This window comes from Sedimentibacter sp. zth1, from assembly GCF_017352195.1.
In the GTDB taxonomy this organism is placed as follows: domain Bacteria; phylum Bacillota; class Clostridia; order Tissierellales; family Sedimentibacteraceae; genus UBA1535.
On record NZ_CP071445.1, the window covers coordinates 865071 to 1095756 of the forward strand.

Genomic DNA, 230686 nt, shown 5'->3' on the forward strand with positions numbered 1-230686 from the left:
TAAATACATTTGTGTTCAAAAAATTAAGGATACAGATATAATTTGTTTCACTTAAATTTGACACGATAAAATTTCTCTGACATGAATATACAATGTTATATAACGTTTTTGTGTTCACGACGTTTCTCAACCTTTAGAAGGAGTTGCTCATGCCCTGCCAAGGGCTAATGCAACGACTGACGCGACGCGCTTAGGTTGAGGAATGTGGTGCTGACTTTCTTCTTGCTAGCTCGTCCTTTATTAACTTGCTTTCCAGCTGTCTTGTCGAGTAGACGAACTCGACACTTCCCTCTTTTATGTTATTTCACTGTAAAAGGTTACTGTCTGTTCGCCCCTCTCGGAACCGTACGTGCCCTATTAAGGCATACGGCTCTTCATATAAAACTTTATAGTTCTACCATATGTTTACACAAATCTTTGGACTTGGAATATATGCTTCCCATATTTTTTCAAATGTATCATAAGACATGCTTTTCTTTTGATGTCTTCTGTTTAATCTTTTGTAGCATTGGTATTTGACATATCCGTGGAATTTCTTTATTCCTTTGATATTTCCACTTATCCCATAGTAGTTATAGTGTCCCACCAGTTTTCTTTTCAAGCTTTTCATTATTGTATCAATAGGTTTGTGCATTACTTCTTTTAGCCAACTTTTCGCATTTTGCCTTTTTACTTTTAGCTTTTTCTTACTTGTGTTGATATGCACACGATATTTACCATTTTTTGTTTTTCCATTTACAAATGTAAATCCGAGAAAATCAAAATTTTCTTTTGTTCCTCTATGTTTTCCGAATGGTATTATCCTTGTCTTTTCTATTGCTACTTCTAATCCAAATGTTTTCAATCTCTCTATTAGCATCTTGTATACTTTTTCCGCTTCGCTTTCTGCTTGAAACTGTATTGCAAAGTCATCTGCATATCTCACCAGATACGCTTCTCCATGCAGTTTTGGTTTCACCGACTTTTCAAACCATATATCTAATACATAGTGTAGGTATACATTTGCCAATACTGGTGATATATTTCCACCCTGAATTGTTCCTTTGTCACTTTCTACGTATTTCATGTCTTCCCATATTCCTGCTTTTAGAAATCTTACTATATATCTAAGAAAATTCTTATCTTGTATATCGTGTTCTAAAAATTTCATTAGCCATCCTTGGTCTACATTGTCGAAAAAGCCTTTTATATCACAGTCTAGTATATAGTTTACGTTTTTGTGCATTATCGTATTGTTTATCATTTTTATTGCTTGATGGCAATTTCTGTTTGGTCTAAAACCATATGATATATCAAGAAATCTTGGTTCATATACTCCATTCAATATTTCTGCCATTATTGTTTGTACTAACTTATCTTCATATGACAGTATTCCTAATGATCGCATTTTTCCATCGCTTTTTGGTATCATTACTCTTCTTGTGGGTTTTGGTTTGTATCCGAACTTCTTCATTTTTTCTAGGAGAATTTTTATATTATCTTCTAGTTGTTCTGAATATTGTTCTTTTGTTACTCCATCTATTCCTACTGCTTTTTTCTTGTCCTGTTTTTCATGCACCTGTTTTAAATTTTCTTCATTTACATAGTGCATTAGTGTTTGCAATTTTGCGTGTTTTATTGATAGTTCTTTTATTTCTTCTTGTATCTTTTCCATGTGTTTATTTAACCTCTAGTGTCTTTCATGTGTTACTTTCCGAATTGTCTTACATGCTAATCCCTTTGCTCCATAGACTTTCATCTACTTCTTCACTACTATGAATTAGTCCGACTTCTTGCAGCTCTTAAGACTTCTTTGGTTTTCTACACCTTATGCCATCCTTATCTGTTTTTGTTATTCAGAAAACTACAAGACCTCCCAGGTACGCTTAATATACCTTGTTTGCTCGCCATGCTCTCAGACCCCGGTGAAATTTCCATAACCTTGCCTTTATCGGTTATTTCTTTTTGTCTGCTGTCAGAGGAATGACATCGACTTTCACTTATCGGACTAACGAGGCTCTATCACTTCACGCTTTCGCATTACGGCTCTCAAACTTTCTTGCCTACGCTTAAACCTTACGTCACCGCTTCGGCTCCAAGGCTAGATACTGGCTGTTGGCTAAACTTTACCAGGCTAGGAGTTTCACCTAGCTATATATTAAACGCCGAACTGGCGCACTCCTCTGGCACCCTTGTGGGAACATATTGTTAAATGATTGATACTGGTCAGCTTCATGTCTAGACATTCATTTTATTACTTCTTATCTTCTAATAAAATTCCATTTACAGATATTGTGTTTATTTCTAATGGATATCCACCTATTGGATTTCCATCATGTTCTACTATTACAATATTTCCTTCTTCAAATTCACTATTTGGGAGTGTTACATATACAGCTTCTCCATATTTCATATAGTATTTTCCACCTTGCGGTTCCACAATTGCAGTTCTATTATCAATTTTTATGATAATACCTACAAATTTTGATGTTAAATTATATTCACTTTCATCTGTTTCATTTTTTGAAATTATCTCAATTGATTGTGCATTTACTTGTAATTGATAACTTTCTGTAACTTTACCATCATGCAAAACTGATATCACATCTCCTACTTCTGGCATATTAGTTTCTGCTAAATTCACTGTAACCGTATTTGCATATTTCAATATATTCTCACCTTCATTTGGTATTATTGCAATAGTGTATGTACAATTTGTTTCCTTTATAATCGCAAAAACTGTTCCCGTAATCTTATTTTCTTCTGGTAATTCATCTTCATTTGTAATACTTTTATTACTACATCCAACTAGAGTTGTTATAAATAAAACAAAAACTAATAAAATAGATAAAATTTTTTTCATTTCTTTATTACCCCTATACTTATTTAAAATTTATAATAACTATTTATAAGTCATATTTATATTTTCTTGACAACTTTATAAATATGTATTAATAAAAAACAACTAAAATCATAATATATCTTGAAAATATTCGAGGTATTAACTTAAATACATATATACCTAACTCTGTAATGAACGGTATCTTTCATTTAACGTCCCTTTGTTACTGACGTTTCTCAGCGTTACAGGGGTCTGCGACCCTAGATAACTCCTATCTTGGGTTGCAGAGGCACCGACTCGGTTAGCTGAGGAATGTGGTGCTGACTCTTCTTCTGCTGGACGTTCCTCTTTGACTATCTATCCAGCTGACTTTCCTCTTGCACCCAAAGCGGGAACATATTGTTATATATAGTTAATCTATCAGTCTATATTACTTATCTCCCATTAATTGAACTATTGCAGTAATTAGTGGCATAACCGCCACTAACACTGATTTTAATACATCACAAAAACCTTTAATTTTATTTTTCCTATCTTGTACAATAATTGATTTATTATGCTCAACACTTGTTTCTAACTCTTTCTTCTCGAATAAGAAAGAAACTCCATACAGTAATATGCCCGACCCAATTATAAAAAATAGTATTATAATAATCTTAACAATATTTATCCAAACTTCATTTTTCAAGCTATCTACTTGAAATATATGTAACAAATAACAAGGAATAAAAAATATTAAACTAACTCCAAAATAAGAAAAAGCTTCATTTTTTAACACACTTGAAAGTTCTATCATAGAACCAATAAAGCTTATAGCTATTGATACCCAAGCAAGACAATTTAATATAATTTTAATAATTAAGTTATTTATATTCATATACGTTGGAATATAAAAAAATACAGCCCCTACAACACAAAACCAAGTCGCTATAAAAAAGCCTGATAATTTTGGATTTTCTTTCTTTTTAGTATCTTTTTTACTACTCATATAAACTCCTATATATTTATTTTTTCCCTACAACATATCTTTGAAATGATAGATTAATTGTATATAACGTCGCGCGGGTTTACGAAGTTATCGAGTTAGACAGTTTACTGTCTAACTTGATAATTTTGCAAACCAGCTGATAGGCGATGTGGCGCTAGCCCAAGCCTGTCAGCGGGGTACCCGCGCGACGATAAACAAAATGACGCGCTAGCGGCATTTTGCTTATCGTCCCTTTGTTACTGACGTTTCTCAGCGTTACAGGTGTTCTGCAACCTTAGATAACTCCTATCTTAGGTTGCAGGGCACCGACTCGGTTAGCTGAGGAATGTGGTGCTGACTTCCCCTCTGCTGGCTCAACTACTTGGACTGACTTTCCAGCTGACGTTCCCCTAGCACCCGTAGCTGTAACATATTGTTATATGCTTTTTTTCAACCATCTTTCTAACTTAACCATGACGTATCCAATTAATGTTCTGCTTGTGATATATCCTTTTCTGTTATCCCTTTACTCATTAAACCTTCCCATTCTTCTGTATCTTTAAGTTTCATTATAATTTCTTCATATCCCATTCCTAAGTCTTCACCATATTCTTTATCAAATACCTTTTTAAAAACTTCGGCTATTGCAAATGCTTTATTAATATCTAACTTTATCGTATAATTATATGTTATATGTGAAATTGCAATGTATGTATTCCAACCCTTTGTTGTTATACTCCATTTATCATTATCTTTTTTTACTATTTCCTCATTATGTAATTCTTTCAAAATGTCTTCTACCAAATCAATTTTTATATTTAATATTTCGCTTATGTCCCTCGTTGTTGTATTTAATAATTTTGTACTTAATATTTGTATAACTTCCAACTTATTTTTTTCTAATAATCCACCTAGATAATCAATTATACATTCAACATTACCCATTAAATCTGGTAATACCTGAGGTACTGTTGTCGTAGTATACCATCCTCTTTTTTCACTCCATGCCGTCATTATACCAATGTCTTCAGTACCTTTATCTTTACAGATTTGCTGTATTGAACTCAACACAACATCTTGTCCTCACACATTAGGTGCACAAAGTTGTGCCTCTTCTTCCTTCTCAATATTATCTTTTTCAAGTTCAAGCAATTTCAATTTTAATCTGTCAATTTCACTTCTAATTTCTAATGCTTCCTTACTCATATACTTAGATTCCCCCTTATAAAATTTAAATTTATATATATATTTATTTTAAGACAATAAATTTAATGCTCTGAAATGGTTGAACAAATTGCATATAACGCCTCTGTGTTCACGACGTCGCTGAACCGGACACCATAGCTAGACCTTCTTGGCGGTGGTCACACCCGGTGAAGTGATGTGGTCTGACTTTCCTACTTGACGTTCTCCTAAGACCCTTGCGTGAACATGTTGTTATAGGATGTGATATCCAACTTCTTTATTTTTGATTATGATTTTGCTAAATCACTACACATTTTAGCTTATAAATACATAAAAAATAATATTAATTCTCATTTTTTATAATACTATTCAGTTGATTATAATCTATTTTACCTATAACTTTATATAACTTATTATCAATTGCTATATATTCATGATTATATAATTTAATATATATTTGTATATCTTTTTTTAAATTAGATATAACCATCATGTACTCTCCATTTTCATTCTGCTTATAACTAAATTTATTTTTACTAGTCCTTCTTTGTACTATTATTTTATCTAAGAATTTAGTTAATTCATCTATTTCTTCACTTTCATTAATTTCATAAGAGCGGTACTTTTCTGAATAGTCATATGTAACAACTGAGACTTTTTCAATTGATATATTATTGAACACATTAATGTGGTTTATTGGCATGGGCAAATAATAAATAAATATAGATAATATACAAATTATTAATAAAATATATCTTCTTTTTATTTTACTCACTTTATTCCTCCATTAACTAACTTTTTTTATTATATATCTATAATCATTTTGCTAATACCTAAAATAAATACACATTAAATTATAAATAACCTCATTTGTCATTTCCTATAACGTGTAGGTAGTTCCGACGTTCACTCTGACCCTCAACGCTTTTCCCAAGAGAGAGTGAATGTGCGTAGCGGACGGAACAACCATGTTATGTGCTGTTCTATACGGAAGTTATCGATTCCTACAATTTTTTAAAAAATATCATTGCTATAAATTTCCTTTTTACGCCTAGAAATAATAAAATTAATCTCTAATTACAGCTCTGCTATTCACACTATTACCATAAGCATAAGCACATCTATTTTGAATTTTCTCTGCTCTATCCATAAATAAATTATAATCCGTTATTATTTTTTCTGTTTCTGTTCGAATTCTCTTATATTCTTCATAATAAGCTTTAAACTCATCGGGCTCTAAATCCCGTTTTCTATCAGGCAAATTAATAACTAGCATTGCTATATCTGCATTCGATAATTTGGCTTTCTTACCTTTTCTTATCCGTGCACCTTTCCATAATAAATGTATCATGTACTTCCTCCTTATTTGTAATGGTTAAATATATCTCTTCTGCAAAAGCTTTTTTATTTGTATTAATATACTCAAAATAATTTGTTTTGTTTATCCCAAGTTTTCCAATGGACATTATTATCGTAATCAGATTGCCTACTAAAAAGCCATATACTATATATTGATTATGGCATCTGATAAGAGCATAATAAACTAAAAAGTTTATACATAAATGAATAATAATAGATATAATACTTTGGATATACACAATTAGAGAATCAAACAAATCACCATATTTCTTTTTAAATCTATACGTTAATGGAATGGAAGTAAACAATACTATCAGGATTTGTATAGTTGAAAAACCAGTAAAAATCACACCAATTATCCACGCAATAATAAATAATATAATATTCATGTATACCTCCTTTGATTTATTACCAGATTAATATCAGTAACTCAATATTACAGTATCCAATATAAATATTTATCTTAATGATAACCGTAACATAGTATAGAATTGCACATAACGTCTCTGGTATAATAAAGTCATAGCAAAAAACTATGCTAATTCATATCTAATTCATGTTCTGGCTGAATAAAGAAAATCATTCTTATATACAATCATTCAACCATTGAGTCATGAATAAACTCATAAGTTATTGTATAGAAATTCAACTCTCGACTTTGTCTAAGTCATAAGGTATTATATTTATTGAATAGGATGGTAGATGTTAACGTCCTTGGGAGCCTTTTATAAGGCAATACCTGTAACTACAGACAATCAATCCATTCAATGAGGATTTATGATTTTAGCTGGTTGGGAGCTGATAAGCTATACCCGAATAACGTGCCAGGTTGTGTACTCATTGCTATTTATGGATACCTATTCGAAAGGAGCTTTCTATGTTTAATTTTAATAATCGTAACTATATCTCCGTTGGTATTGATGTTGGTTCAACTTTTAGTTTTATGTCTATTGTTGATAACAACGGAAACATTATTTTGAAACCTTTTAAAATACTACATAACAGTATAGATTCTCTTGAACGTGCTATTTCTGCAATAAAAAAAGCAGAAGAGTCACATTCCATGAAATCACACATTTTCCTGGAATCTACCGGAATCTATCACTTTCCGCTCTTCTGCTTCCTGAATGAATCAGGATTTGAGGCCCATATTATTAACCCTCTCATCACTCATTCTATCAAAAATTCAGGAATAAGGAAAGTAAAAAATGATAAATTAGATTCTATTGGCATCGCTAGACTTGGTTTATCTAACAATTTAAAAACCTCTGTTATGCCTGTTAAGCTTGTTTTAGAGCTTCGTAGCTTAGTTCGTAAACATTATGACATTATGGATCAACGCTCAGCTCATATTAATAAACTAAAAGCGGATTTACATACTGTTTTTCCTCAATACCTTAATATTTTCTCAGATGTTTGTGGTGTTACATCTCGCATGATTTTAAAGAATTATTGTACTCCTGATAAAATATTAAGAGCGCATAAATCATCTTTGATTGAAAAAATATCTAAATCTTCTAGAAAAGGTATTTCAAAAGCTACTCAATGCTACGAAAAACTTTCTAACGCAGCAAATGCAGCCAAAACCTTTGGTTGTAATATTGATAGTGTGTATTTCAATATTTCTTTAACTATTGACTTAATCGAATATTTAGATACTGTTATTGAATCTATTTTAAATCAAATAAATTTGCTTGTTGATAAGCATAAATCCGAAAAGTTTATTAATCAAATTCATTTGCTAGATTCAATTTCTGGTGTTGGTTTTTTATCTGCTGTTACCATAATGTGTGAAATTGGTGATTTTAGTGCTTTTAAGAACCCTAAACAGCTGTTTGCTTATTTTGGTATGGATCCTGAAGTTAACCAATCAGGCAAATTCAATGCTACTGAAATGCATATGTCTAAGCGTGGTTCACGTATCGCTAGACGTGTTGTTTTTGCTATCGCTTTGTCTAATATACGTTCTACAAGTAATGGTAAAGCTATTAATCCCTATTTACAAGCTTATTACCGAAAGAAAACTGAATCTAAACCTAAAAAGGTTGCTATTGGTGCTGTTATGCACAAAATCTGTAATATCATTTTTGCAGTGCTACGTGATGAAAAATCTTTTGAACTCCGTTCTCCAGAAACTCATATTAGTAACTACAAACAATCATTACAGCTACTTGCTGCATAATTATTAAGTCCTTACATAAAGTTTTAATTGTTTTTCAAGCAATTCATTGTTTGGGTTTATTAAGGTTACACTTTTTTAGCTAAACAATATTACTAAACTTTTTTATTTTTCTTGTTGACTTTTACTAGCTGGTCTGTGTTCACGACGTTGCTGAACCGGACCCCATAGATAGACCGTCTTGGCGGTGCTCGCACCCGGTGAAGTGATGTGGTCTGACTTTCTTACTGCGTGACTTTCTTCCTTGACGTTCCTTCTAAGACCCTTGCGTGAACATGTTGTTATCGGATGTTAAAGCCTTATATATTAAACTTTAGAAAAATAATTTTTTATACTTGTTCTATATTTGAATTCATCTCAATTTTCATGCCATTATAAAAGTATTTTTTAATTACATTAGCTATATCATTTAATGGTCCAATTTTTATTGGTTTATCTAAAATTTTCTTAATCTCATTATTTTTAGTATTTATAATTATTCTAGCTTCATTCTGTTGTTTAAAATGTTTAGGTTTTATTAATAATTGCTTTGGTGGTGTTTGTCCAAAATCCCACCAACTATTTTCTCCATATTTTTCATAATCAATATAATTAATCCTACCTATTATAATTTCATCTCTTTTTACACCTAAACTCAATAATGCAATTAATAATCTTTTCTCAAATTCAATATAATCTTTTATACATACAACCGCAGGTCTTTTACGCTCTTCTAATTCATCAACTTTCGAAAATTCCATATCATCCGTAAAATCCCTAAAATATGATGCTGGTATCTTTGTCGTTAACTTATGAACCCCATCTTCACCCGGACATTCAAACATATTATGTTTCAAAATATAAAAACAAAAACAAGGCAAATGCATATCTTTCTTTCTTTTCAAACAACATCTATCTTTCACCATATAAGTTTCCAAATCTTTATATTTTTTATATTTATTTATTAACTCAGCTAATTTTGTTATATCATTTATTTTACAGGTTGCCATTGTACCTTCAAACTCATCTCCACGACCATCCCCATATTCTTTTGCATAATCCTGCCATGATTTTGGAGTATTAAACTTTATCTCTCCTAAATCAACAAAACTGTCTGCATATTCTACAGTTGTACATCTAAATACAAGCGAAAAATTTTCAGGTGACTTCCATACATTCACATTTTCCATATAAATCTCCTTTAGTATAACCAACTAACTATGACTTTAATTTCCGATAACGGTCTTGTGTTCACGACGTTCCCCAGCATTACAGGTGTTCTGCGATCCTAGATAACTCCTATCTTGGGTTGCAGGGCACCGACTCGGTTAGCTGGGGAATGTGGTGCTGACTTACCCTCTGCTGGCTTGTCCAACTTGATTTACTATCCAGCTGACTTTCTCTCTGGCACCCGTAGCGGGAACATGTTGTTATGAGATGACTAGAAATTTTATAAACTCTCATACTTACCTATTAAAATAATTTTATTATTAGTTTAATGTAAAAAGTTTTATAAAAATAAATTAAAAAATCATAAAAAGCTCAAAATTGCCATTTCATTAGAATTGTTACTTGTAGATCCAAATATAGAAATTATAAATAAAATTATAATAATTACTATAAAAACCATTGTAGTTATTAACAATAACCTATTAAAATCTTTGAATTTTGTAACTTTAAAAAAATTAAGTAAAAGCATTATAGATATCACGGTTAAATATATTACTGTGAATAATATTAGCGATGGTAAAATATTTATAATCACAAAATCCCCCCCTTTTTTTTTAGTTAAACAAAAACTATTTTTCCTAAATAATGAATACTAAATTTATTAATAAAACTAATAAAATTTTCAAATCTATTATTTTCTAAATTAGTCTTACAAAATATAAAAATACTAAACACTTTTATATAAGTATCTTATTCAATAGCTAAAATATAATGTAATATAAAAGTCTTTCTTATAATTTTATACATATTCAATAAATAATTTAAAATCATAAGAGTATTTTTTAAACTAGGTACTATAATTATTTTTTTACAAGACTTATATTTTCTACCCCGTAATCTAGTTTTCTCATAACGGTCTTGTGTTCACGACGTTTCATCAAATTATATTATTGCAAGGATGAAATGTGGTGCTGACTCGCCTCATCAACTTTCCTCTAGGCACCCTTGCGGGAACACGTTGTTATAGGATGTAGTGACCTCTTCCCGTACAATTTTTATATGTTATAAATCGTATATATTAACAACAATTCTATGCAATACTAACCTTATATTTATCATAAATAGAATAACTAATCATTTCAAAATCTGTAACTGTATTAACTCTTTATATTGATCAATTATTTTGTTTAATTCATCAAGAGAAATAAAATCTGATAATCTCAATGATTTATTTATTTTTATTGCTTGTAAATATTCTGACCTAACTTCACTAATCTGCTTTACAATTTTTACTTCTTCTAAAATTTTCATCATAGAATATACGTCTAAAAATAAAGCACGAAAATATGTATTCATAGCATATTGTAGCGAATTTACACTTTGCTCTTTTTGACAAAAATCTTCAACTTCTTTTCTATATCTTTCTAGATATATAACTGAATTATTGATTTCTTTTTTTATATCTAATTCAAAATTTTCTATGTGCTTGTCTATATAAGAAATAATAGCTGTTCCATCTATCTTTTCTTTAAGTTCATCAGAACCATATTTATAGTATTTAGGCTCATTTGCATCCTTGCGCCTGTTATTTAAAAAAATATATTCATTATTTTCATTCCCAAAATAAATAACTGCATGCTTATAACCTTCAGAAATATTTAAACCTATCATTGCTTTTTGTTTTAGTGTATTGAAAAAAGATAATACATCTTCTTTAGATACTTTATTCTCAATAAGTTTTAAATTCCACTTTTGTAAGTAATAATTAAAATACTTGTCCTCTTGAAGCATTGAACCAGATAAATAACGCTTCCATCTCTCATCAAATTTAAATATAAAAGGTACTTTCATTTCAATTGCTAGTTGATAATCTTCTATGTCAATTGAAAAATCTTCAAGCATATTAGCAACTCCAGCAAAGGAACATGAATTATTAAACGTCATGTATTTCATTATCTTATTCTCCCATATGCAATAACTTATTTCATTCCTATTTTTTTACAAAAGCATATATAACTTTATAATATCTCTTTTTTTAATATGACCCCTAAAATAACCACGATATCACTATTTCCTATCGTCGCGCGGGTTTACGAAGTTATCGAGTTAGACAGTTTACTGTCTAACTTGATAATTTTGTAAACCTGCTGATAGGCGATGTGGCGCTAGCCCAAGCCTGTCAGCGGGGTACCCGCGCGACGATAAACAAAATGACGCGCTAGCGGCATTTTGCTTATCGTCTCTGTGTTCACGACGTTCCTATCCTATTAATAGCAATATACTTCAAAGTGTCGATATCCTTAGTTAGATAAATAACATCTTTACATGAATAGGAATGTATGAGGGCACGCCCTAGAGTTGTTATAGTATCAAACCGACCCTACCCGAATGAACGGGAACACATTGTTATTTGATGTTTTTCCATCCACGACCCGTTAACTTCGCTTTTTAGCAAGAAACCTAATCACGTTGTGTATATATAATGATAACCTATTCCCAATATAGTACGTAACATTAAGGGTTCGTGTTATCCTGCCCCTAACCTACAGTACATTTGAGTTCGTACCTTCAATATTTTAAATGGATGGAAAAATGTTATATAACGTTTCTGTGTTCCCGACGTCACTGAACCGGACAATCATAGCTAGACCGTCTTGGCGGTGGTCACATCCGGTGAAGTGATGTGGTCTGACTTTCCCCGTCGACGTTCTCCTAAGACCCTTGCGTGAACATGTTGTTAGGTGCTGCTAGTTTACTACTTCCATAAACGTTTACCATTTAATTGATTTAATTGATTTTATAGATTGTAAATTGTAACTTTTTTATATATGGTATTAAATACAATAACTAATTTCAAATAGTTGCTTATTTAGCATATACAATATAATTTTAATAAATAATTATCAGGTTTATTAGTTTCTAGTTTCGTTATAAAAATGAAGAACTAAATCTGTAAATATTCCTCCACTTATAAAACCTAATTTGTTATATAAACTAATAGCGGGAGTATCTTCTATATATGCATTTAGTTTTATCACTGGTGTATTTGTAAAATCGACACTTAAAGCGTTGTTAACCATTGCTTTTCCGAAACCAAGCTTCCTATATTCAGATAGAACATATAATTCAAAAATACAACCAAACATATTTGGAGCTTCATCATATCTACCTGATATACATCCTCCAACTATTTTATTTGTACTCTTTTCTCTTACTATTGATGTCATACTATATGTATTAGTTTGTTTAAATGCCTCTATATCTTCCTTTAGTCCTGATACTAATTCATCTTTATCATTAAGTATTACATATTTTGTTATACATGAATCTCTATATGCTTTAATTTGTACCAAAGCTAATTCTTCATAATCTTGTTCTTTCACATTTTCTAATATAAAATCTTTATTTATATTCATCTCAATATTTTCTGTAGGTCTACACATATAATTTCTTTGTTCTGAAATTTTAGCTCCTAAATTTTGTAAAACCTCTGTATCTTGTTTAAGCATTTCCGCAAAATGCATGCAACTAAGTTTGCTTTTTCTTTTTATATAATCTATTACAATTTTCCAAAACAATTCTCTATCGTTATATGGTGGTATTAAAAATGAATTTGATATTTCATCATCCTCTATAATTACACCACCAATGCAAATGTTTTCCAGAAAAACAAAATAACAATTTTCTTTTAAACTTGTTTCATCTAATCTCATTTTCCAATCAAACCACATATTTATATCTTCTTTTGAATAAATTGTATGATATATTGAAAATTGTTTGCTTTTGACTTCTTTAAAATAATATTCTCGCATATATTCCTCCATCCTTTCAAATATACTAATTTGGTAAATATTTTGTCACTAATATATTTTAAAATACAATTATACCAATCTAAAATTTTTGCTTATAAAAAACTAGTTGCACCTAACGCCTCTGTGTTCACGACTTCACTGAACCGGACATCAGAGCTAGACCGTCTTGGCGGTGGTCACCCCCGGTGAAGTGATGTGGTCTGACTTGCCCGCTTGACGTTACTACTAAGACCCTTGTGTGAACATTTTGTTATGTAACGTTGTATATTCACATCCCTTATTACCAACCTAATTTAAGTAATTACAAAATTTTAAAATTGTATTTTATATTTCGTCTATAAGAGATTCTTTGCTATGAACTTCAACCAGCTCAATTGGAGATTTCCAGCCTTCAATTGAGACCTCTAAAACAACTGTTATAAAATATGTATTCTTTCTTTTAATATATCCAACGTTAATCATAAGATCGTTTTGAAATATAATTGTTAACATAATTTATTTGTTTTTTTCATATATTCCTCTAAAACTAAGTATTATAAATACTATATTATATTTTAACTAATGAAATAAGGTAAAAACAAACCTGCTATTATTACAGTCATTGAAATTGATGCTATAACTAATTCCTTTGTAGCTAATTTCCCATTTTTTAATGACTTGACTAATCCATCAACAAAAGAAAATACAAAAACAAATGGCCAAACAAACCAAGCTACAATATAGATATTACCAATTATTTCAAATATTTTAGCGTACATTTATTACCTCCAAATTAATATAAATACATTTGTGTTCAAAAAATTAAGGATACAGATATAATTTGTTTCACTTAAATTTGACACGATAAAATTTCTCTGACATGAATATACAATGTTATATAACGGTCTTGTGTTCACGACGTCGCTGAACCGGACAGCATAGCTAGACCGCCTTGGCGGTGGTCACACCCGGTAAAGAGATGTGGTCTGACTTGCCCCATTGACGTTCCTACTAAAACCCCTGCTTGAACATATTGTTAGATGTTGATACATTATCAGCTTCTTGACACACTTATACTAATCATTTATAAATTCTTCTCTCCAAGAAAACACCATATCTTTAAATCTTAAATAAAACTTTTCATTATTTTTAACTATACTATATGTTATTTTACAGTCTGCTATAGTTGGTGGTTCAGGATACTCTTCATAACCATACCATATATCTATAAATTCAAAATTTGTGTATAGTTCTAATTTATCATCACTTATACTAGCGGTTATATTTTTTGCTCTATTTCCAGTATCCCAGCCAAAATCTAAGCACTTATAATATGTATCAGTTTCCTCATCATAATCAAATAAATTGTTAAAAGAATACTCTTTTTCTCCAAAGACTTGTATTAATACTTCATTTGCTTTATCTATAGGAAATATAAAAGCATTTCTTTGTTTATCATAAGAAAAATAATCTCTATATAAATTATCTTTGGAATCATCTTTTGCAAATGCATACAATAGCACTTCATAGCTATAGTTTTCTTTACCTCTATAAACGCTATATATAATTTTTTCTGTTAAAGATATTCCATTCAGTAAAAGTTGTTCATCTTGTAATATAGTTCCTTTAACTTGTAAATTTTCTTCTGTTTCAATTTCATCATTTATGTCAACTTCTTCTTGTGTTATTACATCTTTAATATGTTCTGATTCATATTCTATTACTTCATATTCATTCTGTGATATTTCTTTTTCGTTTTCATTAGTACTGATACAACTTATCAATAATATACTTATAATTAAAAGTAACAATATTTTAATTTTCATAATCTTAATTCCCTAATATAAAAAATTTATATAAATTATAAAAGTTATCAATATCTTAGTAATATTTTAAAATTCCCTGAATTTATTGCTTTGAAATGATATTGTATTTTCATCTAACGGTCTGGTGTTCACGACGTCGCTGAACCGGACAGCAATAGCTAGACCGTCTTGGCGGTGCTCGCACCCGGTGAAGGGATGTGGTCTGACTTTCTTCCTTGAACGTGTCGAGTAGACGAACCCGACACCCTTTCTTTTTAAGGTTTTCTTAAAGTAAAAGGTTACTGTCTGTTCGCCCCTCTCGGAACCGTACGTGCCCTATTTAGGCATACGGCTCTTCATATAAAACTTTATAGTTCTACCATATGTTTACACAAATCTTTGGACTTGGAATATATGCTTCCCATATTTTTTCAAATATATCATAAGACATGCTTTTCTTTTGATGTCTTCTGTTTAATCTTTTGTAGCATTGGTATTTAACATATCCGTGGAATTTCTTTATTCCTTTGATATTTCCACTTATCCCATAGTAGTTATAGTGTCCCACCAGTTTTCTTTTCAAGCTTTTCATTATTGTATCAATAGGTTTGTGCATTACTTCTTTTAGCCAACTTTTCGCATTTTGCCTTTTTACTTTTAGCTTTTTCTTACTTGTGTTGATATGCACACGATATTTACCATTTTTTGTTTTTCCATTTACAAATGTAAATCCGAGAAAATCAAAATTTTCTTTTGTTCCTCTATGTTTTCCGAATGGTATTATCCTTGTCTTTTCTATTGCTACTTCTAATCCAAATGTTTTCAATCTCTCTATTAGCATCTTGTATACTTTTTCCGCTTCGCTTTCTGCTTGAAACTGTATTGCAAAGTCATCTGCATATCTCACCAGATACGCTTCTCCATGCAGTTTTGGTTTCACCGACTTTTCAAACCATATATCTAATACATAGTGTAGGTATACATTTGCCAATACTGGTGATATATTTCCACCCTGAATTGTTCCTTTGTCACTTTCTACGTATTTCATGTCTTCCCATATTCCTGCTTTTAGAAATCTTACTATATATCTAAGAAAATTCTTATCTTGTATATCGTGTTCTAAAAATTTCATTAGCCATCCTTGGTCTACATTGTCGAAAAAGCCTTTTATATCACAGTCTAGTATATAGTTTACGTTTTTGTGCATTATCGTATTGTTTATCATTTTTATTGCTTGATGGCAATTTCTGTTTGGTCTAAAACCATATGATATATCAAGAAATCTTGGTTCATATACTCCATTCAATATTTCTGCCATTATTGTTTGTACTAACTTATCTTCATATGACAGTATTCCTAATGATCGCATTTTTCCATCGCTTTTTGGTATCATTACTCTTCTTGTGGGTTTTGGTTTGTATCCGAACTTCTTCATTTTTTCTAGGAGAATTTTTATATTATCTTCTAGTTGTTCTGAATATTGTTCTTTTGTTACTCCATCTATTCCTACTGCTTTTTTCTTGTCCTGTTTTTCATGCACCTGTTTTAAATTTTCTTCATTTACATAGTGCATTAGTGTTTGCAGTTTTGCGTGTTTTATTGATAGTTCTTTTATTTCTTCTTGTATCTTTCCCATGTGTTTATTTAACCTCTAGTGTCTTTCATGTGTTACTTTCCGAATTGTCTTACATGCTAATCCCTTTGCTCCATAGACTTTCATCTACTTCTTCACTACTATGAATTAGTCCGACTTCTTGCAGCTCTTAAGACTTCTTTGGTTTTCTACACCTTATGCCATCCTTATCTGTTTTTGTTATTCAGAAAACTACAAGACCTCCCAGGTACGCTTAATATACCTTGTTTGCTCGCCATGCTCTCAGACCCCGGTGAAATTTCCATAACCTTGCCTTTATCGGTTATTTCTTTTTGTCTGCTGTCAGAGGAATGACATCGACTTTCACTTATCGGACTAACGAGGCTCTATCACTTCACGCTTTCGCATTACGGCTCTCAAACTTTCTTGCCTACGCTTAAACCTTACGTCACCGCTTCGGCTCCAAGGCTAGATACTGGCTGTTGGCTAAACTTTACCAGGCTAGGAGTTTCACCTAGCTATATATTAAACGCCGAACTGGCGCACTCCATCTAAGACCCTTGCGTGAACATGTTGTTAGAAGATGGATCGTTATCACTCTCCAACGACTTTGCAAAATAATTACCTATAAAAATCTTTTCATATTGTCTTTAATCATAACTTCAATATTTTAAAATATCTATTTATTGTGCATCAAACAAAGTTCTCATTTTATGGGTTTGCCAATATTCTTATCTAATCGCCATTGCGGTGCTATTCCATCATCACCCCAATATTCATCTATAAAAAAAATCTTATCTCCTTGAAATTTAAAGAATGAAGTTACATGAAAAGAGGCACTATTATCTTTTAACCAAACTCTTGTTGCTGTAATCGCCTTATCTTCAACTAATTCAATACGTTCCACTTCACCTTGCCAATCGCCTGGATATTCACAATTTGCAATTATAAATTCTTCAGTTGTAAATTGTTCATTCGTATTATGCCAACGCACATGTGCATTTGGAGCAAAATAATTTTTTAACGCCTCTACATTTTGATTTGCAACATCACACCAAAATGACATTAATAATTCTTTTCTATTCATCTTTTTTCACCTTCATATAAAATATAAAATCTTCACTTCCTACATCTATTTCAATAGATTTAAAATCATAATAACACATCTATATCGACCTCAAAGTTCTTCTCTAATATGATAACGTTCTTTCTTCTAACGGTCTGGTGTTCACGACGTCGCTGAACCGGACAGAATTAGCTAGACCGTCCTGGCGGTGCTAGCACCCGGTGAAGTGATGTGGTCTGACTAGACCCCTACGTGACTTTCTTCCTTGACGTTCCTACTCGCTGACGTTCCCTCAAGACCCGAAGCATGAACATGTTGTTATATGCTGGAATCAATGGGCCCTATTTACTTACTATAGTAAAATTATTATTTAATATATTTTTCCAACTCACTACCACTAGTAATCCACATTAATAATCCCCATATCCAAGCTACCAAAAGCCATGAAACAATTTCAGTTAAATTCTTTTTTGTACTTACAAAAAATGGTGATATTGTAGCTATTATAGAATTTAAACCAAAAAATAATATTCCATAAATAATTATATAATTTCTTCTTATAACCTTCTTATCAAAGAATTTACGTTCGTTTAATTTTTTTATATATTCCCATTCTAGTTTTCCTATCACTACTCCTAATATATAAGCTGCTGTAAGTTTTATAATTGATTGAATAACAAATAATTTTATATCTTCATTTCTATAATTAAATATTAATTCTAATACAATTAATAAAATTAGTTGTACTGATAATACTTTTTTTAATGAAAATTCTACAAACATATATCTTCCTTTTGATTTTTGTGAAATTCTATTCCATTTTAATTCTATATTCCCCATTTCATACCTCCCAATAACTTTATATTTTCAAAATAAATTATGATTTCACGCCATTTATTCTTGCATATAACGTCCCTTTGTTCACGACGTCGCTGAACTTGACACCATAGCTAGACCGTCTTGGCGGTGCTCGCACCCGGTGAAGTGATGTGGTCTGACTTGCTTATTTGACTTTCCTACTAAGACCCGAAGCGTGAACATGTTGTTATAAGATTTTGGTACAGTCAGCTTCGTAGATATTCCTAAACTTTCTTCTAAATCCATTCTTCCTTTAAAATGCTATAAACTATAAGGTCAACAAAATTTCCATACAAGTTTTCGGACTTTCTACATACACCTTCTTCTGTAAATCCTAATCTTTTTGGAATTGCTTGACTCTTAAAATTTTTATCTGCACATCTTATCTCAACTCTTTGTAATTCTAAATCTTTAAAAACATAGTCTATAATTGCTTTACATGCTCGTGTCATAATACCACTACCTTGATAATTTTCTGCTAACCAATATCCAATACTTGTACTTTTATTGTGCATATTTAAGTCATATAACCCTATAATTCCAACGATGACTCCTTTATACCATATTGAAGCTTGAAACTCGCCATTATTTGCATATTGATTCATACAACTTTTAATAAAACTTTCGATATCTTTTGATGATTTTGTGTCATCAACCCAACCTAACCATTTTCGTAAATATATTCTGTTACTATCTATCAATCTATAAAATTCTTCACTATCTTTTAAGTTTATTAACTTTAACTCTAAATCAACATCAATTATATGTTTAAACATTATTTTCATCCTCTCTAGTAAAATAAAATTATTATAAATTTTCAAAATCGTAGTATTCTCAAACATCTTTTATACAAAGACTTACTCTGAAATGAATGAACCAATTTCTTATAACGTCGCGCGGGTTTACGAAGTTATCGAGTTAGACAGTTTACTGTCTAACTTGATAATTTTGTAAACCTGCTGATAGGCGATGTGGCGCTAGCCCAAGCCTGTCAGCGGGGTACCCGCGCGACGATAAACAAAATGACGCGCTAGCGGCATTTTGCTTATCGTTTCTGTGTTCACGACGTTCCTATCCTATTAATAGCAATATACTTCAAAATGTCGATATCCTTAGTTATATAAATGACATCTTTACATGAATAGGAATGTATGAGGGCACGCCCTAGAGTTGTTATAGTATCGAACCAACCCTACCCGAATGAACGGGAACACATTGTTATTTGATGTTTTTCCATCCACGACCCGTTAACTTCACTTTTTAGCAAAAAACCTAATCACGTTGTGTATATATAATGATAACCTATTCCCAATATAGTACGTAAAATTAAGGGTTCGTGTTATCCTGCCCCTAACCTACAGTACATTTGAGTTCGTACCTTCAATATTTTAAATGGATGGAAAAATGTTATATAACGGTCTTGTGTTCACGACGTTCTATCATCAGACCTGCAGTGGCTTTTTCCTCTGGATGATGAAATGTGGTGCTGACTTACCCTATCAACGTTCCTCTAAGCACCCTTGTGTGAACACGTTGTTATAGGGAGTGATGAATTTTTATAAGCTATAAAACTTTACAAATAATACTTGTACTATTTACACCTCACCTATGATACATCTGGTATAAAGATTAATTGTAACAGTTTCATTTACCTTATGATTATCAAATAAAGTTGAAAGTTCATCAACATATTTTGCATCAGCTAACTTATCAAATGTAGATAATGCTCGTCCAATAAAAGTATCTTTGTCATATACTGATTTTTCTTCGAAAATTTTATATTCATATTTTTTATTTTTGAAAAAAGATGAAATCAATTCTGGTTCTTCTTCTTTTCCGCCACTTAACCCATTATAATTAATTTCAAAGCTTTCTTTTCTATTTACTGGTCTACTTATCCAGACTAAAATCACTTTTCCGTTTGGTTTTAATATTCTGCAACATTCTTTTCTAAATTTCTCCATGTCAAACCAGTGAAAAGCAGTTCCAACTGTTATGAAATCTACACTTGAATCTTGCAATGTTGTGTTTTCCGCTGTACCATTTATAGACATAAAATTAGAAAATTTTGATAAGTCTATTTCGGCAACTCTTCTCATATCATCATTTGGTTCAACACAACACACATAACTTCCACTTAACAATAAATGTTTACTTAACTTCCCTGTACCTGAACCTATATCTGCAATAATTGACTTTTTACTTAATCCAACACTTTTATATAAATAATCTATAAGTTCTTTTGGATATTCAGTACGATATTTTATATATTTTTTAGCATTAAGTGTATACTTTCCAATATCCATGCTTTTTTCTCCTTTATAATTCTTTTCTGTAGATCATCCACGAATTACCCCGATATCATCATTTCCTATAACGGTCTTGTGTTCACGACGTCACTGAACCGGACACCATAGCTAGACAATCTTGGCGGTGCTCGCACCCGGTGAAGGGATGTGGTCCGACTTTCCCACTTGAACGTTCCTACTAAGATCCTTGCGTGAACACGTTGTTATAGGGAGTTTCCGTTGACTGCATAACATCTACTTTAAATATTAATTATTTATACTTTTTTAAAATACTATGTAAATTTCTTACTACAATATGGTCTCTACATGTAAGTTTATGATATATATAATCCCTTAATTCTCTACATATAAGGTAAGTTTTAATTCCCAATTTTTTTGCTCCATCACAATTTGTAATGCTGTCATCAACAAAAATAGCTTCTTCTGGTAATATATTTAATTCATTTAATGCAGTTTCATACATTAATTGATTTGGTTTAGTTACTCCTATCAAAGATGATATAACAAAAGATGAAAAGTAGTCTCTGAACCCCGCTTTAATATAAACATTCTCTAATGATGGCCATGCATCCGATACTACTGCTAATCTATATTTATTATTTAAAATTGGTAAAACATCGTAAACATCATCAAAAAATTGATATTTGTCATAGTTATATACTAAATCCTTTGCTATATATTCTATATCTTCATTATTCAAATTAAGTTCTGGTAAATTTTCAAAGAAAATTTTATAATATTTAAGGAAATGATAATATTCATCTTCTTCTGTTTTTATTAGTAACTGCTTAGACATATAATCCCCAGCTTTTGAAAAAGCTTTATTTACTTTTTTTGTTAATTGATTAAATATTTTTTTATCTACCTTACTAAAAAAATTTGGTGTAATAAACCAATGACCAGTTCTTGGTCCATTTAACACTCTACCAGAATCAATCAAAATACCTTTAATACTCATTTTATTTTCCCCTTCATTATATCTATATTAAAAATATTCAAACAATTTCTTAAAAAGACCCCAAAAATAACACTACAATAATGGATATTTCCTATAACGGTCTTGTGTTCACGACGTCACTGAACCGGACCTATATTACTAGACCGTCCTGGCGGTGGTCACACCCGGTGAAGGGATGTGGTCTGACTTGCCCTCTGCGTGACTTTCTTCCCTGACGCTTCTACTCGCTGACGTTCCCACAAGACCCGAAGCGGGAACATGTTGTTATATGTAGGAATAATATCAGCTTTATTACTAACTTCAACTTTTTATAAATTTTTATTTTAATAGTTTTTCATTATTGTTTTTACTGTTTATGAATACAATTAAAATTAATTATAACCACTTTGCCTTTGATATAAATCCATGTGTATTTTTATACTGTAATTTACCATAAAATTGTTCATGAATAACATCATCTACTGCCTTTAATTGGATCATCGATGCACCTTTATTTTTTACTTGTCTTTCTAATTCAAGCATAAAATCTGTACCTAATCCCTTCCTTTGATAAGCATAATCAATTACTATTTCATCCAAACTATAAGCAAATAAATCATCATACTGTTCAAAATACCCTACTGCAAAACCTATAAGTGAATTATTATCCTCTAAAACCATACAATATGAATAATCTCTACTTAAAATTGGATGAATACGTTTATATACAGTTTCATATGTCCAACAACTATCTTCAATGTTATTATAGTACTCAATATAAAGATTAATAACTTTATCTACATCTGATTCTTCCATTAACCTATAATTCATGTTTCCACCTCGTATTAATACTCTTTTTTTATTATGACACAATAACAAAGCTCTGTAATGATATTATTCTTTCACATAACGGCTCTACGTTCACGACGTCCCTGAACTGGACTCCTTAGATAGACCCCCTTGTCGGAACTCCGTTCCCAGTGAAGGGATGTGGTGCTGACTTTCCTCTTGACGTCACATCACAAGCACCCTTGCGTGAACATGTTGTTAGATGTTGGGATAATATCACTCCCATGTAAGTTTCCTTAAATTTATTTCACAATATATTGTACATGATTTCTTTAAATTTACTTTCTATTTATTTTCTTTGCATTACATGCCAAATATCTTTTCCTTTAAAACCACATTTTCTATACAATCCTTCAGGATTCGTTTTATTCTCAACTTGTCCAGATACTGTAACAAATTTTGCAATATTTCTCATTCTCCTGAGTAATTCATTTACTATAAATTTTCCAATTCCTTTATTCCTATATTGAGGTAATACTTGTATCCATTCTAATATTCCTTCTTGTATTTCATTATCAACATCTGCTATACCGCAACCTACTACCTCATTTGTCTCTTTATCATAAACTAAAATCCATAAATCTTTATTGTACACTTGAGTATGTGTATATGAATAAATTTGCTCTTTTGTTACCGATATATCTAAATATGATTTATTTATTATATCTACAATAATTGTTATATCATCTATTGTAGCTGTCTTTATGTAATATCCATCTATTAATTCATTATTAATAATATCCATTGAATGTAATAATCTAAAGTATGGAACATCGTTATAATTCTCTAAAAAAATATCATCAAAATCTTCCTCATGTAAAACTTTCATGTTTACTGGCAATTTTATATCTTTCTCTTTCCAATATGGTAATGCTGATTCTCTACAAGGATTTTTTATGTACATTTCAATATCGATCATATATTTTATTCTCCCTACAGTTTTTTTATATAATGTATCTCATACGAATGATTCTTTTAAACTTACTCTGAAATGATATTATCCTTTCATCTAACGTCCCTTTGTTACTGACGTTTCTCAGCGTTACAGGTGTTCTAGCACCTTAGATAGCTCTTATCTTAGGTGCTAGGACACCGACTCGGTTAGCTGAGGAATGTGGTGCCTGACTCTCCCCTAGCTGGCTTGTCTATTTTGTCTAGCTCATCCAGCTGACGTTCCCTCTGGCACCCGTAGCTGTAACATATTGTTAGATGTTGGACTAATGTAAACTTCATGACTATCTGTCATAATTTATTTTAACAACTTAATATTATACTCATTATCTATTATGCAAACTGAGATTTATAGAAAAAATTCTTTTCATTACTTTGGAGAAACACTTCCTCCTTGAAATGGGTGGGAAGCATTCCACGATACTGTGCTTGGCACTTTAGCAGGAGTTTTGCTACTGGAATAAGTAATACAATATTCATAGGGTTTTTTAGTTCTCGCATTTACTATGCCTTTACCATTATCATATGCAAGTTTTTTTCCAGAACAACTCAGAACAAATTCTGCACAACCAAACCTGTTTTTTTCTATAAATGGGGGGTCTTGCCTTGGCAATCTGATAAATACACCAAAACATTTATGATTTCCTTTTATTTTCATAGCCTTTGTATCTACCTTAAACATAGAAAAGATATCCTCACTGTGAATGATAATTTTAAGATGGCATTTGACTCCGTAATGATTAAATTTTTCTTCAAATATCCATCTACCATCCTCTTTTTTAAAATTCTTAATATCAAGATAGTTTCTCCTAAATATAACGACTGTCTTTGTTTTACTTAGTCTTTTTTGTTTTAAAACATATTTTGGCATATTAAACATGACATATAACCTTCTTTTTATTTTATAATCCTCTAGAATTCCCGTTTACCATTCTGCCAATTGTATAACAATATTTACTAAATTAATAAGAATTTGAAACACTCTATACTATATTTAATTCATCTCTAAAAATATACTTTGAAATTACATTAGTCTTTTATCTAACGGTCTTGTGTTCACAACGTCGCTGAACTGGACCTATCTGACTTTCTGTCTTGGCGGTGGTCACACCCGGCGAAGGGAGGTGGTCTGACTTGCCCTCTTGACTTTCTTCCTATGACCCGAAGCGTGAACATGTTGTTAGATGTAGGACTAATGTAAGCTACTTGACTATCAATTAAATTTTACTTTATTATTATATAACTTGCACTATAATGAGAAATTTCTCGTACAAAGTAAACAATCTATTTAAAGTTTTATTATTCAAAATATATGTTATGGTAATATTAGTCCTTTTGTTGCTAAATAGGTCTTAATAGCACCGTAAATAATAGGACTTCCATATATTAATCCAGTTACAGCAATATCACCGCCTTTATCTTTAACATAATCCCACAGTGGATGATTTGAATCAATTTGCGATTTAATAAGTTTCATGATTTCCTTTTCTACTGCTACTCCATCTTCTCCAGATGCAAAAATATTCTTAAGTATAGTTAACTGTTTTTCATTATTTTCAAGTTGTTGTTGCTGCGTTGTTAACTGTTCCTTTAATAAATCAATATATGCATTTTGATTTTCTACAACTTTTTGTAATCGAGTGTTAGTTTCAGCAGTATTGATTGCTGTCTGTTCAAGTGCATCTTTCATTTTTTTACGATTTTCATAAGCTTCTTGAGCAATCGGATGTGCTCTTTTACTTAATTCTTCAATTTTTTCATGTACACCTGATGTTATATCTACTTTATAAGATAAATCTGCTAATTCTTTTTTATCAAAAATATTATCTCCCACAGTTTTCTCCTTTGAAATTTATTTAATTCGCACATAAAAATACACTCTGAAATTACATTAGTCTTTCATCTAACGGTCTTGTGTTCACGACGTTTCCCAGCGTTACAGGTGTTCTGCGACCCTAGATAACTCCTATCTTGGGTTGCAGGGCGCCGACTCGGTTAGCTGGGGAATGTGGTGCTGACTTTCCCCTTGCTGGCTTGTCTACTTTGACTAGCTATCCAGCTGACGTTCCCTCTAGCACCCGAAGCGTGAACATATTGTTATATGTAGTTGAAAACTCACACTAAAAAACTTTCAGCAGCTTTAATCAAATCCTTTTATATGTTTTTTACCATTTTATATTAATTTTGCCTTTAGCGTTTTCCCCTTTTAAAACAATTTTCATCTGGTTATCACTACTTTTTAAGTTTAAGGTAGTTCCAAAAGTATATATTTGAGTATTCCCTGACTCTGGATTTTCTTTCTTTAGTTTTTCAAGTTCGCTCTTATATTCTCCTTCCGTTATTACTATTTCTTCTAGCTTATTGTTTTTAGAATCTCTAAATTCTAATGTTAATGTACCTTCTGTAATAATATATTCAATATCAAATTGATACGATTTATTCTTTTTAACTACAAAACTTCTTATATCTTCACCATCTAATAATTCAAATTCCATCTTTATGTTTCCATACTCTAAATCTTCTTTAATTCCTTTATGGTTAGCTATACTTTCTATTTTAATTTCTTTATCAATTACACTACAACCAGTAACTAATACACTTATCAACAAAATGTATAATACATATTTCATTCTTTTCAATCTAAACATCTCCTTTCGTTTTGCATACTACATTTTTATTCTATAAATTTAGTATATCCTCATAGAAATACTCTGGTATGAGTTTTCAATTGCATATAACTACTACTTTCACGAACCAACGGTTCGCTAAAGTGGTTCATATTATGTTTATTACGTATGAAAGTTTCGTAATTTATATATTTTTATACTTATTTTTTATCCTTATTTTTTATACTTATTTCTTTGCTATTCTGTCTATCGGACTTACTATTTTCTTTAGGTCCTTATTTGTTACGTGAGTGTATATTTGAGTTGTTTTTGTACTAGAATGTCCTAGTAATTCTTGTATGTATCGTATATCTGTACCATATTCTAGTAAATGAGTTGCAAAAGAATGTCTTAATGAATAAATTCCTACATTTTTATTTATATTAGCTTTTACACAAGCTTTTTTAAATATTTTTTGGACTGAGCGAACTGATAGATGCTCAGATTTATCTGCACCTGGAAAAAGCCAATCTTTAGGTCTGTATAACTTAAAATATCTTCTAAGTTCATTTAATGTTTCCTGTGCTAAAATTGTATATCTATCTTTATTACCTTTACTATCTTTTACAAATATAGTCATTCTGTTGCTATCTATATCTGAAACTTTAAGACTAACCACTTCGCTTACTCTTAAACCACTAGAATATACTACATATAATATAGTTCTATGTTTTTGATTTGTAACCGAATTTAATATTTTAGTTACATCTTCTTCACTTAATACTTTAGGTAATGGTTTTACAGTTTTAGGTCTTGGAAAGTTGTTAAATTCAATGTTCTTATTCAATATATAATTACAGTACAGCTTTATTGCACTATATGCTTGAGTAGTATATGAGTTTGAATTGTCCTTAATATTCATTAAATAATACATATAATTCTTAATATCATTTACTGATACTTCATTAAGATCTTTTTTTAAGTGCTCCTTAAATCTTTTTATGTGAGCTTTATACGCTTTTTTAGTTGAATTACTATATCCCTTTATTGACAGTAATTGATCAAAAGAGTCTACACATACATCAAACTCATTATTAATTAAATTGCGGTTAATAATATTATTAGGTACAGTCCACGTTCTATCATATGGATTATATTTTCTACCTTTAATATTCCTAACAACTTGTACTATTTTTCATCATATCTAAACTTTAATTTTAGCCGTTCACCCTCTTCTGGCAAAACATCTTCATATCAACACTCAAAACAATATATATATGATTATTTTGTATATATTTGGGATTATTGTAACATTTTAATACAAATTATGCAATAGTTTTTCGTTTTAAGCCAATTAGTCTTGCTTAAAAACTTATCTCACGTATTTGGCTTATGCGAGTGGGGCTGCAGTTACAATTCTCAATGCAAAGCATAGCTGAAGAAAGAAAATTATTCTTACCTGTTTAAAAGACACCAAAGGATAACATATAAATTCTTGCAAAGACTAGTTATATCAAGACCACAAGGACTATCTACAACAATACTAAAAAACTAACTACAACAAGACCTATAAACCTAGCCATAGCAATAACCTCAACGCCTATTTTTTACAAAAAAAGGCACTTATGATTCAAAACTGCTATAATGTTAGTTGACTAGACCAAACAGAAAGGGGTTTTGATATAAGTGCTATCTAATTCTACCAATAATTTATTAAATTTAAAAGGAGTAAAAATAAAAAATATTAAAAATTTTAATTCGTTAATTGAGATTTACATAGAAACTAAACCTAAGAATCATATTTGTCCTTGCTGTGGTGCTAAAACTCCTAGAATTCATGATTATCGTAATCAAGTTATTAAAGATTTACCTATTCAATTTAAAAATGTTAATATTATTCTTCATAAACGTAGATATGTTTGCTCCTGTGGCAAAAGATTTTATGAATCTTACGACTTTTTACCTAAATATCATAGAATAACTAATATATTAGCTTTTTACATATGTACTGAACTTAAGAAAACTAAATCTATGAAAGAGATTGCTATGAATGCCAATGTTTCTATATCTTCTGTTATGAGACTATAGCTATGTTAATGGTAAAAAAAAAGGTAATTGACATTTTACCTGACAGATGCCAATCTCATTTAATTAACTATTTTACTAAATACACTAGACAACAACAAAATAGATTTATAAATCGTATTTTGCACTGCTTTAACTAAATATTTTAACTATAACTAACATGTAGCTATTTTTTGTGTGCCCTAAATTACTTACTTTATTATTGAACATTAAAATAGCCCTTTACCTTGTCAAAACAAGAATTTATTCAATTCTAACCCCAACTATTGACAAAGTAAACTGAATATATAATTATGGACAATATATATACCCCAAGATAAAATATATGTATAGTACTAAATCGGAGGTTATTATGAATAATAGATCAAAATTAAATGTTTTTCATATAACAGAGCTTAAAAAGAATAAATATGTTATTTCTGCTGATGAAAATAAAATACATTATAGTAATGATTTAAAGAAAAAAGCTATTCTACTAAGTATGGAAGGCTATACTGCTAAACAAACATTTACTGAATGTGGTTTTGATATATCATACTTAGGTACTAGACCTACTGAGCAAATAAAAATATGGAAAAAGCAATATAAAATGAATGGATTTAGCACTTTTGAAAAAACAAAATCCAATTATAAAGCTAGAACTAATATATCAAAGGATATGCAAATAGCACATTTAAAAAAGGAATTAAAACAAGTAAAAGATGAATTAGCTTATATAAAAAAGTTAGAAAAAATAGAAAGTGAGGTGAAATTAGAGAGATATATTAAAAGTCAAAAATTCAAATTAATTAAATTAATTAGCGAAAAAAAACATATATCAATTAGTACATTATGCTCTTTAGCGAATGTATCTCGTTCTGGATACTACAATTATTTTTGTAACAAGTCTACTCTAAACAGAAAAAAACGCTCTTTAGCGTACATAAAAGATGTTAATTTAATAAAGAAAGTCTTTGCTTATAAAGGATTTAAAAAAGGTTCTCGCTGTGTAAAAGCACTGCTTCTCAATATGTATAATACAGTAATGAGTCTAAATAAAATTCAAAAAATCATGAGAGAAAACGGAATGAAATCTCAAATTCGTAAAGCTAATGCTCATAGGAAGATGAATTTAAAACGACAAGAATCTCATGTTATTCAAAATATACTTAAAAGACGTTTCAAGACTGGAATACCAAGAAATGTGCTCTTAACTGATATTACTTACTTATTCTATAATAATCATAAAAAAAGAGCATATTTATCTGTTATTAAAGATGCTGAAACTAATGAAATTATCTCTTATGATATTAGTGAAAATCTAGACTTAAATATTGTACTTAATACCATTAATAACTTAGAGTTAGATTCAGTATTTAATACTAGTAAAAATAATATTATTATACACTCTGATCAAGGTTCACAGTATACAACATCCAAATATCAAAATAAAATTAAAGAACTGGGACTTATCCAATCGATGTCAAGAAGGGCTAATTGCTGGGATAACGCACCTATAGAATCTTTTTTTGGAACTTTAAAACAAGAAATAAGCATCAATAGTTTACAAAGCTTTACAGAATTAAAGAACTATATTAATGTATATATTAATTATTATAATAATGAAAGACCCCAACTATCACTAAATAATATAACTCCAATAAAAAAGCTACATGATTTATTAAGTATGGGGTCTAAAAATTGTTCTTTACAATGGTGTTAATTTAAAGAGCCGCAAAAATAAACCCATAAAATGACTGGATTTGTCAATTCCATGGGTTTTTCTAATTATATGTAATTAGAATTCTATTTATTCTGCAGTTAGTCCTTCTAAATCAATAGCTATTCTGTTTTCCTAAAAATATTTAATTGCTCATTAGCATCCCATTTATCAGGAACTTTCCTACTTCTAGAATACCATTTACAACCCTCTTCAATCCACCTATTTCTCCATTCTTCAAAAGTGCTGTTTTTCTTATCAAAATCATCATAACCATATTGAAATCCACAACATGGACAAATCTCATCCGATGCAATTCCATTTGTGTATGGTTGTTCAAATAGTCCATCGTAATTACAAACTAAGCATGTATAGCCCACTTAATTTCCTCCTTAATTTCCAGGTTGACCATTCCAATAGTCAATACCTTTGTCAGGTTTATAGAAAGTTTTTGTTGTTCCGTTAGAATTGTAAGACCCAAATGTATTTGTGTTACTATCATAAACTCTAATAGTTCCATTTGAATCTACTTTCACATCATAATTTCTACGATTATTATAGAAGTCATTAGCTTGACTTGCATAATCCTGCTCTGAAGTTGCATCAAAATCACCACCAGGTCTATCATAATGGTCAGTCAATGTATCTTGATTACCCCAATTATTATCTTTACTAGTCCCCTTACTACCACTAGTTAAATTATCCCAAGAAGCGGACATTACATTTTTCCCACCATGAAAACTTAATACTCCAGAAGCTAGTAATTCTGCTGAAAATTCCATTGCTGGCACGGCAATAGCTTCTCTACCCTTTATTTTAGCAGCATAGCCTCCAACTCTTACTACTGCTGAAGCTCCTGTTTTAACAACTCCCCATACTGTTTCGGCTACACCAAGTTCAAATGATATTACATCTCCAATTTTTTTACCAACATTATAACATCCATCATATGTAACATTTGGTGCTATTATATTAGATTCAAATGATTGTAACCCTTGTGACATACCTGATGAATATTTTTCATCATTATTACCTACAATTGAACGTAACTGGTCTAATTGATTAGCATGTGTGTTTTGCAAGTAAAAAATACACAATGTAGCTTCTTTTTTTTGCATAGTGCACTTGCTACAAATTTATATATTATTTTTGATTAGTTAGTGCTTGTGCAAGCCTGTTGCTTTCACCTGGGAAAGAAACAATGCTCGCATGATGCACAAGTCTATCAATCAAGGCAGCAGTAAGTTTTGTATCTCCAAAAACCGATGACCATTGACCAAACTCAAGGTTTGTAGTTACAATTATACTTTGCTTTTCATAACATTCTGATATTACATTAAACAATAATTCTGATCCTATTTTATCAAATGGTACATACCCAACTTCATCTAAAATTAACAATTCATTTTTCTTCAATCTGTTTCTAAATTGACGTATGTTACCCTGATTATATTTATATACTAAAGTTTCAACGAGTTCAGAAACCCTAAAAAATTGTACATTTAGTCCTTTCCTGCAAGCCTCTATTGATAAGGCCGTAGCCATATGTGTTTTACCAGTTCCTACGTTACCCATTAAAACTATGTTTTCCTTATTTTTTATCCATTCTAATGATATTAATCTTTCTTTGTTACATGTTGATGGAAAGATTATTTCGTCAAATTTATATCCTTCAAATGTTTTAATTTGAGGAATATTTGATGTTTTTAATAATTTGCTAAGTTTAGCTCTTTTTCTGCCTTCTATTTCAGCATTTAAAACCTCATAAATATATTCTTTTTGCTTAGTTGTACTAGTTTCAATTAAATCATCTATATATGCTATTTTTAACTGTTTACATATATCCTTTATTGCTTCATTATTCAACACTTACACCTCCATGTGATAATTTATTATATTTGCATAAATTTATTGATGATTCTTTTATATCCTTTGGAGTGTAATTTTCATTTATATCACTTTTGTAAATTCCACTATGTTCAGAATTATCGTATAAAGCAGCGGTTATCGTTGAAATACTATTGTTATGATTATATTGTCCTATACATACTGATATGTCCTTGATATTGTATACATTTAACCAATTAATACAGGCTGATATTCTTTCTTTTCGAACATCTAAATTTTCTATGCTTATATATTCTTTTAGTTCTTTTGGTAACATCTTTGTAAATTGTGAATGTATTACACTTCTTGGCTTTTTACTATATCCTTTAAATACTTCTATCCATGGAACCTCATGGATTTTATCTGTATATGGTCTTGGTATTGATGTAATCATGTTATATTTTGTGTCTAATATATCTATTTTGTCCCATGTAACCTTTACAGGAAGGCTTGTACCTATATTGACTCCAAATATCTTTATATCTGTATTATCTACCTTGATTTCACCGTATTTATTAACAGTTTTACTTTCTAATCTATATATTTCATATTCTGTATCTGGTAACTTTTTTAAATTCTTTTTATCTTCTTCCCATAATTCATGTATCTTTTGATCTTTTGCGTAATGTACACGTTGCATATCTTTTTTAGTTCTCTTATCAAGTTCATTTTCCAATGTTTCAAAGCTTTTAAATATTGGTATTGGAACACAAAAATTTCGTCTTACATATCCACATTTATTCTCTACATTTCCTTTTTCATTTCCAGCTGCTGCATTGCAAAATATTGATTTAAAGCCATAATGACTTTTAAATCTTAAAAAGCTATCGGTTAATATTCTTTCATCACCTTTTTGTATTTTTACTACTGCTGCTGATAAATTATCAAACCATATTGACTGAGGCACACCACCTGATTTCTTAAATAGCTTTTTTAATCCTTCTAAAAAACACTCTTGGTTTTCTGATGGAACTGGTTGTACAAAAGCATTATTGCTATATGGATAGCTTAATACCAATACTTTTACATCGACAAAATTTGCTTCCTTACTAACTTGCATTGTGTAAAAATCAACCTGTGCTTCTCCTGGTTCATGTTCAAGCCTTTCATATGACGGTGAACTTTCAATTTTCATTAATGCTTTAGTTTTTTCTACATAGGCACATACTGTTCTATATCCACCTTTAAATCCATGTTCATTACATAATCTATTATATATTGCTTTCGCTGTATGCCTTTGCTTTTTAGGTACTAATTTATCTTCATTTAACCATGTATCAACTATTTCTTTGTATGGTTCCATTACTGGTGATTTTTTTGTTCTCTTTTTTATTGGCTCATTCCAATTATCTTTATCAGCATATTTTTTTGCTGTTCTCCAATTAATATTTAGCTTTTCTTTAATTTGGTTAATATTTAGGTCTTCAAATTCTCTTAAATATTTGATATAATCTTGTTGAGGCACTTTTAACATCCTTTCGTTCTCCTTCGTTAGTTCTTATCAAACATAACGATAACGGATTGTTTGGTTGTTAGCAAGTGTCTTTTTTTAACATTTTATACTATGCATTTTTAGGCGGCTATACTGTGTACTTTTATTATGCCATAAACAGCATGTCCTTCTAGTTCATTATTTGCTACTAAATCACCTATTCCTTTAAATACATCACCAGTACCGCACCAAATTTTTTGATACCATTTTAATTCTTTATCTTCCTCTATTGTATTCCACTCTAGTTCAGCACTTCCTACTATACTTTCTATCGCTTCTTGATTTTCTTGTGCTATTTCTTTTGCTGTTACTATTACATCATATTTTTCTACTCCAGTACTGATTATTTCTTTTGTATCAAAATTATTTTTATAAATTTCTGTAATTGTTACAGTACGTTCATATGTATATATTATTCTACTACCATTATCATCTTTAATTGCTTTATCCAAATTACCATATTCAATATTTTTAGTATCAAGATAATATGTATATGGTCGTAACTCTCTCATCAAGTTAGCAATTTATCTTCATCTAATTTTAATCAACAAATGCATATGATTATCCATAATACAATAAGCAATTATACAAAATTCTAGCTCTTCTCTTATTTCTTTTAATATTTCTAGAATTTTATTTTTGTATATAGAACTCATAAATATTTTTTTTTATTTATTCCTCTTATCATTATGTGATATATTCCAGTAGAACTTATTACCCGTGCTTGTCTTGGCATATTTCACCTCAATCTTTTATTGTTTTATTATAGTTTTTCTGTACTACTGTTTTTATATTTTGTCAATTTAAAAGAACCGTCCCTATGTTTTTCCACATACTTTTTTTGTTCTTTAAATAGCCTCTTATTCTCTCTACCCGCTACATGTTCCACTATAGTTTTTAGATAAATAAGCCGGAAAAGACAGCTAATGTCCATAATGAAACTACAGCATTTATTAATGTTCCTAAAACTGTAAATAATTTATTCTTCTCCTTATGAAACAGTCCAATAATTCCTAATATTAAGCCTAATGGTTTTGTAATCAATTCTACTTTACTTCCGATATTGAGTATCTGAACTTGCAAAAATAACGTTTCTCCAAACTTGTGGTTTAAGTACGAAGATAGGGCCAAATAAATTGCGACTGAAAGTAGCACATTAAATATACCTAATACAAATGAAATCAGCCCTGTTATTGAGTAATTATGCTTATTTGACATATTAATTATCAACTCCCTAAATCATAATATTTTTATCCTTTAATCGGTACAAATGGAAGTTGAACAAACCATATAAACAAGAGCATTAGCACCCCAAGTAAAATTGCCTGCCAACTGTTTAAGTCAAATCTGACAATTGCATAAATCATAGCAATTATCTCTAATAAATACAGAAGTGTATGCCATAGTGGCAGCTTTATTGTTCCTCCACATTCGTTGCAGAAATATGTATATCTGTAATCTACTAACTTTATTTTTTGCCAATATGATATAGTATACTTGCTGCAATTAGGGCATTTATATTTTGAATATCTTTTCAAAAAGTTCATTGTACACCTTCCTTTACTTATAACCGTCTTTTTTCCATTTTGATTTTATTATATTGTCATATGAAATTATTTTATCATCCCGAACATATACTTGTATTGTAGCAACATCCAGTCCCTGATTCGTCTCAGTTCTTAATAGAATGTAAATATCACCTGCTTGTATAGTAACTCCATCTCTATTGTAAGTATCATTTTTGGGCTTATTCATACTGATACCAGTGTCTACACCGGAAGCTACTAACCCTATCCCGGTTTCCATTGCACCAAGTGCCCCTAGCCCAATATTTTTTGCAGTATTTCCAATAGATGCTTTTCCATTTTGTTCTACATCAATAACGAATGCAGTTAGTGTCCCAAGAACAGGTCCAACTGCAGGTATAGTACCTCCTAAAAAGCATATAACATCATCGCGTTTTTGAAGATCATGTATGTCGTCAAGAGAAAAAGTATGTGCTATATCAGTTGATACTCTTGTGGTTCTATCGCTGCTTGCAAAAGCATAGTCTTCCACATCGATACCATTTTTCATTTGAATTTCTTGTATAGCTCTTATGGTTGCATCCATACCTGACAGATTGTTCTTTGATTTGTAATCATCGAACAAATTCCTCAATGCTAGGATAGTGTCTGAGTCAGTTTGTGATAGTTTAGTTTCACCCGTCCCCTCACTACCATTAGTTAAATCATCCCAAGAAGATGAATATTTTATATCATTATTGCCTAAAATCGAACGTAACAGATCTAATTTATTAGCATGTACTTCTAGTTCATTATTTAGTACTGAACCACCTATTTCTTTAACTACAGCATCAGCACCATACCAAATTTTTTGATGACATTTTAATTCTTTTTCTTCCTCTATTGTATTCCACTCTATCTCAATACTTCCTGCTGATATTTTTATAGCCTCTTGATTTGATTTTGCTAACTCTGCTGCTGTTACCGTTTCATCATATTTTTCTACTCCAGTACCAATTCTTTCTTTTGTATTATAATCATTTCTATAAATTTCTGTAATTTTATAGTACGTTCATATGTATATATTATTCTACTACCATTGTCATCTTTAATTGCTTTATTCCAATCACCATATTCAGTATGTGTATCGGCAAGATAATATGTCTTTGGTCGTAATTTTCTCATCAACTCAGCATTTTGATGTGCTATGTTTTGCTTTTCTGTATACTTTCCTGTTTCTAAGAATTCATCTTCATCCTCAAACCATATTTTACTCATACTTGATATTTCACTATCCACTTCTGACCTTGACATAGCTAATATCTTTGATTCTGTATATACCGCTAAGTGTCCTGTAGGGTCTACATAGTTTACTGGGTTGTTTAATGCATATGCATATTGGTTAAGTGATTGTGGATTTGATATATCACCTCTATAGGTGTCTTCTGTCATAAATCTTCCTACATTTGGATTATACCATCTTGCATTCATATATACAAGTGATGCTTTACCATCATATAGATGTCCTGTATAGCCTCTTAAGTTATATGGTGATGTTATGCCTGTTTGTATGTTTCCAAATACGTCATATCTATAGTCTTCTATCTTGTCTCCATGTCTATCTCTTAAGGCTGTTGTTGATGATAATCCATCAAATTCATAGTACATTAGCCCGCCATTTGTATTTATTGTTTCTTCTTTTGATGGTGATATTCTTCCTTTTAGTCCAAACATCTTTTGTTGTGTACCTAAATTGTACACCTTTAAGGGGTCACTCCAAACCGTCCCTATGTTTTCCCAAGGTGGTAACTGAGGATTTCTTCATTTTCCTTGATTTGTTTTTTATGCGGTTTATAATACAATTTTAATCCTTTTGTACGGTCTTATTTTGGTGTACGTACATGGAATTTCATATATTTTTCAGGTGGGGCTAACAATGGTAACATTTATAGTAGTTGTGGTATTGGTTTCACTAGGCACTGGGTACTCCGCCCCAATAAAAAGGTGATGGAGTGCAATTACTCCATCACCTTTTTATTGACAACTATCAATTAATGAAATAGATATTTGTATATAGAATATTGTTTGCTTTCAGGGAAAGACTAAACCTGAACTCACATTCTCCTTTGAAAGCTGAATAAAGCCTTTTAAGATACGTCATTTCATCATTGAGTTTATGGCTTTCTACTGACTTTCCCAATGTGCCGATAAAAACATCCTTATTTTTTGATTTATAACTCTCGTTGATTAGCAACATGCTGTTCATGATTTCAAGAATCAATACGTCTTTTTTTGTCAAACAAGAATTTTTACTTATCCTATTCTTGAATGAATCAACTAAAGCAGAAGACAGCACATGTTCTTTCGACAATAACCCAAAGGACTCTTTTATCAATTCTTTCAAGTCATTCTCAAAATCATCAGCACTAAGAACTACTTTATATGTCTCTATATAGTTTGTATCTCCTTTTAATTGACTCCAGAATCTATTAAACATACCTATTACATAAACATTCTCATCTTCTGTCAGATTTGATACGTCTTCTACATCCTCTTCCATATCCTTCAATTCTATAAGTATGTCATTTGCGAGTCTATATTTTAAGAAGTCATATTCGTTTGAATCAAATATTTCATCAAAAACAGCATTTGCCCATTTTACAATTTCCACTAAGGAAATTTTATCTTTAAGAAACAACTCAACTTTATCTAATAATTCATTGTAATAATTAATAATTTCAGCCCCTTTCTATGGTAAAATATCGAGATATTCTCGCGTACCATCGATAACTCTAAATATTTTTTCTCCTATAACTGTACCATCATCAATGTTCTTTACAAAATGATACTCAATTCTTACTCCATCAGATTTGAAACTTTGAATACCTTTCTTCCAACTATCAATGTTGAAATCATCATAGCCTAAATCTTTCGCCATTCTTGCATAATTGCCATTAGGGTCTTTAAGAGTTTTCAATTTATCCTCAACTTTCTTATAGTTGCTAAATAAATCACTCTTTGAAATCTTGTTAGCAAGTTTACCCGTCCCCTCACTACCACTAGTTAAATTATCCCAAGAGGCGGACATTACATTTTTTCCACCATGAATACTTAATGCTCCAGAAGCTAGTCCACTTACTGAAATTGATATTGCGGGCTCGGCAATAGCTTCTCTACCAGTTAATTTGGCAATGGAACCTCCAAATCCTACTAATGCTGAAGTTCCTAGTTTAATACCCCCCCAAAAATGTTTCGGCTGCACCAAGTCCTAATGATATTACATCTCCAACTTTTTTACCAACATTATAACATCCATCGTATGTAACATTTGGTGCTATTATATTAGATTCAAATGATTGTAACCCTTGTGACATACCTGACGAATATTTTTCATCATTTTTGCCTACAGTTGAACGTAACAAATCTAATTTATTAGCATGTACTTCTAGTTCATTATTTAGTACTGAACCACCTATTTCTTTAACTACAGCATCAGTACCATACAAATTTTTTTGATGACATTTTAATTCTTTTTCTTCCTCTATTGTATTCCACTCTAAATCAATACTTCCCGCTGATATTTTTATAGGTGTTATATTGTCAGTTTTGAATATATTTTGTAGTTAGCCAATTTTAACCATGAAACAAAACCCACTTTTAAATAGATTCAGACAATACCTTTTGACTTATCATGTGACTTAATATTATTTAATATTTCTTTCTTCAATAAGCATATTAATATTCTCTAGCCACTCTTCATCATCTTCCTTTTTTGCATCCTCTGCAGATTTTTTTATATAGTTATCAACAATTGTACTCTCACTTTCTTTCAGCATATTATATATTTTAATTGCCCCTGGCCAATTCATGTCCTGTAGCCATTTTAATAATTCACTGATAATTGGAATACATTTGTTAACACCAATATTAACTATTACTTCCGCAGAATTTTCCCAATGAAATTTGCTCAATGGTTGTACAAGCAAATGCAATGATTCATCAGAAATTTTACCCAGTTCGACTTTTGCAGCTGCAATATCATCTTCATCATTGTTCCAATTTAGTCTATCAATAATTGTTATCCAATCCATATACCCTCCTATGGTTTTACTTTAGTCGATATTGCTTGTAGTATCGACTACGTAATCCCCATCTCTAAATTCATCAAATTTGTATAATGAATCATTAAAGTCAATATCATTCGAAGATTCATCAAAAATATTAATTTTATTGTATATGCATCCTAGAAAGATGGCTAAAAGTATCAGCAAAAAACGTATAATGATTCCTTTTTTCATTTTGCACCTCATTATTTACCTATTTTTTCTTGTTAATCAAATACATAATTTTTAATGTAATTACCTGCTATGTCTAATAGTGATATGGCATACGGAGTCTTACCTTCATGGAATGACTCAGTTCTAACATCTACAGCTAGTACTGTAAGCACCTTTCCGATATCATTTTACCAAGCAATAAAACTTCTTCCTAAAACATCATCAACAGACTTGAATTCTACTTTTTCAAAATTACTACCTTTACAATTATTATATACCTTATCTAATATCTTTCTGGACTTGCTATAAAATTCAATATATATCGAATCCGTACATAAAAATACTATTTCACAACTGCTTTCCAAAAAATCTTTTAATGTATTTATTTCAACACGCTCTTTATCAAGAGGATATGCTTTTATATCAGAAAATATCATATAATAACTTTCTCTTGATATACATTTGATAAATTCTTCTGCATTTAAAACGTCTGCTCCAAAAAAGTTTCCTTTCATTTTATCATTCTCAGAGTATAAAAAATCATCGGCATTTATCTCCCAAACATAATTAAACAAATCAATACCATTAAAAATTTTATTTAAATAATTACTATATCCATTTTTAACCTTAATATCTAAGCAAATCAAGTATATTCACCTCGTTTTTTTAATTACACTTAAAATAACTTAATCCGTTTTTTGGTTGTCTGGTCTGTAAATGCCTGGTATTACCATATCTTGCCATTATGTCATTTGTGTCTGTCTATCCTCTTCTTTAACAATTCGTAGCGCATATACACCAATGTTTTCAGGACTAACCGTGTCTTCAGTATACTCTAGAATAAATACAACATAATCATCCTCACTTGTTTTAACTTCATAAAATGATTTTATTTCTATTGTTATTTTATCTTGGTCTTTTTCTCTATCGACAATAGGTCCAGAGTACTTTTCCCAAGAAACTACATCACCTCTAAAGAAATCGAATAAATATTCCATTTCAATGTCAAAATCTTTATCTTCATTCATTACTTGTTTAGAAAAAATGTCTTTAAAACTTTGTTCATCTTTATCGACGATACCCTTGAGTAATTTTTCTAAGGTATTGTCTGCTAATTGTTCGTTACTAGGAATATCAGTTGAATCTTGGTTTATATCATCCTTCGAACACGACACCATTACTATTATACTTAAACTCAATATAATTAAAAAACATTTCTTTTTCATTTTATCCTCCCATTAATTAAACGTAAGTGTTGCGGTCTTATTATCGTAATCAAATACCCATCTCTTATCAATACCATCATATGCTTTTGCAAAATCATTGAATAAAGTTGTTTTGTTCTCAAACGATACCTTATAAGTCGCAGTCAAGTAACTAGCTTTTAAATCTTTGATTTCTGGATTAAAACTTGTAATCCACCACTGCTTCTCTTGTGAACTATATTGCGCAATTGGATTTCCAGCTTTATCTTCCAGTTCCATCGACATAGTCAAGGCAAGACTTGTATCTACGAGCCAGTCATCTTCAAAAGGTGTCGTATAATTAATTATGCCCATCAAAACTGATTTATTAGAATAAAGTCCTAATTCTGCACCCATTCCTAAATTAATATAATCTCCTTTCCATGCCCAAAATTTATATTCCCTATCACCAGAAGTAAAAGGAAACTCTGCATCAAGCATGCTAGTAGAATAATCAAATATAATATCATATAATTCATTGTATCCAGCTATTTATTGCCAGGCATTAGTCTTTGCATGATAAACTCCATTTCCATCTTCAAACATACATAATGCCGCTGCCCCATATGCATCTGTTGCATCATCACCCGTCCCCTTAGATGTAAAACTGTTGCTATTATTATACCAAATTATAGTAATCATTTCACTACAGAATTTAGATTATGCAGTGTGATTTATCTTTGTTATCAACAAGAAACCCATGGCATAACTATGAATGTCAAACCATGGGCATATGATTAAATTATGTTGTCAGTTACTTACATCTTTTGCAGTGAGACTTACTCAACGACTTCAATCTCATTACTGGATGCAACCACCTGAGCTATAGTTTCACCTGTTTCTTTTTTTGATACTTCTACTTCATAGTTACCATTAGGGTACACCTCAATGATGTATCCTGTTGTTCCAACGAAAACTCCTTCTGCTGAGAACTTATCCATTACAAATTTTACTTTGTCATATTCTTTCATTTGCCCTCCTATTTTGTGAATCCTGAAAATGGTGTATTTAACTTGATTGAACCGTCTTCGAGAATCATCCATCCAGTTTTTAGGTAACTTGTACTTCCAGTAGCATCACCTATTCCTGGTAGTTCGATTTCTATGTTTATTCTTTGTCCATAGTTATCTAATTTACCAAGTGTATAATCACCATTTGCAAACTTTTTGGCTGCTTGGTTTTGGTATAACTTTACCAAATCATCTGCATGTTCTTTACCATACCCAAGGTTTTTGAAGACAACATCTTTACCATGGTCTGCTCCATCCTTGAATATGTACTCAGAGAATTTTCTTACGTCAACGTCAGCTTTACTCATCCCCTTTGTAATATCATCAATAGAACCACTTACAATTCTTAATGCATCTCCAGAATAGTCAAGTATTGTATCTCCATGAACCAAATACTTAATACCTTTTGCCGCTTCATCTGCCCAAGGAACAATAACTGATATAAGCAAACCACCCTCTGTAAGTGTTCTATCAAGCTCACTTAATTCCTCACCAGTGAATAAATTTGTATTCGTTTTTAATTCATATACATCTAATATAGACCCCACAATAGGCGTTGCTCTAATAGTATATTGTCCAACAGGTGTGCTGAAAAATTTTTGCCAGCTCATAGCACTTCGCATGCCTCCCATTGCTTGGTTAATATATCCTTGTGGTATACCCATAGATTTCATATATAAATATGCATATGCTTCTGTTGCCGAACCATACTGCTCTGTCAATTGTTCAATCAATTCATTTTCTATCAAATACTGTAATTGATTTTGAGTATCTTCAGTTAAGTTATTAGAACTATTCCCAGCTGTACTTTTATCAGGTTCCGTTTTATATATTTTCTCATTCCACTCTAAATCAATACTTCCTACTGATCTTTTTATAGCCTCTTGATTTCCTTGTGCTAACTCTGCTGCTGTTACTGTTACATCATATTTTTCTACTCCAGTACCAATTCTTTCTTTTGTATTATAATCATTTCTATAAATTTCAGTAATTTTTACAGTTCGTTCATATGTATATATTATTCTACTACCATTGTCATCTTTGATTGCTTCATTCCAATCACCATATTCAGTATGTGTATCGTCAAGATAATATGTATATGGACGTAACTCTCTCATCAACTCAGCATTTTGATGTGCTATGTTTTGCTTTTCTGTATGCTTTCCTGTTTCTAAGAAAATATCATAATCCTCAAACCATATGTCACTCATACTTGATATTTCACTATTCACTTCTGACCTTGACATAGCTAATATCATTGATTTTGTATATACCGCTAAATGTCCTGTAGGGTCTACATAGTTTACTGGGTTATTTAATGCATATGCATATTGGTTTAATGATTGTGGATTTAATATATCACCTCTATAGGTGTCTTCTGTCATAAATCTTCCTACATTTGGATTATACCATCTTGCATTCATATATACAAGTGATGCTTTATCATCATATAGATGTCCTGTATAGCCTCTTAAATTATATGGTGATGTTATGCCTGTTTGTATGTTTCCAAATACATCATATCTATAGTCTTCTATCTTGTCTCCATGTCTATCTCTTAATGCTGTTGTTGATGATAATCCATCAAATTCATAGTACATTAGCCCACCATTTGTATTTATTGTTTCTTCTTTTGATGGTGATATTCTTCCTTTTAGTCCAAACATCTTTTGTGCTACTACTTCTCCATTTGCATAGTAGTATTCATTCATTGGCGAACCTTTTTCTGAATATACTTTATGTTGAACATTTGATGTACCTATATAGTCATATTTTTCTATTTCTATATTTAAATTTGGCAGTTCTGGTCCTTCTTGTCCTGGTTGTCCTCCTAATTTTTTGTATACTCCATATGCTTTTGCATTTTCATTGCCTATTAGGCCTTTTGGTATTTCTTTTTGTTTGTCATTTTTGTTATTCTTTCCGTTATTATTCTTTCCGTTATTATTTGAGTTGCCTGGAGCACTGTCATTGCTTGTATTTGACTTAAATTCTTCCATTAATTTAAGTCCATTTTCATTGTACTCAGCTACTAATTTAGGGTCATATTCTGCTACTTCTCTTGATACTAATCTTCCTATTCCATCATATTTATATGATGAATATGTACCATTGTCATTTAGTGTTCCTGTTAGCTGATTTGCTCCATTGTATGTGTATTCAACTTTTTCTTCTGGTGATTCTGATAGCATCAAGTTACCTGAAAGGCAATTGTTGAGACAATCTGTTGCTGAAAGTTTTTTCAGTCAATTTAAATGTGAAAGTAATGAAAAATAAAATAAGATATCCTCAAGATATAATTAATGTTACAGAGGAATATATTGAGTACTATACAAATTTTTGTCCACAAAAGAAATTAGGTGGAATGACCCCTATTTCATATAGAAATGCTTATAATATAGTTTTAAAAAATATATTATATTATTTGAACCTAAATTGTACACCTTTAAAGGGTCACTCCACTATTGACAAAGAACCAGAAAAATCCCCAGATACACGGTGGCAACTGAGGATTAGGTTTTCAGTATTTATTTTTTCTAGGGTTTATAATACCTTTCTACCCCTTTCGTATGGTTATACTGTGATGTGCGTACAAGGAATTTCAAAAATTTTTCAGGCAGGGCTAACGAGGGTAACCTTTATAGTAATTGTTGTATTGGTTTCGCTAAGCACTGAGTACCACGCCTATAAAAACAACTGAATTACATGAACTCCACACTTATCCTATCTACTTCAACTTCCACAAATTTGTTAATCAAATACTCATATTCTTCAAATATTTCATCTTGAAAAACTACCCCAGCATCCAATATACCGCCTTCTTTAAGTATTCCTCGGATTAAATATTTAAACGAACTATTCAATGGTTTCAATCCTTTAATTACAGCTACTGATTCAGCAATTTTGAAGTCATCTAAGATGGTTATTCCTACCAAAACGTCATAATGATTACCTACTTCCAGCTGATATGGAATAATACTAGCAAAACCTGTGAATTCAACATCTCCAATTCTCAGTTCTACTTCTTCTTCAATAATTTCACTTACCCCTGTTAATAATGCTGTTTGTTTCATTTTTTCACCTCATTCTAATCCAGTGGATTAATAACTTGTATATTCTCTCCATTTAACATCTTCCAGAACGTTTTGCCACTTTCAACATGATATGTTGTAATTTCGCCTAAATTATTGGTACCTACAAATTCAAACTTAGCACCACCTTTACTATTGTTGCCCATAAATCTTAGATACCCTGTCCTGATTTCATCTTTGTATGTGTACGAAACTTTTGTACCATTTTGCATAACATCTTGTGCCCCCTCTAAGAATTCATCCGCATTCTTGTAAATACCTTTGAACTCGTCACCATGTTTAGCAAAATGACTAGCTAATTTTTCAGCACTTGCAAAGTTAGCTTTACTCATCCCCTTAAACAAGTACCTTGTACTATCAATTAAGCCACCAAGCATTTCTCCACCAACATATGCCAAAGACATATCTAATGCTATTTTTGCTACTTCTCGATCACTAGGATTTATTGCACTAAGATAACTATTAGTAGCATAATTTAATCTATTTTCCCAAACAATGGATATTGCTTTTCCATATGCTTTAATCTTAACAAACCAGTTGTTACTATCCATTTCATTACTTACTTTTTCAATCTCTTCATCTACATAAATTTCAGTAACATATTCTGGATTCAATTGTTCAAAAACAGTAGCTCCACTGTCTTTTCTAGTTTTATAATTATCCAAGTCATCCAAGTTAAGAAAATCTAATTCGTTAGGTTCCGTTTCATATATTTTCTCATTCCACTCTAAATCAATACTTCCTACTGATCTTTTTATAGCCTCTTGATTTCCTTGTGCTAACTCTGCTGCTGTTACTGTTACATCATATTTTTCTACTCCAGTACCAGGTATTTCTTTTGTATCATAATCATTTTTATAAATTTTTGTAATTGTTACAGTACGTTCATATGTATATATTATTCTACTACCATTGTCATCTTTGATTGCTTCATTCCAATCACCATATTTAGTATTTGTATCGGCAAGATAATATGTCTTTGGTCGTAATTTTCTCATCAACTCAGCATTTTGGTGTGCTATGTTTTGCTTTTCTGTATGCTTTCCTGTCTCTTTGAAAATATCATAATCCTCAAACCATATTTTACTCATACTTGATATTTCACTATCCACTTCTGACCTTGACATAGCTAATATCTTTGATTCTGTATATACCGCTAAGTGTCCTGTAGGGTCTACATAGTTTACTGGGTTATTTAATGCGTATGCATATTGGTTTAATGATTGTGGATTTGATATATCACCTCTATAGGTGTCTTCTGTCATAAATCTTCCTACATTTGGATTATACCATCTTGCATTCATATATACAAGCGATGCTTTATCATCATATAGATGTCCTGTATAGCCTCTTAAGTTATATGGTGATGTTATGCCTGTTTGTATGTTTCCAAATACATCATATCTATAGTCTTCTATCTTGTCTCCATGTCTATCTCTTAATGCTGTTGTTGATGATAATCCATCAAATTCATAGTACATTAGCCCACCATTTGTATTTATTGTTTCTTCTTTTGATGGTGATATTCTTCCTTTTAGTCCAAACATCTTTTGTGCTACTACTTCTCCATTTGCATAGTAGTATTCATTCATTGGCGAACCTTTTTCTGAATATACTTTATGCTGAACATTTGATGTACCTATATAGTCATATCTTTCTATTTCTACGTCTATTTTAGGCAACTCTAGTCCTTCTGGTCCTTCTTGTCCTGTTTGTCTTTCTAATTTTTTGTATACTCCATATGCTTTTGCATTTTCATTGCCTATTAGACCTTTTGGTATCTCTTTTTGTTTGTTATTCTTAGCGTTATTATTCTTTCCTTTGTTATTTGAGTTGCCTAGAGCACTGTCATTGCTTGTATTTGACTTAAATTCTTCCATTAGTTTAAGTCCATTTTCATTGTACTCAGCTACTAATTTAGGGTCATATTCTGCTACTTCTCTTGATACTAATCTTCCTATTCCATCATATTTATATGATGAATAGGTACCATTGTTATTTAGTGTTCCTGTTAGCTGATTTGCTCCATTGTATGTGTATTCAACCTTTTCTTATGGTGATTCTGATAGTATAAAGTTCCCTGAAAGGCAATTGTTGGGACAATGCTGTTGCTGAAAGTTTTTTCAGTCACTTTAAATGTGAAAGTAATGAAAAATGAAATAAGATATTCTCAAGATGTAATTAATGTTACAGAGGAATATATTGAGTACTATACAAATTTTTGTCCACAAAAGAAATTAGGTGGAATAACCCCTATTTCATATAGAAACGCTAATAATATAGTTTTAAAAAATCTATTATATTATGTGTACCTAAATTGTACACCTTTAAGCAGTCACTCCAAACCGTCCCTATGTTTTTTCCTACCTTTCCGTTTGGAATAGATGGGTGTTGTTTGGAAGTGATTGCAAAATGTTAGTTCTGAAGTAAGATTTTTTCTAGTAAATAGAAAGAAAGCCATGGAATGACTGAGATTGTCTATTCCATAGCTTTTGTTTTGAATTATGTTGTGAGAAAAATAATACTTATGCAGTCAGATGGTTTACTCCGATTCATTGTCAAACTTAGTTGCAATTATAATATCAGGCTGACTAATATCCCAGTTTTCATCCCAGTCACGAAGGTGCGAATGACACATTTCTGTCTCTCCTACCACATTACTATGACTTTCCACCACATTCTGTAAAAAACTTACTAAATTTTTTAGCTCATTAATATTTGACATGATAGATATTTCATTTAACTCAATCATATCCTCGTTATTTTTTTCATATCCGTATATTTTCATAATTATTCTCCAATCAGCCACCCATTTTTAAGTAGCCATTTTATCGTTTTATTACTTGGATCAGGGACACCTTTATGTGCATCGTGGATTGTGCCATCTACGTTCATTGATGTGCCATCCTTAAAATGAACATGTGGCTTCTGTCCTGGAACATGAGGTTTATCAACCCTATCTACTTCTCTCGGTGCTTGACCTTTCTCAACTTGCCTTTGAAGTTGTGACTGACTAGTTGGGTCAGTTTTACCCGTCCCCTCACTACCACTAGTTAAATTATCCCAAGAAGCTGACACTACACCTAGTCCACCATGAATACTTAATGCTCCAGAAGCTAGTCCACTTACTGAAATTGATATTGCGGGCTCGGCAATAGCTTCTCTACCAGTTAATTTGGCAATGGAACCTCCAAATCCTACTACTGCTGAAGCTCCTGTTTTAATAACTCCCCATCCTGTTTCGGCTAAACCAAGTCCAAATGATATTACATCTCCAACTTTTTTACCAACATTATAACATCCATCGTATGTAACATTTGGTACTATTATATTAGATTCAAATGATTGTAACCCTTGTGACATACCTGATGAATATTTTTCATCATTTTTGCCTACAGTTGAACGTAACTGGTCTAATTGAATAGCATGTGCTTGTAGTTCATTATTTGCTACTGAATCACCTATTCCTTTAACTACATCAACAGCACCGTACCAAATTTTTTGATACCATTTTAATTCTTTATCTTCCTCTATTGTATTCCACTCTAGTTCAGCACTTCCTACTATACTTTCTATCGCTTCTTGATTTTCTTGTGCTATTTCTTTTGCTGTTACCGTTACATCATATTTCTCTACTCCAGTACCGGGTATTTCTTTTGTTTCATAATCATTTTTATAAATTTCTGTAATTTTTACAGTACGTTCATATGTATATATTATTCTACTACCATTGTCATCTTTGATTGCTTCACTCCAATCACCATATTCAGTATGTGTATCGTCAAGATAATATGTATATGGACGTAACTCTCTCATCAGTTCAGCATTTTGATGTGCTATGTTTTGCTTTTCTGTATGCTTTCCTGTTTCTAAGAAAATATCATAATCCTCAAACCATATGTCACTCATACTTGATATTTCACTATTCACTTCTGACCTTGACATAGCTAATATCATTGATTTTGTATATACTGCTAAGTGTCCTGTAGGGTCTACATAGTTTACTGGGTTGTTTAATGCATATGCATATTGGTTAAGTGATTGTGGATTTGATATATCACCTCTATAGGTGTCTTCTGTCATAAATCTTCCTACATTTGGATTATACCATCTTGCATTCATATATACAAGTGATGCTTTATCATCATATAGATGTCCTGTGTAGCCTCTTAAGTTGTATGGTGATGTTATACCTGTTTGTATGTTTCCAAATACGTCATATCTATAGTCTTCTATCTTGTCTCCATGTCTATCTCTTAAGGCTGTTGTTGATGTTAAGCCATCAAATTCATAGTACATTAATCCGCCATTTGTATTTATTGTTTCTTCTTTTGATGGTGATATTCTTCCTTTTAGTCCAAACATCTTTTGTGCTACTACTTCTCCATTTGCATAGTAGTATTCATTCATTGGCGAACCTTTTTCTGAATATACTTTATGTTGAACATTTGATGTGCCTATATAGTCATATCTTTCTATTTCTACGTCTAATTTAGGTAACTCTAGTCCTTCTTGTCCTGTTTGTCCTTCTAATTTTTTGTATACTCCATATGCTTTTGCATTTTCATTGCCTATTAGGCCTTTTGGTATTTCTTTTTGTTTGTCATTTTTGTTATTCTTTACGTTATTATTCTTTTCGTTATTATTTGAGTTGCCTGGAGCACTGTCATTGCTTGTATTTGACTTAAACTCTTCCATTAATTTAAGTCCATTTTCATTGTACTCAGCTACTAATTTAGGATCATATTCTGCTACTTCTCTTGATACTAATCTTCCTAGTCCATCATATTTATATGATGAATATGTACCATTTTAATTTAGTGTTCCTGTTAGCTGATTTGCTCCATTGTATGTGTATTCATAGTTTGATCTTTCACCTTCTGAATTTAACTCAGATATTATGTCTCCATTTACAACTCCAGCTGTTTTTATATTTTGTCAATCAAAAGAACCTTCCCTATGTTTTCACGGGTTTTTCAGACCCTCCTGCTATTTTGATTCTGTCTCTACCCAGGTTGATAACTGATTCACTCATGTATTCTTTATCGATGAGAAAATCTTTGAAGGATTGGATGCTGTTGAGCTTTTTATTGATGGTGGTTGGTTCATAGGAATTTTCCAACAAGTGGTTTTTGTAGCTTATGACGGTGAATCTATTCAGTGTAGCTTCAAAGGTAATATCTCTTTCAGCAAGAAACCTGATGAACCCCTTGATATCGCCAGTGTAGCTTTCAACTGTTTTTATCTGATTTGCCTTTTTCTGTCAGGTACTCTCCAAAGTTTTTGATGTAATCCATTTTCACTCCTTTCATTGCATGACAAAGAGACTACCTGTCGTAACAAGTAATCCCTCGTGTTTTACGTTTTATAATGTTTTTTGTATTCGTACCGTGGTTGATTCAGATTTGTGATTTAGAACTGATTTTACCTACTTTCCTCCCCGAATAGGTAAGTGTCAGCTTCAAGTGACTGCAGAATGATTATTATGTAGACAGATTTCCTTCTTCAAACGAAAAGAAACCCATGGTATGACTGGGATTGTCGAAACCATGGGCTGTGTGTTTAGTTATGTTGCTAGTTTTTAAGTAATTATGAAGTGAGCTGTAAAATTATTTCCATTGAAATTCCTTTACAAAATCATCGTAGCAATTATTGCACACCCAATGGTATTCATCAATTGTTGCATATGCCACATCGCCTTTTTTGAGTTCGTCCCAACAAAATGCACAGTGATTATGTGCTTCTAGTTCATAAACCATTTTATTCAGTTTAACCCCTTGAAGATAATTCTTTTGATTTGTTATTCTCCAATCATTTTCAGACATAGTTCTTTCTCCTTCTTCTACTTTGGTATGATACTTCCATCTGGATTGACTCTAAACTGCCTACCATCTGGTCCTTTATAATCCCAATGTGGTCCAATCGGTTCAGGATGGTCCAAATCAGGATGTAATGATTCACCCGTTTTTGGATTATACCAACTCCCTTTACCTGTTTCTGGTCCACCAGAACCTCTCCATTCCCAGTCCTCACCTGGTGATTCAGTCGGGTCATCTCCAGGATACTCAACTTCTGGAAGTTCAACTTCATTATTATCATCGGAATTTTCTGTAACTGCTTCATAGATTCTCATACCACCATAGATAAGTACACCACCAATCAATATAAATGGTATGGCAACATCATCTACTACTCCAACCCCAGTAGCATCGTCTGCAACTAAACTACCTGATAAAACAAGCACTCCTGCACCAAAACCACTACTCTTTCTAATCTCAGGTTGTTCAATCTCAAATGAGTAGCACTCAACATCTTGACTCGTCCCCTCACTACCACTAGTTAAATCATCCCAAGAAGATGAATAATTTATATCATAATTGCCTAAAATTGAACGTAACAGGTCTAATCTATCATGTTTTCGCAGTTCATTTTCCAAATCTCTTTGATGACATTTCAAGTCTTTTTCTTCCTCTATTGTATTCCACTCTATATCAATACTTCCTGCTGATATTTTTATAGCCTCTTGATTTGATTTCGCTAACTCTGCTGCTGTTACTGTTACATCATATTTTTCTACTCCAGTACCGGGTATTTCTTTTGTATCATAATCATTTTTATAGATTTTTGTAATTTTTACAGTACGTTCATACGTATATATTATTCTACTACCATTGTCATCTTTGATTGCTTCATTCCAATCACCATATTCAGTATGTGTATCGTCAAGATAATATGTCTTTGGTCGTAACTCTCTCATCAACTCAGCATTTTGATGTGCTATGTTTTGCTTTTCTGTATGCTTTCCTGTTTCTAGGAAAATATCATAATCCTCAAACCATATTTTACTCATACTTGATATTTCACTATCCACTTCTGACCTTGACATAGCTAATATCATTGATTTTGTATATACTGCTAAGTGTCCTGTAGGGTCTACATAGTTTACTGGGTTATTTAATGCGTATGCATATTGGTTTAGTGATTGTGGATTTGATATATTACCTCTATAGGTGTCTTCTGTCATAAATCTTCCTACATTTGGATTATACCATCTTGCATTCATATATACAAGTGATGCCTTATCATCATATAGATGCCCTGTATAGCCTCTTAAGTTGTATGGTGATTTTATACCTGTTTGTATGTTTCCAAATACATCATATCTATAGTCTTCTATCTTGTCTCCATGTCTATCTCTTAAGGCTGTTGTTGATGATAATCCATCGAATTCATAATACATTAATCCGCCATTTGTATTTATTGTTTCTTCTTTTGATGGTGATATTCTTCCTTTTAGTCCAAACATCTTTTGTTGTGTACCTAAATTGTACACCTTTAAGGGGTCACTCCAAACCGTCCCTATGTTTCTTCCTACCTTTCCGTTGGAAATAGATGGGTGTTAGCTCAAAGTAACTGCAGAACTTATATTATGTAGTGTGATATTTCTCTGCAAACGAAAAGAAAGCCATGGAACGATTAGATTTGTCTACTCCATGGCTTTTGCGCTGAATTATACAGTTGGTTTCTATCTAATTATACAGTCAGTCAGTGTAATCTCTGGTTCCCATTCTGAAATTACTTCAATAACGTAATTCATAGTAACTATAACAAAGTGTTTCATGTCTAAATAGTCATAGATTCCCGAACCAATTTTTTCAATAAATCGACCATACTCACCATCATTAATCAGATAAATAATATTTTTAAATTTCTCGCCTTTTAGGCGTTTAATCTCATCCCGATTAAATAAATCACCCAAAATTATTCCTTCATCTAATACTCTCAAGGCAGTAATTGCACCAAAGTCAAGCGTTACAACTACTTCTGCACTTCTTAATTTTACAATCAATCCATCCTCTTCATTTTGAGTAATAAATGATTGATAATTCCCTGCTGGGATTGTTCCTGTAAAAATTTCATTCCATTTTTCCATCATATTATCTCCTATCTAATAGCGAATCTTATATATTTTCTTATTAGATATTTTAATTTCTAGTGTTGCTCCACCAGTTGCACTACCTGGTCTTGCAACAACTTTAGTCCCATTGCTCAATATTCCTACTTTTCCAGGACCATATTGCGTCTGGATGTTTGTTACATCTGATGGGTTCAAGCTTTCAAAATCACTTAGTGTTTGCTCGTAACCTCCACTTTTTTCAAAGTTTCTTGCTACTCCGGCGCCATTAGTTGTTTCGTTAGCACTTCCGATTATGTCATCAACAGTTTTACCCGTCCCCTCACTACCACTAATTAAATTATCCCAAGAAGCGAACATTACATCTAGTCCACCATGAGTACTTAATGCTCCAGAAGCTAAGTATTCTGTTGAAACTGCCATCACTGGCACGCCAATAATTGCTCCTCCACCAGTTAATGTAGCGGTAAAACCTTCAACTTCTCCTACTACTCCAGCTCCTATTTTAGCAACTCCAAATACTGTTTCGGCTACACCAAGTTCAAATGATATTACATCTCCAATTTTTTTACCAACATTATAACATCCATCGTATGTAACATTTGGTGCTATTATATTAGATTCAAATGATTGTAAACCTTGTGACATACCTGACGAATATTTTTCATCATTATAGCCTACAGTTGAACGTAACTGATCTAATTGATTAGCATGTGCTTGTAGTTCATTATTTGCTACTGAATCACCTATTCCTTTAAATACATCACCAGTACCATACCAAATTTTTTGATACCATTTTAATTCTTTATCTTCCTCTATTGTATTCCACTCTAGTTCAGCACTTCCTACTATACTTTCTATTGCTTCTTGATTTTCTTGTGCTATTTCTTTTGCTGTTACTGTTACATCATATTTCTCTACTCCAGTACCGGGTATTTCTTTTGTTTCATAATCATTTTTATAAATTTTTGTAATTGTTACAGTACGTTCATATGTATATATTATTCTACTACCATTGTCATCTTTAATTGCTTCATTCCAATCACCATATTTAGTCTCTGTATCGGCAAGATAATATGTATATGGACGTAATTTCCTCATCAAGTTTGCAATTATCTTCATCAATTTTAATCAACAAATGCATATGATTATCCATAATACAATAAGCAATTATACAAAATTATAGTTCTTCTCTTATTTCTTTTAATATTTCTAGAATTTTATTTTTGTATATAGAACTCATAAATATTTTCTCTTTATTTATTCCTCTTATCATTATGTGATATATTCCAGTAGAACTTTTTACCCGTGCTTGTCTTGGCATATTTCACCTCAATCCTTTATTGTTTTATTATATTATGTGTACCTAAATTGTACACCTTTAAGGGGTCACTCCAAACCGTCCCTATGTTTTTCAACATACTTTTTTTGTTCTTTAAATAGCCTCTTATTCTCTCTACCCGCTACATGTTCCACTATAGTTTTTAGATAATTAAGCCAAAAAAGACAGCTAATGTCCATAATAAAACTACAGCATTTATTAATATTCCCAAAACTGTAAATAATTTATTCTTCTCCTTATGAAACAGTCCAATAATTCCTAACATTAAGCCTAATGGTTTCGTAATCAATTCTACTTTACTTCCAATATTGAGTATCTGAACTTGCATAAATAACATTTCTCCAAACTTGTGGTTTAAGTACGAATATAGGGCCAAATAAATTGCGACTGAAAGTAGCACATTAAATATACCTAATACAAATGAAATCAGCCCTGTTATTGAGTAATTATGCTTATTTGACATATTAATTATCAACTCCCTAAATCATAATATTTTTATCCTTTAATCGGTACAAATGGAAGTTGAACAAACCATATAAACAAGAGCATTAGCACCCCAAGTAAAATTGCCTGCCAACTGTTTAAGTCAAATCTGACAATTGCATAAATCATAGCAATTATCTCTAATAAATACAGAAGTGTATGCCATAGTGGTAGCTTAATTGTTCCTCCACATTCGTTGCAATAATATGTATATCTGTAATCTACTAACTTTATTTTTTGCCAATATGATATAGTATACTTGCTGCAATTAGGGCATTTATATTTTGAATATCTTTTCAAAAAGTTCATTGTACACCTTCCTTTACTTATAACCGTCTTTTTTCCATTTTGATTTTATTATATTGTCATATGACCCATATGAACCAGGCGAATCATATGGTCCAAACTGTTCATATGAAATTATTTTATCATCCCGAACATATACTTGTATTGTAGCAACATCCAGTCCCTGATTCGTCTCAGTTCTTAATAGAATGTAAATATCACCTGCTTGTATAGTAACTCCATCTCTATTGTAAGTATCATTTTTGGGCTTATTCATACTGATACCAGTGTCTACACCGGAAGCTACTAACCCTATCCCGGTTTTCATTGCACCAAGTGCCCCTAGCCCAATATTTTTCGCAGTATTTCCAATAGATGCTTTTCCATTTTGTTCTACATCAATAACGTATGCAGTTAGTGTCCCAAGAACAGGTCCAACTGCAGGTATAGTACCTCCTAAAAAGCATATAACATCATCGCGTTTTTGAAGATCACGTATGTCGTCAAGAGAAAAAGCATGTGCTATATCAGTTGATACTCTTGTGGTTTTATCGCTGCTTGCAAAAGCATAGTCTTCCACATCGATACCATTTTTCATTTGAATTTCTTGTATAGCTCTTATGGTTGCATCCATACCTGACAGATTGTTCTTTGATTTGTAATCATCGAACAATTTCCTCAATACTAGGATAGTGTCTGAGTCAGTTTGTGATAGTTCACCATCACCCGTCCCCTCACTACCATTAGTTAAATCATCCCAAGAAGATGAATATTTTATATCATTATTGCCTAAAATTGAACGTAACAGGTCTAATCTATCATGTTCTCGCAGTTCATTTTCCAAATCTTTTTGATGACATTTTAATTCTTTTTCTTCCTCTAGTGTATTCCACTCTATATCAATACTTCCTGCTGATATTTTTATAGCCTCTTGGTTTGACTTTGCTAACTCTGCTGCTGTTACTGTTACATCATATTTTTCTACTCCAGTACCGATTCTTTCTTTTGTATTATAATCATTTTTATAGATTTCTGTAATTGTTACAGTACGTTCATACGTATATATTATTCTACTACCATTGTCATCTTTAATTGCTTCATTCCAATCACCATATTTAGTATTTGTAGTATCCAGATAATATGTCTTTGGTCGTAATTTTCTCATCAAGTTAGCAATTTATCTTCATCTAATTTTAATCAACAAATACATATGATTATCCATAATACAATAAGCAATTATAGTTCTTCTCTTATTTCTTTTAATAGTCCTAGAATTTTATTTTGTATATAGAACTCATAAATATTTTTTCTTTATTTATTCCTCTTATCATTATGTGATATATTCCAGTAGAACTTTTTACCCGTACTTGTCTTGACATATTTCACCTCAATTTTTTATTGTTTTATTATAGTTTTTCTGTACTACTGTTTTTATATTTTGTTAATTAAAAAGAACCGTCCCTATGTTTTTACTTTTTTCAAAACTAAAAGGAACCCATAAAATGACTGGGTTTGTCTATTTCATGGGTTTTGCAACAATTTATGTTGCTAGAAATGATTATTTATATTGTCAGTTTATGTTAATAATATCATCGACTTATTTCTTGAATAAGCCTGTTTGATTTAACATTTTTATCCTTGTACATTTTCAAAATATCAATCGTTTTTGTTTTTAATTCAAAAATATTATCATCTAACTTATCAGGTATTAAGCTCTGAACATCTTCCAATTCTGTGCCTAAATGTATCACATCGACGATTTCTTTATCAAAACTATTATCTATCAATTTATTTAGAGTACTTGGATTAAAAAGCAAATGTTCTACATCTTCTATCTCCATAACTTTTTCTTCTAAAGCTGTTAATAGCCCCAACTCAAGTATAGCAATTAATTGCTCACTTTCATGTTTTCCTTCTTGCTGAATCTTTACTTTCAATTTGTCCTCCTTCTATTAATTACTCCATCCTGGTTTAACTTTCACATCAAAGACTTTTCGATGAGAACTGTTGGTGAAAAAACAATGTATTTCGTTGAAGGTGCAAAGAACGCTAAGAAAGGTGTTGCGGTAATTGTCAGAATGGAAAGATTCGAACAATGTTGCCAACTACACTAAAAGATTTCTTAAAACTATTCATCTTGCTTTTTTTAATTACGCTTAAAACAATTTATTGACATTTATACCGTTAGTTCTTTTGTTTAATTTCAATCTTCTTACAAGTAATTCTACCGTCAAGTGGCCAAGCTGAAATTGAAAAAGTAACAAATTCATCTTCTTCGCTGACCCCGACATCTTGAATGAAATACTTATAATCTAGTTTTCCTTCTTGATTCTTTCCCTTACTATATGATTTGTCATGAGAAAGATTAAGGCTGAAACAATTCAGAAAATGACAAGTTACTAATCCAGATTCTTTTTTTCCAAAAAACTGAATTTTTGCATTTTCAAACCATTCATCTATGTCTAGTTTTTCAATTGTAGCATCAATCACACCTAGTTCAATTAGTTTTTTTTCTATTTCGTGCATGTTTTACTCCTTTACTTATTGTATGGAATATGCGCATTTGGGCTATCGTATGGAACTATGTTTCCATTGATATCTAGCGAATTTCCAGCTTCGTCATATAGATGCATATGTCTATAATTTGTTACTTTATCAGCTGGGTCGATTCTTACTCGGTAATTCCCATTTCCATCCTTGATATGTACAAAATCATTACCATTTGGTCCATTTGAACTGTATGTCCAACCATCTGGTAATGCATCCTCAAGTTCATTAAGTCCCATTTTATTTAAATCATTTGGACTTAAATTGTCAAGATGTCTCGTCCCCTCACTACCACTAGTTAAATTATCCCAAGAAGCTGACACTACACCTAGTCCACCATGAATACTTAATGCTCCAGAAGCTAGTCCACTTACTGAAATTGATATTGCGGGCTCGGCAATAGCTTCTCTACCAGTTAATTTGGCAATGGAACCTCCAAATCCTACTACTGCTGAAGCTCCTGTTTTAATAACTCCCCATCCTGTTTCGGCTAAACCAAGTCCAAATGATATTACATCTCCAACTTTTTTACCAACATTATAACATCCATCGTATGTAACATTTGGTACTATTATATTAGATTCAAATGATTGTAACCCTTGTGACATACCTGATGAATATTTTTCATCATTTTTGCCTACAGTTGAACGTAACTGGTCTAATTGAATAGCATGTGCTTGTAGTTCATTATTTGCTACTGAATCACCTATTCCTTTAACTACATCACCAGCACCATACCAAATTTTTTGATACCATTTTAATTCTTTTTCTTCCTCTATTGTATTCCACTCTAGTTCAGCACTTCCTACTATACTTTCTATCGCTTCTTGATTTTCTTGTGCTATTTCTTTTGCTGTTACTGTTACATCATATTTCTCTACTCCAGTACCGATTATTTCTTTTGTATTATAATCATTTTTATAAATTTCAGTAATTTTTACAGTACGTTCATACGTATATATTATTCTACTACCATTGTCATCTTTAATTGCTTTATTCCAATCACCATATTTAGTATTTGTAGTATCCAGATAATATGTATATGGACGTAACTCTCTCATCAGTTCAGCATTTTGGTGTGCTATGTTTTGCTTCTCTGTATGCTCTCCTGTCTCTAAGAAAATATCATAATCCTCAAACCATATGTCACTCATACTTGATATTTCACTATCCACTTCTGACCTTGACATAGCTAATATCATTGATTTTGTATATACAGCAAAGTGTCCTGTAGGGTCTACATAGTTCACTGGGTTATTTAATGCATATGCATATTGGTTTAGTGATTGTGGATTTGATATATTACCTCTATAGGTGTCTTCTGTCATAAATCTTCCTATATTTGGATTATACCATCTTGCATTCATATATACAAGTGATGCTTTATCATCATATAGATGTCCTGTGTAGCCTCTTAAGTTGCATGGTACTGATATACCTGTTTGTATGTTTCCAGATACATCATATCTGTAAAATATCAAATGGGACCGTAGTTTTATACTGATTATTTTCAGCATATAATTTACGTCCCCATTTACATTCAGTTCACTAATACAGAACTTAGTCTAACGCTTTTATTGTTCTTATACTTAGTTTGTTTATATTCTAGACTCCTGTTTTTCTTTTTTAATCTGTTTCCAGTCCTTTATGCTTATCCAATTAACATAAATAAAATATATTAACGTTAATAATATTAGTATTCGAGCAAGCAAAGTTCCTCGAAAAACAATAATATATCGGTTTATAAAAAACAAAAATGTGTATGCTACTCCAAATACCGGATGCTTTATTATCATAAATCCAACAATACATATCATAGGCAAAACTCCCAGCATAACAAATGATATAATCGGATCAATAACAAATAATCCTGGCACAAATAATAAGACTCCAATTACTCCCATAATAATAATTTGTTTTCCTGTTTTCTTTTTTCTTCCATTTCATTTTCTTCCTTGTCTTATATGTTGAAATTCAATTATTTATTTTCTATTTATCACCCAATTCACCATGTTATTTAGGGACGATTCTTTTTGATTGACATTATTAATTTTTACTTTTTATCTCTCGCCCAATATCTGCAACTTTATAGTAAGACATACTGCATATTTCTGCTACATCCCTATAAGAAATTATCTCTAATTTTATTAATATTTCAGCTAGTTTTTCCATTTTGTCAGTATCTATTTGCGTCTGGTCTACTAACACCTTTAAGGAGTCACTCCAAACCGTCCCTTTGTTTTCCTATGAAGTGGATGCAGAATTATAGTTCTATAGTGAAATCTTTTCCGTAAAGAAAAAAGAAACCCATGAAATAACTGGATTCGTCGATTTCATGGGTTGTGTTAAGAGTTATGTTGCTAGTACTTCATTATTTATGTAATGACTTCAATCATTCTTGCTCGCATCAAAATAATGTGATTCAAATACCTCAACAAAGAGATTATTGCTCTCTATTTTATTTAATACTTCATCACTTGATTCATTTGCCCCAATATACATATTGAAATCATAACCAAAGTGAACATAAAAAGAATCATCAGAAACTAGTTTAAACCACATTTTTTCCCTTAGCACACATGGTACAACTTTTTTTATCTCTTCTTTTGATAAAGACATACCATTATCTAAATTATCACAGTCTTCATATATTTCTAAATCTATAATTTTCAGTTTATTTATTCTGTTACATTCCATTAGCTAAATTATCGACTCAATATATAATCTTTCATACTCAAGATATTCGTCTTTCGTAAATACCTTGCCATCATATTGTTTTCCCACATCACTTAAAGATGTCCATTCATCCTTTAAATAAGCTCCATAACTGTCACGATATTGAGGATTGTATTTTGTTATCCGCCACATGTAATTCATAAGTTAATCTCCAATTCTGTTTAGATTTATATCATAAGTACCCATTCTAGTCTTCTTACTACTTAAGTTTTTGAAAGAATCAGCCATTTTCCAAACACCACATCTGGAGTAATATATTTATTACCTTTCTTGTAAACAGGCCGTCCATGACTCGTATAATTAGTTTTTTGGAAATCAAATTCTTTAGCTACTTCCGTTGCTTCCTTCGTAGTCTTAAATCCAGTTTTATCCGCCCCCTAAACTGTAATCTTAAAAAGCAGCCAAAAGAAAAGCGTTAACTTTTTACAATTACCACCATTATATCACCCTTCTATTACACGTAAATGCACCTCTAAAAAGCAACAGGAATATTTTCCAAGCCTAACGTACGTACAACTGATTTCAGTAAAACATCTCACAGGGCTTATAAGGGTTATATATATAGTAGTTATGGTATTGATTTCGCTAGGCACTGAGTATCCCCGACCAAAAGAAAAAGCGATAGCAGAAGAAAGCTCCCTACTATCGCATTAATAATTATTTCATTACTTAAATTTCTATTTCATCAAAATCACTGCTAGATAATACTTCGCTTAACCGTTCGTTTAGCATAACTTTCTTTACTTCTTCACTATGAAAGATGACGTGGAATGGCGTTGGCTCTGTCGGAAAATCATCATAATTTCGACCTTTTGCCCATTCTATAGCTGTATCCTTCAATATTTCCAGTAAAATCTCAAAATCCTTTGGTTCCGTTTCAAGAATGTAATTGGAATTTTTAATTATCAAAACATAACTACCACTTGTTATCCAGTCTAAATCATTGATACATTCATCAAAAGCAGCCCAATTATCACCAAGATAGTCAGGAAACTCAAAAGCTTTAGCAAACTCAACAAAAACCTCATCAGTCGATTTGCATTTATTTCCATCTACAATAGCGATATAACTCCCTTCTTTAAAGTTCATATTGCTTTCTAAATCATACCAGTTACAGTACACCTCATGTACAAATGGTTCCTTTAACCCAATTAGTTTATCTATTTTCATTGATGTCATCACCTCAACTATTCTACTTTTGTAAATGTATTGTAATGGTCATCCGTATACCAAACAGAACCATCCTCACCAATAACAACTCTTTCAGCACCTCTGTTCTGACCTTTTACATACGGATTCACATCATATTCTCTATATGTCGTGTTCTCAGGAAGTATTTGACCTCCTCTACCATCATTTTTAAAGGTTCTTCCACCCTTGTATCCTTTTGGCGAAGCACCATTGTTTAACTTGATATCATCTACTATATCTAACGCTTTTTGAGGTACACCTTTACTCGTCCCCTCACTACCACTAGTTAAATTATCCCAAGAAGCTGACACTACACCTAGTCCACCATGAATACTTAATGCTCCAGAAACTAGTCCACTTACTGAAATTGATATTGCGGGCTCGGCAATAGCTTCTCTACCAGTTAATTTGGCAATGGAACCTCCAAATCCTACTACTGCTGAAGCTCCTGTTTTAATAACTCCCCATCCTGTTTCGGCTAAACCAAGTCCAAATGATATTACATCTCCAACTTTTTTACCAACATTATAACATCCATCGTATGTAACATTTGGTACTATTATATTAGATTCAAATGATTGTAACCCTTGTGACATACCTGATGAATATTTTTCATCATTTTTGCCTACAGTTGAACGTAACTGGTCTAATTGAATAGCATGTGCTTGTAGTTCATTATTTGCTACTGAATCACCTATTCCTTTAACTACATCACCAGCACCATACCAAATTTTTTGATACCATTTTAATTCTTTTTCTTCCTCTATTGTATTCCACTCTAGTTCAGCACTTCCTACTATACTTTCTATCGCTTCTTGATTTTCTTGTGCTATTTCTTTTGCTGTTACTGTTACATCATATTTCTCTACTCCAGTACTGGGTATTTCTTTTGTTTCAAAATCATTTTTATAGATTTCTGTAATTTTTACAGTTCGTTCATATGTATATATTATTCTACTACCATTGTCATCTTTAATTGCTTCATTCCAATCACCATATTCAGTATGTGTATCGTCAAGATAATATGTCTGTGGTCGTAATTCACACATCAACTCAATATTTTGGAGTGCTATGTTTTGATTTTCTGTATACTTTCCTGTCTTATCGGAAATAGCTTTATCCTCAAACCATATTTTACCCATATTTACTATTTGTTTATCTAGCTCTTTTCTAGACATATTTAGTATTTGGTCTTCTGTATATACCGCTAAGTATCCTGTAGGGTCTACGTAGTTTACTGGGTTGTTTAATACGTATGCGTATTGGTTTAGTGATTGAGGATTTAATATATTACCTCTATAGGTATCTTCTGTCATAAATCTTCCTACATTTGGATTATATCATCTTGCATTCATATATACAAGTGATGCTTTTTGTTATTCTTTCCTTTGTTATTTGAGTTACCTGGGGTACTGTCATTGCTTGTATTTGACTTAAACTCTTCCATTAATTTAAATCCATTTTCATTGTACTCAGCTACTAATTTAGGGTCATATTCTGCTACTTCTCTTGATACTAATCTTCCTAGTCCATCATATTTATATGATGAATAGGTACCATTGTCATTTAGTGTTCCTGTTAGCTGATTTGCTCCATTGTATGTGTATTCAACCTTTTCTTCTGGTGATTCTGATAGTATAAAGTTCCCTGAAAGGCAATTATTGGGACAATGCTGTTGCTGAAAGTTTTTTCAGTCACTTTAAATGTGAAAGTAATGAAAAATAAAATAAGATATCCTTAAAATGCAATTAATGTTACAGAGGAATATATTGAGTACTATACAAATTTTCGTCCACAAAAGAAATTAGGTGGAATGACCCCTATTTCATATAGAAATGCTTATAATATAGTTTTAAAAAAACTATTATATTATGTGTACCTAAATTGTACACCTTTAAGCAGTCACTCCAAACCGTCCCTGATTTTTTCTGGGTATCCACCAATAAAAAAAGCGATGGCAAGTTTACCCTGCCACCGTCTATTTTTGTTACTTCGTCGTATCTACTTATTGTCTTGAATAGAAGTCATTTACTATCATATCTAATTCTACACATTGCCACTCGACATTTTCATAGTACTTTAAGAACAACTCATCAACAATATCTCCACCAACTTTTGATAGATAATTGAAACATTCAATTAATAGAGGGGTTGCTCTTATTTTTGAAAATACACTAAACAGAGAAAACTCCTTTTTAACTAGTTCAATAACTTCGTTAATAAAGTCATTATTGCTAGTATTCCCAAGACCTCTAAGAAATAAAGATACTTCATACTCATTGTTACTCAGTAAAAACTCTTTTATTTCTTCAGCCGATGCTTCTTCCATGATTATTCTCAGATACGTGCTTTCAAATAACCCTAATGCTTTTCTATCGTCATTGTAGAAATCTTCCCAGAAATGTACATATGCAATTTCACTAGGTAATATGGTGTAGTCATTAGCAGACCTAGCATTATACACCCAACTAGTACTTAGCTTTCCAGATACCACATCAAAATCCCTAGCAGAGTATGGTATTACTTGGTTCATGTCATTCAAAATTCGATATTTTATATAGTTGCCTGACATAGAATCAGAGTTGCTAAACTCTATAGCAATTACATAGTAGATTTTGTCTACTGATAAATTGGGGTTATGCTTATCAGTATTAATATATTTAACTTTCATAGACTCTCTCCTTAATTAATTGGATTAAAATTTGAATCCGTTGGTATTACATTGTGTGGAGGTTTATTTAATTTTAGCTTAGCATCAAATGGATGTATTTCTCCAGTCTTTAAATTCTTATAGTAATGATATTGACCACGACCATATGGAGTGTCATAAGAATACTTAGATGACATTTTTACCCAGTCATCTATCGAACTTCCATCACTTGTCAAAGCTTCAATTGCCTTTTTATCCCATAACTTTCCGCCATCAATTATAACATCAGAATTTGAAAGTACATCATCTGCAATAAGTGTTTGCTTATACTTCTGGAATGAGTAAATATCATCAGCAGTTTTTCCCGTCCCCTTAAACAAGCACCCTGTACTATTAATTAAGCCACCAAGCATTTCTCCACCAACATATTCCAAAGACATATCTAATGCTATTTTTGCTACTTCTCGATCACTAGGATTTATTGCACTAAGATAACTATTAGTAGCATAATTTAATCTATTTTTCCAAACAATGGATATTGCTTTTACATGTGCTTTAGTCTTAACAAACCAGTTGTTACTATTCATTTCATTTCTTACTTTTCAGTATTTATTTTTCCGGGGGTGTATAATACTTTTCTACCCCTTTTGTGCCGTCATACTGTGATATGCGTACAAGAAATTTCATTAACTTTTCAGGCGGGGCTAACGTGGGTAACCTATACAGTAATTGTGGTATTGCTTTTGCTAGGCACTGGGTGTGGTAATCCCACCTTTAATTATTGCTCCATAATTTTCAGTCCTATTCTTTCTGCATGACCATTAATGCTATCACATAATACCTGCTTATAAACCGAAAGACTGTAAGGAATTTCCCTATGCCCATCTGGATAAACATTCTCTGCATAAATAATAAAATTATCAGCATCCATCTTTTTTATTATATAATAATTTGCTTCAAACTCACCATTTCTAATATGAAATGAATTTATAAAGTTAAAGATATCCTCATATAATTCTTGAGAAGATATTTCATCGTTTAAAAACCGTTCCATTACATTAATCATAGAATCCTCCTATTTTATTGGAAATGCGCTTAGCATACCACCATCATCTGATAAAATAATTTTAATCATTTCTTCGCCTTTAGTACCGACTTGCTTACCTGCCTTGATTATAATTTCATAGGACTGCCTACCTTGACTAGTAAGTCCATTATCAAGTACATCCACTATACTTCCATTCTCCATCGCATCTCTCAATATGGCTTCTGCGGCTTCTTTTGAATCTCCAAGGAATTTCGCACCATTTCCACCTGTTGTAGATAAATGCTTTGGCTTTACATAAGTACTTTTTAAATCGAACTTATTAAATACTTTAGTTCCATCTTGTACGAGTTTACTAATCCCCTTAAACAAGTACCCTGTACTATTAATTAAGCCACCAAGCATTTCTCCACCAACATATCCCAAAGACATATCTAATGCTATTTCTGCTACTTCTCGATCACTAGGATTTATTGCACTAAGATAACTATTATTAGCATTATTAAATCTAATTTTCCAAACAATGGATATTGCTTTTGCATGTGCTTTAGTCTTAACAAACCAGTTGTTACTATTCATTTCATTTCTTACTTTTTCAATCTCTTCATCTACATAAATTTCAGTAACATATTCTGGATTCAATTGTTCAATAACAGTAGCTCCACTGTCTTTTCTAGTTTTATAATTATCCAAGTCATCCAAGTTAAGAAAATCTGATTCATTAGGTTCAGTTTCATATATTTTCTCATTCCACTCTAAATCAATACTTCCTGCTGATATTTTTATAGCCTCTTGATTTGATTTTGCTAACTCTGCTGCTGTTACTGTTACATCATATTTTTCTACTCCATTACCGAATATTTCTTTTGTATCATAATCATTTTTATAAATTTCAGTAATTTTTACAGTTCGTTCATATGTATATATTATTCTACTACCATTGTCATCTTTAATTGCTTTATTCCAATCACCATATTTAGTATTTGTATCGGCAAGATAATATGTCTTTGGTCGTAATTTTCTCATCAACTCAGCATTTTGATGTGCTATGTTTTGCTTTTCTGTATACTTTCCTGTCTCTAAGAATTCATCTTCATCCTCAAACCATATGTCACTCATTTCCTTAAGTTTATCATCTAGCTCATCTCTAGACATATTTTTTATTTGGTCTTCTGTATATTCAGCTAAGTGTCCTGTAGGGTCTACATAGTTTACTGGGTTATTTAATGCGTATGCATATTGGTTTAATGATTGTGGATTTGATATATTACCTCTATAGGTATCTTCTGTCATAAATCTTCCTACATTTGGATTATACCATCTTGCATTCATATATACAAGTGATGCTTTATCATCATATAGATGTCCTGTATAACCTCTTAAGTTATATGGTGATGTTATGCCTGTTTGTATGTTTCCAAATACATCATATCTATAGTCTTCTATCTTGTCTCCATGTCTATCTCTTAAGGCTGTTGTTGATGATAAGCCATCAAATTCATAGTACATTAGCGCGCCATTTGTATTTATTGTTTCTTCTTTTGATGGTGATATTCTTCCTTTTAGTCCAAACATCTTTTGTGCTACTACTTCTCCATTTGCATAGTAGTATTCATTCATTGGCGAACCTTTTTCTGAATATACTTTATGCTGAACATTTGATGTACCTATATAGTCATATCTTTCTATTTCTACGTCTAATTTAGGTAATTCTGGTCCTTCTTGTCCTGGTTGTCCTTCTAATTTTTTGTATACTCCATATGCTTTTGCATTTTCATTGTCTATTAGACCTTTTGGTATTTCTTTTTGTTTGTCATTTTTGTTATTCTTTCCTTTGTTATTTGAGTTGCCTGGAGCACTGTCATTGCTTGTATTTGACTTAAATTCTTCCATTAATTTAAGTCCATTTTCATTGTACTCAGCTACTAATTTAGGGTCATATTCTGCTACTTCTCTTGATACTAATCTTCCTATTCCATCATATTTATATGATGAATATGTACCATTGTCATTTAGTGTTCCTGTTAGCTGATTTGCTCCATTGTATGTGTATTCAACTTTTTCTTCTGGTGATTCTGATAGCATCAAGTTACCTGATGTATCATAACTAAAAATTTGTTGTATTCATAGTTTGATCTTTCACCTTCTTAGTTTAACTCGGATATTATGTTTTCATATAAATCATAAGTGTAGCTCCAGCTGTTTTTATACTTTGTTAATCAATAAGAATCGTCCCTATGTTCTTTCAATTAATGGTAATATTATCTATGTCTATTACTAATAACAGACTTGAGAAATATTTACATTTAAAACTAAATATACTATTAAAAATAACAGCATTCGACTTTTCGAATCTGTCGAATGCTGTACTTTAATTTACATTAGTATTTTTATCAAAAGTTGGTAAATACACAAAATTATTAACACGGTCTTATATAGCTTTATAAAGCCCTAAATCCATCAATGGGAAATTTCATAAAATTTTGGTATGTGTACTACAAGGGTTAAGTCTTATAGTAATAATAGTTTTTGTTTGTTAGGCACTGGGTTTGACCCACCACATGACTACATATAAACATAATCATTAATTGTCCCTTTGCCAACTAAACGTGATGCACTTTGAATCTTGAAATTATTTCCTATAATCAATAGTGATTTTATTGCTTCATATGCTTCATCTTCAATTGTTGGCATTTCAATACTAACATTGTATACTCTCCCTCGTTTTATTTGCTTAACAATAGAATCAACCTTAATGTCGCCAGAGAACAGTAAATCATTTCCAAAATTAATCGCTGGTCTTATAGCATATTTAGTATCTAGGTCGTTATCCAATGCAGTTTCATTTGTATCTGGTGTATCAAACAATATTTCAGCTTCAATAATCAGCATAATCCCTCCTAATATTTATGTGTAATTTCTTGAATTATATTATTAAATTCCTCCAGTTTGTCTGCTTGAATAGTAATTGTACCATTCTTAAAAATAAATCCATCAACTTGAGTAAAATCACCCACTTTATCTAACATATTAGTCGGCACTTTTACTTCTATGATAGCACTAATATCTGAATACTTTTCGGCAAACTGCAATGTTTCTTCAAAACTCATACCAAACTGTTTAGCTTGCATACCGTTAGGAATTACATTAAATGTCCCTGTTTCCATAACTTTGTAAAATTCATCAGGTCCAACAGCACGATACAAACTTGTAAGTTCATCCGTCCCCTCAACAATATTACCAACATTTTTAGGTTGTGTAACAGTTTCAACGACTGCTTTAGCTTTTTTACTGCCTTTGAATAAATTACTAATACCACCAAATAATTTCTTCGTTGCTTTACAAGCAGTATCAGCTATTTCAGATGCTACATTAACAACTTTTTTAGCTATAGGTACTAGTTTATCTATATGCTTTACAGCTCCAACTACTGGAATTATACCTAATAACCCAACTCCTAATTTAATATGTTTCTTTTGTTCCTTCTGGATATATTATACTTTTTCTATTTCCATTTGTATAGTAGGTATATTTTGTTGTTTTATCTCCAGTTTTTACACTATATAGACGTCCTACTTTGTCAAATGTTTTCTCCGTATACAATTAAATTAATATTGGCAATGTAGGATTGGTTTCGCTAGGCACTGGTTGCCCGATCAAAAGAAAAAGCGATAGCAGGAAAATCCTACTATCGCAAATCTTATAGATTAAAAACTATGTTGTTACTTGATGATATCACTTTTAAAGGAATATTGTGATATGATATTTCAGAATTAGCCCCCTCAACAATATCTTCTCTAGAGGGAAATGAAATACTAGCAATAAGTATCTCTGGTAAGCTTATAACGCTTGTGAATTTAACTGTGCATGCATTATACTCTTCATATCCTTCTTCCTCCATTTCTAATCCATTATCAGTTTCATAAAATGTTGTGATTACTGCTTTGATTATAGTTCCATCTTTCCACTCAAAAGTTAGTTCCTCCTGAGGATTCATTTTCCAATAATACGTTAAAGCAGTCATTATTCTTTCTTCAAGTTCATTTTTATACATAGTTCCTCCTACGGCATTGGTCTTGCAGGTATAATGTGAACACCCTTGTTAGAATAGTGGATAATCCCGATTGAAGTATCTATTGCTTCACCTGTCGCTTGGTCAACAAATTGACCTATCGTCCGACCAAAATCAACTCTTTCTTTATTTGATGTAATCCATTCTCCTGTACCAGCAAAATCATCAACCAATTTTTGAGCATCATCTAGAGTGCCATTTAAAATACTTCTTCCAGTAGTATAATTATTGTGACCTAAAATATGTTTTCCTTGTTTCCCTGCATGAACAGTTGTGTCAAAACCATTGACTAGTTTTCCCGTCCCCTTAGTAATATCATCAATAGAACCACTTACAATTCTTAATGTATCTCCAGAATAGTGAAGTATTGTATCTCCATGAACCAAATACTTAATACCTTTTGCCGCTTCATCTGCCCAAGGAACAATAACTGATATAAGCAAACCACCCTCTGTAAGTGTTCTATCAAGCTCACTTAATTCCTCACCAGTGAATAAATTTGTATTCGTTTTTAATTCATATACATCTAATATAGACCCCACAATAGGCGTTGCTCTAATAGTATATTGTCCAACAGGTGTGCTGAAAAATTTTTGCCAGCTCATAGCACTTCGCATGCCTCCCATTGCTTGGCTAATATATCCTTGTGGTATACCCATAGATTTCATAGATAAATATGCATATGCTTCTGTTGCCGAACCATACTGCTCTGTCAATTGTTCAATCAACTCATTTTCTATCAAATCCTGTAATTGATTTTGAGTATCTTCAGTTAAGTTATTAGAACTATTCCCAGCTGTACTTTTATCAGGTTCAGTTTCATATATTTTCTCATTCCACTCTAAATCAATACTTCCTGCTGATTTTTTTATAGCCTTTTGATTTGATTTTGCTAACTCTGCTGCTGTTACTGTTACATCATATTTTTCTACTCCAGTACCTATTCTTTCTTTTGTTTTATAATCATTTTTATAAATTTCTGTAATTGTTACAGTTCGTTCATATGTATATATTATCCTACTACCATTATCGTTTTTATTTACTTCTTTCAAATCACCATATTCAGTATTTGTATCGGCAAGATAATATGTATATGGACGTAACTCTCTCATCAACTCAGCATTTTGATGTGCTGTGTTTTGCTTTTCTGTATGCTTTCCTGTTTCTAAGAAAATATCATAATCCTCAAACCATATGTCACTCATACGTGATATTTCACTATTTACTTTTGACCTTGACATAGCTAATATCTTTGATTCTGTATATACTGCTAAGTGTCCTGTAGGGTCTACATAGTTTACTGGGTTATTTAATGCATATGCATATTGGTTTAATGATTGTGGATTTGACATATTACCTCTATAGGTATCTTCTGTCATAAATCTTCCTACATTTGGATTATACCATCTTGCATTCATATATACAAGCGATGCCTTATCATCATATAAATGTCCTGTATAGCCTCTTAAGTTGTATGGTAATGTTATACCTGTTTGTATGTTTCCAAACACATCATACCTGTAGTCTTCTATCTTGTCTCCATGTCTGTCTCTTAAAGCTGTTGTTGATGATAATCCATCAAATTCATAGTACATTAGCCCGCCATTTGTATTTATTGTTTCTTCTTTTGATGGTGATATTCTTCCTTTTAGTCCAAACATCTTTTGTGCTACTACTTCTCCATTGGCATAGTAGTATTCATTCATTGGCGAACCTTTTTCTGAGTATACTTTATGTTGAACATTTGATGTACCTATATAGTCATATCTTTCTATTTCTATATTTAATTTTGGTAATTCTGGTCCTTCTTGTCCTGGTTGTCCTCCTAATTTTTTGTATACTCCATATGCTTTTGCATTTTCATTGCCTATTAGACCTTTTGGTATTTCTTTTTGTTTGTCATTTTTGTTATTCTTTTCGTTATTATTTTTTCCGTTTTTATTTGAGTTGCCTGGAGCACTGTCATTGCTTGTATTTGACTTAAATTCTTCCATTAGTTTAAGTCCATTTTCATTGTACTCAGCTACTAATTTAGGGTCATATTCTGCTACTTCTCTTGATACTAATCTTCCTATTCCATCATATTTATATGATGAATAGGTACCATTGTTATTTAGTGTTCCTGTTAGCTGATTTGCTCCATTGTATGTGTATTCAACCTTTTCTTATGGTGATTCTGATAGTATAAAGTTCCCTGAAAGGCAATTGTTGGGACAATGCTGTTGCTGAAAGTTTTTTCAGTCACTTTAAATGTGAAAGTAATGAAAAATGAAATAAGATATTCTCAAGATGTAATTAATGTTACAGAGGAATATATTGAGTACTATACAAATTTTTGTCCACAAAAGAAATTAGGTGGAATAACCCCTATTTCATATAGAAACGCTAATAATATAGTTTTAAAAAATCTATTATATTATGTGTACCTAAATTGTACACCTTTAAGCAGTCACTCCAAACCGTCCCTATGTTTTTAGACTCTGATTTCTCCAGATGAAACAACACCGATTCCAAGGTTTCTTCTGAATAGACTTCCACAGGTTTTTCAGAACCTTTGGCATTTTTGATTCTATCTCGTTCCATTTCAACAACCTATTCTGTCATGATGCCTTGATGAATGAGAAAATCATTGAAACTCTGCAAGCTGTTCAATTTCTTGTTGATGGTGGTTGGTTCATAGTTTTCCTTGATGAGATAATTCTTGTAGCTGTTGATGGTGAATCTGTTGAGAATGCCATCAAATGATAGTTCCTTTGTTTCTAGGTATGTGAGAAATCCCATTGTGTCTCCTGTGTAGCTTTGAATGGTTTTCTCTGCTTTTCGTTGTTCTCTGAGGTGTGACTCGAATGTTTCAATGTAGTTCATTTGCATCTCCTTTCTCAACGAAAAAACCAATGACACTTTCACCATTGGTCTCTTCCCTCGCATTTGACGTTTTATCGTGTTTTCATCCCAGCTCTTTTGGAATGTCCCCACTTCCCAAACAAAACTGATTTTTACTACTTTCCGTTTGATTCTGATGCATCTCACACCCCAGTGACTGCAGAATCATCATTATGCAGTGTGCTATCATTTTACAAAAATGAAAAAAGTGATGGAACGACTTGATTTGTCATTTCCACCACTTGATTATTATTTAATGCTGCTAGTTTTTTATACTATTGTAGTTAGTTACTCATTAATATTTAGCAATTCTGCTATCTGAGTCACTTTATTTTTCACTTGTAACTCATCATAATATAGATTAGGAATCTTCAAATCTTTTTCATCATTAGAGAACCTTGCAGTCATATTACTCAAGTCACTAAAGCACTGATTTTCTTGGTCACTTAGTGTAGAATAATCTGTCTCAATATCATATTGAATAGTAAATTCATCACAAAAGATATCAATTTTGTAATTGCCTTTCGTAAATTCTCTTGTCAAATAATAGAGTTTTTCTTTATCAGTCAATATTCTACCTCCTATTTTATAGCATCAAACGGACCAATTGATTTCTGTGTGTACTTAAAATGCATTATAGTATTTGTTACTTCATCATACAAGACTTCCATGTTATATTTTTTCCCATTCTTAAACATAGTTGTATAATGCATCAACGCATCTGTTCCCTGTGGGTCTGCAAATCCTTTTGTTGATGTAATAGCATCTTTTAGTGTTTCTACTGGAATATATCTTCCTGAGTTATCCATATGTTTTGCAGTAGTAGTTGTAAAGTTAAGTCCTTCATCTATATTCTTGAAGACAGTTTCACACGTATCCTTAAACAAGCACCCTGTACTATTAATTAAGCCACCAAGCATTTCTCCACCAACATATCCCAAAGACATATCTAATGCTATTTTTGCTACTTCTCGATCACTAGGATTTATTGCACTAAGATAACCATTAGTAGCATAATTTAATCTATTTTCCCAAACAATGGATATTGCTTTTCCATATGCTTTAATCTTAACAAACCAGTTGTTACTATCCATTTCATTACTTACTTTTTCAATCTCTTCATCTACATAAATTTCAGTAACATATTCTGGATTCAATTGTTCAATAACAGTAGCTCCACTGTCTTTTCTAGTTTTCCCAGCTGTACTTTTATCAGGTTCAGTTTCATATATTTTCTCATTCCACTCTAAATCAATACTTCCTACTGATCTTTTTATAGCCTCTTGATTTCCTTGTGCCAACTCTGCTGCTGTTACCGTTTCATCATATTTTTCTACTCCAGTACCAATTCTTTCTTTTGTATCAGAATCATTTTTATAAATTTTTGTAATTGTTACAGTACGTTCATATGTATATATTATTCTACTACCATTGTCATCTTTAATTGCTTTATTCCAATCACCATATTCAGTATTTGTATCGGCAAGATAATATGTCTTTGGTCGTAACTCTCTCATCCGTTCAGCATTTTGGTGTGCTATGTTTTGCTTTTCTGTATGCTCTTCTGTTTCATCGAAAATATCTTTATCCTCAAACCATATTTTACTCATACTTTCTATTTCTTTATCTAGCTCTTCTCTAGACATATTTAGTATTTGGTCGTCTGTATATACCGCTAAGTGTCCTGTAGGGTCTACATAATTTACTGGGTTATTTAATGCGTATGCATATTGGTTTAGTGATTGTGGATTTGATATATTACCTCTATAGGTGTCTTCTGTCATAAATCTTCCTACATTTGGATTATACCATCTTGCATTCATATATACAAGGGAGGCTTTATCGTCATATAGATGTCCTGTATAGCCTCTTAAGTTATATGGTGATGTTATGCCTGTTTGTATGTTTCCAAATACGTCATATCTATAGTCTTCTATCTTGTCTCCATGTCTATCTCTTAAAGCTGTTGTTGATGATAATCCATCAAATTCATAGTACATTAGCCCGCCATTTGTATTTATTGTTTCTTCTTTTGATGGTGATATTCTTCCTTTTAGTCCAAACATCTTTTGTGCTACTACTTCTCCATTTGCATAGTAGTATTCATTCATTGGCGAACCTTTTTCAGAGTATACTTTATGTTGAACACTTGATGTGCCTATATAGTCATATCTTTCTATTTCTGTATTTAATTTTGGTAGTTCTGGTCCTTCTTGTCCTGGTTGTCCTTCTAATTTTTTGTATACTCCATATGCTTTTGCATTTTCATTGCCTATTAGACCTTTTGGTATTTCTTTTTGTTTGTCATTTTTGTTATTATTTCCATTATTATTCTTTCCGTTATTATTCTTATCTTTGTTATTTGAGTTACCTGGAGCACTGTCATTGTTTGTATTTGACTTAAACTCTTCCATTAATTTAAGTCCATTTTCATTGTACTCAGCTACTAATTTAGGATCATATTCTGCTACTTCTCTTGATACTAATCTTCCTAGTCCATCATATTTATATGATGAATATGTACCATTCTCATTTAGTGTTCCTGTTAGCTGATTTGCTCCATTGTATGTGTATTCAACCTTTTCTTCTGGTGATTCTGATAGCATCAAGTTACCTGATGTATCATAACTAAATGTTTTATTTCCTGCTTGTACTACCCTATTGGCTCTATCATAGTTATAGTTTATTGTCTGACCATCTGATGTCATGCTTAATCTATTTCCAACTCCATCGTATGTATAGTTCACTGTTTCATATACTGGTGTTAGATAGTTTGTTGTTGATAGTATTAACTCTTTAAATGTAAATTCTTCTGATGAACCAAATGATGTTGAGTCAGTATTATTATTTTTCTTTTGCTGTCCTGGTGGTATCTTATCCTTGTTTTTATCTTTATTGTTTGACTTTCCGTTATTTTTATCATCAGGCTTAGTCTTATCTTTTGGTTTATTTTTGTCATTTGGGTTATTCTTATCATTTTTTGTTTTATCGTTTGAGTTATTATTTTTATCTGTGTTTGGTATTAGGTCATCACCAGGTGTTTCTTTTTTATCATTTTGTGAATTAGAATTAACATTTGGAAATTTGTCAGTAGTTTCTTTATCATAGTTTGAATTATTATTTTTACCAATTAATTTTATGTTTGACAATGATGCAAACAACACTGGTTCTTCTGATATTATATCAAAAATACTACTTATTCCATCTATGCTTTTTTCTTTTTTATTATTTGACTTGCCATTATTTTTGTCTGGCTTGCCATTGTTTTCATTTGGCTTACTATCATTTTCATTTGATTCAGTTTTATTGTTTGATGATGGCTGTTTTATGTCTTGTGCTGCTAATAATGCTTCTATTTTTGATTTCGGATAATCAACTTGTGTTATTCTGCCTAAAGCATCATATTTGTATGATGTCTCAGCACCATCTTCTTCTATTACCTTTGTTCTATTTCCATTTACATCATACTCATAGATAAAGCCTGATTCTATTTCATCAACTCTTAGATTTATTAATTCTTCCAAATGTCCATCTTGATTGTATGTCCTTTTTTCTGTCATTCCATTTGGCAATGATTTTTCTATTTGTCTGTCTAGAGCATCATATTTGTATGTTGTTATGTTTTCATCTGGATCTGTAAATGTTAATAGTCTACCTTTGCTATCATATTCATAGTTAAATACTCTATCTTCTTCATTTATCATCTGTGTAATGTTGCCTGCAACATCATATTTAAAGATTTTTGTTTTATCTAATGTGATATTATGCTGTTTTGTTATTCTTCCTGCAACATCATATGTATATTCTTCTACTGAATCTGGTGATTCTTGCCTAATTAGTCTTCCATATGTATCGTACTCATATGATGCATATGTATCTCCATAGTTAATATATGTTGGCATTTCTTCACTGTTGTAGGTATATGTAACTTCTTTATTACCAACATGTTTTCTTACTAATTCACCAAATTTGTTGTATTCATAGTTTGATCTTTCACCTTCTGAATTTAACTCAGATATTATATTCCCATTTGCATCATAAGTGTAGCTCCAGCTGTTTTTATTTGCATCAACGATACTATTTATATTTCCTATTGAATCATAATTGTATGATGTAACATATCCTAATGCATCTTGAACCTCTATTAGATGATTATTTTCATTATAGTTATAGCTTGTTGCGGTACCAGAAGGGTCTATAACCTTTGTAATATTATTATTTGGGTCATATTCATATATTGTTTTGCTTCCACTAGGTGTTATTGATGCTATTAGTCTTGATAAAGTATCATATTCAGAAACCCATTTGTTCCCTAGCTTATCTACTGTTGTTACAACATTTAATGCATCATCGTATGTAAATGTTGTGCTTAATCCTTCTTCATCAGTTTCTTCTAAAATTCTTCCTACTTTGTCATATGTATATCTTGTCAATTCACCTAATGGTGTTGTAACTTCTGCTAATGTACCATCGTCATGGTAGCTATATTGAGTTTTATCTCCTAATATGCTTTCTACTGATACTATTCTGTTTAACTCATCGTATTTGTATGATGTACTATATCCACTTCCTGATTCTGACGATATTATATTTCCTAAAGCATCGTATTTATAGTTTTGAGTCCTTCCTGTAGAAGTAACCGCATCTGTAACTCTTCCAAGAGCATCATATGAGTATGATGTACTTATTTTACCAATTATATTTTCTTTTGTAAGATTTCCATTTTTGTCATATGAATATTCTGTAACTTTACCTAATGGATCTGTTGATGTTATAACTTGATTATTTTCATTGTATTGATAATTATATATACCTCCGTTTGGAGCTGTTACGCTTATAGTTCTTCTCAATTCATCGTATTTATATGTTGTAGCATTTCCTAATGGATCTACTATTTTTTCTAAGTTACCAAGATTATCATATGTGTATAAGGTATTAAAGCCTTTATAGTCACTTTGTGATATTAGCTGACCAACCTCGTCATAGGTAAATTGTTTTTGGTAACCCATTTTGTTTGTTACTGTTTGTACTTGTCCTAGTAAATCGTACGTAAATGTTTCAGTATTGTTTTGCCAGTCTGTCCTTTTTATTAATTGGTTTTGCAAGTCAAATGTATCTACTGTTTTTCTGTTTAGTGGATCTATTGTTGTTATTGTGCCATTTAAGTCATCGTATTTATACTTAGTAATTTTCTCTCCAGGCTCAATTACTTGCAAAATTCTATCAGATGTATCATATTCATAGCTTGTTTGTTGATTCTTTCTATTTGTGTGTTTAATAAGCTGACCTTTTATATCATATTCATATTTGTCATTTAACCCATCTGGATATGTCAGATCCTCTACTAAACCATCAATTGTATATTTATATGATGTTGTATTTCCAAGAGGGTCTACTACTGATGATATTTGATTCATTTCATCGTATGTAAATAAAGTTATATATCCCTCTGGGTCTGTTGTAGATAATATATTTCCATTTGAGTCATATTCAAAATTTGTTTTATTTCCTAATGGGTCAATTACACTAATTACCTGAGATAAAGCATCATAAGTATAGTCTGTGCTATAGCCTAGTGCATTTGTTTCTTTTATTACATTACCAACTAAATCATATGTATATTCTGCATCTACTTGTCCATTTGCATTTATTATTTCCTCTACTTGATTCATTGGTGTGTATTTATATGTAGTAATTCTTCCTAGTGCATCTGTTAACTGCTCTAGGTTTCCTTTTTTGTCATATTGGAAATTTTGCTCGTTTCCAAGAGGATCTATTATAGAAGTAACTCGACCTAATATATCATATGAATATTTAGTTTTAGCGTTATTTTCATTTTTTTGCTCTATAATATTTCCTAAATTATCATAAGTGTAACTTGAAAGTACTCCTCTTTGATTTTTTACCTTTATTATTTGTCCATATTTATCATATGTGTTTTCAATAAATGTATCTTTAGTTTTTTCAAGTATTAAGTTTCCATATTTATCGTATTCATAGATAGTTTCTACACCTTTTGCATCTATAACTGAAGCTAATTGATCAAGTATATTATATGTGTAAGTATTTTTAGCACCATTTAATTCTTGTCTTTCAATTAATCTTCCATGATCGTCATATGTAAATAATACTTGTCCACCATTAGATACTTCTATATTTATTAGCTTGTCATTTTCATTGTATGTATATGTTGTTTTATTGCTATTGGCATCTGTTACAATCATTTGATTGTCAATATCATTATAGGTTATAGTTACTGTATTGTTTAAGGCATTTGTGTACTCTATTAACCTGTTTTTTACATCATAAGTAAATGTAGTTTTATTGTCTAATGGGTCTGTTACAGAAGTAATATTACCTTTTTTATCATACTCATATGTAATTATCCCACCGTTTGACAATGTCACAGCAGTTATTTGATCTTTTTCGTTGTATCTGTATTTTGTTTCATAGCCTGCTTGGTCTTTAATATTAATTAACTGTCTGTATTCATTATATTTATAGTCTTCTCCAAAACCTAAACCATCTTCACAACGTATCATTTTACCGTCTTTGTCATAGGTATATAATGAAATTATGTTACCATTTAATGATTCTTTTATTACTCTTCCCCATATATCATATTCATAGGATACAAGTCTTTCACCTTGTTTTACTGATATAACTCTGTCAAATATATCGTATGAATAAATTAATTCTAAATCATTAAAGTCTTTTATCTTGGTTATTTTACCATATTTGTCATATTCGTATGTTTTTGTAAGACCTGTAGGAGATACCACTTCTATTAATAAGTCATCTACATATTTGTATAGTATTTCTCTATTTCTATGGTCTACTACTCTTGTAGTTCTACCTAAGTTATCAGTATATACAGTTAATGTACCTTCGTTTGTTATTATGGTATATGTATTATTTTCGTATATATAGTCTATCTGATAATTATCATTTTTAACTTGTATTACTCTTCCTTGACTGTCATATGTATAATTTGTTGTTCCACTACTATTTGCTACTGAAGTTAGCTGTCCCATTTTATCTCTTGTATATGTAACAGTTTCCCCATTTTGTGTAATAGAATCAGCTAAGCTAGTATTTGAATAGTTATATGTATTTTCATTTCCATCTACATAAGATTTTATAAGTCTACCAAATAAATCATATTCAAATTTAGACATTCTACTTATATTTGATATACTTGTTATGTTACCTAAAGTATCATATGTGTATACTTCTTCATAACCTTCTGGTGATGTTTCTTTTACAAGTCTACCTAACTTATCAAATACATAGTTTGTTTCATGACCACTATAATCTTTTTTTATTAAGTATCCATTTGCATCGTAATTATATGTTGTAGTTTTATTATCAGCGTTTGTTACAGTTTCTATTAAGCCTTTTTCATTATATGTAAATGTATTTGTTCTACCCTTTTCATCTGTTGATGTAAGCATATCTCCATTTGCATTGTATGTATATGTTTTTGTTCCTATATCTGATGTTTGGCTTAATAAAGAGTTATATGCATCATCAGCATATGTATAAGTAGTTTCTTTGCCAAATATATCTATTGTTGATAATAGATTGCCGTCTTCATCATAGCTATATGATGTTGTGCCAGCTTTTGTAGTTTCTTTTATCATGCGATTTTCTTTATACTCATATTTATATGTATCGCCTAATAAATCTACATGTTTTATTAGATTACCTTCTTCATCATATGTTAATTCCTCTACACCACCATTTGCATCTATAATGGTAGTTTTGTTTCCATCGTATGCATAGTTGTATATAGTATTGCCATTTATTGATACTGATGAAATTTTGTCATTCTCATATGTGAAGTTCTGTGTTAATCCATTTTCACTTATTTTAGTTAGCTTTCCAGATGTATATTCATAACTAGCTATCTCTCTGTCTGTTGTTTTTACTGATGTTAAATATCCATTTGCGTATGTAAAATATACTTCTAGATTATGTGGACCTGTCATTTTAGATATATATCCATTGCTACCATATGTTATTATTAATTTTTGCTGACCATTTTCTAAGGCTGTTAATCTTCCATTATTGTCATACTCATATGTTATTTGGTTGCCATATACATCTTCTCTTTTTAGTAGCTTTCCTTCTAAAACGTGTCCGTCTGTTCTCCATGGTGCTTTATAACCGTAGTAAGTTAATTTTTCACCTTTTTTTGTTGTTACTATATATTCTGTTTTACTAATTCTTTCTAAACTATCACCTGCTGCTAATTCATAATGTCCTTCGTGAAGTTTATAGTTTACTAATGGATCATCATCGTACGATGTTACGTCACCATTTTCTAAATCTTTTACAAATTTAAATGCTCTTTTTGTTCCGTTTACCCTTATTTCTCCAATATCATAGGCTGAATACATTTTTAATTCTGTGTAAAAGTTTAAGTCCCATCCCTTTCCGAATGAACCTTCTGTATCGTCAGAATTAAATCTTGCTAGTTTCAAATCATATCCAAGTGCGCCTATATTTATGTCATAATATTCTAAGTTCAATTTACCTGTAGATTGATTTACTTTAGAGTCATATCTACTTGTTTCTTGTGGACCTGTCACTAGCTCCGATGGTTTGTTGTATGCCTGTGGTGATATATTGCCATTTGGCAATTGTGGTATGTTTAACTGGGTGTCTGTTGTAGGCAAATCAACATTTGGTGTGATTTGATTTTCATTTAGCATTTCTAACATTTCAAGAGGGTCATAAACTAAGTTGCTTTGTGCGAATGCTGGTGTAACTGATTGGATCAATAATTGTAGCATAATTATTATTACTAAAATTTTCTTCTTCATAAAACCCCTCAATAAAAATATATTTTTGTGTAATTTTCCAAAACTATATCACTACAAATAAAGTTTTGGTTTATAGTCAATGTTAATAAAATAAAAAATCCCTATGCAAAAAAGGCATAGAGATACAAATATACATACGCTTACTACAACTGGCTATCATAATTTTCATCTTAGACCCTTAGCTTTGCGTCACCAGATTTCTCTGGGTTTGCCATTTTATCACATTTAAACTATATTTAATTTTAATTAGTTGGTCACTCACTGATTTTCGTATATTTACCAATTAACAAGCCATATAATACCATGTTTTAAATTTTAAGTCAACAATATTCTATTTATTTCGACATGTATAAACGTACAAAATTATATATTATTATTTAGTAGTGCACAAAGAAAATTTGTGCTTTTTACATATCTTAAAATATTGTGACGTTATTTGTGAACTAAAAGTTCACGTGCATTTGAGTATATACCACTTTTGCAATTCTATTTTATTATTTTTATTATATTCGCATCTTAAACTGTCAATTATATGTCTTTACTTCTAAGGCTAGCTGTAAAAGATATTACTTTTTCGACAACGACCTACCTTCAAAAAGACCCACAGAGACTGGTTGTAACATAACCTCAGAGACTAGCTGTAACACTATTAAATTAACCAACGCAAGACTAGCCACATATCAAAAAAGAATAATTTCACTGTCAAAGCATTGTGGAGCATAGGAAGAATTGTACAAAGTGGAGTGAGCGTTCTAAGTCAATTTAGACTAGCTTTAAAAACTTGTCACACGCATTTGACTTATGCGAACAAAACTGCAGTTACAATTCTCTATGCGCAACATAGCTGAGTAAAGGAAATTATTATTCCTTTTTATGACCAAATAGACTAGCTATAACAAGACCTCAGAGACTGGCTGTAACAAGACCTCAAAGACTAGCTGTAACAAGAACTACAAGAACTATCTATAATACATTTAAATTGACCAACGCAAGACTAGCCACATATCAAAAAAGAATAATTTCACTGTCGAAGCATTGTGGAGCATAGGAAGAATTGTACAAAGTGGAGTAAGCGTTCTAAGTCAATTTAGACTAGCTTTAAAAACTTGTCACACGCATTTGACTTATGCGAACAAAACTGCAGTTACAATTCTCTATGCGCAACATAGCTGAGTAAAGGAAATTATTATTCCTTTTTATGACCAAATAGACTAGCTATAACAAGACCTCAGAGACTGGCTGTAACAAGACCTCAAAGACTAGCTGTAACAAGAACTACAAGAACTATCTATAATACATTTAAATTGACCAACGCAAGACTAGCCACATATCAAAAAAGAATAATTTCACTGTCGAAGCATTGTGGAGCATAGGAAGAATTGTACAAAGTGGAGTAAGCGTTCTAAGTCAATTTAGACTAGCTTTAAAAACTTGTCACACGCATTTGACTTATGCGAACAAAACTGCAGTTACAATTCTCTATGCGCAACATAGCTGAGTAAAGGAAATTATTATTCCTTTTTATGACCAAATAGACTAGCTATAACAAGACCTCAGAGACTGGCTGTAACAAGACCTCAAAGACTAGCTGTAACAAGAACTACAAGAACTATCTATAATACATTTAAATTGACCAACGCAAGACTAGCCACATATCAAAAAAGAATAATTTCACTGTCGAAGCATTGTGGAGCATAGGAAGAATTGTACAAAGTGGAGTGAGCGTTCTAAGTCAATTTAGACTAGCTTTAAAAACTTGTCACACGCATTTGACTTATGCTAACAAAACTGCAGTTACAATTCTCTATGCAAAACATAGCTGAGTAAAGAAAATTATTCTTCATTTTCTATTAATTAAATTACAAATTGCAATTGGATTTCTTAAATCCCTTTTGGATATTTGTGTTAATTGCAATTCAATATCTAGTAATTCTAATTCATATATAAACTGAATAATTGCATAAGAATCTAATATTCCACTATCTAACAATTCAGTATCTTTACATATTTCGTTTTCACTTGCACAAACTTTATTTAAAATTTCTAATATTTTATCTATCATACGCCAATCCACATTTATTTATTTAATAAATCTCTTTCTATTTGAATTAAGAGGAATTTCATTTGTAATTACAATTGATTTTGGTATTGAATATTTAGGTAACATCCTACTTAACTCTTCATAAATATACTTTTCATCAATTGTTTTATCTGCACAAACAACATAAGCCATTAATCCTATTACATCTTTAGAAGTATTTAATTTTGTACACACTTGAACTTGCTCAACACCTCTAATTTTATATATCGTATTTTCTATTTCATCTAATTCTATTCTATAGCCTTTATACTTAATTTGATTATCTATTCTACCATCAAAATATATCATACCATTCTCTATATGTCCTAAATCTCCAGTATAATAATAAATTTTATTATTAATTAGCTTAAATTGTTTATTATCATAATTTGTATATCCTTTTGATACACTTTTGCCACTTAAAACAATTTCTCCACAACTTAAATCATTAATAAATACTCCATTAGAGTCAATTATTTTAACTTCTACAGCACAATTATTCATATCACCAATTGGAAGTTTATTGTATTTTGTCATGTCTTCATTTATTTCAACAGCTGAAACACAACAAGTAGCTTCACTTGGACCATATGCATTAATGATATGCACATCTATAAAACGTTCCATAAATTTTTTTGCAACAAATGGTTTTAATACTTCACCGCACAAAAACATTATCTTTAAATTAGGTAACAATGTAGAATTAAATGATTTATCACATAAGCATAATTCTAAAAACGATGGAGTAAAAACAGCCATTTCTGCATTAGATTTCTTAATATAACAAAATAGCAAATTAAAATTTGACATGATATTATCATTTAAGCAAAACAAAAGAGATTTATTCCAAAGCGAATAATATATATCTAACACAGATAAATCAAATGAAAACAGAGCTTGATTGAGTATAATTTTAGGCTGAATTTCAGATATAATTTTAAAATTTGTAAACCAATTCAAAAAATTATTTATGTTGTTATAACTAATTTTTATACCTTTTGGATAACCAGTACTTCCAGAAGTATATATTTGATATGCTATATCATTTTCTATGCATTTATCTAATTTTTCATAATATTTATCGGAATAAAACTCCATATCAATTGAAGATATACACTCTATGTCATCAAGTACCATATTCTCGGTACATAAAACTAAATTTGCATTTGAATCTTTAATAATATAATCAATTCGGGCTTTTGAAATACTTGTATCACAAATAACATATGCAATGCGTCCAATTATACAAGCAACAATAGATATAAACATCAGTTGATTTTTATGTCCATATATTATTACTCTTTCTATATTTCTATTTCTTAAATAGCACGCTAAATTTTTTGATTTTTTATATAAATATGTTCTTTCAATACTATCATTTTCACATATATACGCATAATCTAGATTCATTTTATCACCTAATTTATTTGTCTACTAGTATACATAATTTCTTCTTTTGGTATTAAAGAATAATCATACATAACCTTAGAGTGATTGTTCAAAATCAACTCTTTTTTTACTATTTGCTTGTCATTATCAAAAACTAATCTATAAATCTGACTAACTCTAAAATATTCACCATTTTCTTCTACAAACCCATGGTTTTCTTCTGTAATTTGATATTTATACTCAAATTTTTGTGTTGACCGCAGTTCGCCACATAAATAGCCTTCACTTTGCCATATAATTAATTGTACAGGTAGATTAGTATTATTTTTAAATCTATAATCAATATGCTTATAAAACACACTCGTTCCTGTTCCAAAAGGCACTCTTCTATTTGAATCCGGGAAAAGAGCATCAGTATGATGGTGTAACTCTACTACCTCCATAGGAGAATGCAATACTAACCAATGTATTAAATTAGCCAGCTGACATAATCCTCCTCCTATATTTTTACCAACTGCTCCTTTTGAAATAGTTAGTCCATCAAGGTATCCTTTCTTAGCTAAAGGTTTACCTACAAGCTTCCAAAATGAAAATGTCTGTCCCGATTTTATTATTATACAATTTATCCTATCTCCAGCTAATTTTAAATTTTTAGCTTTATTATGCTGTAAGTTTATATCAACTCCATTCAACATTCTAAGTATTTGAGAACTGTGTCCTTTAATTATAACCGGTAGCTTCTCAGTACTTATTTTTTTACTAAATTTAGTTTTATTAATTATATCCTTTAAATCATATATAAAATATTCCTTTAATAATGATATTTTATAAGTTAATGGACATATTTCACAAAATAGCTTTCTTTTCAAAATATCCCCCTATAGCAATCAGAGATTGTATTTCCATATTTTAGCGTGGTTTATATTTATTATTATACCAAATATTTACTATTTTGTAAACTATTCAATAAACACCTTACCTTTACAAATTCACTTCCTTTGTAGCAATATTATTACTGAACATATAATCATGCTCTACAAATAATAAAGTCGGCTCATATTCTAGAATTAATTTTTCTATTTGCATTCTTGAAATAACATCTATATAATTCAACGGTTCATCCCAAATATGAAGATGTGATTTTTCACAGAGACTTTTTGCAATTAAAACTTTTTTCTTCTGTCCCATGCTTAACTCTTCAAGCTTTTTATCAAACAATATCGGGCTAAAATCAAGTTTTGCAAGCATTGCTCTAAACAAAGTTTCATTAATTCCTTCATGCTCTGTAAAATCTCTGAATTTACCGTTAAGATATGACGTATCCTGTGAAATATATGAAATCATGAGATTACTACCTATTTTAACATCTCCTGTATAGTTAATTTCATCACCTAATACTAATTTAATAATACTTGATTTACCTGAACCATTTTTCCCTTTAATTGCCACTCTGTCACCCTTATTAATTGTAAAGCTAATATTTTCAAGTAGCATATTATCACCATATGATATAGATAAATTCTGAATGTTTACAAAATTATCCTTAAAGTATTCTAACTGATATATTTTTAAATTATCAACTCTCTCTATGTTTTTTAATAAAGATTTCTTTTCATCTAAATTTTTTTCTATTCTATTCTCTAAATTCTTAGCCTTTTTCATCATTCTTGCAGATTGTGCACCGATTGCCCCTCGGTCGCAAGGTCCATTACCTATTTTAGTTTTTTCAACTAAATCACTCCATCCTTTTGACCTTCTGAAAGAATATTCCAAATGCTTAATTTCGCCCTTTAACTTTTCATTTGTAGCAATTTCAAAATTATCCTGAAGCTCCTTGTTATAGCTGTAACTCGAAAAATTACCCTTTTGTATTTCAATATTACTTTTATTGATTGAAATTATATGATCTATAATTTTATCAACAAAATATCTATCATGTGATACAAGAATAAAGCCTTTTTTTGAGTTTAAATATTCAGCTACACATTCTCTACCTTCTAAATCCAGATGATTTGTTGGCTCATCTATTAGTAAAAAGTTTTTTTTCTTTAAGAACAGTGCCGCTAATAACAATTTGGTTTTTTCACCGTTGCTAAGTGTATTAAAATTCCTGTTGAGTACATTAACATCAACATCAAGCTTTCTTATTTCTTTCTCAATAAGTTCATCTATGATAAATCCATCATGTAACATAAATAAATCTAATAAATTTCCATATTCATTTATTGATTCTTCTGAGTTTTCTTCTATACACTCATTCATTCTTTTGTTCCATTCATCAAATGGAGCTATGCTGTTTCTTACAACCGACAACGTATTGTCATTTTCATTCACTTCAAATGGAAAATATTCAAACTCTACTGAACTTGAAATAGTTCCTTGGTATTTGTATTTACCCATCAAAAGATTTAAAAACGTTGTTTTACCCTTACCGTTTCTTCCTATAAATCCCAATTTCCAATCAGTATCTATTTCGAACGATGTATTTTCAAATATATTCTGATAATTTGTTTCATAACTAAATGTTAAATTCTTTACACTTATTTTAGACATATACATTCCTCCCTATTTAAAAGACTTTTGTTTATGCATTATATATTCTTTTTTATTTAATGCATTTATATAACCACATTTAAAAACTTTGCTCTCATCAAATACAGTTTCTTTATATCCATGAAATTTGTAAGTATACAGTCCCTTTCCTTCTGTATAGGACAAAACCTTTATTTGATAATTTTTTGAATTGTCCAAGGGTATTGTCCCTTTAAACAAATATTCGTTATTTTTAATATTTGGTTGTTCATAGACTGCATTCATCATTTTTAAATCATACATTGCTTTACTTACTGTATTTTCTGGAACAATAAGTTCAAATTCATTTACAGGCTCTAAAAGCTTTGTCTTAGCATTATCAACAGCTTCCATCAGTACCATCGGTGTTAAATCTCTAAAATCTGACGGAGTGCTTGATACACTGTCATATTCTGTGTAGAAAAGTGTAATTAACATATCTGTTAATTGCCATCCATATAGTCCATGTTTGCAAGTAGTGTATACACTATCCTTTATAGCCTGTAAAAAAGATTTAGGAATAAACCCTGCAGTAACCTCTGATTTATATTTTATTCCTTCTCCTAAAGGCAGCGGTTCTACTCTCAACTGAATTGTAGCATTATATATATTAGGATATTTTCTAAAATACATAATTGCTTCACCACTTGATACCGGAGTTTCCTTGTATATAGTTTGAGTATTGTTGAATATTACATCTAAACCATAATCCCTTTTTAAAGTTTCCTCGATAATTTCCTTTTGAACTTCCCCAAATAAATTAATGTATATACCTTTATTCTCATTATCTAATTCAATTTGCAATAATGGATCCTCATCCGATAAATTTAAGAGTGCTCTGTACAACAAATGATTATCCGTATTATCCAATAATGAGATTTGTGTTTTTATTGTTGGCTTTGCAATATTTAGATATTCTATACCATCTCTTTTATGTCCAATAACATCACCTATTTTCAAATTTTGCATTCCATAAATAATACCAATATCTCCTGTACCAATTTTACTTCCATTAACAATATGTGTATTCTCAAGAGCACCTAGCTTTTTAACCTTTAATAAATTTTTGTCATTATTTACACATATCATATCTCTAATATTGATTTCACCATCAAAGACTCTGACATATGCTTTTTTCTCATTATCTGATGTTCTTTCAATCTTAAACACAACTGCGGATAATGTTTTTTTGTTTTCCTGGTTAATCGGCAAAAATGTAATTATTTTATCAAGAAGCGCTTTAGTTCCTATATTTAATATTGCTGAACCCAAAAATACAGGGTACAACATGGATGATTTAGTATTAGTAACTATTTTATCAACTAAATAATCAATAGATAAGTTTTCATATGACAAATATGCATCTAATACATCATCATCAATTTTTGATAACACATCAATTGCATTGTCAAATTCAGCATCATCTTTTAAACTTGTTTCAATGTTTATATCTTTCGTTGCTTCATTATTACATTTTTCCATTAACACAGTATTTTCTGACAGATATTTGTAGATATCTTTAAATACTCGCTTATAATCTGAACACATTCGATCTAATTTATTGATATAAATAATTGTAGGTATTTTTAACCTTTTTAACGTTTCAAATATAATTTTTGTCTGTGATTGTACTCCTTCTACTGAAGAAATCACTAAAATTGCACCATCAAGTACACTAAGTGCCCTTTCTACCTCTGCAATAAAATCCATATGCCCAGGTGTATCAAGTATATTAATTTTAACGTCTTTGTAGTTAAATGAGATAGCTGTTGACTTTATTGTTATTCCTCTTTCTTTTTCCAGCATCTACATGTGCCAATATGCCTATATTAATTGTTTTTAAAATATTCATATATTTATATACTCTCCATAAAATTTTAGACACAAAAAAACCTATGCAAAGAATAATCTCGCATAGGTTAAATTTAGCGTCATTAATTTAAAGAGCCTATAACTAATTTCTTACAAAATCATATAAATACATGTATACAGTTGAAAATAAAATATTTATTTAAAATTGATGAGATTATCCTTATAAAATATTTCATGTACAACAAATAAAGCAAATTACTTGCCGTCCCCGAAATATAAAGCTATTAACTTTTTTTAATTTATAAGAATATTTTTCTCATTTCTATCAATCTCCTGTTTTGTGTAAAAAAATTACAGTTATAGTACATTTATAGTATATTCAAATTGTTATGTTTTGTCAACAGTATATACTATTTATTTATTTTTTAACCTTTTATGATATAATTTATATAGCAAAGTTTATAACCATTTTATGTAAATGAAACAATACAGTTAGGCTGATTCAATTCATAAGTACACTCAACTATTTCAGCTGGTGTCATATGCTCAATATAAGTTAGTGTTTTTAACGCCATGCCATGACCAACAATAATTACTTTATCGTAAGATGCATATTTATCAGCTACTGCTCTGACTCTATTTCTCAAATGAGATAGACTTTCCCAGCGCTTTTCTTCATCTTTTGGATATTCTCCATGACATTTATTATAATCATTAGTTAACTCAAGACATTCATCTAAATTATCATATGTAAATGTTAAATCAGGCATCCACTCATGTAAATCCATTTCAACTTTTATATCTATACTCAATTGTTTAGATATTATACTAGCAGTTTGCATTGCCCTTGTGTATGGAGAACATACGATTAATTGAGCATCCTTTAATCTTGCATCTTTTGACGTTTCAATTACCTGCTCTATTCCTTTTTCTGATAGTGGTGCTAAATCTCTTCCATGCCCTTTATATTTTCTTTCGTCACAACCAGAATAATCCGGTTGTCCATGACGTATTAAATAAAATAAAGCCATATTCTCTCTCCTTTTAAATAAATAGTTACTTATAACATTGAAGCACTGTATTTTTATCTATATACTATTTTTTACCTATAAACATAGCATGTTCTGAATATGCCAATAATTCAGGCAATTCTAAAAATTTCTTAGCTGTTTCAATCCACAAATCGAACTCTTCTTTTGGATAAGTTAGAACTTGATTTTCATTTGGTGACATTATGCCCTCTTGTCCGAATAGATGTAACTTTTTTAAACCAAATTGTTTCATAAAAGGCTCAATTTGCTTCTGATTATAAAAACAAGATGAAGTAAAAGAAGGTCCGTCATAAATAGTTCGATTTACTATTGAATCTATAATTGATTTTGAATCTTGGTCTTCTAAATGTTTAGATAACAATCCAGGACCATTTTTTAAGTCATATATAATACTAGCAAAATCTAAAATAAATGAGCAATATAAATTCCCACTGCTTTTCAGATGATTTAGTGCTATTTTAACTGCCTTTATTCTATCTTCTTCTTCAACAAGATGATACAGAGGACCCATTAAAAACACATGATCAAATTCTTTTAAATTTAATTTATCCAATTCCAAGCAATTTTTTGAAAAAGCATTTATTGATACTTTTTTCTCTTTAGCCTTTTCTTTAGCAAACTGTATATTGCCATCAGATAAATCTACTAAAGTAACATCACATCCCTTTTGTGAATAATACATTGAATATCTACCAGGACCACCTCCAATATCTAATATTGTATCTCCCGGTTTAATATACTTATCCATCATATAGGTAGTAAAAATAAATTCAAATGGATGCCTATCAATTCTATCCCATTCATATTCAGTATTTTCATCATAATACTTTTTTACATTTACAATTGTATCTTTCATTTTAATCACCTCTATATTAAATATTTTTTTACATATTATAAAAATATAACCAGTTTATCATAGAATTTTTATATGTTCAAGTTAAATTTATGTATAAAGTTGATTACCGTCCTTTGCAATCCTCATTTTTTATATACTAGGAGAATAGAACTTTCCTAGTATACAAAAAACCAGTCATTACAACTGGTTCTTAAATTTTTTATTTTTACTGTTACATTCAGAACATACACCTTTAAAAACTATATCATGGCCCAAAATATTATATTTTGTTGCTTTTGATACCTTATCATCTATACCACTCATATATTCTAATTCAACGTCTTCAAATTTACCACAATTCATACATTTAATGTGATAATGCATATGTGTAGTCTGGTCAAATCTGTCAGCAGCATCTGGAACAGATATTTTTAATAAAAGTCCATCCTCAGATAATGAATTCAGATTTCTATAAACTGTACCTTTACTTATGTTCGGATGTAGCTGTACTACATAATTATATACATCTTCAGCAGTTGGATGATTCGCTAACTGTTTTACTGCATCTAGTACAAGCTGTCCTTGTATAGTATTTCTTTTCCTCATATCAGACCTCTTCTATATTTTATATAGGTATAAGCTATATTATAATACCATTATTTAGCAAGGTCAACTTTATTACACCTATTAATTAAAATATCTTTTTAGTAATCCTTCAAATGCCTTTCCATGTCTTGCTTCGTCTTTAGCCATTTCATGTACTGTATCATGAATTGCATCTAAGTTTAGTTTTTTAGCAAGTGTTGCTAATTCTTTTTTACCTGCTGTTGCTCCATTTTCAGCTGCAACTCTTAATTCTAAGTTTTTCTTTGTTGAACTTGATACAACTTCACCTAATAATTCAGCAAATTTTGCTGCATGCTCTGCTTCTTCATAAGCTGCTTTTTCATAATACATACCTACTTCAGGATATCCTTCTCTATGTGCTGCTCTTGCCATAGCTAAGTACATCCCAACTTCTTTACATTCACCTTCAAAGTTTGCTCTTAAACCTTCTATAACCTCTTCATCTACGCCTTTAGCTATTCCAATCACATGCTCATCTGCCCATACTAAGCCTTCACTTTTCATTTCTTCAAATTTATCTGCTCCTACATGACAAATTGGACACTCAGCAGGTGCTGTTTCTCCTTCATGAACGTATCCACAAACTTTACATACAAATTTTTTCATTTTCAAATCCTCCATAATTTTTAATATTTTTTATAGTAATAATTACTATTTGATAATCTTTATCACTTACCTTAACAATAATATATACTATTAAATAACTTTTGTCAATAGTTTTTTAAAAAATATTTATATAATTATATATAAATATTTTGCAAAGTATACTTGACATATAATGCAAAGCGTGCTATTCTTTATTTGCAAAGCAAACTTTGCAAATCGAGTGGGAGGTATAATTGAAAACTAAAATAAGGGAATTAAGAAAACAAAATAAGCTTTCACAGGAAGAACTTGCTTTAGCTGTAGGGACTACAAGACAGACTATAACATCAATAGAATGTGAAAAATATACAGCATCGCTTGTTTTAGCTTATAAGATTTCAAAATATTTTAATTTAACTATTGAAGATGTATTCAATTTTTCAGATGTGGAGGATATTTAAATGGAAAATTACAAAAAGAAAATTCAAAAAAAATTAATGCTTTTATCTTTGTTATGTATTATATGTGGTGTTATTTTGACATTAAACATATTTGATATGATTAGCATTGAAAGTAACCATGATTTTATATCAGGTGCAATCTCAGGATTTCAAGAGGGTCTTGTTTGCGCAATAATTGTATTGTGTATTATACAAATAGTACGTTTTAACAAAGCACTAAAGGATGAAGAAAAATTAAAGAAACTATACAATAAAGAAAATGACGAACGAATAAAGTACATAAAACAAAAATGTGGTGCTAACGTCATTATTTTTACAACTATAATTACTATAATTGCCGCTGTTATTGCCGTATATTTTAACAGAATTGTATTTTTCTCTTTACTTGCATGTGCATTGTTACAAATAACAGTATGCGCTGTTTTAAAGATATACTATTTAAAGAAATGTTAAATTTTTTCCATCAATATTTTATATAAAAATAGCCCTATATTAACCGAGATTTTTAAATTGTCTCAATTGTTAATACAGAGCTATTTTTGATTTTATGAAGTTTCTTCATTGACTTCTCTACCTTTAATATTAATAATTTCTTATTACGTAAGTATTATTTTCTATTTGTTCAAGACGTAAGATAAATTTTACATCTTCTTTAGATAATTGTGTCATTGGTTTTTTAAAATATATAGAAGCCTTTTCTCTTATTGAATCTACTAATCTCATTTCTATCACCTCCTTCAAATTACGATTATTTTTTCTGCCTAGATATATATATCCGCTTATTCACTATTTAAACATTTTTTTATAATTATTTTTTAAAATAAATTCTGTAGATATTGAAAGCTAAACAGAAGCAATCTGTACCCTACAATAAATATAAATCTGAGCATTTTCAAATGTACAATTGTTATATATAATAACATTACAATATAAGAATACATAGGAGATGGAAAATGAATAAAAAAAGATTTACAACTAGAAGACTTGCAGTAATAGGTTTAATGTCTGCAATGGTATTTATAGCAACAAATTTTAGAATTGATATTCCAACACCACTTGGAAAAACAATGCTTCATCTTGGAAATGTTATGTGTCTACTAAGTGGTTTGTTGTTTGGAGGATTGACAGGTGGGCTAGCATCTGGATTTGGCTCAGCAATGTTTGATTTATTTGACCCTCAATATGTTTCAACGGCGTGGATAACTTTTATCATGAAGTTTGCTATGGGATTTATTGCTGGTTCTATAGCACATAGAAATAATAAAAACGGCGAAAATAAAAAATATAATATCATTGCTGCTATAGTAGGAGCAATAAGTTATGTTATTTTGTACATATCTAAAACAATTGTAATGAGTTATTTTTTGGTAAGCACAAAGCCTGAAGGAATTATAGCTGCAACTATAACAAAAGCTACAGCATCAACTGTTAATGCAATAATGGCAGTAATATTTTCATTAATTTTAACTTTTGCATTACGTCCAGCACTAAAGAAGGCGGGATTATTTAAAAAACTAAGTTAAATAAAAATTAGAATGGTACATGTTTCTTTCATGAATGCATGTACCATTAGTTTAGTACTTCCCACCATGAAATATTTTATATTTGTTCATAGTCTAAAAAACTACGCTAAATTCATACATAAAATTAATATAGAACTTTATTACAATTTGTGATATAATTTTTATAGTTAAAATATGGAATTATTTTTTTATTTTAAATTCATGGAATTATTATGGCACCAAAATTTGTTAAAGGAGAATTATATGTTTGGAAGACGGTTCGATGGTTGGTCTTTACGTTCTAAAGATCCATTTATGAAAATGATACCTTTGATTATGAAAAAGCGAAATGATGCTCAGGTATTTTTGAACTTAGAAGTTGACTGTAAATATGCTGATGAATACATAAAACGCAAACGACTAGAAGGTATAAAGGTTTCACATATGGCAATCGTTCTTGCTGCCTTTGTACGTACTGTATCTCAACGACCAGAAATAAATCGTTTCATTGTAGGAAACAAAGTATTTGTAAGGAATCAATTGACTATATCATTTGCTATTTTAAAGCATAGGTCTACTGAAAGTGTTGAAGAAACTACTGTAAAATTACACTTTGATCCTACTGATACTTTATATGAAGTTGCGGATAAAATTGAAAAAATTATCGAGAAAGAAAAAAATGCTAACAGTGTATCTCAAGTTGACAAACTTGCAGCAACAATTTTTCGTATACCACTTATTCCGCCAATCTTAGTTGGCTTTTTAAAAATTATAGATAGAGTTGGTATACTTCCAAAGCCAATAATAAATGTATCACCATTTCATACTAGTATGTTTATAACCAATATGGCTTCAATAAGAATGAATAAAGTTTATCATCATATTTATAACTTTGGTACAACCAGCGTATTTACAAGCATCGGTAAAAGAGAAAAAAAACTTGTTATATCTAAAGATGGTAAGTTAAATACGAAATGGGTTATGCCACTAGGATTTGTTATTGATGAACGTATTGCTGCCGGAGCTACATATGCTGTAGCCCTTCACTTATGGGAAAAATACATGAGAAACCCTGAACTACTTGAAATTGTACCTGATAAAGTTCGTTATGATGATGGACGTATATATCAGTGTAAGAAAAAACACCTAAGAAAAAAATTTCAAGAAAACTTAACAGACGACTTAGAAGAAAATTTGCAAGAAGCTTAATAAAATATCAATTAAAAGAAGTAACCCTTTTTATTTAAAGTTACTTCTTTTTTTATATAATTTTTGTATTAATGCATTGTTTCAATAAGTGCTTTTGCTAGTCTATCAAATTCATCAATTTGGGTAGCTTTTACTGAAGATTTTATTGATATCATATCATTTAAAATATTGATATTTTTCATATTAGATAAAATTTCTTTCATTTGTCTGCCGCTAGTTGCAGCCCAACTGCCATTTTCAATCAATGCAACTGTTCTATTTTGTAAATTATGAGCTTTTAAATCTAAAAGCAATGTCTCCATATTGCAAAATATACCTGCATTATATGTTATAGAAGCAAAAACAAGATGACTAAATCTAAAGCTTTCAGAAACTATGACTGATGGATGTGTTGCAGAGACATCATATAGTTTTATATTCTTAACACCTAAATTAGCTAGCTTACAAGCAAGTATATTTGCTGCATTTTCGGTATTGCCATATATTGATGCATATGCAATCATTACACCGTTTTGCTCAGGAGCATATGTAGCCCATTTTGTGTGTTTTTCTATAAACCATGCTATATTATTTCTCCAAATTGGTCCATGCAATGGGCAGATAGTTGCTATATCAAGAGTTGACACTTTTTTCAAAAGTGCCATAACCTGTGCTCCATATTTACCAACAATATTTGTGTAATATCTTCTTGCATCATTCAACCAATCTTTTTCAAATTCAATTTCATCATTAAAAATATTGCCATTCAAAGCACCAAACGTACCAAAGGCATCAGCAGAATACAATACCTTATCAAGAATATCATAAGTAACCATTACCTCAGGCCAGTGAACCATTGGAGCAGTTATAAATTTAAGCGTATGCCTTCCTGTATTTAATGTATCTCCCTCTTTTACAATTAAAGCTCTAGAGTCTATATCAAAATCAAAAAACTGTTTAATCATATTAATTGTTTTTGAATTACCCACTATTTTAACATTAGGATATCGAAGAACAAGTTCCCCCATTACAGCACAATGATCAGGTTCCATATGATTAACTATAAGATAGTCAAGATCACGCTCTCCTAATAAATATACCAAGTTTTCAAAAAACTGTCCGCTAATACTCTTATCAACCGTATCAAGTAATACTGTTTTTTCATCATCTATATAGTAAGCATTATATGATATTCCTCTCGGTATCGGAAATACATTTTCAAACAATGCAAGTCTTCTATCACTTCCACCTATCCAAAACGTATCATTATTAATTTTTCTAACACAATGCATAATACTAATCTCCTAACATTTAAAATTTTTTTATTAAATTATATCATACTCTAAAGTAATAATAACTAAAATTATGTATATTTCAATAATTTAGTATAATCATTAATATTAGTTTTATGTATATATTTTCTATATAATAGATAGGATATGTTTAAGATAGAGCATATATGTGCGTTGAAATGTCGGTGAAATAATAGAAGTTGACGAGACTTTTTTAGGAAATTTTTTAAGGAAAAGTAATATTTATATAATAGTGTTAAATACTTGAAAATTGAATTATTATCCAGTATACTGAAATAAAGGGACATAGTAAACTATTGCGAAGCGTATATATATAACGGAGGATAATTTATGAAAGATTTATTTTTAGTTGAGCCTAATAAAATATATCAAAAGAGTTTTGAAAATTATGCTTTAGCCTACAAAAAAACAAATGATAAACATTACTTTAATAAATATAAAAAAGCATTAGAAAATTTCCAAGATTATTTAAGCGATTTGCACAATTATTCCGAGGTAAAAGACCTACCTCAAGGAGAGGTTATAACTTCAACCTTCTGGTTAATTGATAAAAAAGATGTTGTAGGAGTAGTGAGAATTAGACATCAAGAGATAGAATGTGCTGGTCACATAGGTTATGATATATCACCAGATTGTAGAAATAGAGGCTATGGTTTTCAGATTTTAAAACTGGCATTGGAAAATGCTATAAAGATAGGAATAGAAGATGTAATTTTAACTTGTAATATAAACAATACAGCCTCAAAGAAAATTATAGAAAAGAATAATGGGAAATTATTAGGAACTATTTTTGATGAAGAAGAAAATGAGTATCTGTATAAATATAGTATTACATTAATAAACAACTAACTTAATTCACTTTATTCCTATAATATTAATTAAGGGAAGTCTTAAAATGACTTCCTTTAAAAATGAATAACCATCAACATTATTTTTAACATAGATAAAAGATAATATCATTAAGCTATAAAGAAATTATATAGAATTTTTGAAAAAGTATGCAATGTAAATATTTTTGTTATATCATATGACGTAAACGGTCTACGCTTTATCTTATTAGGTTACATATAATTCTCATGGTAAGTCTGTTACATGTTCTAAAGACTTGTCAATTTTATTTATAGATTTTTCTAATAGATTTTTTGCTATTACTAATTGGTTTTCTGTAACTAATAATTCATTATATGCTTTTTTTAGCATAGATTCAGCACTTTTCATAATACATATTTTTTTATCAGTATCATTTCCGACATTATCATAAATCTCATCTAAGTTAAATAACTTTTTAATATCACTCAAAGATAAATTTAATTTTTTTAGCATAATAATTATTTTAACTTTTTCTAAATCATCATTATCATAACTTTTAATGCCATTTTTCAATTTCATTGGATGAATCAATCCTAATTTCTCATAGTACCTTACTGTATCTATAGAAATACAACACTTGCTTGAAAATTCACTTACTTTCATAATATCACCTCTAAGTATATTATAAAGCATGGAGTTGACTCCATGTCAATATAAAATCTATAACAGTTCTTTTTTCTTAAGTTTGACTACCATATGAAATTACACTATTCTTAAACAATATAAATATACTATTGTTCTATGTTATTGAATCTTCATCAAATTCTATGGGTTTTAGTTCAGCTTTATAAATAATAAAAGAAATAATGACTAAAATTAATATAATAATTATGATAGTGTTTTTTCTCATATACTACCTCTGTAATATAATTATTTTTTATTTGTAAAATCAAATATTTTAACTGTCAGTATACCTGTTAGACATAACCATATTGTTATTGTATTTGCAAAGACAAAATTAAGTAGATATTTTTTTATCTAAAAGTTTCTGAGTTAAATATAATGCACATTCTCTAACTATTTCGTGTAATCGTTCAGATTAACATTCATGCTTTGTTTGACTACCATATGAGATTACATTATTCTCAAACTAAAAGAGAATGATGTGAGTTTTATTGAAAAGTTTTTTTACAATGGCAATATACAAAATAATAAGGTTATGTCTATATGTTTTAAAATGAATATGGTTTTATTCAAAACCAGCACTGAATATATTTAAAAGTGACATAGGTGTTTCATCATCTATTAATTTATAAAATTCTTTATTTTCTTCATAGGAAAGCTCTATATAATAATCCTCAATATTATTATATGAATATGCTTTTAAATATGCTTTTTTACCTTGATAATAACATTTAATATTTATTGTAGGTTCGTTTATATTATCAGGTAATTTATCTATTTTTACAGTATCTTTTGGCAATATTTCTAAAATAATATATCTTATTTGTGAATATGAAACAATAGCACTATTTCCATTCATATGTTTATAAGAAAAGAATTTAGAATTTAACAACATTTGTTTAACAGTATAAATATTATTATTTAATTCATCTTGTAATGGAAGTAATGCTTCAGCTACATTATATAAATATATATTTTTACACATATAAGCTTCATGTACAAATCCTCCATTGGATAATGTTATTTCTTTTGAAAAATCATCAAAGTAAAACGTATATTTATATGCTTTAGAAATTTTACTAGTCATATAATATTCGAATTCAAAAGTTCTTAACATATTGAAATAAAAAGGATCTTTTACAATATCACTATCTGTTATATCTATAGTAGTACCACTCGAATTAGTTAAAGTAACTTTATTCCAATTATGATTTTGTATCCAATTAAAAGTATCCTCTATTATTTTTTCCTTTTCATTTTGAAATTTTGTTGCCGCTAATTCATTTTTAAAACGTAGTTGTGTAGTTTCTAACTCTTTTGAAAGAAATTCATTCTTTTCTTCTAGTTGTTTTATTGTACTTTTTAAATTTTCTATTGTTGTATTTTTTGACATAAAAATAAGTGTATCATTTGAATCTTTGTTGAAAATATATAAAATTAGAATTCCCATAACTCCTAAAATTAATATAATACAACTTAAAACAAGTATTGTTTTTAGTGATTTACACATATTACCCCCCTCTTTAATAATATAAAAATAAATTTATAAGTATTTTATTTTCTAAACTTACTGAAAAAGCTCTTTTTCTTCTCAATTTCCTTTGATTGTTCTTCATCATCACTTGAAGTCAAAAGCTGTATGCCTTTTGCTTATAATGCTTGACTTGCATGTAAAGATAGGGTTGTATTTTCTAAAGCATTTACAAGTTTTATATTTTCTTCTTGTAAGCTCTCAATTTGTTTGTTTTTGTTTGACTACCATATGAGATTACATTATTCTCAAACCTATTATTCAAAATAGTCTTTTAAATATTCAGGAAAAAAACCTGTCATGCAGTCAACTCTATAATCTATAACTAAGTTATCAGTAATATTAATTTCTATATGTGTGGAATCTTGTTCTGGTGGAGAGTTTCCATAGCTAGGCATATAGTCTAGTATTTCAAATAAATGATTATTTGTTTGTTTCGTCATTATTATTAAAGGTTCGCCTAACAAATTAATTATATCTTCTTTAGTCATATTAACAAATGTTTTGTCATAAACATATTCTTGCCAATCATCGGTTTTAATACCCTTATTCCTATTGAAATTTTCTATGTAAGTATATTCAATTATCTCAGGCTTTGAATTATTTACTAAAATAATTATACTAAAAACAAATAAAATAATATTACAAATAATAATTAAACTTATAATATGTTTTTTCATAACAACGCACCACCTTTATGTGCAAATTATACCATATAAAGGTAGTGTGCTCAATTCTAATTTATTATGGTATTAAAGGATATACCTTTAACCTAACTCCATTTCTTATTTCTGACATTACATTAAATATATTTTCACCTGGCAAGTTGTTAAGTCAACATCTCGGTTTGACTACCATATGAGATTACACTATTTTTGTATATGTTTACAAATAATAAATTAAATGCTATCTTTCTAAAATTTGAAGTCACATTGCACAATTCAAGCCATAGTGTAAACTTCGGTACAAAAATATACGTTCTTTTCGAGATAACATTTAGGAAAATAAAATTTAAATACATCTCATGTTAAGGTTCAACCATAGCAAAATAGCCATTCTTAAATTGTGTTTTCAGGCAATTTTGTTTAAATATCAACATTTTTTAATTTTTTTACCAGTTATTTTAAATATTTTATATTTTTAAAAAAACTAATAACAATCATTAATTTTTCAGTAGTTTTATTCATTATTGTTATTTATTCAACTGGTAAAATATTTATTATTATACTATTTTTTATATTAACATAATTTATATAAATTTATAAATTATTATTACAAACAAATTACTTCTTCCTTTATAAAAACTATCCATAGCATAAACTACAGAGACTAACCAAAGCAATGACTAAGAAGCATAGCTAACCAAAAACATACCCCCTCATAGACGTTCTAACCAAGCAAAAGAATAATTTAATTTTTAAACCTTGTGGAGCATTGTCAAGAATTGTACAAAGCGAAACGAACGTTTTAAGCCAACTGTTTGAGCGAAGCTTACCCTTTAGCTAAACTCTAGGACAGAGCGAGTTTTGGCTTATGTGAGTGAAACTGCAGTTACAATTCTCAATGCGTAACACAGCTTGAGAAAGAAAATTATTCTTTCCATTTTAAGGACCTCAAAGGATAGCAAACAAGCCTAAAAAAACTAGCCATAGCAAGACCTCAGAGACTAGCTACAACTTAATAAAATATACCCTGCAAGACGAACACAGAAATAATGTGCTTCATTCTCACAGGGTATAAAAAATTAATAATATAATTTAGGCTATATTTTTTAAACTATCTTTGCTAAACAGTTTTTAATTTAAAACATGCTTCACTAGACCCTACAAACTCACCTTTATGATTATAATCTTTAGGCTTATATTCAGCATCAAAGTAAGCTAAATCTTCTTCTGGTATTAAACCAATTTGATGTAATAATTCAATCAATGCAACATTTCTCATTTTTGATAATCCATCATTAGTCTTAATTGCAAAACCTATTCCTCTATCAGGCAAGCATCCTGCAAAATATCCATTAGCACCAGATTTTACAACTACTTTTCCTGGATACTTACTAATAATTTTATAATCAATTCTATCTGATCCAGAAGTATTTAAAGGATATTTCATTACTGCATTAATTACAGTTTTAGCAGACTCTTGTAAATCTTTATCTAATGTTGATGGGTCCCCCATTCTTGCCATACCATATGCAAATGTTCTTAAAGGCATTGCATGAACTGGAACTCCACATCCATCAAGTCCAATTATGATTTTTTTAGGATCATAATTACAAATTCTACCTATCATATCAATTATTCTTTTTTGATGAGGGTGCTCAGTTTTATAATATGTATCTAAATCTTCATTCATATATTTTACAGTAGTAAGCATACCAGTATGTTTTCCACTACAATTATTATGAATATCTAAAGGTTTTATACCATTATCTTTCATATTCTGAGCTACATCTTCTTTAAATGGATAATGTGGTCCACATTGTAGATAACTTTCATCCAATCCTATTTTCTTTAAAATACTTCTTACAGTATTAACATGAATTTCTTCTCCAGAATGTGATGCGCATATTTGTGCAATTTCTTGTTCTGTATAATTATATTCTTTAGTTGCTCCACATGCTACTGGTACCATTGCTTGCATTAATTTTGCAGATGAACGAGCATATGATACTTTATCAGGATTACCTGCGTAATATAATAAGTTATTGTGTAAATCTACTACTGCTATTGAACCTGTTGTAAAAAGGTCTAACAACTCACTTCTATATGTATTTACTAATTTTTCCAATTTATTTGTCCTTTCTAATTTATAAGTCCTTGTTCCCTAAATTCTTGCATTTCTTCATCTGTATACTTAGCCATACCTATGCCTGTTATTCCACATAATAATGAGAATATTGGACATAAGAAACAGAAAAATGCAAAAGGGAAATATGTTGCAAATGGAATATTTAAAGTATTTATTATAAATATTGCAGTTACTCCCCAAGGAATAATTGTAACACCTATAGTACCACAATCTTCACAAATTCTAGATAGGTTTTCTGGTTTCAAACCTCTCTGTCTATATAAATCAAGCATAGTTGATTGTACCATGATAGCTGAGAAACAATGTGATCCTGTTATACCAATTGATAAATAACTAACGCCTATTGCACTTGCAACCAAACCACCAACAGTTTTGATTTTACTAGAGAATTTTGAAACTAATACTTTAATTATACCAATTTCTCTAATCATACCACCTATACCTGTTGTAAATATAACAGCTTGAACAGTACTATTCATACAATTCATACCACCACGATTTAATAACTTACACAAGTAAGCTTGTTCAAATGGTTGATTATAACCTTTCATAAAAGAAGTTAATACTGTTTTTGGATCTAATCCCTGATAGAATATAGCTATAAATATTGCCGCTATAACACCAGATAATATTGAAACAACAGCTGATTGTTTCCTTAATAACATTGTAACAACTATAATCATCGGTACTAACGTTATTAATCCAATATGGAAATTTGCTGCTAATCCGTCTGAAATTTGATTCATTAGTGTGAAATCTGCCTCAGCTCCAGAAATTCTGAATCCTAAGAACAAGAAAATAATTGCTGATGTTATTAGTGCTGGTATTGTAGAATAAAGCATATGTTTAACGTGAACCATTACATCAATTCCCATAACTCCTGCTGCAAAGTTTGTAGTATCAGATAATGGTGATAATTTATCACCAAACCAAGAACCACTGATAATAGCTCCTGCAATCATACCCAAAGGAATTCCTAGACCTTCGCCTATTCCTAATAAAGCTACACCAACCGTTCCTATAGTACCCCAAGAAGTACCTGTAAACATTGATACTATTGCACATAATAATAATGTTGTTACAAGATAATATTTTGCACTAATTATTTTCATACCATAAAAAATAATTGTTGGTACTGTACCTGCTGCTATAAACACACCTATTAATGCACCAACAGCAAGCATAATTACAACAGATGATAAACTTCTCCTAATTGTATCTAGGGCTACGTTTTCCAACTCTCTATAAGTAAACCCTAATTTAATTGATAACAAACTTATAAAAATCCAAGCTATAAACATAGCCACATTAAGTGGTGCCCCAAATGCTCTTATCATGACAATTAAGAATGTAGCTAAAGCCAACAATGTCATAAGAGAAAACGCAAACGATGGTGTTTTCTTTTCTTTAGTTTTCATTAAATATCTCCTTGAAATAGAATTTTCACTGTACTTATGTATGATAATATTATATAATAAGTATAGGTTTTACAATAGTGCTGCAGCAACTAATTAAAGTGTTTACTTTAATTTATACAAATTATACTATATTTTTTAAGATAAGTAAAGTAATAAACATACTATTTAAGATATTTTTATAATATTAAGTGTTTTTACTTTAATAATAATTATTATTTTGTTATATACATAATCTAGCAAAATAAATAAATACATGCAAACTAATGTCGCAAATAATATGAGTTATAAAGAAATAGAAAAGGATAAATTTATGAATATTATAGAAACAATAAATAAAAAATACAATGTTTTAACTAATAAACAAAAAATAATAGCAAATTACTTGAAAGAAAATCCTTCTGATATCTGCTATATAACGCTTTCTGAACTTAGCAAAAAAATAGGTTGTTCAGAAGTTACAATATTAAAATTCACTCAAAAAATAGGTCTTACTAATTTTGTAACTTTAAAAAAGGAATTCAGGAATTATAATTTAACATTAGTAAATAAATTATCTACATCATCATATACAATTAATTTTTCTAATGAAGAAGATAATGCTTCTCTAATAAATACTATGTGTGATAACGAATCAAAAAAAATGCAAGATTTTCTCCAAAATTTTGATTCTAATTATATTTTAGAAGTTGCTGAAGAAATAGCTAGCAAACGCATTATATATCTATTTGCACATGACAGTTCTAAAATACTTGCTAAAACATTAGAATGCCGATTATTGCTAATGCAATTTAATCCAGTAATAGTTGATCTCGCAGATATGAAAATTGTTCAACAAGTTCTAAAACATATAGATGAAAATGATATTTGCATATTTTTTGCATTTCCTAACTATTATTATTGTAACGATAGTATAGCAGAAACTGTTAGAGAAAAAAATTGTGATATTATTTTAATTACTGACGATAAGAATTGCCCTGTATCTAAATTTTCAAAACATATTCTCGTTTGTAACTCTAAAACTATAATATTTAGGAACTCTCTTACTGTACCTATATCAATGATAAACTTATTGACGTCTGCTATGGCTTTAATAATAGGAGAAAAAGATACCTATCTATAATTATAATAAAAAAGACCAACAAATTATTGGTCTTTTTATTAAATAATTAATTGATTATTAGTTATTTTTTATAATATACAGGATAAATTTTTTCTATATCTAGTTTATTAAAAAAAATATTTCCTTCATCACCTTGAAAACCATATTCGTAAAAATATCCTAAATATTCATAATTGGTATTACTATCTAATAATACTACGTTTTTACCTACAACGATTACTTCTTTACTTATTCCATGTAAAATAACTACATCTCCTATTTTTATTTCATCTTGTAATTCAATTTCATTTTGTTTACTGTTATTAGAACATGAACATAAAAACATTAACATTATTATTGTAATAAATAATTTAATTTTTTTCATGCAAATGTATCCTTTCTTTTTGTAAAATATCAACATTTTTCAAATTTTTCACCACCTTTTTACATTGATTTTCTAAGATTTCTAATCAGTTGCTGGTAAAATCATTTCTATAGTTTCTATACCTGCTAAAAATCCCATTTTGTGATATACCATTTCTGCATCATTTCCTAATGTTACAAATAGTCTAATCACTGGATAGTCTTTTTTTAATGAAGATAGTGCAAATTTCAACATATTTGTAGCTAATCCTCTATTTTGAAAAGACGGTTTTACTGCTAGTTCATACACATTTGGCCATTCTTCCCAAATTGATATTAAACATGCTCCAACAAGTTCATTTGTATCATTATCATAAATTAGTACTGATGCTTTATTTACTATGGTATTTTCCAAATTTTCATCCAAATAAAATTGTACTGATTTATTTTGTATTTCTAATTTTGTTTCTTCACAGTCTTCATTCATATCAGTAAATGATTCTGCAAATAACTTACTGATATCACTCTTGCTTTCTTCTGTAACTTTAGTAATTCTATATTTATTATCCCAATTTATTTCGAATTCTTCAGTAGGCCTTATCATACATCTTCTTGTCTCTATTGCTTTAAAACCATTTCTTTGATAATGCTCAATTCTATCTGGTTTAACTGTGCCTACGCAAATTGGTTGTTTTTTATCTGACCAGCATAATAGTAAACTTTTTAACTTAGATATAATAATATCGTATTCGTTATACGGTGGTTCTAAAACTAAACAATTCATATAATTGGGCTCTAGCAAAACTCCACCTATTCTATAACCATTCTTTTTAATCCAAAAACACCCTTCATAATCTAATAAAATAGAAGAACTCATTTGAAAACTCTGTCTAAACCATACATTTCCACTAAATACTTCGTATACAGCAAAGTAAATCGAATACTCCTTACTATCCGCCTGCTCAATACTGTAACCATCACATAAATCATACTTTTTTAAATTTTTTGACCACTTTCTATTCATGATAAATACCTCCAAGTATCATAAAATCATAGCAAAAAGCTATCCCCTTGTATTACGTCATATGCAAAAATTATTTTGTATACATATGGTATTATTGTAACATTTTAATATTTGTTATGCAATGACAAGACCTCAGAGACTAACCACAACAAACCCCCAGGGCATAGCTAAACAAAAATAGAACGCCACAAAAACGTTCTAAACAAAAAAGAATAATTTAATTTCTAAGCCTTGTGGAGCATTGTCAAGAATTGTACAAAGCGAAACGAACGTTTTAAGCCAACTGTTTGAGCGAAGCTTACTATTTAGCTAGGCTCTAGGCGAAGCGAGTTTTGGCTTATGTGAATGAAGCCGCAGTTACAATTCTCAATGCGTAACACAGCTTGAGAAAGAAAATTATTCTTTCCATTTTAAAGACATCAAAGAATAACAAAAAAGTCTAACATAGCCAAGCCCTAGCAAAACAACAGAGACTAGCTATAGCAATGCCATCAGGGCATATCTAAACAAAAATAGAACGCCCCAAAGACGCTCTAGCCAAGCAAAAGAATACTTTAATTTCTAAGCCTTGTGGAGCATTGTCAAGAATTGTACAAAGCGAAACGAACGTTTTAAGCCAACTGTTTGAGCGAAGCTTACTTTTAAGCTAGGCTCTAGGCGAAGCGAGTTTTGGCTTATGTGAGTGAAGCTGTAGTTACAATTCTCAATGCGTAACACAGCTTGAGAAAGAAAATATTCTTTCCATTTTAGGACATCAAAGGATAACACAAAATCTGAGAAAGCAAGCCATAGCAATGACCTCACAAGTTATCCATAACAATAACCTCAGAAACTAGCCATAACAAGCCCCAGAGTATAGCCACACAAACCCTCAGAGCACAGCTAAAAAAAATAAAACGCCACAAAGACGTTCTAGCAAACAAAAAAAGAATAATTTAATTTCTAATCCTTGTGGAGCATTGTCAAGAATTGTACAAAGCGAAACGAACGTTTTAAGCCAACTGTTTGAGCGAAGCTTACCCTTTAGCTAGGCTCAAGTGCGAAGCGAGTTTTGGCTTTTGTGAGTAGAGCTGCAGTTACAATTCTCAATGCGTAACACAGCTTGAGAAAGAAAATTATTCTTTCCATTTTAAGGACATCAAAGGATAGCAAACAAGTCTGAAAAATCAAGCCATAACAAGACCGCAGAGGTTAGCTATATCAAGACCACAGAGCATAGCCATAACAAAAGCTACAAAGCATAGCTAAATGTTTAGTCTTCTTTTCATGTCTATTGCTTTCACTGGGCACATTTCATGACAACAAAAACATTTTATGCATTTTCTATAGTCAATAACAGCCTTCCCATTTATAATTTCTATAGTATTCTGCGGACAGCTTTCAGCACACTTTCCACATCCAACACATTTATCAGTATTAATAACAGGTCTTGACACAAGAAATTTATTAAGAACAAAATTAGAAGGTCTCCTAAATATTTTTGGTACAAAATTTACAAAATCAACACTAACACTTTTAGGTAATTTAAAATCATTTATAGGTTTAAGCGCATCCTCATCACCAATAAAGTCTAAATCATTACCACTAATATCACAAAGTCCCCTTTCACTAGATGCTACAATCGTTGGTACAGATTTTGGCTCAAGTCCAATCTTTTTAGCCAAAAAAACATCCAACTCAAAAGGATTTTGAGAACCTGCAATAAAATTACATGTTTTTGGTGTACCACCAGAAGGTCCATCCCCCTCCATACAAACAATTCCATCCATGATTGAAATATTTGGCTTTACACAAAGAGCTAAATCTACAAGCATTTCGCTAAATTGGTCAAGTACGTTAAATCTACAATGCATTTCTGGCTTCTGAAGTCCAGGTATACTACCAAAAATATTTTTAACTGCTCCCGACATCGTAGTCATTCCATGAGTTTTAACCTTTCCAACTGAAATTATAAAATCTGCATCATGAATTGGTTTTATAATATTAAAAGTCTTACATGCCTTTCCTTCTTTTATATACTTTGTATCATATTCTACATTAGTATTTAATTTAGCACCTGATTTGATAGATACATCTTGCATACCACATACCTTGTAAATATCTTTCAAAGCTTGCTTAGTGTATAATCCAGCTGGACTATCTGCTATAACAATATTATCGACACCAAGAGCCTTTAGTCTATTAACTATAGCCAATATTATAGTTGGATGAGTAGTTGTTGCTTCTGCAGGCTTTCTCTTCATAAGAAGATTTGGTTTTATTAAAACTTTATAATTTGGTTTTACTAAACTATTCAATTCAATTATTTCAAACAATCTATCTATTGCTTTTTGTACTGTATTAATCTCATAACTACTTGCATCAACTGCACAAATTTTAGACATAATTTTACTCCTTATATTTCTATATGTCTATTTTAACACTTAAAAGCTGTCTAATCAAAGCAAAAATATGTCAAGTTTTTTTGCAGATTTATATAATACAAATATTTACAAATAATAATAGTAATGGTATAATTTAATACATAATCAATAAAAAATAAAGAGGTATATAATATGAAATATAATATTTTAGGTGACACTCTACCAGTTGTAGTTTGCGATGTAGAAGCAAATCAAACACTGATAACAGAAAGAGGCTCTATGTGTTGGATGAGTCCAAACATGAAAATGGATACTACTAGTAATGGTGGCATTGGTAAAGCATTGGGCAGAATGTTTTCTGGTGAAGCACTTTTTCAGAACAAGTATACTGCAATAGATGGCGCTGGAATGATTGCTTTTGCTTCAAGTTTTCCAGGAACAATTAAAGCATTTAACATTACTCCATCAAACCCGCTAATTGTACAAAAATCAGCTTTTTTAGCAAGTGAGGAAAGTGTTGAATTATCAGTTCACTTCAAGAAAAAACTAGGTGCTGGTTTCTTTGGTGGTGAAGGATTTATCATGCAAAAATTATCTGGAAATGGTATAGCATTTTTAGAAATAGATGGTCATGCAGTAGAATATGATTTGACTGCTGGTCAGTCTATGATAATCGATACCGGATACCTTGCAGCAATGTCAGCAACCTGTTCTATGGAAATTCAAACCGTTCCAGGAATTAAGAACATGGTATTTGGTGGCGAGGGTGTTTTCAATACTGTTATAACTGGCCCAGGACATATAATTCTACAAACTATGCCAATCAATTCTGTTGCTAATACACTTATTCCATATTTGCCATCTACAAACAAAAGATAAAAAATATATAATAAATATAAATAAAGCGTATTTGATATTAAATCAATACGCTTTATTTTATTTACATACTATTAGAACATCAAACTATCTATCATAAAGATTGTTCCCTTTACTATCGATAACTACTATTGCCGGAAAATTCTCCACATAAAGTTTATGAATAGCTTCAGTACCTAAATCTTCATAGCAAATAACTTCTTTTGATTTAATTGACTTAGAAATCAAAGCAGCAGTTCCGCCTATAGCAGCAAAGTATACACAATTATATTTCTTAATTGATTCAATAACTTCCTTAGAACGAAGTCCTTTTCCAATCATGCCTTTTAATCCTCTTTCAAGCAATTTAGGTGCATAAGGATCCATCCTATATGATGTAGTAGGACCCGCAGGTCCAATTGGATATCCTGGCTTTGCTGGTGCCGGACCAACATAGTATATTGTTTGATTTTCAACATCAAAAGGTAATTCTTTATTTTCATTTAAAAGTTGTATAAGTCTCTCATGTGCCGCATCTCTGCCTGTATATATATACCCCGTAAGCAATACACTATCACCAACATTTAAATTTTTCACTACTTCATCTGTTAATGGTAAACTAATATCAATATCTTTCATTTTATTACCTCACTATTCCTGATTTGTGTCTATATGCATGACAACAAATATTTACAGCTACTGGTAACCCAGCTATATGAGTTGGAAAATACTCAATATTAACACCTAATGCTGTAGTTTTTCCACCAAGTCCTGCCGGTCCAATATTTAATTCATTTACTAACAAAAGAATCTCTCTTTCTAGACTTTCATAGCTTTGATTTAAATTATGACACCCTATTTCTCTTGTTAATGCTTTTTTCGCTAGGTACGCTGCTTTTTCAAATGTTCCACCAATTCCAACTCCAACAATAATAGGAGGGCAAGGATTAGGTCCTGCTTTTTTTACAGTTTCAACAACAAAATCTTTGACACCATCTACTCCGTCTGCTGGTTTAAGCATTTTTATAGCACTCATATTCTCGCTGCCAAATCCCTTTGGAGCTACTGTTATTTTAATCTCATCACCATCAACTATATCTGTATAAATAATTGCTGGAGTGTTTTTGTTTGTATTTTTTCTTTCGAACAAAGGATCATCCACTACTGACATTCGAAGATATCCTTTTGTATAGGCTTTCTCTACTCCACCATTTATTGCATCATATAAGCTTTTACCCGTTAAAATAACACCTTGACCTATTTCTAAAAATATAACTGCCATACCTGTATCTTGACACATTGGTATACGCTCATTCTCAGCAATATCATCATTTTCAATTATTTTTTGTAAAACCAATTTTGGTAATTCTTTAGTTTCTAATTCAATACCTTTATTTATACTGTCTAATACATCGTTCCCAATTGAATAATTTGCTTCTAATAACAACTCTTTAACCTTTTCTTCAATTAAGATTGTATTTATTTGCTTCATAGTATCTCCTAATCAATTATTTAGATACTTCAAAATTAATTAGCTTTAACCTTTTTCTTTGAATCATCAGAACGGCCAGCCTTAAGAAATTCACCGAACATACCACCTATTACACCGCCCAATATAGCTGGAATAATCCAATGTAATTCATATTCAAACAATGGTAGTGATTTGATAAATTCTATATCTATTCCAAAGCTATTAATAACACTTAAAAAACTTATTAAAAAAGCTCCAAATACTGCTCCATAATTTACAAACTTATTTTTATGTTTTGAGCTAAGCGACAACGCTATCATTGTTAATACTATAGGATACGTTAAATTCAATATTGGTGCCGCAATAGCAATGATTTTATTTAAACCTAAATTTGCTATCAAGAAGCTTATAACTGTGCTTAAAATAACTAAAACTTTATAAGTAACTTTGCCCTTTGTTAATTCTTCAAAATAATTAGCACAAGAAGATGTTAATCCAATTGCTGTTGTCAAACATGCTACCGATACTATAAGGCTTAATGCCAATGAACCCAATCTACCTAATAAACCATTTGTTACTGCTACTAATAAAGAAGTTCTATCTATATCTAGTCCAAATTTTGTAGATGCTGTTGCACCTAAAAATGTAAGTCCACCATATACAAATAATAACAGAACACTTGCAACTATACAAGCTCTAACCGTTACTTTACTTTGAGATCTTTTATCTTTGTAACCTTTTGCAACTACTGATTCTATAATTATTCCTGCTAATACCAAGCCACCAAAAACATCCATAGTTTGATAACCTGTAGTAACACCTTCCTTAACTACGCTATCGATCATTGCTACATCACTAATTGGTCCTAAAGGTTTCGCAATACCATACACAATCAAAAAAGTCAAACCTGCAAATAATATAGGAGTTAGTAACTTTCCTACGATATCTATAACCTTAGACGGCCTAATGGATAGGAGTACAACTATGCCAAAATAAATAATTGAAAATATTATATTACTTGACTGTGATACTACATTTGTATTTACCAACATTTCAAATGTAGTAGCTGCTGTACGAGGAATAACAAAAGCTGGTCCAATACATATAACCAATATAATGCTTATAATTAATGCTGGAGTTTTTCCAATTTTATCAGTAACTCCTTCTAATTTTCCACCATTTTTCGTTATCGCATATATACCAACTAAAGCTAATCCTATATCAAATATAAAATAAATGATAAATCCTAAAACCCATTGTTTTCCTGCTGCCATTCCTAAAAAAGGAGGAAAGATTAAATTTCCAGCTCCAAAGAATAACGCAAACAATGCTAAACCAATAACTAAAGCATCTTTGTTTTTTTTCATAATTACGCCCTCCAAATAAATAAATAGACTTATTAAAACGTTTTCTATAATTTATTTAGTTTACTATATAAGGCGTATATTTACAAATGCAATATTATTTCTTGTAAATATAATATTTACCAATTTTGTTTCATAAAAGGAAACTATTTGTTAATATTATCACAATTCACATATCCATAATTAAATTTTGTCAAAATATACAAAATTATTATATTTATACGATACTATTTTAAGCTATAAAATTCTTTGATTTGTAAAGAAATTATACTTTTTCATCAATCTAACATCTTCTTTATTTATTATTAAATCATTTATCAACTCATTATCCTCTTTTATACTCTTCAAAGATATAATACATTTTATAGAAACTGGTATAAACGGATTGCCTGAAATTCCAGTCATCAAAGCAGATACATTACTTGCATTATTGATTGGATTTATTGCAATAAAATTTATTCTCTCAATATCATTTGCTTGGTTAACAAATGTTAAATTTGTAACGATATCATGTATTTCTATTTTTCCATAATATAATGTTTCACAATTAATATAATTATTAAAACTTTCAATACCTGTATAAAGTGTAGCATCTCTTTTACTCTCATATGTAAAATCATTTATTTTCATGTAACAGCGATTAATCTTATTTTTACGTCCATCATAAAAATATACATAGAAATGATTGTTTGAAAAAAATCCTCTAATATCATCTACAGCATTTTCTTTTGGTTGTTCATAGTCTACAAGTTGATTAATTTTAATTCCAAGTACATTTGCAATATCAAATAATGTCTCAATGTCAATAACTATACTTCCACTTTCGTATTTTGACACTGTTGATTTACTCTTGCTTATATTTTTTGCTAATTCCTCAATACTCAATTTTTTTTGTTTTCTGTAAAGCCTAATACGATTACCTATATAATCAGTCAAATTACTCATTATATTATTCCTCCATATATAGCTAAGATATGCTATTAATTGTTATTTTATTAACAATTTGCCGATTGCAACAAATATATTATAGCTATAAAACACTATAAAGTCAAACAAAATTAATATAAAAATCCATATAATTACAATGATAAATTATACTTATTATAATCAATATTCTATGGAATACCTAAAACTACTATCTATTTTTCATATATTAGTACTAATTTTATATTATTTAGTTAAATTAATAACATATTAATCATTTAATGCATTTTTATGATACTTTTTCTAATAAAATAAATAAAGAAGGTAAAATTTCATTTACCTTCTAGTTATTATTCATTTAATAAAGTACTACTTCTCCTCTAAATCTTTTTCGTATATATCTTCTTCTCCTACACCAGCAAGGACAACGAGAATCACAGTTTCTATTATCCATTCCATGTTCTGGTATACATGCATAGCCATCTACGTAAACTCTCATGCCCTCATTTGGCATACAATTTTCTTCAGCTAATTGTTCTTGAAAGTTATCAAAATCGTTCATTTCACACATTATTATTTCATCCTTTCAGTCTATTATATAATAATATATGATAAAAAGGACAACATGTTACATAATAAAACTATTTTACGCAAAATAATTATGTTGAAATACACAAATATTTATAATAAAATATCTATACTGCTTAATTATTTTTAGCAGTTGTAGCAAAAAATTTAGATGTTATTTCATAAGGAGAAACAATGACTAATAAAAAAGCCTATAAAGGAAATGTAATATACAGTAAAGATAAAGATACGTTGATAGTTTATGATAATTCATATGTAATCGTTCAAGATGGAAGAATAGTGGATATATTAAAAGATTTACAACCGGATTTTCCGAATGAAAATGTCATTAACTATGAAGGCAAGCTAATTATACCAGGATTTTGCGATATGCACGTACATGCACCACAATTTCTGCAAATGGGTATCGGAATGGACAAAGAGCTTTTAGATTGGTTAGATACATACACATATCCAAATGAAGCAAAATTTAAAAATATAGAACACGCAAATGAAGTATACTCTCAATTTGTCAATGAATTACTTCGTCATGGAACGCTTCATGTAAATTGCTTTCCTTCTATTCACTATGAAGCTTCAAGTATATTATTTAAACTACTTGAAAATAAAGGAGTATATGCTTTTACAGGCAAACTAAATATGGACCAAAATAGTCCAGATTTTTATATAGAAGATACAAATAAATCTATAGAAGATACAGAAAAGTTTATTATTGAGCATAAAAAAAGTAAAAATGTCACTGCTTCTATAGTTCCAAGATTTGCTATAACATGTAGTGAAGAATTATTAAATGGTTTGGGAAATGTTTCTTTAAAATACAACGCACCAGTTCATTCGCATATGTGTGAAGCTGTAAATGAAATGAAAATTTGCAAGGAATTGTTCCCTAATTATAAAAACGGTGCAGAAATATTTAATCAAAATAATTTACTTGGTAAAACACCTACTATCATGGCTCATTGTATTTTCATGGATGATGATGTATTAGAACTAATGAAAAATCCAAATTGCATGGCAGTACATTGCCCTGATGCTACATCAAATGTAAATGCAGGCGGCATAATGCCTGTTAAAAAACTTCTGGACTTAGGTATTAATTTAGCAATTGGAAGCGATGTTGGTGGTGGAACTAGCCTTTCTATACCTAGAATGATTGCTACTACAATTCAACATTCAAAAATTAGGAACATGTTTGATAATCAGTATGAGGCTGTAAATTTACAAGAAGCATTCTTTATGGCAACACGTTCTGGTGGAAGATATTTTAACAAGGTTGGAGCATTTGATAAAGGATATCATTTTAATGCGCTTATAATTGATGATTTCAACATGTATGGAGATAATTATTCATCACTTGAACGTTTGGAACGTTTTTGCTATAGTGGTGACGATAGAAATATCATTAAAAGATATATTGATGGAAACGAAATAGAAATAAAAATATAATATGGTTTATAAAAGTTGAAAAAATGCTGTAGAAAATAAATATCTACAGCATTTTTATATTGATCTTATACTATTTTGCCATTCTCTAGACTAATAATTTTATCGCTTTGCAAAACTTCAGATAATCTGTGTGATATTGACAGTAGTGTACGGTTTTTTCCTGCTTTTTTCAATACTTTTATTATATATCTCTCAGTATCTGAATCAAGGTTAGCCGTCATTTCATCAAGAAGCATAATTGGTGGATCACATACCATTGCTCTAGCAATTGAAAGCAACTGGCATTGTCCTTGAGAAAACATATTCTTTTGAGCTACGGTGTCATATCCATGCTCTAAGTTCAAAACATAATCGTGCAATCCAACAAATTTCATGACATTTATGATTTGTTCAAAGCTAATACTATCGTCCTTTAGATTTATTTGTTCCTTTATTGTTCCATTTATAAAATGAAAACTTTGCTCAACATATCCAAATATGTGTCGCTTATAACTATTTGGAATATCATTTATATTTACTTCACCAATCTTAATCGTTCCGCCAGAAGGCTCTAATAAACCCATCAAAAGCTTGAATAATGTGCTTTTCCCTGCACCTGTTCTACCTGTAAATGTTACACTTTGATTTTTATCTATTTCAAATGATACATCCTTCAGAACATCATTACTGCCAATATACTTAAATGTAACATGATTAAATTCTATTGCTTTGCTTTTAATTGTCTCAATTTCAAATTCTTCTTTTTTAGCAACTATCTCTTCTTCATTTAAAAATTCATTAACTCTTTTTATACCAGCAATAGCTTGCTGAATACTTTGAAACTCCTTACCTAAGTTCTCAATTGGTCCAAAAATGTTTGAAATTAAATCAATAGCAGCAGCAACCATTCCTATTGAAATACCTAATAAGGACAATGAATCTGAGCTTAATATTACCATCAAAGCAATTACTATAGCACGAATAACTAGTATTATTGGCGAAAATACAGAGTCATAGAAGTTTATTTTTTCCTTAGATTTATAACTATCAACAATATATTGTGCATATTTTTCTTCGAAATAATCTTCCTTGCAAAATGATTTTATCATTTCTATATTTTGAACACTTTCAGGTATATGGTTGTTAACTTTAGCAATAAGCTTCCTATTGTCAAGCTGAGCACCTAACATTCTTTTTTGAAATAATCTAGTTATAAAATATATGATAGGTATAATAACTAATACCATTAGTGCTAATTCATAGCTAAATATACATATAGAAGCCACGATACCTATAAGCTTAAATACATCTATAATCATACTAATAATTCCATTGGTAAATAGAGAACCTATAGTCTCTACATCATTGGTAAATCTTGATACTATGCTACCTGTCGTATTGATAGAAAAATACTCTGCTCTCAACACATTTTTCTTTTCCATCATTACTTTTCTAATATTATTTACAATGCCTTGACCACTTATTGTCAATAAGCATTCCTTTGCAAAATCGAGTAAACCTATTATTAATAGAGTCAAAAAATATATTAGTCCGATAGTAGCCAAGCCTTTTGTTTTACCAACTAGGAGATAATTATCAATGATTATCTTCAATATTTGTGGTGGAACAAGACTTATGATAACTACACCTATTATAATAATAACCAAGCTGATAGTTATAAATATATGAGTTTTTAAAAATCCTGTAATTATCTTAGAAACACTTTTACTATGATTATTTTTCATTATTTTCACCGTCCTCTGAAGCTTGTAAATTAAACAATTCATGATATAGAGATGACGATTTAATTAGCTCTTGATGATTTCCGTACTCATAGGTTTTATTATTATTAATTAAAATAATGTTATCTAGTTGTGTAAATATTTTTAATCTATGAGAAATTAATATGATTATTTGTTCTTTATAGATTAATTTTATATTACTTATAATATCATTTTCTGTTTTAATATCTACTGCTGAAAATGGGTCATCCAATATAAGTATCGGTGTTTTATGATATAAACATCGAGCAAGTGATACTCTGGCTTGCTGACCTCCACTAAGTCTAACTCCACTATTGCCAACTACAGTATCAATTCCATTCTTCATTGCATTTATCTCATTATCCAAGCAAACTATTTTTAAAATTTCTTCTATGCCTCCATCTTCTCCTAGAGTAATATTATTATATATTGTGTCTGTAATTAAACTAGGATTGTGCCCAACGTATGATATTAATGTGCTACGTTCAAACTCAGATAAACTACTTAGTTCTACGTTATTGATATATATATGTCCATCATAATTGTACTCTCCTAAAAACAATCTTCCGATTGTTGATTTCCCACATGCGATAGGACCGGTAACACCTATTATTTGTCCCTTAAAGGCATCCAAATTCAATCCATCAATAATTAAATTAGAATTGTCTTTTGATACTGTCTTATCATTGTTATTAATTATTTCTAAACGCTTAGGATAACTGAATTTCAAATCAATTATTTTTATATCTATCTGCTCAAATTTATTATAAATTGTCTTGTCAATAGTTTTGGAATTATCTAAGTAAGGTTTAATTCTTTTCCATGATACACTTGCTTTTTGTATAGAATTGAACAATTTAGCAGTTTTACTTGCCTTGAATGCAAGAGTTGTAAAAATAACTAAAAAGCTTGAGAATTGACCAACTGTCCAAATATTATATATAACATTTTTGCCACCTAAAGTTATCACTATTATTACTCCCATCATAGCAATAACGTTATATATTGGTTGCATTGAGTTTTCCCAAACATGTGCTAGAACAGCACTTTTATTTAATTTATCTATTTGTTCATTATATGATTGATTATTATCTTCCTCTTGACCATATAATCGAAATAACAATGCATTATCAATTTGCTCATATGTTGTTTGAGACAAACTACTTAATTTTTTTCTATAATCACTTGTAAATTTATATATAACCTTTTTTAACTTTTCGGCTATTAAAATTGCAACAGGAATAAAAAAACATGAAATTAGTGTAATTTTAACGTCATAAAATAACATATAAATTATATATGCTATCAAAAATACACCTGTATCAAATACTTCAGTTGTAAATTTTCTCATTCCTTCTACACAAACATCAACATCTGAGATAGATTTAGTCATTAGACTTCCCATACTCTCATATTCTAATTGCAATTTAGTTTTATTTAATAGATTATTGTATAACAAAGTTCTCATGGCTGCACTAATATTATTTGCAAATCTTCTGACGTAAAATCTTTTTACATATCTAAATGATTGTACAATTGCAATTGATGCTATAAATATAGATGAAAGAATAATGATGTATTTAGAGCTTTCCTTTAAAATTAAAGCATCAATTAATTTTCCTTGTAAAATTGGACCTAATAATAATCCGACATTATAAAAAACACCTGAAATAATTATTAAAATTACAGCAAGCTTTTCCTTTTTCCAATAACTAATAAGCTTATTCGGTTCTTTAATTTGATTGAATTTATTTTTGTCCACCATTCTCTTTTATACTTTCCTTAAATAAGTTTTTATACATTCTATCATAATTGTCCTTACTCCAGTTAAATTTTATAGCTACATCACTTTTATCGTACCCATTTTGCTTTATGTAATAATATACTGCAGAATGTCTAAAACAGCTGGGTGTAAATTTTTTTACTTTAGCATTTTCACATGTATCCTGAAAAACTTTTCTCAAATATCTATCTGTATATACATGTCCATAAGAATTTAATAGTATATACGCGTTATTTTGATTAATATTGTTACTATCCAGCAGTTTAAAATAAATTTTTTCTATTTCTTCTGGTAACTCTATATCAAAAGGATTGATTTTTAATATTTTATTTCTAAATACAAATTTACCTTTTTCGTTATATAAAAAATCAGAATATTTTAACTTTATCAAATATTTTGCCTTTAGACCTGTATAAAGTGCTATGTAAAATAAAAACTGTTTTTGATAATTCTTTTCTTGTTCAAGAAAATCTATAATTTTATTAAAATCATCTTTTGAAATAATTTCGTCTTTGCTAACTACTTTATTATCAATTGTTTGAACATTGTTGTGAAAGTTAACTATATACCCTTTCATATCCAAATAATTAAAATAATTTATTATTACCTTAACAAATGAATTTATAGAGGCATTTGTGTAACTAGCTTTCAAATAGTCTTTAAATTTATCCATGATATATGAAAAATAGGAATTATCTATATCTAATTTAATGTTATTTTTATAAATAAATTCATAAAAAAGTTTAAGAGCAAGCTTATACATCCTTTTAGAGCTTGGCGACTTAAATTTTTTATAGTTGATATATTCATCGATATAATCAAAATATTTCATAAATTCTCCTTTGCGGTTATATAATATAAACTTATGAACAAAAGGTCGTAAACCATATCACGACCTTTTTATATTTTCTATTTATTTTTTTGTTCTTCTTCATGCTTTAATCTAAGCCAACATTTTGTGCACATAGCAATGTATCTATCATTGCCACCTAAGCAAATTTGCTCACCCTCAAAAATAATCTTTCCATTTTGGTCAAATCTTGCATTGATTGTAGCTTTATTACCACATTTGCATATTGATTTGATCTCTTGTATTGAATCTGCCATTTCAAACAATCTTTTGCTTCCAGGAAACATATGAGTAGCAAAATCTGTCCTTAATCCAAAACATAGCACTGGTTTGTTGAAATAAACTACTATATCAGCAAGTTCATCAACCTGTTTCTCTGTTAAGAACTGACATTCATCAATTATTATAACATCATACTTTTCCTCTGCCTTATTAAATATATCAAATACATTATCATCAGGTCTTATAACGAATGCTAATGCACTAAGTCCAATTCTTGACTTAACGACATTTTCTCCATCTCTATTATCTATTGAAGGTTTCATAAATAAAACCTTCATATCTCGTTCTTCATAGTTAAATTTTGTTATAAGTGCTTGTGCTGTTTTACTTGAACCCATAGCACCATATTTGAAGTAAAGTTTAGCCATTAATTTTTCCCCTATTTATTATCTCACACTCTTATCGTATGGTATACCCTCTGCTTTTGGTGCACGTGATTTTTTAGAAGTGAATGCAAGTACAACCATTGTTGCAATATAAGGTAACATTTTATAAAATACATTGTTTATACCTAAATTATTTAAGAAAGGAATTAGCGGTATTGAATATGCAAGTGTTCTCAAAAATGCAAAGAACAAAGATGCAAATAAAATTCTAACAGGTTTCCATTGTCCAAATATCATAACTGCTAATGCCAAGAAACCAAACCCAGCTACACCAGTGTGTCCATTTGCATTACCACTCATTACACCTACTGAATAGAAATATCCACCAATGCCAGCCAATACTCCAGAAATTATAACACCTAAATACCTCATCTTTTGAACATTTATACCAACACTATCTGCTGCTTGTGGGTGCTCTCCACAAGCTCTAAGTCTAAGTCCTACCTTAGTTTTATAGAAAAATATTGTTGCTATAATCATAATCACTGCTGCTATAAATACTGTCAAATAAGTGTTTTTAAAGAATAAGTCTCCTATAACCGGAATTTGACTTAATCCTGGTACCTCTTTAATAAATAACTTAACTGTTGTTGTAACTCCATCAGAGTTAAATTTCATCCTTGAAAACAATAAAACACTTGCTGGAACGAGCATGTTTAATGCTGTACCTATGATAGTTTGGTCTGCCTTCATATTTACTGAAGCAAATGCAAGCATCAATGAGAATACAGCACCAGCTAATGCTGCTATAATCATAGCCAACAATAATAGCATTTGAGGATTTATACCAGAGTCTTGCATTGAATATACAAATATACATCCAAAAAACGCTCCAAACAACATTATTCCTTCAAGACCTATATTGATTATACCACTACGTTCGCAAAACATTCCGCCTAATGCAACTAATAATAAAGGTACAGCTACAGGAAGAGTATTTTGTATCAAATAATAAAAAGTATCCATATTATTCTTCCTCCCTATTTTCAGTATAATTTAAAGCATTGTTATTTGTTTCAGCAGCTAATCTTTTGTTGTTTTTTCTCTTTAATGATTTTGATAAAGTTTCTTTCATCATCATTGCAAATGCAGAGAAATATATAATAATTGATATAACGATATCTATAATTTCAGGCTTAAATCCATATAAATTTGCCATGGTTCCTCCTCTTTGCAACAAGGAGATGAAAAATGCTGAAAAAATAATTCCAATCGGATTTGATGCTGCTAAAAGTGCTACTGCTATACCGTTAAAACCATTCGCAGCTATAATATTGATTGGCTCATACGTCATACTGCTACCAGCTATAGTTGAAGGTGCAAGTATGGCAAATGCACCACCAAGCCCTGCCAAACCACCAGCAATAGTCATTGACAATATAATGTTTTTCTTTTCATTCATTCCCGCATAATTGCTAGCATGTTTGTTATAACCTGTTGCTTTTAATTCATAACCAAATGTTGTTTTATTTAAAATAACATACAATATTATCGCAAATATTATTGCAAATATTATTGAAAAGTTAAGATTTGTACCTGTTACACCAAGTGCTGGAATTTGTACTGATGCTGGCAAATAATTTGTTCTAGCCATATCTGAAATATACATAATAGAATTTTCTTGAACCATCATATCTACCAAATACATACCTATATAGTTAAACATAATTGAAGTTATAACTTCGTTGACGTTAAAAAATGCTTTAAATATACCGGGGATTGCTCCCCAAATCATACCGCCAATCATACCCGCTAAAATAGCAACTATCCAATGTACACCTGAATTCATGGGAATCATAAAACCTACATACATAGCAAAAAACATACCCATAGTATATTGACCAGATGCCCCAATATTGAACATTCCCATCTTAAACGCAAATCCTACTGCTAGACCTGTCATTAAAATTGGTGTAGCGAAGTATAATACATTTGGCAAGCTAGTAAAACCACTAGTTATAATAGTAATAAAACCTGGTATTGCTTCCATTGGGTTTGCTATGAGCATTACTACCAAACCAAAAGCTAAACCTAAAGCAATAGCAAGCAAAGATGAAATAAATGCATCGTATCCACTTGTTTTAGTCACTCTTTTTATTAAATTTTCATTTTTTTTCTTACTCATTTTTTAATTCCTCACAGTTGATAGCTTTATCTTTCTTAGCACCAGACATATAAAGTCCTAATTCCTGTACTGTTGTTTTTTTAGGATCTAATTCACCAACAATTTCGCCTTCATACATAACTAAAATTCGATCTGATAAGTTCATTACTTCATCAAGTTCAAGAGAAACAAGTAAAATTGCAGCTCCTTGATCTCTCTCTTTTATAATTTGTTTATGAATATACTCTATAGCACCTACATCAAGACCACGAGTAGGTTGTACAACAACTACAAGTTCTGGGTTTCTGTCAAGCTCTCTTGCAACAATCGCCTTTTGCTGATTACCACCTGACATGCTTCTTGTTTTTGTGATTGAGCCTTGTCCACTTCTAACATCATATTTATCAATTAAGTAATCTGAATACTTCATAATAGCATCTTTTTTCAAAAAACCATGCTTTTGAAATTCAGGCTTCCAATAGCTTTGTAAAACAGAATTTGCAGCTAATGAATAATCTAATACAAGACCATGCTTGTGTCTATCTTCTGGTATATGTCCCATCCCGATTTTACTACGATTTCTAATACTTGCGTGAGATATATCCTTGCCAAGCAGAGATATTTTGCCACTACTTTGTTTCTCAAGTCCGGTTATAGCATATACCAACTCACTTTGACCGTTTCCATCTATACCAGCAATACACACAATTTCACCTTTACGCACACTGAATGAAATATTTTTAACAGCATTGTTTTTGTGTATTTTACTTGGTACTGTTAAATTTTCTATATCTAAAACAACTTCTTTAGGCTTACTATCATCCTTTTCAACATTAAAATTAACTTTTCTTCCTACCATCATTTCTGACAGTTCTTCTTTATTAGTGCTTTTTATGTCTACTGTTCCTATATATTTACCTTTTCTTAATACAGAACACCTATCAGCTACTTCCATAATTTCATTTAATTTATGAGTAATAAAAAGTATTGATTTTCCTTCATTTGCAAGTTCTCGCATGATTTTCATTAAATCTTCGATTTCCTGTGGAGTAAGAGAAGCTGTAGGTTCATCAAAAATCAAAATCTCATTATTCCTATATAACATTTTTAATATTTCTACACGCTGTTGCATACCAACAGTTATATCTTCAATAATTGCGTCTGGGTCAACTTTTAACCCATATTGTTCACTAAGCCTAACTATTTTTTCTTTAGCTTCTTTTCTTTTTAAAAATCCTAATTTACTAGATTCTACACCTAATATAATATTTTCAAATACTGTAAAAATTTCAACTAATTTAAAATGCTGATGCACCATACCAATTCTTAAATTATTTGCATCATTTGGGTTATTAATTTTAACGACTTTTCCATTTTTTAATATTTGTCCATTTTCAGGTTGGTAAAGGCCAAACAGCACACTCATAAGTGTAGATTTACCTGCTCCATTTTCACCTAGGAGTGCATGTACTTCACCTTTTTTTAGCTGTAAAGTGATATCGTCATTAGCAATTATTCCTGGAAATTTCTTTGTAATATGGAGCATTTCAATTATATAATCTTGCGCCATTTTAACCTCCATCTATTTTTGGGAGTATACCCAATTTTTATAAAGTAAACAAAAGGGAAAAGCTTCAGCCTTCCCCCTTAACTCAAAAATGTTACATCTTAGGTATTACCTCTAGATGTTTATTGAACTGTAGTAACAGAAACTTTGTCTAAGCTTAAATTTGTAGTTAATTCATCTTTAGTAGCATATCCACTAGCATCTTCTACATCAAATGTTCTAACTAGTGATATTTCATTTTTAGCTAATTTATCAAATATTACTTTGTAGTCATCTGTTGTAAATTTTGAAAATCTATCAAAATTATCCGGAAGTCCAACACCATCGTTTTCAGCTGTAAAGAATGTAGTATTACCAGCATAATCATCAAATTTATCAGCATATATTGCTTCTAAAACTTGAACAACTGATGAGCCTAAACCTTTTGTAGCACTTGTTATAACTGTTTCTGAATCTTTTCTTTGGTCAACATCAACACCTATAACTTTTGCTTCTGCTTCTTCAGCTGCAGACATTACAGATTTACCTACAGAACCACCACATGCAAATATAACTTCTGCACCATTTTGGTACATTGTTTTAGCAGTTTGTTTGTTTGTATCATTTTCATCAAAGTTTCCAGTATAGTGATATTGAACTTCAACTTCTACACCTAATTCTTGAGCAGCTGCCTCAGCTCCTTGTAAATAACCATAACCAAAAGCTTGTACTGCAGGAACAGCCATACCACCCATGAAACCTAATTTAGTATATCCATCTATAACTGCTGCATATCCAGCTAAGTAACCAGATTGTTCTTCCTGGTACATAACACTTGCAACGTTTGCTTCTGTATTAAAAGTTGCGTTTCCCTCTTTATCCCAAGCTGTATGAGGTGCACCATCAAGAAGTATAAATTTAACATCTGGGTATTTAGTTTGTGCTTCGTAAACAGGAACCTCAAACAAGAAACCTGGAGTTACGACAATTTTAGCTCCACCTTTAACTGCTAAATCGATTGATGCTAAATAACCAGCATCTGATCCTTCTTCTGGTTTATAATATTTATGTGATATATTATTTTTTTCTGCATATTCTAAAACACCTTCCCAAGCACCTTGATTAAATGACTTATCATCAATATTACCTTTATCAGTAATAAGTGCTATGTCACTAGTTTTTCCACATGATGAAAATAACATTGCGCAACTCAATGATAAAACAATCACTAAAGCTGCAGATATAATTTTTCTTAAATTTTTCATTTTTTTCCTCCTGTTTTTTGGCATATAAAAACCATTTACTAATAAATTTTAATACATTCTAGACCGTTTGTCAAATAGTTTAATTTATAACAAAAATATGTAAATATGTATTATGTTCCTTTTTTATCAGCAATGGTAATTATATAGCTTATTCTTAAAGCATAAGCTTTATAGAATATTATTTATTTGCAATTGCTACCGCTAATTTAATACACTCGTTAACGTCAAATTTACTAACTATTTCATGTCCTGAGTGTATGTTTCTTGAAGGAATAGAAATACAACCACTTCTTATACCACTTTTGTTAATATGAGCTGCTCCTGCATCTGTTCCACCGAATTCTAGAACTTCATATTGATATTTAATATCATTTTTTTCAGCAACTTGTGTCATAAGTTCTTTTACCTCAACAGGAACTAATAAAGAATTATCTCTTAACTTAATTGCTGCACCACCATCTAATTTAACTGCCATTTTTATTCCGTTTAATGTATCACCTGTTGCTGTAACATCAAGTGCTACAAATAAATCAGGCTCAACTGCAAAGCTTGATGTTTTAGCTCCTCTACATCCAACTTCTTCTTGTACAGAGAATGAAAAATATAAATCATTGTCTGTTTTAAAGTTCTGCTTTAAGGCTTCAATCAAAACATAACATCCTATTCTATCATCAAGAGCATTGCACATAACGTATCCATCATTTTCATAATAGCTTGTCTTAGAAACACACATATCACCAATGCTTACAACTTTCTCTGCTTCTTCTTTAGATGTAGCCATGATATCTATATATAAATTGCTTATTTTTAATTTACCATAATCGTCAACTTTTTCTACGCATACTATTCCTTGAGTTTTATTGTCAAAAACAACTCTTTGATCAAGCATCTTGTATGGACTAACTCCACCTACTGCGCAAAATCTCAAAAATCCTTTATCATCAATATCAGTTATAAGTAAACCGATTTGATCCATATGAGCTGAAAACATAACTTTTTTTCCAGTACCTTTTTTATGGCAAACTAAATTTCCCAATGCATCTACAGTTATTTCATCTACTAAACCCTTTACTTGTTCAGTAATATATTCACGTACATTTTTTTCTCTTCCTGATGGTGAAAAACAATCAGAAAGTTCATTCATTAATTTTGAATTGAATTGCATAATATTTACACTCCTCTATTTAATTTCTTCTATTATCGCTTTAGTTAATTTTACAACGTTTTCATAGTCATCCTTACTTGCAACACTTATTGGTGAATGGATATATCTACAAGGTGTTGATAAAGTTACTACTCTTGAACCAGCTTTTCTGGTATTTATAGATCCGGCATCAGTAGAACCAGCATTACTTCTTCTAAACTGATATGCTATATTATTTTTCTTAGCAACTTCTTTAACGAAGTTAACGTCATCTAAATTGTAAATTGTGCTACCGTCCATCAATGATACTGCTGGACCTTTACCTAAAACTGTTACTTTATCATTGTCTTTAACTTCTGGCATATCTGCTGATATTGTACCTTCGAGAACTATTGAAAAATCAGGATCTACTACATCCGCTACTACTTTAGAACCTATTCCTCCAACTTCTTCCATAACTGCAAAACAGCCATAATAATCTATATCTAATTTCATAGCCAATAATTCTAAAATAGCGCTACATCCAGTTCTATCATCTAATGCCTTTGCTTTTATTAAATTATCTCCAAATTCTACATAATCACTTTTAAATGATACATAATCTCCAATGTTAACTTTTTCTTCTGTACTTTCTTTTGAAGTACTTCCTATATCTATGTATAAACTTTTTACAGGTATTGTAGCTCCTCTTTCCTCTGCTGTCATAAGGTGAATAGCCTTAGATCCAATTACACCTGGAACTTTGTCTTCACCTATTTCAACAAGCTTAGAGTTTAATGTTCTTGGATCAATCCCACCAACTGTAGAAAACTTGATAAATCCGCTATCATCTATTGATGAAACCATAAAACCAACTTCATCCATGTGAGCTGTAAGCATTATTTTTTTACTCTTTGCTTTCCCGATATTATGAGCAATAACATTGCCTATTTTATCAACTTTGTACTCGCAACCTATTTCATCTAACTTTTGTTTTATGTAATTTCTTACTTCAAATTCACATCCTGATACTCCAGATAATGTAGTTAATTCCTTTAAAAACATGTTATCTCCTCCAAATCAGAATTATCTATCTCATTGATAAATCTTGCTATCAATGAACCTATGCTCTTTACATCATTCATACTAATTACTTCAACTGAGGTATGCATATATCTAAGTGGTATAGATATTAGTAAACATGGTACACCAGTTTGAGTTACTTGTATAGCTATAGCATCAGTTCCACTTCCTGCTGGAGCTATTTCTAACTGATAATCATAATTGTATTCTTTTGCTACCTCTATTAATTTTTTATTAAGCTTTGGATTAAAGTTTGCACCCAAACAAATTCCTCCGCCTTTACCCATTTTCATAGTATTTGATGGCAATTCTGGTGTACTACCAAATCCTACATCAACTATGATTGCAATATCAGGGTTTATTTTATAGCTCGAAGTTCTTGCACCTCTAAGTCCAACTTCTTCTTGTGTTGTTGCTGTATAGTAAACATCACTTTTATGTCCAATTTTACTTAGTTCTTTTGCTACTTTGTACATAACTGCTACACCTGATTTATTGTCAAGTGATTTACAAGTAACCATATCGTTTTCAAGCAACTGAGCTTGTCTATTAATTGTCGCTACGTCACCTATTGATACAATCTTTTTAGCATTATCTTTTGACATTCCTATATCTATGTACAGCTCGCTAATTTTTGAAGCTTTTTTCATTTCTTCAGCACTTGTTATATGTGGTGGCTTAATACCAATAACTCCTCTGACATTTTCTTTGCCACATACAACTACATCTTGAGCTATAAGTGATGCAGGATTTATTCCTCCAACTGTAGTAAATGATAAAAATCCATTGTCTAAAATATCAGTTACCATTAAACCTATTTCGTCAATATGTGCTGCTAGCATTATTTTTTTGCCATTACTACCAGTGCTTTTAAATATGTAACTTCCTAAATTATCTTGTTCAAAGTTATCAGTATATTCAGAAAAATATTTTTTTAATACTTGACCATTTTTATATTCTGAACCTGAAACAAAAGGACTGCTACATAATTCAAATAAAAAATCTTTTGTCTTTGACATACTTACCTCCTATAGTATATAAATATTGCTTTGGCGCAAACCAAAGCAATTATTAACTATTTATATTTATTTAAATAAATCTTCTAATCCTTTTAATTTATCACCTATTGTAAACTCTTCATTATTGTTTGAAGAGTATGAAACTGGACCTTTTTTACTAGAAAACTCATCAGTTTCCTTTTCTTCAAGAACAAATGTTAAATCTAGTTTTTTACCTTTTCTATCTATATAAGTAATTTTTGCATCTTTTTCTTCACCAATTTTTACTACTTTTGCAGGTGTTCTTAATCTTTCTGAAGAAACTTTAGCAATAGGCACAAAACATTCTACATCTTCACTAGCGTGAACATATACACCCTCTAATAATATTCTTGTTACTTTTACAGGAATAATTTGTCCAACAGTTAAATCTTTTGCAAATTTATCAAATGGATGCTCAACTAATTGTTTCATTCCTAAATTAACTTTTCTTTCTTTTTTGTTTATGTTAATTATTTTAACAGATATTTCATCTCCAACGTTAACTACATCAGTAACTTTTTCAATTCTTAACCAAGAAATATCTTTAATGTGTAGTAAACAATCTATATCATCAACTGTTACAAATGCACCAAAATCTACTACTCTTACTACTTTGCCAGTTACGATTTGTCCAACTTTATTATCATCGCAGAATATTGCCCAAGGACTTTTTATAGTTGCTTTATAGCTTAATGATAATTTTTTGTTTTCTATATCTATGCTCTTAACTTTAACTTTTATTTTGTCTCCAACATTAACTACTTCTGATGGATGCTTAATTCTGTTCCAAGAAATTTCATTGATATGAAGTAATCCGTCTACTCCGTTGATGTCTACGAAAGCACCATAAGCTTGAAGATTTTTAACTGTTCCTTCATATATTTCACCTTCTACTAAAGTGTTCCAAACTTCTTTTGCTTTAGCTTCTTTTTCTAATTTTTCTATAGCTTTTGAAGTTAAAACTAATTGCTTTCTACCTTTTCTATTTTTTGTATCCAATATATTAACTTTTAATGTTTTGCCAACAAAATCTGATGGATCAACATTTCTATTAATAGAAATGTGATTTTTAGGTATAAAACCTTTAATTCCATTAACTTTTCCAAATATTCCAAATTCACAAGCTTCTATTATTTTTGTTTCAATTATAGCTTTTTCAGATTTTAATTTTTCGAAATTTTCCCATATTTTTTGTTCTTCAATTGGTTTTCTAGTCAATACTACGTTTCCGTCTTGATCTCCTAATTTTACGACTAAAGCTTCTACTTCGTCTCCTTCTTTAACAACATTAGTTAAATCTTCTACAAAATCATAGCTATATTCATCTCTAGTAAGAACTCCATCAGATTTATAGTTTAAATTGATTGATATGGCTTCAGGTTTTACAGAAATAACTGTACCCTTAATCAAATCACCTGTTCTAATCTTTGACACACCATAATCTTCAAATAATTCACTCATTGTTTTATTCTGATTGTCTGACATATTGTATAACCTCCTCGATAACCCAGTCAGGCGTAGAAGCCCCCGCCGTTATCCCTATCTTTCTTTTTTTATCTATATACTTATAAGGTATTTCCCTATAATTTTCTATTAGAAACGTATTAATGCAGTAAGAAGAACATAAATCAAAAAGTTTTTTCGTATTAGAGCTTTTTTTTCCTCCTATTACTAACATAACATCTACTTTTTTTGCAATTTCAACACACGCATCTTGTCTCTTTTTTGTTGCATCGCAAATAGTATTATACCTCACTATATTAGTATAATCATTTTCATTAAAGAATTCAACTATTTCTTTATAAATATTATTATAAAATGTAGTTTGACATACTAAGCAATATTTTTTATCCCTGTTTATATTTAATTTTCTTACTTCTTCTAAACTATTTGCACAATATAAAGGTCCTTCTATCCACCCAGATATACCTTTAACCTCTGGGTGATTAGGATTACCTATGATTAATATTTCATATCCTTCTTCACTGTGCTTTCTTACTATTTCGTGTATTTTCTTTACTCTTACACACGTCGCATCAACATACTCAATATTATGCTCGTTTAAAAAATCTATATCTTTTTTAGGAACACCATGAGAACGTATTAATATTTTTTTATCTTTTTTTTCAAGTGATTTATCTAAATCATATACTACCTCTAAACCTTTTTCTTTCAAAAAATTTATTTCATCTTGATTATGAATTATTTCACCGTAGCTTATTAAGCTACCATCTTCATCAAGCGATTTTTTTGCAATTTCAACAGCATTTTTAACTCCAAAACAAAATCCCATATAATCTGCTTTAAATATCTCCATATTACCCACCTTAATTTACCTCTTTTTCTAAGCTATAAATATCTCTAAGCATTTCTTTACTAACTTCTCTATACTGTGCACTCGTAACTTTGCCTTCGAAGTTTTGAAAATACTTTTTAGGCTTTCCAAAAAATATTTCCACTTTACTAAATATTTTATAACTTGATTTTATAAATATTGGAATAATATTGGCGTCACCTTTATTGGCTATAAGAGCTATACCTGATTTTGCATTTTCTTCATTATATTCATTAACTCTTGTACCTTCTGGGAATATGCCTAAAACTTCTCCATTTTTTAGTATTGACAAAGCACCTTTTATCGTGCTTAAGCTTGGTTTGTCTCTATCTACTGGGAACGCACCAATATACTTTAATACATTTTTTATAAAAAATACATCAAATAATTCTTTTTTTGCCATAAAATTTATATGTCTTTTTGTATAAATCATAAGCATAACAGGATCAAAATTAGATATATGATTACTACAAACAATACATTTTCCAGTAGATTTATTAAAATTTTCAACATTATATAGCTTTACTCTAAAAAAAGGAAATAAAACAACTTTTACTAAACCTTTTAAAAATTTTACCAACATTTTATTTCTCCTTTATAATGTTTACTATTTTTTCTACAACTTCATTAATATCAAGCTCTGTTGTGTCAACAACTAAAGCATCATCTGCTACTATTAACGGCGAGTTTTTCCTTGTAGTATCATTGTAATCTCTTTTGTTAATATCATCAATAACATTTTGTAATGAAACACAATAACCTTTTTTTATAAGCTCTTCATATCTTCTTCTAGCTCTTGTTTCTGCACTTGCAGTTATAAAGAATTTATATTCAGCATTAGGAAATACAACAGTAGTGATGTCTCTACCATCCATTACAATATTTTTCTTACAAGCTATATTTCTTTGAATATTTACTAATTTATCTCTAACTGATTGTATTTTAGATATTTCAGATGCCTTTTTAGATAAGTTTTCAGTTCTAATAAATGGTTCAACATTTTCGCCATCTAAATAAACATTATTATTATTATAGTCAATATCTGTATTCTCTAAAACGGCTTGTATGTTTTCTTCTTTTATTTCTATATTATTTTTATCAAACTTATAGGCAATAGCTCTATACATAGCTCCAGTATCTATGAATTCAAAACCAAGTTTTTTACTTAGCATTTTTGCAACAGTGCTTTTACCAGCACCAGAAGGACCATCTATAGCTATAATCATTATAATCTCCTTTAAATAATTGTATTATATATTTTTAAATTTATTAATTAATTAAATCTGGTCTCAATTTTTTTGCGTTTTTCAAATAAATATGTTTTGGATTAAATATGTCATCGTTAGAATTAATTGTTACCATAACACGTATACAAAATTTCAAACTATTTTCAACATACATCTCTTGCATACACATAAGACTGCAATTTATAAAACCAATTTTTCTAGCAAATTTTGCTGGATAATCAGCTGTAATATCTTTTGTTGCTGTAAATATTAAACTACAGCAATCATCTATGTTAATATTATTTATGTGTAAAATTTCTTTTAATAAAATTATAGTATTTTCTTCTATTTGTTCTATTGAATTATCTTCAATAGTTATTGCTCCACGAATACAATATTGTCTCATATTATCACCCTAATTATTATAATATAAAAATTAAAATATCACAAGAAAAAAAACAGGCTTACAATTAACATAAACCTGTTTTAAATATCTAAATCACTATTTATTGATAAATACTATGTTTATTCCAAATAATTTCAAGATCATTAAATGACTCAACAATATCATTTCTTTCTTTTGCACCAATGTTTAAAATCAAACTATTGATTAAGCACATTGGTACTACCAATGAATCAACAAATGATACAATATTATTTTTTGCAAGCAATGACACATCTGCTAATTCATATACTGGTGATGCTTCTGTATCAGTTATTGCAACAATTTTTGCGTTTTTATCTTTAACTATTTTAACAGCATCTATTGTGTTTGAAGAATATCTTGGAAAACTAATACATATTAGTACATCATCTTCTTTTATACGAATTATTTGCTCAAACAATGAGTTAACACCTGAGTTGTTTAAAATTCTAACATTATCTAGCATAACATTTAAATAAAAACCCATATAATTAGCTAATGTTGAAGAAGTTCTCATACCTAATATATACACTTTTTTTGCATTAGATATAATATTGGTTGCTTCGTCTAATGATGAAGCATCTATATTGTCCAATAAATATTTTATACTATTCATTTCATTTCTAATTACTTTTTTATGAAATTTTTCTGTATCTTTATCAATATCTTCATTTAATCCAATTCTTTGTACAGTAGTTAGCTTGTTCTTAATAAGTACTTGTAATGATTTTTGAAGCTCAGGAAATCCAGAAAATCCAAGTGCACCAGCAAATCTAACAACAGTAGATTCACTCACATCAACTATTTCACCTATTTTTGAAGCAGTCATAAATGCTGCTTTGTCATAATGTTCAATTATGAACTCAGCAATCATTTTTTGTCCCTTGCTAAACTTATTATATCTGCTTTGAATTAGAGTTATTAAATCAGATGTATTATTCATAATAAATTATCCTCTAACTAGTGCGACGCCTTCTTCAAATGCTTTAATATTTTTTTCTATTGTTGCTTTTGGAACTCTTCCTGCTATTGTGCTTTTTATTGTTTCTAATTTTATAATATCCTTGCAAGCTAATTCATATATTACACCTATTGATACTATGTTTGCTACCATCGCTATACCAATTTTTTCTTTTGCAGTTCTTAGTATCGGTAATTTATAAATTGTTTTTACTTTAATATCACTTGGGACTTCAACACTTTCATCAACTATTAAAATTCCATCTTCATCTATTTTTCCTATATATTTATCAAAAGCCTTTTGAGTTAATGACAACAATAATTTATTGTTCATAACTTTTGGATAATTAATATCACTATCACTAATTATTACTTCAGCTTTACTAGCTCCACCTCTTGCTTCAGGTCCGTATGATTGAGTTTGTATAGCATTTAAACCATCTTCAATAGCTGCATCAGCAAATATGATTGCTGCAAGTATAACGCCTTGTCCGCCAGAGCCACTTAATCTCATTTCTCTTTTTTGAAACATAATTTAACACTCCTTCGTTTGATTAATCTTGGAACTTATCAATAATCGTTTTGTAACACTCTGTATATTCTGGTGATGGATTATTGTATAATTCACCTATTATTATTTTGTTTTCAACAAGTTCAGGTTTTTTATCTGCAATTTTTTTATCAATACAGTTATCTTTTAAGTAAGTTAACATTTTTACTGAATCGCCTTTTTTATTCTTTCTTCCATAGTTTGTTGGACATACACTAATGCCTTCTATGAAAGAGAAACCTTTGTTTTTGATACCATTTTCGATAAGTGTTGTAAGTTGAGTTGCATGATATGCAGTTGCACGACCAACATATGTAGCTCCTGCTCCTTGTGCCAATGAACATAAATCAAACGTTCTGTCAACATTACCATGTGGGGCTGTTGTAGCAAAATCTCCTGTAGGAGTTGTTGGTGAAAATTGTCCACCAGTCATACCGTATATATTATTGTTAAAACATATTGTTGTTATATCAATGTTTCTTCTGCAAGCATGTATTAAGTGATTACCACCTATTGCTGAACAGTCTCCATCTCCTGTAACTACTATAACTGTCATATCTGGGTTAGCATGTTTTACACCAGTTGCGTAAGCTATTGCTCTACCGTGAGTTGTATGTAGTGTGTTAAAATCAATATATCCAGTTGCTCTTGATGAACAGCCTATACCTGAAACAACACATACATTATCTTTATCTAATCCTAAATTATCAATTGCTCTTACTAAAGCGTTTAATAAAATACCATGACCACATCCCGGACACCAAATATGAGGTAATTTTCCATCTCTATAATATTTTTGAGTTAAATCACTACAATTATTCATCATTATTTACCTCCATTAACTCTTTGTTTAATTTCGTTAGGAGTAATTAATTCTCCAGTTACTTTTGATATTAAAACTACTTCACAGTAATTAGAAGCAACTCTTTGAACTTCATAGAAATATTGTCCTAAGTTCATCTCAGCAACATATATTCTCTTAACTTTTTTAGCTAAATCTATAATTTGTTTTTCTAGTAAAGGCCATATAGTTATTGGTCTAAACATACCAACTTTTTTTCCTTCATTTCTAAGCTCAATTACTGCTTGTTTAGCACTTCTTGAAACTCCACCGAACGCAATTACAGCTTCTTCGGCATCTTCTAATTTATATTCTTCATAGTATGAAAAATCATCTATGTTTTTTTCAACTTTATCACATAGTCTTTCAACTAATTTGCCTGATACTTCATTATCATTTGTAGGAAAACCAGTTTTATCATGAGTTAATCCTGTAATATGTATTCTATAACCAGTTCCAAATGCTGGTAATGGATGTACCATAGTTTTTTCGTCCATGAATTTATCATCATATTGTACGAATTCTTTTGGCTCACATGTTGGTTTAACTCTATGTAACTGTTCAATTTCTGATGGATCTTTTACCATAAGTTTTTCTCTCATATGTCCTATAGTTTCATCCATTAGATATACTACTGGAGTTCTGTATTTTTCTGCTAAATTAAATGCTGTACCAATAAATTCATATGTTTCTTGTACTGAACCTGGTGTTAATGCAATAGCTGGATGATCTCCATGAGTTCCCCATTTAGCTTGCATAACATCTCCTTGAGATGGGCTTGTTGGAAGTCCTGTACTTGGTCCACCTCTTTGTACGTTTACAATAACACATGGTATTTCAGCTAAGCAAGCATATCCTAAGTTTTCTTGCATTAGAGAAAATCCAGGGCCACTTGTTGCAGTCATTGACTTTAAGCCAGCACAAGATCCGCCTATAACAGCAGCCATACTAGCTAACTCATCTTCCATTTGTAGAAATTTACCGCCTACTTTAGGTAAGTTTTTTGCTGATAATTCAGCAAGCTCAGTAGATGGAGTTATAGGATAACCAGCAAAAAATCTCATTCCTGCTGCAATAGCTCCTTCGATACAAGCTTCATTACCTTGAGCTAATTTATATTTACTATTACTCATCTTTACTACCTCCTAAATATATTGCGCTATCTGGACATCTTAATTCACATAATCCACATTTAATACAGTTATCTATATTTACAATAACAGCTTTTTCTTGCTCTATAGCAAGAACTTGTTTTGGACAAAATGCTGCGCATATTCCACAACCCTTACACCATTCTTTGTTAATAGTTAGACTATTTTTATTAGCCATCTTTTAACCTCCTAGTTTTTAAAACTATTTTATTGACACATCTATATTAACACATTATTATTTTTTTGCAAGAAAAATTTCATTATTTTTTAAAATTGCAAGAATAATTTCAATTTATGCATTGACTTGCTTTGTGTAACGTTTTCCATGCTCCTTTATAGTGTTAAAAATAGCAAAATGCATGAAATAATTTACATAAATCATGCATTTTTATCTATTTATTTGATTCTATAATATATATTTCAGGTGGAAAATTGTTTTTGTTCAATAGCTTTATTTTTATAACATTATATTTTCTTCTATCAAGATTTGAAATATACTCTAAAATATGATTAGATTCCTCACCCTCATCGTGAAGAATGTACGAGGATATGTAAATCCTTCCAATATCACTCATTCTCATAATAGCATTTTCTATTGCTCTAATACTACTTTGATAATTTGTTTTAACTGTTTTATCTGAATTTGGCAAGTACCCAAGGTTAAATACACATATATCTATTTTAGTATTAATATATTGTAAAAGATTTTCATGTGAATCCAATATTAATTTATAGTTATCGCAATTATTATCATTTAATAATTTTTCTGTATTTTTAATTGCATTATCTTGAACATCAAATCCATACACAAATCCATTATTTTGACATAAATTGCATAAAAATAGTGTATCAAATCCGTTACCTACTGTAGCATCAATACATTTTAAATTTTTATCATCTTCATAGCTATTTTTTATCAGCATGTGTACAAAATCTACAATTTTTCCATACTTTATATCATTCATTTATACCACCTCTACAAAGATTTTAGATATTTTATTTCTTCATCACTTAGATAATTCCAAGTTCCAATAGTTAAATCTTTCAATTCAATACTGCCAAAAGAAATCCTCTTAAGTGAAATAACCTCTTTCCCAACTGCTGCTAGCATTTTTCTCACCTGTCTATTCTTACCTTCATAAATACTTATTCTAACTTTTGTTATAACTCCATCAGAATTTAGGATATCTACTATTGCAGGTGATGTTGTATATTCTTCTATTTTTATTCCATGTCTTAACCATCCTACATCTGTAGCATTTAATCTTCCTTTGACCTTGGCAATATATGTTTTATAAACCTTGTATCTTGGATGCATCAACTTATTGGCTAAATCTCCATCGTTTGTTAACAATAAAAGTCCGCTTGTATCATAGTCAAGTCTACCTATTGGATATATTCTATCAGGTATATCAATTAAATCTATAACACATTTTCTATCAAACTGATCTTTAACTGTTGTCACATATCCTGTAGGTTTATTAAGCTTTATATATAATAATTTTTCCACTGGTTTAATTTTTTTACCATTAACACATACACTATCCTTTTCTGTATCGACTTTAAATCCTAATTCATTTACTAATTCATCATTAACTGTGACTTTACCATCTAATATCATTTCTTCAGCTTTTCTTCTTGAAGTTACTCCACAATTAGCAATATATTTTTGTAATCTTTCGTAAGACATCTTAATTCCTCGTATTCTTTAATTTATATTTATTATATCAAGAATATTATAATATATTTTACTTTTTTTTAAAAGTTTTTTATAAAGTCACCATATTTTTAAAACGACAAAAAAAGAGCTGCTAAATAATTTAATATTTAATACAGCTCCTTATATTTATATACTAATGCTTATGCACGTGTAATATGTGTCTTTTATCTTTTAAAATTGTACTGTAAACTTGTTCTATAATAGGGTTTTCTGAAGCGCGTTTTATTTGTCTAGTTTTATCTATTGAATAAAGTCCTTTTGATCTTAATCTTCTAACATTAGCAATAGGACGCTTATCTGGTGCTGGTTGTCCTCCACCGGCAATACAACCACCTATACAAGACATAACCTCAACTAAATCGTATTTTTTCTCTCCAGCCTTCATTTGCTTGATAACCTCATCTGCATTTTTAAGACCATGTACTACACAAATGCTTATCGTTCTATCGCCAAGTGTAACAGATGCTTCTTTAACTGCTTCTAATCCTCTAACCTCATTAAAGATTATTTCACTTTCAGCTTTTGATTTTTTACCATTCAATACTCTACGTAAAACTGCTTCTGCAACACCACCAGTAGCACCAAATATAACTCCTGAACCTGATGAAATACCAAAAGGCATATCTAAAGATTCTTCTTCAAGGTCATTGAAATTTATACCCATTTCTTTAATCATCATTGAAAGTTCTTGTGTTGTAAGAACTAAATCAACCTCTTTTGTACCATTATCTGTAAATTCTTCTCTAGAAGCTTCCATTTTTTTTGCTGTACAAGGCATAATAGATATAACAAAGGTTTCTTTCAAATCCTGTTTATCTTTCTCTATAAATGCTTCTTTTGTAACTGTTCCAAACATTTGTTGAGGTGATTTACATGATGAAATATGTGGCAACAATTCGGGATATCTATTTTCAGCAAATTTAACCCATGCAGGACAACATGATGTAAACAATGGTAAACTACCATCATTTTTAGTTAATTTTTCTAAAAACTCATCGCTTTCCTCTATTACTGTTAAATCTGCAGCAAATGAAGTATCATAAATCTCGTCAAAACCTAATTTTCTCAACGCTGTTACAGTTTTTCCAAGTGATGCTGTACCAGGTTTAAGTCCAAATTCTTCTCCAATTGCTACTCTAACTGCTGGAGCAATTTGTGCAACTACTCTTTTTGTTTTATCAAATATTGCATCCCATGCCTTTTGAGTTTCGTTGTTTATTGTTATAGCACCAGTTGGGCAAACAACTCTACATTGACCACAAGAAACACAATTTGTATCATCTATAACTCTATTGAAAGCAGGTGCAATTTGGACATTTGAACCTCTGTTTACAAAACCAATTGCTCCAACACCCTGAACTTCTTCGCACATTATAACACAGTCACCACATTTGATACATTTATTTGGATTCCTTATAATTGCCTTGCTTGATTTATCTATAGGAATTTCTTTTCTTGGTGAATCAAATCTATTTTTTGTTATACCATATCTTCTTGCTAAATCTTGTAATTTGCATTTTCCTGTAACGTCACATGCTGTACAATCCTTATCATGATTTGCAAGTAGTAACTCAAGAATCATTTTTCTATATTTTCTAACTCTTGCACTATTAGTGTATATTTCTAAACCATCTTTTGGTTTTTCAGAACATGACGCAATTATATTTCCTCTTGCAGTTTCAACACTACACATTCTACATGACCCATGAACACTTAATTCAGAGTGATAGCAAAATGTCGGCACGTCTATTCCAACACTTCTTATAACAGACAAAATATTTTTTTCATTTGTAAATGGCACTTTCATACCATCAATAATCATAGTTCCAGCCATCTCTCTAAACCTCCTTAATTGCTTTAAATGGGCATGTATCGATACAAGTCCCACACTTAATACATTTTTTAGTATCTATTGTAAATGGTTCTTTAATTTTACCAGTTATTGCTCCAACAGGACATACTTTTGAACATTTACTACATCCTTTACAAATATCTTTATCAATTTGTATTTTAGTAAGTTTTTTACATGTTTTAGTTGGGCAAACTTTATCTACAACGTGTGCCATATATTCATCTTTGAAATATTCAAGCGTACTCAATACAGGATTTGCAGCAGTTTTACCTAAACCGCATAATGCTGTATTTTTAACTGTATCAGCTAATTCATATAATAAATCAATGTCCTCAACCGTTCCATTGCCTGCTACTATTCTCTCCAATATTTCAAGCATTCTCTTAGTGCCTTCTCGACAAGGTATACACTTACCACAACTTTCTTTTTGTGTAAAATTCATAAAGAATCTTGCTACTTCAACCATACAAGTATCTTCATCCATTACAACCATACCACCCGAACCAATCATTGCACCAACTTCTTTTAATGAATCGAAGTCAAGCTTGATATCAAGGTGTTTTTCAATAAAACATAAGCAACCACCAGATGGTCCACCAATTTGAACAGCTTTAAATCTCTTTCCGTCCCTAATACCACCACCTATATCGAAAATAACTTCTCTAAGTGTAGTTCCCATAGGAACTTCAATCAATCCTGTATTAACAACATTTCCTGTTAATGCAAACGCTTTTGTTCCAGGACTTGTTTCTGTACCATACTTTCTGTATCCATCTATGCCTTCATTGATAACAATTGGAACATTAGCAAACGTTTCTACGTTGTTTAAAACTGTAGGCTTAGCCCATAAGCCTTGCTCAACTGTTCTTGGAGGCTTAACTCTTGGCATACCTCTTTCACCTTGTATAGAAGCAGTAAGTGCACTACCTTCTCCACAAACAAAAGCACCTGCACCTTGATTGATATGTATATCAAAATTAAAGTTAGAACCTAAAATATTTTTTCCAAGCAAACCATAATCTTTAGCTTGTTCTATAGCAATTGATAATCTTTCAATAGCCATAGGATACTCTGCTCTAACATATATGTAACCATTATTAGCACCCGTCGCAAATCCAGCAATCATCATACCTTCAATTATTTTGTGAGGATCACCTTCCATTATACTTCTATCCATAAAAGCACCTGGGTCTCCCTCATCACCATTACAAACTACATATTTAACTGGTTCCTTTTGATTTAATACCTGTTCCCATTTTTTACCTGTCGGAAAACCTCCACCACCACGTCCTCTTAAGCCTGCTTCACTAACTAATGCACAAATTTCTTTTGATCTCATTTCAGTAAGTGCAATACCGGCAGCTTTATATCCGCCTTTTGCTATGTATTCTTGAATATGTTCTGCATCTATACGTCCACAATTTTCTAAAACTGTCCTTGTTTGTTTTTTATAAAATGGTATTTCATCTTCTGTAGGGTAAACCTTTCCATTGGATTTAAACATCAGTCTTTCTACCGGTTTTCTGTTTATTACAGTAGTTTGAACTATTTCTTCACAATCTTCAACTTTTACATGTAAATATAAATAATTAAAAGGTTCTATTCTTACCAATGGTCCTGCTTCACAAAAACCATGACATCCGCTTTTTTTAACACTTATACCTTCTTGCTCTTTCTCCAAGTTTACTTCTACAAGTAAACCTTTTTCTTTAACTAATTCCTTAATACGTTCATAAATTTTTAATGATCCACCGGCAACGCAACCTGTACCACCACAAACTAGAACTTTTATATATTGTTTTTCTAAAGATTTTCTATAAGTTTCAGATACACTCAATAATTCTTCAAAACTTTTTATCATTATATCTTCTCTCCCATCTTTATCTTATTAATTAACTCAACAGCTAACTCTGGAGTCATTTTAGGGAAAACCTTATCATTAATTGTTATAACAGGAGCAAGTCCACATGCTCCTAAGCACGAAACTGTCTCTAAAGTAAATTTCATATCATCCGTAGTATGTTTTTCTTCAGACAACTTTAATTCTTTTCTCATAGCATCCAAAATACGGGTCGATTTTCTAACATGACACGCTGTTCCATCACAAATTTTTATAACATTTTCACCTTTTGGTTCCAATGAGAAATTTTCATAAAATGTTGCAACACCATAAACTTTTGATTGGCTTAAATCCAACATTTCTGCAATCAATATCATTGCATCTTCAGGTAGATATCGATATTCTTTTTGTATAGCTTGCATAATGTTAATCAACTGTGCTTTTTCACAATTAAATTTATTAACAACTTCAGCTACTTTTTGTTTCATCTCATCTGCTATCATTTTAATCCCCTCAAATTAATATTTTTAACACATAATCCATGTTAACATATTGTAGTATACATTATGATTATAAATTTGGCAAGAGATTTTTAAACATTTTGTTAATTGTTTTACAATATTAGTAATAAATGGATTATAATTTATTATATTAAGTGTGATTCTAAAAACTATTATTCAGCTTAATTAAATTTATGACACTTATTATAATTTTCTTGCATTTTATATTGTTTATTAAATAACAAAATCTATGACTATTATTATTAAAATATCAGTCATAGATTTTACATATTTATTTATTTTATGAATATTATTGATAATTCAGTTTTCCTGTATATATAATTTTATCTTTTAAACAAACATTAAAAAAGCCATAAACTTTATTATTTATTTCATTTTCTATATGAGAAATTGTTTTTATTATTTTAATACTTATATTTTCCTTTTCTTCTTCTGTTAAGATGTAACTAAATCCACTATCCGCTAACACTGGTTTTTTTTCGTCATCTATTAACATAAGTTGTTTTTCATCAACTATATTATACTTTCTATAATTTTCAAATGCATAATCAAATACTTTATAGCTATCTCTGAACCATTCACTATCATTTAATACTACAACTATTAATTCCATTTCATCTTTTTTTGCAGAAGCAACTAAACACCTTCCAGCAACTTTAGTATATCCTATTTTTACTCCTGTACCATATTTATACTGATAAACAACCTTATTTTTATTTATAAAATAAAAATTATTTTCCGAATTATTATACTGTTTTGTAGCTGCTATTTTTCTAAACAATTCATTTCGTAAAGCATATTTTGTAATTATCGCCAAATCATAAGCAGTTGTATAATGATTTTTATCATGTAAGCCATGAGGATTTACAAAATTCGTATTGTATGCACCAAGCTTCAAAGCCTTTAAATTCATTTTATCAACGAAATTATCAACGTTTTTATTACCTGCAAAATATGCTACTGATGTAGCTGCATCATTACCACTTCTCAGCATAACTCCATATAATAAATCAATCATTTTTGCCTTTTGATTTGGTATTAAATACAAACTTGAACCTTCAATATTGGTACATTTTGCAGGAATGCAAACTATATCATTTAAATTTTTATATTCTTCTATTGCCAATATCGCAGTCATAATTTTAGTAGTACTAGCCATATACATTTTTTTATCAGCATTTTTAGATGCAATGATACGCCCTGAATCAGCATCAATTACAATATAAGCCTCTGCATTTACAAATGGCATATCATCAGCATAAACTTTCACAGATAAAAGGTTACATAATAAAATTAGACACAGAAATTTAATCATGAAATTTTTCATTGCTACATTTCTTCTCCTTTACTCCTTTTATGTTAGTAATTATGTTTGATACCACAGAAGCAATATCGTTAACAGGACTTGATACACCATTTAAATTTATTGATTTTATTTCATCATCGTTTTCATATATCAGTAATTGTGGACTTAGTGATAAATTTACATACGCTGCTCCAGCAAATGGTTTAGTATCTACATTTCTAAATTTTTTTTCTAAATCGCCTCCACCAACTACAAAATTCATATTTAATTTTGATATAGCTAAGTAATTTGAATTTTCATACTTTATTGTACTACTAATAAGCTTCTCATTTTCAGTTATACTGTTGATATTGTTTAATGTCGTTTTTATTATACTTTCAATATCACTACTCATTTAATACACCCCTTTGGTTATAATATTTACAACGCTAAATTCTATTGCAACAGACAATTTATTATTATAGCATTCAGAATAAAAATTTATATCTTTTATATAAAAAGGTCGTATAAGGTACTTAAATCTAACCCTTATATTTCTTTTATATAAATCAATTTTATTTTCATTCTTATCAAGCAATTTCTTAATTATTTTCAAAAAATTATATTTAATTTTTATCGTTTTAGAAAACTTGAATAAAACTATTTTGATTAATACTATTGCTTCGTTATATGTTATATTTAATTTTACTTTTATTATTATTGACAAATACAACATTAATATAACTAATAGTATAACTAAAATTATTACAAATAATACCTTCATATCTAAATAAAAAAGCAATATAGCTTGTCTATATTGCTTTTTTGTCTCCATCCTCTTCAATTTCTATTTTTGGAAGTTCTTCGATAGTTTTTAATCCAAAATGCTTTAAAAACTCAGCGGTTGTACCAAATAATGTTGGCTTGCCTGGTTTATCAAGCTTACCTACTTCTTTTACTAAACCTTTTTCCATCAAACCTTTTACAATATTAGAACTTTTAACACCTCTGATAATATCAATTTCAACTCTTGTTACGGGTTGCTTATATGCAACTATAGAAAGCGTTTCAAGAGCAGCAGTCGACAACGACTTTGTTGTTGTCGACTCCTGCATTAAAAGATTTATATATTCATAGTTTTCTGATTTTGTTGTTAGCTGATAAGTGTCTCCAAATTGTCGTAGAAGCAATCCTCTTTTTTCATCTTTATTATATTCTTCAACCATTTCAGTTAATACTTGTATTGTTTCAGTATGTTTCATGTTCAGTATATTAGAAATTTCACTTAGCTTTAATGGTTCTCCCCATACAAATAGTAAACTTTCTATAATACTTTTTATTTTTTCATTTTTCATCATGTTCCCCACTTTAAATATTAAATCATTTAATTTTCAGAAAGAATATGAATATCGCTAAAGTTGTCATTTTGCATAATTTTTATTCCTTTCATTTTAGAAAGCTCAAGTACCGCTAAAAAAATTGAAACAACATATTCTTTGGTGTTTAATCTATTAGTATTTTCTTTAAACAAGGCAAAAACAGATACGAATGGTTTTGCTTTAAGCTTAACTAAAATACTATCTACACAATCTTTTACACTAAAACTGTCTCGATATATTTTATTGATTTTAGAAGTGTTTTCAACTATTTGTATATCCTTTTCCTTCAAAAGCTTAATAAAAACATTGTATAATTCATATACATTTACTTCATTAATAGAAAATTGCTCTCTATGATTTAAATCTTCAACTTCTATTTCTTCTTTAGGCTTTGTATAGTAAAAGTTAGTATTATTTTCAAATTCTTTTAACCTTTCAGATGCATATTTGCATATCTTGTATTCAAGCAATTGGTTTACAAGTTCTAGTCTTGGATCTTCGCATTCTTTTTCCTTTATTGGCAATAGCATTTTAGATTTAATTTCTATCAATGTTGCTGCCATTAATATAAATTCACTTGTGATATTTAAATTTAATTGCTTCATTTCATCTAAATATGCTAGATATTGTTCAGTAATTTCAGATATAGGTATATCGTATATATCAACCTCGCGTTTTTCAATTAGATAAAACAATAAATCAAATGGTCCTTGAAATGTTGATAAATTTATTGAATACTCCATAAAAGAATTTTTTACCTCTCGTTAATTAATTAATTTTTTAATAATATTTCTAATATAAAATTCAAAAAATGGTTGTTTGGGAATTTCACCTTCTGGATACAAATCAAATTCTTTTAGAACTTTACCATCCTTTGATACGGTAAGTTTACCAATAGGCGTAAGATAGTCTAATGGCGCTTTTAAATGTTCATTTATTTTATATTCTATACTATAATCTTCAATTTTGCAATTACTTGTTGTCAACAAGCTAATATTTTCTTTGCAAATGATATTTATATTTTCTTTTGTTGAGCATTCAACACAAGCTTGCGTTATAGGCTGTTCCTTTTCATAAAATAATAAGTTTTTATAATTAGCGAAGCCATGATTTAGAAGTTTTGCAGCCTCTTGAAATCTAACTTTTGTATCATCACAACCTAAAACAACAGCTATAAGCTTTGTACCCTTTCTCAATGCAGCAGCTGATAAACAATATTTAGCTTCATGTGTATAACCTGTTTTTAGTCCTAATAACCCATTATAGTTATTTATTAATCTATTTGTATTAACCAAAACTTGTTCTATATCTTTATTTTTGCCTACCATTATGCTATCCATCCATGTAAGCATGTATTTATTGGCATAATCATATTTTAAAAGTTCCATTGACATTAGTGCTATATCATAAGCGCTAGAATAATGATTTTCGCAAGGCAAACCTGTAACGTTCATAAACTGTGTATTTTTCATATTCAATTCAATTGCCTTTTCATTCATCATATTCACGCAAGCTTCTTCTGAGCCAAAAAGCAACTCTGCCATAGCTACAGATGCATCATTTGCACTTCTTATGCATATAGCTTTTAATAAGCTTTCAACTGTTTGTACTTCATTTTCTTCAAGAAAAACTTGACTGCCACCCATACTAGATGCGTGCTTTGTAATAGTAGTTTCATCTGTGAACTTTATGTCGCCCGAATGTAATTTTTCACTAGTAAGTATAAGTAACATTATTTTTGTTATACTCGCTGGGGAAAGCTTATCATTACAATTTTTCTCGTATAAGATTTGACCATCATCTGCACTCAGTAACACTACAGATTTTGAAGATAATGTTAAGCTATCATCGTTGTCAGCAAAAGCTACTATTGAATTTAATAATAACGTAATTAATAAAAATATGGATATTTTCCTCATTAAAAGACCTCCTTTTATGAGTAGAATATCCATATTAAAGTTAAATATACAATTATCTTAACTTAATTCATATTTGTATTTGTTACAAATTTTTAAAGTATAAATTCTATATTTTTCTCGCTCATTTTATACTTAGTATATTTCAAATTAACCATATCAAACATTTTTTTTGATGCTATGACAGAATCAGTTTCAGAGTATTTATCTGATAAATATACAATTTCTATGATACCACTTTGAATTATAGCTTTTGCGCATTCATTACACGGAAATAATGTTGTATATAATTTTGTACCTTTTAACGAACCACTATCATTGTTTAATATTGCATTTAATTCTGCATGACATACATATAAGTATTTTGTTTCAAGAGGACTTCCTTCTCTATCCCAAGGCATAACAGCGTCATCACATCCTGTTGGCATGCCATTATATCCAACAGATAGAATTTTGTTATCTGAATTTACTATGCATGCTCCAACCTGAGTAGTACTGTCCTTACTTCTCTTAGAAGAGAGAATCGCCAATCCCATAAAATATTCATCCCAAGATAAATAATCAGCATATTTCATATTTTCCTCCATAATTTAATTATTTCAAAATTTTATCTTTTATGCTGTACCCATCAATATCATTTTCAATATTGAGTATGTCTAAAATAGTTTTTCCTATACAAGAAAAAGTATCTAAAGTACCAAAATTATTATTTTCTTTAATGCTTTCTCCATAAACTATGATTGGAATATACTCTCTTGAATGATCTGTGCTTGGAGTTGTAGGATCACATCCATGGTCAGCAGTTATAATTAAAACATCTGAAGGTTTTAATGCAATTTTTATTTCTTCAAGCTTTCCATCAAAATATTGCAATGCTTCTGCATATCCTTCTACATTATTTCTATGACCGTAAAGCATATCAAAATCAACAAGATTTGTAAATATTAGACCTTCTGTATCTTCATTTATAGCTTGTATGGTAGCTTCTATACCTTCAAAATTGTTTTTAGTGTGTGAAGCTTTAGTTATTCCCTTATTAACAAATATATCTTCTATCTTTCCTATAGCATATACTTCTTTGCCTGATTTTGATATAAAATCAAGCATAGTATCTTTTATTGGAATCAATGAGAAGTCTCTTCTATTTTCTGTACGTTTATAATCACCTGATTTACCTATAAAAGGTCTAGCTATAACTCTACCTACTCCGCGTTCACCTTGCAATAGTTCTCTTGCTATTTTGCATGCTTCATATAATTCTTCTAAAGGAACTATTTCTTCATGTGCTGCAATTTGAAATACACTATCAGCAGATGTATAAACAATTAAATCTCCACTCTTAACATGTTCATCACCAAGTCTTTGTATAATTTCTGTTCCAGATGCTACACAATTCCCTATAACATGTCTCTTTGTTCTTTTTTCAAATTCTTTAATAATTTCATCATCAAATCCATTTGGATATGTTGGAAATGCATTTGGTAATATAATACCACTCATTTCCCAATGACCTGTTGTTGTATCTTTTCCCATTGATTTTTCCAATGATCTACCATGAGATGATAAATATTTTATATTGGATTTTTTTAAATCTTCTAATCCTTCAATATCTAATAATCCCATTTTATCCAAATTCGGTAATTCAAAGTTTTTTACAGCTTTATATATATTTTTAACTGTATTGCTTCCCTCATCTTTAAATAAATTAGCATCTGGTAGTTCTCCTATCCCAACGCTATCTAATACTATCAATATAACCCTATTAATCATTTGTTATCTCCTTTCAAGCTCTCGGATGTGTATTTTTATATGTTTGTAATGATTTTAAATCTGTAACTTGCATGTAGTTTTGCATTGCTGTCAAATTTTTATGCCCCATTAATTCTTTAACAGACAATACATCAGCTCCGTGATTAAGTAAATGAACAGCAAAAGAATTTCTCAAAATTTGTGGGGATAATTCTTTGTTTAGCTCTAACTTATTTTCATAAAATTTAAGTATTTTCCATACTCCTTGTCGAGTTAATGCTTCTCCACTATTATTTATAAATAAAAATTCACAATCACTCTTAGATTTATTATTTCTAAAATCCGATAAATAATTACTAATTGCTTTCAATGCTAATTTTCCTACAGGAACAATTCTTTGAATTTTGCCATTGATATGTATAATCGAAGCATAGGGAACAATATCCTGTATTTTAATATTAATCAGCTCCGATACTTTTATGCCTGATGAATACAATAGTTCTAATATTGCAGAATCTCTACTTCCTTTAAAAGTATTTATATCTGGCAAACTTAGCAACTTCATAATTTCTTTTTCTTCTAAAATAAGCGGTAATTTTCGTATGTGTTTTGGACTATGTATATTTTGTATTGGATTGTCACTAATTAATTTTTCTTCTCTCAAATATTCATAAAAACTTTTTAGTGAACTTATATTTCTAGAAATGGTTGAAGAACTCTTTCCGTTTTTTTGAAGGTCTACTAAAAATGTTAAAACATGTGTCTTTTTAACATTATAAAATAATTCTTTATATTCATTTTTTAGATAACTTATAAAGCAATTAATATCATAAATATAAGAGTTGATAGTATTTACACTTAATTTTTTATCTTCTAATCTTTTTTTATAATTTTCAATAACATTGTCCATAATTCACCTACATTTAATTTATTTTATTATTAAAAACTACTTAATTTAAAATAAAGTAGATATAACAACTATATACACAAGAATATATACCCACTATTAACAAAAATATAACCGCTATTTTCATAAACTCTATAATTATTATATCAAGTTTATTTCGTTTAGTCTCTACTTTTTTTATTTTTTTTATGTATTTAGCAATTAAAATGCATATATGAGTAAAATAAAACACTAAGGGAAAATAAAGTAAATAATCCGGAATGTTTAATAATAAGTATAATTTATCTTCGGAAAATACTTTTGTTATATAAATCATTGATAAACCAAAGTATAAACTAAAAATTACAAATGCAAAGTAAACGAATTTATCCTTACCCAAAAACGCAAATATTGTTATAACTACAAAATAAATTATATTTCTTTTGAATATTTCTAAAAACATTCGTAAAAATGTATATCTTTGAATACTGTTATAACTAATTTTTACCAATTCTTCTTGTCCAACATAGAAGAATATAAAAGCAGATAAAATAAGCGATAACAATAAAACAAATGTCAAAAACAGTAATTGCTTATTTTGCTCGTGTTTAGAGTTCTTATTTGTTTTTATCATAAAAAAATTCCTCCAGATTAGCATTATTAATAAAATATATGCTAACTCTGAAGGATAAATAACTTATATTAAACATTTAATACATAAAGAATTGCTATAATCGTTTTAGCATCCTTAATTTTATTTTGCTTAACTAAATTTAAAGCTTCATCAAATTTGATTCGAACAATTTCTATAAATTCATCCTCATCAGGATTTGATCCAACTTCTTTCAATTCTGTCGCTTTATATAGATATATTTTTTCATTGCTAAATCCAGGAGAAGTATAAAATTCTGTTAATTTTTCTAATTTATTTGGACAAAACCCTGTTTCTTCTATAAGTTCTCTATTTGCAGCAGCCAATGGTTCTTCATTAAGTTCTAACTTTCCGGCAGGTATCTCATATAAAAAGTCTTCAACAGCTTTCCTATATTGTTTTACTAAAATTAACTCATCATTATCCATTGCTACTATACCAACAGCACCCTTGTGCTCAACAATTTCTCTTTTAGCATATTTTTTATTAGGAACCTCGACTGTATCAATCCTTACATTTATAATTTTTCCTTCAAATACTTTTTCACTATTAACAGTAATTTCTTTATTCATTTTGTTCCTCCTCATGATGTTAATCTACGATACTTTTTGTTCTAGCCTTAATTTATCTGAAATCATAGCAATAAACTCGCTATTTGTTGGTTTACCTTTATTATTATGAATTGTATATCCGAATATATTATTAATTGTTTCAATTTTGCCTCTATTACAAGCAACTTCAATAGCATGTCTAATTGCTCTTTCAACTCTACTTGCAGTGGTTGAATATTTTATAGCTATACTTGGATATAATTCTTTAGTTATTGCACCTAATAATTCTACATTATTTACAACATCTATAATCGCAGTTCTAAGATATTGATAACCTTTTATGTGAGCTGGAACACCAACTTCATGTAATATATCGGTTATCTTTGCTTCAAGACTCAATTCTTTTTGAGCATTTTCATTGTATATTATTTCTTTGTTTCGAATTTGTACTTTTGATGTCTCGTAACCAGATATTTGTAATAACCTTTCAGCAAATGAATCAAAATTAAATGGTTTTATTATGTAATAATCAACTCCCATATTAATTGCTCTTTGAGTGATTTTATCATGTCCGACAGCAGATAAGATAATAACTTTTGGAAATTTGCTTAAATTACTTTTATGCATTTTTTCCAAAACACCTAAACCATCAAGATGAGGCATAATTATATCAAGTATAAGAACATCAGGCTCATACTTTTCAACTGCCTCAATAGCTTTTATACCATCGTCAGCCATTGCTAAAATATCAAAAACATTTTTTGATAATAAAAAATCTTTTAATACACCTCTAAACTCTTTATTATCATCCGCAATAACAATTTTTACCTTTTCTTTCATATAGATCCCCCTTATTATGGTTTAAACCATATTTATCTTTATATAAAATACTTATTAACATAAATATTTATATTCTTTTACAATGTAATTTCAATTAATACCCTTTACATTATAATATACGCTAAATTGATAAAAATTCCTTTAAAATATTCTACAAATTGGATTTGTTTTGAGTTTTTTCATCAATTAACCACTCAATGTACACACCATATCCTCTAGTTGGATCATTCACAAATACATGTGTAACTGCACCTACAAGCTTACCATTTTGAATAATAGGACATCCACTCATTCCTTGAATTATACCATTTGTCAATGATAATAATTCTGTATCTACAATTTTTATCACTAAGCTTTTGTCACTAGGTCTACCTTGATAATATAATTTTACAATTTCTATGTCATATTCTTTTATTTTATCATCAATATTAGATAAAATTTTGGCAGGTCCAGGCTGAATTTCATCTCTATCACCAACTTCTATCAAATCGTTAGTAAAATAATTCATACCCTTTTCATTTAATGTACCTTTTATACCATAACATGTGTTTTGTTTTACATCTCCAAGTTTACCTTCATCTCTTAAGATAAACCCTACTATTTCTCCAGGATTACCTTTTTTGCCTGTTTTAATATTAGTTATAGATGCTTTTGAAATAGCACCAAAATCAATATCGATCAAATCACCTGTATCTGCATCAGTTATACCATGAGCGACCGCACTATAGGAATTAGTCTCAGGATCTATATATGTTATTGCGCCAATTCCGGCTATATTGTCTCTTGCCCAGAAACCAAATATTATATCATTTGAATCATACCTCTTAACTGGCATTAGTAAAATTTGTATTCTATTACCATTTCTTTCTATTTCTAAATTATACTCTTTTATTCCTTGTTTTGCAACATAAAAAACAAAATCATTTGTTGTAGCAATAGGTATAGAGTCAACTGCGATTATTTTATCACCTATTCTTATACCTGCATCATTAGCTGGAGATGTTGTTATTTTGTTATCGTTTACAACATCAGCTAAACCAACAACTAGAATTCCTTTAGTTTTCAATTCAACTCCAATTGTCTGTCCACCAGGTATCACATATTTTGTTTTTGTACTTACTTGCTCATCTTGAATAAAAGGATTATAGTATTTATAGGAAATAATTAAATTATTTTCTACAACGTATATAGAGAAAACAAATATAGCTATTATTGAAATTAAGAATAAAACTTTTATTTTGCAATGTTTCATTTATTAGCTCCTTAAGTTTTAATCTTAATTTCTCCATTTAGTTTAAATTTATTCTATTATGATTTATATTTATTTGTTGCTTTCTTCTATTAATTCTTTTGCATTGTTCAATGATTTAACAGTTATATTCATTCCACTCAATAGTCTTGCTACCTCATTAATCTTTTCATCATTATGTAATTTTTTGATATGGCTAACTGTTTTATCTAATACATTATTTTTTTCTATCATAAAGTGAGTTTCAGAGATTGATGCAATTTGTGGTGAATGTGTTATGCAAATAACCTGTGTATTTTTTGAAATAAACTTCATCTTATTACCTGCCATTTGTGCAGTTTTTCCACTAATACCCGTATCAATTTCATCAAATATTAAGGTTGATTTATATAAATTATCACTACCTAATTTTTTAAAAGCTAACATAATTCTTGAAGCTTCTCCTCCAGATACTATTTTTTGTATAGAATTGAAATTACTTCCTGAATTAGTACACATCAAAAATTCAATATCGTCAACTCCATTTATGGAAAAATCACTTTTTGTAATAATATTAACTTTAAATTTTGCATTTTTCATATTCAAATCATCTAGCTCTTTAACAATATTTTTCTCTATATATTCAGCTATTTTTTGCCTAGCTTTTGTAATTATACTCGCTTTTTCTGCTAGCTTAGATTTTATAATTTCTAATTCTTTATTAAGTTTCGATAATTTATTATCTGCTTCTAAAAGTATTGTATACTCTTTTTTTAACTCATCTTTATATTCAAAAATTTTAATTATACTAAATCCGTATTTTCTTTTCAATCTATTTATTAATGAAATTCTTTTATCTATTTCATCTAATTTTTCTTCATCAATGTCTAATGATTCTGAATAATTTATTATATTAAAAGTCAAATCTTGCAGCTCATCTATAATAATATCTAATTTTTGCAAATACTCATTTATATGATCATCAAAATTGCTAATTTTAGTCAGCAAACTATATGAATGATTAATTATATTGATAGCCGAAGAATCATTTTGTGTTAAATTTCCCTCTATTTCATATAAGTTAGTTTTAATTTCTTTGATATTAGATATTTTTTTTAATTCCCTAATTAAATTATCTTCTTCATCCTCTTTGAGTATGGCTTCTTCTATTTCATTGATTTCGTATGTATATTGCTCTATCTTACTATCTTTATTAATAAGCTTATCTTCTATTTCCCGTACTTTCAACAATTTATGCCTATATTCTTTATACAAACTTTCATATTCACTTAATTCATTGGCTAATTCACCAGATGCAAGATTATCTAAAAGTACTATATGGTTTTCTTTTTTATAAATATATTGTTGCTCAAATTGTCCATATATATCTAAAAGGAATACACCAAGCTCTTTTAAAATACTTATTGAAACAATATTATTATTGATTTTATTTATACTTTTCCCACTATTCAATATTTCTCTAGATATTATCAAATAGTCATCTTCTTCAATTAATATATTATTCTGGTTTAAATAATCAAGAACATTTAAATTGTCTGTAATATCAAATGCAGCACTAATATATGCTTTTTTGTTTCCATTTCTAATAAGCTCTTTACTAGCACGATACCCAATAAGCAAAAATAATGCATCTATTAATATAGATTTACCCGCACCAGTTTCACCTGTTATAACATTAAAACCATTATCAAAACTAATTGATATATCTTCAAAAACAGCTAAATTTTTTATATTTAAATTCAACAACATATTATCACCTTGCTATTATCTTATAATTCTTCTAAATTCATCCAAAATTTCATCTACTGCTTCAAGATTCTTGATAGCAACAAAAAGAGTGTCATCTCCAGCTAATGAACCTGCTATATTTTCTAAACACATATTGTCTATAGCTGAAGCACATATTTGTGCAGCACCAGGTATAGTTTTTATCACTACAATATTCATTGCACTATCTATAGAAACAACTGAATTTTCAAATATTTTATTTAATCTATCTGTTATTCCCTCTTGACTTTGTCCAATTGTTGTATATTTATGTTTTCCACTCTTAGACATTGTTTTTACTAATCTAAGTTCTTTAATATCTCTAGAAATAGTGGCTTGTGTTACATCTATATCCATATTTTTTAAGCCTTCTGCTAACTCTTCCTGTGTTTCTATTTCCATTTTTGAAATTAATTCTAATATTTTTGATTGTCTTGTATACTTTTTCATTTTTTCTCCTTAGCGTCAATACATATAGTTTTTTAGTATATAAATTATTTTGAAAATAATTTTAAATTTTTAATTCATACTCTACAACTTGTCTCACTTTTTCATTCTTTAAATCTTTAAAATGCTAAATACCCATTTTATTAATATATATCAAATATCGATGATTTTTACACCAACGAACAATCTATTTAAAGTCTTAGTACATATTTATGCAACATCCATTTTATGTCTATTACGCTTTTTCGACTATTATCAGTATAAAGTGATATATATCCATATATATATACTAGCATAAATATAAATAAATATCAAATAAAAATTAAAATATTTTATATTATTTCATTATTATTTATAATATTTATTTGTTTTTTTGTTTGTTCTAATTTATTTATACAATAATTGTATGCATTGATACCTTTTTCATAATTTTGTATTAAATTATCTAATTTTACTGAACTACCTTTTTCTAAATTTTGAACAGTACTTTTTAGAACATCCATTGCTTGCTCAAAACTTTCATAATTTTCACTTTTATCTACCATACTATACCTCTTTTATATCAATGATTTTAGCTTCAATACTAAATTTATCAAATAGAATATTTATACTTTGATTATTTTCAACCATTGTCTTATCATTTATCAAATTATTTTGATTATCAAATACTAATGAATATCCATTATTCAACTGTGTTCTATAATCATAGCTGATAAGTTTTTCATACTTTAGCCTTAACTCATTATTTCTGTTGTTAAACTCTATTCTCATATTAGTTTCTAAAATATTTTTTAACATATCACACTCATTGATTAATCTATTAATACAATTATCTGGATTATAACTTCTTAGCATAAATTTATATGTATTTATGCTAGCTTCAAATTGTTTCAATTCATTATTAGTTTTATCAACTAATTGTCTATATAGTGCTTCTAATTGTATACCTATATTTTTATAGCCACGTATAACAAATTCTGCTGCGGCTGTTGGCGTATGGCAGTGTACATCTGCAACATAATCTGCAAGTGTAACATCTGTATCATGCCCAATTCCTGTAACAATAGGTATTTTAGACATATATATTTTTTCAGCTATACTCACTTCATTGAATACATTTAAATCTTTAAAGCTTCCTCCACCTCTTGATAACAATATAACATCAACATTTTTTTCATTATTAAAATACGAAATACCTTCAACTATTGTTCGTTTTGCTGCATCTCCCTGTACAAGTGAATTGTATATTGATACGTCAAATCCACCATTTACAGCATTAAATGTTCTCAAAATATCTTGAAGTGCAGCACCACTTTTGGATGTAATTACACCAATTTTTGATGGCAATAATGGAATTTCCTTGTTTTTTTCAAATAATCCTTGTTTTTCTAATCTTTTCTTTAATATCTCTAATTCTTTGAAAATATTACCAAGTCCAATTTTTTCTATATTCTTTACAACTATTTGATATGTTCCCTTAGCTTCATATACAGTTAATTCACCATTTACTATAACCTTATCACCATCTATAACTGTTCTATCTTGGTAAAAGCAAACACAACTTACACTTGACTCAGAATCACTAAGTGTAAAATAGGTATATCCAGTTTTGCTAATTCGAATGTTTGATATTTCACCTTCAATATAAAGATTGTAAAAAATACTGTTACTTTTTATAATCTTTTTTACATATTGATTCAATAATGAGACTTTAATTGGTTTTATCTTCATTGTACCACCTATCTATCAACGGTAACATTGCATTACCTAAAGAGTTATCTGCGGACAACTCGCTTTTCGGAAATATAATATCATAACTATTTTTAAACTCGTCAATTAATAATTTTCGTATATACATATTAGCTGAAACTCCACCTGAAATAATTATTCTATCAACATTGATATCATTTAATATGTTTCTTAAAATACTCACAATACATTCGCCAATATAATTAAATAAGGAATATATTATTATTTCCTTACTATATTTATTTTCATCTATAAACTTCTTATAATAATTTTCCACACCGGATAAGTTTATATATTTTTCACCTGAGATTTTAGGCTTAATAATTTTTATACCATCTACATCAGTATTATTATCTAATAAAAAATTTTGCATTGATTGACCACTTGGAAATTTAAAATTCAAATATACTCCAATTCTATCAATTAGCTGTCCAAAGGTTATATCTTTTGAGCCACCAACTATCTCTGTAGTAAATCCTCTATTTGATTTTCTTGAAATTAAAAACTCCGATGTTCCACCAGATATGTGAATAGCTATAATATCTTTATTAGAATAATTATAGCTTTTATACGTATCTAAAATTGCAGCAGAAATATGATTTTCCTGATGAGAATATTGAATATATTCCGCATCAACTGATTTAGCTATTGTTTTAGCAAAATTCTTTCCAACAACAAAAACAGGCATATATGAGTCTTTCGTAGTTCTTGGAAACGCACTCACAGATATTATGCCTATTTCATTAAAATCTATATTTATTTTATTTATTAAGTTAGGTAAGTTATTTAAATGCATAAATACCGCTGTTTCTTGTCTAAGACCCTTTTGTCCATCAAGAACTTCTAAATTCTTTTTTAGATTGCATATCACATTGCCATTATAATCAACTAATGCAATTGATGTAGTGTAAGCACTAGTATCAATACCTAACACATATTTTTTCATTGCATCAAGCCTCTATATACTGAACCTAATACTCCATTAATAAATTTATGTGATTCGTCTATAGAATATTTCTTGCTTAATTCAACTGCTTCATTAATTGATACGCTCTCTGGTATAAGTGGATTGTATACGATTTCTGCTACTGCAACTCTTAATATTGCAAGATCCACCTTTGCTATTCTATTCAATTTCCAGCCCTTAGAATTATCTGCTATTATTGAATCTATATTTTCTAAATTATTTATAATATCACTTACTGTTTTATTTAAATACTCCATATCAATTTGTCTACTATTAAATGACTTAAATTCTAAATCATCATCATCTAATTCTATGTTTCCACAATGTTCAATATAGTCTTCACATATTTGCATATCATATGAATTCCTAATATCCATTGTATAAAGTACTTTTACAGCTTCTTCTCTTGTTAATTTTCTGTTCATATTGCCTCCGAGAAAAAATTTAACAATAATTTCTCATCTTATTTTTCTATTTTTTCTGTTTTCTCTATTTTTTCTGTTTTTTCAGTTATAATATTTTGAACATGAATGTTTACTACTGTTACATTCAAATCAGTCATTGTTTCAATTTCTTTTTTAACATTCTTTTGAATCTCTGCTGCTACTTTATTAATTTTACATCCATAAGTAACAATTATAAAAATATCTAAAACTACGTTATTTTCATTAATTTCTACTTTTACACCTTTAGAGTAATTATTTTTAGTAAATAAGTTAGAAAAACCTTCTACTATTCCAGTATGCATACTATGTACTCCGTCTACCTCCATAGTCGCAATTCCAGCTATTATTGTAACAACGTCATCTGATATTTTTACTATTCCATTTTCTAAAATTTCTTTATTTTCGGACATATTAGCACCTCCTTTTATGATTATAGCAGAGAGTTTGTAATTTTACAATTAATTATTATCATATTTTACAATTTTAATTTGTGTTGGTGCGAATTCTGTCTCACTCATTACTACATTAAGTATTTTAGTAGCATCTGCCTTCTCAATGTCCTTATTGGTTATAACTTTTACTGATTTATTTGTTACAACAACTACAACATTATTATATCCTTTTGATTTTAACATTATTTCTATATTGCTTTCCATTTGTATTTGACCATTTTTTACTATCAATAATTCTTCAAATTTTTTAATTGTTTCTGCTGATAATAAATTATTGGATATATTTTTTTCAAGTTGGTCAACTATTTCAAGATTATTTTTAGATTTACTAATTTTAAAATTTTCGAAGCTAATATCAACCTCATCAGTTGAGCTAACAGCTGCAATTTCAGTACCCATTTTTGATGTATCATCAGATGTTAGGTCTGATGTATCACTTACGTCATTGAAATCTGATACAAATTCTGCCTGCTTTTGTTCAAGTGCTTTTTCATCAAATGTAGGTTCTTCATAAGCTTCCTTATTTGATAATACTATATTTATATATCCAATAATAAATATTAATACTAGTGAAGTTAAAAATACAAATGTCTCTTTTTTGAATTTCATTTAATTTCCTCCCTTTTTATTACTAACTATGATTTCTATATTGTTTAGTTCAACATCTAGCAACACTTTTACAGAATTCATTAAAATATTATATATATTATCATCTCCTGAATAATTGACTACAATAAGAACTCCAGTTATTTCAGGATATTCATAATACTTTTCTAATGCTTCATCATCACTATCTAATTTCACTTGCTTTTGAGTATTGTTTCTATTCATCTCATTTTTTGTGCCATTAGAATTAGTGTCGGTATTTGTCTCAACATTTATTGTCTCATCATAAATTGGTTCTAGCATACAAGAACGCTTTGTATAAACCATTGCCTTTACCGTATTTATCCCTTCAATTTCTAGAATTATATCTTCTAACTTGCTCTCCAAGGTTTGTGTATAATTGTCATACTCACCTTTATTATTAGCTTTGCTATCGCTTTCACTATCAGTTTTTATACTAGAAATATTTGGTGTTTTAAATGTATCAATCTTTAAAACAATCAACAAAATTATTAAAACAACAAATAAGCTGAATGTATAAAATAGTTTCTTGTTTGTTTTTAATATGTTTAAAAATTCTCCACATTTTTTAAACATATTCCTACCCCCTATTTTTCTAAAATGTGATTTTAACATTTTCACTATTAATGTTAAAAATTTTCGCAATATTTAATTTAAGATATTCTTCTTCATTGACACTCAATGATTTGTTTAAATAAACATTCACAGTTAATTGCATATCAACCGTAAAATCAACCTTTATATTTTGTATAACCTCCCTTCCGTTATATAAATCATTATTTATAAGCTCAATGAATTTTTCATTAGATTCATTAAGATTAAATTCTCTTGTGTACTGTGACGCTTCATCACTTAACACATTAATATTTATAATATCATCTAAAGATACTGCACCTTTTAAAACTATGCTATTTAATATGTATATAAATAGAAACAGTTTTATGACAAGTTTACAGTATTTTTGTGTTTTTCCTTCCGGAAAAATAATCATTATTAAATTAAAAAACAGAACAAAAATCAAAATATTAATAATAGTTTCTTTCATATTTTTTACCCAAAAATGTTATTTAAAAAATTTATTGTAATTGAATAATATATTGTTATTATTATTATTGGTGTCATTAAACATACAAAATATATGTACATTATATCCGATAACTCCTGTAAAAGATTTGATATATTAGTATTAAACGGCTCTGATACAGCTGCAGTAGCTCTATACAAAATAAAAACTATAAATAGCTTTATAATAGAGCTTCCAAAAGTTGAATATATAAATAAAATTATTATAAATCCTACTATATCCTTTATTAGTAGCAAGCTTTTTACAAATAAACCAAAAAAATTATTTACTGCATTTCCTATAACAGGTGCCGATGATGGTGATAATGATTTTATTGAGTTAATAAAAATATTATCTGTTTTATATAATATATATCCTTGTACCGAAAAATTTATTACAACAATAAAAATATATAATACAAAAATTGTTAAGGTGAACTTTTTTAAAAATTTATACAAAAGCTTAGCATTTACCAACTTACTAATATTATTTATGAGAACAATTACAATTAACACAATAGTCATAATATCAGTAAAATTGTAAACAAATCGTGTTGTTATACCAATTATATAGTTCGAATAGCTTTGGAAAAACTGAAGGAGTCCTATTTTCCCAAGTGTTACCATTGAAGCTAAGAAAAATCCATTTACATTTCTAGTTATGTTGTCAAATTTTATGTATTCTTCCTTTAAAGTATCCTTAATAAAATTTATGTCTTTTGTTGCTAAGATAAAAACTATTAAAATTGAAAAAAACACAACAAGCTGTGATACACTATCTTTTCCAATATCTTCAGTGAAATAATTAATTATTGTTAAAACAATACATACTATCAAAATATTAATTGTCGTTAACAAAACTTCTTTAAAGAATCCTACTTCTTTAGAAAACTGATACTTTAAATAGTCTAATATATTTATTTTCAAATCACCGTTAATAGTTAATTTAACTAAATCTTTAATATTTATGTTTTTTTCGTTAAAATAATCACTATTATCTTTTAAATAATTATCCAATTCATTAGTATCTACATCATCTAACGCATCATTTAATATATCATTTGCACTTGCATACGCAATATTCACGTTAACACCAATTGTTAGACAAATTATAATTAAACCTAAGTATTTTAATATCTTCATTTCATCACCTGTTTACCAATATAATTACTTCATCTATAAATTGTATTATTACATTAAAGGAATATACTAAAATAATAAGCTTACCTGACATTTCTATTTTTTTTCCTATAGATTCATAATCAAGGTCCTTGCAAATTAGAGCAATAAAATCGCATATATATGCTATTGCAACTATTTTTATGAGTATACTAAAATTTGCAATATTAATATTATAATTTAAAAATGTGTTTATTAAAGATTGAATTTGATCCTTTAGCTCATAAAATATTAATAGGATGGATACAATTGCAAATAGTAAAGTAAAATACAATTTAAATTCTGGATTAATTTTCGATACAACTATACTTAATACCACGCAAATCAATGCAATAAAAATTATCTTTGCTAATATCATAAATTTATCCCCTTCTACATTGTTAGTATATGTTAAAAATTGCCTTTACCTCATTGAATAATTCATTAAGCATACTTAAAATTATTGCCATAACAACAATAACACCTGCAATTGTAACAAACATTGCTTGCTCTTCTCTACCTGTTTTTGATAAAATAATTGTAAATATTGCTATAATTATACCTATAGCGCCTACTTTAAAAATTACATCTATACTCATAATACACCCCTACAATAATACTATTGCTATTAAACATCCAACCAACAATGATAGCTTGTTTAATAAACTTTTTCTTTCTTTATATGTATTTTCATAACCTTTTAAAAATTTTTCTAGCTCATTTTTTGTATACAAAAGCTTCTTGTTTAGCACGTCCGATAATGATACACCATAGTATTCGCTAATTTGTGTTATTATTTCGTTAAACTCCTTTGGAGAATTTAATTCTTTTTTGATGTAGTCTTCGTACTCATATAAATTGTCTATACTTTTTTCTTCATTTTGCAGTTCTAAGAGCAAATGTTTAAATACTCTTTTGACATTGGTATACTTAAAATTATATTTTTCCAATATATCATTTAACGACATTTTCATAGTGCAAGAATAAATTCTAAGATAATCAACAAAATTAATAGTTTCCTTCATTTTATAAAGTTTTATATCTTCCTCTTGAAAAAAAAGAATAAACATAATTTTAACAGAAACTACTATAAATCCAAATATACATATTTTAATAATTACCATAACTTATCACCTTATTTGTTATATTATCGTAGACCTGTTTTATAGTAACAGGATTTTTATTGTCTAGAATTATAATTCTTTCTATGAAACCAACTTCTATTATTTTTTTTATGTATAAATTTTTATATAAGTCACTTAAATCATTACAATGTGCTGTTGTTATAATATTTACACCACTTTTTAATGCATACTGTATAATTTTGTAATCTTCAGTAGATCCTAATTCATCTGAAATAATAACACGCGGTGATAGAGCTCTAATACTCATTATGAACCCCTCCTTTTTCATACAATAGGATAATACATCAGTACGACATCCTATATCAACCTGAGGAATACCATTATACACAGCTGCTATTTCTCCTCTTTCATCAATTACAGTAACATCACATCCACCAAAGTAAGGATTGCTACTACCATTGCTAATTGTTCTTGCCAAATCTCTAATGCATGTTGTTTTACCACAAAGTGGAGGACCAGCTATGAGAGTGTTATAAATGCTATTACTATCCTTTATTATATATTTGAAAATTTTATTAGAACAATTTACATAATCCTTTGCAATTCTTATATTTACAGATGTTATGCTTTTAAATCCTCTAAATTCATTTTTTTCATATATACAATCACCACTTAAGCCTACTCTATGTCCACCTTCGATTGTTATGTAACCCTTTTCAATTTCTTTTTCAAATGCGTGCAATGAATTGGAAGTTAGCAATGCAACAGTTGACGAAATATCAATTTTCTTAAGTTTATAGAACCCATCAACTATTATTTTAGACTTCTCTTTTATATCTAAAAAAAAATCTCCTTTTTTTGTCTTTATGTATACTGGATAATTGACTCGAATTCTAACCTCATATATTGCATCTAATATGGTTTTTTCTTGAGATAACAATATATTTCTAATATTGTTGTTTACGAACTTTGACACCTTGTTTATCATTTTATCGCCTCCTTAGTAAAAATTTTAGTGTCCTATAATATATTATTACGATTTAAAAACCATATGACAAAAAAATAAATTAAATATATAACAACCTAATAAATCTAATCATCTTAGAAATAGAACTTTCCTGTATATAAAAAAAGCAACTGCTTTTGCAATTGCTTTTATCTTATATTTTATTATTCACGATCTAAATCGTATTTTCTGTTTTCTCTAAATATCAATTGTCCCATATACTCATTTATAACTTCTTTTACAATATCATTTATATTATAATTTACTATTTTTTGTTCCTCAACCATTTCGTTACATTCTCTTAATAACCATTCAAAGGGCATTTCTAACTTCTTCATTTCCGCTATATTTTCTTCATTTAAACTATTTTTCAGTTCTTCTAATAATATCATACTTGCCTCCGTATTTTATATTGATGCTATTATATTACCATAAAACATATGAATTATAAATACACAAATAAAAAAAGTATATTTAATATTAAACTAAATATACTTTTGCTTTATATTTTAGTAGAGTAAGTCCATAAGCCGGGTTCTGTACTAAACAATCATCTTTCTACGCTTATTGTTACCAATAAGCTCTAGCAACCTACCTACCGGATTGTGACGGGCAGCCACTCTAAATCCTATTTTGGTCTTGCTCCAGGTGGGGTTTACATAGCCAATTAGTTACCTAATTGCTGGTGAGCTCTTACCTCACCTTTCCATCCTTACCTTATAAAAGGCGGTATATTTCTGTTGCACTATCCTTGAGGTCACCCTCACCGGTCGTTAGCCGGCACCTATGCCCTTTGGAGCCCGGACTTTCCTCACGCCTTTCAGCCTGCGATTGTACGATTTACTCTACGTTATATTCTACATGATAATATGAGTCTTGTCAACTACTTTATCATAAAATTACTTTATTAACGAAATTTTTATCATATACTTGTATATTTTTAATTTTTTTAAATAATATTTCATACAGTTTATCTAATACAACTCTCTCAGTATTATAATGTCCTGCATCAATTATAGCTAAATTATTATTTAGTGCAAATTGCGCATCATGATATTTTATATCACCTGTAATATACACATCAGCGTTATTCAAAATTGCATTTTGTATAAAATTAGCTCCACTTCCACCACAAAATGCAATAGTTGAAATTTTTTTCTCAACATTATTGCAATAAAGTTCAACATTTTTACACATTAATTTTTCTTTTACAATTTCAGCATATTCTATAATATTAATACTTTCAATTTTCGCTATTCCACCATAGCCTATTTTATTGGCACAATTTTTATTTATATCAATTAAATTAGAAGTTCTTTTTAAACCTAATGCATCTGCTAAACTTTCATTTACACCATTTAATGCTAGATCAAGCGACGTATGCATACTATATGCACTTATATCGTATTTGAGAAGCTTTTGAATTATCCTTCCATTGCATGTTGATACGTCAATATTTTTTAATGATGTAAATATCAATGGGTGATGAGAAATAATTAAATTACAATTTGATTCTATACATTTATCTACGCATTCTTCGGTTATATCTAACGTTAATAGTATACCACTAACACTTTGATTATAATTTCCAATTTGCAATCCACTATTATCCCACTTTTCTTGCTCCTGTAACATTAATTCATTATTTAAATAGTTTTCTACATCCTTAACATTCATATTGATTAATCATCCATTCTATTCTAAAATTCCTATTATTAACTTCTTCAATTTTTTTAGTTACATCACTTTTTTTTGAGTTACATAGATTTTTTAATATTATATTATTTGTTTTATACATTTTTTTTAAGTATTCTAGAAGCAATAAATTCTTGTTGTCAAATAAATATTTACTTACTGTATAGTATATTTCGTCCTCTATTATTTCCTGTTTTTTTATTACCTTAAGTATAAAGTAATAAAAATGATATTCTTTTACAATTATTTCTTCATCTATGCTAAATCCATTGTCATATAAATACTTTCTAATAGTATCTATATTAGTCATCGGCTGAATTATCAAATAGTCTAATGACTTGGCAATATCAAGTGAATCGTCAACTATTTTTGAAATCAGGTCTCCTCCCATTCCAGCAATAACTGAAACATTTGCCTCACCTTCATTTAAAATAGTCATGCCTGAGCCAAGTCTAAAGTCAGTCCTATCATCTAATTCTACTTGCGTCAAATGATTTATAGCACTATTTAAAGGTCCTTCATTTATATCTGAAGCAATAACTTTATTGCAAATATCATTATTCAATAACATCTCGGCTACATAACCATGGTCAGTACCAATATCTGCAACCACCTCACACCTATCAATAAGCGATACAATCGCATTTAATCTATTCATAAAACCTCTTCTATTTTAAAAATTTAAAAAAATGCCAAATACAAATTTGGCATTCTAATTTTACTCTAGATAATCTTTTAATTTCTTACTTCTGCTTGGATGTCTAAGTTTTCTTAAAGCTTTTGCTTCAATTTGTCGTATTCTTTCACGAGTAACTTCAAATTCTTTGCCAACTTCCTCTAAAGTTCTAGCTCTACCATCATCTAAGCCGAATCTTAATCTTAAAACTTTTTGTTCTCTATCTGTAAGAGTATGCAATACAGATGATAATTGATCTTTTAAAAGCGCAAAAGTAGCCGCATCTGCTGGTGTTTGGACAACCTCATCACGAATAAAATCGCCTAAATGGCTGTCTTCTTCTTCACCTATCGGTGTTTCTAATGATACTGGCTCCTGAGCTATTTTTAATATTTCTCTTACCTTTTCAGGTTCCATTTCCATTTCTAAAGCTATTTCTTCAGGAGTAGCATCTCTACCTAACTCTTGAAGAAGTTGTCTCTTAATTCTTATCAATTTATTTATTGTTTCTACCATATGAACAGGTATTCTAATGGTTCTAGCTTGGTCTGCAATAGCTCTAGTAATAGCTTGCCTAATCCACCATGTTGCATAAGTACTAAATTTAAAACCTTTTGTATAATCAAACTTTTCAACAGCTTTGATTAAGCCTAAGTTTCCTTCTTGAATTAAATCCAAAAATAACATTCCTCTACCAACATATCTTTTAGCAATACTAACAACCAAACGAAGATTTGCTTCAGCTAGTCTTTTCCTAGCCTCATCATCACCATCTATCATACGCTTTGCTAAAATAATTTCCTCTGTACCAGAAAGCAAAGGAACTTTTCCTATTTCTTTAAGATACATTCTAACCGGATCATCAATATTAATGCCCTTTAGAATATCTTCATCTGTCTGAGTTTTAAATGTATCAGGATGGTCCTTTACTTTTACATTAACCTCTACATCTTGGTCTGCATCATCATCGATTTTTTCAAAAATATCATCTTGTAATCCTAATATCTCAATACCATTTTCTTCGAAATATTTGTAAAAGTCATCAATAAATTCAGGATTTATTTCTAATTTTTCAAAAGCCTTTACAACCTCTTTATAAGAAATGAAACCATTTTTCTTACCTTTTTCAATAAGTTTATTTCTTATACCCTCAATTTTCATTGTACATTCAATACTTAATTTTTCATTTGTTTTATCGTTAATTTCATTCATAGCATCGTTCTCTCTCACAGGTTAACTAACCTCCTCTTTTAATGACTTTATCTTTTTAGCTAATCTAGATATTTCTTTCATCTCACTTTTTTGCAATGCATAGTCATTAATTTTAGTTAATTGAATATTTTTATTACTTTGTAATCGTACTAAATATCGTATTTTTAGTCTTTTGTAACAGTCGTTAAATAGAGAATTCAAATTATCTTCTGTTATTTCTATATCCTTAAATACATTGTCTAAATTTACTGTTTCTGTATTTATTTCTTTAAAAAAATCTTTAGTTATCTTAATACCAGTTAGTTTGGCCTGATAAATTTTTCTAAAAATATCTAAATAAGCATACTTAGAAAAATCAGCATCCTTTATGATTTCATCCAATGTCAAGGCTAAATCATCATTTTTTAAAATAAGTTTTATTAACTCTTCCTCGTGAGATGTATTAATACTACTCTTATTTATAGTTAATGCTTTTGGTATAACTTTATTGTTCTTAACACTAGAAAAATTATTACTTTTATTATTATATTTTTTTCTATATTCATTCATCAATGATTCTTTAGAAACCCCTACATCCAAAGATAATTTTTCTATAGTTAATTCTTTTTCTATATCACTATTTACATTAACTAAATTTTCCATAAATTTATTAATATAATCCATTTTATTAGATGAATTAAATTCATTTTTATAGTAAAAATTTAAAAATCGATAGTAGTCTAATGCACTAGATGCTAACATTTCAAATTTAGTTTTTCCATATTTATTTAAAAATTCATCAGGATCTTTTGCTCCTTTAACAATAATAACTTTAGCTTCTAGGTTATTACGCTTAAACATATTTATTGCTTTTAAAGATGCCTTAAGTCCTGCACTATCTGAATCAAAACAAATATAAAATTTATGAGAATATCTTTTTAAAAGGTTAATTTGGTTTTGTGTAAAAGCCGTACCAAGTGCAGCAATAGCAGTATCAAAGCCATAAGCATGCATCTTTATTACATCCATGTAACCTTCTACTAAATAAAAATATTTATCTTTTACATGTTCTTTTGCAATATTTAATCCGTACAAATTATATCCTTTACTAAATATCGCGCTATCTGGAGAATTTAAATATTTTGGTGACGAATTATCCATAATTCTTCCACCAAAACCTATAACTCTCTGTCTTACATCAACAATAGGAAACATAACCCTGTTTCTAAATCTATCATAATAATTATTAGTTTTTTCACTTCTAATAATTAGTCCCGTTTTAGCAATATCAGATTTCGAATAACCTTTATTTACCAAATGATTAATCAGACTATCCCATTGATTGACAGTATACCCAATACCAAACTTTTTTATTATATTTTCATTAACATCTCTTTTATTTAAATAATTAAGCGGTATTTTATTTCTTAGCAAATTATTATAAAAATAATAAGCTGCATCCTTATTTATTTGATATAATCTATTATCTAATTTATTTCTTTCTAATACCTCTTTAGAATAATTTACTTCTTCTAATGTTATATTAGCTCTTTTGGCTAAATTTTCTATTGCTTCAATAAAAGTAAGATTACTATATTCCATAAGAAATTTAATAGAATCTCCACTTTCGCCACAGCCAAAGCAATGATATATTTGTTTTTCTTTTGACACAACAAAAGAAGGTGTCTTCTCTTTATGAAATGGACAACAAGCTGTATAATTTGTCCCATTTTTCTTAAGAGGTATGAACTCTTCTATAACATCCACTATATCATTTGAATCAATAATTTGTTGTTTCTTTTCTTCCGTTATATTATAAGGCATATTACCACCATTATGTATAATATATTGAAATAACATAATAACATATGTTTTTTTTTATGTCAATACTATTTTCAACAAAATTATACTATTTTATTTATCCCACGGATTAGGAACAAATAGCTCTCTGAATAATTTTAGAGCATATCTATCTGTCATCCCTGAAATATAATCTTTTACTATTTCTTCTTTGTTAAAATTCATTTTGTCATACAAATCTAAATAAAATTTAGGCATTTTGTTCATATTGTTCATGTAAAAATCAAATAAATTACTAATTACAAAATCTGATTTATGCTCTTCTGATTTTGCTGTTTTGTTGTAATATATATTTTCAAATAGAAACTGTCTCAATTTTAAAGTAGCTTCTAAAGTTTTATCACTCATTTTAATTTCATTTAAATTTTCACTATTTTTTATTATATCATTAATCATTGTATTTATGCGTTCACTATGTGAATAACCCAAATTTCTTTTATATTCATTAGGAATTTGGTCAATCGTTATAATATTTGCACGCACAGCATCATCTATATCGTGGTTTATATAAGCAATTCTATCAGAAAATCTAACTATTTTCCCTTCAAGTGTCATAGGTTCATTAGAACCAGTATGATTAACAATTCCGTCTCTTACTTCCTTGGTTAAATTCAGTCCTCTATACACGTTGCTCTTTGTTTCCAATATATTAACAACTCTTAAGCTTTGTACATTGTGACTAAAGCCCGTGCTCACTAGCTTATTTAACATACTTTCTCCTGAATGCCCAAAAGGGGTATGACCTAAATCATGCCCCAAAGCAATTGCTTCTGTTAAATCTTCGTTTAATTTCAACGCACGAGCAATCGTTCGTGATATTTGTGAAACCTCTAGTGTGTGAGTCAATCTTGTTCTATAGTGGTCACCCTCAGGTGAAAGAAATACTTGAGTTTTATGAATTAATCTTCTAAATGCTTTACAATGAATAATTCTATCCCTGTCTCTTTGAAAATCTGTTCTAATTTCACACTTATCCTCAATATAATCTCTTCCCAGGCTATCTTTGCTCTTAACAGCATAAGATGACAAGAACTTCTCCTCTAGCTCTTCATAGGTTTCTCTAACGTTCATTTAACACTCTCCTATATTACCACCATTTAATTACGATACTTCTACTTATTTAATAAATTCAAATGATTCATCAAAAATCATTGACGCTGTTTCTTCAACTGCTTTATTGGTAGTATCAATAATTCTACAGTTTAATTTTTTCATTACCATCTTCGAATATTCTAATTCTTGCAATATTCTTTCCATATTGGCATAATTAGCAGTATCCTTTAATCCTAAAGATTTTAATCTTTCTTTTCTAATTCTATTTAACTGATCAGGATCAATAGTTAATCCAATAATTTTTTTACTAGATATTGTGAAGAGTTCTTCTGGTATAGGCACTTCAGGTACTAATGGTACATTTGCTACTTTAATATTTTTGTGTGCTAAATACATACTTAATGGAGTTTTAGATGTTCTTGAAACCCCTAATAGAATTATATCAGCAAGTAGAATACCTCTAGTATCCTTACCATCATCATATTTTACAGCAAATTCAACTGCTTCAACCTTTTTAAAGTACTTATCATCTAGCTTTCTAAGTAAACCTGGTTCTCTTTTAGGTGCTAATCCAAGTTTTTTTATTAATGGCAATAACAGTGGTGTCATAACATCTACAACTGCGACACTATGCTGTTCTGCCTTTGTTACTAAATAATTTTTTAATTCTTCAACAATTATAGTAAATACAATTAATGCATCCTCTTTCTCTGCTCTGTCAACAATTTTATCTATAGTTTCAATGTCACTTACATAAGGAATAATTTTAATTTCTAAATCAACTATATCAAATTGTTTAGTTACTGCTTTTGCTACCTGTTGCGCTGTTTCACCTATTGAATCAGATACCGCGTATATGTTCATTCTTTCCATTTTATCAACCCCCTATTTAACTAGATCAAGCATTACTTTTGTTACATTAGTTTTCGAAATTCTTCCGGTAATAATCATTTTACTACTCAAATCAAATTCAATTATCGGAATACAGTCAACTTCATGCTCAATTATTTTTTCCGCTGCATCAATTATACTTTCATTTTCAGTACAATATACTGCTTTTGGTACTCTTGTCATTATTACTCCTATAGGAATTGTGCTTAAGTCTCCGCCGCCCATAGCTGCCTTCAATAAATCTTTTCTTGATACTATTCCTTTTAAATATTTGTCCTCAACAACGAAAAGAGTTCCTACATTTTCCAAGAAAAGTGTCACAATAGAATCATAAACGCTTGTACCTTCGTTTACTACAACTGGTAAAGATTTAACATCTGCAAGTTTTATATTCATAAGTTTATCTGCTAAATCTTCGTTAGCTTTTGCTTGAGAAATAAAATATCCAACTTTAGGTTTAGCATCAATTATTTTACACATAGATAGAACAGCTAAATCAGGTCTCAAGGTTGCCCTTGTAAGACCTATTTTATCTGCTATTGCTTCACCTGTTATTGGTTGACTTTCTTGTATAATTCTAATTATTTGTTCTTGTCTATTTGATAGTTTAATATTAACATCCCCCTTTCATGTTTGGGAACTTTCTTATTAAAAATTTATTTTTCCACTTATATATTCAACTAATTGATCTATTTTTATTCTTTCTTGTTTCATAGTATCTCGATCTCTAACTGTTACTGCATTATCTTCTAATGAATCAAAATCAAATGTAATACAGAATGGTGTTCCAATTTCATCATGTCTTCTATATCTTTTTCCTATTGCACCGGACTCGTCATAATCAACATTGAAGTGTTTTTGCAAGCTACTAAATAATTCTGTTGCAGGCTCTTTCAATTTTTTAACAAGTGGAAATATTGCAACTTTTATCGGTGCAATTGCTGGATGTAATCTTAAAACAGTTCTAGTTTCATTTCCGTCTAAAATTTCTTCATCATATGCATCAAGCATCAATGCAAGCATAACTCTATCTACACCAACTGAAGGTTCAATACAGTATGGAACATATTTTTCATTAGTTATAGGATCTTGATATTCCATCTTTTCACCAGAAACTTTTGCATGTGCATTTAAATCAAAGTCTGTTCTATCTGCGATACCCCATAATTCACCCCAACCAAATGGGAATAAGTATTCAATATCTGATGTTGCATTGCTATAATGACTTAATTCTTCTTTTTCATGATCCCTAATTCTTAAGTTTTCTTTTTTTAATCCTAAACTATATAAAAATTCTGCAGAATAACTTCTCCAATAGTTAAACCATTCTAAATCTGTACCTGGCTTGCAGAAAAATTCTAATTCCATCTGTTCAAATTCTCTTGTTCTAAAAGTAAAATTACCAGGCGTAATCTCATTTCTAAATGATTTTCCTATTTGACCTATACCAAAAGGAATTTTCTTTCTACATGATCTTTGAACATTCTTAAAGTTTACAAATATACCTTGCGCTGTTTCTGGTCTAAGATATATTTCAGATTTCGAACCATCTGTTACGCCTTGGAAAGTTTTAAACATCAAGTTGAATTGTCTAATACCAGTGTAGTTTAATTTTCCACACTCTGGACAAACTATATTTTTTTCATTTATATATTTTTCCATTTGCTCATTTGACCATCCATCTACAGATTGATCAATATTTTGTGTTCTTAAATAATCTTCGATCAACTTGTCCGCTCTAAAACGTGCTTTGCATTCTTTACAATCCATAAGTGGATCGCTAAAACCACCAACGTGTCCTGATGCTACCCATGTTTGAGGATTCATAAGTATCGCTGCATCAAGACCTACATTGTATGGACTTTCTTGTATAAATTTTTTCCACCAAGCTTTTTTTACGTTATTCTTAATTTCAACTCCAAGCGGACCATAGTCCCAAGTATTTGCAAGTCCTCCGTATATTTCAGAACCCGGAAAAATTATTCCTCTTGATTTAGATAATGCTACAAACTTCTCCAATTTATTTTTTTCAGCTTTTGCCATTTTTTCCTCCAAAATTAAATAATTATTGATAATTAAATATTTTTTATTATCAATTTAATTTTTCTTATAATGTTTTTTTATACAATTAAATTCGTCTTTTATTGTATTAACTCCTTTATTTACTTCGTCATTAACATAAATAATTTCACCATTATCTTTTTGTATTTCTATAGTACATTCTGTTAACAAAGCAGCAGTCAAGCCTGCTAAAGTTAAAAAAGGAGCTAAGATTATTCCAACAGCACCAGCTGTAATTGGAATGTTTAATACTATTTCATTTTTTCTTTTAATAGTGATTTTGGTCACATTTCCTTTTTCAACTACTTTCTTTATTTCATTGATAATTTGCTCGCCTTTTTTCTTTGCGTTTGCTTCACATTTGCAAAATTTTAAATTCTCTTCAATATAAATTACAGCCTCAAGAACATCATTATTTGAATTTTCTAATGCCTCTTTCGCTTCCCTGTAGGATACATTTGTTCTTTTTACTACCTCGTCGATTTTTTCTAATATTTTATCCATATATATCACCCTTTTTCAAAAATTTTAAAGTTGTAAAATTAGATTTTCCAATATAATAAAACATATACCTTCTGATTAAAATATTTAACTTTTCATCAATAGATTTTATTATTTCGATATTATCTAATTTAACACTCAATGCTTCATTTAATGCAACTATCTCATTACTGGTTACATTTAAACCTTTTTCTGCGATATTTGCACATTTATTACATTGTATACCCCCATCTTGTACATTAAAATAATAAATTTTATTCATAAATAAATTAGAACCACAAGTTATACACTTTTTTATTTGCGGCCTGTATCCTAACATAGAAATTAATTTTAATTCATATACTGAAATAATATTTTCTACTAATTTTTCATTATCTTCAACCTTATCGAGAACTTCATAAAGTTTGATAGTCATATCAAAAATTTTTTCATCTACTTCATTTTCATGAGAAATATAGTTTAACACTTCTAGAATATATGTACCATATAAAAATGCACTTATCTTGCTTCTTATATTATAAAAATTGTTGACTAACTCTCCATTATTAATTATATACATATCTCTGCTAACAAACAACTGACATCTAGAAAATGCCATTATCTGAGATATATTTACAAGAGGGCTGTTATTTTTTTTACATCCTCTTGACATTATCTGCATTTTACCATGTTTTTTTGATATAACATGGAGAATTTTATCATTATCTTTGTACTTTACTTCTTTAAGAACTAATATTTCATCATCAATTATCATTTTTTATCATATCCTAATGATTTAAGTAAATTGTTATTATCTCTCCAATCAGGCGATACTTTTACCCATAGCTCTAAAAAAACCTGACAATCAAGTAATTTTTCAATATCCTTTCTCGCACTTTTTCCTATACCTTTAATTTTTCTTCCACCTTGGCCAATAACAATACTCTTATGCGATTTTTTTTCACAAATAATAGTAGCTCTTATGTCTATAAGATTTTTATCTTTTCTTTCTTTCATCTTTTCTACTTCAACAGCTATACCATGTGGAACCTCATCTTGTAAATACATTAAAGCTTTTTCTCTAACTATTTCAGCAACTACAAATTTCTCAGGTCTATCAGTTAAATAATCTTCTGGGAAATACATAGGACCTTCTTTTAAATATTCTTTAATTTTTTCAATAAGTCCTTTAACTCCAACATCAGTAAGTGCTGATATTAGTAAAATCTCATCGAATATACCATATTCCTCAAACTGATTGCTTACTTCTAGCATGTTTTCTTTACTATGCTTATCAATTTTATTAATAACCAATAATTTTTTTGAATTCATACTTTTAACTTTTTCAAGTATATACTCATCACCTGGTCCTATTTTACTAGACTCATCAGTTATCATAATAACTAAATCCATATCATCTAACGCTTCATCAACCTCTGTATTCATAAATTCACCTAAGTGATTTTTAGGTTTATGAATCCCAGGTGTATCTAAAAATATTATCTGAGCTTCTTTATCTGTATATACTGTTTGTATTTTATTTCTAGTTGTCTGAGGTTTATCAGACATAATAGAAATTTTTTCACCTATCATATTATTCATAAGCGTTGATTTACCAACATTAGGTCTTCCTATTATGGTAACAAATCCTGATTTAAACATATTTTTCTCTCTTTCGTTTCTTAATTTATAAATCTTCAGGTCCAAAACTGTTTGGAAGTAATTGTTCTAGTGTATATTCTGAAAAATCATTTTCGTTTTTAGCACAAATAACTATTAAATCTTTTCCAAACTCTCTCAAAAATTGTCTGCATACTCCACATGGATATGAAATCTTATCAAAACTACCTACAATAGCAATTTTGTATAAATCTAAGTTACCTTCTGAAACGCACTTTGCAAGTGCTGTTCTTTCTGCACAAATTGTAGGAGTATATGAAGCAGACTCTATATTACAACCTGTAAAAATTTTGCCACTCTTTGTTAATATAGCTGCTCCAACTTTAAATTTGGAATATGGACTATATGATTTTTCTCTAGCTTCCATAGCTAATTTAATAAGCTCTTTATTATTCATATTATTACCTCCTTACTCAGTTATATTTACCTCTGTTCTTTTGTTGACAACTTGAACCCATGTGTTTCCAGGATTTAATTTTATTTCTTGATTATCATAATAAAATTTTGTTCTGTCTGTTTCTGAATCCTTCTGCCATTTTATCTCAATAACTTTCCCATTTGTTATATAATACCCAAAACCTTTTCCAATTACACCTAAGTATAGTCTACCCTCATTATCTAAAACTTTCTTATCTACAGAGTAGATTAATATATTCTTAGCAGTAATTTGCTTATTATTATTTTCATCAAAATGCTTTTCGTCATCTTTTAATCTTATGTATACTTTAGCTTCTTCATCATAAACATAATTAGTTGAATTGCTATTATTATAAACTATTTCTACATTTTTTGCACCAACATTATTATTTAAATCTAAATCACTATCATTAAATTTATATCCATCAAATTCAAATTCAGTCTTATAATTTTTATTTGATGCATCTTCTCTTAATTTTTTTGAAGAAGTGTACAAATTATGGGGAGCATATTTGTTTGTATCATAATATCTCCACATTGCTGAAGTATATAAACCATCTATATCCGCTACAGAAAGATCATATAATTTTTGGAAAGCTTCTGCGCTACCTCCAACATGTGCAAAAATACTGTCATATTCAAGAGATAGATAAATTAGATATGGTCTAGCACTTCTAACTGGTCCAATCAATTTAGGTTCTAATGACTGAAAAACTGCTAAATATCTAGTATATGGTGCTTCAACTTCTACTTCATAAACTATTTCAGCCTCACTTAAACCAGCTTGCGGTCTTGCCTTGGGATGATTATCAATAGAAAATACTATAGGCCTGTTTGTTAAAAGTTCTTTTTCGTACATTAAGCCATCTAAACTTGATTTTTCTTTATTTGTATTATCTTCATTTTCTACTATTTCTTCTTCATTATTATTTTCTTCGTTATTATTTTCTTCGTTTTTACCTACTTCATCTTCAATAACAATTTTACTAGTATCATCAATCATTATTATATCATCTACTTCTTTACCGCAAGATGCCATAATGAACATACATATAAGCATAATTGCAGCAATTACATGTTTTTTATACATAGAACACCTCGGTTTATTTAAATAAATGTAGTTTTTTCATAATTTCCTTTTCTTTTTCCCTCATAACACTTTTGTCTTCTTCTTGTATATGATCATATCCAAACAAATGCAACATACTGTGTGTAACTAAATACAACAATTCTCTTTCCAAACTATGTCCAAACTCTTTAGCTTGTTCAATAATTTTTTCTGTTGATAAAACAATATCACCAAGCATAATAGTCTCACCAAAATACTCTTTATCTTCTCCATCCATTGGAAACGATAGAACATCAGTAGCACTATCAACATTTCTATACAAATTGTTTAATTTTTTTATCTCATCATTTACAACGAAGGAAACACTCACTTCAAAAATTCCTTCTAAATTTTCATTTTCAATACAAACCTTTATTGTCCTTTCCATTGCTTCAATATTTTCATCTGTGATTTTCATAAACTCTTGTCTATTATCACACAACACCGTTACGTTCATTTTCTTTTCTCCTCATATTTTTCATAAGCTTTTACTATGTCTTGAACTAATTTATGTCTTACAATATCTTTATTATCAAAATACATAAAACCAATTCCTTCAACATCTTTTAATACTTTAGCCGCACTTTTAAGTCCTGATTGTTTACCACCAGGTAGATCAATTTGCGTAATATCTCCAGTAATAACAGCTTTTGAGCCATAGCCAAGTCTAGTCAAAAACATCTTCATTTGCTCATTAGTAGTGTTTTGAGCTTCATCCAGTATAATAAATGCAGAGTCGATAGTCCTACCTCTCATATACGCTAAAGGTGCAACTTCAATAACTTGTTTTTCAACGTTTTTTAAAAAATTATCCATACCTATAATATCAAACAATGCATCATACAATGGCCTCAAATACGGATCAACTTTATCTTGTAAGTCTCCTGGTAAAAACCCAAGCTTTTCTCCTGCTTCAACAGCAGGTCTAGTCAAAATTATTCTATCAACTTCTTTTTTCCTTAATGCATTAACTGCCTGTGCAACAGCTATATATGTCTTGCCAGTTCCAGCAGGACCAATTCCGAATGCTACATCATTTTCATTTATTAAATTAGAATACCTTTTTTGACCTAATGTTTTAGGTTTAATTACCCTTCCAGAATTCGTAGTAACAATTATATCACCTAGCATTGAGGAGTAATCAATATTAATTGATTCCTGACATGAATTAATATAATATAAAATCTTTTGTTCTGTTATTTCACCTTCAACTTGAATTTCCTTTATGATTAATTCTAAAACATTTTTAATAGCAGTTGAAATATTATCATCACCAAGTATTTTTATTTCATTTTCCCTAACTAATATATTAGAACCAAAATAACTTTTTATTAATTTTAAATTTTTATCATGTGCACCTAATAATTTTGCCATAGTAATACTATTTTCAATAATTATTACCTTATCTAATTCCTCCATTTAACCTCCACTTTATTATTTATAACGCTATATAATTTGTTTTAATTGTATATATATTATATTATTTTTTTAACATTTTGTAAAAGAAAAAATATTTCTTTAATTTACTTAGTTATATGTAATATTAAAATATAATTAATGTAATATAACTATATTATATTATATAATCGTAATTTGTCAAAATAAAAAGTTGCAATGCAACTTTTATTAATTTATTCACATATAATATTATTTATTTTATGTATTTCCATCATTTTGTTGATTTTGAGATGCTTCAGGAGTTGGCAAATTATATATTTTAATATACTGGCCAATATCTTCTATTAATTGTATTTTTCCTTTTAGGATAAAATCTTTATTAGTTTCTTCAATTATAATATTTTTCTTTTCAAGTTTACAGTTCTTATTGCACATTGTTGCTAGCTTCTCATACATCTCAATGGTCAATTTATTTGCAGCATATTCTTTTGAAACAATTTCACTTTGCCGTTTTAATTCATACTGCTTAACCGTTTCAAATGAGATATGTAAAAAATCTGTTATAATTGGTATTTCAATAACATTTGAAACTTCATTTTTATATTTATATTTATTATTATTGCCAAAAATTTTAATTGTCTTTCCATTTACATTTATATTTCTTATAATGCTTTTTTTCCCTGTTTCTTCATATGTGTTATGAACTTTTGGTTCTACTAAATTGAAATTATAATATGTATACCCTAATATTACTGCATCCGAGCATACTAAGACACTTGAATTATCTACGCCTTTTTTAGTACCTTGCACCAACAACTGTCCTTTATCTACAACATCTCCCTCATTTACCAGTAATTCACCATGCTTAACTACAGTTTTATAAATCACTGCTTGCTTAGAAGCAACAATACTTGATGGAGATTTGTCAAATTTTTCATATTCTACTTCCTTTCTCTCCTTTACAAATATAACAAGTTTTACTCCTTCTATATAAGTTTCTACAAATTTAAACTCATTAAACTGAGAATAAAGGTAATTTTCAATTTCTCTTTTATTAATTTTACTTAAACTCATTGGAGTTTTGACATTGCTTAATTTCAAACTAGAGATTATATCGCTTTGAGTAATTTTTTCATTACCAATAATCTTTATTTCCCATGCAAAAGAACTATATATAGCAACATAAATAAAGATAATTACAATACCTATTATAAAACCAATTCTTACTGAAAGTTTCCTAAGTTTATAAGCAATACCAACCTTTTTTAAAGGAAGCATGTTAATCTCTTCGAAAAATTTTTTGTGTTTTTCATAATCTTTCTTAAGTATTTTAAATTCTATCCCGGATTCTTTTTTGTTGATGTCCCATACAATAATTCCTTTTCTTCGTAAAAGATTTAGAATCTTTTCATATTTTGTTGAATTAAAATTGAGAATTACATAGCTTTTTATAAATTTAATCACTCTTTGACTAAGCATAAAATTACTCCTTAATTTGTATTTCCTTAATCGCACCGTTAACTACTATATAAAAATCTGTAATTTCACCTATTTTTAATTTATCCCCTTTAATAATTACATTTTGAATTTTAGTCTTAATATGTACTAAATCATTTTCATATATTAATACTCCTATATGATTTTCAATAATTACCCTTTTATTGCCTTGTATTCTAATATCAAAATTATCAGTCACCACATGATCAGGTAATTCCAATTCATCAGCTATTTTGCTGCGTATTTTATTTATTTTCATTTTTTCACATCCTTTATTATAAAAATATGTCAAGAATATAAAAAAATGAATATATGTAAGCTTTTTTTTGCAAATAAAAAAACCCTGTTTACAGGGTTTTTAGTTATTGTAAGTATTTAGCCACGATCTGATTTACATGCTTACCATCAGCTTTACCTTTAACTTTTGGCATGATAACTGCCATCAACTTGCCCAAGTCTTTCTTGGTCTGAGCTTTAGTTTCTTGTATTGATTCTTTTACAATTTGTTCAAGCTCTTCATTTGACAGTTGAGGTGGTAAATAATCTAAAAGAATTTTGATCTCTTCATTTGTATGATCAACTAGATCCTGTCTATTGCCTTTTTGGAAGACTACTAAACTGTCTTTCATTTGTTTAACTTGCTTTGCTATTATATCTATAATATCAGCATCTTTAAGTTCTACTCTCTCGTCAACCTCACGTTGCTTAATAGCAGCTCTTATCAAAGTTACAACATTTTTTCTGACTTTGTCCTTAGACTTCATTGATTCTTTCAAATCTAAAGCTAAGGTCTCTTTCAAAGGCATACCTTCACCTCTTATTCTCTTATCTTATTTTTTTCTTTTTTCTTCTTGCAGCTTCAGCTTTCTTCTTACGCTTTACACTTGGCTTTTCATAATGTTCTCTTTTTCTTACTTCAGACATAACTCCTGTAAGTGCACATTGTCTCTTAAATCTTCTAAGAGCATTGTCAAGCGATTCGTTTTCTCTTACCTTAACCTCTGTCATTTTTGCTACCCTCCCCTCGTTTCTTCCACTGTATGTCCTAAACAACAGCGAGTTTAAAATAGCACTTTTACATTATATAACAAAGAATTAAGAATTGCAATATATTTATGCTAATTTTTCAATAATTTTTAAGATAATCTTAAAAAATGTTTCTATAATTTTTACCTTGATGTAAACTCGTTGCAATTAGACATTCAACAAAAATAAAATATTTTACTAATCATAGGATAGCCATAAAGATTAAATAGTTTTAATTGATAATTTTTTAGTTAATTTAATTTTTATATTATCTATTATTAAATATATTATTCTAAAGTCATTATATCACAAAATTAAATTATTTATACAATTTTTTTTAAAAGTTATATTATTAAGCTAGATTTTCAGGTAGCTTTTTCCCACCCAACAAATGAAAGTGCATGTGCTTAACACTTTGACAACCATCATCACCATAATTAGTGATAATTCTATATCCTGATTCTTCCACACCCATAATTTGAGCTATTTTAGGTATTTTATTAAAGATTTCAGTTATAATACTTGAATTCGCATCATTAATTTGATTTACAGACTCTATATGTTCTTTTGGTATTATAACTACATGTACAGGTGCCATAGGAGAAATATCTTTGAATGCCAATATTTTATCATTTTCAAATACTTTTTGTGACGGAATTTTTCCATTTACAATTTCACAAAATACACAATTCATAAAAAACCTCCTTAATTTATTATTTTATTATATTTGTGTTCCAAATAGCAAATCATCTTTATATGAATTAACTTTCATATCTATTATCTTGTTTTCAATATTTAAATCACTTTTTACTATAGCTTTTAAATAATTTGTTGTATAGCCTTCGTATATATTTCCTTCTTTTTTTTCAATTAACACGCTAACCGTTTTACCAATTTGCGTCTCCATAAATTTATTAGCATAATGCTCTGCTAAACCAATTAAAATTTTACTTCTCGTAGACTTAACTCTCCCATCAATTTGATTTTCAAATTTTGCTGCTTTAGTGCCCTCTCTAACTGAATACTTAAATACATGAATTCTAGAAAATTCAATTTTTTTAACAAATTCTAATGTTTCATTAAATTCATAATCAGTTTCTCCTGGAAAACCAACAATTATATCTGTAGTTATACCGCTATTTGGCAGATATTTTCTAATCAAATCAACTTTTTCGATGTACTCATCAGCGGAATATCTTCTATTCATGCTTTTAAGTATAGTATCTGAACCGCTTTGTAATGACAAATGAAATTGGTCACATACTTTTTCCAGCTTTGATAAACGTTCTAAAAAATCAACTGTAATAATTCTTGGTTCCAAAGAGCCAAATCTAATCCTTTCAATTCCATCTACTTCATTCAAATGCTCTACAAGGGAAATCAAGGCACCTTCTACTCCAACATCTTTGCCATATGATGATATATGTATTCCATTAATTACAACCTCTTTATAACCGCTTTTAGCTAAACATTTAACTTCACTAATTATATCATCGCTATTTCTACTACGTATTGGACCACGTACATATGGTATTATACAATATGTGCAGAATTGGTTACAGCCATCTTGTATTTTTATGTTTGCTCTTGTTTTTTCATGTTCTTTACTAATAGTCAACTCTTCGAAGCTTTCATTCGGTTTAAATTTTTCAATTTTATTATTTATTTCATGATTTTGAAGTTTTTCTTTTACAAGTCTAGCTACTTCTTTTTTGTTTTTTGTTCCAATAACTATGTCAACTGATGTCTCTTTACTAATTCTTTCACTATTAAGCTGCACACTACAACCAACAGCAGCTACTAAAGCGTTTTTATTTAATCTTTTAGCTTTATTGATAAGCTGTCTTGATTTTCTATCACTTTCCTTTGTGACAGCACAGGTATTTATTATAAAAATATCACTTTCTTTACTAGCTGGGATAATTTTAAAGCCCTCGGCTTCAAAAATTTCCATCATTGCTTCTGATTCGAACTGATTTACTTTACAACCTAACGTTATAAATGATACATTTAACATTTCTAATTTTCCTATCTATAAGTTTTTACTTTTATTATTATCTCATTAATATGTTTAAAAGTCAATGAAATATAAATATCATGCTATTCAAATTATTTCAAAAAAAGTTATAATCTTTTTTAGATTATAACTTTTTAATATTATTTTTTCATTATATAGCTCTAGTTTGATATCTTAACCATTGTCTTTCATCTTCATCAAGATATTTACTTAATTTAACATATACGTCTTTATGATAATTATTTAACCAAGCTCTTTCTTCAGAAGTTAATAGCTCTACATCTATACCATCTAAAGAAATAGGGCAGAAAGTTATAGTTTCAAAATTCATAAATCTACCAGACTCAGTAGTTTCATCATCTCTTACAACTAAAATGTTTTCAGTTCTTATTCCATGTTTACCTTCTTTATAAACACCTGGCTCATTTGTTATATTCATACCAGCTTCTAAAACTGTAGGTACATTACTTTGTCTAAATCCATGAGGTCCTTCATGAACATTTAGAAAGAATCCAACGCCATGACCTGTACCACATTTATAATCAATACCATATTTCCAAAGTGGTCCTCTTGCAAGTACATCTAAGTTAGCTCCTGTAGCACCATGAAGAAACTTAGCTATTGATAAATTTATTACTCCTTTTAACACTAAAGTAAAATCTCTTTTCTCTTCTGCAGTTAAATTACCTAATACTATAGTTCTAGTTATATCAGTGGTACCATCTAAATATTGTCCACCAGAATCAATTAATATCATTCCTTCTTTTTCAAGTTCATATGCTGTATCCTTAGTTGCTGAATAATGCATCATCGCGGCATGATCTTTATATCCAGCAATTGTTGTAAAGCTTAATCCTTTGAAATTTTCACCTTTGCTTCTAAACTCTTCTAATTTATCAGCTACAGTTATTTCAGTAATTTTTTCTTTTCCAAGATGTGTGTCAAGCCAATGTAAAAATCTTACCATAGCAACACCATCTCTTATATGAGAATTTTTCATATTTTGAAGTTCTATATCATTTTTTACTGCTTTTAATTTAGTAGTAACATTCAATGCTTCCTTTGTCTTAATATCACTACCTAATGAATTAACTATCCACATATTTGTTTTCATAGGGTCATATGTAATAATACAATCTTTATTGAGTTTTACTAGATAGTTTTGTAAGTCAGTGTATTCCTTGATTATTATACTATCATTTTCTAATTCAGCTTTCATTTGTTTAGTTAACTTTTTAGAATCAACAAACAATACAACTTCATTATTTGATACAACAGCATATGAAATAACTACTGGATTACAAGGTACATCATCCCCTCTAATATTAAACAGCCATGCAATATCATCAAGTGAACTTAATACATAATGTGTACTTCCACTTTCTTTTAAATATTCTTTAACTTCTTGAATTTTATCCAATCTGCTTTTACCAGAATATTTAACATCCAAAGAATAGAATTCTCCCATCGGAATCGGGTCTCTATCTTTCCATAAAGCATCGATTAAATCATTATCTAGATTATACTTAATACATTTTTCATTCAATTCTTTATCTAAATTATCAAAAAAAGATTTTGATATAACTTTTCCATCAAATCCTATAGTAGAATTTTCATCTAAATTATCTTTTAACCATTTTGATATTGTTGGTACACTTGGTTGACCCATTTTAAATAAATCAATAGTTGAACCCTCTAATTGCTTTTCAGCCTGAATAAAATATCTTCCATCAGTCCAAAGTCCATTACCACTCTTTAAGGTTATAACAGCTGTACCAGCAGAACCAGTAAAACCAGTTATCCATTTTCTACCTGTCCAATGTGGAGCAACATACTCACTTTGATGAGCATCTGAACTTGGAATAATATATGCATCAATTCCTTTTTCTTTCATTAGCTGTTGTAATTTATTTACTCTTTCTCTTATTAACATCTATTTATCACCTTTCTGTATTTATGTATTTATGTATTTATGTATTTTATTATATACCCTTATACAAATATTTCAATTCAATTATTAATATTTTACTAATCGTTACATATCTTAAATAAACTATGTAACATCAAAAAAAAAGAGACGAATAAAACTTCGTCTCAAAATAGATTATATCACTTTAAAAATCAGCAGATTTTGGTGTTCTAGGGAATGGTATAACGTCCCTTATGTTAGTCATACCTGTAAGATACATAATTAACCTTTCGAAACCCAAACCAAATCCAGCATGTTTTACTCCACCATATTTTCTTAAATCCAAATACCAATTCATTTCTTCTTGAGGTACTTTCATTTCTTCCATACGCTTTAATAAAACATCTAATCTTTCTTCTCTTTGGCTTCCACCAATCATTTCACCAATACCTGGTACAAGCATGTCTGACGCTGCTACAGTTTTTCCGTCATCGTTTAATCTCATATAAAAAGCTTTAATTTCTTTTGGATAATCAGTAACAAAAACTGGTCTTTTAAATATAGTTTCAGCAAGATATCTCTCATGTTCCGTTTGAATATCAGTTCCCCATTTAACAGGATAATCAAAATTTGCATTATTTTCTTCCAGTATTTTAATAGCATCTGTATAGCTTATTCTACCAAATTCAGAGTTTGCAACATTGTTAAGTCTGTCAAATAATCCTTTATCAACAAATTTATTGAAAAATTGCATTTCTTCAGGTGCCTTTTCCATAACGTATTTTATAATATATTTAACCATATCTTCAGCCAAATCACAGTCATCGCTTAAATCTGCAAATGCAATTTCAGGCTCAATCATCCAAAACTCAGAAGCATGTCTTGTAGTATTTGAATTTTCTGCTCTAAATGTCGGTCCGAATGTATATACCTTTTTAAAAGCTAATGCAAAAGTTTCTGCTTCAAGTTGACCACTTACAGTTAAGTTTGCCGACTTTCCAAAAAAATCTTCTGAGTAATCAATTTTTCCGTCTTTTTTAGCAATGTTCTCTAAATCTAACGTTGTAACTTTAAACATTTCTCCTGCACCTTCAGCATCACTTGCTGTTATTATAGGCGTATGTGCATATACAAATCCTCTTTCATTGAAGAACTTGTGTATAGCATAAGCAGCCAGCGAACGAACTCTAAACACTGCTGAAAAAGTGTTACTTCTTGGTCTTAAATGTGCAATAGTTCTTAAATACTCAAAACTATGCTTTTTCTTTTGCAAAGGATAACTACTTTCAGAATCTGCTTCTAAAATTATTTCTGTCGCTTTGATTTCAAATGGTTGTTTAGATTCTTTAGTTTCAACTAATATTCCTTTTACTGTTATTCCACTACCAGTTGAAAATTTCTTTACCTCTTCAAAATTACTTAAATTATTTTCAAAAACTACCTGTATATTTTCAAAAAATGTTCCATCGTTTATTACAATAAATCCAAAGTTCTTAGAATCTCTGATTGTTCTTATCCAACCATTTATACAAATTTCTTTATCGTATAATGATTCTTTTGTTTCAAACAACTTTTTAATTTCAATTGCTTTCATAATTTTCCTCCTATTATTAAATATATCTAATAAGCAAATGCTCATAGTATTTTACCTTAATCACATAACTTTAAAATAAAAAAACCCCTTCATCCACAATAACAGGGACGAAAGAGCTAACTCACGCGGTACCACCCAAATTAACCTACACTAGGCTCACTTGACCAAATAACGCTTTGGATGCGTTCAAGCCTACTTTTATAAATTTCGGTTGAATATTCAAGGATGTTCTTCATATACAGCTATGTAACAGGCTCTCACCTACCCTGTCTCTCTTTGACTAGTTTTATATACTACTTTTTCCTATCATTATAATTATCATTATTTAACTTTTTATTATTATAATCTATATACTTAAATTTTGCAACAAAAAAAACAAAATATTTTATTCTATACTAAATAAAAAAGATAATTAAATAGAAAAGACAATAACAAAAAAACGCCTCCTATAATTATCAAGCTCAAAAATGGAACTTTTACATCTACATATTTTTGCTTATAATCAAAATATGTTTTTGGATATAAAGGATCTTTTTTATCCTTCTTTTTAATTGCTTGTTTAAACGAACCAAAAGCATATGAAAGCGGATCAAACACGCCACAATTAGCCACAAAAAGCAGTAATCCAAACCCTAAAATTAATATCCCAGGCAATAGAAAACCATCACTTAAATCCATATAAATTTCTGCTTTACTTGTTGCTTGAAACAATCCTCTAGTGTTAAACACAGAAAAGGAAACCAATACACCAAATAAAATAGTTATGAAATACTTAATATATTTCTTATTCATAATTATTCTCCAGTCAATATATTATTATACAGCGAGAAAAAAATCCCGCTGTATAATTAATAATATTACATATTTATTACTCTATTATTCATTTACTTTTTTATTTTCTCATTATCTTCTATTTCTTTTAAATACTTTCTATACTCTTCTTCATTACATAATACCATATGTCCGTTTCCAACATCTCTTAATTCTGGTTTGTCAACAGAATAATCGTGTGCTAATGCTGGAACATAAGCTATTCTCTTACGATTCTTTTCATAGTGTGGATCTGGCATTGGTATCGCTGACAATAACGATTTTGTATATGGATGCAATGGGTTTGCAAACAAATCTTTGGCAGTCGCAAGTTCAACCATTTTACCAAAATACATAACACCTATTCTATCAGAAAAATATTTAACAACTGATAAATCATGAGCGATAAATATTAAAGTTAAACCCATTTTACGTCTTAAATCATTAAGTAAATTTATAACCTGTGCTTGAATAGAAACATCAAGTGCACTAATAGGTTCATCTGCTATAATTAAATCTGGTTCAAGTACTATAGATCTTGCTATACCAATTCTTTGACGTTGTCCACCACTAAACTCATGTGGGTAACGTCCAGCATGTTCTGGAACAAGACCAACTAACTCTAACATCTCTAATACTTTTTTGTCAATAAACTCTTCATCTCTGACACCCTTTATTCTCAAACCTTCAGCAATGGTTTCTTTAACTGTCATACGAGGATCAAGAGAAGAAATAGGATCTTGAAAAATCATTTGGATTTTAGTTATTAATTTTTCTTTTGTATTATTATTTTTTGCATAAATTTTATCACAATGTTTCTGATCCATCTTAGCTAACTTAATTTGCTCTCTTTGATCATTTATAAGCTTTTGAAGCTTTTCTTTTTCTTCACCAGTTGCAGTTTTAAGTTTAGTCCTAGCATCTGCTATTTTCTCTTCATAAGAAAGAGTACCTGCACAAATTCTTTGACCTTTAAAGTAAACATTACCAGATGTTATATTATTTAATTTAATAATTGTACGACCAGTAGTAGTTTTACCACATCCTGATTCACCTACTAACCCAAATACTTCTCCTTTATTTATCTCAAAACTTACACCATCAACAGCCTTAAAACCATTAAAATGTTGTTTCAAATTTTCTACTTTAAGTAGTGGTTCACTATTGTTCATCTGATGACACCTCCATACTATTAATGTTCTTCATTTTAGCAATACGATCACTAACAATTTTTGGCGGTTTAACCTTTGGAGCATTAGGATGTAACAACCAAGTTGCCGCTTTATGTGTTGGAGAAATTTCAAACATTGGTGGTTGTTGTTCAAAATCAATTTGCATAGCATATTTATTTCTCGCTGCAAAAGCATCTCCCACTGGAGGAATAACCATATTAGGTGGTGTGCCAGGTATTGCATCAAGTTTTTCTTTTGTTTCCAAGTCAGGCATTGAAGCAAGCAAAGCCCATGTATAAGGATGTGCTGGTTCATAGAAAATTTCATCAGCAGTTCCAAGTTCAACAACTTTTCCTGCATACATAACTGCAATTTTGTCAGCCATATTAGCAACAACACCCAAATCATGAGTGATAAATATTACAGATAACTCTCTTTCTTTTTTTAAGTTATTAATTAATTCAAGTATCTGAGCTTGAATAGTAACATCAAGTGCAGTTGTTGGCTCATCACAAATCAAAATATCTGGATTTGCAGCAAGTGCTATTGCAATAACTATACGTTGACGCATACCTCCTGAAAACTCAAATGGATATTGATAATATCTTTCTCTTGCTTTAGCAATACCAACTTCTTTCATAAGTTTAATTGCTTTATTTTTAGCCATTGTATTAGTAACCCTATATGCTATTGCAGAAGCTTTTTCTCCCAAATACTCAATCATGTCAAGAGTTAATTTATTAAAATCAACACTTTGATTTTTTTCTACAGTATCCTTATATGCATCCAATAAACTTATAATTATTTTTTTGATATTAGATTTAACAAGTTCTAAATCCACAATTACTGCTGGCGTAACTTTATGAGTTTCCTTACCCTTTGCAGCTAATTTTTTAACTTTTTCAGTTTCTTTTTCAAATTTATTTAAATTTTTCTTATTTGATGGTATACCATTAAAATATGAATTTATTTCATAATTCAAGCTAGTATTAAATGTATACGCTTTACTATCTTTCAAAATTGCCAATCTATCAATCGATTCATTTACAGCAGCAATCATTTTTTTAGATGCTTCCATACATTTATCTTTGTGTAATTCTTCTACTTCAAAAACATCTAAATTATCTTCTAATACTTTGATAGCAGCTTTTTTTCCTTCAAAAGCTTTTTTATATGAATATTCAACACCTTTTTCCGCAACATTTACAAAATCTTTCATAAAATTAGCATCTAAAAAATCTCTCATTTCTATATTTAAAGCTTTAATATCTTTAACTTTAACGTTTGCATTATCCTTGTGAGTAATATAATATCCCATTGAGAAGAAATCAGGTTTAACAAGAGATACCTTTTCATCCAAAATTTCTTTTATCTCAGTCAAAGTTTTTACAATTGATTGTGACTGCTTAATATCAGTATAACTTTTTGCACTTTCTTCTAATGATTGTATTAATGAAGTGTATTTACTAAAACCTTCTTCAACAACATAGTCATTAATTGAATTTTTTAATAATGGTAGTAAATATTTAATTTGTTCCTTAATTTCTTTAGGAACTCCATTTACAATGTCAATTAGTAAATCTTCAATTTCATCACTAGCATTATTAGCATTGTTAAAAGCTAAGTTATATTTTCTTTCCAAAACATTGGATTCTTTTGAAAATTTATTAAATTCATTAATTTTCTCATCAATACCATTTACACCTGCTGCACGCATATTATGTTTTAGTAAATTCATTTTATAATCAAATTCCTTTTTAGAAGTTCTTTGATTTGATTTACCATTAAGAATCATTGCCTCAGTAAGTTGTTTACCAATTTTCATAATAGGATTTAAGCTTGATAATGGATCTTGAAAAATCATAGATAATCTACTACCACGGTAATCATGATATTCTTCTTCAGTTATCTTAAGTAAGTCTTTACCGTCATAGATAATTTCTCCACTTTCAACAATACTGTTTGGAGCTAATATACCCATAATTGATTTTGCAGTAACAGATTTACCAGAACCTGACTCACCAACTACTGCTAAAGTTTCGCCCTTATTTAATTCCAGATTTATATCTCTAACAGCCTTTACAGTTCCATTAGTAGTTCTAAATGAAACCCTAAGGTCTTTAATTTCTATTTTTTTCTCTTTATTTTCCATATCTACTCCTCCGAACCTCTTAATGATGGATTAAATGCATCTCTTAGCCCATTTCCAAACAAGTTAAACGAAATCATTAACAATGAAATAAAAGCTGCTGGGAAAAACAATTCGTGAGGGAATGAAGACAATGATGCCTTCGCATTATTTAGCAATGTACCAACACTAGTCATACCTGAAGTCTGCAAATCAACAATACCTAAATATGACAACGTAGACTCACCAAATATTACACCAGGTATAAGTAATATAGTAGATGTAATAAATGTTCCCAAAGAGTTCGGTAATATATGTTTAAATATTAATCTGTTATCTTTTGCACCAAGTGTTCTAGCTGCTAAAACATATTCTTGTCCTTTAAAACGATAGAATTGTGTTCTCATTCTGTAAGCAGGTCCAATCCAACCTGTCAAAATAAACGCAAACATAAGTGAAACTAATGGACCAACTTTCTTAGCAAAATAAATTTGGAATAATGAAACAGAAATAATCATTGGTATATTCATAATTATTTCAGAAAAACGTTCCATAATTAAGTCTACATAGCCACCATAATATCCTTCAATTGAACCATAAACTGCACCAATACAAATATTAATAAATGAAACAAAAATACCTAACAAAAATGAAACTCTAGCTCCACCTGCTAAACGAACCATTATATCTTTTCCAAAATTATCACATCCAAAAATAAAGCTTGGATGGTGTCCATTTACATATTTATAATATTCATAGTATAAAACACGTACTTGGTACTGTGAGCCACCCATTTTTGATTTATAATAACTATATCCATCAGGGCTTGTCTCATCCTTTTTGAATATATTTATAAAATCACCATTTTCATCATATTCGGCTATACCCTTCATATTATGTTTGTACCAATAGTTTGCATCTCTTAGAAAACCTGGATTTGCTACTTTTTTAGTATCAATCATTGGAAACATAATTTTTACATCGTTATCTTCCTGATATTGTACTAAACTATCAAATTCAGTTTTTGTAAGTCCAACATAAACGTATCCTACTTTTTTATAACTATCAACTTTCATATCGTAAAACTTAGCATTACTATTATTATTACCAGGAGCATCATATTGCTTTTTCAACTCAACAATAGCTCCTGGAATACCTTTCAAATAATCATAACCCTGTTGGTTTTGAGTGATAGAACTAACACCATCCCATATACCAATTTTAGATAATAACTCACTTTTAGGTAAAACATGTGAGTAATATCCATCAATATATTCAGCATCATATTTAGAGAATATAGGAACAAAAATAGCAAAAGCTAGTAATAATGTTATAATACAAGCAGCAACAACTGATCCCTTATTCTTTCTAAAACGAATCCATGCATCTTTAAAATAACCAATTGGTTTAGTATCAAATTTCAAATCATGCAAACTAGAATCTTGTTGTACCAACACAAATTTTTCTGCTGGGATATCTTTAATTTCGTTAATATTCATTTGTTTTTCCTCCTCCCATTCTAATACGTGGGTCAACAAAACCATAACTTATGTCAATAAATATATTACTAATCAAGCCAACTGCTAAATAAAATATACTAATTGTTATAAATAAACTATAGTCTTTTAGAAGTACCGAATTAACAAAAATATTTCCTACTCCTGGTATACCAAATATCTGCTCAAAAATGATGGAACCAAAAAGTATTCCTATAAATTCAGTTAAAATCATTGGTAAAATTGGAACTAAAGAATTTCTCAAGGCATGTCTAGTAGTAGCTTGTCTCTTTGTTAAACCTTTAGTACGTGCCAATAACATATAATCACTTGTTAAAGTTTCTGTCAATTCTGCTCTAGTAAAACGCATAAAACCTGCAATAATACCTGCTCCCAAAGACATTATTGGTAATATCATAGACTTAAACATTGCCCCACTGAACCAATCTGTTCCTGACTTTAATACTATAGGTAAAATCCCTGCTTTAAAACCTAAATAGTATTGAAATATAAAAGCATAAACGTACGATGGTACAGATATAAATAACATAATAATTACAGAAATAACATTGTCTTGCCATTTATTTTTCTTAAGAGCTGCATAAACACCAAATGCTATTCCTAAAGGTACTGCAAATAAAATTGTATAAACATTAAGTAAAACTGTAATTGGTAGCCTTTTAGCTATATATTCAGTACAAGGCTGTAAATATGTTCCAACAGTTGTACAGAATCCAAAATCAAATTTTGTAAAAACGTTTTTCAAAAAAATACCGTACTGTGTCATTACGGGTTTATTATATCCCCATGCTTCTCTCATTGCTCTTGTCGCTGCTGCAAAATCACCAGGACCTTCAGCAACTTGGTTTGGAAGCATACGAACTAAAACAAATTCTATTGTCATTATAATCATAAAGGTTATAATCATCAAACCAATTCTTTTTAATATATATTTAGCCATTCTTTTCACTCCTAAACTTTTAAATAAATCTTATTAGGGTGTATAAAATACACCCTAATAAGATTTTAACTAAAACTACTAAAACTAGTATTGAAGCTGATTATTGTTTTCTTTACAATAAGCATCCCATTCTTTATCAGTGTAATTATAAGATATTCCTCTTATTCCACCAAATGCAACTAAGTTTACATAATTATATGTAGCATAGTTGATTTTTTGTGATCTCATTGTAGTAGTTGTTCTATAGTAAAGTGGAGGACAGTTATAAGTTTCAAGTAATCCTAATTCCATTTTAGCTAATATTTCTAATCTTGTATCCATATCCGCTTGTAAATATTCGCCTTCATTTAAAGCTTTAAACCAATCAAAAAATGTCTTAGTTACTTCTTCACCATTAACATTGATTGTTAAAGTTTCTTTTTCTGGTTTAAATCCATATTCAAATAATTTATCTCCTACGCAGTAACATTCCATCATGTTGAATGGATTCATTGGGTTACCACCCCAAGTAGAGAATATCATTTCAAACATACCAGTTTGAGCATGATCATAGTAATCTTGGTCTGGAGTAGTCACTAATGATACTCTGTTTTCAAGTGGAGTATCAACTGTCGCTGCATCTATACAATTTTGTAAGAATATAACCATTTTTGTAAGAGCTTCATCAGTGTTATATACTAAGAACTCTAATTCAACCTTATCAGTTTCTTTGATATCTCCAGCTGCTAAAGCATCATTGTACGCGCTTGTAAATAATTCTGCAGCTTTGTCTTTATCGTATCCAGTAATATCATCAACATTATCTACACCATAAAGTGTACATAAAGTTTCTTGTGCTTGTGTTGATGAACGATATGGAATACCTGCGTCTGGATCATAAATATACATTGCATTAATTATACCAAATCCAGGAGAGTGAGTTGCAGTACATTGAGATGCAAATCCTTCTCTATCAAAACATAATGACATTGCATGTCTAAAGTCTATATAAGACTGAATTGATTTATTAATTCCTTCAGTTTCACGAGATTTAAGAGCTGCTTTACTACTGTTCATAGTAACTTTAGAAGTATAAGTTTGTGGTGTGTAAACTACATAATCACTAGTTCTATACTTGTCCATATCTGTTGAAACTAAATCAACTACATCTACTCTACCTTGTAAGAATAATTGTAATTGTGTAGCTTGTTCAACAACGATTTGACAAACTATATCAGTTGTTTGATATTGTCCTTCGTGTTTACCATCATTGTAACCATACCAATTATCATTTTTTGTCATTTTAATAACTTTACCGTCTTGGAACTCAGTTAATTTGTAAGGACCATAAGACATATATTTATCTACTGATGTACCATAAGAAGTTTTTATGATATCTCCAGTTTCTTTTTTGTTTTCTTCATATAATTCTTCATATACTAGAGGAATTGAAGATTCAGCATATTTGAAATAGAAAGGAGTTGCAGGTCTTCCTAATACTACAGTAAGTTCATATTCACCAGTTTTTATATAACCTACGTTATCCCAAGAAAATTCTGGGCTCATTCCATCATATGTGAAACAAAATTCTTTGTATGCTTCAGGATTATCATCACCAAAAGCTAATGCTACTACTAACAAGTCAGCTTTTGCTTCATCTGTTAAATCATAATATGCTTCTTTTGAATATTTTTCATAAATATCATTACCATCAGCATCTGTAAAGCAATCTACATTTGCTGAATAGTAGTCTTTAGCTGAATCACCAAAGAATACAACTGAGTTAACAAATGAAAATTTCATATCGCTATCTGCAACATCTCTATATCCTTCACCATCATATATGTCAGTATATATAGCAGATTGTTGTTTGTAATATTTTTCAGCGTTTGCTACAGCTATATTACCAGCATATTCATCATTAGCTCTATAGTTTTTCATTTGGTAGCTTAGTATTTGCTGCATAGAATAAATGTATGTATCAGCATTAATTTTAGTTCCATTTTCCCAACAAGCTTCTTGATTTAATGGTACTTTATATGCATATCCTTCAGTTGCATCTGCAGGAACTCCAAATCTTTCATCCCCAGCATATTCTGAAGTTACATCAACTGGTTCTGCAGCTGCCATTTCTGGAACTATAACATAAGATTCTTTGTCTTCTGCTAATGCAAAATCATATAATCCCATTGTAGTATAATCCATGATATAACTATCATCATGTGTTTCCCATTCGTGTGGATTCCAAGTATCAGGTGAACCTGCTACTACTTCATTAAAAGTATATGTAGCTTCTGTATCTGTTACTTGTTTATTATCACTATTATCTGCTGGTTGTGAATTATCTTTAGGGTCTGTGTTATCGTCTTTACCACAAGCTACAGATGAAATCATTAAGCTGAATACTAATATCAGCCCAAGTGTTGCTCTCAACACTTTTGAAAATTTAGTGTTTTTCATTTTTAACCTCCAAGTTTTTATTAACGCTTTATTAACTAAAGCAATTATATTTAGGTAAACTATATTACATTTTTAATAATATAATTAACTCAACCTACTATATAATATAAGGCTTTTTTTTCTATTTGTCAACACTAAATCGTTTTCTGTTTTAATAAAACTACTATTAGTAAGTTTTTTTAAAAACTAGCAATTTTTTTATATTCATGTTTATATTCAATTTTAAACATATTATTTCATAATTTTAGAAATTATTTTAACTTAAAATTCGTCAATTTATAACTATTTGTTACAAATTTTTTAAAATAAAAAAAGCAAATTAATAATCAATTTGCTTTTTTATTTTAATATATTAATCATTAGAAATTATCAACAAACCTATCCCGTGACTTATTTTTATTTCAGCAGTTTCACTTACTATTTCATTGCTAATACAAAGTGTTGAACCCCTATTCACTGTTCTATCTAGTAAAGGATATTTAAACCCTTCCAAACTATCAATTTGTATATAATCTGTTAATGGTATAATAGATACAAAGCAATTTTTACAAATATTAATAGTTTTATTTTGTACTAAAGGTTGTATATAATTATTATTATCAATTAGTCTAATTGATATTGTTTCTTTAATATACTTTTCAATTAATAAAACATTTGCCATTGTATGATCAAGTCTAGTACCAGTAGCACACACTAAGAGTATTTCTTTAAATCCAAATTCTATTGCTTTTTCAATTGCTAATTCTGTATCTGTATAATCTTTCTCAGGTTTATATTTAACGGTTTCTACATTATTGTATTTATGTAAAATATCCTTATTTACAGAATCAAAGTCACCAACTATTAGATTTGGTATAATATTTAAATTGTCAATATAATTTAACCCACCATCAGCACATATAATAAAATCTTTTTTATCATATATTTTGTTAAATAGTTCTTTCTTTAAGTAAGTTCCGTTTGCTATAATAATTGCTTTCATTATATTATTGTCCTTGCATAATTTTTATAAATTCTTTTGTTCTTAATTCAACATTTTCAGCTCCATAAATGGCTGAACCTGCAACTATCACATTAGCTCCCCATGAAAGCACATCTTCTAAATTATTTAAATTTACACCGCCATCAATTTCTATATCTTTACTAATATTTTTTTTATACATTAGTTCCTTTAAATCCGTAAATTTATTTTTTACATTACCAATCAAACTTTGACCACCAAATCCAGGATTTACTGACATTAAAAGCACCAAATCAATATCTTCGATTATGTCGCTTAACGTACTAACTGGTGTAGCCGGATTTAGGGCAATACCAGCTTTAAGTCCAAAGGATTTTATCTTTTGAATTGTTCTATGTAAATGAATGCAAGACTCTTGATGTACAGTAATTAAGTCAGCACCTGCTGATTCAAAATCCTCAAGCAAATTATCTGGGTTATTAATCATTAAATGAACATCAAAAAACATATCTGTTGTTTTTCTAATTGATTTAATAAGTGGTGGTCCAAAAGTAATATTTGGTACAAATAAACCGTCCATTACATCAATATGTAAATATTTTGCGCCACCATTTTCAACTTTTTTAATTTCATCTGATAAGCAAGAAAAATCTGCTGACAAAATCGAAGGTGATAAAATGTTTTCCATACTAATTTCTCCTTAAGATTATAATTTAATAATGTTTAAAGCTTTTTATTTCCTCATATAGCTTTAAATAATTTGTATATCTAACTTCACTAATTTTTTTATCTTCTACTGCTTTTTTTACCATGCAGCCTGGTTCTTTATTATGAACACAATCACTAAATTTACACTCACCACTAATTTTTTCAATATCAGGATAAAATCTAGTTAAATCTGTAGCATCCACTTCATTAATATCAAAAGAACTAAATCCAGGTGTATCTACTACAAAACCTCCAAAACTTAGTTTATACATTTCAGCATGTCTCGTAGTATGTTTACCTCTTTTAAGCTTTTCACTTATATCACCAGTTTTTAATTCGAAATTATCATCAATTACATTCATTAGGGATGATTTACCTACACCCGATGGACCCGAAAATAAGGTTATTTTATCTTTTAAGATATTTTCAAAGTTTTCAAGTAATTCAGGCTTATACTTAGATGTAAATATAATTTGATAATCAGTACTTTTATATATATCAATAATTTTTTCAAAATACTCGTCATCTACCAAATCAGCTTTATTAAAACAAATTATTGGATTTAGTTTATTAACCTCAGCAGCGATAATCAACTTATCTAGAAGTAAAAAGCTAGGCTCCGGATTTTTAACAGCAAACACTATAATTATTTGGTCAACGTTTGAAACAGCAGGTCTTTTCATTTCATTTTTTCTTTCGTTTATTTCTTCTACATAACCATAATTTTTATTTTCTTCCGTTAATCTTATCAAAACATTGTCTCCGACTAATGGTTTGATATTTTGATTTCTAAATAAACCTCTTGCTCTACACTCTATTAATCCATTTTCTGTATCAACATAGTAATTTCCGCCTACACCTCTAATGATTCTTCCTTGCAACATCAATAATTATTCTCCTATTTAATTAAATATAACTTCTATATAATCTTCCCCATTTTCTGAATATAATATATTTCCATCAACATATATTTGGAAATTTTCAGTACCCTTTCCGACTACTGTTAGTAGATAACTACCATCTTTTGTACTTACCTCTTCATTAAATACCTCTTCATTACCAAAAATAGTTTCTTTATACACAAGCAATGTAACAGTTTCTTTATCTTTAGGCAATGGAACATTTATTTGCGATTGTGTTTCTACAACAGGTTCTTCAGGATTAGATGGATTTTCTCCACCTTCACCTCCATCTTCACCTTCACTTCCAGCATTATCTTCATCTTCCTCTTCCTCTGGTTTAGGTGTTTCTGCTTTTCCTAAACTTACAACTAAATTAATAGATGTTTGTTCTTCTACTTCCTTTGCTGCTGGATAAGACTGATTTATAACAATATTAGCTTCGTACTCATTACTATTTTCATAAGTAACTTCGCCTACACTTAAATTATTTGCAATAATTGTACTTTTAGCGCTTTCAACATTAATTCCAAGGACACTTGGTACTATAGAATAAACAGTTTCAGGTCCTTTGCTTAACACAAAATCAACTTTGCTACCAGCCTCAACTTTTTCATTTGCTATTGGATATTGACTAATTATTTTCCCTGCTGGAACTGTATCACTATAATCGCTTGTTATATTTCCTTTTTCAAGATCAAAATCAACAATAATTGTAGTAGCCTCTATAGAGTATTTACCTAGTATATTAGGTACCTCTACTTCCTTAATTCCTTTACTAATTGAAACTTCAACAGGGAAATTTTTCTTTACCTTACTTCCTTTTTGTTCACTCTGATCATAGATTTCCCCCTCATCATATTCAGAATTGAATTCTCTTTCCTGAACACTAAAAAGCAAACCTGCTTTTGTAGCCATGTCTCTAGCTTCTTCTTCACTAACACCTACAAAATTAGGTACAGTTACCTCTGGTACAATTATCAAAGCTTTAATTACAAAAAACCCTATAACTGAAACAACTGCAATTGCTAAAAGTATAGCAGCAAGAGTTGTTTTAAAATTGTCTACTTTACTAAGTGGTTCTTCAGATTTTCTACCTTTTGATTTTTTGTTTTTTGATTTCTTAGTTTTTTGCTTATTTTTATCTTTTATATTAATTTTTTCTTTATTTCCATCATTATCAATATCTTTTTCTATTATAATTTTGGTTTTATTATTGTCATTATCAAAAAAATTGTTAAAAGCTTCTTGTTTACTATCTATTGAACCATTTTTTTCAGAATTCTGATTTCCGTTTTCATTATCTTCAGACATCTCTTCATTATGATTTAGTATTTTCGAATGTAATTTAGGCAATATAATCGTAGGAGAATCTAATTCATCTAAATATTTATTATTTACAGTACCAATTTCTTCTATCTTGTTGCTATGTATTAAATATAATACTTGTAATAATTCACTTGCATTTTGATATCTATAGCTTTGATGTTTTTGTAAACACTTTAATATAATTTGCTCAAATTCTTCAGAAATTTTGATACCTTTAAGCTTCTTCGATGGTGGTACTACTTCTTCCTGAATATGTTTCATTGCAACAGATATATGATTATCTGCATCAAATGGTACGACTCCAGTTATCATCTCATACATTACAACCCCTAGTGAATAAATATCAGATTTTTCATCTACATATCCACCTCTGGCTTGCTCTGGTGAAAAATAATGCACTGAGCCAATTACATTAGATGTATTGTTAATAGTAGAGGTTGTAGCTGCTCTTGCTATACCAAAATCAGCAACTTTGGCAATACCCTCTTCTGTAATTAATATATTGTGTGGTTTAATATCTCTATGAATAATGTTATTTGCATGTGCATGTTTTAACGCTTCTGTAATTTGTTTGCTTATTTTGATTGTTTCTGTTTCAGATAAATGTCCTTTTCTATTGATTAAATCTTTTAGCGTTTCACCTTTAATATACTCCATAACAATATAATATATATTATCTTCAATACCCGTATCATATATATTTACAATGTTAGAATGATTTAAGCTAGCTGCAGATAACGATTCTTGTTTAAATTTTTCAACAAAACTAGAATCTGATATTAACTCGCTTCTTAATATCTTGATTGCTACATATCTATTTAGAACTCTACATTTAGCTTTGTAAACAACAGACATACCTCCGCCGCCTATTTTTTCTATTATTTCATATCTATTTCCTAAAACTCTACCTATCATCAGTTTCACCCCTATCAGAAGTATTTATTATTATAACAGTTATATTATCTGTACCACCATTTTCATTAGCTAAAGAAATAAGTTTATCAACGCAATTTGCACCAAACTTATTAATATACTCAAATATATCATTATCATTAATGTGGGTAGTTAAGCCATCTGAGCAAAGTAATAATGTATCCTCATCGTCAATCTCAATCTCGAATATATCAACATCTACCTCATCTTGACTACCTATAGCTCTTGTTATTATGTTTCTTTCAGAATGATGCTTAGCTTCCAAGTCTGTTATTTCACCTTTTTTTACCAATTCCTGCACATAAGTATGGTCATCAGTTATTTGAGATATTCTTTCCTTGTTAATTAAGTATGTTCTGCTATCACCAACGTTACCTATGTAAGCTATCTTTTCCGATTTATCGATTACTGCCATTGTAACAGTAGTTCCCATACCATTGTAGTCTTCTTTTATAATAGACTGCTCATAAACAGTTTTATTTGCTAAGCTAGCGGCCTCCATAATAAATTTAGGAGGTTTAAAACTACCTTTTTGAATTCTTGACACAAAATAGTTTTTTATTGTTTCTACAGTTAAATTACTAGCTATTTCGCCTGCTTTATGCCCGCCCATACCATCAGCAACTACACATAAATAATAATTCCCATATTCGTATACAATTAAATTGTCTTCATTGTTGTTTCTTACCTTACCACTATTAGTTCCATAATATGCATTCACATTAATCACCTCATTTTGTAAGAAAATTATTTCTTAATTGCCCACATGCAGCATTGATATCACTTCCAAGTTCTCTTCTTACTGTAGCTGTTAACCCATTTTGTGTTATTATTTGTTTAAACTTATTGATATTGCTTTCTGTAGATGAGCTTATATCACTTTCCTTAATTGAATTATAAGGAATTAAATTTATATTACAAAGCATACCATCCAAATAATTGCAAAGATTCATAGCATCTTGATAGTTATCATTGAAACCATCTATTAATATATATTCGAACGTTATCCTTTTATTTGTTTTTTTAATATAATAGTTACACGCATCTTTAAGCTCTGATAAATTATATTTTCTAGCAATCGGCAATACTTGTTCTCTTTTTTCTTGATTAGCTACATGTAAGGATATAGCTAATGTAATCTGTAAATCTAAATCTGCTAACTCATATATTTTAGGTACAACTCCACAGGTAGACATAGTTATTTTCCTTAAGCTAATATTTTGACCCATTTCATCATTTATTATCTTAAAGAAATCTAGTATGTTATTGTAATTTTCAAGTGGCTCACCTGTTCCCATAATAACTATATTACTTATTCTTTCACCTGTATCTTTTTGAACTAGATATATTTGATTTAGCATTTCCGATACATTTAAGTTTCTAATAAATCCTTTTTTAGTAGATGCACAAAAAACACATCCCATTTTACACCCTACTTGAGAAGAAATACACAATGTATTACCATATTTGTATTTCAAAAAAACAGTTTCTATTATATTTTCATCTTCTAATACCATCAAATATTTTTTAGTTTCATCAAGCTTAGAATCATATCTTTCCAAAATGTTAATTTTAGTGAATTGAAAATGCTCTTTATATAACTCTTTACTTTTATTTGATATATTTTTCATTTCATCAAAACTAGTAACATTTTTTTTATGAACCCATTCATATATCTGCTTAGCTCTAAAAGCTGGTTCTTTTAATTCTATTATTTTTTCTTGCAATTTATCTAATATCAAATTATCTACTTTTATCATAAAATTTTCCTTCGTTTTTTACAATTAATTATATCATAGTTTTTCTTAATTTAGCAACAAAAAAACCATCCATCGCGTGAACATGCGGAAAAATCTCTATATATCCATCTTTAGATGTTTCAAAAAAACTCTTTGTTTCTTTTTCTATGTTTACTAACTCAAAATTTTTATTATACTTCATAAATTTTTTAATAACATTTATATTTTCATCTTTTGAAGTAGTACATGTTGAATATATTAATTCACCACCTACTTTAAGATATCTTGATACATTTGTGAGTATCTTATATTGTAAGTCAAATAAATTTTGACTATCTATTTCAACTCGATTATACTTTATTTCAGGTTTTCTTCTAATGATTCCTAATCCTGAACATGGTACATCAGCTATGCAATAATCGAATTTTTCTATCAGCTCTTCGTTAAATAAAATCGCATCCTTTAAAACAACCTTAATATTTTTTAAATCAAGTCTTTTAACATCATTATTTATTAGCTTTATTTTGTGTTCAAATAAATCTCTTGATAAAACCTTGCCCGTATTTTCAAGTCTCTCCGCAACATCCATAGTTTTGCCACCTGGAGCTGCACAAACATCTATAATTAAAGAATTTCGCTTAGGATTTAGTATTTGACCTACAAGCATTGAACTCTCACTTTGAATAGAAAATAAACCACTTTTAAATTCAGGTAGCTTATCTATACTATATACATTTTTTAATATTAATCCTTTGTCTGCTATTTTACACTCTTCAACATCTATACCCTTTTCTATAAGTAATGTTTTTAATTCTTCCTTAGTTATTTTGTTCGTATTAACTCTAATATTTAGCAAAGCTTGTTCATTATTTTTTATAAGTATATCTTCAATATTATCTTTTCCAAATTGTTTAATCCATAGATTAATTATCCATACTGGAAATGAATATTTTATAGATAGTTTATCTACAAAGTTCAATTTCTCAATTTCTTGGTGAACAAACTGCTTATTTCTTAATATATTTCTTAATACTGCATTGACAAATTTAGATGTTTTTAAATCTAAATTTGATTTAATATAATCAACGCTTTCATTTACTACTATGTTTTCTCTAGTATTATCTAAAAAATAAAATTGATACACAGCCAATCTTATTGCCATTAATACATCTGTTTGCATTTTTTTTGTTTTCATCTTAGAAAATTTATTTATGGTAAAATCCAAAAAATAAATATTTTCGGTTACTCCCAAAATAACTTTCCTATATAAATTTTGCTGTCTTTCATCTAAAAGCTTAAAATCATTATTTATTACTATATTAGAATAAGAGTTATTAGCATGAATCTTTTTTAAAGACTCTATAGCAACAACTCTAAAATTATTATTCAATAAATCACCTCAAAATTAGTCTCTGTCTCTAAATCTGCCTGATATAGCAAGTAATCTTAACAACTGTAAAACTGACATTAAGGTTGCTGCTACATATGTTAATGCTGCTGCATTCAATACTTTTTTTACAGATGTCTTTTCATAATCATAAATTATACCATTGTCTACAAGCTGATAGACTGCTCTGTTACTTGCATCGAATTCAACTGGTAATGTAATAATTTGAAAAAGTACAATTGCAGAAAATAAATATATACCAAAGTCTACAAAAGTTTTATTGCCAAGTAAAATACCTAAAAAAAGCAAAAGAAATGAAAATTTAGAACTAAAACTTGCAACTGGCACAAGTATATTTCTGATTTTCAATGGAGCATATCCTTTATCATGCTGAATTGCATGACCAACCTCATGTGCTGCCACTCCTAAAGCAGCTACACTATTTCCATAATATATACCATCTGATAACCTTAGAACTTTCTTTCTAGGATCATAATGGTCAGTTAATCTGCCTTTAACCATTTCAATTGTGACATTATTCAGTCCATTATTATTTAAAAGTTTCTGTGCTGATTCGTATCCTGTCATACCTTTTGCAGATTTGACATTTTGAAATCTACTGTAAGTACTTTGAATTTTTGTCTGAGCATACATAGAAAATATGATAGCTGGCAAAATAATAATATAAGTTGGATCAAAAAAGAAATGCATGTTATCACTCCTACAGTTTAATTAATACCTCAAATTTATTCCCTCTAAGAAAGTCTTGAACTTTCATTTTGTTTTTTCCAGGAATTTGCAATTCTTTAATAACAATTAAATAATCTGATGTCGCAACATATATACCAGTTTTATCTACACGCTCTACAGTTCCAGGCTCATGTGTAGACTTTTCATTGGTAATTATTGTAGTGTAAACCTTTATGTTCTTATCATCATATATAAAATATGCTATTTGGTCGGGATTTAACCCTCTTACCATATTATGAACATTTTGAGCTTTTTCATTCCAATTTATAAGTGCAGTGCTTTTATTTATCATTGGCGCATAAGTTGATAAACTTGTATCCTGTTTTACAGGTATAATAGTTTTATTCTTTATTTGCTCTAATGTTTTCATCAATAAATCAGAGCCTATCAAACTCAACTTATCGTGAAGATCACCAGCTGTCATATTTTCTGTTATTTCTAACTCTTCCTTTAACAGCATATCTCCGGTATCAAGTCCAACATCCATCATCATCGTTGTTACACCAGTTTTTTTATGACCATTAATTATTGACCAATTAATTGGGGCAGCGCCTCTTAATATTGGTAGTAAAGAAGCATGAACGTTAATACATCCAAGTCTTGGAATATCTAAAACTTTTTTACTTAATATTTGACCATATGCAATAACAATTATCAAATCAGGATTTAATGCTGATATTTTTTCTATAGCTTCTTCATTTTTAACTTTGTCTGGTTGATAAACTTCTAATCCTAATTCTTCCGCCTTTACTTTAACCTCTGACTTTTTAATTTTTTTTCCTCTTCCAAAGGGTTTGTCAGGTTGAGTAACAACAAGTTTAATATTGTATCCTTCCGATACAAGTCTCTCAAGTGACGGTACCGCAAACCCAGGTGTTCCCATAAAAACTATATTCATTTATTCACCTACTATTTTATCTATAAAAAGTATTCCTTCTAAGTGATCTAATTCATGACAAATACAAATAGCCAATAAGCCTTCTGCTTTCAACTCGTTTTTTTTGCCATTTTCGTCTGTATATTCAACAGTTACATTAGTTGGTCTTTTAACTTTTCCTCTTTTATTTGGTACACTCAAGCAACCTTCTTCACCAATTACTTCACCACTTTTTTGTGTGACTACTGGATTTATCATTTTGTATACATTTCCATCATCAACGTCTATCACAACTAGTCGTTTAAGTATTCCTATTTGTGGACCTGCAAGCCCAACACCATCAGAATAGTACATTGTATCCAACATATCATCTAAAATAGTTAAAACTCTATCGTCTATCTTTTCTACCTTTCTTGATTTTTTCCTTAAAATGTCGTCTCCTTCGATTCTCACATTTCTTAAAGCCATTTTTAAAATATCCTCCCTAATTTTAAACACTTTCAGTGTCAATATTTATACTTAATTTTATATTTTTTATATCTTTTTCCATATATACTTCTCTAATAATACTTTTTAATTTAGATGCATTATTTAAAGATACTTTCATATATAAATTTATTCTGTATTCATTATTTACTTTATATATAGCATTAGGAGTAGGATTATATAATAGTACTCCTTTACCCTTAATTAATTCTTGAATTTTTGATTTTAATAGGTTATATTTTTCCATTGAAACACTTTTTAACAAGCTTTCATCTTTAGAAATAGTGCAAACATTTATGATATTCACAAACGGTGGATATGCAAACTCTTTTCTTAATAAAAATTCATCTTCTATAAATTCTTCAAAATTATTATCTTTTGCAGCATTTATAATGCAATTGTCAGGCTCGTACGTCTGAATATAAACATATCCTTTTTTTTCGCCTCTACCAGCTCTTCCACTTACCTGTGTTAATAACTGAAATGTCTTTTCTCCTGAGTTATAAAAAGGTAAATTTAAAAGCGAATCAGCACTTAATACTCCAACTGTCGTAACATCCGGAAAATCTAATCCTTTTGCAAGCATTTGCGTTCCAATTAATATATCTATTTTATGAGTTTTAAAATCATTATATATTTCATTGAAGCTATTCTTAGATGTCATAGTATCCATATCCATCCTAGCTACAACACTATCCTTAAATAACCCCTTTACTAATTCCTCTGCCTGTTGTGTGCCGAACCCAAACTGTTCAATTCTATTACTACCACATTCTGGACATTTGTCAAATACTGATTTAGTATTGCCACAATAATGGCATTTTAATTTATTTAAGCTACTGTGATAAGTCATTGATACATCACAATTATCACATTTAGTAACATACCCACATTTTTTACATGCTATAAAGTTTGAATAACCTCTTCTATTAATAAATAAAATTACTTGCTCCTTATTTTTAAGAGAATATCTAATTCTTTTAAACAATTCTACACTCAAAATAGTATCATTACCATTTTCTATTTCTTTTTTCATATCAATAATTTTTATTTTAGGTAAATTTGCTTTTTTAGCTCTTTTTTTTATTTCTAAAAGTCTAACATGTTTATTTTTAACCATATTAAATGTTCTCAATGAAGGTGTTGCGGAACCTAGTATAACTTTAGCATTTTCAATAAATCCACGTTTTATTGCAGTTTCTATAGTGTCATACTTAGGTGATGTAGATGATTTATAGCTTTCTTCGTGTTCCTCATCAACTATTATACAACCTAAATTTTTAACAGGTGCAAACAATGCTGACCTAGCTCCAACAATGACATCTACCTCATTATTTAATACTTTGTTCCACTCAATATATTTTTGCTTTGCTGTTAATTTACTATGGAAAACAGCCACTCTACTTCCAAAACCGTTTCTAAGCCTACCAATTGTTTGACTTGTCAAGGATATTTCTGGAACTAATAAAATTGATTGCTTTCCTAGTTTCCTATAATATTCAATAACATTAATATATACTTCAGTTTTTCCGCTACCAGTAATTCCATGCAACAAATAAATTTTATCCTTTGAATTAATTATTTCATCATAACAGTATTTTTGTTCTTCATTTAATTTATTTATAAATTTGTCGTATAATTTTTCCTCATTTATATAAAGTTTTTCCTCAATAGAAATAATATCTTTGCTAAATAAAGTATTGATTGTAGCAATGCTTATATCGTTGCCAGAAGTAAACTCCTTTAATAAAACCTTATCATAATTTTTTAGCAATTGAATAGCTTTACGCTGCTTCGGTGCATTTTTTACTTGATATTGTTCAATCGGTTTTTCTTTGTCAATTAGATAAATTAATTTTTCATACTTTATGCTTGTATTTTTATTATGCTCATATTTTATTTGTGATGGTACCATAAGTCTTACAACATCAGAATATTTACATATATATCTCTCTCGCATCCAAACTGCTAATTTTATAAGTTCAGGTTTTATAATTACTTCTTCATCTATTACACCTAAAATCGGTTTTATTTTATTAACTGGAACACTTGTTTTATCAGAGATTTTTACAACAAGAGCATCTATTGTCTCTTTTTTTCTAGAGAAGGTAACTTTAACTCTTTTACCTATCATTATTGTTTTGCAAAAGCATTCTGGAACTCCATATGTATATATTAAATCTGTACTTTTTGAGTTATAATTAATAACAACATGAACAAATTTTGGATACAATTTAATCACATCCTTATAATAGAAATAGGAACACAAATTAATAATCCGTGTTCCCATCCAATAATCTTTTTTATTCCTCGTCTGGATATATTGGCTTAATTTTATCCTCACTAAACTCTTCAATTGCAATAGAAACTGGTTTTATTGTTTTAGTATAAACCCTTGGATTATCACCCTCAATAATTTGTCTAGCTCTTTTTGAAACTATAGTTACTAATGAATATTTACTATTCACCATACCATATAATTCATCTAACGATACTTTGTGCATGTTTGTTCCTCCTTAATTTGTTCAACTAAATCTATATTCCTATGTGACTTCATTTTTTCAACGTCAATTATTTTTCTTACTTTATCCGTTGCCTCCAGCAAATCATCATTTAATACAACATAATCATATTCAACTGCAAATTCTAGTTCTTCCTTAGTGCATTTCAATCTATTGGATATTACTTTTTCACTATCAGTTCCTCTACTAACAATTCTTTTTTGCAATTCTTGTAAAGATGGTGGAAGTATAAATATAAATACCCCATCATCATGAGATTTTCTTACTTTAAGCGCTCCTTGAATATCTATTTCTAATATTACACTAATTCCTGCGTTTAATTTATTCATGATGTTACTTTTAGGAGTGCCGTAATAGTTTCCATATACAAAAGCATGCTCCAAAAAATCATTATTATTTATTCTTTCTTTAAAATCTTCTTCATTTATAAAATAATAATTTACTCCATCTATTTCACCTATTCTAGGTTTTCTAGTAGTAGCAGATACTGACACTTCTAAATCTGTTGAATTTTCAATTACTTTTTTGCAAATAGTGCCTTTTCCAGTTCCAGAAGGACCTGAAATTACAATTAATAAACCTTTTTCCATTTTAAATCCTCATTAAAATAATTATTTATTTGTTACTTCAAATCTTTGAGCCATAGTCTCTGGTTGTACAGCTGATAATATAATATAATCACAATCAGTTATAATAACTGCTCTAGTTTTTCTACCATATGTTGCATCTACAAGTTTACCATTTTCCTTAGCATCTTGTATAAATCTCTTAATAGGTGCAGAATCAGGACTAACAACAGCCAATATTCTATTTGATAAAGCAACATTTCCAAATCCAATATTAATTATGTTATTTGACATATCTATCTCCTACTCAATATTTTGCACTTGTTCTCTAATTTTTTCCAAAACATTTTTCACTTCTATAACATTTTTTGTTATATCAAGATTACCAATTTTAGAACCTATGGTATTTATTTCTCTATTTGCCTCTTGTAATATAAAATCTAATTTTCTACCTACCGCTCCTCCACTAGCTATAGTGCTTTCAAGCTGAGATATATGAGATTCTAATCTTATTATTTCTTCATTTATATCACTTTTGTCTGAATAAAATACTATTTCATTGTATAATCTATTTTCATCTAATTCATACTTTGTACCAAGCAGTTCGTTAATCCTAGCTTCAAGTTTAACTTTGTAATCATCTACCAAAGTAGTTGAATACTTTTGTATTTCAGCAGTTAATTTTTTTATGCTTTCAACGCCATTTAGAACATCAACTCTAAGCTGTTTTCCTTCATTTTCTCTCATTGCTAACAATTTTTCTATAGCATTGTATATAGATTTTTCAACACAAATTTTTAATTCATTTTCGTCATCCGAATTTTCTTTAGCTACTAAAACATCTTGAAATTTTATTATAGTATCCAATCTAACTTCATCATCAAGATTTAAATTACCTTTAATTTCGTCTATTGCAGCTTTATATTGGTTAGCTAAAGCTAAATTTGGTGCTATTACAGTTGCTGACTCAGAAATATATTCAATATTTAAGAATATATCTACTCTTCCTCTTAAAATACTATTTTTAATAATTTTTCTTATATTATCTTCAAGAAATCTTAAATGTCTAGGTGCTTTAATATTTATATCACTGTATCTATTGTTGATTGTTTTTATCTCAGCAATGATATTTCTTATCCCATCATTATACTCGCCTTTTCCATAGCCAGTCATGCTTCTTATATTTTCCATCTTAGTCTCTCCTGCAATATAGTTAGTTAAAAATTTAAAACTAAACTAAACTTAATACTTATCTAATTAATTATACCACTTTTTCTGAAATAGTAAATATTTTTTTGTTTATATTTTTATTTGTTTAGTGTACAATATATATATTAATGTAAAAGGTAGGGAAAAAACATGGCATTAGACGGTATAGTTGTAAACAGTATTAAACATGAACTTGAAACTAAGCTTGTTGGCGGAAGAATTGATAAAGTATATCAACCTGAAAAGGATGAAATCGTTATAAATATAAGAAACCTAAAAAATTATAAATTACTTTTAACATCAAACAGTAGTAGTCCTAGAATTCATCTAACTACTATTGCTCGTAAGAATCCAGAGCAGGCACCAATGTTTTGTATGCTTTTAAGAAAACATCTGTATGGAGCAAAAATACTTCAAATAAATCAGCTTCAACTTGATAGAGTTATAGAAATAGTATTTGAATGTAAAGATGAATTGAGAACACCAGTAAAAAAATCTTTAGTTATTGAAATTATGGGAAAACACAGCAATATCATTTTCTTTAATTACGAAACCAAGGTTATAATTGATTCTATAAAGCGTGTATCTGAAAACATGAGTAGTATAAGACAAGTATACCCTGGGATTGAATATAAGCTTCCTCCATCACAATCAAAACTAAATCCTCTTGAAATTACAAAAAATGATTTTATTGAGTCTATACATAATACTAATGATGGAATGTTAATTTACAAATTTTTTTATAAAACATTTACAGGGTTTAGCCCCCTTATAAGCAAAGAAATATGTTTTGAAGCAAATGTCAACGAAAATCTAGTTATTGGCGAATTAAATGATATAGACAAGGAAAAATTAAGTAATATTTTTCTTTACATAACAGAAAAAATCAAAGAAAACAAATTTTCACCCTCTATATATGTTAATGAAACGGAAAAAATATATGACTTTCATAGTATAAAAATACAATGTTTTGAAGATATAAATACTCAAGATTTTGATTCTATAAGTGAATTATTGGATGTATACTATTACGAATTAGACAATAAAAACAGAATTAATCAAAAGGTTTCTAATTTATTAAAAAGTATACGTACGAAACTTGAAAGAGACAAAAAAAAGCTTGAGAAGCAAAGAAATGAGTTACTGAGTGCTGAAAATAGAGAAAAATATAAAATATATGGTGATTTAATTATTTCAAACCTCCATGTACCATTTGAAAATCACAAACTTACAGTTGTTAATTATTATGATGAGGAACAAAAGAAAATTACGATACCTCTTGACCCAAAATTAAATAATTTAAAACTCAATTCACAAAAGTACTATAAAAGATATAACAAGTTAAAATCAGCTGAAGAAGAACTGATTAAACTAATAGAATCTACATCAAATGATATTAAATATTTAGAAAATATACTTTTCAGTATAGAGGCATGCAAAACCACTGATGATTTAGATCAAATTTATGAAGAATTATCAAAAGAAGGTTTTATAAAAAAATACAAAGCTCCAAAAGGCTCCAACAAAATTAAAAATGAAATATTAATGTATATTTCATCATTTGGTCATGAAATACTTGTTGGTAAAAATAATATTCAAAATGATATAATCACATTTAAACATGCTAAAAAGGAAGACTATTGGTTCCATGCGAAAGGAATTCCAGGTTCGCATGTTGTAATTAAAACAAACGGTGATGAGCTTGATGATATAGAGTATGTGGAAGCTGCAAAACTAGCTGCATTTTATAGTAAAGGGAAAAATAACAGTTTAGTTGAAGTTGATTATACAAAAAAACAAAATATTAGAAAACCACCAAGTGCAAAACTTGGATTTGTAATTTATGATACAAATTATTCAATGAATGTTGATACTGATATTTCTAATATTAAGGTTAAAATTAGAAGTTGAAATTAAAAACAAACCAGCAATAGATTTACTTCTCTAAAGCTGGTTTTTTCTATTACAATTTAATTGTTTTCTAATTCAAATTCAAGCCTTCCAGCGGCTCCAGCAGCTATAGTATATTTATCAAACACTATAACTATATTTTTATTTTCGTTAATATAAAAATTCGTATTATCATTTATTAAATCTTCAATATTTACATCATCAAAAAGCAATTGTTTTACACTCTCATCGGCATTTTCTAATTTTTCTTTAACTTGTCTGGCTACAATATTTTTATAATTTGTACCAAAAAAATCTTTAAGCATCAAATCTCTTCCACTTTCTAAATCAATATTGTAATAATAAAATTGTTGATAAGCACTTGCAAGTGTTTCATATTTATTTATAACAAATGATACTATATTTTCGTCAAGCCTCTTAATGTCATAATCAACAGTTATTTCTATAGGCGAAAAATCCTCTTTCTTTCCTCCTGTGGCGATAAATGCATCGTAATACTCTAATGCTCTTATTTTAGACTCTTCAACCTCTTCATTAATAATTTTAGAGATTTCATAATTTACACGTTTTTCAAGCTCTGAATTATTTGTGTTTGAGATATTAGGGATTTTTACATTTACTATTTTTTTATCATCGTGTTCCTCGTACTCTCTAAATGTAAACACCTTACAAATCTTATTCAAAATTGGTACATTTGTCATAGTCTGTGCAAATGCATAGCTAGTATTTATTAATGTAACAAATACTAAAAAGCATGCAACTACTGATGTAATAACCTTATACACACCTTTGTGTCCTCTTTTTTTAGCAAGACCAATTTTAATGGCTTCCTCTACAGTTTTATTTAAATCAGTCGGTATAGGTGTATTGTCATGTATTAATTTTAAATCATTTTTCATATTTTACTCCTTTATTAAAACTAATATATTAAATAGTTAATTTATCTATGATTACTTTTGCTTCCTCTTTCAAGCTACTTCTTAATATTTCTAATCCTCTATAAAGCCTTGATTTAACTGTATTTACATTAAGCTTTAATATGTAAGAAATCTCATCTAATTTCATATCCTCATAATATCTTAAAACTATCACTGTTTTATATTTTTCATTTAAATTATCTATTGCTTCAAAAACTGCTTTTATTTCTTCTTTGCTTTCAATACTTTCATCATAGCAAGGTATATCAATATATTCATTGATATACATAATTTTTCTGTTTTTTCTTAATGCAGTTAAACATTCATTTATAAGTATCCTATAAAACCAAGTCTTCATATATTCGGGCTTTTTTAGCATATAAATCTTTTCTATAGATTTCACTATTGTTTCTTGAACAGCATCCAAGCTTTCCTGCTCATTTTTCATATATCTAAATGCAAATCGATAAAAAGCATCTTGGTTTTCTCTTATGAAAACAACTAAGTTATTTGTTAAAACATCATTTTTCACTTAAACTACCTCATTTAATTTTAAAGTGCGTGTACCTTTAAATATTCATACCACTTTTCACAATATTCCTTGTTAAAATGCACTCCATCCAAAGACGCTTCCTTGAGTAGGTTTCCGTTATCATCTTCAACAGCTTCTTTTACATTTACATAGTATATATTCTTATCTTCGCACATTTTTTTTAATAAAGTATTGAATTTATTTATATTTTCATTATTATAAATTTTATCATTTGTCGATTTTTCTTCTGATACAGGTAATATAGACTGAATATATATTTTAGCATCTTTATTTAATGTAAGAATATGATCAACAATAGCTGAATATTTTTCTATAAACACATCAGTATAAACCCATCCCAACTCATTTATACCAAGCATAATATATATCTTATCAAACTTTGAAACATCTAAAGCTTCAATTATAGTCGATTTTTTACCATTTAAATTTATTAATTTTTTTGTAAATACTGTATCAACCATCAATCCCTTTGAGGTTAATGCCTTTGCATTTGAAAGCTTATTACTTAATATAAATCCTTGTGTCCTCGAATTTCCTATAAAAACAGCGTCATCAAAATACGCATTATCAACGATTTCACCTTTTGGTACTGGTTTAGAGTAATCATATTCTAAAGTATTTTCTTTATCTATATTATCTGTTTTATCTGTTTTATCCTTATCTATACTATCTGTTTTATCGCTTTCATCTGTTTCACCTGTTTTATTATCACCATTATTTATATTTTTATTTTCATTAGATACATTCTCTTTATCACCTTCATTTTTACTGCTGTCTAATATTTTGGAGGTTGTTGAGAAATTATCCTTTTTATCATTTGATTTAGTAAATGCAAATGTATTTAGTACAGTTGCTCCTATCCCTAAAATTGTACATATTAAAATTCCTAAAATAATTTTTTTTCTTGTTTTATTTTTTTTCTTATAAACTGAATATCTCAAAATTATTACCTCACTTTTTTATTCTGTATTTATTAGACTACTAAGTAGTATAAAAAGTTTCAAAAGAATAGAGATTATTTATCTCTATTTCAGTTTGTCGAAAAAGGTCTGCTTCAAAAGCAGACCTTTTTTGATTTCAATAAATAAAGCTAGCCTATGAAGCGAAAAGAAAACTACATTAATTTTGTAATCACATTGCGTGTAGGAAATTGTAACTTCATACACTTCATAATGGTCAAATGCGCAGAATGGGGTACGGGTCAGTCTACCTTGACCAAAAGGCATTACGTTTAACTTCGTACAATTTCAGCTACACTACATGAATGTTACAAAATTAAATCCGTTTTCTTTTCTAATAGCTATACTGAAAGCATTGGAAAATCAGCAAAAGCCGGTAGCTAATTCAATTAATATATAGTAAAATATAACAGGATGATAAAATTGAAGTATTGTCATTATTCATTAACCTCAACTATTTTATAACCTAGTTCTTTAATTAATTCTTTGTCTGTATCAATACTTATACCCGTTGTAGTTAACATATCTCCAGTAATTGCAGCATTAGCACCTGATAAAAAGCAACTTCTACCTTTATCCTCTAAAAGTCCTCTTCCACCTGCAAGTCTAATGTATGAATCAGGATTAATAAATCTTACAATTGCGACTATTTGACACATTTCATCATTAGTTAATTTTTCTAAATGCCCAAAAGGTGTACCTGGTATAGGATTTAACATATTTACAGGCGTAGACTTAACACCTAAATCTCTAATCTTCATATACATGTCTACTCTGTCTTCCATAGTTTCACCCATGCCTACTATTCCACCACTGCAAACCTTAATACCTGCTCTTTGTGCTGCCTTAATTGATTCTATTTTATCTTCAAAAGTATGAGTAGTACAAACATCTCCAAATTTATTATTTGATACTTCAAGATTATTGTGAATTTTGCTAACTCCAGCAGCTTTCAACTTCTTAAACTGTTCTTCATTTAATAGTCCATGTGATGCACAAACACTAATTCCTACATCTTTTTTTATTTGCTTAACACTTTCACAAACTTTTTCTATATCACAATCTGACAGTCTTCTTCCAGAAGTAACAAGACTATAACGCTGTACACCTTTATCGTAGTTGTATTTAGCTTCTTCAACAATTTTATCACTACCAAGCAACTCATATTCCTCTACATCTGCACTATAAAATGACGATTGAGCACAGAATTTACAATTTTCTGAGCATCTACCACTTTTAGCGTTTATAATTGTACACATATCAAAATTATTATGTAAAAAGTGTTTTCTAATTTCATTTGCAGCATCACAAACTTCTTGTATATCATACTTAGCGAGCTCTAATGCTTCTTCTTTACTTATAAGATTTCCTTCTAATACTTCATTTTTAAGTTTTTGTACAAAATTCATTATGCTATTCTCCTAACTACTTTTATTAATCTTTTTCCTAAAAATGCTCCAAGATTGTAATCAAAATATTATATTACAAGTGATAATATAACATAATATCACTTTTTTGTAAACTTATTATTTGCATGTAGTTTACAATATAATTAGCAAATAAAAAAACATATTATTTAAACTATGTTTTTTTATATAATTCATTGATATTAGCCATTGTAATTTTCAATTATTTCTTTTAGTTTATCTAGAAATGACTCTTCTCCCAATGTATTAATTTTAAATAATACAGCTTGACTTCCACCAGATGTAATTGCTGAAATAAATAAATCCTCGTCTTTGCCAACTAATGTAACATTCAGGCTGACTCTATTACCACCAAAACAGCTATATCGTTCATAAACTCTAATAGCACAACTTACTCCATCTTTTTCAAAATTGCTTCCATCCTCATAGCTTGCTGAAATACTTCCATGTAATATCCCTTCTTCAATAATACTTAATAATTCATTGAAATTTCCTTTTAAATTACGTTCATATTTAGCCATATTTTTCCCTCCAAATTATATCTCGTATAGCCTACGCTGCATTGATTATATTAATTTATTCCATGCACAAGCTACGTATCAATGTAGTCTGTAAATTAATTACTTAATAATATTGGTTATTACGTATTCAAAAAAAGATGCGTCTTAACCATACAGTTTTATTGTTATTATAATTTCCATATCATTGAATATTCTGTTTCCTTAGTATCATCATTTTCTTTTTCTCTTTCTATTTTAAATCCATGATTCTTATAAAACTCTATCGCTTTCAAATTTTTTGCATAAACATCTAATTTTAAGATTGGATAATGTAACTTGCATTTTTCAATCAATTTACTCCCTATTCCATTAGATTGATATTGCTTTGAAACAAAAAGTCCTGCAATATAAGATTTATCCACAATACCTATAAATCCCTTTATTTCACCATCATCTTCATAAGTAAGAACGTTAGATTGTGGCAAAACTTTGTTTACAAAATCATAGTTTTCTATCCAATAACTTTCAGAAATAAAATAATGAGCTTTAATATTTGTTTCAAGCCAAATTTTCATTACATTATCTATTTTAGACATTTCTAATTCTTTTATCATTATTTACACTCCTTATTTGTGAAATATTACAATTTCAACTTAGCACAATTATACAATTGCATACTTTATATCATTTATTATATCACAAATAATTTTTTTCCACTTAAATAATTTATACTGTAACCTTAAAAACTTTTCTCACGCATTTTGACTTTTGCGAATGAAACTGCAATTACAATTCTCTATGCAGAACATAGCTGAGCAAAGAAAATTATTCTTCCTTTTTTAAGGACATCGTAGGGTAACTAGCAAGTAAATGCTCACAAAGGCTAGCCATAACAAGACCTCAGAGACTAGCTACAAAATACCCTCAAGGACTAACAGCAACACAATTAAATTGACAAACGCAAGACTAGCCAAATAGCAAAAAAGAATAATTTCACTGTCGAAGCATTGTGAAGCATAGATAGAATTGTACAAAGTGGAGTGAGCGTTCTAAGTCAATTCAGACTAGCTATAAAAACTTATCCCGCGCATTTGACTTTTGCGAACAGAACTGCAATTACAATTCTCTATGCGTAACATAGCTGAGTAAAGAAAATTATTCTTCATTTTTTATGATCAAGCAAACTAGCAACAACACAAGCTACAGAGACAGACTATAATAAACAATAAAGACTGTCTAGTCATGATCACTAAGAATAACCATAATAAGACTACAAAGACTAGCTGTAACACTATTAAATCGACCAACACAAGACGAGCTCAATAGCAAACAAAAAATCTCCAAAATTCCTTAATAGAATCTTGGAGATACCACTTACCATTCTTATTCACCAATAACTACCTTGTCGCAGTCATCCATATCTTTAAGACAAACCTTAACTCTTTCAGTGTGACTTGTAGGTACATTTTTGCCTATGAAATCAGCCCTGATGGGAAGTTCTCTGTGTCCTCTGTCTATCAAAACAGCTAACTCGACATTATTCGGTCTTCCTTTGTCAACGATAGCATCCAATGCAGCTCTTACAGTTCTTCCTGTATAAAGAACATCATCCACTAAAATTACTGACTTATCCTTTATATCAAATGAAAATTGTTCAACTGATGCAGGTGCTTCAAAATCCTTCTCATAATCATCTCTATAATAAGTTATATCCAGTGGAAATGCTGGAACATCAACTCCCTCAATAGCGTTAATTTGTTCTTGAATTCTTAAAGCTAAAGGCCATCCTCTTGTTTTAATTCCTATAAGAACTAAATTTTCGGCACCCTTGTTTTTTTCAATAATTTCATGAGTTAATCTAATTATCGCTCTTTTAATAGCCTTATCATCCATAATTAAAGCTTTTACTTTCATTTTATCTCTCCGATTTATCTAATTTTTCTAATACTCTTTTAAAATAGATAGGTAACTCTGATTCAAACTCTAAGTACTCTTTTGTTTTTGGGTGAACAAAACCAATTGATTTAGAATGTAAAAGTTGTCCATTAAGCCCAAACTTTTTATCCACTTTCCCGTAAACATCATCCCCTACAATTGGATGACCAATATATTTCATGTGTACACGAATTTGATGTGTTCTACCTGTTTCTAATTTAAGCTTTATAAGAGTATACTTCTTATATCTTTTTATCACTTCATAATTAGTAATAGCTTCCTTGCTATTTTTTTTAGTAACGCATCTTTTTTTTCTATCTTTTTCACTTCTGCCAAGTGGCGCATCTATAACACCCTTGTCATTCTTAACAACACCTTCAACAAGTGCATGATATATTCTATTTATTGAATGTTCCTTTAAACAATCAGACAAATAAATATGAGAATAATCATTTTTAGCTATAATCAACAATCCTGACGTATTTTTATCCAATCTATGAACTATTCCTGGTCTAATCACTCCATTGATAGACGATAATTCATCAACTTTACTCATAAGAGCATTAACTAAAGTACCACTATAATGTCCGACTGCTGGATGTACAACCATTCCTTGAGGTTTGTTGATAACTGCAACATCATTATCCTCATAAACTATATCCAAATCTATATCTTCTGCAACAACATCTAAAACTTTAGGTTCAGGAATATTTATTATAATTTCATCATTAATTTTAACTTTGTAATTTTTGTTTACTGCCTTTGAATTTACTGTTATATTTTCTTCATTAATTAATTTCTGTATAGCACTTCTAGATAAATTCTCTAATTTACTAGATATATACGTATCAATTCTAATATTATTTTCTTCTACAATTAGGTTTACTTTATCCATCAATTTTGCTCTTTTCAAACTTATTAAATATAATCAACAATAGCAAAAGAATTGTACCTACTACAACACAGCAATCTGCCACATTGAACACTGGAAAATCATAAAACGAACCAAATTTAAAATCAATGAAGTCTACAACATATCCAAGTCTAAATCTATCAATAAAATTACCTATTGCACCACTAAGTATCAAAACTAATGCATATCGCGAACATTTTGTAATTTTTTTATTAAACAATATAACAGCTACAATAAAGCCTATAAGTAAAACCGTAGAAATAATAAAAAAAATTCTTTGATCTTGCAATATTCCAAAAGCTGCTCCTCTATTCTCTACATACTTAAATGATAAAAAACTTCCTAACACACTTATTGATGCAAAATCTTTAAGCGCTTTTACTGCCCAAAGCTTAGTTATTTGATCAATTACTAACGAAGCTAAAATAATCACTCCATAAATATAATGCATATTTTACAACTCCTCGATTAATGCGCTCGATATTTTAAAGCATTTTTCTAATGCTATTTTTTCAAATTCATTATATACCATTGTCGCTCTATCATCAGAAGTATCAGATATACATCTAATAGCCATAAAAGGTACCTTGTTTAAAAAGCAAACGTGAGCTATAGATGCACTTTCCATATCTGTACACATTGCATCAAAATTCTCTTTAATCCACTGTTTCTTAATATTAGTAGAAACAAATTCATCTCCTGAAACTATTCTTCCCACATAGTATGTCATATTATTATTTTCTGCTATTTTTGTTATTTTATCTAATATTTCTTTATTAGCTTTGAATATATAGTTTTCACCCATTCTAGGTATCTCTCCTAGTTTATATCCAAATCCTACTGCATTAACATCATGCTGCAATAAGTCAGTTGAAAAAACAACGTCAGCAATATTTAACTTTTCTGAAATAGCTCCCGCTATACCTGTGTTTACAACACAATCAACCTTAAATCTATCAATAAGAAGTTGTGTACAAATTGCTGAGTTAACCTTTCCTATACCTGAAACAACTACTACTATTTTTTTATCATTATGATTTATAATATTAAACTCAAAGTCTAAATGATTAACCTTCTCACTAGTTCCGTAATACTTAATTAAAGCAGCAACCTCTTCTTGCATTGCCCCTATTATTCCAATATTTTTCATTATTCCTCCATTATTTTCTAATATAATGCTTTATGTCAAGCTTTATTTTGCCGCTTTTTGTACTTCCAATTTCTTTTTCAATCATAAATCTACCAAATCTTCTAATAGAAATCAAATCCTTTTCACTTACTATAAATGTTGGTTTTTTAACAACTTCAAAGTTAATTTTTACATTTCCAGAACTAATTAAATCATTACATATATCTCTTGATTTATTAATTAGTGACTTTACTACATTATCAAGCCTCAGTGAGGTTACATTTATAATTATATTTTCATGATCTGACTCTTTATAGCTAATATCCTCTAATTCAATTTGTTTAATATCAATCTTATTATTTCCTACTTTATCTAGGTTATATATTATAACATCACTGATATCACTATTACAAATAATATCAGCAAATTCATCATGTACATAAATATCTCCAATTTTACTTCTGTCTATACCCAAGCTCATCAAAGACCCTAAATAATTATTGTGATCAAGGTCTTTAAATTTAGATTTATTGTAAAGTCTATATGCTGTAAAATATTCCTTTGCATCAACATCATCTTCGCTAATATAATCAGGAAATAAAATTAAACTTTTCCTTTCGCTATGTTCATACGTCGGGAAAAGTTTATAACTAATATCTTCATTATTTATTAAGGGTAAACAATAATTCAAAACATTATCATTTATAAAGTCTGAAGCGTAGTTAACATAGTTCTTGCTAACCAATTTAGCTTTGTCTACCACTTTTCTTACTAATAGCCTTGTTTCCTCGTCTTGAATATAATCATAATATTTATTAAAATCTTTCATAATATAAACCTAACTTAAAATATCGTCAATACGATACTTAATATAACTCTTAATAATAGAAATGCAAGTATTGGTGAAAAATCAAGCATTCCATTTCCTAATCCCAATCTACTTAATAAAGCCTTACATGGCAGCAGAACTGGATCAGTAATTTGATATATTATATCAGAGAATTTGCTAAATCTCAAACTAGGAATATACGAAATAAGTATCCTAACTAGTATTGCAAATTCAATAATTTCAATTAAAATGACTAAACCTTGTTTAATTGTGTAACTTATCATTAATTTCCTCTTTACTTTTTTTACTATTTATAGTTAAAATTTCTCTCAAATCTATCTTTTTCCATTCTCCCGTCAATTTGAACATTGATAGGTGCTATAACAAATATACCTTTTGACACTTTCTGTATACTTGCTTCTAATGCATAAACTGCACCCTTTATAAATTCAAATATTTGTCTTTGGTCTTCTAGTTCAAGATTTTCGATATTTAAAACTACTGCTTTTCTGTTTTTTAACTCATCTACAGCTCTTGTACAATCTTCATATTTTTCTGGTTCGCAAATAAATAATTTCATATCTGAATTAGAATGTACTTTAATTACATTGCCTTTTTTTGAATATGAATTGATATTTGGGTTTACTGGTTTTACTTCAGTCTTTGCGTCATTTTCATATTCATCTTCGTAACCATCTTCATCTTCTTCCATATCAGTTAATCCAATAAAGTCTTTCATTTTATTCATAAAACTCATTTATATCTCCTCCATGGTTTTTATCATTTATATACTCTACTGCCAAAAATAGCAGTTCCTATTCTAATTATATTAGCACCTTCCTCGATGGCTATTTCAAAATCATTAGTCATACCCATTGATAAATACTTCATTTCTACATTTTTATAGCTATGAGTTGATACTTTATCAAATAAGCATTTCATTTCTTTAAATACCCATCTAACATCTTCTTTGTTTTCACTAAATGGTGCAACTGTCATCAATCCAACCACTTTAATATTTTCTAAATTTTCTATTGAAATCAAGAAATCAAACAAATCTTCTTTTTTTAGCCCAAACTTACTATCCTCTTCACCAATATTCATTTCAATAAGTACTTCTGAAATCAAGTCATGTTGCTCAGATCTCTTATTAATTTCTTCAGCTAAAGATTTACTTTCAACTGAATGTATCAATTTAACTTTTCCAACAATATACTTAACCTTATTAGTTTGCAAATGACCTATAATGTGCCAATTTATATTGGAATTTGTAATTTGCTCATTTTTATTCCTAAATTCCTGAACTCTGTTTTCGCCTAAGTTTAATAGCCCAGCATCTACAGCTTGTAGAGCCTTTTCAAAATCAACTGTTTTTGTTACTGCTATAACAGTTATATCATCTAAAGTTTTATTAACCTTATTTGCAGCAAGTTCGACCTTTGCCAATACTTCTTTTACATTCTTTTGTATACCCATGATCACATCTCCTAATCAACGATTTCTCCTTCATATACCTTATCAACATCTAATACTACTTTATCAAATGTTTTTACAGTATTATAATAGGTATCTTCGATTTTTATTATGCCTCTTTTGCCATTAGAAATAATTTTCCCCTGTGAAACAATATAGTATTTATCGTCAGAACTTAATATTTCAACTGGTAAAAATTTAATTATGTTACTTATGTCCTTAATATATACACCAGTTAGTCCATCTCTTTCAACTACAGCTTCCTTTTGTATTATTATACCTTCATGCACATTAGTAATTAAATCTATATCTACAATTCTTTTATTGTAGATTTCGTAAAAAAAATCATTAAAGCTAATTACTAAAACAGAATTTTCACCATCAGTATTTATATTATTTATCCATCCGTAAATTTTTTCATTATCATTATTAAATCTTACGCTAGCATATGAGTTTTCCTTAAACAGCTTTGCTTCTTCATTGCTAACAACGCATACAACATAATAATAAAAATTATTAATTACCTTTACTAAATTATCACCACTATTAATATTTCTAATATGAAATGTATTCATTTCATCTGTAGTTAAATTTAATAATCTTTCAGGCATTATATCATCAACACTATTAAACTTCATAATATCCTCTAGCCCATCAAAGCAGTATGTGACAAAACCAGATTTTGGTGAATAAAAAGGAATTTTATTAGAATCTTTAGCTTTAACCAATTGAGCTCTTAAATTATTCAACTCAGTTTGGTTGTATGTAGAATATTTACTACCACTTCCACTGCCAATAGTAATTACTGATTTACCTCTATTTGCGATATTCTTAATCTCTTCATCAATTAACTTTATTTCATCATCAATCTGTTGTGAACTGTTAGCCGTTATAATGTCTGCAATATATAATCCTTTATATACTTTATCACCTTCATTATAATAATACTTTGATTCTCCAGAACATTTAGCTTTTAAAACTACCTCATCTTTTATAATAACACCTGAAGTTTTAATTACATCTTCTAATTTCCCTTGTTCTACTACTTTAATATCTATTATACTATTATACTTTTGAAATGCATATAATAGCAAGAAAACTATAGAAAATATTATAATACTATTTCTAAAAAATTTTTTCTTCCTTGACATTTTAAACACCACAAGTTTATTTTTTATTTGATTATATCATATTTATGGACAATTATGCAACATTTATATTATATGATTTTTACATATATGATGTAATATTAACTTAAATTTAGATTAATCAAATATTATATAAAAAAATACAGAAATATGCATGTATTATGCATATTTCTGTATTTTTTTCTTATTAAATGATAATAAATATTATGCTTCCACTTCCGTCGTTCACTATTTTTTCAATAGTTCTTTTGATTTTCCTTCTTGCATTTTCAGGCATAGCAGTCAGTTTTCCCTCTAACTGTTCCTCAACAAGGTCATACAATGTTTTACCAAATATTTCAGCTTTCCATATATTGTTAGGATTATCACTTGAACTATCACAAATATAGTTTATGAAATCCTCGCTCTGGTTTTTGCTTCCAATTATAGGAGATATCTCACTAGACAAATTAGCATTAATGATATGAAGCGAAGGTGCATTTGCTTTTATTTTTATACCATACCTGCCTCCTTCTTTGAACAATTGTGGCTTCTCAATAATCATATCATCAATATTAGGTGTTACATATCCATATCCTTTAGTTCTTGCTTCATTTAAAGCATCAGCAACTCTTTCATACTCTTTTTTAGACTTAGATAGCTCTTCAATCAATTTTAATATTTGATGCTCACCTTCAATTTCACATCCAGTAATATCACTTATAACCTTATAATACTGAGCATTGTCAACATCAATCTTAACATTAATACTTCCGTCTCCTAGCTCAATATCTTTAACAAAATATTCCTGAATAAAATCGTTGCCAGATGAAAAAATACTGTCCGCATCAAAATCACTAATTTTATAACAATTTTCTAAATCGTCTTTCAAAGAATTTATAAAGCTATTCTTCAAAGGATGTTCAATACTTAAACCATCAAACCATCTTGGTAAATCAATATTTATCTCTCTTATAGGAAATTCATACAAAACCTTGTTGATTAAATTATCAACATCACTTGTTTGCAAATTCAAGCAATCAATTACTTGCACTGGCGCATTGTACTTTTCCTTTAGCTGTTTAGCTAATTCTACAGTATTTTCATTATGTGGATTAGTTGAGTTTAAAATAATTACAAATGGCTTATCAATTTCTTTAAGTTCTTTAACTACTCTTTCTTCTGCCATTATATAATTATCTCTGTTTATTTCTGTTATACTTCCATCTGTTGTAACTAATATTCCAATTGTCGAATGTTCATTAATTACCTTTTTTGTTCCTATTTCTGCAGCTTCTGTAAATGGGATTTGTTGATCACTCCATGGAGTACTTACAAACCTAGGTTGCTCATTTTCAATGTGTCCTAATGCTCCAGGAATCATATAGCCTACGCAGTCAATTAATCTCAAATATGTATTTACGTTATCATTTAACGCAACCCTAACTGCACTACTTGGAACAAATTTGGGTTCAGTTGTTGTAATAGTCTTACCTGTACCACTTTGAGGCATTTCATCTCTAGCTCTTTCACGAACATATTCATCCTCAATGTTTGGTATCATCATTATCTCTGAAAATTTTCTTATAAAAGTTGATTTTCCTGTTCTTACCGGGCCGACAACACCCATATAAATTTCACCTTTGGTTCTCTTAGCAATATCTTGATATATATCTATATTTGTAATAGTAACCCCCCCTAAAATAATATACAATTAACTATATGCGTAGGATTTAATTTTATGACGTATTATCTTATTCGTATTTACCTTTCTATTACATTTTATTGCTACTATCAAAATTTATTCATCTTTTTTATCTCTTAGCATTAATTTTATAACTGTTTTCTTTACATCTTCATTACATTCAAGTATCGAATGCATAGCTTCTACTATAGGCATACTAATACTGTTTTGCTTAGCTAATTCATAAGCTGCATATGTTGTAGTTATACCTTCTACAACCATTCCTACCTTTTTTATGGCTTCACTCTTTGTATAGCCTTGCCCTATCAAATATCCTGCATTTCTATTTCTACTATGCTTACTAGTACATGTAGCAATTAAATCTCCTATACCTGATAAACCACCAAATGTTGCTATATCAGCTCCTAGACTTTCTCCTAACCTAGTTATTTCTACAATACCTCTTGTCATAAGTGCAGCTTTTGCATTGTCACCATACCCAACACCATCTGAAATACCTGCACCTAATGCTATTATATTTTTAAGTGCTCCACCTAATTCAACGCCACGAACATCTTTGTTAGTATATACTCTTAAATAAGTAGTCATAAATAAATCTTGTACAATCTTTGCAACCTCTAAATCATCGCAAGCAACTGTAATTGCAGTAGGCAACATCAATACAACCTCCTCAGCATGAGATGGTCCTGATAAAGCACAGTATTTTATATCTTTACACTCACTAGCCATAATTTCTGAAATTAAACAATGTGTATTCAGTTCTATACCTTTAGCTGAGTTTATAACTATTTTATTTGCCATATACTCTTTTGGTATTTTTTTTAATACTTCTCTAATCTTTTGAGTAGGTATAGCGTTCAAAATTATTTCACTATTTTTTATGACATCATCCAAATCATTTGAAAAATACAAATCATTAGGCAAAATTACATTAGGAAGATATTTCTTATTTATTTTAGTCTTTCTAACGTCCTCACATTGAGCCTTATCTCTTAACCAGACTTTAACTTCATGTCCATTTTCACACAATACTTTTGCAAGTGCTGTTCCCCAGCTACCTCCACCTACCACACCAATTTTTTTCATAATATTATCCTTTCTACATATTAAAATAAATCAGTTTACAAAGTATATGCAAACTGATTATTGTTAATTATAATTTTCTTTCTTCTTTTTTTATCAGTCTCTTAATATTACCCCTATGTTTAAATAAACACATTAGAGTGTATGTAATAACAAATAAAAATAATTTAACATCAAATGGTCTAACAAATAATAAAACAGCCAATGGTGTAAGAATTACGCCAATCAACGAACCCAAAGACACTATTCTTGTAAAGTAAGCAATTGAAATACCTATAATGAAACATATCAAAGTTATAAACGGCAAAGCAACAAACATTGTACCAATAGTTGTTGCTACACCTTTTCCACCTTTAAATTTCATAAATACAGGCCAGTTATGCCCTACTATTACCATAATAGAAGCAATATAAAGTCCATCGACGCCCGCAACACTTTTCCCAATAAGTGCTGCACATACTCCTTTTAACATATCACCTATAAAAGTTAATATACCAAACTTCGCTCCAAATGCTCTAATAGCATTTGTTGCACCAGCATTTCCGCTTCCATAATCTCTTACATCCTTTTTAAAGAATATTTTACCTATTATTAGCGAAAAAGATATATTTCCCAATAAATATGCTAATAGAGATACAAGAAATAATTTCAAAGTTATTCACCTCTATTTTTAAAATCTATTACTATAGGATTACCATTGTAAACAAAATTTTCTCTAATTTTATTTTCTATATATCTAACATAACTAAAGTGTACAATTGAGCTATCATTACAAAATACAACAAATCTTGGTGGTGCTACACTAACTTGAGTCGCATAAAGTATTTTAAGCCTTTTACCTTTAACTGTACGCGGTTGATTCATAAGAACAGCTTCAGTTATTATATCGTTTAAAACACCTGTAGTAACTCTAAGATTTCTATAATTCATTACTTCTTCTATTGTTTCCATAACCTTATTTGTTCTTTGTCCTGTAAGTGCAGATATAGTCAATATTGGAGCATAGCTTAAGTAAGCCAATTTATTTCTAACCTCTTCAATATATTTTTTGAATGACTTAACTTCCTTGTCAATCAAATCCCACTTATTTACAACTATTATCATTCCTTTACCATTTTCATGTGCATAACCAGCTATTCTTGCATCTTGCTCTGTTACACCATCAACAGCATCAATCATCAATAGACAAACATCCGCTCTTTCAACGGAAGTATAAGATCTAACAACACTATACTTCTCAATATTTTCAGATATTTTACTTTTTTTTCTAATACCTGCAGTATCTATCAATGTATATTTTTTGCCATTCTTTTCAAATTCCGTATCAATAGCATCTCTAGTAGTTCCAGGAACGTTACTAACAATAACTCTATCTGAACCAACTAGTCTATTTATAAGTGAAGACTTTCCTGCATTAGGCTTTCCTATAACAGCTATTTTTGTTACATTTTCTTCTTCTGCAGTATCACTATCATCGCTAAATTTAGATATAACTATATCTAATAAATCTCCTAGTCCAAGTGCTTCAGCACTTGAAATTGCAATTGGATCACCTAAGCCTAAATTATAAAACTCATACATATTTTCTTCATCAACAAATTTATCTATTTTATTACAAATCAAAATTATTTCTTTATTTGATTTTCTTAACATTTGTGCTACTTCTTTGTCAGAAGCCGTAAGACCTTCCTTACCATCAACCATAAACAATATTACATCTGCCATGTCTATTGCTATTTCAGCTTGCTTACGCATCTGTACAAATATCGTATCTGTTGTATTTGGTTCTATACCGCCTGTATCTATCAAAGTAAAATAATTATCTAGCCATTCACATTCGGCATAAATTCTATCTCTTGTTACACCTGGCGTATCTTCAGTTATAGCTATTCTTTTTCCAGCTAATCTGTTAAAAAGTGTAGACTTTCCAACATTTGGTCTACCTACTATTGTTACTATTGGTCTTCCCATCATTTTCCTCCTTGTCATGCTTTATTAGTAAATCAACAAATTTGTTGCCATTTACATCACAAATATATACATTAACATTTAATTTATTTTCTAAATCCTTGATTTCCACATCATCAAGAAAGATATCTCCTTCATGTTCAACCATTACTCTAGGAATGATTAAATTTTTACATTTTTTTCCTTTGAGTTGATTGATTATATCTTTACCAGTAACAAGTCCTGCTACTGTGATATACTGTCCAAAACATTCATTATTTATTTTTTCAACACTTATATTAATTCCTGTTTTTTTAGATATTCTTTGACTTAAGTCGCACATTAAGCCGTATGCAGCTACTCCAGTAACAATTGTAAATTCATTAGTACCTTTTGACATGTATTTAGAATGTCTTAAACTGCTTTCAATTTCTTTTTCAAACAATCTATAAATCCCTATACCGTTCTCTATCTGATCAAATTCTTCATAATTTTCATATCGTGGGAAATCACCTTCACCAAGCACATAAAATTCGTCTGCAATAAATACAAACCTAGTACCAACCTGTTTATAAAGTTTATTTTGCAAAGTCTCAATTTGATCAATTAGCTCCAATGAACTACTCTTTTCAAATCTTTCAAGTTTATATAACTTATCCCTGTAATTTGTTAATCCAACAGGAACAACTGCAGCACTTCTGACGTTTGGATAAAGTGTAACTAAATCATTTATTGTTTTGTTTAATACTTCTTTGTCATTGATGCCCTTGCATAAAACTATTTGACAGTCAACTGTAATTCCACCATCTGTCAATTTTTTAAGATATATCATTACATCTTTACTTTTATTGTTACCTAGCATTTCATTTCTCAAAGAAAGATCAGTAGCGTGTACTGAAACTTTTATTGGGCTTATTTTATATTTTATAATTCTATTTATTTCTTCATCCGATAGGTTTGTTAATGTAATAAAATTACCATATAAAAAAGATAACCTTGTATCATCATCCTTTACATACAATGTTTTTCTCATACCTCTTGGCATTTGGTCTACAAAACAAAATATACAATGATTTGAACATACTTTAATATTATCCATCAATGGATTTTGAAATATTATGCCTAAATCTTCATCATAATCCTTTTCTATTTCAAGCTCCCAAATTTCATCGTTTGGTTTTTTTATTTCTAAAACAATTTCGTCATCTGAAATTTGATACTTATAATCTATATAGTCCTTTATTTTTTCACCGTTAACGCTAAGCAATTCATCTCCTGCTTCTATTTCAAGCTCTTCGGCAATGCTGTTTTTTAATACTTTTACTATTTTATTTATTATCATATTATTCTCCGACACTTTATCTAGTAGATTATACCACACAGATGTTCATATCTCAATTATTATTTTAATTTGATTTTACTATTTATATTATTTGTGATATTATTTGTATATATACATATACTTATTTATAAATTGGAGGTTGAAATGAAGTTTAATGAGTACAAATATCAAAGACCAAATATTGATGAAGTAAAATCTAACTTTGAAATCTTAATTAAAGAATTTAATGCTGCTAGTTCTGCTCAACAACAAGAAAATTTAATTGAAAAAATAATTAAGATACAAAACGATGTAGAAACAATGTTTTCCATTGCTATGGTAAGACATTCTATAAATGTTGCTGATGAATTCTACGACAAAGAAAATGATTATATTGATGAAGCCAACCCAGTATTTCAAGGAATTACTGTAGAATACTATAAAGCATTAATAAATTCAAAATTCAGATCAAAACTTGAAAACAAATTTGGTAAACAGCTATTTACGCTTGCTGAAATGAATATAAAAACATTTTCTGATGAAGTTTTACCTGATTTACAAGAAGAGAACAAGCTTTCTAGTCAATATGACAAGCTAATTGCTTCTGCAAAATTAAATTTCAAAGGTGAAATAAGGAACTTATCACAAATGGGTCCATTTATGCAAAGCAAAGATAGACAAATTAGAAAAGAAGCGAATGCTAAATATTATTCATTCTTTTCAGAAAATGAAGCTAAATTTGATGAAATATACGATAAGTTAGTAAAAGTAAGAACAACTATTGCTAAAAAATTAGGCTTTAAAAATTTTGTAGAACTTGGATATTTAAGAATGGATCGTTCAGAATATGGTCCTAAAGATGTTAAATGCTATAGAGACCAAGTTAAGAAATATGTAGTACCTGTAACAGAAGAATTGAAAAGAAGACAAGCCAACAGACTAGGTATTAAAGACTTTAAATTCTACGATGCTCCAATATCATCGAATAAAGGTAATGCAATGCCTAAAGGTGATAAAGACTGGATGGTTGATAAAGCTAAGAAAATGTATTGTGAGCTTTCACCAGAAACTAATGAATTCTTTAAATTTATGACTGATAGTGAACTTTTAGACTTGGAGACTAAGAAAAACAAGCAATCTGGTGGTTATTGTACAGGTTTTCCTAATTTTAAAGCACCTTTTATATTTTCAAATTTTAATGGGACTTCAGCAGATGTTAATGTTTTGACTCATGAAGCAGGTCATGCTTTTCAGGCATATGAAAGTAGAGATATCGAAATACCTGAATATGGTTCACCTACATTAGAAGCATGTGAAATTCATTCTATGAGTATGGAATTTATCACTTGGCCATGGATGAACCTATTTTTTGAAGAACAAGCTGATAAATATAAATTTGAACATTTAGCAGATAGCTTAGTATTTATTCCTTATGGAGTTACAGTTGATGAATTCCAACATTTTGTATATGAAAATCCTGAGGCAACTCCTACTGAAAGAAAAGCTAAGTGGAGAGAAATCGAAAAAGCTTATCTTCCAAGCTTAGATTATGACAACAATGATTTTCTTGAAAGAGGTGGAAGATGGTTTAAACAAGGTCATATATTCCAAGTTCCTTTCTATTATATAGATTATACTCTTGCTCAGGTTTGTGCATTTCAATATTGGATTAAATTTAATGAAAACAGAGAAACAGCATGGCAAGATTATTTAAGACTTTGCAAAGCCGGTGGAAGTAAACCTTTTCTACAGTTACTTAATGTAGGAAATTTAGAAAGTCCTTTTAAAAATGGAACATTAGAAAAAATTGTACCACATATCAAACAGTGGTTGGATAGTGTAGATGATTCAATAATATAATAAAAAATTAAGCCATATATTTTAGCAATAATATATGGCTTTTATATTAATTAAATAATTTCTTTAATCTCACTAGATGTATTTTCTGATGGTGATTCACCACTTTCAATTAATATTTGCTGTAATTGCTTATTTTTAACTAAAAAAAGCAGTGGTATAATAGTAATTAAAAATCCTATAGATGCTAACATTGATATTGAAAATATCTCAGCTAAAATGCCATACATAACTGTTGAAAGTGCCATTCCACCCATACTACTTGCAGTTAAAAATCCCAAAATTGCTGCTCTTTTATCATTTGGAATTAATAGCATAAAACTTGCATTTAGTAACATGTTTGCTAATGTGTTTAAGAAAATACCAATTAGAAAAATCACTGCTAAAGCTATAAAACTATGCAATGTAAATCCAATTG

General features: G+C 29.5%; 246 protein-coding genes, 1 other RNA gene, 3 pseudogenes, 1 riboswitch and 1 other annotated feature (1 of these 252 running past the window's edge). Of the genes and pseudogenes, 18 read left to right on the top strand and 232 right to left on the bottom strand.

Going from position 1 to position 230686, the window contains the following annotated elements; genetic code table 11:
* Nucleotides 1-394: 394 nt before the first annotated feature.
* The 8 genes from ltrA (JYG23_RS04195) to JYG23_RS04225 form a co-directional block, all read right to left on the bottom strand.
* Entirely contained in the window at nucleotides 395-1654 is a 1260-nt protein-coding gene (gene ltrA / locus JYG23_RS04195) for a group II intron reverse transcriptase/maturase (RefSeq protein WP_207237291.1), read from the bottom strand.
* Between the two features lie 579 nt (nucleotides 1655-2233).
* Nucleotides 2234-2842: a hypothetical protein gene (locus JYG23_RS04200; protein ID WP_207237292.1), complete on the bottom strand. Its 609-nt coding sequence runs from the start codon at nucleotides 2840-2842 to the stop codon at nucleotides 2234-2236.
* A 409-nt stretch (nucleotides 2843-3251) separates the two neighbouring features.
* Nucleotides 3252-3809 (bottom strand): hypothetical protein, encoded by a 558-nt coding sequence (locus JYG23_RS04205; RefSeq protein ID WP_207237293.1) that lies wholly within the window; start codon nucleotides 3807-3809, stop codon nucleotides 3252-3254.
* A gap of 465 nt (nucleotides 3810-4274) precedes the next feature.
* Nucleotides 4275-4859, bottom strand: coding sequence for a hypothetical protein (locus JYG23_RS04210; RefSeq protein ID WP_207237294.1), 585 nt, complete (start codon nucleotides 4857-4859; stop codon nucleotides 4275-4277).
* A gap of 12 nt (nucleotides 4860-4871) precedes the next feature.
* Entirely contained in the window at nucleotides 4872-4994 is a 123-nt protein-coding gene (locus tag JYG23_RS15010; protein ID WP_256440230.1) for a hypothetical protein, read from the bottom strand.
* Nucleotides 4995-5316: 322 nt separating this feature from the next.
* A complete protein-coding gene (locus tag JYG23_RS04215; protein ID WP_207237295.1) occupies nucleotides 5317-5748 on the bottom strand; it encodes a hypothetical protein in 432 nt (143 codons plus the stop codon).
* Between the two features lie 291 nt (nucleotides 5749-6039).
* A complete protein-coding gene (locus JYG23_RS04220; protein ID WP_207237296.1) occupies nucleotides 6040-6324 on the bottom strand; it encodes a hypothetical protein in 285 nt (94 codons plus the stop codon).
* Nucleotides 6281-6721 carry a hypothetical protein gene (locus JYG23_RS04225; RefSeq protein ID WP_207237297.1) on the bottom strand — a complete coding sequence of 147 codons (441 nt, stop codon included), beginning with the start codon at nucleotides 6719-6721 and terminating at the stop codon, nucleotides 6281-6283. Before JYG23_RS04225 ends, JYG23_RS04220 begins: the two co-directional genes overlap by 44 nt.
* Before the next feature lie 488 nt (nucleotides 6722-7209).
* On the opposite strand from JYG23_RS04225, the gene JYG23_RS04230 reads away from it, so the two are divergent.
* Nucleotides 7210-8514, top strand: coding sequence for an IS110 family transposase (locus JYG23_RS04230; RefSeq protein ID WP_207236171.1), 1305 nt, complete (start codon nucleotides 7210-7212; stop codon nucleotides 8512-8514).
* A gap of 326 nt (nucleotides 8515-8840) precedes the next feature.
* Here the strand turns inward: JYG23_RS04230 and JYG23_RS04235 are convergent, their stop codons facing one another.
* The 19 genes from JYG23_RS04235 to xerA all read right to left on the bottom strand — a co-directional run bounded on the left by JYG23_RS04235 (nucleotide 8841) and on the right by xerA (nucleotide 27543).
* The gene (locus JYG23_RS04235; RefSeq protein WP_207237298.1) at nucleotides 8841-9680 is read right to left on the bottom strand and encodes a hypothetical protein; all 840 of its coding nucleotides are present in this window, start codon (nucleotides 9678-9680) and stop codon (nucleotides 8841-8843) included.
* A 341-nt stretch (nucleotides 9681-10021) separates the two neighbouring features.
* Nucleotides 10022-10255, bottom strand: coding sequence for a hypothetical protein (locus JYG23_RS04240; RefSeq protein ID WP_207237299.1), 234 nt, complete (start codon nucleotides 10253-10255; stop codon nucleotides 10022-10024).
* Nucleotides 10256-10794: 539 nt separating this feature from the next.
* On the bottom strand, nucleotides 10795-11613 hold the full coding sequence (locus JYG23_RS04245; RefSeq protein WP_207237301.1) for a hypothetical protein: 819 nt from the start codon (nucleotides 11611-11613) through the stop codon (nucleotides 10795-10797).
* A 959-nt stretch (nucleotides 11614-12572) separates the two neighbouring features.
* Nucleotides 12573-13472, bottom strand: coding sequence for a GNAT family N-acetyltransferase (locus JYG23_RS04250; protein ID WP_207237302.1), 900 nt, complete (start codon nucleotides 13470-13472; stop codon nucleotides 12573-12575).
* Between the two features lie 324 nt (nucleotides 13473-13796).
* Nucleotides 13797-13964, bottom strand: a complete 168-nt coding sequence (locus JYG23_RS04255; RefSeq protein WP_207237303.1) for a hypothetical protein — start codon at nucleotides 13962-13964, stop codon at nucleotides 13797-13799.
* Between the two features lie 62 nt (nucleotides 13965-14026).
* On the bottom strand, nucleotides 14027-14230 hold the full coding sequence (locus JYG23_RS04260) for a hypothetical protein (protein ID WP_207237304.1): 204 nt from the start codon (nucleotides 14228-14230) through the stop codon (nucleotides 14027-14029).
* 297 nt (nucleotides 14231-14527) lie between these two features.
* Nucleotides 14528-15277, bottom strand: a complete 750-nt coding sequence (locus JYG23_RS04265) for a hypothetical protein (RefSeq protein ID WP_207237306.1) — start codon at nucleotides 15275-15277, stop codon at nucleotides 14528-14530.
* Between the two features lie 355 nt (nucleotides 15278-15632).
* On the bottom strand, nucleotides 15633-16892 hold the full coding sequence (gene ltrA, locus JYG23_RS04270) for a group II intron reverse transcriptase/maturase (RefSeq protein WP_207235088.1): 1260 nt from the start codon (nucleotides 16890-16892) through the stop codon (nucleotides 15633-15635).
* Nucleotides 16893-17556: 664 nt separating this feature from the next.
* Nucleotides 17557-17937: a nuclear transport factor 2 family protein gene (locus JYG23_RS04275; protein WP_207236449.1), complete on the bottom strand. Its 381-nt coding sequence runs from the start codon at nucleotides 17935-17937 to the stop codon at nucleotides 17557-17559.
* Between the two features lie 345 nt (nucleotides 17938-18282).
* Complete coding sequence (locus JYG23_RS04280; protein WP_207236453.1) at nucleotides 18283-18756, bottom strand: hypothetical protein; 474 nt, start codon at nucleotides 18754-18756, stop codon at nucleotides 18283-18285.
* 254 nt (nucleotides 18757-19010) lie between these two features.
* Complete coding sequence (locus JYG23_RS04285; RefSeq protein ID WP_207237308.1) at nucleotides 19011-19550, bottom strand: GNAT family N-acetyltransferase; 540 nt, start codon at nucleotides 19548-19550, stop codon at nucleotides 19011-19013.
* Between the two features lie 819 nt (nucleotides 19551-20369).
* Complete coding sequence (locus JYG23_RS04290) at nucleotides 20370-21080, bottom strand: class I SAM-dependent methyltransferase (RefSeq protein WP_207237309.1); 711 nt, start codon at nucleotides 21078-21080, stop codon at nucleotides 20370-20372.
* A 253-nt stretch (nucleotides 21081-21333) separates the two neighbouring features.
* Complete coding sequence (locus JYG23_RS04295; RefSeq protein ID WP_207235130.1) at nucleotides 21334-22041, bottom strand: HAD-IA family hydrolase; 708 nt, start codon at nucleotides 22039-22041, stop codon at nucleotides 21334-21336.
* 375 nt (nucleotides 22042-22416) lie between these two features.
* On the bottom strand, nucleotides 22417-22851 hold the full coding sequence (locus JYG23_RS04300) for a GNAT family N-acetyltransferase (protein ID WP_207237311.1): 435 nt from the start codon (nucleotides 22849-22851) through the stop codon (nucleotides 22417-22419).
* Nucleotides 22852-23158: 307 nt separating this feature from the next.
* The gene (locus JYG23_RS04305) at nucleotides 23159-23788 is read right to left on the bottom strand and encodes a GNAT family N-acetyltransferase (protein WP_207237312.1); all 630 of its coding nucleotides are present in this window, start codon (nucleotides 23786-23788) and stop codon (nucleotides 23159-23161) included.
* Nucleotides 23789-24190: 402 nt separating this feature from the next.
* Nucleotides 24191-24691, bottom strand: a complete 501-nt coding sequence (locus tag JYG23_RS04310; RefSeq protein ID WP_207237313.1) for a hypothetical protein — start codon at nucleotides 24689-24691, stop codon at nucleotides 24191-24193.
* A 444-nt stretch (nucleotides 24692-25135) separates the two neighbouring features.
* A complete protein-coding gene (locus tag JYG23_RS04315) occupies nucleotides 25136-25654 on the bottom strand; it encodes a hypothetical protein (protein WP_207237314.1) in 519 nt (172 codons plus the stop codon).
* A gap of 331 nt (nucleotides 25655-25985) precedes the next feature.
* Nucleotides 25986-26459, bottom strand: a complete 474-nt coding sequence (locus JYG23_RS04320; protein WP_207237316.1) for a hypothetical protein — start codon at nucleotides 26457-26459, stop codon at nucleotides 25986-25988.
* A gap of 214 nt (nucleotides 26460-26673) precedes the next feature.
* Nucleotides 26674-27543: a site-specific tyrosine recombinase/integron integrase gene (gene xerA, locus JYG23_RS04325; RefSeq protein ID WP_371818639.1), complete on the bottom strand. Its 870-nt coding sequence runs from the start codon at nucleotides 27541-27543 to the stop codon at nucleotides 26674-26676.
* Nucleotides 27544-28112: 569 nt separating this feature from the next.
* Here xerA and JYG23_RS04330 point away from each other — a divergent pair.
* Both JYG23_RS04330 and JYG23_RS04335 read left to right on the top strand, forming a co-directional pair.
* Entirely contained in the window at nucleotides 28113-28514 is a 402-nt protein-coding gene (locus JYG23_RS04330) for a transposase family protein (RefSeq protein ID WP_207237317.1), read from the top strand.
* A 349-nt stretch (nucleotides 28515-28863) separates the two neighbouring features.
* On the top strand, nucleotides 28864-30213 hold the full coding sequence (locus JYG23_RS04335; protein ID WP_207237319.1) for an IS3 family transposase: 1350 nt from the start codon (nucleotides 28864-28866) through the stop codon (nucleotides 30211-30213).
* Between the two features lie 119 nt (nucleotides 30214-30332).
* Here the strand turns inward: JYG23_RS04335 and JYG23_RS04340 are convergent, their stop codons facing one another.
* The 9 genes from JYG23_RS04340 to JYG23_RS04380 form a co-directional block, all read right to left on the bottom strand.
* Complete coding sequence (locus JYG23_RS04340) at nucleotides 30333-30590, bottom strand: hypothetical protein (RefSeq protein ID WP_207237320.1); 258 nt, start codon at nucleotides 30588-30590, stop codon at nucleotides 30333-30335.
* 12 nt (nucleotides 30591-30602) lie between these two features.
* Nucleotides 30603-31328, bottom strand: coding sequence for a hypothetical protein (locus JYG23_RS04345; RefSeq protein ID WP_207237322.1), 726 nt, complete (start codon nucleotides 31326-31328; stop codon nucleotides 30603-30605).
* Between the two features lie 25 nt (nucleotides 31329-31353).
* Complete coding sequence (gene istB / locus JYG23_RS04350; RefSeq protein ID WP_242631547.1) at nucleotides 31354-32079, bottom strand: IS21-like element helper ATPase IstB; 726 nt, start codon at nucleotides 32077-32079, stop codon at nucleotides 31354-31356.
* Nucleotides 32069-33571, bottom strand: coding sequence for an IS21 family transposase (istA, locus tag JYG23_RS04355; protein WP_207235127.1), 1503 nt, complete (start codon nucleotides 33569-33571; stop codon nucleotides 32069-32071). The genes istB and istA overlap by 11 nt, the downstream gene beginning before the upstream one ends.
* A gap of 98 nt (nucleotides 33572-33669) precedes the next feature.
* Nucleotides 33670-34101: a hypothetical protein gene (locus JYG23_RS04360; protein ID WP_207237323.1), complete on the bottom strand. Its 432-nt coding sequence runs from the start codon at nucleotides 34099-34101 to the stop codon at nucleotides 33670-33672.
* Nucleotides 34102-34119: 18 nt separating this feature from the next.
* Nucleotides 34120-34245 carry a transposase gene (locus tag JYG23_RS04365; protein WP_207237325.1) on the bottom strand — a complete coding sequence of 42 codons (126 nt, stop codon included), beginning with the start codon at nucleotides 34243-34245 and terminating at the stop codon, nucleotides 34120-34122.
* Nucleotides 34246-34486: 241 nt separating this feature from the next.
* A complete protein-coding gene (locus JYG23_RS04370; RefSeq protein ID WP_207237326.1) occupies nucleotides 34487-34807 on the bottom strand; it encodes a hypothetical protein in 321 nt (106 codons plus the stop codon).
* 32 nt (nucleotides 34808-34839) lie between these two features.
* Nucleotides 34840-35136, bottom strand: a complete 297-nt coding sequence (locus JYG23_RS04375; protein WP_207237328.1) for a hypothetical protein — start codon at nucleotides 35134-35136, stop codon at nucleotides 34840-34842.
* 13 nt (nucleotides 35137-35149) lie between these two features.
* Nucleotides 35150-35740, bottom strand: coding sequence for a hypothetical protein (locus JYG23_RS04380; protein ID WP_207237329.1), 591 nt, complete (start codon nucleotides 35738-35740; stop codon nucleotides 35150-35152).
* 19 nt (nucleotides 35741-35759) lie between these two features.
* Between JYG23_RS04380 and JYG23_RS04385 the strand changes: the two genes are divergently transcribed.
* Entirely contained in the window at nucleotides 35760-35969 is a 210-nt protein-coding gene (locus JYG23_RS04385) for a hypothetical protein (protein ID WP_207237331.1), read from the top strand.
* Nucleotides 35970-36096: 127 nt separating this feature from the next.
* Here JYG23_RS04385 and JYG23_RS04390 read toward each other — a convergent pair whose 3' ends face one another.
* The 12 genes from JYG23_RS04390 to JYG23_RS04445 all read right to left on the bottom strand — a co-directional run bounded on the left by JYG23_RS04390 (nucleotide 36097) and on the right by JYG23_RS04445 (nucleotide 43817).
* On the bottom strand, nucleotides 36097-36855 hold the full coding sequence (locus JYG23_RS04390; protein ID WP_242631631.1) for an RHS repeat-associated core domain-containing protein: 759 nt from the start codon (nucleotides 36853-36855) through the stop codon (nucleotides 36097-36099).
* 286 nt (nucleotides 36856-37141) lie between these two features.
* Nucleotides 37142-37765, bottom strand: coding sequence for a hypothetical protein (locus tag JYG23_RS04395; protein ID WP_207237332.1), 624 nt, complete (start codon nucleotides 37763-37765; stop codon nucleotides 37142-37144).
* Between the two features lie 78 nt (nucleotides 37766-37843).
* The gene (locus JYG23_RS04400; RefSeq protein WP_207237334.1) at nucleotides 37844-38359 is read right to left on the bottom strand and encodes a hypothetical protein; all 516 of its coding nucleotides are present in this window, start codon (nucleotides 38357-38359) and stop codon (nucleotides 37844-37846) included.
* Entirely contained in the window at nucleotides 38325-38600 is a 276-nt protein-coding gene (locus JYG23_RS04405) for a hypothetical protein (RefSeq protein ID WP_207237335.1), read from the bottom strand. The genes JYG23_RS04400 and JYG23_RS04405 overlap by 35 nt, the downstream gene beginning before the upstream one ends.
* A gap of 198 nt (nucleotides 38601-38798) precedes the next feature.
* Complete coding sequence (locus JYG23_RS04410) at nucleotides 38799-39185, bottom strand: DUF5071 domain-containing protein (RefSeq protein WP_207237336.1); 387 nt, start codon at nucleotides 39183-39185, stop codon at nucleotides 38799-38801.
* A 21-nt stretch (nucleotides 39186-39206) separates the two neighbouring features.
* Nucleotides 39207-39404 (bottom strand): hypothetical protein, encoded by a 198-nt coding sequence (locus JYG23_RS04415; RefSeq protein WP_207237337.1) that lies wholly within the window; start codon nucleotides 39402-39404, stop codon nucleotides 39207-39209.
* 155 nt (nucleotides 39405-39559) lie between these two features.
* Complete coding sequence (locus JYG23_RS04420; protein ID WP_207237339.1) at nucleotides 39560-40018, bottom strand: DUF2691 family protein; 459 nt, start codon at nucleotides 40016-40018, stop codon at nucleotides 39560-39562.
* Between the two features lie 96 nt (nucleotides 40019-40114).
* Entirely contained in the window at nucleotides 40115-40597 is a 483-nt protein-coding gene (locus tag JYG23_RS04425; protein ID WP_207237340.1) for a DUF5104 domain-containing protein, read from the bottom strand.
* Nucleotides 40598-40609: 12 nt separating this feature from the next.
* A complete protein-coding gene (locus JYG23_RS04430; RefSeq protein WP_207237948.1) occupies nucleotides 40610-41056 on the bottom strand; it encodes a DUF4474 domain-containing protein in 447 nt (148 codons plus the stop codon).
* A 51-nt stretch (nucleotides 41057-41107) separates the two neighbouring features.
* Nucleotides 41108-41257: a hypothetical protein gene (locus JYG23_RS04435; RefSeq protein WP_207237341.1), complete on the bottom strand. Its 150-nt coding sequence runs from the start codon at nucleotides 41255-41257 to the stop codon at nucleotides 41108-41110.
* Nucleotides 41258-41394: 137 nt separating this feature from the next.
* Nucleotides 41395-41586, bottom strand: a complete 192-nt coding sequence (locus JYG23_RS04440) for a DUF4926 domain-containing protein (RefSeq protein ID WP_207237342.1) — start codon at nucleotides 41584-41586, stop codon at nucleotides 41395-41397.
* An 8-nt stretch (nucleotides 41587-41594) separates the two neighbouring features.
* Complete coding sequence (locus tag JYG23_RS04445) at nucleotides 41595-43817, bottom strand: RHS repeat-associated core domain-containing protein (RefSeq protein ID WP_207237343.1); 2223 nt, start codon at nucleotides 43815-43817, stop codon at nucleotides 41595-41597.
* Between the two features lie 74 nt (nucleotides 43818-43891).
* On the opposite strand from JYG23_RS04445, the gene JYG23_RS04450 reads away from it, so the two are divergent.
* The gene (locus tag JYG23_RS04450; protein WP_207237344.1) at nucleotides 43892-44326 is read left to right on the top strand and encodes an IS3 family transposase; all 435 of its coding nucleotides are present in this window, start codon (nucleotides 43892-43894) and stop codon (nucleotides 44324-44326) included.
* A gap of 1 nt (nucleotide 44327) precedes the next feature.
* Here JYG23_RS04450 and JYG23_RS04455 read toward each other — a convergent pair whose 3' ends face one another.
* Together JYG23_RS04455 and JYG23_RS04460 are read right to left on the bottom strand one after the other, a co-directional pair.
* Nucleotides 44328-44699: a hypothetical protein gene (locus JYG23_RS04455; protein WP_207237345.1), complete on the bottom strand. Its 372-nt coding sequence runs from the start codon at nucleotides 44697-44699 to the stop codon at nucleotides 44328-44330.
* A 14-nt stretch (nucleotides 44700-44713) separates the two neighbouring features.
* A complete protein-coding gene (locus JYG23_RS04460) occupies nucleotides 44714-46597 on the bottom strand; it encodes an RHS repeat-associated core domain-containing protein (RefSeq protein WP_207237346.1) in 1884 nt (627 codons plus the stop codon).
* A 267-nt stretch (nucleotides 46598-46864) separates the two neighbouring features.
* Here JYG23_RS04460 and JYG23_RS15105 point away from each other — a divergent pair, with 267 nt between their 5' ends.
* On the top strand, nucleotides 46865-47101 hold the full coding sequence (locus tag JYG23_RS15105) for an IS3 family transposase (protein ID WP_371818623.1): 237 nt from the start codon (nucleotides 46865-46867) through the stop codon (nucleotides 47099-47101).
* A 158-nt stretch (nucleotides 47102-47259) separates the two neighbouring features.
* Here JYG23_RS15105 and JYG23_RS04470 read toward each other — a convergent pair whose 3' ends face one another.
* The 22 genes and pseudogenes from JYG23_RS04470 to JYG23_RS15115 form a co-directional block, all read right to left on the bottom strand.
* The gene (locus tag JYG23_RS04470; protein ID WP_207237347.1) at nucleotides 47260-47505 is read right to left on the bottom strand and encodes a hypothetical protein; all 246 of its coding nucleotides are present in this window, start codon (nucleotides 47503-47505) and stop codon (nucleotides 47260-47262) included.
* Nucleotides 47506-47507: 2 nt separating this feature from the next.
* Nucleotides 47508-49415, bottom strand: coding sequence for an RHS repeat-associated core domain-containing protein (locus tag JYG23_RS04475; protein ID WP_207237348.1), 1908 nt, complete (start codon nucleotides 49413-49415; stop codon nucleotides 47508-47510).
* 259 nt (nucleotides 49416-49674) lie between these two features.
* Nucleotides 49675-49962, bottom strand: coding sequence for a site-specific integrase (locus JYG23_RS04480; protein ID WP_207237949.1), 288 nt, complete (start codon nucleotides 49960-49962; stop codon nucleotides 49675-49677).
* 364 nt (nucleotides 49963-50326) lie between these two features.
* A complete protein-coding gene (locus tag JYG23_RS04485) occupies nucleotides 50327-50542 on the bottom strand; it encodes a hypothetical protein (protein ID WP_207237349.1) in 216 nt (71 codons plus the stop codon).
* A 17-nt stretch (nucleotides 50543-50559) separates the two neighbouring features.
* Entirely contained in the window at nucleotides 50560-52050 is a 1491-nt protein-coding gene (locus tag JYG23_RS04490; RefSeq protein WP_207237350.1) for an RHS repeat-associated core domain-containing protein, read from the bottom strand.
* 192 nt (nucleotides 52051-52242) lie between these two features.
* Nucleotides 52243-52653 (bottom strand): hypothetical protein, encoded by a 411-nt coding sequence (locus JYG23_RS04495; protein WP_207237352.1) that lies wholly within the window; start codon nucleotides 52651-52653, stop codon nucleotides 52243-52245.
* Between the two features lie 12 nt (nucleotides 52654-52665).
* Complete coding sequence (locus JYG23_RS14815; protein WP_242631632.1) at nucleotides 52666-53754, bottom strand: hypothetical protein; 1089 nt, start codon at nucleotides 53752-53754, stop codon at nucleotides 52666-52668.
* Nucleotides 53755-53812: 58 nt separating this feature from the next.
* A complete protein-coding gene (locus tag JYG23_RS04505) occupies nucleotides 53813-53956 on the bottom strand; it encodes a hypothetical protein (RefSeq protein ID WP_207237354.1) in 144 nt (47 codons plus the stop codon).
* A gap of 160 nt (nucleotides 53957-54116) precedes the next feature.
* Entirely contained in the window at nucleotides 54117-54437 is a 321-nt protein-coding gene (locus tag JYG23_RS04510) for a hypothetical protein (protein WP_207237355.1), read from the bottom strand.
* 32 nt (nucleotides 54438-54469) lie between these two features.
* Complete coding sequence (locus tag JYG23_RS04515) at nucleotides 54470-54766, bottom strand: hypothetical protein (protein ID WP_207237357.1); 297 nt, start codon at nucleotides 54764-54766, stop codon at nucleotides 54470-54472.
* 13 nt (nucleotides 54767-54779) lie between these two features.
* Nucleotides 54780-55907: a hypothetical protein gene (locus JYG23_RS04520; protein ID WP_207237358.1), complete on the bottom strand. Its 1128-nt coding sequence runs from the start codon at nucleotides 55905-55907 to the stop codon at nucleotides 54780-54782.
* A gap of 424 nt (nucleotides 55908-56331) precedes the next feature.
* Nucleotides 56332-56679, bottom strand: a complete 348-nt coding sequence (locus tag JYG23_RS04525; protein ID WP_207237360.1) for a DUF3969 family protein — start codon at nucleotides 56677-56679, stop codon at nucleotides 56332-56334.
* Nucleotides 56680-56926: 247 nt separating this feature from the next.
* Nucleotides 56927-57268: a hypothetical protein gene (locus JYG23_RS04530; RefSeq protein ID WP_207237361.1), complete on the bottom strand. Its 342-nt coding sequence runs from the start codon at nucleotides 57266-57268 to the stop codon at nucleotides 56927-56929.
* 11 nt (nucleotides 57269-57279) lie between these two features.
* The gene (locus JYG23_RS04535) at nucleotides 57280-58770 is read right to left on the bottom strand and encodes an RHS repeat-associated core domain-containing protein (protein ID WP_207237363.1); all 1491 of its coding nucleotides are present in this window, start codon (nucleotides 58768-58770) and stop codon (nucleotides 57280-57282) included.
* A 117-nt stretch (nucleotides 58771-58887) separates the two neighbouring features.
* Nucleotides 58888-59193 (bottom strand): hypothetical protein, encoded by a 306-nt coding sequence (locus tag JYG23_RS04540; protein WP_207237364.1) that lies wholly within the window; start codon nucleotides 59191-59193, stop codon nucleotides 58888-58890.
* A 142-nt stretch (nucleotides 59194-59335) separates the two neighbouring features.
* Nucleotides 59336-59461: a hypothetical protein gene (locus tag JYG23_RS15015; protein ID WP_256440307.1), complete on the bottom strand. Its 126-nt coding sequence runs from the start codon at nucleotides 59459-59461 to the stop codon at nucleotides 59336-59338.
* 216 nt (nucleotides 59462-59677) lie between these two features.
* Entirely contained in the window at nucleotides 59678-59986 is a 309-nt protein-coding gene (locus JYG23_RS04545; RefSeq protein WP_207237366.1) for a hypothetical protein, read from the bottom strand.
* A 3-nt stretch (nucleotides 59987-59989) separates the two neighbouring features.
* Entirely contained in the window at nucleotides 59990-60166 is a 177-nt protein-coding gene (locus JYG23_RS04550) for a hypothetical protein (RefSeq protein ID WP_207237367.1), read from the bottom strand.
* 3 nt (nucleotides 60167-60169) lie between these two features.
* Nucleotides 60170-60366, bottom strand: a pseudogene (locus JYG23_RS14820) (toxin C-terminal domain-containing protein); the annotation flags it as partial.
* 328 nt (nucleotides 60367-60694) lie between these two features.
* Nucleotides 60695-61195 (bottom strand): barstar family protein, encoded by a 501-nt coding sequence (locus JYG23_RS04565; protein WP_207237368.1) that lies wholly within the window; start codon nucleotides 61193-61195, stop codon nucleotides 60695-60697.
* A 17-nt stretch (nucleotides 61196-61212) separates the two neighbouring features.
* Nucleotides 61213-62532: a ribonuclease domain-containing protein gene (locus JYG23_RS15110; RefSeq protein ID WP_242631633.1), complete on the bottom strand. Its 1320-nt coding sequence runs from the start codon at nucleotides 62530-62532 to the stop codon at nucleotides 61213-61215.
* A gap of 35 nt (nucleotides 62533-62567) precedes the next feature.
* Complete coding sequence (locus tag JYG23_RS15115; RefSeq protein ID WP_207237953.1) at nucleotides 62568-62855, bottom strand: RHS repeat domain-containing protein; 288 nt, start codon at nucleotides 62853-62855, stop codon at nucleotides 62568-62570.
* A 129-nt stretch (nucleotides 62856-62984) separates the two neighbouring features.
* Here JYG23_RS15115 and JYG23_RS15120 point away from each other — a divergent pair, with 129 nt between their 5' ends.
* Complete coding sequence (locus JYG23_RS15120; protein WP_371818640.1) at nucleotides 62985-63233, top strand: hypothetical protein; 249 nt, start codon at nucleotides 62985-62987, stop codon at nucleotides 63231-63233.
* On the opposite strand, the gene JYG23_RS04590 is transcribed toward JYG23_RS15120, so the two are convergent.
* From JYG23_RS04590 to JYG23_RS04630, 9 genes are all read right to left on the bottom strand, one after another.
* Nucleotides 63222-63887, bottom strand: a complete 666-nt coding sequence (locus tag JYG23_RS04590) for a hypothetical protein (RefSeq protein ID WP_207237370.1) — start codon at nucleotides 63885-63887, stop codon at nucleotides 63222-63224. The two genes, JYG23_RS15120 and JYG23_RS04590, sit on opposite strands and share 12 nt — an antisense overlap.
* Nucleotides 63888-63898: 11 nt before the next feature.
* Nucleotides 63899-64453, bottom strand: coding sequence for a hypothetical protein (locus JYG23_RS04595; protein WP_207237371.1), 555 nt, complete (start codon nucleotides 64451-64453; stop codon nucleotides 63899-63901).
* A gap of 191 nt (nucleotides 64454-64644) precedes the next feature.
* Nucleotides 64645-64932 (bottom strand): hypothetical protein, encoded by a 288-nt coding sequence (locus JYG23_RS04600; RefSeq protein WP_207237373.1) that lies wholly within the window; start codon nucleotides 64930-64932, stop codon nucleotides 64645-64647.
* A 9-nt stretch (nucleotides 64933-64941) separates the two neighbouring features.
* A complete protein-coding gene (locus JYG23_RS04605) occupies nucleotides 64942-66996 on the bottom strand; it encodes an RHS repeat-associated core domain-containing protein (RefSeq protein ID WP_207237374.1) in 2055 nt (684 codons plus the stop codon).
* Between the two features lie 480 nt (nucleotides 66997-67476).
* Nucleotides 67477-67803, bottom strand: a complete 327-nt coding sequence (locus JYG23_RS04610) for a hypothetical protein (protein WP_207237375.1) — start codon at nucleotides 67801-67803, stop codon at nucleotides 67477-67479.
* Nucleotides 67804-67811: 8 nt separating this feature from the next.
* Entirely contained in the window at nucleotides 67812-68117 is a 306-nt protein-coding gene (locus tag JYG23_RS04615; protein WP_207237376.1) for a hypothetical protein, read from the bottom strand.
* A gap of 256 nt (nucleotides 68118-68373) precedes the next feature.
* The gene (locus JYG23_RS04620) at nucleotides 68374-68514 is read right to left on the bottom strand and encodes a hypothetical protein (RefSeq protein WP_207237377.1); all 141 of its coding nucleotides are present in this window, start codon (nucleotides 68512-68514) and stop codon (nucleotides 68374-68376) included.
* Nucleotides 68515-68611: 97 nt separating this feature from the next.
* Nucleotides 68612-68965: a hypothetical protein gene (locus JYG23_RS04625; RefSeq protein WP_207237378.1), complete on the bottom strand. Its 354-nt coding sequence runs from the start codon at nucleotides 68963-68965 to the stop codon at nucleotides 68612-68614.
* Between the two features lie 8 nt (nucleotides 68966-68973).
* A complete protein-coding gene (locus JYG23_RS04630; RefSeq protein WP_207237379.1) occupies nucleotides 68974-70977 on the bottom strand; it encodes a polymorphic toxin type 50 domain-containing protein in 2004 nt (667 codons plus the stop codon).
* A gap of 267 nt (nucleotides 70978-71244) precedes the next feature.
* On the opposite strand from JYG23_RS04630, the gene JYG23_RS15125 reads away from it, so the two are divergent.
* Nucleotides 71245-71460 (top strand): IS3 family transposase, encoded by a 216-nt coding sequence (locus tag JYG23_RS15125; RefSeq protein ID WP_371818625.1) that lies wholly within the window; start codon nucleotides 71245-71247, stop codon nucleotides 71458-71460.
* Here the strand turns inward: JYG23_RS15125 and JYG23_RS04640 are convergent.
* The 13 genes from JYG23_RS04640 to JYG23_RS04700 all read right to left on the bottom strand — a co-directional run bounded on the left by JYG23_RS04640 (nucleotide 71369) and on the right by JYG23_RS04700 (nucleotide 91666).
* Entirely contained in the window at nucleotides 71369-71566 is a 198-nt protein-coding gene (locus JYG23_RS04640) for a hypothetical protein (RefSeq protein ID WP_207237380.1), read from the bottom strand. The two genes, JYG23_RS15125 and JYG23_RS04640, sit on opposite strands and share 92 nt — an antisense overlap.
* A 9-nt stretch (nucleotides 71567-71575) precedes the next feature.
* Complete coding sequence (locus tag JYG23_RS04645) at nucleotides 71576-71848, bottom strand: site-specific integrase (RefSeq protein ID WP_207237381.1); 273 nt, start codon at nucleotides 71846-71848, stop codon at nucleotides 71576-71578.
* Between the two features lie 306 nt (nucleotides 71849-72154).
* Nucleotides 72155-72409 carry a hypothetical protein gene (locus JYG23_RS04650; protein WP_242631634.1) on the bottom strand — a complete coding sequence of 85 codons (255 nt, stop codon included), beginning with the start codon at nucleotides 72407-72409 and terminating at the stop codon, nucleotides 72155-72157.
* 38 nt (nucleotides 72410-72447) lie between these two features.
* Nucleotides 72448-80694 (bottom strand): RHS repeat-associated core domain-containing protein, encoded by an 8247-nt coding sequence (locus tag JYG23_RS04655; protein WP_207237383.1) that lies wholly within the window; start codon nucleotides 80692-80694, stop codon nucleotides 72448-72450.
* A gap of 141 nt (nucleotides 80695-80835) precedes the next feature.
* Nucleotides 80836-80917, bottom strand: a riboswitch (cyclic di-GMP riboswitch).
* Nucleotides 80918-82534: 1617 nt separating this feature from the next.
* The gene (locus JYG23_RS04660; RefSeq protein WP_207237384.1) at nucleotides 82535-82756 is read right to left on the bottom strand and encodes a hypothetical protein; all 222 of its coding nucleotides are present in this window, start codon (nucleotides 82754-82756) and stop codon (nucleotides 82535-82537) included.
* A gap of 18 nt (nucleotides 82757-82774) precedes the next feature.
* A complete protein-coding gene (locus JYG23_RS04665; protein WP_207237385.1) occupies nucleotides 82775-84184 on the bottom strand; it encodes an AMP-binding protein in 1410 nt (469 codons plus the stop codon).
* A gap of 8 nt (nucleotides 84185-84192) precedes the next feature.
* Entirely contained in the window at nucleotides 84193-85032 is an 840-nt protein-coding gene (locus JYG23_RS04670; protein WP_207237386.1) for a VanW family protein, read from the bottom strand.
* Between the two features lie 112 nt (nucleotides 85033-85144).
* Nucleotides 85145-86716 (bottom strand): ribosomal protection-like ABC-F family protein, encoded by a 1572-nt coding sequence (gene abc-f, locus JYG23_RS04675; protein WP_207237387.1) that lies wholly within the window; start codon nucleotides 86714-86716, stop codon nucleotides 85145-85147.
* Between the two features lie 12 nt (nucleotides 86717-86728).
* Complete coding sequence (locus JYG23_RS04680) at nucleotides 86729-88540, bottom strand: translation factor GTPase family protein (RefSeq protein WP_207237388.1); 1812 nt, start codon at nucleotides 88538-88540, stop codon at nucleotides 86729-86731.
* A gap of 476 nt (nucleotides 88541-89016) precedes the next feature.
* Nucleotides 89017-89577 carry a histidine phosphatase family protein gene (locus JYG23_RS04685; RefSeq protein WP_207237389.1) on the bottom strand — a complete coding sequence of 187 codons (561 nt, stop codon included), beginning with the start codon at nucleotides 89575-89577 and terminating at the stop codon, nucleotides 89017-89019.
* 64 nt (nucleotides 89578-89641) lie between these two features.
* Nucleotides 89642-90454: a bifunctional 2-polyprenyl-6-hydroxyphenol methylase/3-demethylubiquinol 3-O-methyltransferase UbiG gene (locus JYG23_RS04690; protein ID WP_207237390.1), complete on the bottom strand. Its 813-nt coding sequence runs from the start codon at nucleotides 90452-90454 to the stop codon at nucleotides 89642-89644.
* A 177-nt stretch (nucleotides 90455-90631) separates the two neighbouring features.
* Nucleotides 90632-91039 (bottom strand): Fur family transcriptional regulator, encoded by a 408-nt coding sequence (locus tag JYG23_RS04695; protein WP_207237391.1) that lies wholly within the window; start codon nucleotides 91037-91039, stop codon nucleotides 90632-90634.
* An 81-nt stretch (nucleotides 91040-91120) separates the two neighbouring features.
* Nucleotides 91121-91666 (bottom strand): NADH peroxidase, encoded by a 546-nt coding sequence (locus tag JYG23_RS04700; protein WP_207237392.1) that lies wholly within the window; start codon nucleotides 91664-91666, stop codon nucleotides 91121-91123.
* Nucleotides 91667-91899: 233 nt separating this feature from the next.
* On the opposite strand from JYG23_RS04700, the gene JYG23_RS04705 reads away from it, so the two are divergent.
* Together JYG23_RS04705 and JYG23_RS04710 are read left to right on the top strand one after the other, a co-directional pair.
* Nucleotides 91900-92106, top strand: coding sequence for a helix-turn-helix transcriptional regulator (locus JYG23_RS04705; protein ID WP_207237393.1), 207 nt, complete (start codon nucleotides 91900-91902; stop codon nucleotides 92104-92106).
* A complete protein-coding gene (locus JYG23_RS04710) occupies nucleotides 92107-92559 on the top strand; it encodes a hypothetical protein (RefSeq protein WP_207237394.1) in 453 nt (150 codons plus the stop codon). It abuts the gene before it with no gap.
* Nucleotides 92560-92688: 129 nt separating this feature from the next.
* Here the strand turns inward: JYG23_RS04710 and JYG23_RS04715 are convergent, their stop codons facing one another.
* Nucleotides 92689-92829, bottom strand: coding sequence for a hypothetical protein (locus tag JYG23_RS04715; RefSeq protein WP_207237395.1), 141 nt, complete (start codon nucleotides 92827-92829; stop codon nucleotides 92689-92691).
* Between the two features lie 230 nt (nucleotides 92830-93059).
* Between JYG23_RS04715 and JYG23_RS04720 the strand changes: the two genes are divergently transcribed.
* Entirely contained in the window at nucleotides 93060-93629 is a 570-nt protein-coding gene (locus JYG23_RS04720; protein ID WP_207237396.1) for an ECF transporter S component, read from the top strand.
* Between the two features lie 243 nt (nucleotides 93630-93872).
* Nucleotides 93873-94817: a 2-oxo acid dehydrogenase subunit E2 gene (locus JYG23_RS04725; RefSeq protein ID WP_207237397.1), complete on the top strand. Its 945-nt coding sequence runs from the start codon at nucleotides 93873-93875 to the stop codon at nucleotides 94815-94817.
* A 68-nt stretch (nucleotides 94818-94885) separates the two neighbouring features.
* Here the strand turns inward: JYG23_RS04725 and JYG23_RS04730 are convergent, their stop codons facing one another.
* Nucleotides 94886-96088 (bottom strand): FprA family A-type flavoprotein, encoded by a 1203-nt coding sequence (locus JYG23_RS04730; RefSeq protein WP_207237398.1) that lies wholly within the window; start codon nucleotides 96086-96088, stop codon nucleotides 94886-94888.
* Between the two features lie 351 nt (nucleotides 96089-96439).
* Here JYG23_RS04730 and JYG23_RS04735 point away from each other — a divergent pair, with 351 nt between their 5' ends.
* Nucleotides 96440-96958 (top strand): GNAT family N-acetyltransferase, encoded by a 519-nt coding sequence (locus tag JYG23_RS04735; RefSeq protein WP_207237399.1) that lies wholly within the window; start codon nucleotides 96440-96442, stop codon nucleotides 96956-96958.
* Between the two features lie 225 nt (nucleotides 96959-97183).
* Here the strand turns inward: JYG23_RS04735 and JYG23_RS04740 are convergent, their stop codons facing one another.
* The 5 genes from JYG23_RS04740 to nhaC form a co-directional block, all read right to left on the bottom strand.
* Nucleotides 97184-97582 carry a MerR family transcriptional regulator gene (locus JYG23_RS04740; protein WP_207237400.1) on the bottom strand — a complete coding sequence of 133 codons (399 nt, stop codon included), beginning with the start codon at nucleotides 97580-97582 and terminating at the stop codon, nucleotides 97184-97186.
* 586 nt (nucleotides 97583-98168) lie between these two features.
* Nucleotides 98169-99113, bottom strand: coding sequence for a hypothetical protein (locus JYG23_RS04745; RefSeq protein ID WP_207237401.1), 945 nt, complete (start codon nucleotides 99111-99113; stop codon nucleotides 98169-98171).
* A 278-nt stretch (nucleotides 99114-99391) separates the two neighbouring features.
* Entirely contained in the window at nucleotides 99392-99814 is a 423-nt protein-coding gene (locus JYG23_RS04750; protein ID WP_207237402.1) for a hypothetical protein, read from the bottom strand.
* A 1105-nt stretch (nucleotides 99815-100919) separates the two neighbouring features.
* Nucleotides 100920-101924, bottom strand: coding sequence for an asparaginase (locus JYG23_RS04755; protein WP_207237403.1), 1005 nt, complete (start codon nucleotides 101922-101924; stop codon nucleotides 100920-100922).
* 14 nt (nucleotides 101925-101938) lie between these two features.
* Nucleotides 101939-103363, bottom strand: a complete 1425-nt coding sequence (gene nhaC / locus JYG23_RS04760; RefSeq protein ID WP_207237404.1) for a Na+/H+ antiporter NhaC — start codon at nucleotides 103361-103363, stop codon at nucleotides 101939-101941.
* A gap of 277 nt (nucleotides 103364-103640) precedes the next feature.
* Between nhaC and JYG23_RS04765 the strand changes: the two genes are divergently transcribed.
* Nucleotides 103641-104483, top strand: coding sequence for a MurR/RpiR family transcriptional regulator (locus tag JYG23_RS04765; protein ID WP_207237405.1), 843 nt, complete (start codon nucleotides 103641-103643; stop codon nucleotides 104481-104483).
* A gap of 61 nt (nucleotides 104484-104544) precedes the next feature.
* On the opposite strand, the gene JYG23_RS04770 is transcribed toward JYG23_RS04765, so the two are convergent.
* The 3 genes from JYG23_RS04770 to JYG23_RS04780 all read right to left on the bottom strand — a co-directional run bounded on the left by JYG23_RS04770 (nucleotide 104545) and on the right by JYG23_RS04780 (nucleotide 108233).
* Complete coding sequence (locus tag JYG23_RS04770) at nucleotides 104545-104847, bottom strand: DUF4176 domain-containing protein (protein WP_207237406.1); 303 nt, start codon at nucleotides 104845-104847, stop codon at nucleotides 104545-104547.
* A gap of 81 nt (nucleotides 104848-104928) precedes the next feature.
* Nucleotides 104929-105849, bottom strand: a complete 921-nt coding sequence (locus JYG23_RS04775) for a GNAT family N-acetyltransferase (protein ID WP_207237407.1) — start codon at nucleotides 105847-105849, stop codon at nucleotides 104929-104931.
* Nucleotides 105850-107093: 1244 nt separating this feature from the next.
* Nucleotides 107094-108233, bottom strand: coding sequence for a DUF362 domain-containing protein (locus JYG23_RS04780; protein ID WP_207237408.1), 1140 nt, complete (start codon nucleotides 108231-108233; stop codon nucleotides 107094-107096).
* A gap of 171 nt (nucleotides 108234-108404) precedes the next feature.
* Between JYG23_RS04780 and JYG23_RS04785 the strand changes: the two genes are divergently transcribed.
* Nucleotides 108405-109091: a TIGR00266 family protein gene (locus JYG23_RS04785; RefSeq protein WP_207237409.1), complete on the top strand. Its 687-nt coding sequence runs from the start codon at nucleotides 108405-108407 to the stop codon at nucleotides 109089-109091.
* An 84-nt stretch (nucleotides 109092-109175) separates the two neighbouring features.
* Here JYG23_RS04785 and JYG23_RS04790 read toward each other — a convergent pair whose 3' ends face one another.
* The 5 genes from JYG23_RS04790 to JYG23_RS04810 all read right to left on the bottom strand — a co-directional run bounded on the left by JYG23_RS04790 (nucleotide 109176) and on the right by JYG23_RS04810 (nucleotide 113388).
* Nucleotides 109176-109706, bottom strand: coding sequence for a Fe-S-containing hydro-lyase (locus JYG23_RS04790; protein ID WP_207237410.1), 531 nt, complete (start codon nucleotides 109704-109706; stop codon nucleotides 109176-109178).
* A gap of 4 nt (nucleotides 109707-109710) precedes the next feature.
* Entirely contained in the window at nucleotides 109711-110559 is an 849-nt protein-coding gene (locus tag JYG23_RS04795) for a fumarate hydratase (protein WP_207237411.1), read from the bottom strand.
* Nucleotides 110560-110594: 35 nt separating this feature from the next.
* The gene (gene brnQ / locus JYG23_RS04800; protein ID WP_207237412.1) at nucleotides 110595-111905 is read right to left on the bottom strand and encodes a branched-chain amino acid transport system II carrier protein; all 1311 of its coding nucleotides are present in this window, start codon (nucleotides 111903-111905) and stop codon (nucleotides 110595-110597) included.
* A 234-nt stretch (nucleotides 111906-112139) separates the two neighbouring features.
* The gene (locus tag JYG23_RS04805; protein WP_207237413.1) at nucleotides 112140-112847 is read right to left on the bottom strand and encodes a helix-turn-helix domain-containing protein; all 708 of its coding nucleotides are present in this window, start codon (nucleotides 112845-112847) and stop codon (nucleotides 112140-112142) included.
* A 337-nt stretch (nucleotides 112848-113184) separates the two neighbouring features.
* Nucleotides 113185-113388, bottom strand: a complete 204-nt coding sequence (locus tag JYG23_RS04810) for a hypothetical protein (RefSeq protein WP_207237414.1) — start codon at nucleotides 113386-113388, stop codon at nucleotides 113185-113187.
* A 200-nt stretch (nucleotides 113389-113588) separates the two neighbouring features.
* On the opposite strand from JYG23_RS04810, the gene JYG23_RS04815 reads away from it, so the two are divergent.
* On the top strand, nucleotides 113589-114860 hold the full coding sequence (locus tag JYG23_RS04815) for an amidohydrolase family protein (RefSeq protein WP_207237415.1): 1272 nt from the start codon (nucleotides 113589-113591) through the stop codon (nucleotides 114858-114860).
* Between the two features lie 65 nt (nucleotides 114861-114925).
* On the opposite strand, the gene JYG23_RS04820 is transcribed toward JYG23_RS04815, so the two are convergent.
* The 102 genes and pseudogenes from JYG23_RS04820 to JYG23_RS05320 form a co-directional block, all read right to left on the bottom strand.
* On the bottom strand, nucleotides 114926-116584 hold the full coding sequence (locus JYG23_RS04820) for an ABC transporter ATP-binding protein (RefSeq protein ID WP_207237416.1): 1659 nt from the start codon (nucleotides 116582-116584) through the stop codon (nucleotides 114926-114928).
* Complete coding sequence (locus JYG23_RS04825) at nucleotides 116574-118367, bottom strand: ABC transporter ATP-binding protein (protein ID WP_207237417.1); 1794 nt, start codon at nucleotides 118365-118367, stop codon at nucleotides 116574-116576. Before JYG23_RS04825 ends, JYG23_RS04820 begins: the two co-directional genes overlap by 11 nt.
* Nucleotides 118351-119217, bottom strand: a complete 867-nt coding sequence (locus JYG23_RS04830) for a site-specific integrase (RefSeq protein WP_207237418.1) — start codon at nucleotides 119215-119217, stop codon at nucleotides 118351-118353. The genes JYG23_RS04825 and JYG23_RS04830 overlap by 17 nt, the downstream gene beginning before the upstream one ends.
* A 77-nt stretch (nucleotides 119218-119294) precedes the next feature.
* The gene (locus JYG23_RS04835; protein ID WP_207237419.1) at nucleotides 119295-119885 is read right to left on the bottom strand and encodes a thymidine kinase; all 591 of its coding nucleotides are present in this window, start codon (nucleotides 119883-119885) and stop codon (nucleotides 119295-119297) included.
* 18 nt (nucleotides 119886-119903) lie between these two features.
* Nucleotides 119904-120869: an ABC transporter permease gene (locus tag JYG23_RS04840; protein ID WP_207237420.1), complete on the bottom strand. Its 966-nt coding sequence runs from the start codon at nucleotides 120867-120869 to the stop codon at nucleotides 119904-119906.
* A gap of 1 nt (nucleotide 120870) precedes the next feature.
* A complete protein-coding gene (locus JYG23_RS04845) occupies nucleotides 120871-122028 on the bottom strand; it encodes an ABC transporter permease (RefSeq protein WP_207237421.1) in 1158 nt (385 codons plus the stop codon).
* Entirely contained in the window at nucleotides 122021-123577 is a 1557-nt protein-coding gene (locus JYG23_RS04850; protein ID WP_207237422.1) for an ABC transporter ATP-binding protein, read from the bottom strand. The genes JYG23_RS04845 and JYG23_RS04850 overlap by 8 nt, the downstream gene beginning before the upstream one ends.
* A 119-nt stretch (nucleotides 123578-123696) precedes the next feature.
* Complete coding sequence (locus JYG23_RS04855) at nucleotides 123697-124818, bottom strand: BMP family protein (RefSeq protein WP_207237423.1); 1122 nt, start codon at nucleotides 124816-124818, stop codon at nucleotides 123697-123699.
* A 178-nt stretch (nucleotides 124819-124996) separates the two neighbouring features.
* Nucleotides 124997-125983 carry a M42 family metallopeptidase gene (locus JYG23_RS04860; protein WP_207237424.1) on the bottom strand — a complete coding sequence of 329 codons (987 nt, stop codon included), beginning with the start codon at nucleotides 125981-125983 and terminating at the stop codon, nucleotides 124997-124999.
* Nucleotides 125984-125998: 15 nt separating this feature from the next.
* The gene (locus JYG23_RS04865; RefSeq protein ID WP_207237425.1) at nucleotides 125999-127006 is read right to left on the bottom strand and encodes a M42 family metallopeptidase; all 1008 of its coding nucleotides are present in this window, start codon (nucleotides 127004-127006) and stop codon (nucleotides 125999-126001) included.
* On the bottom strand, nucleotides 126997-128043 hold the full coding sequence (locus JYG23_RS04870; RefSeq protein ID WP_207237426.1) for a M42 family metallopeptidase: 1047 nt from the start codon (nucleotides 128041-128043) through the stop codon (nucleotides 126997-126999). The genes JYG23_RS04865 and JYG23_RS04870 overlap by 10 nt, the downstream gene beginning before the upstream one ends.
* 66 nt (nucleotides 128044-128109) lie before the next feature.
* On the bottom strand, nucleotides 128110-129549 hold the full coding sequence (locus JYG23_RS04875) for a S1 RNA-binding domain-containing protein (protein ID WP_207237427.1): 1440 nt from the start codon (nucleotides 129547-129549) through the stop codon (nucleotides 128110-128112).
* Complete coding sequence (gene ispH / locus JYG23_RS04880) at nucleotides 129530-130381, bottom strand: 4-hydroxy-3-methylbut-2-enyl diphosphate reductase (protein ID WP_207237428.1); 852 nt, start codon at nucleotides 130379-130381, stop codon at nucleotides 129530-129532. The genes JYG23_RS04875 and ispH overlap by 20 nt, the downstream gene beginning before the upstream one ends.
* A gap of 10 nt (nucleotides 130382-130391) precedes the next feature.
* Nucleotides 130392-130982, bottom strand: coding sequence for a 1-acyl-sn-glycerol-3-phosphate acyltransferase (locus JYG23_RS04885; RefSeq protein ID WP_207237429.1), 591 nt, complete (start codon nucleotides 130980-130982; stop codon nucleotides 130392-130394).
* A gap of 1 nt (nucleotide 130983) precedes the next feature.
* Entirely contained in the window at nucleotides 130984-131625 is a 642-nt protein-coding gene (gene cmk / locus JYG23_RS04890; protein WP_207237430.1) for a (d)CMP kinase, read from the bottom strand.
* Nucleotides 131626-131668: 43 nt separating this feature from the next.
* Nucleotides 131669-132031, bottom strand: coding sequence for a chorismate mutase (gene aroH / locus JYG23_RS04895; protein WP_207237431.1), 363 nt, complete (start codon nucleotides 132029-132031; stop codon nucleotides 131669-131671).
* Between the two features lie 100 nt (nucleotides 132032-132131).
* Entirely contained in the window at nucleotides 132132-132992 is an 861-nt protein-coding gene (locus tag JYG23_RS04900; RefSeq protein WP_207237432.1) for a MurR/RpiR family transcriptional regulator, read from the bottom strand.
* 6 nt (nucleotides 132993-132998) lie between these two features.
* On the bottom strand, nucleotides 132999-133541 hold the full coding sequence (locus tag JYG23_RS04905) for a 2-oxoacid:acceptor oxidoreductase family protein (protein ID WP_207237433.1): 543 nt from the start codon (nucleotides 133539-133541) through the stop codon (nucleotides 132999-133001).
* A 22-nt stretch (nucleotides 133542-133563) separates the two neighbouring features.
* Complete coding sequence (locus JYG23_RS04910) at nucleotides 133564-134385, bottom strand: 2-oxoacid:ferredoxin oxidoreductase subunit beta (protein WP_207237434.1); 822 nt, start codon at nucleotides 134383-134385, stop codon at nucleotides 133564-133566.
* The gene (locus JYG23_RS04915; protein WP_207237435.1) at nucleotides 134385-135533 is read right to left on the bottom strand and encodes a 2-oxoacid:acceptor oxidoreductase subunit alpha; all 1149 of its coding nucleotides are present in this window, start codon (nucleotides 135531-135533) and stop codon (nucleotides 134385-134387) included. The genes JYG23_RS04910 and JYG23_RS04915 overlap by 1 nt, the downstream gene beginning before the upstream one ends.
* A complete protein-coding gene (locus tag JYG23_RS04920) occupies nucleotides 135526-135729 on the bottom strand; it encodes a ferredoxin family protein (protein ID WP_207237436.1) in 204 nt (67 codons plus the stop codon). Before JYG23_RS04920 ends, JYG23_RS04915 begins: the two co-directional genes overlap by 8 nt.
* Before the next feature lie 214 nt (nucleotides 135730-135943).
* Nucleotides 135944-136516: a class I SAM-dependent methyltransferase gene (locus tag JYG23_RS04925; protein WP_207237437.1), complete on the bottom strand. Its 573-nt coding sequence runs from the start codon at nucleotides 136514-136516 to the stop codon at nucleotides 135944-135946.
* A gap of 11 nt (nucleotides 136517-136527) precedes the next feature.
* Nucleotides 136528-137241 (bottom strand): pseudouridine synthase, encoded by a 714-nt coding sequence (locus JYG23_RS04930; RefSeq protein WP_207237438.1) that lies wholly within the window; start codon nucleotides 137239-137241, stop codon nucleotides 136528-136530.
* A gap of 163 nt (nucleotides 137242-137404) precedes the next feature.
* Nucleotides 137405-139105: a [FeFe] hydrogenase, group A gene (locus tag JYG23_RS04935; RefSeq protein WP_207237439.1), complete on the bottom strand. Its 1701-nt coding sequence runs from the start codon at nucleotides 139103-139105 to the stop codon at nucleotides 137405-137407.
* Between the two features lie 4 nt (nucleotides 139106-139109).
* Complete coding sequence (locus JYG23_RS04940) at nucleotides 139110-140984, bottom strand: NADH-quinone oxidoreductase subunit NuoF (RefSeq protein ID WP_207237440.1); 1875 nt, start codon at nucleotides 140982-140984, stop codon at nucleotides 139110-139112.
* Nucleotides 140984-141466: an NADH-quinone oxidoreductase subunit NuoE gene (gene nuoE / locus JYG23_RS04945; RefSeq protein WP_207237441.1), complete on the bottom strand. Its 483-nt coding sequence runs from the start codon at nucleotides 141464-141466 to the stop codon at nucleotides 140984-140986. Before nuoE ends, JYG23_RS04940 begins: the two co-directional genes overlap by 1 nt.
* Before the next feature lie 307 nt (nucleotides 141467-141773).
* Nucleotides 141774-142811, bottom strand: coding sequence for a D-alanyl-D-alanine carboxypeptidase family protein (locus tag JYG23_RS04950; protein ID WP_207237442.1), 1038 nt, complete (start codon nucleotides 142809-142811; stop codon nucleotides 141774-141776).
* Nucleotides 142792-143184 carry a hypothetical protein gene (locus JYG23_RS04955; protein ID WP_207237443.1) on the bottom strand — a complete coding sequence of 131 codons (393 nt, stop codon included), beginning with the start codon at nucleotides 143182-143184 and terminating at the stop codon, nucleotides 142792-142794. The genes JYG23_RS04950 and JYG23_RS04955 overlap by 20 nt, the downstream gene beginning before the upstream one ends.
* Nucleotides 143185-143553, bottom strand: coding sequence for a hypothetical protein (locus tag JYG23_RS04960; protein WP_207237444.1), 369 nt, complete (start codon nucleotides 143551-143553; stop codon nucleotides 143185-143187).
* Between the two features lie 28 nt (nucleotides 143554-143581).
* The gene (gene scpB, locus JYG23_RS04965; RefSeq protein WP_242631635.1) at nucleotides 143582-144124 is read right to left on the bottom strand and encodes an SMC-Scp complex subunit ScpB; all 543 of its coding nucleotides are present in this window, start codon (nucleotides 144122-144124) and stop codon (nucleotides 143582-143584) included.
* Nucleotides 144125-144153: 29 nt separating this feature from the next.
* Nucleotides 144154-144891 (bottom strand): ScpA family protein, encoded by a 738-nt coding sequence (locus tag JYG23_RS04970; RefSeq protein WP_207237446.1) that lies wholly within the window; start codon nucleotides 144889-144891, stop codon nucleotides 144154-144156.
* A 21-nt stretch (nucleotides 144892-144912) separates the two neighbouring features.
* Entirely contained in the window at nucleotides 144913-146067 is a 1155-nt protein-coding gene (locus tag JYG23_RS04975; protein WP_207237447.1) for a D-alanyl-D-alanine carboxypeptidase family protein, read from the bottom strand.
* A gap of 92 nt (nucleotides 146068-146159) precedes the next feature.
* Entirely contained in the window at nucleotides 146160-146639 is a 480-nt protein-coding gene (locus JYG23_RS04980; RefSeq protein WP_207237448.1) for a dCMP deaminase family protein, read from the bottom strand.
* Between the two features lie 19 nt (nucleotides 146640-146658).
* On the bottom strand, nucleotides 146659-147834 hold the full coding sequence (locus JYG23_RS04985) for a phosphopentomutase (RefSeq protein ID WP_207237449.1): 1176 nt from the start codon (nucleotides 147832-147834) through the stop codon (nucleotides 146659-146661).
* Between the two features lie 13 nt (nucleotides 147835-147847).
* Nucleotides 147848-148723, bottom strand: coding sequence for a tyrosine-type recombinase/integrase (locus JYG23_RS04990; protein ID WP_207237450.1), 876 nt, complete (start codon nucleotides 148721-148723; stop codon nucleotides 147848-147850).
* Between the two features lie 40 nt (nucleotides 148724-148763).
* Entirely contained in the window at nucleotides 148764-149333 is a 570-nt protein-coding gene (locus tag JYG23_RS04995) for a hypothetical protein (protein ID WP_207237451.1), read from the bottom strand.
* Nucleotides 149334-149401: 68 nt separating this feature from the next.
* The gene (locus tag JYG23_RS05000) at nucleotides 149402-149923 is read right to left on the bottom strand and encodes an NUDIX hydrolase (RefSeq protein ID WP_207237452.1); all 522 of its coding nucleotides are present in this window, start codon (nucleotides 149921-149923) and stop codon (nucleotides 149402-149404) included.
* 24 nt (nucleotides 149924-149947) lie between these two features.
* Nucleotides 149948-150742, bottom strand: coding sequence for a sporulation transcription factor Spo0A (spo0A, locus tag JYG23_RS05005; RefSeq protein WP_207237453.1), 795 nt, complete (start codon nucleotides 150740-150742; stop codon nucleotides 149948-149950).
* Nucleotides 150743-150893: 151 nt separating this feature from the next.
* Nucleotides 150894-151994: a SpoIVB peptidase gene (spoIVB, locus tag JYG23_RS05010; protein ID WP_207237454.1), complete on the bottom strand. Its 1101-nt coding sequence runs from the start codon at nucleotides 151992-151994 to the stop codon at nucleotides 150894-150896.
* A gap of 69 nt (nucleotides 151995-152063) precedes the next feature.
* Nucleotides 152064-153740 (bottom strand): DNA repair protein RecN, encoded by a 1677-nt coding sequence (gene recN, locus JYG23_RS05015; protein ID WP_207237455.1) that lies wholly within the window; start codon nucleotides 153738-153740, stop codon nucleotides 152064-152066.
* A 15-nt stretch (nucleotides 153741-153755) separates the two neighbouring features.
* A complete protein-coding gene (locus tag JYG23_RS05020; RefSeq protein WP_207237456.1) occupies nucleotides 153756-154208 on the bottom strand; it encodes an arginine repressor in 453 nt (150 codons plus the stop codon).
* Nucleotides 154209-154537: 329 nt separating this feature from the next.
* The gene (xseB, locus tag JYG23_RS05025; protein WP_207237457.1) at nucleotides 154538-154750 is read right to left on the bottom strand and encodes an exodeoxyribonuclease VII small subunit; all 213 of its coding nucleotides are present in this window, start codon (nucleotides 154748-154750) and stop codon (nucleotides 154538-154540) included.
* A 1-nt stretch (nucleotide 154751) separates the two neighbouring features.
* The gene (xseA, locus tag JYG23_RS05030) at nucleotides 154752-155936 is read right to left on the bottom strand and encodes an exodeoxyribonuclease VII large subunit (RefSeq protein WP_207237458.1); all 1185 of its coding nucleotides are present in this window, start codon (nucleotides 155934-155936) and stop codon (nucleotides 154752-154754) included.
* Nucleotides 155917-156900, bottom strand: a complete 984-nt coding sequence (locus tag JYG23_RS05035; RefSeq protein WP_207237459.1) for a hypothetical protein — start codon at nucleotides 156898-156900, stop codon at nucleotides 155917-155919. The genes xseA and JYG23_RS05035 overlap by 20 nt, the downstream gene beginning before the upstream one ends.
* Nucleotides 156897-157346, bottom strand: a complete 450-nt coding sequence (gene nusB, locus JYG23_RS05040) for a transcription antitermination factor NusB (protein WP_207237460.1) — start codon at nucleotides 157344-157346, stop codon at nucleotides 156897-156899. Before nusB ends, JYG23_RS05035 begins: the two co-directional genes overlap by 4 nt.
* 38 nt (nucleotides 157347-157384) lie before the next feature.
* Entirely contained in the window at nucleotides 157385-157777 is a 393-nt protein-coding gene (locus tag JYG23_RS05045) for an Asp23/Gls24 family envelope stress response protein (RefSeq protein WP_207237461.1), read from the bottom strand.
* A gap of 48 nt (nucleotides 157778-157825) precedes the next feature.
* Nucleotides 157826-158428, bottom strand: a complete 603-nt coding sequence (locus tag JYG23_RS05050; protein WP_207237462.1) for a SpoIIIAH-like family protein — start codon at nucleotides 158426-158428, stop codon at nucleotides 157826-157828.
* Nucleotides 158429-159022 carry a hypothetical protein gene (locus tag JYG23_RS05055; protein ID WP_207237463.1) on the bottom strand — a complete coding sequence of 198 codons (594 nt, stop codon included), beginning with the start codon at nucleotides 159020-159022 and terminating at the stop codon, nucleotides 158429-158431.
* A 19-nt stretch (nucleotides 159023-159041) separates the two neighbouring features.
* Nucleotides 159042-159491 (bottom strand): stage III sporulation protein AF, encoded by a 450-nt coding sequence (locus JYG23_RS05060; RefSeq protein WP_207237464.1) that lies wholly within the window; start codon nucleotides 159489-159491, stop codon nucleotides 159042-159044.
* A 5-nt stretch (nucleotides 159492-159496) separates the two neighbouring features.
* A complete protein-coding gene (locus JYG23_RS05065) occupies nucleotides 159497-160651 on the bottom strand; it encodes a hypothetical protein (protein ID WP_207237465.1) in 1155 nt (384 codons plus the stop codon).
* Nucleotides 160652-160655: 4 nt separating this feature from the next.
* A complete protein-coding gene (locus tag JYG23_RS05070) occupies nucleotides 160656-161045 on the bottom strand; it encodes a SpoIIIAC/SpoIIIAD family protein (RefSeq protein ID WP_207237466.1) in 390 nt (129 codons plus the stop codon).
* A 22-nt stretch (nucleotides 161046-161067) separates the two neighbouring features.
* Nucleotides 161068-161265 (bottom strand): stage III sporulation protein AC, encoded by a 198-nt coding sequence (gene spoIIIAC / locus JYG23_RS05075; RefSeq protein ID WP_207237467.1) that lies wholly within the window; start codon nucleotides 161263-161265, stop codon nucleotides 161068-161070.
* Nucleotides 161266-161274: 9 nt separating this feature from the next.
* A complete protein-coding gene (locus JYG23_RS05080) occupies nucleotides 161275-161790 on the bottom strand; it encodes a hypothetical protein (RefSeq protein WP_207237468.1) in 516 nt (171 codons plus the stop codon).
* On the bottom strand, nucleotides 161777-162739 hold the full coding sequence (gene spoIIIAA / locus JYG23_RS05085) for a stage III sporulation protein AA (protein WP_207237469.1): 963 nt from the start codon (nucleotides 162737-162739) through the stop codon (nucleotides 161777-161779). Before spoIIIAA ends, JYG23_RS05080 begins: the two co-directional genes overlap by 14 nt.
* Before the next feature lie 182 nt (nucleotides 162740-162921).
* Nucleotides 162922-163149: a hypothetical protein gene (locus JYG23_RS05090; RefSeq protein ID WP_207237470.1), complete on the bottom strand. Its 228-nt coding sequence runs from the start codon at nucleotides 163147-163149 to the stop codon at nucleotides 162922-162924.
* Between the two features lie 118 nt (nucleotides 163150-163267).
* An RNA gene (gene rnpB / locus JYG23_RS05095) (RNase P RNA component class A) lies at nucleotides 163268-163604 on the bottom strand.
* Between the two features lie 44 nt (nucleotides 163605-163648).
* Nucleotides 163649-164434: a Nif3-like dinuclear metal center hexameric protein gene (locus tag JYG23_RS05100; protein WP_207237471.1), complete on the bottom strand. Its 786-nt coding sequence runs from the start codon at nucleotides 164432-164434 to the stop codon at nucleotides 163649-163651.
* Nucleotides 164424-165110 carry a class I SAM-dependent methyltransferase gene (locus JYG23_RS05105; RefSeq protein ID WP_207237472.1) on the bottom strand — a complete coding sequence of 229 codons (687 nt, stop codon included), beginning with the start codon at nucleotides 165108-165110 and terminating at the stop codon, nucleotides 164424-164426. Before JYG23_RS05105 ends, JYG23_RS05100 begins: the two co-directional genes overlap by 11 nt.
* A gap of 60 nt (nucleotides 165111-165170) precedes the next feature.
* A complete protein-coding gene (gene rpoD / locus JYG23_RS05110) occupies nucleotides 165171-166289 on the bottom strand; it encodes an RNA polymerase sigma factor RpoD (protein WP_242631668.1) in 1119 nt (372 codons plus the stop codon).
* Between the two features lie 72 nt (nucleotides 166290-166361).
* The gene (dnaG, locus tag JYG23_RS05115) at nucleotides 166362-168143 is read right to left on the bottom strand and encodes a DNA primase (RefSeq protein ID WP_207237473.1); all 1782 of its coding nucleotides are present in this window, start codon (nucleotides 168141-168143) and stop codon (nucleotides 166362-166364) included.
* A 90-nt stretch (nucleotides 168144-168233) separates the two neighbouring features.
* The gene (locus JYG23_RS05120) at nucleotides 168234-169250 is read right to left on the bottom strand and encodes a deoxyguanosinetriphosphate triphosphohydrolase (protein WP_207237474.1); all 1017 of its coding nucleotides are present in this window, start codon (nucleotides 169248-169250) and stop codon (nucleotides 168234-168236) included.
* A gap of 45 nt (nucleotides 169251-169295) precedes the next feature.
* Nucleotides 169296-170105, bottom strand: a complete 810-nt coding sequence (locus JYG23_RS05125) for a pyruvate, water dikinase regulatory protein (RefSeq protein WP_207237475.1) — start codon at nucleotides 170103-170105, stop codon at nucleotides 169296-169298.
* Nucleotides 170106-170117: 12 nt separating this feature from the next.
* On the bottom strand, nucleotides 170118-170603 hold the full coding sequence (locus JYG23_RS05130) for a CBS domain-containing protein (RefSeq protein ID WP_371818629.1): 486 nt from the start codon (nucleotides 170601-170603) through the stop codon (nucleotides 170118-170120).
* A gap of 21 nt (nucleotides 170604-170624) precedes the next feature.
* Nucleotides 170625-170735, bottom strand: a pseudogene (locus JYG23_RS15130) (HTH domain-containing protein); the annotation flags it as partial.
* A 36-nt stretch (nucleotides 170736-170771) separates the two neighbouring features.
* Nucleotides 170772-172166: a glycine--tRNA ligase gene (locus JYG23_RS05135; RefSeq protein WP_207237476.1), complete on the bottom strand. Its 1395-nt coding sequence runs from the start codon at nucleotides 172164-172166 to the stop codon at nucleotides 170772-170774.
* Nucleotides 172167-172220: 54 nt separating this feature from the next.
* The gene (locus JYG23_RS05140) at nucleotides 172221-172688 is read right to left on the bottom strand and encodes a DUF4342 domain-containing protein (RefSeq protein WP_207237477.1); all 468 of its coding nucleotides are present in this window, start codon (nucleotides 172686-172688) and stop codon (nucleotides 172221-172223) included.
* Complete coding sequence (gene recO / locus JYG23_RS05145; RefSeq protein ID WP_207237478.1) at nucleotides 172681-173439, bottom strand: DNA repair protein RecO; 759 nt, start codon at nucleotides 173437-173439, stop codon at nucleotides 172681-172683. The genes JYG23_RS05140 and recO overlap by 8 nt, the downstream gene beginning before the upstream one ends.
* On the bottom strand, nucleotides 173436-174326 hold the full coding sequence (era, locus tag JYG23_RS05150) for a GTPase Era (RefSeq protein ID WP_207237479.1): 891 nt from the start codon (nucleotides 174324-174326) through the stop codon (nucleotides 173436-173438). Before era ends, recO begins: the two co-directional genes overlap by 4 nt.
* Before the next feature lie 25 nt (nucleotides 174327-174351).
* On the bottom strand, nucleotides 174352-174741 hold the full coding sequence (cdd, locus tag JYG23_RS05155) for a cytidine deaminase (protein ID WP_207237480.1): 390 nt from the start codon (nucleotides 174739-174741) through the stop codon (nucleotides 174352-174354).
* A gap of 12 nt (nucleotides 174742-174753) precedes the next feature.
* Nucleotides 174754-175851: a DUF3048 domain-containing protein gene (locus JYG23_RS05160; RefSeq protein ID WP_207237481.1), complete on the bottom strand. Its 1098-nt coding sequence runs from the start codon at nucleotides 175849-175851 to the stop codon at nucleotides 174754-174756.
* A gap of 13 nt (nucleotides 175852-175864) precedes the next feature.
* Nucleotides 175865-176326: an rRNA maturation RNase YbeY gene (gene ybeY / locus JYG23_RS05165; RefSeq protein ID WP_207237482.1), complete on the bottom strand. Its 462-nt coding sequence runs from the start codon at nucleotides 176324-176326 to the stop codon at nucleotides 175865-175867.
* Nucleotides 176323-177288, bottom strand: coding sequence for a PhoH family protein (locus JYG23_RS05170; protein WP_207237483.1), 966 nt, complete (start codon nucleotides 177286-177288; stop codon nucleotides 176323-176325). Before JYG23_RS05170 ends, ybeY begins: the two co-directional genes overlap by 4 nt.
* A 237-nt stretch (nucleotides 177289-177525) precedes the next feature.
* Nucleotides 177526-178746: a sporulation protein YqfD gene (locus tag JYG23_RS05175; protein ID WP_207237484.1), complete on the bottom strand. Its 1221-nt coding sequence runs from the start codon at nucleotides 178744-178746 to the stop codon at nucleotides 177526-177528.
* A gap of 4 nt (nucleotides 178747-178750) precedes the next feature.
* Nucleotides 178751-179023, bottom strand: coding sequence for a YabP/YqfC family sporulation protein (locus tag JYG23_RS05180; protein WP_207237485.1), 273 nt, complete (start codon nucleotides 179021-179023; stop codon nucleotides 178751-178753).
* Nucleotides 179024-179126: 103 nt separating this feature from the next.
* Nucleotides 179127-179570, bottom strand: coding sequence for a GatB/YqeY domain-containing protein (locus tag JYG23_RS05185; RefSeq protein WP_207237486.1), 444 nt, complete (start codon nucleotides 179568-179570; stop codon nucleotides 179127-179129).
* 19 nt (nucleotides 179571-179589) lie between these two features.
* Nucleotides 179590-179772 (bottom strand): 30S ribosomal protein S21, encoded by a 183-nt coding sequence (rpsU, locus tag JYG23_RS05190; RefSeq protein ID WP_207237487.1) that lies wholly within the window; start codon nucleotides 179770-179772, stop codon nucleotides 179590-179592.
* Between the two features lie 370 nt (nucleotides 179773-180142).
* Nucleotides 180143-180484, bottom strand: a complete 342-nt coding sequence (locus JYG23_RS05195; protein WP_207237488.1) for a histidine triad nucleotide-binding protein — start codon at nucleotides 180482-180484, stop codon at nucleotides 180143-180145.
* A gap of 27 nt (nucleotides 180485-180511) precedes the next feature.
* On the bottom strand, nucleotides 180512-181807 hold the full coding sequence (gene mtaB / locus JYG23_RS05200) for a tRNA (N(6)-L-threonylcarbamoyladenosine(37)-C(2))-methylthiotransferase MtaB (RefSeq protein WP_207237489.1): 1296 nt from the start codon (nucleotides 181805-181807) through the stop codon (nucleotides 180512-180514).
* A 151-nt stretch (nucleotides 181808-181958) separates the two neighbouring features.
* Nucleotides 181959-183740, bottom strand: coding sequence for an aminopeptidase P family protein (locus JYG23_RS05205; RefSeq protein ID WP_207237490.1), 1782 nt, complete (start codon nucleotides 183738-183740; stop codon nucleotides 181959-181961).
* A 181-nt stretch (nucleotides 183741-183921) separates the two neighbouring features.
* Nucleotides 183922-185310, bottom strand: coding sequence for an asparagine--tRNA ligase (asnS, locus tag JYG23_RS05210; RefSeq protein ID WP_207237491.1), 1389 nt, complete (start codon nucleotides 185308-185310; stop codon nucleotides 183922-183924).
* Nucleotides 185311-185410: 100 nt separating this feature from the next.
* Nucleotides 185411-185629 (bottom strand) — a binding site (T-box leader).
* 71 nt (nucleotides 185630-185700) lie between these two features.
* The gene (locus JYG23_RS05215) at nucleotides 185701-186102 is read right to left on the bottom strand and encodes a DUF3899 domain-containing protein (RefSeq protein WP_207237492.1); all 402 of its coding nucleotides are present in this window, start codon (nucleotides 186100-186102) and stop codon (nucleotides 185701-185703) included.
* A 92-nt stretch (nucleotides 186103-186194) separates the two neighbouring features.
* Nucleotides 186195-187292, bottom strand: coding sequence for an ABC transporter ATP-binding protein (locus JYG23_RS05220; protein WP_207237493.1), 1098 nt, complete (start codon nucleotides 187290-187292; stop codon nucleotides 186195-186197).
* The gene (locus tag JYG23_RS15135) at nucleotides 187282-189117 is read right to left on the bottom strand and encodes an oligopeptide/dipeptide ABC transporter ATP-binding protein (protein ID WP_371818641.1); all 1836 of its coding nucleotides are present in this window, start codon (nucleotides 189115-189117) and stop codon (nucleotides 187282-187284) included. The genes JYG23_RS05220 and JYG23_RS15135 overlap by 11 nt, the downstream gene beginning before the upstream one ends.
* Nucleotides 189103-189444 (bottom strand): annotated as a pseudogene (locus JYG23_RS05230) (ATP-binding cassette domain-containing protein); the annotation flags it as partial. The pseudogene JYG23_RS05230 and the gene JYG23_RS15135, both read right to left, overlap by 15 nt.
* A 2-nt stretch (nucleotides 189445-189446) precedes the next feature.
* The gene (locus tag JYG23_RS05235) at nucleotides 189447-190919 is read right to left on the bottom strand and encodes an ABC transporter permease (protein ID WP_207237494.1); all 1473 of its coding nucleotides are present in this window, start codon (nucleotides 190917-190919) and stop codon (nucleotides 189447-189449) included.
* A complete protein-coding gene (locus tag JYG23_RS05240) occupies nucleotides 190909-191877 on the bottom strand; it encodes an ABC transporter permease (RefSeq protein ID WP_207237495.1) in 969 nt (322 codons plus the stop codon). The genes JYG23_RS05235 and JYG23_RS05240 overlap by 11 nt, the downstream gene beginning before the upstream one ends.
* 84 nt (nucleotides 191878-191961) lie before the next feature.
* Nucleotides 191962-194316, bottom strand: a complete 2355-nt coding sequence (locus JYG23_RS05245) for an ABC transporter substrate-binding protein (RefSeq protein WP_207237496.1) — start codon at nucleotides 194314-194316, stop codon at nucleotides 191962-191964.
* A 352-nt stretch (nucleotides 194317-194668) separates the two neighbouring features.
* Nucleotides 194669-195298, bottom strand: coding sequence for a thiamine diphosphokinase (locus JYG23_RS05250; RefSeq protein WP_207237497.1), 630 nt, complete (start codon nucleotides 195296-195298; stop codon nucleotides 194669-194671).
* A gap of 4 nt (nucleotides 195299-195302) precedes the next feature.
* Complete coding sequence (rpe, locus tag JYG23_RS05255; RefSeq protein ID WP_207237498.1) at nucleotides 195303-195965, bottom strand: ribulose-phosphate 3-epimerase; 663 nt, start codon at nucleotides 195963-195965, stop codon at nucleotides 195303-195305.
* A gap of 25 nt (nucleotides 195966-195990) precedes the next feature.
* Nucleotides 195991-196869: a ribosome small subunit-dependent GTPase A gene (gene rsgA, locus JYG23_RS05260; protein ID WP_207237499.1), complete on the bottom strand. Its 879-nt coding sequence runs from the start codon at nucleotides 196867-196869 to the stop codon at nucleotides 195991-195993.
* A gap of 18 nt (nucleotides 196870-196887) precedes the next feature.
* Nucleotides 196888-199128 carry a protein kinase gene (locus tag JYG23_RS05265; protein ID WP_207237500.1) on the bottom strand — a complete coding sequence of 747 codons (2241 nt, stop codon included), beginning with the start codon at nucleotides 199126-199128 and terminating at the stop codon, nucleotides 196888-196890.
* Entirely contained in the window at nucleotides 199118-199867 is a 750-nt protein-coding gene (locus JYG23_RS05270) for a Stp1/IreP family PP2C-type Ser/Thr phosphatase (RefSeq protein WP_207237501.1), read from the bottom strand. Before JYG23_RS05270 ends, JYG23_RS05265 begins: the two co-directional genes overlap by 11 nt.
* A gap of 10 nt (nucleotides 199868-199877) precedes the next feature.
* Nucleotides 199878-200906, bottom strand: a complete 1029-nt coding sequence (gene rlmN, locus JYG23_RS05275) for a 23S rRNA (adenine(2503)-C(2))-methyltransferase RlmN (RefSeq protein WP_207237502.1) — start codon at nucleotides 200904-200906, stop codon at nucleotides 199878-199880.
* A 28-nt stretch (nucleotides 200907-200934) separates the two neighbouring features.
* Nucleotides 200935-202275: a 16S rRNA (cytosine(967)-C(5))-methyltransferase RsmB gene (rsmB, locus tag JYG23_RS05280; RefSeq protein ID WP_207237503.1), complete on the bottom strand. Its 1341-nt coding sequence runs from the start codon at nucleotides 202273-202275 to the stop codon at nucleotides 200935-200937.
* A gap of 15 nt (nucleotides 202276-202290) precedes the next feature.
* Nucleotides 202291-202983: a zinc metallopeptidase gene (locus JYG23_RS05285; protein WP_207237504.1), complete on the bottom strand. Its 693-nt coding sequence runs from the start codon at nucleotides 202981-202983 to the stop codon at nucleotides 202291-202293.
* A 10-nt stretch (nucleotides 202984-202993) separates the two neighbouring features.
* Nucleotides 202994-203920 (bottom strand): methionyl-tRNA formyltransferase, encoded by a 927-nt coding sequence (gene fmt, locus JYG23_RS05290; protein WP_207237505.1) that lies wholly within the window; start codon nucleotides 203918-203920, stop codon nucleotides 202994-202996.
* Complete coding sequence (def, locus tag JYG23_RS05295; protein WP_207237506.1) at nucleotides 203921-204367, bottom strand: peptide deformylase; 447 nt, start codon at nucleotides 204365-204367, stop codon at nucleotides 203921-203923. It lies immediately after the preceding gene.
* A 22-nt stretch (nucleotides 204368-204389) separates the two neighbouring features.
* Nucleotides 204390-206618, bottom strand: a complete 2229-nt coding sequence (gene priA / locus JYG23_RS05300) for a primosomal protein N' (RefSeq protein WP_207237507.1) — start codon at nucleotides 206616-206618, stop codon at nucleotides 204390-204392.
* A 70-nt stretch (nucleotides 206619-206688) separates the two neighbouring features.
* Complete coding sequence (gene rpoZ / locus JYG23_RS05305; protein WP_207237508.1) at nucleotides 206689-206889, bottom strand: DNA-directed RNA polymerase subunit omega; 201 nt, start codon at nucleotides 206887-206889, stop codon at nucleotides 206689-206691.
* Nucleotides 206871-207497: a guanylate kinase gene (gene gmk, locus JYG23_RS05310; RefSeq protein ID WP_207237509.1), complete on the bottom strand. Its 627-nt coding sequence runs from the start codon at nucleotides 207495-207497 to the stop codon at nucleotides 206871-206873. The genes rpoZ and gmk overlap by 19 nt, the downstream gene beginning before the upstream one ends.
* 21 nt (nucleotides 207498-207518) lie before the next feature.
* Nucleotides 207519-207767, bottom strand: a complete 249-nt coding sequence (locus tag JYG23_RS05315) for a DUF370 domain-containing protein (RefSeq protein WP_207237510.1) — start codon at nucleotides 207765-207767, stop codon at nucleotides 207519-207521.
* Between the two features lie 9 nt (nucleotides 207768-207776).
* The gene (locus tag JYG23_RS05320; RefSeq protein ID WP_207237511.1) at nucleotides 207777-208664 is read right to left on the bottom strand and encodes a YicC/YloC family endoribonuclease; all 888 of its coding nucleotides are present in this window, start codon (nucleotides 208662-208664) and stop codon (nucleotides 207777-207779) included.
* Nucleotides 208665-208832: 168 nt separating this feature from the next.
* Here JYG23_RS05320 and JYG23_RS05325 point away from each other — a divergent pair, with 168 nt between their 5' ends.
* A complete protein-coding gene (locus tag JYG23_RS05325; RefSeq protein WP_207237512.1) occupies nucleotides 208833-210593 on the top strand; it encodes an NFACT family protein in 1761 nt (586 codons plus the stop codon).
* Nucleotides 210594-210652: 59 nt separating this feature from the next.
* Here JYG23_RS05325 and JYG23_RS05330 read toward each other — a convergent pair whose 3' ends face one another.
* From JYG23_RS05330 to JYG23_RS05425, 20 genes are all read right to left on the bottom strand, one after another.
* Entirely contained in the window at nucleotides 210653-211492 is an 840-nt protein-coding gene (locus JYG23_RS05330) for a DUF3298 and DUF4163 domain-containing protein (protein WP_207237513.1), read from the bottom strand.
* A gap of 28 nt (nucleotides 211493-211520) precedes the next feature.
* On the bottom strand, nucleotides 211521-212042 hold the full coding sequence (locus JYG23_RS05335; RefSeq protein WP_207237514.1) for an RNA polymerase sigma factor: 522 nt from the start codon (nucleotides 212040-212042) through the stop codon (nucleotides 211521-211523).
* 20 nt (nucleotides 212043-212062) lie between these two features.
* Nucleotides 212063-213004, bottom strand: coding sequence for a GDSL-type esterase/lipase family protein (locus JYG23_RS05340; protein WP_207237515.1), 942 nt, complete (start codon nucleotides 213002-213004; stop codon nucleotides 212063-212065).
* A gap of 455 nt (nucleotides 213005-213459) precedes the next feature.
* Nucleotides 213460-214431, bottom strand: coding sequence for a biotin synthase BioB (gene bioB, locus JYG23_RS05345; RefSeq protein ID WP_207237516.1), 972 nt, complete (start codon nucleotides 214429-214431; stop codon nucleotides 213460-213462).
* Nucleotides 214432-214631: 200 nt separating this feature from the next.
* Nucleotides 214632-214970, bottom strand: coding sequence for a DUF6054 family protein (locus JYG23_RS05350; protein ID WP_207237517.1), 339 nt, complete (start codon nucleotides 214968-214970; stop codon nucleotides 214632-214634).
* A 167-nt stretch (nucleotides 214971-215137) separates the two neighbouring features.
* Entirely contained in the window at nucleotides 215138-215563 is a 426-nt protein-coding gene (locus JYG23_RS05355) for an N-acetyltransferase (protein WP_207237518.1), read from the bottom strand.
* A 769-nt stretch (nucleotides 215564-216332) separates the two neighbouring features.
* On the bottom strand, nucleotides 216333-216863 hold the full coding sequence (gene pyrR / locus JYG23_RS05360; protein ID WP_207237519.1) for a bifunctional pyr operon transcriptional regulator/uracil phosphoribosyltransferase PyrR: 531 nt from the start codon (nucleotides 216861-216863) through the stop codon (nucleotides 216333-216335).
* A 1-nt stretch (nucleotide 216864) separates the two neighbouring features.
* A complete protein-coding gene (locus JYG23_RS05365) occupies nucleotides 216865-217779 on the bottom strand; it encodes an RluA family pseudouridine synthase (protein WP_207237520.1) in 915 nt (304 codons plus the stop codon).
* Entirely contained in the window at nucleotides 217772-218248 is a 477-nt protein-coding gene (lspA, locus tag JYG23_RS05370; RefSeq protein ID WP_207237521.1) for a signal peptidase II, read from the bottom strand. The genes JYG23_RS05365 and lspA overlap by 8 nt, the downstream gene beginning before the upstream one ends.
* A 3-nt stretch (nucleotides 218249-218251) precedes the next feature.
* On the bottom strand, nucleotides 218252-218947 hold the full coding sequence (locus JYG23_RS05375) for a 5'-methylthioadenosine/adenosylhomocysteine nucleosidase (RefSeq protein WP_207237522.1): 696 nt from the start codon (nucleotides 218945-218947) through the stop codon (nucleotides 218252-218254).
* A gap of 10 nt (nucleotides 218948-218957) precedes the next feature.
* Nucleotides 218958-219755, bottom strand: a complete 798-nt coding sequence (locus JYG23_RS05380; protein ID WP_207237523.1) for an RNA-binding protein — start codon at nucleotides 219753-219755, stop codon at nucleotides 218958-218960.
* A 14-nt stretch (nucleotides 219756-219769) separates the two neighbouring features.
* Nucleotides 219770-220039 (bottom strand): YggT family protein, encoded by a 270-nt coding sequence (locus JYG23_RS05385; RefSeq protein ID WP_207237524.1) that lies wholly within the window; start codon nucleotides 220037-220039, stop codon nucleotides 219770-219772.
* A 23-nt stretch (nucleotides 220040-220062) separates the two neighbouring features.
* Entirely contained in the window at nucleotides 220063-220512 is a 450-nt protein-coding gene (locus JYG23_RS05390) for a cell division protein SepF (RefSeq protein ID WP_207237525.1), read from the bottom strand.
* Between the two features lie 23 nt (nucleotides 220513-220535).
* On the bottom strand, nucleotides 220536-221231 hold the full coding sequence (locus JYG23_RS05395) for a YggS family pyridoxal phosphate-dependent enzyme (protein WP_207237526.1): 696 nt from the start codon (nucleotides 221229-221231) through the stop codon (nucleotides 220536-220538).
* Between the two features lie 11 nt (nucleotides 221232-221242).
* Entirely contained in the window at nucleotides 221243-222379 is a 1137-nt protein-coding gene (locus tag JYG23_RS05400) for an HlyD family efflux transporter periplasmic adaptor subunit (protein ID WP_207237527.1), read from the bottom strand.
* A 184-nt stretch (nucleotides 222380-222563) separates the two neighbouring features.
* The gene (gene spoIVA / locus JYG23_RS05405) at nucleotides 222564-223985 is read right to left on the bottom strand and encodes a stage IV sporulation protein A (protein ID WP_242631636.1); all 1422 of its coding nucleotides are present in this window, start codon (nucleotides 223983-223985) and stop codon (nucleotides 222564-222566) included.
* Nucleotides 223986-224156: 171 nt separating this feature from the next.
* On the bottom strand, nucleotides 224157-225146 hold the full coding sequence (locus JYG23_RS05410) for an NAD(P)H-dependent glycerol-3-phosphate dehydrogenase (protein WP_207237528.1): 990 nt from the start codon (nucleotides 225144-225146) through the stop codon (nucleotides 224157-224159).
* 67 nt (nucleotides 225147-225213) lie between these two features.
* Nucleotides 225214-225795: a glycerol-3-phosphate 1-O-acyltransferase PlsY gene (gene plsY, locus JYG23_RS05415; RefSeq protein ID WP_242631637.1), complete on the bottom strand. Its 582-nt coding sequence runs from the start codon at nucleotides 225793-225795 to the stop codon at nucleotides 225214-225216.
* Nucleotides 225796-225797: 2 nt separating this feature from the next.
* Nucleotides 225798-227114, bottom strand: a complete 1317-nt coding sequence (gene der / locus JYG23_RS05420) for a ribosome biogenesis GTPase Der (RefSeq protein WP_207237529.1) — start codon at nucleotides 227112-227114, stop codon at nucleotides 225798-225800.
* Nucleotides 227083-228432, bottom strand: coding sequence for a DUF512 domain-containing protein (locus JYG23_RS05425; RefSeq protein ID WP_207237530.1), 1350 nt, complete (start codon nucleotides 228430-228432; stop codon nucleotides 227083-227085). Before JYG23_RS05425 ends, der begins: the two co-directional genes overlap by 32 nt.
* Nucleotides 228433-228576: 144 nt before the next feature.
* Here JYG23_RS05425 and JYG23_RS05430 point away from each other — a divergent pair, with 144 nt between their 5' ends.
* Nucleotides 228577-230271 (top strand): M3 family oligoendopeptidase, encoded by a 1695-nt coding sequence (locus JYG23_RS05430; RefSeq protein ID WP_207237531.1) that lies wholly within the window; start codon nucleotides 228577-228579, stop codon nucleotides 230269-230271.
* Between the two features lie 50 nt (nucleotides 230272-230321).
* Here JYG23_RS05430 and JYG23_RS05435 read toward each other — a convergent pair whose 3' ends face one another.
* Nucleotides 230322-230686: the end of an MFS transporter gene (locus JYG23_RS05435; protein ID WP_207237532.1), read on the bottom strand. Its footprint extends 901 nt past the window's final position; 365 of the gene's 1266 nt are visible here — the last part of the coding sequence; its start codon lies off the right edge, out of view; its stop codon occupies nucleotides 230322-230324.

Coding starts and splice junctions, on each gene's coding strand:
- JYG23_RS04950 (WP_207237442.1), bottom strand. CDS start 142,811: ATGAAAAATTTCATGATTAAATTTCTGTGTCTAATTTTATTATGTAAC.
- JYG23_RS05120 (WP_207237474.1), bottom strand. CDS start 169,250: ATGAACGTTAGAGAAACCTATGAAGAGCTAGAGGAGAAGTTCTTGTCA.
- spoIVB (WP_207237454.1), bottom strand. CDS start 151,994: ATGAAACATTGCAAAATAAAAGTTTTATTCTTAATTTCAATAATAGCT.
- spoIIIAA (WP_207237469.1), bottom strand. CDS start 162,739: ATGATAAACAAGGTGTCAAAGTTCGTAAACAACAATATTAGAAATATA.
- JYG23_RS05215 (WP_207237492.1), bottom strand. CDS start 186,102: ATGAATAAGAAATATATTAAGTATTTCATAACTATTTTATTTGGTGTA.
- JYG23_RS05265 (WP_207237500.1), bottom strand. CDS start 199,128: ATGATAGGTAGAGTTTTAGGAAATAGATATGAAATAATAGAAAAAATA.
- JYG23_RS04255 (WP_207237303.1), bottom strand. CDS start 13,964: ATGTTAACAATTATATTTCAAAACGATCTTATGATTAACGTTGGATAT.
- JYG23_RS04485 (WP_207237349.1), bottom strand. CDS start 50,542: ATGTCTGAAAATGATTGGAGAATAACAAATCAAAAGAATTATCTTCAA.
- JYG23_RS04860 (WP_207237424.1), bottom strand. CDS start 125,983: ATGCAATTCAATTCAAAATTAATGAATGAACTTTCTGATTGTTTTTCA.
- JYG23_RS05400 (WP_207237527.1), bottom strand. CDS start 222,379: ATGTCAAGGAAGAAAAAATTTTTTAGAAATAGTATTATAATATTTTCT.
- JYG23_RS04365 (WP_207237325.1), bottom strand. CDS start 34,245: ATGAGTTCTATATACAAAAATAAAATTCTAGAAATATTAAAAGAAATA.
- JYG23_RS04205 (WP_207237293.1), bottom strand. CDS start 3,809: ATGAGTAGTAAAAAAGATACTAAAAAGAAAGAAAATCCAAAATTATCA.
- JYG23_RS04225 (WP_207237297.1), bottom strand. CDS start 6,721: ATGAATATTATATTATTTATTATTGCGTGGATAATTGGTGTGATTTTT.
- rlmN (WP_207237502.1), bottom strand. CDS start 200,906: ATGATAAAAGTAGATAATTTGATATTAGATAAATTGCAAGAAAAAATA.
- JYG23_RS04970 (WP_207237446.1), bottom strand. CDS start 144,891: ATGGAGTATTCAATAAATTTATCAACATTTCAAGGACCATTTGATTTA.
- JYG23_RS04865 (WP_207237425.1), bottom strand. CDS start 127,006: ATGTTTTTAAAGGAATTAACTACATTATCTGGAGTATCAGGATGTGAA.
- JYG23_RS04750 (WP_207237402.1), bottom strand. CDS start 99,814: ATGAAAAAACATATTATAAGTTTAATTATTATTTGTAATATTATTTTA.
- era (WP_207237479.1), bottom strand. CDS start 174,326: ATGTTTAAATCAGGATTTGTTACCATAATAGGAAGACCTAATGTTGGT.
- JYG23_RS04595 (WP_207237371.1), bottom strand. CDS start 64,453: ATGAATAGTAACAACTGGTTTGTTAAGACTAAAGCACATGTAAAAGCA.
- JYG23_RS05330 (WP_207237513.1), bottom strand. CDS start 211,492: ATGAAAAATGATTTAAAATTAATACATGACAATACACCTATACCGACT.
- JYG23_RS04440 (WP_207237342.1), bottom strand. CDS start 41,586: ATGAAAGAATATGACAAAGTAAAATTTGTAATGGATAAGTTCTCAGCA.
- JYG23_RS04230 (WP_207236171.1), top strand. CDS start 7,210: ATGTTTAATTTTAATAATCGTAACTATATCTCCGTTGGTATTGATGTT.
- JYG23_RS04625 (WP_207237378.1), bottom strand. CDS start 68,965: ATGTATAAAAATGAACTTGAAGAAAGAATAATGACTGCTTTAACGTAT.
- JYG23_RS05020 (WP_207237456.1), bottom strand. CDS start 154,208: ATGAAAAAGTATACAAGACAATCAAAAATATTAGAATTAATTTCAAAA.
- JYG23_RS04415 (WP_207237337.1), bottom strand. CDS start 39,404: ATGAGGTGCAAAATGAAAAAAGGAATCATTATACGTTTTTTGCTGATA.
- JYG23_RS05070 (WP_207237466.1), bottom strand. CDS start 161,045: ATGATATTAGCAAAGATAATTTTTATTGCATTGATTTGCGTGGTATTA.
- JYG23_RS04360 (WP_207237323.1), bottom strand. CDS start 34,101: ATGAGAGAGTTACGACCATATACATATTATCTTGATACTAAAAATATT.
- JYG23_RS04630 (WP_207237379.1), bottom strand. CDS start 70,977: ATGGAAGAATTTAAGTCAAATACAAGCAATGACAGTGCTCCAGGCAAC.
- JYG23_RS05035 (WP_207237459.1), bottom strand. CDS start 156,900: ATGAAAAAATATGTGTTAGGTATTGATACTAGTGCTTACACTACATCA.
- JYG23_RS05090 (WP_207237470.1), bottom strand. CDS start 163,149: ATGATATTATTAGAAGAACTGAAAAATAGTTTAAATGAAGAAAATATA.
- JYG23_RS04740 (WP_207237400.1), bottom strand. CDS start 97,582: ATGAAAGTAAGTGAATTTTCAAGCAAGTGTTGTATTTCTATAGATACA.
- JYG23_RS05430 (WP_207237531.1), top strand. CDS start 228,577: ATGAAGTTTAATGAGTACAAATATCAAAGACCAAATATTGATGAAGTA.
- aroH (WP_207237431.1), bottom strand. CDS start 132,031: ATGAGACAATATTGTATTCGTGGAGCAATAACTATTGAAGATAATTCA.
- JYG23_RS05045 (WP_207237461.1), bottom strand. CDS start 157,777: ATGTCCGAAAATAAAGAAATTTTAGAAAATGGAATAGTAAAAATATCA.
- rpe (WP_207237498.1), bottom strand. CDS start 195,965: ATGGAAAACATTTTATCACCTTCGATTTTGTCAGCAGATTTTTCTTGC.
- JYG23_RS04790 (WP_207237410.1), bottom strand. CDS start 109,706: ATGAAAGATATTGATATTAGTTTACCATTAACAGATGAAGTAGTGAAA.
- JYG23_RS04930 (WP_207237438.1), bottom strand. CDS start 137,241: ATGTCTTACGAAAGATTACAAAAATATATTGCTAATTGTGGAGTAACT.
- rpoD (WP_242631668.1), bottom strand. CDS start 166,289: ATGAAAATTGAGGGTATAAGAAATAAACTTATTGAAAAAGGTAAGAAA.
- JYG23_RS04935 (WP_207237439.1), bottom strand. CDS start 139,105: ATGGCTGGAACTATGATTATTGATGGTATGAAAGTGCCATTTACAAAT.
- JYG23_RS04290 (WP_207237309.1), bottom strand. CDS start 21,080: ATGGATATTGGAAAGTATACACTTAATGCTAAAAAATATATAAAATAT.
- JYG23_RS04445 (WP_207237343.1), bottom strand. CDS start 43,817: ATGCTATCAGAATCACCAGAAGAAAAAGTTGAATACACATACAATGGA.
- JYG23_RS05320 (WP_207237511.1), bottom strand. CDS start 208,664: ATGGAAAATATAAGAAGCATGACTGGCTATGGAAAAGGCGAGTATAAT.
- JYG23_RS05325 (WP_207237512.1), top strand. CDS start 208,833: ATGGCATTAGACGGTATAGTTGTAAACAGTATTAAACATGAACTTGAA.
- JYG23_RS05390 (WP_207237525.1), bottom strand. CDS start 220,512: ATGAGTTTTATGAATAAAATGAAAGACTTTATTGGATTAACTGATATG.
- xseA (WP_207237458.1), bottom strand. CDS start 155,936: ATGAAGATAAAACCAATTAAAGTCTCATTATTGAATCAATATGTAAAA.
- JYG23_RS15010 (WP_256440230.1), bottom strand. CDS start 4,994: ATGAGTAAGGAAGCATTAGAAATTAGAAGTGAAATTGACAGATTAAAA.
- JYG23_RS04655 (WP_207237383.1), bottom strand. CDS start 80,694: ATGAAGAAGAAAATTTTAGTAATAATAATTATGCTACAATTATTGATC.
- JYG23_RS04920 (WP_207237436.1), bottom strand. CDS start 135,729: ATGGCTAATAAAAATAGTCTAACTATTAACAAAGAATGGTGTAAGGGT.
- ybeY (WP_207237482.1), bottom strand. CDS start 176,326: ATGAACGTAACGGTGTTGTGTGATAATAGACAAGAGTTTATGAAAATC.
- JYG23_RS04735 (WP_207237399.1), top strand. CDS start 96,440: ATGAAAGATTTATTTTTAGTTGAGCCTAATAAAATATATCAAAAGAGT.
- JYG23_RS05125 (WP_207237475.1), bottom strand. CDS start 170,105: ATGGAAAGAATGAACATATACGCGGTATCTGATTCAATAGGTGAAACA.
- JYG23_RS04685 (WP_207237389.1), bottom strand. CDS start 89,577: ATGGCTTTATTTTATTTAATACGTCATGGACAACCGGATTATTCTGGT.
- JYG23_RS04810 (WP_207237414.1), bottom strand. CDS start 113,388: ATGAACGATTTTGATAACTTTCAAGAACAATTAGCTGAAGAAAATTGT.
- JYG23_RS04495 (WP_207237352.1), bottom strand. CDS start 52,653: ATGATGGAAAAATGGAATGAAATTTTTACAGGAACAATCCCAGCAGGG.
- JYG23_RS04820 (WP_207237416.1), bottom strand. CDS start 116,584: ATGAAAAATAATCATAGTAAAAGTGTTTCTAAGATAATTACAGGATTT.
- JYG23_RS04765 (WP_207237405.1), top strand. CDS start 103,641: ATGAGTTATAAAGAAATAGAAAAGGATAAATTTATGAATATTATAGAA.
- JYG23_RS05160 (WP_207237481.1), bottom strand. CDS start 175,851: ATGTATAAAAAACATGTAATTGCTGCAATTATGCTTATATGTATGTTC.
- JYG23_RS04715 (WP_207237395.1), bottom strand. CDS start 92,829: ATGAGATTAGTAGATTCAATAAGAGAAAAGGCTTCTATATATTTTAAA.
- recN (WP_207237455.1), bottom strand. CDS start 153,740: ATGTTGTTGAATTTAAATATAAAAAATTTAGCTGTTTTTGAAGATATA.
- JYG23_RS05315 (WP_207237510.1), bottom strand. CDS start 207,767: ATGTCAAATAACATAATTAATATTGGATTTGGAAATGTTGCTTTATCA.
- JYG23_RS04515 (WP_207237357.1), bottom strand. CDS start 54,766: ATGAACTTTTTGAAAAGATATTCAAAATATAAATGCCCTAATTGCAGC.
- istA (WP_207235127.1), bottom strand. CDS start 33,571: ATGTTAAAAGTGCCTCAACAAGATTATATCAAATATTTAAGAGAATTT.
- JYG23_RS04845 (WP_207237421.1), bottom strand. CDS start 122,028: ATGAGTAAGAAAAAAAATGAAAATTTAATAAAAAGAGTGACTAAAACA.
- JYG23_RS15110 (WP_242631633.1), bottom strand. CDS start 62,532: ATGACAGAAGATACCTATAGAGGTAATATATTAAATCCTCAATCACTA.
- JYG23_RS04775 (WP_207237407.1), bottom strand. CDS start 105,849: ATGAATAGAAAGTGGTCAAAAAATTTAAAAAAGTATGATTTATGTGAT.
- JYG23_RS04700 (WP_207237392.1), bottom strand. CDS start 91,666: ATGAAAAAATTTGTATGTAAAGTTTGTGGATACGTTCATGAAGGAGAA.
- JYG23_RS15125 (WP_371818625.1), top strand. CDS start 71,245: ATGAAAAATGAAATAAGATATTCTCAAGATGTAATTAATGTTACAGAG.
- JYG23_RS04250 (WP_207237302.1), bottom strand. CDS start 13,472: ATGCGAGAATATTATTTTAAAGAAGTCAAAAGCAAACAATTTTCAATA.
- JYG23_RS05365 (WP_207237520.1), bottom strand. CDS start 217,779: ATGGATAAAGTAAACCTAATTGTAGAAGAAAATAATATTAGAATTGAT.
- JYG23_RS04370 (WP_207237326.1), bottom strand. CDS start 34,807: ATGTCAAATAAGCATAATTACTCAATAACAGGGCTGATTTCATTTGTA.
- JYG23_RS04460 (WP_207237346.1), bottom strand. CDS start 46,597: ATGGAAGAATTTAAGTCAAATACAAGCAATGACAGTGCTCTAGGCAAC.
- JYG23_RS05180 (WP_207237485.1), bottom strand. CDS start 179,023: ATGAAAATAAATAAAATACGCAGCAAAATAGCTGATGAATTGGAATTA.
- JYG23_RS05380 (WP_207237523.1), bottom strand. CDS start 219,755: ATGAAAGATTTTAATAAATATTATGATTATATTCAAGACGAGGAAACA.
- JYG23_RS05185 (WP_207237486.1), bottom strand. CDS start 179,570: ATGCCTTTGAAAGAGACCTTAGCTTTAGATTTGAAAGAATCAATGAAG.
- JYG23_RS05080 (WP_207237468.1), bottom strand. CDS start 161,790: ATGGTAATTATTAAAATATGTATATTTGGATTTATAGTAGTTTCTGTT.
- mtaB (WP_207237489.1), bottom strand. CDS start 181,807: ATGTTAAATGTATCATTTATAACGTTAGGTTGTAAAGTAAATCAGTTC.
- JYG23_RS04870 (WP_207237426.1), bottom strand. CDS start 128,043: ATGTCAAAGACAAAAGATTTTTTATTTGAATTATGTAGCAGTCCTTTT.
- JYG23_RS04730 (WP_207237398.1), bottom strand. CDS start 96,088: ATGCATTGTGTTAGAAAAATTAATAATGATACGTTTTGGATAGGTGGA.
- ltrA (WP_207237291.1), bottom strand. CDS start 1,654: ATGGAAAAGATACAAGAAGAAATAAAAGAACTATCAATAAAACACGCA.
- JYG23_RS15105 (WP_371818623.1), top strand. CDS start 46,865: ATGAAAAATGAAATAAGATATTCTCAAGATGTAATTAATGTTACAGAG.
- JYG23_RS04725 (WP_207237397.1), top strand. CDS start 93,873: ATGTTTGGAAGACGGTTCGATGGTTGGTCTTTACGTTCTAAAGATCCA.
- recO (WP_207237478.1), bottom strand. CDS start 173,439: ATGATAATTGATGATGAAATATTAGTTCTTAAAGAAGTAAAGTACAAA.
- JYG23_RS05250 (WP_207237497.1), bottom strand. CDS start 195,298: ATGAAAGCAATTATTATAGCAAACGGAACTTACTTAAAGAAAGAACTA.
- JYG23_RS05170 (WP_207237483.1), bottom strand. CDS start 177,288: ATGGAGGAATTAGATAAGGTAATAATTATTGAAAATAGTATTACTATG.
- JYG23_RS04825 (WP_207237417.1), bottom strand. CDS start 118,367: ATGGTGGACAAAAATAAATTCAATCAAATTAAAGAACCGAATAAGCTT.
- JYG23_RS04540 (WP_207237364.1), bottom strand. CDS start 59,193: ATGGGAGTAATTGGAGTCTTATTATTTGTGCCAGGATTATTTGTTATT.
- JYG23_RS05000 (WP_207237452.1), bottom strand. CDS start 149,923: ATGAATAAAGAAATTACTGTTAATAGTGAAAAAGTATTTGAAGGAAAA.
- der (WP_207237529.1), bottom strand. CDS start 227,114: ATGGGAAGACCAATAGTAACAATAGTAGGTAGACCAAATGTTGGAAAG.
- JYG23_RS04505 (WP_207237354.1), bottom strand. CDS start 53,956: ATGCCAAGACAAGCACGGGTAAAAAGTTCTACTGGAATATATCACATA.
- JYG23_RS04295 (WP_207235130.1), bottom strand. CDS start 22,041: ATGAGTATTAAAGGTATTTTGATTGATTCTGGTAGAGTGTTAAATGGA.
- JYG23_RS04425 (WP_207237340.1), bottom strand. CDS start 40,597: ATGAAAAAGAAATGTTTTTTAATTATATTGAGTTTAAGTATAATAGTA.
- JYG23_RS15015 (WP_256440307.1), bottom strand. CDS start 59,461: ATGGAAAAACTAGCTGAAATATTAATAAAATTAGAGATAATTTCTTAT.
- JYG23_RS04985 (WP_207237449.1), bottom strand. CDS start 147,834: ATGATTAATAGGGTTATATTGATAGTATTAGATAGCGTTGGGATAGGA.
- JYG23_RS05195 (WP_207237488.1), bottom strand. CDS start 180,484: ATGAATTGTGTATTTTGTGAAATTGTAAATGGAAAAATTCCGTCACAA.
- xseB (WP_207237457.1), bottom strand. CDS start 154,750: ATGGTAGATAAAAGTGAAAATTATGAAAGTTTTGAGCAAGCAATGGAT.
- JYG23_RS04680 (WP_207237388.1), bottom strand. CDS start 88,540: ATGCTGGAAAAAGAAAGAGGAATAACAATAAAGTCAACAGCTATCTCA.
- JYG23_RS04265 (WP_207237306.1), bottom strand. CDS start 15,277: ATGAAAATTAAAATATTGTTACTTTTAATTATAAGTATATTATTGATA.
- JYG23_RS05285 (WP_207237504.1), bottom strand. CDS start 202,983: ATGCATTTCTTTTTTGATCCAACTTATATTATTATTTTGCCAGCTATC.
- JYG23_RS04610 (WP_207237375.1), bottom strand. CDS start 67,803: ATGCTGATTATTGAAGCTGAAATATTGTTTGATACACCAGATACAAAT.
- JYG23_RS05175 (WP_207237484.1), bottom strand. CDS start 178,746: ATGCTTAGTCAAAGAGTGATTAAATTTATAAAAAGCTATGTAATTCTC.
- JYG23_RS04235 (WP_207237298.1), bottom strand. CDS start 9,680: ATGGAAAATGTGAATGTATGGAAGTCACCTGAAAATTTTTCGCTTGTA.
- JYG23_RS05055 (WP_207237463.1), bottom strand. CDS start 159,022: ATGTTTAAAAAATGTGGAGAATTTTTAAACATATTAAAAACAAACAAG.
- spoIVA (WP_242631636.1), bottom strand. CDS start 223,985: ATGGGTGTTGTCGGCCCGGTAAGAACAGGAAAATCAACTTTTATAAGA.
- JYG23_RS04850 (WP_207237422.1), bottom strand. CDS start 123,577: ATGGCGCAAGATTATATAATTGAAATGCTCCATATTACAAAGAAATTT.
- JYG23_RS04745 (WP_207237401.1), bottom strand. CDS start 99,113: ATGTGTAAATCACTAAAAACAATACTTGTTTTAAGTTGTATTATATTA.
- JYG23_RS05060 (WP_207237464.1), bottom strand. CDS start 159,491: ATGAAAGAAACTATTATTAATATTTTGATTTTTGTTCTGTTTTTTAAT.
- brnQ (WP_207237412.1), bottom strand. CDS start 111,905: ATGAAAAAAAACAAAGATGCTTTAGTTATTGGTTTAGCATTGTTTGCG.
- JYG23_RS05375 (WP_207237522.1), bottom strand. CDS start 218,947: ATGAAAAATATTGGAATAATAGGGGCAATGCAAGAAGAGGTTGCTGCT.
- JYG23_RS04995 (WP_207237451.1), bottom strand. CDS start 149,333: ATGATAAAAACAAATAAGAACTCTAAACACGAGCAAAATAAGCAATTA.
- def (WP_207237506.1), bottom strand. CDS start 204,367: ATGGCTTTAAGAAATGTGAGAATCGAAGGAGACGACATTTTAAGGAAA.
- JYG23_RS05355 (WP_207237518.1), bottom strand. CDS start 215,563: ATGATAAAAGAATTAGAAATGTCTAAAATAGATAATGTAATGAAAATT.
- JYG23_RS05425 (WP_207237530.1), bottom strand. CDS start 228,432: ATGATAATAAATAAAATAGTAAAAGTATTAAAAAACAGCATTGCCGAA.
- nusB (WP_207237460.1), bottom strand. CDS start 157,346: ATGAACAGAAAATTAACAAGAGAAGAAGCTGTAAAAGTACTTTATACA.
- JYG23_RS04690 (WP_207237390.1), bottom strand. CDS start 90,454: ATGAAAGATACAATTGTAAATGTAAAAAAGTATTATGATGAAAATACT.
- JYG23_RS04770 (WP_207237406.1), bottom strand. CDS start 104,847: ATGAAAAAAATTAAATTATTTATTACAATAATAATGTTAATGTTTTTA.
- JYG23_RS04305 (WP_207237312.1), bottom strand. CDS start 23,788: ATGATCGATATTGAAATGTACATAAAAAATCCTTGTAGAGAATCAGCA.
- JYG23_RS04855 (WP_207237423.1), bottom strand. CDS start 124,818: ATGAAAAATTTAAGAAAAATTATATCTGCAGCTTTAGTGATTGTTTTA.
- spoIIIAC (WP_207237467.1), bottom strand. CDS start 161,265: ATGAGTATAGATGTAATTTTTAAAGTAGGCGCTATAGGTATAATTATA.
- nhaC (WP_207237404.1), bottom strand. CDS start 103,363: ATGAAAACTAAAGAAAAGAAAACACCATCGTTTGCGTTTTCTCTTATG.
- JYG23_RS04900 (WP_207237432.1), bottom strand. CDS start 132,992: ATGAATAATACATCTGATTTAATAACTCTAATTCAAAGCAGATATAAT.
- JYG23_RS05130 (WP_371818629.1), bottom strand. CDS start 170,603: ATGTGTAAAATAATTGATGCTAAACCTAAAGTTGGATATTTTATTTCT.
- JYG23_RS04645 (WP_207237381.1), bottom strand. CDS start 71,848: ATGAACTACATTGAAACATTCGAGTCACACCTCAGAGAACAACGAAAA.
- JYG23_RS04510 (WP_207237355.1), bottom strand. CDS start 54,437: ATGTCAAATAAGCATAATTACTCAATAACAGGGCTGATTTCATTTGTA.
- scpB (WP_242631635.1), bottom strand. CDS start 144,124: ATGAAAAATGAAAAAATAAAAAGTATTATAGAAAGTTTACTATTTGTA.
- JYG23_RS04875 (WP_207237427.1), bottom strand. CDS start 129,549: ATGTCAGACAATCAGAATAAAACAATGAGTGAATTATTTGAAGATTAT.
- JYG23_RS04300 (WP_207237311.1), bottom strand. CDS start 22,851: ATGAATTATAGGTTAATGGAAGAATCAGATGTAGATAAAGTTATTAAT.
- JYG23_RS04815 (WP_207237415.1), top strand. CDS start 113,589: ATGACTAATAAAAAAGCCTATAAAGGAAATGTAATATACAGTAAAGAT.
- ltrA (WP_207235088.1), bottom strand. CDS start 16,892: ATGGGAAAGATACAAGAAGAAATAAAAGAACTATCAATAAAACACGCA.
- rpoZ (WP_207237508.1), bottom strand. CDS start 206,889: ATGCACAAAGTATCGTTAGATGAATTATATGGTATGGTGAATAGTAAA.
- JYG23_RS04470 (WP_207237347.1), bottom strand. CDS start 47,505: ATGAAAATATACGGATATGAAAAAAATAACGAGGATATGATTGAGTTA.
- JYG23_RS04435 (WP_207237341.1), bottom strand. CDS start 41,257: ATGATTACTATAATTTGGTATAATAATAGCAACAGTTTTACATCTAAG.
- JYG23_RS04375 (WP_207237328.1), bottom strand. CDS start 35,136: ATGAACTTTTTGAAAAGATATTCAAAATATAAATGCCCTAATTGCAGC.
- JYG23_RS05140 (WP_207237477.1), bottom strand. CDS start 172,688: ATGGATAAAATATTAGAAAAAATCGACGAGGTAGTAAAAAGAACAAAT.
- dnaG (WP_207237473.1), bottom strand. CDS start 168,143: ATGCCTTATAATATAACGGAAGAAAAGAAACAACAAATTATTGATTCA.
- JYG23_RS14815 (WP_242631632.1), bottom strand. CDS start 53,754: ATGAAGATAATTGCAAACTTGATGAGGAAATTACGTCCATATACATAT.
- JYG23_RS04955 (WP_207237443.1), bottom strand. CDS start 143,184: ATGAGTAGTGATATTGAAAGTATAATAAAAACGACATTAAACAATATC.
- JYG23_RS04885 (WP_207237429.1), bottom strand. CDS start 130,982: ATGTTGGTAAAATTTTTAAAAGGTTTAGTAAAAGTTGTTTTATTTCCT.
- JYG23_RS04590 (WP_207237370.1), bottom strand. CDS start 63,887: ATGAAAGTTAAATATATTAATACTGATAAGCATAACCCCAATTTATCA.
- JYG23_RS04960 (WP_207237444.1), bottom strand. CDS start 143,553: ATGAAGGTATTATTTGTAATAATTTTAGTTATACTATTAGTTATATTA.
- JYG23_RS04550 (WP_207237367.1), bottom strand. CDS start 60,166: ATGAATTACATGTGGCGGATAACAAAATACAATCCTCAATATCGTGAC.
- JYG23_RS04285 (WP_207237308.1), bottom strand. CDS start 19,550: ATGTTTAAACATATAATTGATGTTGATTTAGAGTTAAAGTTAATAAAC.
- JYG23_RS04565 (WP_207237368.1), bottom strand. CDS start 61,195: ATGAAAATAGATAAACTAATTGGGTTAAAGGAACCATTTGTACATGAG.
- JYG23_RS04520 (WP_207237358.1), bottom strand. CDS start 55,907: ATGAGAAAATTACGACCAAAGACATATTATCTGGATACTACAAATACT.
- JYG23_RS05385 (WP_207237524.1), bottom strand. CDS start 220,039: ATGATAAGTTACACAATTAAACAAGGTTTAGTCATTTTAATTGAAATT.
- JYG23_RS05050 (WP_207237462.1), bottom strand. CDS start 158,428: ATGAAATTCAAAAAAGAGACATTTGTATTTTTAACTTCACTAGTATTA.
- JYG23_RS04720 (WP_207237396.1), top strand. CDS start 93,060: ATGAATAAAAAAAGATTTACAACTAGAAGACTTGCAGTAATAGGTTTA.
- JYG23_RS05135 (WP_207237476.1), bottom strand. CDS start 172,166: ATGGCAAAAGCTGAAAAAAATAAATTGGAGAAGTTTGTAGCATTATCT.
- JYG23_RS04805 (WP_207237413.1), bottom strand. CDS start 112,847: ATGAGTAATTTGACTGATTATATAGGTAATCGTATTAGGCTTTACAGA.
- JYG23_RS04600 (WP_207237373.1), bottom strand. CDS start 64,932: ATGATTAATGTAATGGAACGGTTTTTAAACGATGAAATATCTTCTCAA.
- bioB (WP_207237516.1), bottom strand. CDS start 214,431: ATGAATTTTGTACAAAAACTTAAAAATGAAGTATTAGAAGGAAATCTT.
- JYG23_RS04695 (WP_207237391.1), bottom strand. CDS start 91,039: ATGAGGAAAAGAAATACTATACAAGGACAGCTTGTACTAGATGCAGTA.
- JYG23_RS04260 (WP_207237304.1), bottom strand. CDS start 14,230: ATGTACGCTAAAATATTTGAAATAATTGGTAATATCTATATTGTAGCT.
- JYG23_RS04275 (WP_207236449.1), bottom strand. CDS start 17,937: ATGAATAGAAAAGAATTATTAATGTCATTTTGGTGTGATGTTGCAAAT.
- JYG23_RS04410 (WP_207237336.1), bottom strand. CDS start 39,185: ATGGATTGGATAACAATTATTGATAGACTAAATTGGAACAATGATGAA.
- JYG23_RS05205 (WP_207237490.1), bottom strand. CDS start 183,740: ATGTTAATAAGAGAAAGAGTAAATAAATTACAACAGCTAATGAAAGAA.
- JYG23_RS05220 (WP_207237493.1), bottom strand. CDS start 187,292: ATGAACAATAGTGAACCACTACTTAAAGTAGAAAATTTGAAACAACAT.
- JYG23_RS05350 (WP_207237517.1), bottom strand. CDS start 214,970: ATGGCTAAATATGAACGTAATTTAAAAGGAAATTTCAATGAATTATTA.
- JYG23_RS04455 (WP_207237345.1), bottom strand. CDS start 44,699: ATGAAACAAACAGCATTATTAACAGGGGTAAGTGAAATTATTGAAGAA.
- JYG23_RS04665 (WP_207237385.1), bottom strand. CDS start 84,184: ATGAATCTAGATTATGCGTATATATGTGAAAATGATAGTATTGAAAGA.
- JYG23_RS04640 (WP_207237380.1), bottom strand. CDS start 71,566: ATGGAACGAGATAGAATCAAAAATGCCAAAGGTTCTGAAAAACCTGTG.
- JYG23_RS05245 (WP_207237496.1), bottom strand. CDS start 194,316: ATGAAAAACACTAAATTTTCAAAAGTGTTGAGAGCAACACTTGGGCTG.
- cdd (WP_207237480.1), bottom strand. CDS start 174,741: ATGAATAATAAAGAGCTTATTAAATTAGCTATGGAAGCTAGAGAAAAA.
- JYG23_RS04980 (WP_207237448.1), bottom strand. CDS start 146,639: ATGAAATATGCTGATTATTTATCTTGGGATGAATATTTTATGGGATTG.
- JYG23_RS04200 (WP_207237292.1), bottom strand. CDS start 2,842: ATGAAAAAAATTTTATCTATTTTATTAGTTTTTGTTTTATTTATAACA.
- JYG23_RS04530 (WP_207237361.1), bottom strand. CDS start 57,268: ATGCACGAAATAGAAAAAAAACTAATTGAACTAGGTGTGATTGATGCT.
- fmt (WP_207237505.1), bottom strand. CDS start 203,920: ATGAATATAGTTTTTATGGGAACACCTGGGTTTGCGGTACCGTCACTT.
- JYG23_RS04710 (WP_207237394.1), top strand. CDS start 92,107: ATGGAAAATTACAAAAAGAAAATTCAAAAAAAATTAATGCTTTTATCT.
- gmk (WP_207237509.1), bottom strand. CDS start 207,497: ATGGAAAAAGGTTTATTAATTGTAATTTCAGGTCCTTCTGGAACTGGA.
- JYG23_RS05105 (WP_207237472.1), bottom strand. CDS start 165,110: ATGAATAGATTAAATGCGATTGTATCGCTTATTGATAGGTGTGAGGTG.
- JYG23_RS04835 (WP_207237419.1), bottom strand. CDS start 119,885: ATGGCTAAACTTTACTTCAAATATGGTGCTATGGGTTCAAGTAAAACA.
- JYG23_RS04220 (WP_207237296.1), bottom strand. CDS start 6,324: ATGATACATTTATTATGGAAAGGTGCACGGATAAGAAAAGGTAAGAAA.
- JYG23_RS04840 (WP_207237420.1), bottom strand. CDS start 120,869: ATGGATACTTTTTATTATTTGATACAAAATACTCTTCCTGTAGCTGTA.
- JYG23_RS05395 (WP_207237526.1), bottom strand. CDS start 221,231: ATGGGTATACAAAAGAATGTAAAAGAAGTATTGGCAAAGGTCGAACTT.
- rpsU (WP_207237487.1), bottom strand. CDS start 179,772: ATGACAGAGGTTAAGGTAAGAGAAAACGAATCGCTTGACAATGCTCTT.
- JYG23_RS04925 (WP_207237437.1), bottom strand. CDS start 136,516: ATGAATGATATAAAGTATGGAAAAATTGTAGATTTTGTACACATGCTG.
- JYG23_RS04475 (WP_207237348.1), bottom strand. CDS start 49,415: ATGGAAGAGTTTAAGTCAAATACAAGCAATGACAGTGCTCCAGGCAAC.
- JYG23_RS04905 (WP_207237433.1), bottom strand. CDS start 133,541: ATGTTTCAAAAAAGAGAAATGAGATTAAGTGGCTCTGGCGGACAAGGC.
- JYG23_RS04940 (WP_207237440.1), bottom strand. CDS start 140,984: ATGATAAAAAGTTTTGAAGAATTATTGAGTGTATCTGAAACTTATAGA.
- abc-f (WP_207237387.1), bottom strand. CDS start 86,716: ATGTCTAAAATAAGTGTAAAGAATTTAACATTTAGTTATGAAACAAAT.
- JYG23_RS04430 (WP_207237948.1), bottom strand. CDS start 41,056: ATGCTTGATGCAGAGTTTCCTTTTACTTCTGGTGATAGGGAATATAAA.
- JYG23_RS05065 (WP_207237465.1), bottom strand. CDS start 160,651: ATGAAGATATTAAAATACTTAGGTTTAATTATAATTTGTCTAACAATT.
- JYG23_RS05100 (WP_207237471.1), bottom strand. CDS start 164,434: ATGAATGTTAAGGATGTAGAAAACTATTTAAATAATGAATTAATGTTA.
- nuoE (WP_207237441.1), bottom strand. CDS start 141,466: ATGATAGCAGATGAGATGAAACAAAAAGTAGCTGAAGTTGTTAATAAA.
- asnS (WP_207237491.1), bottom strand. CDS start 185,310: ATGAAAGCAATTGAAATTAAAAAGTTGTTTGAAACAAAAGAATCATTA.
- spo0A (WP_207237453.1), bottom strand. CDS start 150,742: ATGAAAGAAAAGGTAAAAATTGTTATTGCGGATGATAATAAAGAGTTT.
- JYG23_RS04780 (WP_207237408.1), bottom strand. CDS start 108,233: ATGTCTAAAATTTGTGCAGTTGATGCAAGTAGTTATGAGATTAATACA.
- JYG23_RS04785 (WP_207237409.1), top strand. CDS start 108,405: ATGAAATATAATATTTTAGGTGACACTCTACCAGTTGTAGTTTGCGAT.
- JYG23_RS04335 (WP_207237319.1), top strand. CDS start 28,864: ATGAATAATAGATCAAAATTAAATGTTTTTCATATAACAGAGCTTAAA.
- JYG23_RS05410 (WP_207237528.1), bottom strand. CDS start 225,146: ATGAAAAAAATTGGTGTGGTAGGTGGAGGTAGCTGGGGAACAGCACTT.
- JYG23_RS04660 (WP_207237384.1), bottom strand. CDS start 82,756: ATGATAGATAAAATATTAGAAATTTTAAATAAAGTTTGTGCAAGTGAA.
- JYG23_RS05235 (WP_207237494.1), bottom strand. CDS start 190,919: ATGAATATTAACGAAATTAAAGATATCCCAGCAGAAAAATTTGTGTTG.
- JYG23_RS04245 (WP_207237301.1), bottom strand. CDS start 11,613: ATGAAATACATGACGTTTAATAATTCATGTTCCTTTGCTGGAGTTGCT.
- JYG23_RS04605 (WP_207237374.1), bottom strand. CDS start 66,996: ATGCTATCAGAATCACCAGAAGAAAAAGTTGAATACACATACAATGGA.
- JYG23_RS05240 (WP_207237495.1), bottom strand. CDS start 191,877: ATGGCTAAATATATATTAAAAAGAATTGGTTTGATGATTATAACCTTT.
- JYG23_RS04345 (WP_207237322.1), bottom strand. CDS start 31,328: ATGCAAAAAAAAGAAGCTACATTGTGTATTTTTTACTTGCAAAACACA.
- ispH (WP_207237428.1), bottom strand. CDS start 130,381: ATGGAGATATTTAAAGCAGATTATATGGGATTTTGTTTTGGAGTTAAA.
- JYG23_RS04310 (WP_207237313.1), bottom strand. CDS start 24,691: ATGCCAAAATATGTTTTAAAACAAAAAAGACTAAGTAAAACAAAGACA.
- lspA (WP_207237521.1), bottom strand. CDS start 218,248: ATGCATTATATTTATGGAGTGATTATTTTAGCTTCGTTAGTAATTGAT.
- rsgA (WP_207237499.1), bottom strand. CDS start 196,869: ATGTTGCAAGGAAGAATCATTAGAGGTGTAGGCGGAAATTACTATGTT.
- JYG23_RS04545 (WP_207237366.1), bottom strand. CDS start 59,986: ATGGAATGTAACAGAATAAATAAACTGAAAATTATAGATTTAGAAATA.
- JYG23_RS04915 (WP_207237435.1), bottom strand. CDS start 135,533: ATGAGTAATAGTAAATATAAATTAGCTCAAGGTAATGAAGCTTGTATC.
- JYG23_RS15135 (WP_371818641.1), bottom strand. CDS start 189,117: ATGAAAATTGGTAAACAACTTACTGAGGCAATGATTCTTAATGGTAAA.
- JYG23_RS04795 (WP_207237411.1), bottom strand. CDS start 110,559: ATGAAGCAAATAAATACAATCTTAATTGAAGAAAAGGTTAAAGAGTTG.
- JYG23_RS04910 (WP_207237434.1), bottom strand. CDS start 134,385: ATGATGAATAATTGTAGTGATTTAACTCAAAAATATTATAGAGATGGA.
- JYG23_RS04975 (WP_207237447.1), bottom strand. CDS start 146,067: ATGAGGAAAATATCCATATTTTTATTAATTACGTTATTATTAAATTCA.
- cmk (WP_207237430.1), bottom strand. CDS start 131,625: ATGATTATAGCTATAGATGGTCCTTCTGGTGCTGGTAAAAGCACTGTT.
- pyrR (WP_207237519.1), bottom strand. CDS start 216,863: ATGAAAGTAAAAGCTTTAATTATGGATGATAAGGCTATTAAAAGAGCG.
- JYG23_RS04450 (WP_207237344.1), top strand. CDS start 43,892: ATGAAAAATAAAATAAGATATCCTCAAGATATAATTAATGTTACAGAG.
- JYG23_RS04990 (WP_207237450.1), bottom strand. CDS start 148,723: ATGGACAATGTTATTGAAAATTATAAAAAAAGATTAGAAGATAAAAAA.
- JYG23_RS04830 (WP_207237418.1), bottom strand. CDS start 119,217: ATGAAATATTTTGATTATATCGATGAATATATCAACTATAAAAAATTT.
- JYG23_RS04280 (WP_207236453.1), bottom strand. CDS start 18,756: ATGGGGAATATAGAATTAAAATGGAATAGAATTTCACAAAAATCAAAA.